This window comes from Streptomyces sp. JLBT605 (assembly GCF_058215555.1).
Genome location: NZ_CM177087.1, coordinates 5,688,502 through 5,917,743 on the forward strand (window position 1 = coordinate 5,688,502; position 229,242 = coordinate 5,917,743).

201 protein-coding genes and 15 pseudogenes (2 of these 216 cut by a window edge) are annotated in these 229,242 nt (G+C 69.6%); 132 read left to right on the forward strand and 84 right to left on the reverse strand.

Annotated elements, in window-relative coordinates:
• Positions 1–9: the 3' portion of a hypothetical protein gene (locus AC4BDD_RS24905; RefSeq protein ID WP_490687684.1), read on the forward strand. The gene continues 558 nt to the left of window position 1, outside the view; 9 of the gene's 567 nt are visible here — the last part of the coding sequence; its start codon lies off the left edge, out of view; its stop codon occupies positions 7–9.
• Between the two features lie 360 nt (positions 10–369).
• Here AC4BDD_RS24905 and AC4BDD_RS24910 read toward each other — a convergent pair whose 3' ends face one another.
• Both AC4BDD_RS24910 and AC4BDD_RS24915 read right to left on the reverse strand, forming a co-directional pair.
• A complete protein-coding gene (locus AC4BDD_RS24910; RefSeq protein WP_490687685.1) occupies positions 370–804 on the reverse strand; it encodes a hypothetical protein in 435 nt (144 codons plus the stop codon).
• 78 nt (positions 805–882) lie between these two features.
• Positions 883–1,584, reverse strand: coding sequence for a hypothetical protein (locus tag AC4BDD_RS24915; protein WP_490687686.1), 702 nt, complete (start codon positions 1,582–1,584; stop codon positions 883–885).
• A gap of 346 nt (positions 1,585–1,930) precedes the next feature.
• Here AC4BDD_RS24915 and AC4BDD_RS24920 point away from each other — a divergent pair, with 346 nt between their 5' ends.
• From AC4BDD_RS24920 to AC4BDD_RS25015, 20 genes are all read left to right on the forward strand, one after another.
• Entirely contained in the window at positions 1,931–2,407 is a 477-nt protein-coding gene (locus AC4BDD_RS24920; RefSeq protein WP_490687687.1) for a helix-turn-helix domain-containing protein, read from the forward strand.
• The gene (locus tag AC4BDD_RS24925; RefSeq protein WP_490687688.1) at positions 2,394–3,668 is read left to right on the forward strand and encodes a PBSX family phage terminase large subunit; all 1,275 of its coding nucleotides are present in this window, start codon (positions 2,394–2,396) and stop codon (positions 3,666–3,668) included. Before AC4BDD_RS24920 ends, AC4BDD_RS24925 begins: the two co-directional genes overlap by 14 nt.
• The gene (locus AC4BDD_RS24930; RefSeq protein WP_490687689.1) at positions 3,668–5,236 is read left to right on the forward strand and encodes a phage portal protein; all 1,569 of its coding nucleotides are present in this window, start codon (positions 3,668–3,670) and stop codon (positions 5,234–5,236) included. The genes AC4BDD_RS24925 and AC4BDD_RS24930 overlap by 1 nt, the downstream gene beginning before the upstream one ends.
• Positions 5,187–6,317 (forward strand): phage minor capsid protein, encoded by a 1,131-nt coding sequence (locus AC4BDD_RS24935; RefSeq protein ID WP_490687690.1) that lies wholly within the window; start codon positions 5,187–5,189, stop codon positions 6,315–6,317. The genes AC4BDD_RS24930 and AC4BDD_RS24935 overlap by 50 nt, the downstream gene beginning before the upstream one ends.
• Before the next feature lie 192 nt (positions 6,318–6,509).
• Positions 6,510–7,316, forward strand: coding sequence for a hypothetical protein (locus AC4BDD_RS24940; protein ID WP_490687691.1), 807 nt, complete (start codon positions 6,510–6,512; stop codon positions 7,314–7,316).
• 13 nt (positions 7,317–7,329) lie between these two features.
• Entirely contained in the window at positions 7,330–8,280 is a 951-nt protein-coding gene (locus tag AC4BDD_RS24945; protein ID WP_490687692.1) for a major capsid protein, read from the forward strand.
• A 53-nt stretch (positions 8,281–8,333) separates the two neighbouring features.
• Entirely contained in the window at positions 8,334–8,720 is a 387-nt protein-coding gene (locus AC4BDD_RS24950) for a hypothetical protein (RefSeq protein ID WP_490687693.1), read from the forward strand.
• Positions 8,720–9,232 carry a hypothetical protein gene (locus AC4BDD_RS24955; RefSeq protein WP_490687694.1) on the forward strand — a complete coding sequence of 171 codons (513 nt, stop codon included), beginning with the start codon at positions 8,720–8,722 and terminating at the stop codon, positions 9,230–9,232. Before AC4BDD_RS24950 ends, AC4BDD_RS24955 begins: the two co-directional genes overlap by 1 nt.
• 10 nt (positions 9,233–9,242) lie before the next feature.
• Positions 9,243–9,662 carry a head-tail connector protein gene (locus tag AC4BDD_RS24960; protein ID WP_490687695.1) on the forward strand — a complete coding sequence of 140 codons (420 nt, stop codon included), beginning with the start codon at positions 9,243–9,245 and terminating at the stop codon, positions 9,660–9,662.
• The gene (locus AC4BDD_RS24965; protein ID WP_490687696.1) at positions 9,659–9,976 is read left to right on the forward strand and encodes a hypothetical protein; all 318 of its coding nucleotides are present in this window, start codon (positions 9,659–9,661) and stop codon (positions 9,974–9,976) included. Before AC4BDD_RS24960 ends, AC4BDD_RS24965 begins: the two co-directional genes overlap by 4 nt.
• Positions 9,973–10,326, forward strand: coding sequence for a hypothetical protein (locus AC4BDD_RS24970; protein ID WP_490687697.1), 354 nt, complete (start codon positions 9,973–9,975; stop codon positions 10,324–10,326). The genes AC4BDD_RS24965 and AC4BDD_RS24970 overlap by 4 nt, the downstream gene beginning before the upstream one ends.
• Positions 10,323–10,754, forward strand: coding sequence for a minor capsid protein (locus AC4BDD_RS24975; protein ID WP_490687698.1), 432 nt, complete (start codon positions 10,323–10,325; stop codon positions 10,752–10,754). Before AC4BDD_RS24970 ends, AC4BDD_RS24975 begins: the two co-directional genes overlap by 4 nt.
• A gap of 14 nt (positions 10,755–10,768) precedes the next feature.
• Positions 10,769–11,248, forward strand: coding sequence for a phage tail tube protein (locus tag AC4BDD_RS24980; RefSeq protein ID WP_490687699.1), 480 nt, complete (start codon positions 10,769–10,771; stop codon positions 11,246–11,248).
• Positions 11,248–11,745 (forward strand): DUF7426 family protein, encoded by a 498-nt coding sequence (locus AC4BDD_RS24985; RefSeq protein WP_490687700.1) that lies wholly within the window; start codon positions 11,248–11,250, stop codon positions 11,743–11,745. The genes AC4BDD_RS24980 and AC4BDD_RS24985 overlap by 1 nt, the downstream gene beginning before the upstream one ends.
• 276 nt (positions 11,746–12,021) lie before the next feature.
• Positions 12,022–13,560, forward strand: a complete 1,539-nt coding sequence (locus AC4BDD_RS24990) for a restriction endonuclease fold toxin-2 domain-containing protein (RefSeq protein WP_490687701.1) — start codon at positions 12,022–12,024, stop codon at positions 13,558–13,560.
• 33 nt (positions 13,561–13,593) lie between these two features.
• On the forward strand, positions 13,594–14,031 hold the full coding sequence (locus AC4BDD_RS24995) for a hypothetical protein (RefSeq protein WP_490687702.1): 438 nt from the start codon (positions 13,594–13,596) through the stop codon (positions 14,029–14,031).
• Positions 14,032–14,173: 142 nt separating this feature from the next.
• Positions 14,174–16,300: a phage tail protein gene (locus AC4BDD_RS25000; protein ID WP_490687703.1), complete on the forward strand. Its 2,127-nt coding sequence runs from the start codon at positions 14,174–14,176 to the stop codon at positions 16,298–16,300.
• A gap of 7 nt (positions 16,301–16,307) precedes the next feature.
• Positions 16,308–19,016 (forward strand): hypothetical protein, encoded by a 2,709-nt coding sequence (locus AC4BDD_RS25005; protein WP_490687704.1) that lies wholly within the window; start codon positions 16,308–16,310, stop codon positions 19,014–19,016.
• 10 nt (positions 19,017–19,026) lie between these two features.
• Positions 19,027–20,652: a right-handed parallel beta-helix repeat-containing protein gene (locus tag AC4BDD_RS25010; protein ID WP_490687705.1), complete on the forward strand. Its 1,626-nt coding sequence runs from the start codon at positions 19,027–19,029 to the stop codon at positions 20,650–20,652.
• Positions 20,653–20,784: 132 nt separating this feature from the next.
• Complete coding sequence (locus AC4BDD_RS25015) at positions 20,785–21,252, forward strand: hypothetical protein (RefSeq protein ID WP_490687706.1); 468 nt, start codon at positions 20,785–20,787, stop codon at positions 21,250–21,252.
• Between the two features lie 48 nt (positions 21,253–21,300).
• Here the strand turns inward: AC4BDD_RS25015 and AC4BDD_RS25020 are convergent, their stop codons facing one another.
• Positions 21,301–22,737: a hypothetical protein gene (locus tag AC4BDD_RS25020; RefSeq protein ID WP_490687707.1), complete on the reverse strand. Its 1,437-nt coding sequence runs from the start codon at positions 22,735–22,737 to the stop codon at positions 21,301–21,303.
• Between the two features lie 387 nt (positions 22,738–23,124).
• Here AC4BDD_RS25020 and AC4BDD_RS25025 point away from each other — a divergent pair, with 387 nt between their 5' ends.
• Genes AC4BDD_RS25025 through AC4BDD_RS25035 form a run of 3 tightly spaced genes read left to right on the forward strand, consistent with a single transcriptional unit; the run spans position 23,125 to position 24,799 of the window.
• The gene (locus tag AC4BDD_RS25025) at positions 23,125–23,355 is read left to right on the forward strand and encodes a hypothetical protein (RefSeq protein ID WP_490687708.1); all 231 of its coding nucleotides are present in this window, start codon (positions 23,125–23,127) and stop codon (positions 23,353–23,355) included.
• Positions 23,355–24,548 (forward strand): glycoside hydrolase family 25 protein, encoded by a 1,194-nt coding sequence (locus AC4BDD_RS25030; protein ID WP_490687709.1) that lies wholly within the window; start codon positions 23,355–23,357, stop codon positions 24,546–24,548. The genes AC4BDD_RS25025 and AC4BDD_RS25030 overlap by 1 nt, the downstream gene beginning before the upstream one ends.
• 20 nt (positions 24,549–24,568) lie before the next feature.
• The gene (locus AC4BDD_RS25035; RefSeq protein ID WP_490687710.1) at positions 24,569–24,799 is read left to right on the forward strand and encodes a hypothetical protein; all 231 of its coding nucleotides are present in this window, start codon (positions 24,569–24,571) and stop codon (positions 24,797–24,799) included.
• A 60-nt stretch (positions 24,800–24,859) separates the two neighbouring features.
• On the opposite strand, the gene AC4BDD_RS25040 is transcribed toward AC4BDD_RS25035, so the two are convergent.
• The gene (locus tag AC4BDD_RS25040) at positions 24,860–25,357 is read right to left on the reverse strand and encodes a hypothetical protein (RefSeq protein WP_490687711.1); all 498 of its coding nucleotides are present in this window, start codon (positions 25,355–25,357) and stop codon (positions 24,860–24,862) included.
• A complete protein-coding gene (locus AC4BDD_RS25045) occupies positions 25,354–26,811 on the reverse strand; it encodes an NsdA family TPR-like regulatory protein (protein WP_490687712.1) in 1,458 nt (485 codons plus the stop codon). The genes AC4BDD_RS25040 and AC4BDD_RS25045 overlap by 4 nt, the downstream gene beginning before the upstream one ends.
• Before the next feature lie 162 nt (positions 26,812–26,973).
• On the opposite strand from AC4BDD_RS25045, the gene AC4BDD_RS25050 reads away from it, so the two are divergent.
• The 7 genes from AC4BDD_RS25050 to AC4BDD_RS25080 all read left to right on the forward strand — a co-directional run bounded on the left by AC4BDD_RS25050 (position 26,974) and on the right by AC4BDD_RS25080 (position 33,334).
• Positions 26,974–27,453: a hypothetical protein gene (locus tag AC4BDD_RS25050; RefSeq protein WP_490687713.1), complete on the forward strand. Its 480-nt coding sequence runs from the start codon at positions 26,974–26,976 to the stop codon at positions 27,451–27,453.
• Positions 27,450–27,890, forward strand: coding sequence for a hypothetical protein (locus AC4BDD_RS25055; protein ID WP_490687714.1), 441 nt, complete (start codon positions 27,450–27,452; stop codon positions 27,888–27,890). The genes AC4BDD_RS25050 and AC4BDD_RS25055 overlap by 4 nt, the downstream gene beginning before the upstream one ends.
• Positions 27,891–28,032: 142 nt before the next feature.
• A complete protein-coding gene (locus AC4BDD_RS25060; protein ID WP_490687715.1) occupies positions 28,033–28,518 on the forward strand; it encodes an RpiB/LacA/LacB family sugar-phosphate isomerase in 486 nt (161 codons plus the stop codon).
• Positions 28,519–28,535: 17 nt separating this feature from the next.
• Complete coding sequence (locus AC4BDD_RS25065; protein WP_490687716.1) at positions 28,536–29,744, forward strand: DegT/DnrJ/EryC1/StrS family aminotransferase; 1,209 nt, start codon at positions 28,536–28,538, stop codon at positions 29,742–29,744.
• Between the two features lie 17 nt (positions 29,745–29,761).
• Positions 29,762–31,561, forward strand: coding sequence for a B12-binding domain-containing radical SAM protein (locus AC4BDD_RS25070; RefSeq protein WP_490687717.1), 1,800 nt, complete (start codon positions 29,762–29,764; stop codon positions 31,559–31,561).
• The gene (locus AC4BDD_RS25075) at positions 31,558–32,376 is read left to right on the forward strand and encodes a phosphorylase family protein (protein ID WP_490687718.1); all 819 of its coding nucleotides are present in this window, start codon (positions 31,558–31,560) and stop codon (positions 32,374–32,376) included. Before AC4BDD_RS25070 ends, AC4BDD_RS25075 begins: the two co-directional genes overlap by 4 nt.
• Before the next feature lie 79 nt (positions 32,377–32,455).
• Entirely contained in the window at positions 32,456–33,334 is an 879-nt protein-coding gene (locus AC4BDD_RS25080) for a glycosyltransferase family 2 protein (protein ID WP_490687719.1), read from the forward strand.
• Between the two features lie 303 nt (positions 33,335–33,637).
• On the opposite strand, the gene AC4BDD_RS25085 is transcribed toward AC4BDD_RS25080, so the two are convergent.
• Positions 33,638–33,904, reverse strand: coding sequence for a hypothetical protein (locus AC4BDD_RS25085; protein ID WP_490687720.1), 267 nt, complete (start codon positions 33,902–33,904; stop codon positions 33,638–33,640).
• A gap of 107 nt (positions 33,905–34,011) precedes the next feature.
• On the opposite strand from AC4BDD_RS25085, the gene AC4BDD_RS25090 reads away from it, so the two are divergent.
• Together AC4BDD_RS25090 and AC4BDD_RS25095 are read left to right on the forward strand one after the other, a co-directional pair.
• Positions 34,012–34,260 (forward strand): hypothetical protein, encoded by a 249-nt coding sequence (locus AC4BDD_RS25090; protein WP_490687721.1) that lies wholly within the window; start codon positions 34,012–34,014, stop codon positions 34,258–34,260.
• Positions 34,261–34,623: 363 nt separating this feature from the next.
• Entirely contained in the window at positions 34,624–35,532 is a 909-nt protein-coding gene (locus AC4BDD_RS25095) for a translin family protein (protein WP_490687722.1), read from the forward strand.
• A 147-nt stretch (positions 35,533–35,679) separates the two neighbouring features.
• On the opposite strand, the gene AC4BDD_RS25100 is transcribed toward AC4BDD_RS25095, so the two are convergent.
• Positions 35,680–35,961 carry a hypothetical protein gene (locus AC4BDD_RS25100; RefSeq protein ID WP_490687723.1) on the reverse strand — a complete coding sequence of 94 codons (282 nt, stop codon included), beginning with the start codon at positions 35,959–35,961 and terminating at the stop codon, positions 35,680–35,682.
• A gap of 262 nt (positions 35,962–36,223) precedes the next feature.
• Between AC4BDD_RS25100 and AC4BDD_RS25105 the strand changes: the two genes are divergently transcribed.
• Positions 36,224–37,066 (forward strand): helix-turn-helix domain-containing protein, encoded by an 843-nt coding sequence (locus tag AC4BDD_RS25105; protein WP_490687724.1) that lies wholly within the window; start codon positions 36,224–36,226, stop codon positions 37,064–37,066.
• Positions 37,063–37,854: an SAM-dependent methyltransferase gene (locus AC4BDD_RS25110; RefSeq protein WP_490687725.1), complete on the forward strand. Its 792-nt coding sequence runs from the start codon at positions 37,063–37,065 to the stop codon at positions 37,852–37,854. Before AC4BDD_RS25105 ends, AC4BDD_RS25110 begins: the two co-directional genes overlap by 4 nt.
• 546 nt (positions 37,855–38,400) lie before the next feature.
• Here the strand turns inward: AC4BDD_RS25110 and AC4BDD_RS25115 are convergent.
• Together AC4BDD_RS25115 and AC4BDD_RS25120 are read right to left on the reverse strand one after the other, a co-directional pair.
• Positions 38,401–39,654, reverse strand: a complete 1,254-nt coding sequence (locus AC4BDD_RS25115) for a site-specific integrase (protein ID WP_490687726.1) — start codon at positions 39,652–39,654, stop codon at positions 38,401–38,403.
• 665 nt (positions 39,655–40,319) lie between these two features.
• The gene (locus AC4BDD_RS25120) at positions 40,320–41,144 is read right to left on the reverse strand and encodes a helix-turn-helix transcriptional regulator (protein WP_490687727.1); all 825 of its coding nucleotides are present in this window, start codon (positions 41,142–41,144) and stop codon (positions 40,320–40,322) included.
• A 109-nt stretch (positions 41,145–41,253) separates the two neighbouring features.
• Between AC4BDD_RS25120 and AC4BDD_RS25125 the strand changes: the two genes are divergently transcribed.
• The gene (locus AC4BDD_RS25125; protein ID WP_490687728.1) at positions 41,254–41,625 is read left to right on the forward strand and encodes a cupin domain-containing protein; all 372 of its coding nucleotides are present in this window, start codon (positions 41,254–41,256) and stop codon (positions 41,623–41,625) included.
• A 34-nt stretch (positions 41,626–41,659) separates the two neighbouring features.
• Here the strand turns inward: AC4BDD_RS25125 and AC4BDD_RS25130 are convergent.
• The 7 genes and pseudogenes from AC4BDD_RS25130 to AC4BDD_RS25160 form a co-directional block, all read right to left on the reverse strand.
• Positions 41,660–41,839, reverse strand: a pseudogene (locus tag AC4BDD_RS25130) (hypothetical protein); the annotation flags it as partial.
• A complete protein-coding gene (locus AC4BDD_RS25135; RefSeq protein ID WP_490687729.1) occupies positions 41,794–42,393 on the reverse strand; it encodes a polyprenyl synthetase family protein in 600 nt (199 codons plus the stop codon). The gene AC4BDD_RS25135 and the pseudogene AC4BDD_RS25130, both read right to left, overlap by 46 nt.
• Before the next feature lie 282 nt (positions 42,394–42,675).
• Positions 42,676–43,974 (reverse strand): FAD-dependent oxidoreductase, encoded by a 1,299-nt coding sequence (locus AC4BDD_RS25140; RefSeq protein WP_490687730.1) that lies wholly within the window; start codon positions 43,972–43,974, stop codon positions 42,676–42,678.
• Between the two features lie 88 nt (positions 43,975–44,062).
• Positions 44,063–44,497 carry a terpene synthase family protein gene (locus tag AC4BDD_RS25145; protein ID WP_490691929.1) on the reverse strand — a complete coding sequence of 145 codons (435 nt, stop codon included), beginning with the start codon at positions 44,495–44,497 and terminating at the stop codon, positions 44,063–44,065.
• Positions 44,498–44,846: 349 nt separating this feature from the next.
• Positions 44,847–46,058: pseudogene (ispG, locus tag AC4BDD_RS25150) on the reverse strand (flavodoxin-dependent (E)-4-hydroxy-3-methylbut-2-enyl-diphosphate synthase); the annotation flags it as partial.
• 36 nt (positions 46,059–46,094) lie between these two features.
• Positions 46,095–46,979 (reverse strand): annotated as a pseudogene (locus AC4BDD_RS25155) (1-deoxy-D-xylulose-5-phosphate synthase N-terminal domain-containing protein); the annotation flags it as partial.
• 270 nt (positions 46,980–47,249) lie between these two features.
• Positions 47,250–48,548: an NsdA family TPR-like regulatory protein gene (locus tag AC4BDD_RS25160; RefSeq protein WP_490687731.1), complete on the reverse strand. Its 1,299-nt coding sequence runs from the start codon at positions 48,546–48,548 to the stop codon at positions 47,250–47,252.
• Positions 48,549–49,017: 469 nt separating this feature from the next.
• Here AC4BDD_RS25160 and AC4BDD_RS25165 point away from each other — a divergent pair, with 469 nt between their 5' ends.
• Positions 49,018–50,580, forward strand: coding sequence for an NsdA family TPR-like regulatory protein (locus AC4BDD_RS25165; RefSeq protein ID WP_490687732.1), 1,563 nt, complete (start codon positions 49,018–49,020; stop codon positions 50,578–50,580).
• Positions 50,564–51,895 carry a tetratricopeptide repeat protein gene (locus tag AC4BDD_RS25170; RefSeq protein WP_490687733.1) on the forward strand — a complete coding sequence of 444 codons (1,332 nt, stop codon included), beginning with the start codon at positions 50,564–50,566 and terminating at the stop codon, positions 51,893–51,895. Before AC4BDD_RS25165 ends, AC4BDD_RS25170 begins: the two co-directional genes overlap by 17 nt.
• A 1,120-nt stretch (positions 51,896–53,015) precedes the next feature.
• Here the strand turns inward: AC4BDD_RS25170 and AC4BDD_RS25175 are convergent.
• The 3 genes and pseudogenes from AC4BDD_RS25175 to AC4BDD_RS25185 all read right to left on the reverse strand — a co-directional run.
• A complete protein-coding gene (locus AC4BDD_RS25175; RefSeq protein ID WP_490687734.1) occupies positions 53,016–53,615 on the reverse strand; it encodes an N-acetyltransferase in 600 nt (199 codons plus the stop codon).
• Positions 53,616–53,725: 110 nt separating this feature from the next.
• Positions 53,726–53,977 carry an acyl carrier protein gene (locus tag AC4BDD_RS25180; protein WP_490687735.1) on the reverse strand — a complete coding sequence of 84 codons (252 nt, stop codon included), beginning with the start codon at positions 53,975–53,977 and terminating at the stop codon, positions 53,726–53,728.
• A gap of 923 nt (positions 53,978–54,900) precedes the next feature.
• Positions 54,901–55,078, reverse strand: a pseudogene (locus AC4BDD_RS25185) (transposase family protein); the annotation flags it as partial.
• Positions 55,079–55,317: 239 nt separating this feature from the next.
• Between AC4BDD_RS25185 and AC4BDD_RS25190 the strand changes: the two are divergent.
• Positions 55,318–56,161 (forward strand): annotated as a pseudogene (locus AC4BDD_RS25190) (IS701 family transposase); the annotation flags it as partial.
• Positions 56,162–56,386: 225 nt separating this feature from the next.
• On the opposite strand, the gene AC4BDD_RS25195 reads toward AC4BDD_RS25190, so the two are convergent.
• From AC4BDD_RS25195 to AC4BDD_RS25205, 3 genes are all read right to left on the reverse strand, one after another.
• Entirely contained in the window at positions 56,387–56,515 is a 129-nt protein-coding gene (locus AC4BDD_RS25195; RefSeq protein ID WP_490687736.1) for a hypothetical protein, read from the reverse strand.
• A 77-nt stretch (positions 56,516–56,592) separates the two neighbouring features.
• Complete coding sequence (locus tag AC4BDD_RS25200) at positions 56,593–56,832, reverse strand: IS3 family transposase (RefSeq protein ID WP_490687737.1); 240 nt, start codon at positions 56,830–56,832, stop codon at positions 56,593–56,595.
• A 94-nt stretch (positions 56,833–56,926) separates the two neighbouring features.
• A complete protein-coding gene (locus tag AC4BDD_RS25205) occupies positions 56,927–57,226 on the reverse strand; it encodes a transposase (protein ID WP_490687738.1) in 300 nt (99 codons plus the stop codon).
• 777 nt (positions 57,227–58,003) lie between these two features.
• Here AC4BDD_RS25205 and AC4BDD_RS25210 point away from each other — a divergent pair.
• The 7 genes from AC4BDD_RS25210 (at position 58,004) to ddaH (ending at position 64,197) form a co-directional block, all read left to right on the forward strand.
• The gene (locus AC4BDD_RS25210) at positions 58,004–58,255 is read left to right on the forward strand and encodes an acyl carrier protein (protein ID WP_490687735.1); all 252 of its coding nucleotides are present in this window, start codon (positions 58,004–58,006) and stop codon (positions 58,253–58,255) included.
• 110 nt (positions 58,256–58,365) lie between these two features.
• Entirely contained in the window at positions 58,366–58,965 is a 600-nt protein-coding gene (locus AC4BDD_RS25215) for a hypothetical protein (protein WP_490687739.1), read from the forward strand.
• A 150-nt stretch (positions 58,966–59,115) separates the two neighbouring features.
• The gene (gene panD, locus AC4BDD_RS25220; protein ID WP_490687740.1) at positions 59,116–59,589 is read left to right on the forward strand and encodes an aspartate 1-decarboxylase; all 474 of its coding nucleotides are present in this window, start codon (positions 59,116–59,118) and stop codon (positions 59,587–59,589) included.
• An 18-nt stretch (positions 59,590–59,607) separates the two neighbouring features.
• Positions 59,608–61,071, forward strand: a complete 1,464-nt coding sequence (locus AC4BDD_RS25225) for an AMP-binding protein (RefSeq protein WP_490691930.1) — start codon at positions 59,608–59,610, stop codon at positions 61,069–61,071.
• Positions 61,072–61,299: 228 nt separating this feature from the next.
• Positions 61,300–62,574: a lysine N(6)-hydroxylase/L-ornithine N(5)-oxygenase family protein gene (locus AC4BDD_RS25230; RefSeq protein ID WP_490687741.1), complete on the forward strand. Its 1,275-nt coding sequence runs from the start codon at positions 61,300–61,302 to the stop codon at positions 62,572–62,574.
• A complete protein-coding gene (locus AC4BDD_RS25235; protein ID WP_490687742.1) occupies positions 62,561–63,199 on the forward strand; it encodes an FMN-binding negative transcriptional regulator in 639 nt (212 codons plus the stop codon). Before AC4BDD_RS25230 ends, AC4BDD_RS25235 begins: the two co-directional genes overlap by 14 nt.
• 149 nt (positions 63,200–63,348) lie before the next feature.
• The gene (gene ddaH / locus AC4BDD_RS25240) at positions 63,349–64,197 is read left to right on the forward strand and encodes a dimethylargininase (protein ID WP_490687743.1); all 849 of its coding nucleotides are present in this window, start codon (positions 63,349–63,351) and stop codon (positions 64,195–64,197) included.
• 40 nt (positions 64,198–64,237) lie between these two features.
• Here the strand turns inward: ddaH and AC4BDD_RS25245 are convergent.
• Positions 64,238–64,516 (reverse strand): annotated as a pseudogene (locus AC4BDD_RS25245) (transposase); the annotation flags it as partial.
• 362 nt (positions 64,517–64,878) lie between these two features.
• A pseudogene (locus AC4BDD_RS25250) lies at positions 64,879–65,649 on the reverse strand (tyrosine-type recombinase/integrase); the annotation flags it as partial.
• A 695-nt stretch (positions 65,650–66,344) separates the two neighbouring features.
• Here AC4BDD_RS25250 and AC4BDD_RS25255 point away from each other — a divergent pair.
• Complete coding sequence (locus AC4BDD_RS25255) at positions 66,345–67,106, forward strand: SMI1/KNR4 family protein (protein ID WP_490687744.1); 762 nt, start codon at positions 66,345–66,347, stop codon at positions 67,104–67,106.
• A gap of 189 nt (positions 67,107–67,295) precedes the next feature.
• Positions 67,296–67,784 carry a DUF4265 domain-containing protein gene (locus tag AC4BDD_RS25260; RefSeq protein ID WP_490687745.1) on the forward strand — a complete coding sequence of 163 codons (489 nt, stop codon included), beginning with the start codon at positions 67,296–67,298 and terminating at the stop codon, positions 67,782–67,784.
• A gap of 426 nt (positions 67,785–68,210) precedes the next feature.
• Here the strand turns inward: AC4BDD_RS25260 and AC4BDD_RS25265 are convergent, their stop codons facing one another.
• Positions 68,211–68,615: a hypothetical protein gene (locus AC4BDD_RS25265; RefSeq protein WP_490687746.1), complete on the reverse strand. Its 405-nt coding sequence runs from the start codon at positions 68,613–68,615 to the stop codon at positions 68,211–68,213.
• 39 nt (positions 68,616–68,654) lie between these two features.
• On the reverse strand, positions 68,655–68,777 hold the full coding sequence (locus AC4BDD_RS25270) for a hypothetical protein (RefSeq protein ID WP_490687747.1): 123 nt from the start codon (positions 68,775–68,777) through the stop codon (positions 68,655–68,657).
• 136 nt (positions 68,778–68,913) lie between these two features.
• Here AC4BDD_RS25270 and AC4BDD_RS25275 point away from each other — a divergent pair, with 136 nt between their 5' ends.
• Positions 68,914–69,399 carry a hypothetical protein gene (locus AC4BDD_RS25275; protein WP_490687748.1) on the forward strand — a complete coding sequence of 162 codons (486 nt, stop codon included), beginning with the start codon at positions 68,914–68,916 and terminating at the stop codon, positions 69,397–69,399.
• Here the strand turns inward: AC4BDD_RS25275 and AC4BDD_RS25280 are convergent.
• The 8 genes and pseudogenes from AC4BDD_RS25280 to AC4BDD_RS25315 form a co-directional block, all read right to left on the reverse strand.
• A complete protein-coding gene (locus tag AC4BDD_RS25280) occupies positions 69,392–70,597 on the reverse strand; it encodes an IS110 family RNA-guided transposase (RefSeq protein WP_490687749.1) in 1,206 nt (401 codons plus the stop codon). The genes AC4BDD_RS25275 and AC4BDD_RS25280 overlap by 8 nt on opposite strands.
• Before the next feature lie 263 nt (positions 70,598–70,860).
• A complete protein-coding gene (locus tag AC4BDD_RS25285) occupies positions 70,861–71,301 on the reverse strand; it encodes a hypothetical protein (RefSeq protein WP_490687750.1) in 441 nt (146 codons plus the stop codon).
• A gap of 238 nt (positions 71,302–71,539) precedes the next feature.
• Positions 71,540–71,818, reverse strand: a pseudogene (gene pspAA / locus AC4BDD_RS25290) (PspA-associated protein PspAA).
• A 172-nt stretch (positions 71,819–71,990) separates the two neighbouring features.
• Positions 71,991–72,239, reverse strand: a complete 249-nt coding sequence (locus AC4BDD_RS25295) for a hypothetical protein (protein ID WP_490687751.1) — start codon at positions 72,237–72,239, stop codon at positions 71,991–71,993.
• A gap of 66 nt (positions 72,240–72,305) precedes the next feature.
• Entirely contained in the window at positions 72,306–73,001 is a 696-nt protein-coding gene (locus AC4BDD_RS25300; RefSeq protein ID WP_490687752.1) for a methyltransferase family protein, read from the reverse strand.
• Positions 73,002–73,047: 46 nt separating this feature from the next.
• Complete coding sequence (locus tag AC4BDD_RS25305; protein ID WP_490687753.1) at positions 73,048–73,287, reverse strand: DUF2933 domain-containing protein; 240 nt, start codon at positions 73,285–73,287, stop codon at positions 73,048–73,050.
• 51 nt (positions 73,288–73,338) lie between these two features.
• The gene (locus AC4BDD_RS25310; protein ID WP_490687754.1) at positions 73,339–73,590 is read right to left on the reverse strand and encodes an SHOCT domain-containing protein; all 252 of its coding nucleotides are present in this window, start codon (positions 73,588–73,590) and stop codon (positions 73,339–73,341) included.
• A 288-nt stretch (positions 73,591–73,878) separates the two neighbouring features.
• Entirely contained in the window at positions 73,879–74,148 is a 270-nt protein-coding gene (locus tag AC4BDD_RS25315) for a hypothetical protein (RefSeq protein WP_490687755.1), read from the reverse strand.
• Between the two features lie 373 nt (positions 74,149–74,521).
• Here AC4BDD_RS25315 and AC4BDD_RS25320 point away from each other — a divergent pair, with 373 nt between their 5' ends.
• On the forward strand, positions 74,522–77,113 hold the full coding sequence (locus AC4BDD_RS25320; RefSeq protein ID WP_490687756.1) for a heavy metal translocating P-type ATPase: 2,592 nt from the start codon (positions 74,522–74,524) through the stop codon (positions 77,111–77,113).
• Positions 77,114–77,149: 36 nt separating this feature from the next.
• Here AC4BDD_RS25320 and AC4BDD_RS25325 read toward each other — a convergent pair whose 3' ends face one another.
• On the reverse strand, positions 77,150–77,842 hold the full coding sequence (locus AC4BDD_RS25325) for a response regulator (RefSeq protein WP_490687757.1): 693 nt from the start codon (positions 77,840–77,842) through the stop codon (positions 77,150–77,152).
• 204 nt (positions 77,843–78,046) lie between these two features.
• Between AC4BDD_RS25325 and AC4BDD_RS25330 the strand changes: the two genes are divergently transcribed.
• Together AC4BDD_RS25330 and AC4BDD_RS25335 are read left to right on the forward strand one after the other, a co-directional pair.
• Positions 78,047–79,798, forward strand: a complete 1,752-nt coding sequence (locus AC4BDD_RS25330; RefSeq protein WP_490687758.1) for a sensor histidine kinase — start codon at positions 78,047–78,049, stop codon at positions 79,796–79,798.
• A 218-nt stretch (positions 79,799–80,016) separates the two neighbouring features.
• Positions 80,017–80,919 (forward strand): universal stress protein, encoded by a 903-nt coding sequence (locus tag AC4BDD_RS25335; protein ID WP_490687759.1) that lies wholly within the window; start codon positions 80,017–80,019, stop codon positions 80,917–80,919.
• 87 nt (positions 80,920–81,006) lie between these two features.
• Here the strand turns inward: AC4BDD_RS25335 and AC4BDD_RS25340 are convergent, their stop codons facing one another.
• Both AC4BDD_RS25340 and AC4BDD_RS25345 read right to left on the reverse strand, forming a co-directional pair.
• Complete coding sequence (locus AC4BDD_RS25340; protein ID WP_490687760.1) at positions 81,007–81,381, reverse strand: hypothetical protein; 375 nt, start codon at positions 81,379–81,381, stop codon at positions 81,007–81,009.
• A gap of 44 nt (positions 81,382–81,425) precedes the next feature.
• On the reverse strand, positions 81,426–81,971 hold the full coding sequence (locus AC4BDD_RS25345) for a hypothetical protein (RefSeq protein WP_490687761.1): 546 nt from the start codon (positions 81,969–81,971) through the stop codon (positions 81,426–81,428).
• 155 nt (positions 81,972–82,126) lie between these two features.
• Here AC4BDD_RS25345 and AC4BDD_RS25350 point away from each other — a divergent pair, with 155 nt between their 5' ends.
• Positions 82,127–83,128: an Acg family FMN-binding oxidoreductase gene (locus AC4BDD_RS25350; RefSeq protein WP_490687762.1), complete on the forward strand. Its 1,002-nt coding sequence runs from the start codon at positions 82,127–82,129 to the stop codon at positions 83,126–83,128.
• Between the two features lie 30 nt (positions 83,129–83,158).
• Here AC4BDD_RS25350 and AC4BDD_RS25355 read toward each other — a convergent pair whose 3' ends face one another.
• Together AC4BDD_RS25355 and AC4BDD_RS25360 are read right to left on the reverse strand one after the other, a co-directional pair.
• Positions 83,159–83,434, reverse strand: coding sequence for a multicopper oxidase domain-containing protein (locus AC4BDD_RS25355; RefSeq protein WP_490687763.1), 276 nt, complete (start codon positions 83,432–83,434; stop codon positions 83,159–83,161).
• A gap of 32 nt (positions 83,435–83,466) precedes the next feature.
• Positions 83,467–84,159 (reverse strand): multicopper oxidase family protein, encoded by a 693-nt coding sequence (locus tag AC4BDD_RS25360; RefSeq protein WP_490687764.1) that lies wholly within the window; start codon positions 84,157–84,159, stop codon positions 83,467–83,469.
• 429 nt (positions 84,160–84,588) lie between these two features.
• Here AC4BDD_RS25360 and AC4BDD_RS25365 point away from each other — a divergent pair, with 429 nt between their 5' ends.
• Positions 84,589–87,204 carry a cation-translocating P-type ATPase gene (locus tag AC4BDD_RS25365; protein ID WP_490687765.1) on the forward strand — a complete coding sequence of 872 codons (2,616 nt, stop codon included), beginning with the start codon at positions 84,589–84,591 and terminating at the stop codon, positions 87,202–87,204.
• Positions 87,205–87,269: 65 nt separating this feature from the next.
• Here AC4BDD_RS25365 and AC4BDD_RS25370 read toward each other — a convergent pair whose 3' ends face one another.
• Entirely contained in the window at positions 87,270–88,187 is a 918-nt protein-coding gene (locus tag AC4BDD_RS25370) for a pyridoxamine 5'-phosphate oxidase family protein (RefSeq protein WP_490691931.1), read from the reverse strand.
• 247 nt (positions 88,188–88,434) lie between these two features.
• Here AC4BDD_RS25370 and AC4BDD_RS25375 point away from each other — a divergent pair, with 247 nt between their 5' ends.
• The 6 genes from AC4BDD_RS25375 to AC4BDD_RS25400 all read left to right on the forward strand — a co-directional run bounded on the left by AC4BDD_RS25375 (position 88,435) and on the right by AC4BDD_RS25400 (position 94,282).
• Complete coding sequence (locus tag AC4BDD_RS25375; RefSeq protein WP_490687766.1) at positions 88,435–88,950, forward strand: hydrogenase maturation protease; 516 nt, start codon at positions 88,435–88,437, stop codon at positions 88,948–88,950.
• Positions 88,951–89,166: 216 nt separating this feature from the next.
• Positions 89,167–89,910 (forward strand): CBS domain-containing protein, encoded by a 744-nt coding sequence (locus AC4BDD_RS25380; protein ID WP_490687767.1) that lies wholly within the window; start codon positions 89,167–89,169, stop codon positions 89,908–89,910.
• Between the two features lie 107 nt (positions 89,911–90,017).
• Entirely contained in the window at positions 90,018–91,286 is a 1,269-nt protein-coding gene (locus AC4BDD_RS25385; protein ID WP_490687768.1) for a 4Fe-4S dicluster domain-containing protein, read from the forward strand.
• Positions 91,283–92,140 carry an FAD/NAD(P)-binding protein gene (locus AC4BDD_RS25390; RefSeq protein ID WP_490687769.1) on the forward strand — a complete coding sequence of 286 codons (858 nt, stop codon included), beginning with the start codon at positions 91,283–91,285 and terminating at the stop codon, positions 92,138–92,140. Before AC4BDD_RS25385 ends, AC4BDD_RS25390 begins: the two co-directional genes overlap by 4 nt.
• A 1-nt stretch (position 92,141) precedes the next feature.
• Positions 92,142–92,966 (forward strand): NADH-quinone oxidoreductase subunit B family protein, encoded by an 825-nt coding sequence (locus tag AC4BDD_RS25395; RefSeq protein WP_490687770.1) that lies wholly within the window; start codon positions 92,142–92,144, stop codon positions 92,964–92,966.
• A complete protein-coding gene (locus tag AC4BDD_RS25400; protein WP_490687771.1) occupies positions 92,963–94,282 on the forward strand; it encodes a Ni/Fe hydrogenase subunit alpha in 1,320 nt (439 codons plus the stop codon). Before AC4BDD_RS25395 ends, AC4BDD_RS25400 begins: the two co-directional genes overlap by 4 nt.
• 23 nt (positions 94,283–94,305) lie before the next feature.
• Here the strand turns inward: AC4BDD_RS25400 and AC4BDD_RS25405 are convergent, their stop codons facing one another.
• Complete coding sequence (locus tag AC4BDD_RS25405) at positions 94,306–95,994, reverse strand: enoyl-CoA hydratase-related protein (protein ID WP_490687772.1); 1,689 nt, start codon at positions 95,992–95,994, stop codon at positions 94,306–94,308.
• A 261-nt stretch (positions 95,995–96,255) separates the two neighbouring features.
• Between AC4BDD_RS25405 and hypF the strand changes: the two genes are divergently transcribed.
• Genes hypF through hypE form a run of 4 tightly spaced genes read left to right on the forward strand, consistent with a single transcriptional unit; the run spans position 96,256 to position 101,186 of the window.
• On the forward strand, positions 96,256–98,673 hold the full coding sequence (gene hypF, locus AC4BDD_RS25410) for a carbamoyltransferase HypF (RefSeq protein WP_490687773.1): 2,418 nt from the start codon (positions 96,256–96,258) through the stop codon (positions 98,671–98,673).
• Positions 98,643–98,960 carry a HypC/HybG/HupF family hydrogenase formation chaperone gene (locus AC4BDD_RS25415; RefSeq protein ID WP_490687774.1) on the forward strand — a complete coding sequence of 106 codons (318 nt, stop codon included), beginning with the start codon at positions 98,643–98,645 and terminating at the stop codon, positions 98,958–98,960. The genes hypF and AC4BDD_RS25415 overlap by 31 nt, the downstream gene beginning before the upstream one ends.
• Positions 98,957–100,126: a hydrogenase formation protein HypD gene (hypD, locus tag AC4BDD_RS25420; protein ID WP_490687775.1), complete on the forward strand. Its 1,170-nt coding sequence runs from the start codon at positions 98,957–98,959 to the stop codon at positions 100,124–100,126. The genes AC4BDD_RS25415 and hypD overlap by 4 nt, the downstream gene beginning before the upstream one ends.
• Positions 100,119–101,186 carry a hydrogenase expression/formation protein HypE gene (hypE, locus tag AC4BDD_RS25425; protein ID WP_490687776.1) on the forward strand — a complete coding sequence of 356 codons (1,068 nt, stop codon included), beginning with the start codon at positions 100,119–100,121 and terminating at the stop codon, positions 101,184–101,186. The genes hypD and hypE overlap by 8 nt, the downstream gene beginning before the upstream one ends.
• 69 nt (positions 101,187–101,255) lie before the next feature.
• Here hypE and AC4BDD_RS25430 read toward each other — a convergent pair whose 3' ends face one another.
• The 7 genes from AC4BDD_RS25430 to AC4BDD_RS25460 form a co-directional block, all read right to left on the reverse strand.
• On the reverse strand, positions 101,256–101,909 hold the full coding sequence (locus AC4BDD_RS25430; protein ID WP_490687777.1) for a fused DSP-PTPase phosphatase/NAD kinase-like protein: 654 nt from the start codon (positions 101,907–101,909) through the stop codon (positions 101,256–101,258).
• A 172-nt stretch (positions 101,910–102,081) separates the two neighbouring features.
• Positions 102,082–102,327, reverse strand: coding sequence for an acyl carrier protein (locus AC4BDD_RS25435; RefSeq protein WP_490687778.1), 246 nt, complete (start codon positions 102,325–102,327; stop codon positions 102,082–102,084).
• Positions 102,324–103,640 (reverse strand): dihydrolipoamide acetyltransferase family protein, encoded by a 1,317-nt coding sequence (locus AC4BDD_RS25440; protein ID WP_490687779.1) that lies wholly within the window; start codon positions 103,638–103,640, stop codon positions 102,324–102,326. The genes AC4BDD_RS25435 and AC4BDD_RS25440 overlap by 4 nt, the downstream gene beginning before the upstream one ends.
• A gap of 2 nt (positions 103,641–103,642) precedes the next feature.
• Entirely contained in the window at positions 103,643–104,644 is a 1,002-nt protein-coding gene (locus AC4BDD_RS25445) for an alpha-ketoacid dehydrogenase subunit beta (RefSeq protein ID WP_490687780.1), read from the reverse strand.
• Complete coding sequence (gene pdhA / locus AC4BDD_RS25450; protein ID WP_490687781.1) at positions 104,641–105,687, reverse strand: pyruvate dehydrogenase (acetyl-transferring) E1 component subunit alpha; 1,047 nt, start codon at positions 105,685–105,687, stop codon at positions 104,641–104,643. The genes AC4BDD_RS25445 and pdhA overlap by 4 nt, the downstream gene beginning before the upstream one ends.
• Positions 105,684–107,486 carry an acetate--CoA ligase gene (acsA, locus tag AC4BDD_RS25455; RefSeq protein WP_490687782.1) on the reverse strand — a complete coding sequence of 601 codons (1,803 nt, stop codon included), beginning with the start codon at positions 107,484–107,486 and terminating at the stop codon, positions 105,684–105,686. Before acsA ends, pdhA begins: the two co-directional genes overlap by 4 nt.
• A gap of 49 nt (positions 107,487–107,535) precedes the next feature.
• On the reverse strand, positions 107,536–108,420 hold the full coding sequence (locus AC4BDD_RS25460; RefSeq protein WP_490687783.1) for a universal stress protein: 885 nt from the start codon (positions 108,418–108,420) through the stop codon (positions 107,536–107,538).
• 134 nt (positions 108,421–108,554) lie between these two features.
• Between AC4BDD_RS25460 and AC4BDD_RS25465 the strand changes: the two genes are divergently transcribed.
• Positions 108,555–109,379, forward strand: a complete 825-nt coding sequence (locus tag AC4BDD_RS25465; RefSeq protein ID WP_490687784.1) for a universal stress protein — start codon at positions 108,555–108,557, stop codon at positions 109,377–109,379.
• Positions 109,380–109,485: 106 nt separating this feature from the next.
• On the forward strand, positions 109,486–110,061 hold the full coding sequence (locus AC4BDD_RS25470) for an Rv1733c family protein (RefSeq protein WP_490687785.1): 576 nt from the start codon (positions 109,486–109,488) through the stop codon (positions 110,059–110,061).
• Between the two features lie 15 nt (positions 110,062–110,076).
• Here AC4BDD_RS25470 and AC4BDD_RS25475 read toward each other — a convergent pair whose 3' ends face one another.
• On the reverse strand, positions 110,077–110,730 hold the full coding sequence (locus tag AC4BDD_RS25475; RefSeq protein ID WP_490687786.1) for a CBS domain-containing protein: 654 nt from the start codon (positions 110,728–110,730) through the stop codon (positions 110,077–110,079).
• 267 nt (positions 110,731–110,997) lie between these two features.
• Between AC4BDD_RS25475 and AC4BDD_RS25480 the strand changes: the two genes are divergently transcribed.
• From AC4BDD_RS25480 to AC4BDD_RS25510, 7 genes are all read left to right on the forward strand, one after another.
• Positions 110,998–111,900 (forward strand): universal stress protein, encoded by a 903-nt coding sequence (locus AC4BDD_RS25480; RefSeq protein WP_490687787.1) that lies wholly within the window; start codon positions 110,998–111,000, stop codon positions 111,898–111,900.
• A gap of 7 nt (positions 111,901–111,907) precedes the next feature.
• Entirely contained in the window at positions 111,908–114,409 is a 2,502-nt protein-coding gene (locus AC4BDD_RS25485) for a glycoside hydrolase family 65 protein (protein WP_490687788.1), read from the forward strand.
• Positions 114,410–114,592: 183 nt separating this feature from the next.
• Entirely contained in the window at positions 114,593–115,315 is a 723-nt protein-coding gene (locus AC4BDD_RS25490; RefSeq protein ID WP_490687789.1) for a pyridoxamine 5'-phosphate oxidase family protein, read from the forward strand.
• Between the two features lie 169 nt (positions 115,316–115,484).
• On the forward strand, positions 115,485–115,637 hold the full coding sequence (locus AC4BDD_RS25495) for a hypothetical protein (RefSeq protein ID WP_490687790.1): 153 nt from the start codon (positions 115,485–115,487) through the stop codon (positions 115,635–115,637).
• A gap of 109 nt (positions 115,638–115,746) precedes the next feature.
• Positions 115,747–116,112, forward strand: a complete 366-nt coding sequence (locus AC4BDD_RS25500; RefSeq protein ID WP_490687791.1) for a carboxymuconolactone decarboxylase family protein — start codon at positions 115,747–115,749, stop codon at positions 116,110–116,112.
• A gap of 451 nt (positions 116,113–116,563) precedes the next feature.
• Complete coding sequence (locus AC4BDD_RS25505) at positions 116,564–116,965, forward strand: Crp/Fnr family transcriptional regulator (protein ID WP_490691932.1); 402 nt, start codon at positions 116,564–116,566, stop codon at positions 116,963–116,965.
• Between the two features lie 26 nt (positions 116,966–116,991).
• Positions 116,992–117,651: a CBS domain-containing protein gene (locus tag AC4BDD_RS25510; protein ID WP_490687792.1), complete on the forward strand. Its 660-nt coding sequence runs from the start codon at positions 116,992–116,994 to the stop codon at positions 117,649–117,651.
• 96 nt (positions 117,652–117,747) lie between these two features.
• On the opposite strand, the pseudogene AC4BDD_RS25515 reads toward AC4BDD_RS25510, so the two are convergent.
• Positions 117,748–117,885: pseudogene (locus tag AC4BDD_RS25515) on the reverse strand (IS5/IS1182 family transposase); the annotation flags it as partial.
• 2,188 nt (positions 117,886–120,073) lie between these two features.
• On the reverse strand, positions 120,074–120,922 hold the full coding sequence (locus tag AC4BDD_RS25520) for a helix-turn-helix transcriptional regulator (protein ID WP_490687793.1): 849 nt from the start codon (positions 120,920–120,922) through the stop codon (positions 120,074–120,076).
• 138 nt (positions 120,923–121,060) lie between these two features.
• Between AC4BDD_RS25520 and AC4BDD_RS25525 the strand changes: the two genes are divergently transcribed.
• Positions 121,061–121,840 (forward strand): NAD(P)H-dependent oxidoreductase, encoded by a 780-nt coding sequence (locus AC4BDD_RS25525; RefSeq protein WP_490687794.1) that lies wholly within the window; start codon positions 121,061–121,063, stop codon positions 121,838–121,840.
• Between the two features lie 490 nt (positions 121,841–122,330).
• On the opposite strand, the pseudogene AC4BDD_RS25530 reads toward AC4BDD_RS25525, so the two are convergent.
• Positions 122,331–122,486 (reverse strand): annotated as a pseudogene (locus AC4BDD_RS25530) (short-chain dehydrogenase); the annotation flags it as partial.
• A gap of 99 nt (positions 122,487–122,585) precedes the next feature.
• Here AC4BDD_RS25530 and AC4BDD_RS25535 point away from each other — a divergent pair.
• The 3 genes and pseudogenes from AC4BDD_RS25535 to AC4BDD_RS25545 form a co-directional block, all read left to right on the forward strand.
• Positions 122,586–123,350, forward strand: a complete 765-nt coding sequence (locus AC4BDD_RS25535; RefSeq protein ID WP_490687795.1) for an SAM-dependent methyltransferase — start codon at positions 122,586–122,588, stop codon at positions 123,348–123,350.
• 254 nt (positions 123,351–123,604) lie between these two features.
• Positions 123,605–124,129, forward strand: a complete 525-nt coding sequence (locus AC4BDD_RS25540; RefSeq protein ID WP_490691933.1) for a GNAT family N-acetyltransferase — start codon at positions 123,605–123,607, stop codon at positions 124,127–124,129.
• 152 nt (positions 124,130–124,281) lie between these two features.
• Positions 124,282–124,734 (forward strand): annotated as a pseudogene (locus AC4BDD_RS25545) (alpha/beta hydrolase family protein); the annotation flags it as partial.
• Positions 124,735–125,056: 322 nt separating this feature from the next.
• Here the strand turns inward: AC4BDD_RS25545 and AC4BDD_RS25550 are convergent.
• A complete protein-coding gene (locus AC4BDD_RS25550; RefSeq protein ID WP_490687796.1) occupies positions 125,057–125,545 on the reverse strand; it encodes a hypothetical protein in 489 nt (162 codons plus the stop codon).
• Between the two features lie 65 nt (positions 125,546–125,610).
• On the opposite strand from AC4BDD_RS25550, the gene AC4BDD_RS25555 reads away from it, so the two are divergent.
• Entirely contained in the window at positions 125,611–126,576 is a 966-nt protein-coding gene (locus AC4BDD_RS25555) for a helix-turn-helix transcriptional regulator (RefSeq protein WP_490687797.1), read from the forward strand.
• 117 nt (positions 126,577–126,693) lie between these two features.
• Here AC4BDD_RS25555 and AC4BDD_RS25560 read toward each other — a convergent pair whose 3' ends face one another.
• A complete protein-coding gene (locus tag AC4BDD_RS25560) occupies positions 126,694–127,119 on the reverse strand; it encodes a VOC family protein (protein ID WP_490687798.1) in 426 nt (141 codons plus the stop codon).
• Positions 127,120–127,420: 301 nt separating this feature from the next.
• Here AC4BDD_RS25560 and AC4BDD_RS25565 point away from each other — a divergent pair.
• The 3 genes and pseudogenes from AC4BDD_RS25565 to AC4BDD_RS25575 all read left to right on the forward strand — a co-directional run.
• Positions 127,421–127,516, forward strand: a pseudogene (locus AC4BDD_RS25565) (pyridoxamine 5'-phosphate oxidase family protein); the annotation flags it as partial.
• 317 nt (positions 127,517–127,833) lie between these two features.
• A complete protein-coding gene (locus AC4BDD_RS25570) occupies positions 127,834–128,253 on the forward strand; it encodes a YciI family protein (RefSeq protein ID WP_490687799.1) in 420 nt (139 codons plus the stop codon).
• A 7-nt stretch (positions 128,254–128,260) separates the two neighbouring features.
• Positions 128,261–129,517 (forward strand): RNA polymerase sigma factor, encoded by a 1,257-nt coding sequence (locus AC4BDD_RS25575; RefSeq protein WP_490687800.1) that lies wholly within the window; start codon positions 128,261–128,263, stop codon positions 129,515–129,517.
• A 118-nt stretch (positions 129,518–129,635) separates the two neighbouring features.
• Here the strand turns inward: AC4BDD_RS25575 and AC4BDD_RS25580 are convergent, their stop codons facing one another.
• Positions 129,636–130,052, reverse strand: coding sequence for a VOC family protein (locus AC4BDD_RS25580; RefSeq protein ID WP_490687801.1), 417 nt, complete (start codon positions 130,050–130,052; stop codon positions 129,636–129,638).
• 464 nt (positions 130,053–130,516) lie between these two features.
• On the opposite strand from AC4BDD_RS25580, the gene AC4BDD_RS25585 reads away from it, so the two are divergent.
• From AC4BDD_RS25585 to AC4BDD_RS25630, 10 genes are all read left to right on the forward strand, one after another.
• Positions 130,517–131,377: a calcium-binding protein gene (locus AC4BDD_RS25585; RefSeq protein ID WP_490687802.1), complete on the forward strand. Its 861-nt coding sequence runs from the start codon at positions 130,517–130,519 to the stop codon at positions 131,375–131,377.
• Positions 131,378–131,644: 267 nt separating this feature from the next.
• Positions 131,645–132,181 (forward strand): YrhB domain-containing protein, encoded by a 537-nt coding sequence (locus AC4BDD_RS25590; protein ID WP_490687803.1) that lies wholly within the window; start codon positions 131,645–131,647, stop codon positions 132,179–132,181.
• 22 nt (positions 132,182–132,203) lie between these two features.
• Entirely contained in the window at positions 132,204–132,686 is a 483-nt protein-coding gene (locus AC4BDD_RS25595) for a protein kinase domain-containing protein (RefSeq protein ID WP_490687804.1), read from the forward strand.
• A 106-nt stretch (positions 132,687–132,792) separates the two neighbouring features.
• Positions 132,793–133,134: an ArsR/SmtB family transcription factor gene (locus AC4BDD_RS25600; protein ID WP_490687805.1), complete on the forward strand. Its 342-nt coding sequence runs from the start codon at positions 132,793–132,795 to the stop codon at positions 133,132–133,134.
• A complete protein-coding gene (locus tag AC4BDD_RS25605; protein ID WP_490687806.1) occupies positions 133,131–134,879 on the forward strand; it encodes a SulP family inorganic anion transporter in 1,749 nt (582 codons plus the stop codon). The genes AC4BDD_RS25600 and AC4BDD_RS25605 overlap by 4 nt, the downstream gene beginning before the upstream one ends.
• Positions 134,876–135,283, forward strand: coding sequence for a pyridoxamine 5'-phosphate oxidase family protein (locus AC4BDD_RS25610; RefSeq protein WP_490687807.1), 408 nt, complete (start codon positions 134,876–134,878; stop codon positions 135,281–135,283). Before AC4BDD_RS25605 ends, AC4BDD_RS25610 begins: the two co-directional genes overlap by 4 nt.
• Positions 135,283–135,696 carry an ATP-binding protein gene (locus AC4BDD_RS25615; RefSeq protein ID WP_490691934.1) on the forward strand — a complete coding sequence of 138 codons (414 nt, stop codon included), beginning with the start codon at positions 135,283–135,285 and terminating at the stop codon, positions 135,694–135,696. The genes AC4BDD_RS25610 and AC4BDD_RS25615 overlap by 1 nt, the downstream gene beginning before the upstream one ends.
• Before the next feature lie 37 nt (positions 135,697–135,733).
• Positions 135,734–136,129 carry an STAS domain-containing protein gene (locus tag AC4BDD_RS25620; protein WP_490687808.1) on the forward strand — a complete coding sequence of 132 codons (396 nt, stop codon included), beginning with the start codon at positions 135,734–135,736 and terminating at the stop codon, positions 136,127–136,129.
• 49 nt (positions 136,130–136,178) lie between these two features.
• On the forward strand, positions 136,179–136,529 hold the full coding sequence (locus AC4BDD_RS25625) for a zinc ribbon domain-containing protein YjdM (protein WP_490687809.1): 351 nt from the start codon (positions 136,179–136,181) through the stop codon (positions 136,527–136,529).
• Between the two features lie 258 nt (positions 136,530–136,787).
• On the forward strand, positions 136,788–137,138 hold the full coding sequence (locus AC4BDD_RS25630; protein WP_490687810.1) for an ArsR/SmtB family transcription factor: 351 nt from the start codon (positions 136,788–136,790) through the stop codon (positions 137,136–137,138).
• 166 nt (positions 137,139–137,304) lie between these two features.
• Here AC4BDD_RS25630 and AC4BDD_RS25635 read toward each other — a convergent pair whose 3' ends face one another.
• The gene (locus tag AC4BDD_RS25635; protein WP_490687811.1) at positions 137,305–138,168 is read right to left on the reverse strand and encodes a LysR family transcriptional regulator; all 864 of its coding nucleotides are present in this window, start codon (positions 138,166–138,168) and stop codon (positions 137,305–137,307) included.
• A gap of 92 nt (positions 138,169–138,260) precedes the next feature.
• Between AC4BDD_RS25635 and AC4BDD_RS25640 the strand changes: the two genes are divergently transcribed.
• The 4 genes and pseudogenes from AC4BDD_RS25640 to AC4BDD_RS25655 all read left to right on the forward strand — a co-directional run bounded on the left by AC4BDD_RS25640 (position 138,261) and on the right by AC4BDD_RS25655 (position 141,608).
• Positions 138,261–138,998: an SDR family oxidoreductase gene (locus AC4BDD_RS25640; protein WP_490687812.1), complete on the forward strand. Its 738-nt coding sequence runs from the start codon at positions 138,261–138,263 to the stop codon at positions 138,996–138,998.
• 194 nt (positions 138,999–139,192) lie between these two features.
• A pseudogene (locus AC4BDD_RS25645) lies at positions 139,193–139,264 on the forward strand (nitroreductase); the annotation flags it as partial.
• An 83-nt stretch (positions 139,265–139,347) separates the two neighbouring features.
• Complete coding sequence (locus AC4BDD_RS25650; protein WP_490687813.1) at positions 139,348–140,007, forward strand: MSMEG_1061 family FMN-dependent PPOX-type flavoprotein; 660 nt, start codon at positions 139,348–139,350, stop codon at positions 140,005–140,007.
• A gap of 359 nt (positions 140,008–140,366) precedes the next feature.
• Entirely contained in the window at positions 140,367–141,608 is a 1,242-nt protein-coding gene (locus AC4BDD_RS25655) for an SMI1/KNR4 family protein (RefSeq protein WP_490687814.1), read from the forward strand.
• A 233-nt stretch (positions 141,609–141,841) separates the two neighbouring features.
• Here the strand turns inward: AC4BDD_RS25655 and AC4BDD_RS25660 are convergent, their stop codons facing one another.
• The 9 genes and pseudogenes from AC4BDD_RS25660 to AC4BDD_RS25700 all read right to left on the reverse strand — a co-directional run bounded on the left by AC4BDD_RS25660 (position 141,842) and on the right by AC4BDD_RS25700 (position 148,280).
• The gene (locus AC4BDD_RS25660) at positions 141,842–142,042 is read right to left on the reverse strand and encodes a DUF1737 domain-containing protein (protein WP_490687815.1); all 201 of its coding nucleotides are present in this window, start codon (positions 142,040–142,042) and stop codon (positions 141,842–141,844) included.
• Between the two features lie 156 nt (positions 142,043–142,198).
• Positions 142,199–142,621 (reverse strand): annotated as a pseudogene (locus AC4BDD_RS25665) (helix-turn-helix domain-containing protein); the annotation flags it as partial.
• A gap of 297 nt (positions 142,622–142,918) precedes the next feature.
• On the reverse strand, positions 142,919–143,389 hold the full coding sequence (locus tag AC4BDD_RS25670; RefSeq protein WP_490687816.1) for a hypothetical protein: 471 nt from the start codon (positions 143,387–143,389) through the stop codon (positions 142,919–142,921).
• Positions 143,390–143,478: 89 nt separating this feature from the next.
• A complete protein-coding gene (locus tag AC4BDD_RS25675; protein WP_490687817.1) occupies positions 143,479–144,258 on the reverse strand; it encodes a hypothetical protein in 780 nt (259 codons plus the stop codon).
• Between the two features lie 263 nt (positions 144,259–144,521).
• A complete protein-coding gene (locus tag AC4BDD_RS25680; protein ID WP_490687818.1) occupies positions 144,522–145,445 on the reverse strand; it encodes a TIGR03620 family F420-dependent LLM class oxidoreductase in 924 nt (307 codons plus the stop codon).
• Between the two features lie 307 nt (positions 145,446–145,752).
• Entirely contained in the window at positions 145,753–147,075 is a 1,323-nt protein-coding gene (locus AC4BDD_RS25685) for a DUF6236 family protein (protein WP_490687819.1), read from the reverse strand.
• Positions 147,076–147,298: 223 nt separating this feature from the next.
• Positions 147,299–147,718: an arsenate reductase ArsC gene (locus tag AC4BDD_RS25690; RefSeq protein WP_490687820.1), complete on the reverse strand. Its 420-nt coding sequence runs from the start codon at positions 147,716–147,718 to the stop codon at positions 147,299–147,301.
• On the reverse strand, positions 147,718–147,903 hold the full coding sequence (locus AC4BDD_RS25695) for a hypothetical protein (protein ID WP_490687821.1): 186 nt from the start codon (positions 147,901–147,903) through the stop codon (positions 147,718–147,720). The genes AC4BDD_RS25690 and AC4BDD_RS25695 overlap by 1 nt, the downstream gene beginning before the upstream one ends.
• Complete coding sequence (locus AC4BDD_RS25700; RefSeq protein ID WP_490687822.1) at positions 147,900–148,280, reverse strand: ArsR/SmtB family transcription factor; 381 nt, start codon at positions 148,278–148,280, stop codon at positions 147,900–147,902. The genes AC4BDD_RS25695 and AC4BDD_RS25700 overlap by 4 nt, the downstream gene beginning before the upstream one ends.
• Before the next feature lie 90 nt (positions 148,281–148,370).
• Between AC4BDD_RS25700 and AC4BDD_RS25705 the strand changes: the two genes are divergently transcribed.
• From AC4BDD_RS25705 to AC4BDD_RS25715, 3 genes are all read left to right on the forward strand, one after another.
• Entirely contained in the window at positions 148,371–148,874 is a 504-nt protein-coding gene (locus AC4BDD_RS25705) for an ArsI/CadI family heavy metal resistance metalloenzyme (protein WP_490687823.1), read from the forward strand.
• A gap of 336 nt (positions 148,875–149,210) precedes the next feature.
• Positions 149,211–150,566 carry an MFS transporter gene (locus AC4BDD_RS25710; RefSeq protein ID WP_490687824.1) on the forward strand — a complete coding sequence of 452 codons (1,356 nt, stop codon included), beginning with the start codon at positions 149,211–149,213 and terminating at the stop codon, positions 150,564–150,566.
• Positions 150,567–150,895: 329 nt separating this feature from the next.
• Positions 150,896–152,425 carry a PstS family phosphate ABC transporter substrate-binding protein gene (locus AC4BDD_RS25715; protein WP_490687825.1) on the forward strand — a complete coding sequence of 510 codons (1,530 nt, stop codon included), beginning with the start codon at positions 150,896–150,898 and terminating at the stop codon, positions 152,423–152,425.
• A 133-nt stretch (positions 152,426–152,558) separates the two neighbouring features.
• On the opposite strand, the gene AC4BDD_RS25720 is transcribed toward AC4BDD_RS25715, so the two are convergent.
• Positions 152,559–152,993, reverse strand: coding sequence for a hypothetical protein (locus AC4BDD_RS25720; RefSeq protein ID WP_490687826.1), 435 nt, complete (start codon positions 152,991–152,993; stop codon positions 152,559–152,561).
• 355 nt (positions 152,994–153,348) lie between these two features.
• Here AC4BDD_RS25720 and AC4BDD_RS25725 point away from each other — a divergent pair, with 355 nt between their 5' ends.
• A complete protein-coding gene (locus tag AC4BDD_RS25725; protein WP_490687827.1) occupies positions 153,349–153,990 on the forward strand; it encodes a hypothetical protein in 642 nt (213 codons plus the stop codon).
• A gap of 130 nt (positions 153,991–154,120) precedes the next feature.
• Here the strand turns inward: AC4BDD_RS25725 and AC4BDD_RS25730 are convergent, their stop codons facing one another.
• Both AC4BDD_RS25730 and AC4BDD_RS25735 read right to left on the reverse strand, forming a co-directional pair.
• Complete coding sequence (locus AC4BDD_RS25730; protein WP_490687828.1) at positions 154,121–154,426, reverse strand: putative quinol monooxygenase; 306 nt, start codon at positions 154,424–154,426, stop codon at positions 154,121–154,123.
• 164 nt (positions 154,427–154,590) lie between these two features.
• Positions 154,591–156,081, reverse strand: coding sequence for a DHA2 family efflux MFS transporter permease subunit (locus tag AC4BDD_RS25735; protein ID WP_490687829.1), 1,491 nt, complete (start codon positions 156,079–156,081; stop codon positions 154,591–154,593).
• Between the two features lie 153 nt (positions 156,082–156,234).
• Here AC4BDD_RS25735 and AC4BDD_RS25740 point away from each other — a divergent pair, with 153 nt between their 5' ends.
• The gene (locus AC4BDD_RS25740; RefSeq protein WP_490687830.1) at positions 156,235–156,843 is read left to right on the forward strand and encodes a TetR/AcrR family transcriptional regulator; all 609 of its coding nucleotides are present in this window, start codon (positions 156,235–156,237) and stop codon (positions 156,841–156,843) included.
• 297 nt (positions 156,844–157,140) lie between these two features.
• Here the strand turns inward: AC4BDD_RS25740 and AC4BDD_RS25745 are convergent, their stop codons facing one another.
• Positions 157,141–157,386, reverse strand: coding sequence for a hypothetical protein (locus AC4BDD_RS25745; protein WP_490687831.1), 246 nt, complete (start codon positions 157,384–157,386; stop codon positions 157,141–157,143).
• Between the two features lie 217 nt (positions 157,387–157,603).
• On the reverse strand, positions 157,604–158,005 hold the full coding sequence (locus AC4BDD_RS25750) for a DUF4396 domain-containing protein (RefSeq protein ID WP_490691935.1): 402 nt from the start codon (positions 158,003–158,005) through the stop codon (positions 157,604–157,606).
• Positions 158,006–158,765: 760 nt separating this feature from the next.
• On the opposite strand from AC4BDD_RS25750, the gene AC4BDD_RS25755 reads away from it, so the two are divergent.
• Entirely contained in the window at positions 158,766–159,575 is an 810-nt protein-coding gene (locus AC4BDD_RS25755) for an SDR family NAD(P)-dependent oxidoreductase (RefSeq protein ID WP_490687832.1), read from the forward strand.
• A 14-nt stretch (positions 159,576–159,589) separates the two neighbouring features.
• Positions 159,590–159,667: a 50S ribosomal protein bL37 gene (locus tag AC4BDD_RS25760; protein ID WP_376729081.1), complete on the forward strand. Its 78-nt coding sequence runs from the start codon at positions 159,590–159,592 to the stop codon at positions 159,665–159,667.
• A 327-nt stretch (positions 159,668–159,994) separates the two neighbouring features.
• On the opposite strand, the gene AC4BDD_RS25765 is transcribed toward AC4BDD_RS25760, so the two are convergent.
• Complete coding sequence (locus AC4BDD_RS25765) at positions 159,995–160,888, reverse strand: methyltransferase domain-containing protein (RefSeq protein WP_490687833.1); 894 nt, start codon at positions 160,886–160,888, stop codon at positions 159,995–159,997.
• Between the two features lie 251 nt (positions 160,889–161,139).
• On the opposite strand from AC4BDD_RS25765, the gene AC4BDD_RS25770 reads away from it, so the two are divergent.
• The 11 genes from AC4BDD_RS25770 to AC4BDD_RS25820 all read left to right on the forward strand — a co-directional run bounded on the left by AC4BDD_RS25770 (position 161,140) and on the right by AC4BDD_RS25820 (position 174,751).
• Positions 161,140–162,195 carry an AraC-like ligand-binding domain-containing protein gene (locus AC4BDD_RS25770; protein WP_490687834.1) on the forward strand — a complete coding sequence of 352 codons (1,056 nt, stop codon included), beginning with the start codon at positions 161,140–161,142 and terminating at the stop codon, positions 162,193–162,195.
• 133 nt (positions 162,196–162,328) lie between these two features.
• On the forward strand, positions 162,329–162,688 hold the full coding sequence (locus tag AC4BDD_RS25775) for a hypothetical protein (RefSeq protein WP_490687835.1): 360 nt from the start codon (positions 162,329–162,331) through the stop codon (positions 162,686–162,688).
• Positions 162,689–162,781: 93 nt separating this feature from the next.
• Complete coding sequence (locus tag AC4BDD_RS25780; RefSeq protein ID WP_490691936.1) at positions 162,782–163,300, forward strand: metallophosphoesterase family protein; 519 nt, start codon at positions 162,782–162,784, stop codon at positions 163,298–163,300.
• A gap of 840 nt (positions 163,301–164,140) precedes the next feature.
• Positions 164,141–165,469: an alpha/beta hydrolase family protein gene (locus AC4BDD_RS25785; RefSeq protein ID WP_490687836.1), complete on the forward strand. Its 1,329-nt coding sequence runs from the start codon at positions 164,141–164,143 to the stop codon at positions 165,467–165,469.
• A 186-nt stretch (positions 165,470–165,655) separates the two neighbouring features.
• Positions 165,656–168,034, forward strand: coding sequence for a HAMP domain-containing protein (locus tag AC4BDD_RS25790; RefSeq protein ID WP_490687837.1), 2,379 nt, complete (start codon positions 165,656–165,658; stop codon positions 168,032–168,034).
• Between the two features lies 1 nt (position 168,035).
• The gene (gene pgsB, locus AC4BDD_RS25795; protein WP_490687838.1) at positions 168,036–169,481 is read left to right on the forward strand and encodes a poly-gamma-glutamate synthase PgsB; all 1,446 of its coding nucleotides are present in this window, start codon (positions 168,036–168,038) and stop codon (positions 169,479–169,481) included.
• On the forward strand, positions 169,478–169,960 hold the full coding sequence (locus AC4BDD_RS25800; protein ID WP_490687839.1) for a poly-gamma-glutamate biosynthesis protein PgsC/CapC: 483 nt from the start codon (positions 169,478–169,480) through the stop codon (positions 169,958–169,960). Before pgsB ends, AC4BDD_RS25800 begins: the two co-directional genes overlap by 4 nt.
• A 54-nt stretch (positions 169,961–170,014) precedes the next feature.
• A complete protein-coding gene (locus AC4BDD_RS25805) occupies positions 170,015–171,937 on the forward strand; it encodes an ArnT family glycosyltransferase (RefSeq protein WP_490687840.1) in 1,923 nt (640 codons plus the stop codon).
• Between the two features lie 194 nt (positions 171,938–172,131).
• Positions 172,132–173,001, forward strand: coding sequence for a papain-like cysteine protease family protein (locus AC4BDD_RS25810; RefSeq protein WP_490687841.1), 870 nt, complete (start codon positions 172,132–172,134; stop codon positions 172,999–173,001).
• 14 nt (positions 173,002–173,015) lie between these two features.
• Positions 173,016–173,948, forward strand: a complete 933-nt coding sequence (locus AC4BDD_RS25815; protein WP_490687842.1) for a hypothetical protein — start codon at positions 173,016–173,018, stop codon at positions 173,946–173,948.
• A gap of 362 nt (positions 173,949–174,310) precedes the next feature.
• Entirely contained in the window at positions 174,311–174,751 is a 441-nt protein-coding gene (locus AC4BDD_RS25820) for a phage tail protein (protein WP_490687843.1), read from the forward strand.
• A gap of 74 nt (positions 174,752–174,825) precedes the next feature.
• On the opposite strand, the gene AC4BDD_RS25825 is transcribed toward AC4BDD_RS25820, so the two are convergent.
• The 3 genes from AC4BDD_RS25825 to AC4BDD_RS25835 form a co-directional block, all read right to left on the reverse strand.
• On the reverse strand, positions 174,826–175,209 hold the full coding sequence (locus AC4BDD_RS25825) for an antibiotic biosynthesis monooxygenase family protein (protein ID WP_490687844.1): 384 nt from the start codon (positions 175,207–175,209) through the stop codon (positions 174,826–174,828).
• 65 nt (positions 175,210–175,274) lie between these two features.
• On the reverse strand, positions 175,275–175,697 hold the full coding sequence (locus AC4BDD_RS25830) for a hypothetical protein (protein ID WP_490687845.1): 423 nt from the start codon (positions 175,695–175,697) through the stop codon (positions 175,275–175,277).
• A 22-nt stretch (positions 175,698–175,719) separates the two neighbouring features.
• Positions 175,720–177,099, reverse strand: a complete 1,380-nt coding sequence (locus AC4BDD_RS25835) for an FAD-binding oxidoreductase (RefSeq protein WP_490687846.1) — start codon at positions 177,097–177,099, stop codon at positions 175,720–175,722.
• A gap of 77 nt (positions 177,100–177,176) precedes the next feature.
• Here AC4BDD_RS25835 and AC4BDD_RS25840 point away from each other — a divergent pair, with 77 nt between their 5' ends.
• A complete protein-coding gene (locus AC4BDD_RS25840; RefSeq protein WP_490687847.1) occupies positions 177,177–178,142 on the forward strand; it encodes a helix-turn-helix transcriptional regulator in 966 nt (321 codons plus the stop codon).
• Positions 178,143–178,301: 159 nt separating this feature from the next.
• Positions 178,302–178,970 carry a PhzF family phenazine biosynthesis protein gene (locus AC4BDD_RS25845; RefSeq protein ID WP_490687848.1) on the forward strand — a complete coding sequence of 223 codons (669 nt, stop codon included), beginning with the start codon at positions 178,302–178,304 and terminating at the stop codon, positions 178,968–178,970.
• Positions 178,971–179,035: 65 nt separating this feature from the next.
• Here AC4BDD_RS25845 and AC4BDD_RS25850 read toward each other — a convergent pair whose 3' ends face one another.
• Positions 179,036–179,407, reverse strand: a complete 372-nt coding sequence (locus AC4BDD_RS25850) for a 5-carboxymethyl-2-hydroxymuconate Delta-isomerase (protein WP_490687849.1) — start codon at positions 179,405–179,407, stop codon at positions 179,036–179,038.
• Between the two features lie 650 nt (positions 179,408–180,057).
• Here AC4BDD_RS25850 and AC4BDD_RS25855 point away from each other — a divergent pair.
• The 3 genes from AC4BDD_RS25855 (at position 180,058) to AC4BDD_RS25865 (ending at position 191,809) form a co-directional block, all read left to right on the forward strand.
• A complete protein-coding gene (locus tag AC4BDD_RS25855; RefSeq protein ID WP_490687850.1) occupies positions 180,058–184,122 on the forward strand; it encodes a LamG-like jellyroll fold domain-containing protein in 4,065 nt (1,354 codons plus the stop codon).
• Between the two features lie 147 nt (positions 184,123–184,269).
• The gene (locus AC4BDD_RS25860) at positions 184,270–191,301 is read left to right on the forward strand and encodes a polymorphic toxin-type HINT domain-containing protein (protein WP_490687851.1); all 7,032 of its coding nucleotides are present in this window, start codon (positions 184,270–184,272) and stop codon (positions 191,299–191,301) included.
• Positions 191,288–191,809, forward strand: a complete 522-nt coding sequence (locus AC4BDD_RS25865; protein WP_490687852.1) for an SMI1/KNR4 family protein — start codon at positions 191,288–191,290, stop codon at positions 191,807–191,809. The genes AC4BDD_RS25860 and AC4BDD_RS25865 overlap by 14 nt, the downstream gene beginning before the upstream one ends.
• A gap of 178 nt (positions 191,810–191,987) precedes the next feature.
• Here the strand turns inward: AC4BDD_RS25865 and AC4BDD_RS25870 are convergent, their stop codons facing one another.
• Entirely contained in the window at positions 191,988–192,983 is a 996-nt protein-coding gene (locus AC4BDD_RS25870) for a LysR family transcriptional regulator (RefSeq protein WP_490687853.1), read from the reverse strand.
• Between the two features lie 71 nt (positions 192,984–193,054).
• Between AC4BDD_RS25870 and AC4BDD_RS25875 the strand changes: the two genes are divergently transcribed.
• Entirely contained in the window at positions 193,055–193,969 is a 915-nt protein-coding gene (locus tag AC4BDD_RS25875) for a 4-hydroxy-tetrahydrodipicolinate synthase family protein (RefSeq protein WP_490687854.1), read from the forward strand.
• A gap of 44 nt (positions 193,970–194,013) precedes the next feature.
• Here AC4BDD_RS25875 and AC4BDD_RS25880 read toward each other — a convergent pair whose 3' ends face one another.
• The gene (locus AC4BDD_RS25880; protein WP_490687855.1) at positions 194,014–194,937 is read right to left on the reverse strand and encodes an ATP-grasp domain-containing protein; all 924 of its coding nucleotides are present in this window, start codon (positions 194,935–194,937) and stop codon (positions 194,014–194,016) included.
• 286 nt (positions 194,938–195,223) lie between these two features.
• Between AC4BDD_RS25880 and AC4BDD_RS25885 the strand changes: the two genes are divergently transcribed.
• The 3 genes from AC4BDD_RS25885 to AC4BDD_RS25895 are packed head-to-tail and all read left to right on the forward strand — an operon-like array spanning position 195,224 to position 199,794.
• On the forward strand, positions 195,224–195,568 hold the full coding sequence (locus AC4BDD_RS25885) for an effector-associated constant component EACC1 (protein ID WP_490687856.1): 345 nt from the start codon (positions 195,224–195,226) through the stop codon (positions 195,566–195,568).
• Positions 195,558–197,648 carry a caspase, EACC1-associated type gene (locus AC4BDD_RS25890; protein ID WP_490687857.1) on the forward strand — a complete coding sequence of 697 codons (2,091 nt, stop codon included), beginning with the start codon at positions 195,558–195,560 and terminating at the stop codon, positions 197,646–197,648. The genes AC4BDD_RS25885 and AC4BDD_RS25890 overlap by 11 nt, the downstream gene beginning before the upstream one ends.
• A gap of 22 nt (positions 197,649–197,670) precedes the next feature.
• On the forward strand, positions 197,671–199,794 hold the full coding sequence (locus AC4BDD_RS25895) for a WD40 repeat domain-containing serine/threonine protein kinase (RefSeq protein WP_490687858.1): 2,124 nt from the start codon (positions 197,671–197,673) through the stop codon (positions 199,792–199,794).
• 68 nt (positions 199,795–199,862) lie between these two features.
• Here AC4BDD_RS25895 and AC4BDD_RS25900 read toward each other — a convergent pair whose 3' ends face one another.
• The 3 genes from AC4BDD_RS25900 to AC4BDD_RS25910 all read right to left on the reverse strand — a co-directional run bounded on the left by AC4BDD_RS25900 (position 199,863) and on the right by AC4BDD_RS25910 (position 205,366).
• Positions 199,863–202,109 (reverse strand): aldehyde dehydrogenase family protein, encoded by a 2,247-nt coding sequence (locus AC4BDD_RS25900; RefSeq protein WP_490687859.1) that lies wholly within the window; start codon positions 202,107–202,109, stop codon positions 199,863–199,865.
• A 184-nt stretch (positions 202,110–202,293) separates the two neighbouring features.
• The gene (locus tag AC4BDD_RS25905) at positions 202,294–203,859 is read right to left on the reverse strand and encodes an FAD-dependent oxidoreductase (RefSeq protein WP_490687860.1); all 1,566 of its coding nucleotides are present in this window, start codon (positions 203,857–203,859) and stop codon (positions 202,294–202,296) included.
• A gap of 328 nt (positions 203,860–204,187) precedes the next feature.
• Positions 204,188–205,366, reverse strand: a complete 1,179-nt coding sequence (locus AC4BDD_RS25910) for an MFS transporter (protein ID WP_490691937.1) — start codon at positions 205,364–205,366, stop codon at positions 204,188–204,190.
• A 453-nt stretch (positions 205,367–205,819) separates the two neighbouring features.
• On the opposite strand from AC4BDD_RS25910, the gene AC4BDD_RS25915 reads away from it, so the two are divergent.
• Entirely contained in the window at positions 205,820–206,299 is a 480-nt protein-coding gene (locus AC4BDD_RS25915) for a very short patch repair endonuclease (RefSeq protein ID WP_490687861.1), read from the forward strand.
• Positions 206,300–206,310: 11 nt separating this feature from the next.
• A complete protein-coding gene (locus AC4BDD_RS25920) occupies positions 206,311–207,684 on the forward strand; it encodes a DNA cytosine methyltransferase (protein ID WP_490687862.1) in 1,374 nt (457 codons plus the stop codon).
• On the opposite strand, the gene AC4BDD_RS25925 is transcribed toward AC4BDD_RS25920, so the two are convergent.
• From AC4BDD_RS25925 to AC4BDD_RS25935, 3 genes are read right to left on the reverse strand one after another with little or no spacing between them, the layout of a single operon-like run.
• Positions 207,609–208,511, reverse strand: a complete 903-nt coding sequence (locus AC4BDD_RS25925) for a DUF6339 family protein (protein WP_490687863.1) — start codon at positions 208,509–208,511, stop codon at positions 207,609–207,611. The genes AC4BDD_RS25920 and AC4BDD_RS25925 overlap by 76 nt on opposite strands.
• Positions 208,508–209,512 (reverse strand): hypothetical protein, encoded by a 1,005-nt coding sequence (locus tag AC4BDD_RS25930; protein WP_490687864.1) that lies wholly within the window; start codon positions 209,510–209,512, stop codon positions 208,508–208,510. Before AC4BDD_RS25930 ends, AC4BDD_RS25925 begins: the two co-directional genes overlap by 4 nt.
• Complete coding sequence (locus AC4BDD_RS25935) at positions 209,509–211,653, reverse strand: helix-turn-helix domain-containing protein (protein WP_490687865.1); 2,145 nt, start codon at positions 211,651–211,653, stop codon at positions 209,509–209,511. The genes AC4BDD_RS25930 and AC4BDD_RS25935 overlap by 4 nt, the downstream gene beginning before the upstream one ends.
• 460 nt (positions 211,654–212,113) lie before the next feature.
• On the opposite strand from AC4BDD_RS25935, the gene AC4BDD_RS25940 reads away from it, so the two are divergent.
• From AC4BDD_RS25940 to drmB, 5 genes are read left to right on the forward strand one after another with little or no spacing between them, the layout of a single operon-like run.
• Positions 212,114–212,263 carry a hypothetical protein gene (locus AC4BDD_RS25940; RefSeq protein WP_490687866.1) on the forward strand — a complete coding sequence of 50 codons (150 nt, stop codon included), beginning with the start codon at positions 212,114–212,116 and terminating at the stop codon, positions 212,261–212,263.
• A gap of 13 nt (positions 212,264–212,276) precedes the next feature.
• A complete protein-coding gene (locus AC4BDD_RS25945) occupies positions 212,277–217,031 on the forward strand; it encodes a DEAD/DEAH box helicase family protein (RefSeq protein WP_490687867.1) in 4,755 nt (1,584 codons plus the stop codon).
• Positions 217,028–218,944 (forward strand): UvrD-helicase domain-containing protein, encoded by a 1,917-nt coding sequence (locus AC4BDD_RS25950; protein WP_490687868.1) that lies wholly within the window; start codon positions 217,028–217,030, stop codon positions 218,942–218,944. Before AC4BDD_RS25945 ends, AC4BDD_RS25950 begins: the two co-directional genes overlap by 4 nt.
• On the forward strand, positions 218,941–222,189 hold the full coding sequence (locus tag AC4BDD_RS25955) for a helicase-related protein (RefSeq protein ID WP_490687869.1): 3,249 nt from the start codon (positions 218,941–218,943) through the stop codon (positions 222,187–222,189). The genes AC4BDD_RS25950 and AC4BDD_RS25955 overlap by 4 nt, the downstream gene beginning before the upstream one ends.
• Entirely contained in the window at positions 222,186–224,045 is a 1,860-nt protein-coding gene (gene drmB, locus AC4BDD_RS25960) for a DrmB family protein (RefSeq protein WP_490687870.1), read from the forward strand. The genes AC4BDD_RS25955 and drmB overlap by 4 nt, the downstream gene beginning before the upstream one ends.
• A gap of 125 nt (positions 224,046–224,170) precedes the next feature.
• Here drmB and AC4BDD_RS25965 read toward each other — a convergent pair whose 3' ends face one another.
• On the reverse strand, positions 224,171–225,163 hold the full coding sequence (locus AC4BDD_RS25965; protein WP_490691938.1) for a DNA cytosine methyltransferase: 993 nt from the start codon (positions 225,161–225,163) through the stop codon (positions 224,171–224,173).
• Between the two features lie 438 nt (positions 225,164–225,601).
• On the opposite strand from AC4BDD_RS25965, the pseudogene AC4BDD_RS25970 reads away from it, so the two are divergent.
• The 3 genes and pseudogenes from AC4BDD_RS25970 to AC4BDD_RS25980 form a co-directional block, all read left to right on the forward strand.
• Positions 225,602–226,224: pseudogene (locus AC4BDD_RS25970) on the forward strand (RraA family protein).
• Between the two features lie 358 nt (positions 226,225–226,582).
• On the forward strand, positions 226,583–227,614 hold the full coding sequence (locus AC4BDD_RS25975) for a hypothetical protein (protein ID WP_490687871.1): 1,032 nt from the start codon (positions 226,583–226,585) through the stop codon (positions 227,612–227,614).
• Between the two features lie 287 nt (positions 227,615–227,901).
• Positions 227,902–229,242, forward strand: partial view of a mycolysin gene (locus AC4BDD_RS25980; protein ID WP_490687872.1) — the 5' portion only. 816 nt of this gene lie beyond the right edge of the window; 1,341 of the gene's 2,157 nt are visible here — the first part of the coding sequence; it begins with the start codon at positions 227,902–227,904; its stop codon lies off the right edge, out of view.

Genomic DNA, 229,242 nt, shown 5'->3' on the forward strand with positions numbered 1-229,242 from the left:
CAGCCCTGAACCCTTGACTCTGCCGATCCCGCTCAGTGGACACCGCTGTACGAGCCACTCAGTGGCTCCAACAACGGAACTGCGGCGAGGCGGTCCATGCTGGCCGCTCGACGCGGTCGCAGATTCGAGGGATCGAGCGGTCTCGGCCGCCGCGGTGGCACGGATCGAGCGCGCCGGAGCTGACACGGCAGGCCGAATCATGTCCACAATGCGGGAGGCCAGCTGGTGCTGGAAGGCGACGCCGGCGGCCAGCCGGTGTCGCCTTCCAGAGCAGGTGTCAGGAGTTGGAGGCGGGCGTAAGGGGCATCAACGCACGTCCGATGGGTCTGGAGGGTCCTGCGGCTGATCGCCAGTCGGCGTCTGTGAGTTTCACAGGCTGTGCGCTCCGGAGACGACAGCTATTGTCCAGCGGGGGTTGCCGCTGCTCACCTGAACGGCGAGGGACTGGGATTTGGCGTCCGTGTAGACCCGTCCGATCGTGATGGGGGCGTTGCAGGAGACCGGGGTGGGCCGGTCTTTGGGCTTATTTCCGTAAACGATCGTGACTTTGCCTTTGCCTACGCACTTGGCGTGGATGGTGTAGACGTCCTTTTCCACCTTGAACTGGGGGAGCTTGGCGTCGTCTGTGCCTGAGGTCGGCTGGACCAGGATCCGTGCTTTCGCGGGAAGGTCGAGTCCCGAACCGGGCTTTGTCGCGGTGGGTTTGGGCTCGGCATGGCCAGCGTCCTTGTCGTCCTCACCACCGCATCCGGCAGCCAGTAGGACGATGAACAGGGCGGTTGTAGCGGTGGCGTAACGGCGCATCGGATCCTCCTGGAAGGCTCCCAGTCCTGGTCCGGCTGAAGCCGGACCAGGACTGAGGGTTGGTTTGGGGTGGACTCGCTACTTGAGGATCCAGCCCTCACGGTAGGGGGCCCACACCGTCATGTCCTGCCTCTGGCCATACTCGCAGTTGCTGTACATGTACGCCTTGTACGCGCGCACGTTTTCCTTCATGATCCCGTAGTCACCGTAGACGGTGCTTCTGGCCTTCACCTTGCCGCCGACCTCAATGCCCAGTTCGGACGTCCAGCTCTTGCTAGCGTTGGCGTTGACCTCAGTCTTGATCTTGCCCAAAAACAAGATCTTCGCTTCGCCGCTCACCGTGACAGACGTGCCGATTGTCGTCGTTCCCGACTTCTTCGAAGTGAACTTGAAGTCCGCGGCGTAAGACTTGTCGTTGCGTATGAAGGTCGAGTACTTCACGGCCATCGTGTTCTTCATGTTCCTGGTGATGTGGACGACCGTTCCCGGCTCACAGTACCGACCACTCGGCACCTTGGGCTCATCGAGATCCGGACCATCCGTCTCTCCGGGTATCGCGAGATCCTCCGGCAGCGAAGCAAGCTCACCATCCGGTGCAGCCTCTACGCCGGCACTCGGTGCGTCCGTCACGGAATCGGTCACCACGTCCGCTCCCGGCGCTGTGAGCGCCGGGCCGACCGGGTCCGCCTTCGGGTTGGATTCGTTCGCGAAGGCCGGCCCCACACCCCCCATGACCATCAGTCCAACAGCGGCTGCGATGACGCGAACTCTGCCTGACAAAGTTGCTCCTTCATTGACCCGGCCCCCCCTGTGTGACCGGCGTGATCTGATCAGAACACAGAGTGATCATGGCCGTGAAGGAAAAAACCCGATAATTGAGCAACATCTGAGGAACGATCACAACAGACCTCGCATGCCATGACAAGGCAGGCCCCTCAGCGCCCGGGGAGCTGAAGGCGTGAGCGACGCCTCACGGAATGTCCTCGTTGCAAACGGACCAGACCTGCCACATACTGGGCCCCACGTCCGGTGTGCCCGGACACCAACAAGCCATCAACGACCCCCACTTCGCTGGGGGTCGTTCGCATTTCACGGCAGCGTCAGGGGGTGAGCCATGCCGCGCCCCGTGACTCAGCAAGACCGCGAGCTGGTGCGTCAGCTCCACGCCGACGGTCTGTCGCGCAACGAGATCGCCCGGCGCCTGGAGCGCTCCGGCCGCACCATCACGCTGATCGCCCGTGACCTCGGAGTCTCCTTCGACCGGGCCGCGACCGAGGAGGCGACCCGGGCCCGCATGGCCGATCTGGCGGAGCGCCGGGCGGTTCTGGCCGAGGCGCTCACCGATGACGCGCTGCGCCTGACCGAGCAGATGTGGCAGCCCACCGTCGTGTACTCCTTCGGCGGCCGGGACAACACCTACGCGGAGCAGCCCGTGGACGAGCCGCCGGCGGACGCCAAGCGGGCGCTGATGGCCGCTGCGGGGGCCGCGATCGACCGGTCCCTGCGTCTGGTCCCGCCGCAGCACGACGACGGCACGGGTGAGGTCGGCTCGCTGCTGACGTCGTTGTTCGACCGGCTGCGAGACCGTCATGGGGACGGCTGAGCTGCGGCTGTCGGAGAAGCAGGAACGATCCATCGCGCACAGCACGGCCTGGCTGAACATCTGGGAAGGCTCGATCCGGTCCGGCAAGACGATCGCGAGCCTGCTGCGCTGGCTGATGTACGTCGCGAAGGCCCCGGCCGGCGGCGCCCTGGTCGTCGTCGGCAAGACCTTCGACACCGTGGCTCGCAACGTCTTCGGGCCGCTCCAGGACCCCAGCCTCTTTGGGCCGGCGGCCAAGCTGGTGCAGTACACCCGCGGCGCCGGCCGGGCGACGATCCTGGGCCGCACGGTCGAGGTCATCACCGCGAACGACGCGTCGGCGGAGGCACGGCTGCGCGGCCTCACTGGGGCCGGCGCCTATGTCGATGAGCTGACGCTGCTGCCGCGTGCGTTCTTCCAGCGGCTGGTGGACCGCCAGTCGGTGCCGGGCGCGCTGATCTTCGCGACCACCAACCCCGACAACCCCGGCCACTGGGTGCGCAAGGAGTGGCTGGGGCGGGCGGGGGAGATCGGCGTCCGATCCTGGCACTTCACCTTGGGCGACAACCCCGCGCTGAGCGCGGAGTACGTCGCCCGCATGAAGGCCGCGTTCACGGGCCTGTGGTACCGGCGGTTCATCCTCGGCCAGTGGGTCATGTCCGAGGGCGCGATCTACGAGGCGTTCGACGCGTCCCGGCACGTAGTGGATGAGCTGCCGCGCATCGACCGGTGGCTGTGCGACGCCATCGACTACGGCACCGTCAACCCCTTCGCCGACCTGCTCATCGGCCTCGGCGCCGACGGGCGGCTGTACGTCGTCAGCGAGTACCGGCACGACTCCCGGGCCGCACGCCGCCAGCTCACTGACGCCGAATACTCCACCGCCCGCCGGCAGTGGCTGGCCGGCATTCCCGAGCCGCGCACGGGCGTGGTGGGTGTCGCGCCGGAGTGGACGATCGTGGACCCGTCCGCGAGCAGCTTCATCGAGCAGCTGCACCGCGACGGCGTCAGCGGCGTCACCGCGGCCGACAACACCGTGCTGGACGGCATCCGCACCATCGCCGCGCTGCTCGCCGCCGACCGGCTGCGCATCCACCGGTCCTGTGCCGGGCTCATCGATGAGCTGCCCGGCTACTCCTGGGACGACGAAGCCGCCCAGCGCGGCGAGGACAAGCCGATCAAGGCGGACGATCACAGCCTTGACGCGCTGCGCTACGGCATCCGTACGACCGAGGCCCTGTGGCGGCCCCACGTCCCGATGCTCCTGGAGGTGGCCGCCTGATGTCCCTGCCCGACCGCAACATCCCCTGGCCGCCCCCGCACCTGCGACCCGCGTTGAAGGCCATGGGCGAGTGGGACACCTGGTACGGCGGCGATCCCGACCGGCTCACCGCCCTCTACGGCGGCGGCGCGGCCGGCCCCCAGCCCAAGCCCATCCAGTACGCCCACGGCTGGGCCGGGCGGATCGCACGCTGGTGGTGGGGCACCCCGCCGGCCCCCGGCGAGCGGCGCACCCACATCCACGTACCCCTGGCCGGCGACATCTGCGCCGCCAGTGCGAACCTGCTGTTCTCCGAAGCCCCGCAGTTCCTCGCGGAAGACGACGCGACGCAGAAGCGGCTGGACGCCCTGGCCGATGACGGCATGCACTCCGCGCTGCGCACCGCGGCCGAGGTGGCGGCCGCGCTCGGCGGCGTGTACCTGCGGCCGGTCTACGACAAGACGCTGCGGGACCGGCCATGGCTGGACGCCGTCCACGCCGACCGAGCCGTCCCCGAATTCCGTTGGGGCATCCTCGCGGCGGTCACCTTCTGGCGGACGCTGCACGAGGAGGACGGCATCGTGCTGCGCCACCTGGAGCGGCACGAGCCCGGCGTGGTCTACCACGGCCTCTACCAGGGCACGGACGACCGGCTCGGTCACGCCGTGCCCCTCCAGGAGCACCCCGGGACCGCGCACCTGGCCGAGCGCGTCAACGACGAGGGCGCAGCCCCGACCGGCTACCCGCGGCTGGACGTGGTGTACATCCCGAACGCCAATGCCCGGAAATGGCGCGGCGTCCCGCGGCTGGCCGCCCTCGGCCGGTCGGATCTGGAGGGCGTGGAGCCGCTGCTGGACACGCTGGATGAGGTCTACGCGTCCTGGATGCGCGACATCCGCCTGGCAAAGGGACGGTTGGTCGTGCCCAACAGCATGCTGGCCAGCGCCGGCCCCGGTCGCGGCGGCACGTGGAACCCGGACCAGGAGATCTACTCCGGCCTGGACATGCTGCCCCGTGCCGGCGACAGCGGCAGTCAGCTCACCATCGTGCAGTTCGCCATCCGGGTCCGCGAGCACGAGGACTCGGTGAACCACTGGATCGACACCATCCTGCGCTCGGCCGGGTATTCCCCGCAGACCTTCGGGCGAGGCGGCGACGTGGCGGTCACGGCCACGGAGGTGAACGCGCGGGAACGCCGGTCGATGACCACCCGGGGTAGCAAGGTCTTGGAGTGGCGGCCCGGCTTGGCTCAGGCGGTGGAGGCGCTGCTGGCCGTGGACCGTGAGGCGTTCGGCAACGGCGTCACGGTGCAGCGGCCCACGGTCGGGTTCGGCGACTCCGTGCAGGAGGACGCGCTGACCATCGCGCAGACCTTGGAGACGCTCCAGCGCGCGCAGGCGATGAGCACGCAGGTGATGGTCGAGACCCTGCACCCCGACTGGGACGCAGCCCGCGTGCAGTCCGAGACCGACAGGATCCTGGCGGAGACCGGCCGGGCGGTCGCGGATCCGCTCATGACGGGGGCAGAGGGGGCCGCACATGCCCGTGTCGCCGGAGATGGCGGAGGACCTCGCCCGTTCGGTCCGTGAGCTGTACGAGGCCGCCGAACTCACCCTGGTGGAGCGCCTCGCCGCTGCCCTGGCGGCCGGCCTGGAGTCCCCGGCGTGGGCGGAGCTGAAGCTCGCCGCCGTCGGCGACCTGCGGCGCGCTGTGGAGGACGTCTCGACCGCTCTGGAGCAGGATGCGGACGGCACGGTCCGCCAGGCCCTGGCCGAGGCATACGGGCGCGGGCAGCAGGCCGCGGTCACCGAACTGGGCGCCCTGCCCACGGGACATGAGCGGTTCGTGCTGCGGCACACGCCGGGCGCAGCCGCCGTGGACCGCCTGGCCGCCTCCTACGCACGCGACGCCCGGCCGCTGTACGCGCGGATCACCCGCGCCGTCATGGACACCTTCCGGTCGGTCGTGGCCCGGGTGACCGGCGGGGTGCTGCTGGGCACCGAAACCCGGCGCCAGGCGTCCCAACGCGCGCTGAACGACTTCGCCCGGCGCGGGATCACCGGGTTCGTGGACAAGGCCGGCCGGTCCTGGAATCTCGCCTCATACGCGGAGATGGCCGTGCGGTCCGTGACCGCACGCGCGGCGATCGAGGGCCACACGGACGTGCTCGCCGGTCTGGGCGTCGGCCTGGTCGTCGTCTCGGACGCGCCGTTGGAGTGCCCGCTGTGCGCCCCGTGGGAGGGCGAAGTGCTCGCGCTGAACGGCGAGCCAGGCCCGCGCACGGTCAGCGTGGAGCACGCCACCGAGGACGGCCGGATGGTGCGTGTCCACGTCGTCGGCACCCTGCTGGAAGCCCGCGCGCAGGGCTTGTTCCACCCGAACTGCCGGCACAGCCTGTCAGCCTTCCTGCCCGGCATCACCACACGCCCGGTGGCGCCGCCACATCCCCGCGGCGCCACCTACGAAGATACCCAGCACCAGCGGTACCTGGAACGCCAGGTACGCCGCTGGAAGCGTGTCGCTGCCGCCGCGATGGACGATGACGCGCGGCGGCAGGCGAACCGGCGCGTGCGGGAGTACCAAGCCCGAATCCGCGAGCTGACCGAGGTCAGGGGTCTGCGCCGCAAGCGGGAGCGCGAACAGCTCTCCTCAGTGCCTTCCCTGGGCTGACTGGATGGCACTACGCGACGTCGGGGGGGGGGGGGGGCAGGACCTCGGCATCCGGGCCAGCCCGCCACGGCGGGCCCTTTCCCATTCCCTCCGGCGCGCCAGGAGCGGGCCGGAACTCTTAGCGCCCCACCGGGGCCGAGCACACCGCGGTCGGCCAGGAGCCGGCCCCGACGCGCCCCAGGAGGGCTCGACATGCGTACGCACCACCTCGCTCGTCGCCGGTATTGCGCCGGCTGGGCACATCCTTACGCCACCGGCCCGCTCTCCCCGTACTGGTACGCCGACGGTGGGGACGGCGACGGCTCGCAGGCTGGGGGCGACGGGAGCGGGACCGACCCCGGCGAGGGCGCCGATGCCCCCGGCAGCGGGGGCAGGGACGACCAGGCCGACGCCACCGGTAGCCACTCCGACTCCACGACGGAGAAGTCCGTGCACGCCAGGGTGCCCAAGTCCATGGGGGAGGATCCGGCCGCGCAGGTCGCCCGGCTCACCAAGGAGCTGGAGGCCGCCCGGAAGGAAGCGGGCAAGGCGCGCACGGACGCCAAGCGGCAGGCGGCGGAGGAGGCGAAGGCCAGCCTCGTACAGGAGCTGGGCCGCGCCCTGGGCCTGGTCCAGGACGAGAAGGACACCCCGCCGGACCCGGCGAAGCTCACCGCCGAGATCGAGCGGACCACCGCCGCGCACCGGGAGACCGCGGTGGAGCTGGCCGTGTACAAGGGCGCGGCCAGGCACGGCGCCGATCCCGCCGCGCTCACCGACTCCCGCGCGTTCCTGGCCAAGCTGCACGGCCTGGATCCGACGGCGGACGGTTTCGCGAAGAAGGTGTCCGACGCGATCAAGCAGGCCGTGGCCGACAACCCCAAGCTGGCCGCTGCCGGCCCGCCGCCCGCGTCCGCCTCGGGCGAGATGACCGGCGGGGCCGGCGAGCCCGACAGCCCCGCGACCGGCAACGACATCGACCAGATCCGAGCCGCGCGCCGGAAGCGCCGCGCCGGATAGGAGAGGTACCACCATGGCCAACACGTTCCTGACCGCGCAGGTGATCGCCCAGCAGGCGCTGGCGAACCTGTACGAGACCACCGTCATGGCGCCGCTGGTGCACCGTGACTACGAGCCGGAATTCGGCCGCAAGCAGGGTGACGCGATCAACATCCGCAAGCCCGCGGTGTTCACTGCCCAGGAGTACAACCGGGCCGCCGGGATCACGGTGCAGAACGCCACCGAGTCCGGCATCCCGATGACCTTGAACCACTTCGCCGACGTCTCGTTCGCGGTCACCTCCGAGGAGATGACGCTGAAGATCGAGGACTTCGACGAGCAGCTGCTGACCCCGGCGATGGAGGCGATCGCGCAGAAGATCGACCGCGACATCCTCTCCCTTCGCGACGACGTGGTGCAGGAAGTCGGCGCGGTGGCGCTGAACGCTGCGGGTGAGGACTACAACGGCTACAACGGCAACTACCCCTACTCCGACTCGCGGGTGCTGATTCAGGCCGGCGCGGTGCTGGACAAGGTCAAGGTCCCCACGCTGGACCGGCGCGTTGTGGTGGGGCCGACGACGAAGGCGTTCTGGACGGCCGAGAAGACCTGGCGGCAGGCTGACCGGCGCGGCTCCACCGAGGGGCTGCTGGAGGCGTCGCTGGGGTCCCGCACCTCCGGCTTCGACCCGTACATGACGCAGAACGTCGGTCAGCCCGCGTCGAACCCGCCCTCTGGTCAGCCGATGACCGAGGTGAACGTGGCTTTCCACAAGACCGCGTTCGCGCTCGCGTTCCGGCCGCTGGAGCTGCCGCCCGGCGCGAAGGACGCGGCGATCGAAACCTACAAGGGGTTCGGTCTGCGGGTGGTCTACGACTACGACATGAACAAGAAGCAGATGGTTGTCTCCGTCGACTGCCTGTACGGCACGAAGACCCTGGACGCCAACCGCGCCGTCCTGATCAAGGGCCCGGACGCGGCCTGACCCCTGCGCCCGCCCGCGTGCGGGTGGGCTCAAGCCTGGAGAGGACAGGACGGATGACCATCCGCTACTACAACCGGCACACCGGCGACACCGCCGTCTTCGAGCGGCCGAACGCCCGGCTCGACGCCCTCACCAACTGGGTGCGCGTGCGCGACGGCGAGCCGCTGCCCGAGCTGGTCGCCGACGGCGTACTCAACCGGCCCCAGCGCAGGCAGCTGGCCACCACCGAACCCACCGCGTCCGGGTCGGCCCCCGGCCCGCGGGCCAGCGACGCCCTGCCGCTTTCGCCGCCGCTGGAGGGCCCGCAGCCGCCGGGACGATCCGCGCCCAAGGCCGAGTGGGCGGAGTACGCCCGCACGGTGGCTGAGGGCGCGGAGGAGCTGGACGCCATCGACAGCATGACCCGCGACCAGCTCATCGACGCCTACGGAGCCATCTGATGGGCCTGCACAGCACCTTGTCGGTGTCGGCGTCGGCCGAACTGACAGCCACCCTGGACCTGGCGACCGGGACGGTGCCGCTGGCGCTGCGGCGGGCCGTGACGCTCGCTGACGGAACCGGCGCGGGCCGGGCCGACCGCCTCTTCCACGACCGGCGCACCCTCGCCGCCGGGGCGTCCGAAGACCTCGACCTGGCCGGCGCCCTCCTCGATCCCTTCGGGCAGCCGATCACCTTCGCCCGCATCAAGGGCCTGATCGTCATGGCGGCCGCCGGGAACACCAACAACGTCATCGTCGGCGGCGCGGCCGCAAACGGCTTCATCTCCTGGGCCGGCGGAGCCACGCACACGACGACCGTCCGGCCTGGCGGCACGCTCGCGGTCATCGCGGGCGAGGCGGACGCCACCGCGTACTCAGTGACACCCGGCACCGCCGACCAGCTCCGCGTTGCCAACGGTGGCGCTGGAAGCGCGGTGACGTACGACATCGTCCTCATCGGCGCATCCGCTTAGGAGGTGGCCGGTGGCGCACATCTACGCCACCCCCACGGACTACCAGAACTACGCTGGGCAGCCCCCGCCGACGGACGCTGGCGTCCTGCTGGCGAAGGCATCACGGATGCTGGATGCCCAACTTCTGCGGCTGTGCTGGTATGAGGTGGATGACGACGGGATGCCCACCCACCCCTCGGTGCGCGCGGCCGTCCGAGACGCGGCGTGCGCGCAGGTCGAATGGTGGGCGGAGCTGGGCGATTCCCTTGGCGCGGCCGGTGCCGGGTGGGGCTCGGTCAGCATCGGATCGGTACAGCTGTCCCGGTCGGTGACGGGCGTCAGCGGCGAGGACTCCCCGGCCCGGCAGATCGCCCCGCAGGTGTGGGACACGCTCCGCTCGCCGGACCTCACCCCCGACATCTTCCGGCTCGGGGACGTGACGACCTGGTGAGCGGCGTCCCCGGGTGGCTGCTGCGGCACCGCATCACCGTTGAGGCGCTGACGGGACAGGGGCCCTACGGGCCGGTGCACGCCGCGCCCGTCAGCGTCCGATGCTTCCTGGACCAGGCCACGCGCATGGTCCGCTCCCCGTCCGGCGACGACGTCACATCTACCAGCACCGCCTACTGCCCGCTGTCCACGGCGGCGCCAGCCGGGTCCCTCGTGACGCTGCCCGACGGGCGCCGGACGACCGTCATCGCCGCGCTACGCCGCGACGGCGGCAGCATGCCTACCCCTGATCATCTGGAGATGCAGCTGGAATGAGCCAGTACACCCGCCTGACCTACAACGGCCGTCGCCTGTGGACCAGCGGCGGCCGTCGCCGTGCCGCCCGCGGCGTGCACCTGGCTGCCGAGCACGTGCTGGCCGAGTCGAAGAAGGAAGTGCCGCTGGACGAGGGCACGCTGGAGCGCTCGGGGAAGGCGACGGTCGATGACGGGACGCTGACGGCCGCCGTCAGCTACGACACTGTCTATGCCCGCCGCCAGCACGAAGAGATCACGTGGCAGCACGCGCCGGGCCGGAAGGCGAAGTACCTGGAAGACCCGATGAACCGCGAGCGGCAGCGGGTCGCGCAGATCATCGCCGCCGAGCTCCGCCGGTGGCTGCGATGAACTACACCGTCGCCCTGGTCGACGGGCTCGCCGCGCTCATCGCCGACGCCGGCATCGCCAGCTACCGGCCCGACGGCATCTACGCCGCCACCGACACCGGCATCACGATCGCGGTCGTGCCGGACAGCCCGGACCGGATCATCACCCTCACCCCGTACCCGGTCGAAGACACCCACCTGACGGATGCCATCACGGGCGTGCAGGCGCGCATCCGCGCCGGCCGGGACCCGCGTGAGGTCGAGCAGCTGGCCGGCGCCGTGTTCGACCTCCTTCACGGGCGCGAGCACTTCACGGCCGGAGGCGTACACGTAGCCCTGTGCTGGCGGCAGTCCCAGGCCCTGCTCGGGCAGGACGCCCACGGCCGTATGGAGCTGTCCGCCAACTACTACCTGCGCACCAGCCGGAGCGCAGCCAACGCGTACGAGTAGAAGGGAGCCGCTTCATGTCGACACCGACCCCGACCCCGGTCACCGCGCTGGCGCGCCGGTGGCGCTTGGAGGTCAACATGGGCACCCCGGAGGCGCCCGACTGGAAGCTGTGCCCGGCGATCACCGAGTTCCAGCCGGAGTACGAGCCGAACCACGAGGACTCCAGCGTCTACGAAGACGACGGCTGGGCGGGCAACACCAAGACCGGGCAGGCGTGGAAGCTCACCGTGAAGTTCAACCGGAAGATCTCCGCGGACTCCACCACCTACCACCCGGTGCACGAGAAGCTGCGCGCCACCGCCTTCGCATGGGGCGCCGACTCCGAGGTGTCGGTGCGGTGGATGGACCGCAACGGGCTGCCGGAGGCGTACCAGGGCAGCGCTCTGGTCACCTGGGCGCCCGAGGGCGGCGAAGCCACCGCCCTGGACGCCGTGGAGGTCACGCTGACCGGTAACGGCCCGCTGCTCCAGATCCCGAACCCCCTGGCGGCGTGATGGCGCTGCGATTCGAGGCCCTGGATGAGCTGCTGGATGACGCGCTGGAACTGCCCATCCAGGGGAAGACGTACCGCGTCCCGAGCCCGACCGCTGAGGACGGGCTGAAAGTGCAGCGCATCGTCACCCTGGCCACCCGCATGATGGCCGGCGGTGAGGCGGTCGACACGACTCTGCTGGACGACGAAGAGGAGCAGGACCTGCTCCGGCTGTGCCTCGGACCGGTCTTCGAGCAGCTGCTCGCCGATGGCGTGAAGTGGACGAGGCTGCGCCACGCCGGGCTGACGGCGATGTTCTGGATCGTCTCCGGCTCTGAGGCCGCCGAACGGTACTGGAAGGCGGCCGGGGACCCTTCTCAGCTGGCCCCGAACCGGGCAGCACGCCGAGCCAAGAAGAATGGATCGGCTGCGGCGAAGTCGACCCGGAAACGGGGCTCTACGAGTGGTACGAACGCCCCCAAGGATGGCGAGAGCGCCCCCAAGGCCGCGAGGACCTGACCTGGGCGGCCCTGCTGGAGCAGTGGCCGCTCATCGAGTGCGACATGCACGAAATCTACGGAGTCGACCTCGGCGTCCCTGGCGCCCTCCGGAATCGCTCCTGGCGATGGCTCCGACTGCGTATCCTCGGCCTGCTGTCGGCTGAATGCCGTACCGCCCGGTGGTTCGAGCCCTCCAGCCCCGGTGTGACGTCTCGTTAGGCAGCCATCCAGTGAGGGTGCCTCCGTGAGCGTGTACGGTGCACGTGGTGTTGGAGCGTCATGCGGGGAGGGGACGTTGGATCTTCAGCATCAGGCCGGGAACTTCGTCAACGCCTCGTGGTCCCTGGTGGGCCTGCGGGACTTGATCTACGACATGATCGGCTTGCTCTTTGCCGAGCTCGACGCGAACGGTGGCATGGCAGGCGATGACGATGCCGGCCGTGCGTTCGCCGCGGTGTACACACCAGCGGTGAAGTCCGTCTTCGAGCATGCCGGCTACGCACACCAGGTCATGGCCACTGGGGCCGGCACGCTGGTGGTGGTCGCCGAGGATTTTCTTGAGCAAGAGAGCAAGATCGCCGCCTCTCTGCTCAGCCAGAGTCCAGGGCCTGCCGATTTCAGCGAGCGGCCGTCCGGACCAGACTGCAACCCGCGTGCCAGTCACAGGGCTGAAGACCTGCCCGATGTTGTGGGCGAGACGAGCTTCGCCGACCAATACCTGTGGAACCAGCGGTTTCGTGGTGAGCGCAGCAAACTCCGTCGCGTGGCGAAAAGCTGGCGTGACGCGGCGAAGATCCTCGAGGACGCCTATTGGGACTCCGACACCGCCTGGAGGACAGCCACTCTCGATCAGGCTGGTGAAACGGCGGACGCTGCCCAGAGCTTCTTCAAGACCTTCGTCGGTAAGAATCCGCCGCCGGTCCTCGTGGGCGAGGACGAGACCCTTATGGCCAACCTGCCCACGGCCTGCAAGATGATCGCCAACGCGTGTGACGCCTATGCGGACCACGTCGATACGGCCCTGAAGCGGATCCCCGGAGAGTCCGACCCGCTCTTGGGCGAGCACCTGCTGCCCTGGGAGGAGCCCCAGCTCGGCGGTGAGGGACACGATGGAGGTCTCCATGAGCTGATCAGCAGCGACGTCCGTATCGCAGCGCTCGGCAACATTCCGCATGCGTTGGACAGCTCCAAAGGGCGTGTCCCGATGCCGCAGCCCGATGGCGGCGGCTTCCATCTGGAGCTGCCGGCTCCCTTGGCCCCGCTGGTCCGTGTGCCCGTCCTCGTCCCGGCGGTCTATCGACCGCCGAACGGCCCACGCGTGCAGCCAATCCCGCCGCCCGCACCCCCCGAGCCCCGCTTTCCACAACTCACCATCAGCCAGCAGCAGAAGTTCCGCACCTGGCTGAGCTCCCTGCGGGCCGGTGATGTCTCTGGCGGCCGTCCCGCCGAGATCGCCTACCAGAAACGCGTGGCCGGATACCCCGAATACGAAGTACCCATCCCTCCTGGGATTAGCAAGAGCAACACACTGATGGTCGACGGCTTCCGCGAGAGCGATGGCATGGCCATCGAGGCAAAGTATGTCAACAACCCCAAAAGGACGTGCTACCGCTCCCTCGATGAACTCCGCAAGAACCACGAGACTCGCAAGAAGGCGTTCCTTTACGATCCGGATCGCAAGGAACTCACGAAGTATGCCGCGGCTCTGAAAGACCCTCGGAATACCGAGATGCGAGGGGTCGAGACGGTAACGAACAACCCGGAATCCGTCGCCTACTGGCGTGTGATGATGGCCGCCTACGGCGTCAAAGGCTACGCCCGCTACGTCCCCTGACCACCGCCAACAGCAACCTCCTGGAGCCACCGCGTGGACGCCTCCGAGCTGGCCGAACTCCGCACCATGTACGTCTTCACACCCGCTGAAGGCGAAACCTGGGGTCTTACCTACCAGCACCTGGAAGCCAGGCTGCGCGAACGGGACCCGGACGAATTCGTTCGCGTCCAAGGCAACCCGGGTGGTCCCATCCGAGGGACTGACATGTCCTTCGGTATCACCCTCGGTGACGAGGAACTCGATGGCACAGCGAAGCTGTCTCCCGAGGGGGTGGCCATCATGGACTGCCCTGCGCACGCCGCTGCGGACTTCGTGAACTGGCTCAGAGAGGAGATCGTCCCGGACGGCATGGCCGTGACGTTCAACACCGCGTGGGGTCTGGAGGAGGACCTGCCTGACGCGCCCGTACCCGATGTCCCGCGTCCACGCCTCATCGCCGCCTTCCTGGCGCACCTGGAGCAGACACTCTGACCGCCCCAGGCCACTGATCACCAACCTGCGCTCGGAGTAACCAAAGGACACGCACCGGCACAGCCGCGCTCCTCGGACTGAGCGGCGCTGACGACCGTGCTTGCCAGCGCACCGACCTCTGCTCGAAGGGAGGCGGTGCGGCATGGGCCTGTCCATCGGCGAACTGGTCGGCTTCATCCGTGCCGACGACGGCGGCTGGAGAAGCGGCCTGGACTCCGCCCGGCTGCGCCTGCGGGGCCTTCGGCGAGATGCTGACGGCACCCTGCGGGACTTGCGCGGTCGCTTCGTCTCGGAGGGCGAGGCGGCCGGGCGAGGTCTCGGCGACGGGATCCGTGCCCACGCCGACCTCGTTGTCCAGGCGCTGCGTCGGGTGGGCCCTGCTGTTGCCGCCATCGGTGCCGGGGTGCCGGCGGTCGCCGCGGTCACCGTGGCGCTCGGCGGCCTGGTGGCCGGCGCGGTGTCCGCTGGGGCTGCGGTGCGGGCGTTCCAGCTCGCCGCGAAGCCTCAGCTGGAGGATGTGGCCGAAGTCGCCGATCTGGCGGCGCAGGCCGAGGAGGCGGTAGCCGAGGGCGCGGCGGACGCGGCCGAGAAGCAGGCGGCGTACGAGGCGGCGCTGAACCGGCTTCCGCCGGCCACCCGGGACACGGCGCGCGAGTTTGTCGGCCTGAAGCGGGACTTCGCGGCCTGGTCGGACTCGCTGTCGGGCACGACGATGCCCGTCTTCACCAAGGCTCTGCAGATCCTGCGCGGCCTGTTGCCCGCGTTGACGCCGCTGGTCCAGGCGGCGGCCGGTGCGTTCTCCGACTTCCTCGACAGCATCCAGGAACGGGTGGAGGACGGCACCATCGCGGACTTCGCCGAGGACCTGGCGGAGAACGCGGAGGAGAACCTGGGATCCTTCCTACGGTCGCTGCGCAATGTGGTGGTCGGCTTCGCCGGGATCATCGATGCCTTCGCCAGCAGGTCGGAGGAGGCGACCGGCGGGCTGGAGGAGATGACGGAGCGGTTCGCCGAGTTCGGCCAGGGCCTCGAAGGCTCAGACGGGTTGGCGCAGTTCTTCGATCTGGCTGGAGAGGGAGCGGAGACTCTCGGCACGCTCGGCAGCGCTGCGTTGCAGCTGTTTCTCGCGCTCGCGCCCATCATCGGAGTCGGCTCGCAGGTGGCCCTGTGGCTGGCGCAGATCATCAATGCGGTCCCGCCAGGCGTACTGACGGTTGTGGCGACCGGCTTCACCGCCGTGGCGCTCGGTGTGAAGGCGTACGCCCTGTACACCTCGATCGCTGCATCGGTCACGCGCGGGTGGGCCATCGCCCAGGGCCTCCTGAACGGCACCATGGCGCTGAACCCAATCGCGCTCGTCATCGGGTTGATCGTTGGCCTGGTCGCGATCGTCGTCATCGCCTGGCAGAACAGCGAGCGGTTCCGGGATATCGTCAAGGCCGCGTGGGAGGTGGCCCAGGGCGCGATCTCCACGGCCGTCACGGGGATCGTGTCCGCCATCGGCTGGTTCGCGAAGCTGCCAGGGATGGTCGGCAGCTGGTTCTCCTCGGCCGCCCGCGCCGCGATCCGCGCGTTCGTCGGGCTTGTCCTGTGGCTGGCGGGCATGCCCGGTCGCACCGTGGCGGCCTTGGCCGGGCTCGGCGGCAGCCTGTGGCGCACAGCCACCACCGCAGGCGGCCGGCTGGTTTCCGGCGTCGGGGCCAAGGTCAGTGATGCGGTGGACAAGGTACGGGGCCTGCCGGGGCGCGCGGTGCGGGCCCTGGGTGACCTGAGCCGCACCCTGTGGAACGCCGGCGTGAGCCTCATCAAGGGCTTCGTCGGCGGCATCGGGTCGATGTTCGGGGCGGTCAAGAACAAGCTGAGCAGCCTGACCAGCGCCCTGACATCCTGGAAGGGCCCCGAGTCGCTGGACAAGCGGATCCTGACCCCGGCGGGCCGGTACGTGATCGAAGGCTTCCAGCGCGGCATCGACGCCCAGACGCCCTACCTGCGAAGCCAGTTGCGCGGGCTGACCAGTGACCTTCCCGCGCTCACCATGGCCGGTCAGCGCCCGGCCCAAGGCACCACGCCGGCGCTCGTCGCACCACGCCGACCGGCGGGGACGCTGTCCGCGCCCACCCCCGGCCCCTCGGCGCAGCAACCGGTGGTCCGCGTGATCGTTGATGCCTCCGACGGTGGCGACGACCTGACCAGGTGGCTCCGTAACCGTGTCCGCGTCATCGGCCGAGGCAACGTCCAAGTCGCCTTCGGCACCGGGTCAGGGAGGTGACGGGCTCATGGCCGTGTGGCCAGACCCCCGGGTTCAGATCCAGGTGGGTGAGGAGTGGGCGGACATCACCGCTGATGTGCGGACCCACACACCGATCACCATCACCCGCGGCCGGTCGGACGAGGCAGCCCGTACAGATCCGGCCCGCTGCACCCTGGAGTTGAACAACGCAGGCGGCCGGTACTCCCCGCGCAACCCCCGGTCGCCGTACTTCGGGCGCATCGGCCGGAACACCCCGCTGCGCGTCACGGTGCCGGGGCCGACCCGCCTGCTGCTGGACGGCACGGCAACAGGTGTGGTGTCGACCCCGCACACAGCCGGGCTGAACATCAGCGGTGACCTCGATCTGCGGGCCGAGGTGGACATCGAGTGGGCCTCGGGGGTGAATCAGGTCCTGGTCTCGAAGTGGGTGGCCGAGGGCGGTCAGCGGTCGTATGCGCTGCGCGTGCTCAACGGCCAACTGTCCCTGTCCTGGTCGGAGGACGGCGTGAGCCGCGTCTTCGCACCGGTCGCCCGGCTGCCACAGCTGCGCGGCCGGGCCGCTGTGCGCGCCACTCTGGAAGCGGACACCGGCGCCGGCCAGTGGGAAGTCACCTTCTACTCGGCACCGAGCCTGGCGGGCCCATGGACGCCCATCGGCTCCCCGGTCCGGGGCAGCGGCACAACCAGCATCCACGCGAGCACCGCGCCCCTGCGCGTGGGCGACTCGGACCCGTCGACCAGCCCGCCGCGGGCCCCCTTCGCGGGATCGGGGTATCGGTTCGAGGTCCGCGACGGCATCAACGGCCCGGTCGCGGCGGCCCCCGACTTCACCACCCAGACGCCCGGCACGAGCGGCTTCACCGACTCCGTGGGCCGGTTGTGGACGTTGGAGGGAAGCGCCGAGATCAGCGACCGGCGGGTCCGTTTCGTCGGCGAGGTGGCCTCATGGCCGGCCCGGTGGAGCCTGTCGGGCCGGGTGGTGTGGGTGCCGCTGGAGGCATCCGGGCTGCTGCGCCGCCAGGGGCAGGGCACCAAGGCGCTGGACTCCACGCTCCGCCGCCGGATCCCGTCCGACCCGGCACTGCTGGCCTACTGGCCGATGGAGGAAGAGCGCGACGCCACCCAGGCGTACAGTCCCCTCCCCGGTGTGCTGCCCATGGTCGTGTCCGGCATCGAGTTCGCCTCGGACGACAGCCTCGCCGGATCCTCCGCGCTCCCGAAGATCGGCGCGGCCGGCAGCTTCGGCGGACAAGTCCCGGCTGCCCCGGCGGGTGCCTGGCATGTCGAGTGCGTGTACAAGATCGACCAGTTCCCCACCCAGGCCACGCTCCTCCAGGTCCGCACCACCGGCACCTACTCCCGCCTCGACATCGAGGTCCGGCCGGACAACGTGCGCCTGTACGGCACCAGCACCTCCGCCGGAGCATCCTCGGTCACGCTGCTGATGAACCTTGGAGGCGTGGAGTTCACCAAGTCCTGGAACCGGCTCAAACTCCGCGCCCAGACGGCGAACGGGGCGACCACCTACCACCTGAACTGGACCACGATCGGCGAGACGGAACGGGGCCTGTCCACGCTCGTCACGGGGGTGACGGCCGGCCGGGTCACCGCGGTGTCGTGCGCGCCCGGCCAGGGCCTCGACCAAGCCACCTTGCATATGGGCCACCTGGCGGTGTTCCGCACGGTCCGAGCCTTCGCGTTCGACCTCGCGGACGACGGCTTCAACCCCGAGGCCGGCTGGTCCCGCCTGACCCGGCTGGCAGGCGAGGAAGGGCTGCCGCTGGTCATCAGCGGGGTGCCGGCGGACATGATGGCCATGGGCCCGCAGCGCCCGGAGAAGCTGCTGGACCTGCTCCAGCAGGTCGCCGACACCGACGGCGGGATCCTGGGCGAGCAGCGCGACCGGGTCGCGCTGCTCTACCGCGCCCGCACCACCTTGTACTCCCAGCCCCCGGCCCTCGCGCTCGACTACAACGGACCCGGCCTGGCCCCGCCTCTGGACCCGGTGGACGACGACGCGGACGTGCGCAACGACATCATCGTGGCGCGCATCGGTGGCTCCTCGGCGCGCGCGGTGCTGGAGTCGGGGCCGCTGTCGGTGCAGGCGCCGCCGGCCGGGGTGGGCCGGTATGACGAATCCGTGTCGCTGTCCCTGGCCAAGGACACCCAAGCCGAGCCCATCGCGTGGTGGCGGCTGTGGCTGGGCACGCAGGACCAGACCCGGTACCCCAGCGTCCACGTCAACCTCGCGGCCGCCCCGGACCTGGTCGAGGCGGCGACGAGCGTGATCGAGGGCGACCGGATCACGATCGCCAACCCGCCGCCGTGGGTGCCGCCGGAGACGATCGACCTGATCGTGCAGGGGCAGACCGAGACGATCCAGCCGCAGAAGTGGGACATCACCTACAACTGCTCGCCCGGCCGCCCGTGGAACGTGGCGATCACCGACGGCGGGTACCGGGCCGACACCGACGGCAGCCAGCTGGCCGCCGCGGTCGACGCCGACGACACCGCGCTGAGCGTGGCGGTCACCGCCGGCCCCCTGTGGCCGACCTCCCCGGACGAGCTGCCGGCAGAGGTGACGATCGGTGGCGAGCAGATGACCGTCACCGCCATCACCGGCACCAGCAGCCCGCAGACCTGGACCGTGGTGCGCGCCGTCAACGGCATCGCCATCGCTCACGCGGCCGGGACCGCCGTGCACCTTGCCCGTCCAGCGATCGCAGCCCTGTAGGAGGCCCCCTGTGTCCACTCCTGTGCAGCAGTGGCATCCGTCGACGCCGATCACGGCCGGGCGGCTCCAGTACATGCTGGAGCGGCTCGCCGAATCCATCACCGTCACCGCGTACGGCGCGGTGGGGGACGCCGCCACCGACGCGGCACCGGGCATCCAGGCCGCGCTGAACGCGGCCCGGGACCGGGGCGGCGGCTGGGTCATCGTCCCGCCTGGCACCTACATGATCGGCGCCACCCTGCGCATCTACTCCGACACCCGGCTGACCCTGCTGCCCGACGCGGAGTTCCGCCGCAACATCGCAGGAACGATGCTCCTGAACGGCGACGCCGACCAGAACACGGGCGGCTACACCGGGCAGTCGCGCATCACGATCGAGGGCGGCCTGTGGAACATGCGCGGCACCACCGCCGGGCTCACCGCTTCCGCGATGTGCATCAGCATCGGCCACGCCTCCGACATCACCATCCGCGACCTGGAGGTCCGGGACACCCCCGGGTTCCACGCCATCGAGCTGAACTCCACCAAGCGCGGCACCATCCATCACTGTCGGTTCCGTGGCTATGTCGACCCCGGCGGCCGCGACTTCTCCGAAGCCATCCAGCTCGACCTCGCGAAGTCGGTCGGCGTCTTCGGCGGCTTCGGTCCCTACGACCACACCCCGGCCGAGGACATCCTGATCGACGGCTGCTACTTCGGCGCCAGCGGCACGGCGGGCACGACCGCCTGGCCCCGCGGCATCGGCTCGCACTCCGCGACGATCACGAAGTTCCACCGCCGCGTGCGGATCGTCGGCAACACCTTCGAGGGCCTGCCGCAATACGTCGTATCCGCGTACAACTGGGAAGACGTCACCGTCACCGGCAACACCATCTCCAGCTGCGGGGCCGGGGTCCGCATCCGGTCGGTCATCGTGACGGACACCGAGGACACCAAGGACCCCAGCGGCAACCAGACCGGCGCCTCGCAGTCGATCAAGAACTTCGCCGTCGTCGGCAACACCTTCCGGTTCGGCGGCTCCTACGACGAACCGATCAGCGCTCTCGGCGAGACCACCGGGCAGATTCTCAACCTCACCATCGGGGACAACGCCATCGACACAACTGCCGGTGGGCAGAGCGGCATCCGGCTGGAGAAAGTTGAGCGGTACACCGTCAGCGGCAACACGATCTCCAACGTGGACGGCACCGGCATCTCCACGGAGTCGTGCACCAACGGCAACATCGTCGGCAACCAGGTCTATACGCCCGGCGCTCACGGCATCACGGCCGTGACCTGCACTCACTCCAGCGTCGCCGCGAACAACGTCATGTACCCCGGCAACAACGGCCTCCTGGTCCAAGACGGCAACGATCTGCACTTGCGGAACAACTACATCAAGTCCCCGGGTCGGGCCGCGAACGCCACCTGGTACGGCATCCGCGTCTCGACCAACGCCAGCAGCATCAGCCTGTCTGGCAACAAGGTGAGGCCGAACGGCTCCGGCAACGAGGCTGTCAACGGCCTGTCCGTGACCAACACGTGCTCCAACGTCGCCCGCTATGGCAACGACTGGCGTGGTGCCCAGTTCACTGGAGGCTCGGGAATGGCCGACGCCTCACCGTCCCCACAGACCCTCGCCACCGACCTCTCCTAGCACTCCGGCAACGGCTTACAAGCCAACTGGTCGGGACTGCGGGAAATGCAGCGCGACATCGGTCTGCCAGCGTCGTTCCAGATGGATAGGCTCTCTGCCGTCAGAGCGTGCGTAGATAGTGGAGGGGCACCCATGGCGGTACTGGACCGACAGCAGGTTTTCAATGTCTCGGTGGACTACTACAGCTTCTCGCTACAGGACGACTGGGATACCGAGGTGCCGGTTGAATACCCGGATGACCTCGCCGAGTTGGGCTCTGGTCTGCTGACAGAATTCGAGGGGCGGGTGGATATTGAGAGCGCGGCGCATGGCCATAAGGCGGTACTGACTGCGGAAGTCTGGGATGCCGAGCCGCCCGAGGACCACCGTGAGGAGTGGGAAGCGACCGGAGAGGCGAAGATTCGTTCTGTGTCCGGCAAGCTTGCTGTGTGGGTGATGGCGGGCCCGGAGGAAGACAGGCTGGATCTCGGCAGCCCTGGCGCTGTGTGGAGGGTGCGGGTGTATTGCACTGGACGCGCGGAGGTTGCTCGTCTCGCACCGCTTGGCGTTCCGGAGGGTGTTGAACGGTACGTGGCCCAGTTCTGGCCTTCTGAGGGTTGATATCCAGCGAGGGGCCAGGGGTTACTCCCTGGCCCCTCATATCCGCTCTTACTTGATCTGCATCATGAAGCCGTCTATCTCCTCGTTGCCGATTCTCCCGTCGACTATCCGGTTCCTCTTCAAGAAAAGGCTTAGGATGCTTCCCGCGGTACGGTTCTGGATCTTATCGAGCGGCATCGCGGAGAAGTTGTCCTCAGGCGTTGAGGGCTCGAATTGGTGCTGCGCGCTTCCTTCGTAGGTGACGGCGTTCGGGTACTCATCGCAGTCCAGTCGCTCGCCCTGGGAGTAGTCGCTGCCCCAGTACTTCACGCAGACGGCCTTCGCCGCCCTGCGGTTCGCTTCCTTGCGATCCCTGCCATCTACGTCATGATAGACGCGGTGAAGCTTGTGGTCTGTATCGAATCCGGGCACTTTCTTCCTCGAATTCACCGGCTTCGTGTCGGCCGGTTTTTCATGCGCCTTTTTCAGGTGCAGGGCCACTGCCCGTTCTGGCGCCCCGGCTTTCGTGCTAAAGGTGAGATACATTGCTATAGGGAAGGCGGCGCCACCCTTCTTCTTGGCGTTCCCACCACCGCCTGGATTATAGAGATAGCTGGCTGCGTCCCATTGCGCGGCCAAGAATCCCACGCGAACCCAGGAGTCACCTTCCCGCACAACCCAGCGAGGCGGGATGGTGATCCTCAAGTACGGCTCATAGGCCATGGAAATGACATCGTCCTTGCCCCGTCCTTGACCCGCATCGAAGACGACGGTGTGCTCATACTTGGGGCTGGCCTTCAGCGCGGCGAATGTCTTGGTGGGAGGGATGAGTCCCCCCTGCTGAGAGCGTGCCCTGGAGGGCCAGGTTTTCATGCGGGCATCGGTAGTGATCTTCAGGTCACGCGTACCGGTCTGGCCCTCATCAAAGAAGTCGGTGAACAAATACTGGTACTTGACGGTCCGGTCCTTACGGTCCGGCACTGTTGAGATAACCCAGAGCGTGAACGAGCTCTGTCCCGTCACGCGTCCGTTCTTAGCCCAAGTCTGAATCATCTGCGTGCCATTGCACATGGCGAAGCGGGACTTCACATAGAACAGCTTGCCGCCGTGTAGGCCCTTCTTGCACTCATCCTTGGTCATGGACCGGGGCGGCTCCGGATAGGTTGCTGCCCCATGGCGCACCGCTGTCCTCTTATCCGGGGCCATGGCTGACGGCGTGTCGGCCAGCGGAAGATGCGCGGCCGCAGGCCCGACCGTCTCCATCGGCAGTCGTCCGCCCACCGGCTCCGACGGCTGCGCCATGCGAGCCTTCCCCGATCGGAGCTGTTCCAGTGACGGGACCTTCGCTCCGACGGGCAGGGCGTAGAGCCCTACGGACTGTGGCTGCTGGTTCTTCGTCTCCTCAGCCACTGCGGCCGGCGCCGCAGCTGGCATGACCAAGGCCGCCGCCAGGGCCACCCCCATTCGACCGGGCTTCTTCACAACCCGGCGCAATACGCGCATCACGCGTTCATCCCCTCCCAATGTCGATGTGCACGAGCCAAACGCCCGACACGGCGCTCGAATCGAGAACTACATCCGCCCATCGAGGCGTCGCAGCGCAGAGAGGTCACAGTGGCCGAGATCGGGCACAATAATGACCATTTCTATCAGTAGCCTGCCTGATCACAGCAATTTCAACGACTGTTCGGACAAGTCGACAAACGCCGAGTCTGGTGCTGTCACCGCGCTTCGGCTGCCTCAGGGTCCCTCCACCCCAGCCGACCCATCTGAGGCATGCCCCCCGCCCGTAACGCCGCTGACTTGCCGTCTCGCTTTGACGGCAAGTCCGTGCCCCGCCCAACCGCTGCCCCGCGCCGACTGGCCGGGGCTTTCGTCGTCCCCGGAGGACACATGAACACCGCTGGACGCCACCCGGCTACCACCTCCGCCGTTCGTGGCTTCGCCTACGAGCACCTGACGCCACACCTGCAAGAGGTCAGCCGACTGTTCCACTCCCTCGCCGTTGAAGTGCTCGATCGACTGCCCGACGACGCCGAGCTGACCGCGTCCCTCCGCAAGCTCCGCGAGGCAAAGGACTGCGCGGTACTCCTCGCAGCAGCCACCGACGCCGAGGGACGCTGATGTCCACATGCCGTGGAGTCGACGTTTCCGCCCACCAGGGCCCGCAGGACTGGGCCGCCCACAAGCGCGATGGCGTGGTGTTCGCCTTCGCCAAGGCCAGCGAGGGGCAGCACAGCCGCGATGGCCGCTTCGCCGCCCACATCACCGCGATCAAGGCGGCCGGGCTGGTGCCGGGCGCCTACCACTTCGCATGGCCCAACCAGGACGCGGCGGTCGAAGCCGCGAACTACATCGACGCCGTCCGCCCGTACGCCGACCGGGGCTTCACACACTGGCTCGACCTGGAGCGCTACTCCGACGGTCGGAACTACCGCGGCCGCTCCGCCGGCCAGATCCGGGCTTGGGCCGGCGCGTGGATCGCCGCCGTGCAGAAGACGTTCCCCGGGCAGCGCGTCGGGGTCTACACCTCCGGCGACGACCTGGCCGCCGGGCACCTCCCGCCGGGCGTGCCGCTGTGGTACCCGGCATACCCGTGGAGCCCGGCGCCGTACAGCCGCGCCGAGGCCGCGCCCCGCCCGACGCCCAGCGGCCACCAGGTCCTGATCTGGCAGTTCACCAGTCAGCCCATCGACCGCTCGATCTGCTACCTGTCCGCCGACGCGCTCCGGGCCTGGGCCGCCGGCACCACCCCCACCGACGAGGAGGACGGCATGGCCACACGCACCGATAAGGAGATCGCCGCGGCGGTCTGGGAGACAGACGGTGTCCTCGGGGTCCCGGAGTCCTGGCGCACCGGCAACCCCGGCAACAAGGAGTGGAAGGCCGCCAGTGTGCTGGTGAGCATCGGCGACACCGCCCGCCGGATCGAGACCAGGGTGACCGCACAGACGGCCGCCATCCGGGCCCTGGCCGACGCGCTCGCCGCGCGGGACACCCGCGGTCGACGTCGATGCGCTGGTGTCCCGGATCGAGGCGGCGATCGAGCGCGTCACCGTCCGGCTCGAAGTGGGGGAGGCGGGCCAGTGAACATGCGATTCGTTCTCGACCTGGCGGAGCGGGCGGGCTGGACCGGCGTTCAGGCCGCGCTGGGTCTGGTCGCGGTGGAGCTGGCCGACCTGCCGGTGTGGTGGGCGGCGCCGGTCGCGCTCCTGGCCGCCTCGGCGAAGTCGTGGGCAGCTCGGCACATCGGCCGGGCAGGGACAGCCTCCACGCTGCCCGCACACGCTGATCCGGCTTCGGGGGCGAGCGGGTGACGCCGCCGGAGCCACAGACGGTGGCACTGGAGCTGGCCGAGCTGCGCCGCAGTGTCGACGTCGGCCTGGCCCGGATCGACGGCCAGCTGGCACTCCTTGTGCAGCGCTCCGATCAGACCGATCGGCGATTGGACGATCACGAGCAGCGGCTCGACACCCTGGAGCGGGGCCGCTGGCCACTGCCGTCCCTGGCTGCCCTGGTCAGCTTGGCGGCCCTCGCGCTCACCCTCATACAGTTCGTGAACTACTGATCAACGCGCCCCCTCGCCTGGCCTTCGGGCCAGGCGAGGGGGCGCCTTCGCGCGTCACCGTCAACTGCGTCGTGCAGCGCCTTCTGGCCAGACCACGCAAACAGGAAGGCCAGCATCCCTCGCAGCGACCACCACGTCAGCGGTCCCGCCGCCCTTGCCCGACGGCGGCTCCCCGTTCCACACGGCGACGATCTGCTGTGCCCGCTCAAGCAGCGTCTTGTTCGCCGCCTCGTACGCCTCGCGGTTCGCGGTCTCATAGGGCATGACGAGGACTTCGTCTGCGGCCTGGACGAGCCGGTCGAACGTCGGGGCGTGGTCGGGCTTGACCTTGGACTGGCGGTAATCACGAGAGGGAAGGACGACCACCAAGCGACCTCCGACCTCCAGCAGCGTCTCGGCGAACAATGTGTCGGAACCGCGTGCGATACAGGAGAGACCAACGAGCTTGTCGTCGGATCGGCGGGCAATGTCCTGAAGCACGTCCCGTAGAGCGCCCCGTACGAGGGGCACTGTGTCGTCGGTGAGGTCCATGTGTCCGGATACTGCGATCGTCGTCACGCGTCGGTCCCTTCTCGACCGGTCAGCAGTGTGCGGATGCGGTCCCTGGCTTCGCGAACGGGCCGGGACGAGCCATGGCCGACGGTATACGGGTAGAGGACCGCCATCTGCGCACGGACCCGGCTTGACTGGGTGAGCTCGGCCGCGGCAACCGCTCGATGGGTGTGGGCGACGGCCTCGGTGATATCCCCGGCCAGGTAGCGGGATTCAGCAAGGCCGATCCAGTCCAGAGCGTGACTACGCCCGGCTTCCGGTCCGCGGCGCCGCAGGGCGTTCTGGATCTCCTCGGATGCGGCTTCTGCGTTCTTGCCAGGGTCACTCCGGGCCATGTCCAAGAGGCGCCCGCCGGTGACTCCGGCGAGTTCGGCCTCATCGAAATACGCGATCCAGTACGGCTCTTCACCGGGCTTGGCGGCGGCCAGGGCCTCGCGGGCCTGCTCGGTCGCCCTCCGGAAGGCTGCGGTGCGGCCCATGGCGGCCAAGGCCCACGCTTCGCGGGTGTGGAGCATCGCCCGCAGCCGGGGACCGGCCGCGTGACGCGCTCCGTCCTGCGCCAGCCGGACGAGTTCCAGGGCGTCTTGCGGGCGGTCGCTACAGAGCATCTGCCGGGCCATGCCAGCCAGTACGTTCGCGCCGAAGGTCATGTCGGCACCGGCATGTGCGGCACGTAGGGCCACACGGTAGTAGTCCTGCGCCCGGCGCTGTAGCCCCGAGTCCCACGCCATCGTCGCCGCGGTGCCGGCGAGCTGAGCCATGACCCGGTAAAGACGGCCCTCGACTGCGGATGTCTGGTGTTCGTCAAGCGCGGTGGCCACCTCGTTCAGCTGGCCGAGGACGGCCTTACGACGCAGGCCGCCGCCGTACTGATGGTCCCAACGGCGGAAGGCTTGGGCGGTCTGTTCCAGTTGGTCGACTTCATGAACGCCGAGACGGCCTCGGGCTCGGTGGGGCGCAGCGACGGCGGGTTGCAGCCAGCCCTCCAGCGGGTCCAGCAGGGCGGCCCCAGTCACAGTGGCGGCCGCGAGGGCGCGTGCGGCGGCGCGGCGGTCCATCACGAGATCGCTCCTCGTCAGGTGAGCGGCGAGCTTCACCGTGGCGGCTGGCTGCCACGGGAGTTCCTCCGCGTCTGTCTCACCCGGCGGCGCTGACGGGTGTTCCTCCTCCCGGCGGTGGTCGGCCTCCCACGGGCGGGGAGCGAGCCCCAGCAGGGCGCCGGGGATTCCAAGTCCGTCCGCGATTCGGCTGATCACCTCGTAGCTGATTACCGCGTGCTTGCCACTGATGATCAGGGAGACCTTGCCAGGGGTCAGCTGGCAGGACGCCGCGATGCGGTTCTGGCTGTAGCCGGCCCACTTCTTGATGAGCGCGAAGGCAGCAGCGAAATCGTGCTCAGCCAACGCCTGCCGGAGGTCGTCCCGGTCGAGGACGTCGGCAGGCAGTCCAGTGGCAGCCATTGGAAACCTGCTTCCAGGGGATCTTGGCACAGGTAAGTAGTCGCGCAGTAGCTGAAACGAGCGTATTACCAGCTAGGTAACCCCCCTCGGTCATTTCGCGATTCGCTCCCGAGGCTGACGCTCTTGGTGTCCAGCAGACGAGACAACACCGGGGAGCGTTCCGTGATCAGCAACCATGAGCCACCTCGCCGGCTGTGCCGGACGGGTCTTGATGGGAGAGATGTCGTCCTCCCTGGCACGGCCGCGGCGCTGGGCCAGCGGAGAAGGCATGCAGTCGTGGTGCCCAGCGGCATCGGTGGGCGTACCCGAAGCCAGCGTGGTGGGACTGGCGATGCCGTCGTTCTCTACGCCCGGACCTCTGGCTGGGCCCGCCCGGACGTACTGCTTGGTCGACTGCGCCGCTATGCCGCCGCGCACGGCTGCGCCGTTGCCGCCGAGCTCGTCGACCGCGCCCCCCGTGACCTTCACATGGCTCACCGCCCCGAGTGGCGCCGCATTGAGCGACTGATCAGCCTCGGGCTCGCCCAGGGCATCGTCACGCCGACACACGACGACGTGAGGTACGTGGACGACTACCTGTCTCTCACGGACTGGCTGGCTGACCAGCACGCATTCCTGAACGTCACGGAGCCCGTCCGATGATCACGGATCGCTGGACGCCGCCGGCCCGCAGCACCGCGCTGCGTGCCGGCCGCTACTGGGACGCCGTCCGGGTACCGCAGGACATCGGTGAGCAGATCCTGGCCCTGTTGGGCGAGGAGTCGGGGCCGGTCATCACCGACAGCTGGGGTCACCTCATGTACTGGCTGGTGAAGCCTGGCGCCGCCACCGGCTGGCGCTTCCGCCACGTCCAGATCCTCGGCGAGACACCGCATGAAGTGGCCTTCGTCGGGGTGCCTGCCCGACACCTGGTTGAAGGCCGTGACCTTCACTGGCACCGCCCGATCACAGATGGCCAGTACCTCACCGACGCCGAACGGCTGCACACCGCCCTTCAGACGGTGACGGCCGAGCTGATCACATGCCTCACCGGCAAGACCGTGGACAAGATGAACGCCATGATCCACAACAAGGGCTAGCCCGGCTGGCGTCCAGCAACGACGCAGACGCCGGCTCTTCGGGAGACCGCCGCCGACCGCGCACCCCGGTCGCCGACGGCTCCCGGACTGCGGCCCCAGGCCGCCTCCGAACTCCATCACCTGGCTGCGAAGGCACAGACGTATGAGGAACGTGGACAGCAAACTGCTCCGTATCGTTGTGGGTTCAGATAGGGCCGGACGTCGGCACAAGGAAGTGCTGGCCGACGACTTCCGCGCGAGCAGCCTGGTCGCCTCCCTCGTTGATCTGGGTGTCGATGACCAGGCCCACGTCAGCTATCCGGAAATCGCCTTCGCGGCCGCGCAAATCGTCGCCGACGGGCATGCGGACCGGGCACTGCTGGTGTGCCACACCGGTCTGGGCATGGCCATCGCAGCCAACAAGATCCATGGCATCCGAGCCGCCACTGCCCACGACTCCCTGTCAGTCAAATGCGCGGTGCTCGCCAACAATGCCCAGGTGCTCGCCTTCGGCGAAGGCGTCATCGGAGTGGGCTTGGCCCGGCGTCTGGCTGCGGAGTGGCTGACCTACCGATTCGACCCCGAGTCCTCGGCCGCCGCGAAGGTCGAGGCCATCTGCGCCTTAGAGAACCAGCGCCGACCGCGCTGATCGCACCAGGAGAATCCGTGCCCACAGATCCCACTACCGTCCCGCGCTCCGCGGCGTCCCTGCGCTGGCCGGTGGAGCCGGCCCAGGGCGGCTGGTACACCGATGCCGAGCACAGCGCCGTCCAGGCGGTCTTGGACGAGTCCGACCACTGGCAGACGGGCTGGAGGGCCGCGGCGTACACGGACGCTTTCGAGGACGCCTTCGCCACCTACACCGGCGCTGGCTTCGCCGTGGCCTTCAACTCAGGCGGCACCGCCCTGGAGATGGTGCTCCACTACCTCCAGCTCGGTCCGGGAGACGAGGTGATCTCCTGTGCGATCAACTTCGTCGGCCCCCATATCGCAGTGATCGGCCAAGGTGGCAGCCTGGTCCTCGCCGAGCCCGACCCGCTCACCCTCAACCTGGACCCCCTCGACGCCGAGCGCGTGATCACGCCCCGGACACGGGCCATCCTGGTCACCCACTGGAACGGTGCCGCGGTCGACTTCCGGCCGTTCCTCGACCTCGCCGACCGGCATCCCCACCCCGTTCACGGCCCGCCGCTCGTCATCGTGGACGCCGCGCGGGCCTGCGGCGGCCGCACCCCTTCCGGCGCGAGGGTGGGGGCCGAGGGCTGGGCCACGGTCTTCAGCTTCGAGTCGAAGAAGCTCATGACCACCCTGGGGCAGGGCGGCATGGTCACCACCAACGACGAGGACCTGGCCGAGGGACTGCGCTGGTCCCGTACCTACGGCGGCCGGGAGCACTGGGGCACCAACCAGATGATGACCAAGGCCCAGGCCGCGGTCGGCCTGGTCCAACTCGCCCGCCTGGACGAGATGAACACCGCCCGCATCGACCGGGCACACCGCCGCACCCGCAGCCTCGCCGACATCGGCGAACTGACCCTCCCCCCGACGCTGCACGACGGCCAGCACCTGTACTACCGGCACAACCTCCTCGTGCCCGATACCTGGGCCGGCAGCGGCCGCGACGACCTGATGAACGTCCTGGCTTCGCAGCACGGAGTCGGGAGCATCATCAGCGACCCGGTGACCTACGTCGGCCACCGACTGATCCGCGACCACACCAGCGGCCAGCGCTGCCCACAGGCCGAGCGGCTCGCCGCCCGCCTGCTGTGCCCCTGCCTCCACCCCCAGATGAGCCCCGGAGCGGAGGCCGCGATCTGCAACGCCATCCGACAGGCCACCGCCCAAGTCGCCCGCACCCACCGCACATCACACTGAGCAGGAAGCAGATCCCCATGTCCCAGCTCCAGCAGGAAATCAGCGGCATCCTCTCCCGGGAGATCTCCGTCGCCGACCCCTACCCGCGCAAAGACCCGGCCGTGCTGCTGCGCATGGTGTTCCTCATGCCCTTCGGGCACGCCTACAGCCTGATGTGCAACGGACCGATGAGCCTGCACGACCTCATCAACCGCAGCCCGGACATCCCCGCCGTTGCCGAACGTGCCATCCAGTACGAGTGCCTGATCCGGGACGGGAACCGGCTCACCACCCCAGACCACGAGCCCTACCGCAGCATCGAGTCGGCACGCCCGGTCAAGGAGGCGGACATCGTCGGCATCTCCGCGATCAACGCGGGGGACCTGCACAGCGTGATCCGCCTGCTGGACCTCGCCGGGATCCCTCGGCGCAGCGCCGACCGTGTACGCGGCGTGCACCCCCTCGTGGTGGGCGGCAATGCCGGCCTGGCCGACCCGGAACCCCTGGCCGACTACCTCGACGTCGTGGCCATCGGCGAGGCGGAACGCTCACTCGCACAACTCATCCGGATCGTCCACGCCCACCGCGACCGGCCCGACAACGGGGCCTTACTCCAGCAGCTCGCCCGGGTGCCCGGGCTGTACGTGCCGGCCATGTATGACTGCGACTTCCTGCCCGGCGGCGGAGTCAGCGCCATCCGGCCTCGCGCACTGACCGTTCCTGCGGCTGTTCACGCCCAGTATCACCAGCCCGAGGATCTGCACGCCGCGCACTTCACCTACCCCATAACCGACGGAACCGCCGCCGGCTGCCATCCGGTCGTGGGCTGCCTGCACTCCTGCCACTTCTGCGGCCTAGGCCTCCCCCCGTTCCGGCAAGCCCCCCTGGAGTTGCTCACCGCCTACGTCGACCGCCTCGAAGAGCTGAAGGTGCCGACGATCATCATCAGCGCGCCGACGTTCACCCAGTACCGCCACCGCCAGCAGCTCCTGGAGCACATCCGCGCCTACGCCCGGCGCGCGGCGGCCGAGGGCCGCAGGGTCACCACCATCATCGGATCGGTCCGCGCCGACGAGATCAACGCCGACTACCTGGAGGCCGTGACCGAGCTCGGCGACTTCGGCCACCTGTTCACCGAGCTGCACCTGGAGAAGGCTCGCGGCGTCATCACCGTCGCACCGGAATGGGCCGCGCCCGACCTCGTCGCCCTGTACGGGAAGACCCAGAAGATGGAGCGGGTGGACCGGGCGCTGGACCTGTGCCGGGAGACCGGGCACGTCAACACGGTGATGCTGTACTTCATCATCGGCGCCCCCGGCGAACGCCCCGAAGACCGCATGGCCATCGCCGACTACGCGCGCGATGTCCGCCGGCGGCTTGGTGGCGCCGACGCGAATGTGATCGTCAAGCTGCACCAGTTCATGCCCAAGCCCGGCACTCCCACCCAGCGGCTGCGGATGACCGACCCGGACCTGGTCCGGGCGTACGGCGACCAGATCGGCGAGCGACTGCGTGCCCTGGTCGGTGACCGCGTCTTCGCCGAGCACTTCCGCGTGGAGCAGTTCCCGACCAGTCGCATGCACCTCGAGGTCGTCTGCTCGCGCGGCGACCGCCGCATCGGCCACGTGCTGGAAGACCTCTACGACTCCGGCACTGACCTTGCCGCGGTGACCAAGGACCAGCTGATGGAGGCCCTGGCCAAGCGGGACCTGGATTACGACCGCCACCTGCGGCACATGGACGACCTGGTCCTGCCCTGGCACACGGTCAACGATGTGAACCCCGGCGCTGAGCGGCAACTGGCCGCTGCACTCGCCGAACGGGAGACCCGAGCGTGAACGGCACGCCCTTCCCGCTCTACCGGGGCAAACACGCTCTCCCCGCAGTCACGCACCCGGGTGAACACGCCGCATACCTGCGAGCCCGGGAGCCGGCGGCGAGCCTGGCAGACCTCGACGGGCTCATCATGGTCTACCAGCAGCACACCCTGGACCACGCTTGCGCCCGGTACTGGAACCGCCAACTGGCCGGATGGGTACGTGGTGACCTGCGCGTGCTGGAGCGTGACGGCCGGCAGCTCGGCATCTGCGGAGGCTTCGGCCTCGGCGCCCCCGCGGCCGCCTTGGTGCTGGAGCAGCTGACCGCCCTCGGCGCCACCCAGGTCATCACCGTAGGCACCGCCGCATCACTCCAACCCGACCTGCCCACCGGCAGCATCGTGGTGTGCGACAGAGCCCTCCGCGACGAGGGCGTCTCCCACCACTACCTTCCCCCCGCGCCCTACGCTGCCCCGTCACCAGGTCTGACCGACCACATCGCCCGCATTCTCCTCCATGGCCAGGAGATGGCGGTGCGACGAGGGCCGGGGTGGAGCACCGATGCCCCCTACCGGGAGACGACTGCCGAAGTCGCACGCTACGGCGCCGCCGGCGTCCTGACAGCCGACATGGAAGCCGCAGCGGTCTTCGCGGTCGCCGAGCACCGCGCCGTCGAAGCGGCAGCGGTCTTCGCCGTAGCCGACTCCCTCGTTGACCGCGGCCCTCGCCAGAGCGCGCCGGAGATCCGGAATGCTCTCCACACGGCGCTGGAGGCCGCCCTGGACGCCCTCAGCGGCGCACCAGGAGAGCCACGGCGGCGCCCAGGGGACCACTAAGGTGGGCCCTCCGCAACATGACGTGACGATGACGGGCAGGCGAACACTCGTCCGCACCGCGCAGCAAAGGACACGCCTCGTGAGCACTGGCGCACCACGCCCCACGGTCGGCGCCGTCGTACTGACCATGAACGACCGGCCCCAGGAGTTCCCCCGGGCCATGACCTCGCTCCTGGCACAGGAGGGCGTCGACCTGGACGTGGTGGTCGTCGGCAACGGCTGCACCCCCGAACAGGTGCCGCCCGGCGTGCGCACCGTCGAACTGCCGGAGAACGTGGGCATCCCCGAGGGCCGCAACATCGGCGCCGCCAACGTCAAAGGGGACTACCTCTTCTTCTTCGACAACGACGCCCACCTGCCGACCACCGACGCCCTGTCCCGCCTGGCCGCCCATTTCCTGCACGAGCCGGATCTGGCGTACGTACAGCCCCGCATCACCGATCCCGACGGGCACACCACCCTGCGCCGCTGGGTACCTCGGCTGCGCGCCTCAGACCCTGCAAGGGGCGGTGTCGCCACCGTCATGGCCGAAGGCGTCGTCATGATGCGCCGGTCCGCCTTCGACGCCGCCGGCGGCTGGCCTGGCCACTTCTTCCTCTTCCACGAAGGCATCGATCTGGGCTGGCGTCTGTGGGACCGCGGGTACACCGGCCTGTACACGCCCGAGATCATCGTGCACCACCCCGCGACCGACCCGGCCCGCCACGACACCTTCTACCGGCTCAACGCCCGCAACCGGGTCTGGCTCGCCCGCCGCAACCTGCCCCGCGCCCTCGTACCCTTCAACCTCGCCACCTGGGTCCTCCTCACCCTGTGGCGCATCCGCGACCGATCCGCACTGCGCGTATCCCTCGCCGGCTTCAGGGAGGGCCTGCGGAGCGGGTGCGGCGTACGTGCACCGATGAGATGGCGCACGGTCGCCCGGCTGACGCGCGCTGGCCGGCCGCCGATCTTGTGAATGACGAGCGGACGAGTCTGCCCGCCCACATCCACGGGTCCCACTCCTGCCTCGGCTTCACGCTGACAGGCATGTGGCACTCGGTCGTCTTCCTGCGGCCACCCTGCGGCACAGCGGCAGAATCAGCCGAGGGCTCTGCCGAGGCTACTTAGCAGTACGCGCTCACACGCCCCCGGCCCGTCGACCCGGTCCACGAAGTCGGCGATGAGCGCAAGAGCGCACGTCATCGCCCGCGGCTCGCTATCGGAGACGGGCCCGGCCTGGTCTCGCCAGGCCACCAGGTCACCCCCTCGAAAGCGACTCTCACGACCTGGCGCACCATCGGTAGGTCGGCTTCCTCCACGAACTCGCGCCACTGGCGACCTTGTCCATCAGCTTCTTGGTGAACTCTTCGGCGAACTGCTTTCCGCGGGGATCGCCGGCGCCGACCTGATCCAGAGCGCCACCGATCAGGAACACCGTTCCCCGCAGGAGTTCAGCCGCGCCGTATATGGCCGTGGCCGCCGCGATGCGCTCGGTCAGCTCAGGCCACGCCCTCGCGGCGTCTCCCGCGCGCTCGCCTGGTCCCACGCCGCCTGGATGGTGCCCACTTTGATGACGCTCCTTGAAAGCGGCTCTGACCGCGATTCCGTGAACGATCTCGGTGGCAGACCCGCCTCGCCCTTGAGGGTCGGCGGGTGGCCGTCCTGGGGCTGTCGTACGATCCGGTCGCCAGTGACCTGCCGAGACCAGGAAGCGGAGGGATGATGTGGGCCCTGGGCTTGTGCTTCATCACGCTGCCCGCCATCGCCATCGTGAGTTTCGTCTGCTCCGCCGCCTGCCGCGCGCAGCAGCATAGAGCGTTCAAGATCGTGGCGCATGTGTTCCTGGCAGTGGGGCTGGCGTGTGCCCTGGTGCCCATCTATGTTGCGGTATCCGTCTGGTAGAGAGCGGACGGCAGACCGAGAGACGAGACCTGCCCCAGATGGTCAGCGAGGCCGGAGATCGTTCACGGAATCGCGGTCAGAGCCTTGAAAGCGGCCACCCCCTGCTCGGGGGTGACCCCACACCTGCTCAGTAGATCTCCCCACCATGTGGTACCTACTCGAAAGGCCCCACCGGGGGGCGGTAAGAACCGTTTCACCAGCCGCGGTACAGCTTCGATGAGTGAAACGGGCCACCATGCGCGCGCACTGCGGCAAGGCCACCGGGGTTCAGAGGAGGGAAACGGTGTAATGCCGATGCCCTCGCACGCCCTTCGACGCATGATGAGCTGACGGCAACTGATTAGCGGGACAGGAGCTTTGGCTGTGCGCAGACAGGTTTCGGAGCAGTTCGCCTTCTGGACGTGCCGCAGGTTGTTCGGCCCGATCCTTCCCTACGACAGGTGCTTCGGCTGCGGGGCCATGCACATCCCGCCCAGCCACGGGGATCCTCATAACGGCCGCTACGACTTCGCGGGGGAGGGCGTGGCCGTCGAGGTCGTGTCGATCGTCAACTCCTCCGCGCTGAGGAACTTCTCCTCGTGGAACAAGCGTCACCCCGGACCGATCGAGGGGGAACCGGCCGAGTTCGGACTGACCCTGCCGTGGGTGATATCGGTGCCCGCCCGCACTCACACCAGCCAATTGGACACGGTCCTGGAGGCAGTACGTTCCATGGAGCGGGCCGGTATTCACACAAACCGCACCTACGGATGCGGCGGTCGCCGCTGCCCCGCCGGATCGGGCGGGCGGATTTGCACGTTCTGTCAGGTCGCGTGCACCGCGCCCTTCGACGCGTACGTGGACGACGAAGGGCTACTCGCCTCCCGCAAGGGGAACGTGGTCGTCAGCGTGTCCGAGAGCCTGACCTCCCTGGGACTGTTTGACCTGGTGCACGAGATCATGGGTCTGCTCCGGCCGAGCACTGACGGGCAGAGAACAGACGTTCTGCGGAAACTCGACCTGGCCGAACTGCAGGGCAAAAGCCGACGGGTGGTGTGTTTCGTGCTGGATCTCTACTTCGCCCTCCGACTCAACCTGTACCCGGGCACCTGGAAGAAGCTAGGGACCTTCCCCTGGGATGCGATCCGCCCGGTCACCGACGTCGTAGTGGCGTCACCAGACTTTCGCCGCGCCGTGGTCTTCTCGAACACTGCCCCCACCAGGCAGATATTGGTACGCGACGCGGAAAAGGTGCCAGCCCAACGCACTCTCGGATGTCATTCCCGCCGATAGCGTCGGTCGGGGCTGCAGTTCACGGTTGTGGGGCTGGCGCGCCCAGCACACTCCCCGGCCGGGCGACCTCGGTCGACACGCACCGCCCGTCGTCATGACGACTGAGCTTAGCCGCGCCGACCGGCACGGCGGGTAGCGATTGCGAGATCAGCCCCGAGCGGCGTCCAGCGCTTCGAGAAGCTCCGCATACCTGGTCGGGTCCCGCCATGCCTGCTCCCACTGCCTGTACCGCAGGCTGCTCAGCGCTGTCACGGCCATGGGGGAGAGGGCGATCACGGTCAGGGTGCTGTCGATGTGCCGGATCAAGATCCAGCCCTTCGTCCGCAGCGAAGCCACGTCCCGCCCGACACTCCGGCCGGCGTCCCGCGTCAGCTCGTCGACCGTCGGGGCGTTGCCTTCGTCCAGGTGGCCGACGACCAGGAAGAGCACGCACGGCCTGTTCCCCCCCCGCGTGCTGCGGAAGTCCGTGATTCGACCCTACGTCGGCTCCAGCGCGTGCCCCACCGGTGTCGGGTGCAGGCAGGCGGGGCTCATGTCCCGATCTCGGCACGAGCGGGCTGCATTTGTCCAGACCAATACAGGCTGTTTTTTGCCGCTCACATCTAGCCATCTGGCATATGCCGTGCTTGACTGAGGCCCTGCCTTTTTGCGAGTCGCAACGAACCACACGCTCTCCAAATGAGGAGTCCTCGTGTCCACCACCAGCTCGGCGAGCCCGGACGTACAGCGCCAGCTCGTCGGCCAGCTGCTCCTCAGGTGGCGCGAGCGCGCCGGCATCGCGGTCGAAGACGCCGCCCCGAAGATCGAGGTCAGCCCCGCCACTCTCTGGCGAATGGAAGCCGGCCAGGGGCCGCGAAAGGCGAAGCTGGACAAGATCACCGCCCTCCTCCGGCTCTACGGAGCACCGGACCGTGAAGTCGCACGCGCCATCGGCCTGGCGGAAGCCGCCTCCACCCGGCCCTGGTGGTACGCCCACCGCCTCCACATGCCCGAGTGGCTGAGATCGGTCATCGCGTACACCGAGTCGTCCACGCAGGTCCGGATCTACGCCCCCCACAGGATCCCGGGCCTCCTCCAAACCCCGGAATACGCCCGCGCCTTCGGCGCCAACGACCTGGGCGTGGAACTACTCGAAGGCTGCCAGGCCGTGCTCCACCGGACCGACGCGGAGCGGCCGCACGTCTGGGTCGTCCTGGACGAATCGATTCTTCGCAGGGCGCACTCTCCCGGCGTCCTCCACCGGCAGCTCGGCTTCCTGCTCCACCTGGCCGCCAAGCGACGAGTGACCCTCCAGATCCTGCCGCTCAGCGCCCCCAAGCAGCCCGCGGCCGAGGCGTTCACGATCTTCCGCCTGGCGCCGACGGAACTGCCGGACGTCGTCTGCCGACACCTGCTGTCAGGCGGTGAGTTCACCGATGACCGCGACGCCGTCGCTGTGTACCGGGAGGCGTGGGACGTGCTCACCGAGCCTCTCTCCGCGGATGACTCGCGAGCCATGCTCGAAACCATCTACTCCCAAGGGGGCACCTCATGAGTGGACGCACCGACGGAACGGCCGCGAGATTCTACGACCGCTGGCTGGAAGGCAAAGACTCCTACCCCTCTGACGACGCCGCCGCGGCGGCCGTGCTCGAAGTCGCACCCTGGGTGCCCCTCGTCGCCCAGCACAACCGCCACTTCCTCCACCGAGCCGTGCACTACCTGGCGGGCGAGGCCGGCATCCGGCAATTCCTGGATCTGGGCGTCGGCATGCCGCAGGAACCCAACGTGCACGAGATCGCACAGAGCCACAGGCCCGACGCGCGGGTCGTGTACGTCGACCACAACCCCGTCGTGATCAGACACTGCGAAGCCAAGATGGAGTCCTCACCCGACGGCGCGGTGGAAGTGCTCCAGGCAGACGTCCGCGAGCCCCGGACCATCCTGGACGCCCCGCAGGTGCAGCGGACCCTGGACTTCAACGAACCGATCGCGGTGCTCCTGGTCAGCGTGCTGTTGTTCATCAAGGACGACGACAACCCGCACGGGTTCGTGAAGGAGTTCATCGACGCCCTGCCCAGCGGCTCCTATTTCGCGTTCACGCACGCCACAGACGAATTCGCTCCAGATGCCGTCGCGGCGATCTCCCGCGTCTACACCGAGACCGGCGTACCCAACCAACCGCGGCGCGAGGACGAGGTCCGCCGCTTCTTCACCGAGAACGGCCTGCAGTTGGTGGAGCCGGGCTTGGTGACGACCAACGAGTGGCGGCCCCGCGCGGATGAGCCGGCGGGGACCCGAGTCGAGAGCGGCATGTGGGCCGGCGTCGCCCGTAAGCCCTGATCCGCAATGCCCCCCACAGAAGACGTGCTGGGTCCGGTCCGTTGGTTGGCCCCCGATCTGGTCCCGGCACTCTGCGGCCCCCCTCTCCCTGGAGGGGGGCCGTTTCCGTTTCTGGGCCAATGACCTGCGCGTTGGTGGGAGCCTTCTGGGAGAGAACTGGGAGAGGAGTGCTGTCATTGAGAGGTGATTCAGAGGTCTCGGACAAGTAACTAGCGTGTCGAGCAAGGGGAGTGGTCTTGACGGGAACCCAACCTTCACATGCGGGTATGTTCAAGTCCTTGCTGGTCAGGACTGGTTGGGTCAGTGGTGCGCTTTCCAAGATCTCTCAGCTGGGGGTCAAGGGGTCGCAGGTTCAAATCCTGTCGTCCCGACGGTGCGACCAGCGGGTTTGTCGGCAACGGCAGGCCCGCTGGTTGCGTTCGTGTGACACGTGATGGCGGCGTGATGACGGGCCTGTCAAGGTGGTCGCGGAGCCGCGGCGGCGCCCCAGGTCAGGGGCGCCGCTGGTACGGGCCGTCGCAGGCAGGTGCAGGATGCACCGAGGTCTCAGGCCGCCCGTCCTCCTGATGCCTCGTCACCCGCAATGGCTGCATGCTTGCGGTCGGCATGCTCCAGGGCCTTGCTGATGGCGGTGACGGCATCGCGTGCTGCATGGGGCAGCAGGTGGCCGTAGAGGTTGACGGTGGTCGACAGCGTCGAGTGACGCAGTGTCTTGGAGACCACGGCGAGTGGGACCCGTGAGCTGATCATGATGGTGGCGGCGGTGTGCCGCAGGTCGTGCACGCCGATCCTGGGGAGACCGATCTCCGCAGCGCGCCGCCGCAGTTCCTCCAGAACGCGTTGCGGACGCAGCGGAGATCCATCGGGGCAGCAGAACACCAGACCCTCTAGCGGCGTGCCCTTGGGCTGGCCGGCCCGAGCGAGGTCGGCCTGGCGTTTGAGTGCGGCGACGACGCGGGGCGAGAGGCTGACCCAGTTCCGGCTGGCCTTGGTCTTGGGATGGCCGAGGAAGAGCTGGTTGTTGTTCACCGCGGTGAGGTTCCAGCGCACCAGCAGTGTCCTCTCGGCCAGGTGGACATCAGGCCAGTGCAGGCCGAGGGCTTCTCCGCGCCGCATGCCGGTGCCGAGCAGCAGCTCGAACAGGTCGGCCAACTGGTCGTCGTAGTGGGTGTGGTTGTGCCGTAGGAACGCTGCGGCCTGGGTGGGGTTCCAGCAGATCCGCTCTTGTGCGGTCGGGCGGGACAACAAGGCGTGCCGGCACGGGTTGTCGCGCAGCAGTCTCGTGCGCACGGCTGAACCGAGGGCGCTGGAGAAGGTGGCGCCGATCCGGTAGACCGTAGTGCGTCCGCGGCCGCGGGCGAGCTCGGCCTCGCTCCATGCGGTGATGTGGCGAGGCCGTAGGTCGGAGAGCACCATGCGCCCGAAGCCCGGGATCAGATCGTGGTGTACATGGTCGCGGTAGCGTACGAACGTGGTGGGTCTGAGTGTTTCCTCCTTGGTGCGGAGCCATTCGGCCAGGTAGACGGCGACAGTGAGGTCCGCTTCGCAGTTCAGGCCGGTGGCTTCTGATTCCAGGGCCCAATCGAGTGCCGCTTGTGCCGCCTTGCGGGTGCGGAATCCGCTGCGGCAGTGGGGTTTGCGTTTCCCGTCGGCGGATGTCAGGTCGACAGCGAAGGCCCAGGAGCCGTGTCGGGAAGGGCCCTTGAGCTTCGGGCAGCTGGCGCCGAACTGACGCCCGTCGGGGCGTCGGCAGCCGCAACGCTGGTAGAGACGGCCACGCTCAGGAGAACGAGGAGCCATGACGTTCACCTCCAGTGGGGGAGTGCGTTGGCTCCACCGTGAGGGCGCTGGGCCCTGGTATGTCAGCTGGCGGATCATGGCGTTCGCAGTGCGAGTGTCATCACCTCGCCATCACGTGGTGCTCCCCGGGACGGCTGAGCAGGAGCTACCCCTTTGGTGACGACGCCGTCGCCTTTGTGGGCTGTTGATGATGGTCATCTGGCTGTGGCAGCTGAGATGTGGTCGCAGAGTGGTCGCGCGGCGGGTATGCGGAGCGGGGGAGTGGTCGGCAGGGCTGCGCGGGTGAGGACTTGGTCGATGGTGTCGACGGCTTCGCCGGCTGCCTGGGCGGCGAGATCACTGACGTACAGCAGGAACGGCCCACCACTGGGCTCGGAGGAGTAACTCTCCCGCAAGCTCAGGCACTACGGGCTGGGTGGACTTGCCGGCCGTGGCACCTACCGTCTCGGCCTAGCTGCGGACTTCTCTGTCTGGATCCTGGCCGACCTCGTGGGCACCAGTGTCGACAACGACGCGCGGTGGACGACGTTCGCCCAGCGAAACTGCGCGGACTACATGGCCTGCCGGCAGGTGGAACAGCTAGTGCTCTGACCTCAAAGGTTGGCAGGGGTGATGGTCGAGGCGGGAGCCACAGAGACCTTTGGTTGCGAGAATTCGACGCAGCGTCAGGAAGGAATGGCTGAGCCCATGCGAGTGCGCTTGTAACGCGCGGGCGTGGTGCCCACGTGGCGCGTGAAGTGTCGGTTCAGGTGGGCTTGGTCGTGGAATCCCACGGTCGCGGCGACCTCGGCAGGCCGGTGGCCGTCGAGAAGTAGTCGACGTGCCTGATCGATGCGTCTGCCGGTGAGGTAGCTGTGTGGTGGCAGGCCGTATGTCTGCTTGAAGCAGCGGATCAGGTGTGTGGGGTGGGCATGCAGGATAGCGGCGGCCTCGCGCAGAGATATGCCGGGGTGTATCCGTGAGTCCAGTAGTTCCCGCAGCTTGGCGGCGAGCCGGTTTGCCTCACGCCCCGGTGCGCGGGGCTGGAGCGCCTCGAGGTGGAAGTGGAGCCGTTCACGGATGAACTTGAGGCGCGACTCGGCTTCGAACCCGTCGGCGTGGACGAGAGCGGCGTGCAGCTGGTGAATCCGGTGGCGCAGCAGCCCGTCGTTGACGACCGGCGTGTCAACCGCACGACCGGCCAAACGCTGCGGGAGTACGGAGTCGTCGAGGTAGAGATTGCGCTTACGGAAGCCTGACGCCGTGACGGTCCTGCCGTCGTGGGCGACACCAGGAGGCAGCAGGAGGACGCTGGCGGTGCCTGTCGCCCCATGGCGGCGGTGGTCGAGTGCGAAGTCGACCGAGCCGTCGTCGAGGATCATCAGGTCCCACGTGTCGTGGGTGTGGGCCGGGTACGCGTGGTCGGTGAAGTGTGCGTGGAAGACCTCGGCGATTCCTGGGACTGACGGCTTCCAGGCCCTGACGGACGTACGGGGTCGGTCTCCAGTCATGCCAGGAACGTACAAGATCGAAGCAGTCCGAGTGCGACAGGCTCGTGGCGCCGGTCGGAGGGGCTTTGAAGTCGCCCCCGGTTGACCAGCCTGGAGAAAGGATGCCTGGATGTCCAAGTCTGTTGTTCCTGTGAACCTCGCCGACAAGCTGGCGCAGTTCGGCGAGCTGTGGTCTCAGAAGAGAGTGGCTGTGCTCAATGACTACGAGGTCAAGCTGGCCAAACTGAAGGGGGAATTCGTCTGGCACACCCACGAGGACACCGATGAACTGTTCCTTGTCATCAGCGGGCGGCTCACCATCCAGCTCAGGGATGGCGATGTGGTGCTGGAACCTGGCGAGTTGTTCGTGGTTCCCCGCAGGGTTGAACACTGCCCCGTGGCGGACGAGGAGACCGCGATCCTGCTGTTCGAACCGGCGGGAACGGTGAACACCGGTGACGCAGGCGGGCCGTTGACCAAGGCGGCCGAGAACCTCAGCTGACATGGAGGAGGTGGCGCCAGGTTACGGCCTTGAGGGGACGTCCGCCCCAGCGGATGCCCTTCTCGCCGCGGATGTGGGCGCGTTCGCCCAGGCAGGCCAGACCGATCTCGTTGAACCGGTGGATCACCTCCCGCACCATGTCCTGGTCGGCCAGGACCAGCTGCGCGATCACCGGAACGCGGTTCCCGGCGGCGAACGCCAGCGCCGACATCGCGGGGGCGAAGGTGGGGCGTTCGACGGTGTGCCGGGCCCACTCCTGGTAGCTCTCGGGCCGCTGTTGCCATTCGTCGAAGGCGTCCTCGATGAGCTGGTGGGCGTCGTGCTCGTCGCCGAACCGGTCCGCTGCCGGGCCATGGTGCCGGGTGGCGAAGTGGCGGCGGGTGCTGAGCCGCGGCGTGTGGCGGAGGCGTCGATGACGGCATCAGAGATGAGGATGGCGGCGTGGAGCATTTCCACACCGGCCGCCACGCGCATGATCTGGTACTCCTCCCCCTTGGGGCCTGCGGCGTGCCAGCCGACGATGGCCATGAGGGGCCGGATGCGCTTTCCGCCAGCGCCGATGAATGCGGCGATGGCGTCGGTGAGGGGCCGCAGTTCCCTGGGTTCGCGTTTGGTACCCAGGAACGTGGTGAGCATGGTCGTGACCTGCGCGGTGAGTTTGCCCGGTTCGAGGGCCTGCGCCGAAGCGGTGGTCGACACGAGCGTGCTCCTTAGATGGGGCAGGAGTCTTCCGCCCGGTTGCCGCGCCTCCGGGCGTGGGGAGGGCATCGACGTGGCTGTTCCGGGCGGAAGACGTAAGGGGCCCGCTAGACGCGGTCGGCGACGATCAACAGGTACTGGGTTGCCTTCCGGCAGGATCGGCACGAGGCCGGTCGCGAGACCGGCGTTGGACTCGATGAAGCCGGTGGCCAGGGACGCGCCGTAGACGGCCGGGAAGAACAGGGACGCCGGCGTAGGCGTCGATCACGACCCAGACGGCGAGGGCGGCGCAGCCTACGGTCATACCGGCCGTGATGAGGTCCGTGGCGCCTTGGCTGGGGTTCGGGGTGCTCATGGCTTGCGCCCCTGGAAGAGGGCCTTGAGCGCGATGCCCGGGGCTATCAGGGCGGCCGGTGAGCGACACATGTGCTGCACGAGCGCGAAGGTCTTGTAGATGTCGTGGTGGCGCGGGAAGAGGTTGATGACGCGGCCGAGGTACCAGTGGGAGAGGCGCGGGATGAGGCGCCGTCCTTTGGTGTGCCAGGCCAGGTCGGAGCTGGTGGACATCATCCAGGGCAGGCGGATGATGTCCGCGCAGCGCTTTTGGTACTGGCGGCTGGTCTCGTCCTTTGCCAGGGAGGCGGCGAGGGCTTGGGCCTGGAGGGCGGCGACGGTGAGCCCTTGGGCGTAGATGGGGTTGAACAGGCACAGGGCGTCGCCCAGGGCGATGAGTCCGTCGGGCCAGTTGCGGGCCTTGTGGATCAGACGCCACCGGTTTCCCCTGTCGATGAAGCGCCGGGTGGGAATGGCGGGGGTGGTGTCGGCGACGAATGCGGTGATGTGCGGCAGTCCCAGGTCTTTGGTGTAGGCGAGGAACCCGTCGTCGTCGGTGGGCGGGAGGTTGCCGGCGGCTCCGAAGAGAATCGTCATCGAGCGGCCCTTTTCCAGCAGGACGATACCGCCACCGCGGGGCTGGGTGGGGGCGTACACGAGGATGCCCTCGACGGACAAGGTGGTGGCGGGCTGGGTGCTGTAGTTGCGGGTGGTGTAGGCGACTTCGGCGCTGACGGCGAGTTCCTTGACGCCGGTGATGCCGATGCGGTCGATCCACTTGGAGAACTGGTGGTCGCGTCCGGTGGCGACGCAGACGAGGTCGGCGGTGATCTGCTCGTCCTTGGCCTGGTGGCGTCCGTAGACGCCGTGCACGCGGCGCGGTACGCCTGTGCACTGGAGGCCGTCCACGGTGAAGCCGTAGCGGACGATGACGTTGGGGTGTTTGGTGACGCGGCGGCGAAGCTGCTGTTCGAGGTAGGGACGGGACATGGACTGCACGTGGATGCCGGTGGGGGCCAGAGGGGTCCAGCCGGACGGGAAGCGGAAGCGCATCCGTTCGCCGAAGTCGACGGTGGCGACTCCTTCGGCCTCCATGTCGGCGCGCAGGCCGGGGAAGAGCTCTTCGAGGGCCAGGGCGCCGCGCTCCAAGAGGTAGTGCGGGTGGTAGCCCTGGGGGGCGCCTTTGCGGGGCGTGTCCTGGTCCCCGATGTCGTCCCGGTCGATGAGGGTGACCTTGTCGTAGTGGTCGGCCAGGACGCGGGCGGCCAGGAGGCCGCTGTATCCGGCGCCGACTACCAGGGCGTGAGAGCGTCGCATGATCTGGTCCTCTCGTGGCGTCAGGGGGCGGTGGCGTAGCGGCGGCCGACGAGCCCGGCGTGCCATTCGTGGTTTCCGGTGACCCAGTTCATGAGACGTCCAGGAAGCGGGCGAGGACGCCGTCGGTGGGGGCGAGGATGCGGGCCTGCTCCTCGAACCTGTGCAGGAGCTCGTTGTGGATCTGCACGGCGCGGGCGAAGGCGTCGGTGATCGAGCTGCCTTCTTCGGCGGCTATCGCGGTGGGAAGGCTGTAGTGGAAACGCCCGCTGGCGAGTTCTTTGCGCAGGGAGTACAGGTCGTTGCAGGCGGTGGTGACGTTGCAGGCCAGGGCGGTGGCGTACCGCACGACTGGGTCGGCGAACACCTCCGCGGGCAGTTCGTAGCTGCCGATGGCATCGGTGATGGTCAGACAGGGGCGAAAGTTGTTGAACTGCCGCTGCACCAGGTATTCCCATACGGCTGGTGTGTGGAGGCAGGCGCCGTAGTCGCCTTCGCCGGTGTAGCCGAGGTGCAGGTTGCACATGTCCTGACGGAGCCGGTGGCGCTGTTGGGGTGACGATGGCGGAGAAGTGCTCCACGGCGGAGTGCAAGGTCTTCACCGGGGCGCAGTAGGTGAGGGTGCTCGTCCAGCCGGTGGGGTCGATGGCGGCTTGGGACAGGACGAGAAGGGCGCCGCGGCGGTCGTGGGTGCCGCCGTGCTCGGTTTCGCGGATGTAGTAGTCGCACGACGTTCTCCGCCAGGAGGAGCATGGCGGCGGCCAGAAGGTGTTCGGTACTGGCGGCGTCGGGGTGGTAGAGCATGGCGCCGCGGCCGGGGTCGGCGTCCAGGAAGGATTCCGTGACCCCCAGGTCGTCTTCGAGCCAGTGGAGGTGAGGGCTTCTTCGATCAGGGTGTCGACGATCCTGGATTCGGGTACGGTCTTGATCACCTGGCCGCGGACGAAAATCTGTCCTTTGTCGTTATCGGAGGACACGCCGATATCGGCTTCCCTCGCCTCCCCGGGCCGGTTGGCCACGCAGCTCATGACCGCGACCCTCAGCGGATGAGGGAACCCCTCGAACGCGGCCTCGTCTTGTCTGGCAAGCCGGTGGATGTCGACCTGTAGTCGGCCGCAGCCGGGGCAGGAGACCACTTCCAGCTTGCGAGGCCGCAGGCCCAGGGGGGCGAGGATCTGGATACCCGCCTTGACCTGTTCCACCGGGTCGTCGGAGATGGAGACGCGGATGGTGTCCCCGATTCCGGCGTTCAGCAGGATGGAGAAGGCGACGGCCGATTTGATGGCGCCCTGCATGGCCGGGCCGGCTTCGGTGACGCCCAGGTGCAGCGGGTAGGGGCAGGCTGTCGCAAGCAGGCGGTTGGCGTCGACCATGACCATGGGGTCGTGGTGCTTGACCGCGATCTTGAAGTCGGTGAATCCGTGCTCTTCGAAGAGACTCGCTTCCCACAGAGCGGACTCCACCAGGGCCGCCGGGCTTGGTTTCCCGTACTTCGCCAACAGCCTGTTGTTGAGTGATCCGGCGTTGACTCCGATCCGGAGGGGAACCCCGGCGGAGCCCGCAGCTTGTGCGATCCCTTTGACCCGGTCGTCGAAGCGTTTCATGTTGCCCGGGTTGACCCGGACGGCGGCACATCCGGCGTCGATGGCCTCGAAGACGTAACGGGGCTGGAAATGGACACCGGCGATGACCGGGATCGGCGACTTAGCGACGATCTTGGGGATGGCTTCGGCGTCATCGGCGGAGGAGACGGCGACACGAACGGGGAGTCCCGCTTCGGCGAGGGCGCGGGCCACGTGGGTGCCGTACCCGCCGGCTCGAGTGTTGTCCTCCACCGTGACCACGAGGCGGTGCTTGGCCGCCATGGAGGTGATCTCGGGAGCGACGGGGTAGATCCAGCGCGGGTCGGCGACCGTGAAGGTGATGTGCTGCTGGCCCAGGAGAGCGGCCGCCTTCAGCGTCTCGGAGCATAGGGGGCCGGTGGCGAGGACCAGGACGTCACAGCCGGTTTGGGCGAGGATGTCGGTGGTGCCGTGCCGTTCCCGCGCCTCGATCGGATCGGTGACGGAGGCTTTCGGGAAACGCAACGCGGCGGGTCCGTCGCTGTGATCGAGGGCTTCGGCCAGGAGTTGATCGAGCTGGACGGCGTCGCGAGGGGCGGCCACCCGCATACCGGGGACGGCGCCGAGGATGGTCAGGTCCCACATGCCGTGATGGGACAGTCCGTCGGGGCCGGTGACGCCGGAGCGGTCCAGGGCGAACGTGGCCGGCGCGCGGTACAGAGCCACGTCCGTGAGGACCTGATCGAAGGCGCGGCCGAGGAAGGTGGCGTAGACGGCGACCACGGGGTGCATGCCCGCGAGGGTGAGACCCGCCGCGGAGGTGACGGCGTGCTGTTCGACGATGCCGACGTCGAAGAACCGGTCAGGGTAATGCCTCGACGGGTTGGGGAATCCGGGGGAGCCAGTCGATGCCATCGGGTCTTCGGCGCGCAGAGCGGCAAGGTGGTCGGCGAGGCCGCCGATGGTGGGGGCGTAGGAGCGTTCGTTGCTCTCGATGATGTCGTGGACGGATTCGGCGTGCGACAGGTAGCCGGAGAGGCCGCCTTCCTGGCGCAGGGTGTCGAATGAGGATGCCCGGCCGGTGAGGATCTTGTGCACGTATGCCTGGTGGCCGGTGTCGAAGACGATCGTATCCGCCGGGGAGCTGAAGACGCGGCGCAGGGCGAGGGAGAGTTCGACCACGCCCATATTGGGGCCGAGGTGTCCGCCGGTCGCGGAGACGTTCTCGATCAGGAAGGCACGCACCTCGTCGGCGAGCCTGCCCAGGCCGTCGTCGGTGAGGGTGCCCAGGTGCTTGGGGGAAAGGACCGGGGACAGCAGCGGGTATTTCGTGGTTGTGGTGGTCACAGAGTGCCTCCCGGGCGGGACGGGAGATACCAACAAACCGTGCGAGTGCGGGCTGCGGTAGGGGAGGATCTTGATCAGGTTGTTGAACGTGTTGAACACGTATCGGCGGTAGGTGGCCTGGCGGTCCAGGGGCCAGGCCCGACGCCGGCGGAGATCCGCCTTATGGGTGAAGACTGCGGGAGTATGGGCGCGCCGACGACGGGAATACGGCCTTTAGACCCCCACTTAATAGCATTGTGACGGATCCTCATGATGTGGCGATGGTGCTACTCGTCGGCTTAGCCGCGGCACATGCCGAGGGCGGCATGGAGGAGTCCCGGCCGGCGGAGTCGCCTCAGGGCGACGCGGAGAACGGGACCGGGAACGGTACTACCGAGGCAGCGCGCGCAAACGTTCCCGCAAGGACTTGACCTGCCAGTCTTTCTGAAAGGGAGTGAGGCTGTGGGCCAGCTGGGGGAGAGCGCCGTGAACGGAACCGGCGGCGAGCTGCCCATGGTGCCGTAGCGCGTCGAAGGAGTGGTCCAGCGCCGCGTCGAGGTCGTGCAGGGCGAGCAGCGTGTGCGCGAGCTGGGCGTGCAGCAGCGTGCGGGCCTTGTGGTGTTCGACTGGGCGGCAGGCCAGGGAGCTTTGCAGCTCGGCGAGGGCGCCCTTGTGGTCGCCCAGGCATGAGAGCACTTCTGCCCGCTGGTAGCGCAGCGCGGTCTCCGGGTAGCTGGTGAAGGGGCCTTCGGGGGCGGTGGCCTGCGCCAGGTGCCGTTCCGCGGTCAGGAGGTCCGCGGTCGCGGAGCGTTCCTGGCCCGCGCCGGCGTGGGCGACGGCGCGGCCCGCGTGCACGAACGCACGGACAGCGCGGGGTACGGCGGACCCCGCGACCTCGATGGCGGCGTCGCCGAGGGCGACGGCCTGACAGTGGTCACCCAGGTGGTGTGCCTGAGTGCTCAGGCAGCGCAGGGTGATCGCGTAGGAGCCGCGGTCCCCGGCCGCGTGGGCGAGTTCCAGAGCGATGTAGTAGTAGTGCTGCGCCAGGACGGGGTGGCCGATCTCCGATGTCTGCCCGGCCAGCAGCAGAGTCAGGTGGGCGGCGCCGGTGAGGAGGGCACGCCGGACCTCCGGGTGCCCGGGTGCGCTGAGCAGCGGCACCACGTCCGCGGCGAGGTACCCCGCCAGCGCCGTCCTGCCGTGGGCACCGCCGTACATCTCCCCCTCCAGGGCGCTGCGGAAGGCCATGCCCTCCAGCCGTGCCGGGGCCGCGGCGGCGGCCCGCGGCATGCGAGGGTCGGCCGGAGGGAGTGACGGGGCCCGGCTCTCCCAGCCGCTGAACACCGGCGATGGGCCAGAGAGGACGAGGCTCGACCGCCGGGTGGGATCGGTCTCGGCGTGGCAGAGAGCGGACAGCCGGCGCACCGGATCGCCGTGCTGAGGAACCGGCGACCGCGCGGTCTCGACGCCCTCCGGTGCGGCGAATCCGATGTCCAGGGGCATCAGCAGGCGGCCTATGCGGCTGCCGAGCGCCTGGCCGACCAGGTCGATGACCGCGGGTCGGGGGCGCGCCCCGTTGAGCCAGCGGGCCACCGATGTCCGGTCGTAGCGCAGGCGCAGCCCGTGGGCCGCGCCCAGTGCGTTGACGGCGCGGGAGAGGTCCGCGGCGGTCCAGTCGGCCTCGGCCAACAGTGCCGCGAGCCTCCGGTTCGGACAGCGCGGGTGCGTCATGGTCTGTCTGCCTCGTTGACTGATCCGGCTTTCCGGATCGGAAATCGTTTCGGTGCCGCCAGAGACTTTCAACACGTTCACGCTTCTCGCCGCGGCCGGACGTTCCACCCCGGCTTGATTCATGGTTCCGTTGGTGGACGGCTGCTGGCTAGGGCTCAATGGTCCGCAAAGCGCCTTTGCGGCCACGCCTAGGCTGCCCTGGACCAATTCCAACGAAACCATCAGCACGCTGCGGCCGTACGCCAGGAATCCACCACGCGCAACAGCATTACCAGGAACGGACATCACTCCCCATGAACCCCTTACGCCTCTCTATAGCTCCAGCCCGCCTTCTCCGTTCGCCTCTGGCGCGAATGCCGAAATGAGACGGGATGACGCGGCTGAGGACGACGGGCCAGAACCCGAACCGCGTCACCGGGAGCACGAGGTGCCGCCAACACGCCGCCGTAACGAGAATCTGCGAGCCCTGCTGACGGAGGCCCGCTGGACGCAGGCCGCGCTGGCGCGCTCGGTCAACTCCCTCGCCGCGGAAATCGACCTCGCCCTGAACTACGACCGCACGGCCGTCGCCCACTGGCTCAGCGGTACGCAGCCGACGCCACCGGTACCAGAACTGGTCGCGGAGGCCCTGACCCGGCGCCTGGGTCGACCCATCTCCCCCACCTCCGCGGGGTTCGCCGGCGAACCGTCCGCCCCGTCGGGTGGCAGGCCACCCGCAGCCGGCACCCCCATCGAGCACACGCTCACCGACCTGTGCGGCATCGAGAGCGACCCCGCACGCCGGGCAGCCGCCCGGCTGCTGCCGTACCGGGCAGCGGAACTCGCACGTGTGACGGCCGGACCCACCGCGGATCGTCCCGTACCTCCGGCGCCGCGCAGGGCTCGCGACAGTGCGGACGATCTCGGCGTCGTCCGGCTCGCCGTGCGCTTCTACGCGGCCTCCTTCAACGCACACGGAGGGCGGCGTGCGCGCTCGGCGCTGGCCGCGTACCTGGCGGATGACATCGCTCCGCTGCTGCGGGGCCGCGATCCGCACCCCCGTCTGCTGGTGGAGGCATCCCGACTCTCGTTCCTGCTCGCCCGGATGTATCAGGACGCTTCCGCCCAAGGGCTCGCCCAGCGCCACTTCACCACCGCCCTACAGCTCGCCGACGCGTCCGGGGATCCGACGGCGCGCGCCGTCGTGCTGCGAGGACTGAGCGCCCAGGGGCTCGCGCTGGGCCACCGGCACACCGCCCTGCACGCCGCCGAGGCCGCCGCTTCCGTCCGTATGCCCGACGGCCCCGCCCGGGCGTTCGTCCTATCCCAACTCGCCGTGTCGCAAGCGGCCTGCGGCAACCACCGTGCGGCGCTGGCCTCCCTCGGCCGAGCCGAGTTCGCGCTGGAGAGGAGCGAGAGCGCCGGAACGACGGAGCCGTTCACCGCATACTCCCCCGCATCCCTCGAATTCCAGAGTGCCGAGACGTTCAGATACACCGGCGACATGCCGGCCGCACGCATCGCCTTAAGCAACTCGCTGGCGCGGCGAGTGGGCGACGACCACCGGGGGCTGGCACTGAGTCACGCCCAACTCGCGGAGATAATTGTCGGCCTCGGCCATGTGGAAGAAGCCTGCGCCTCCTGGAATTCCTTTCTCGACCACTACACGCAGTTGTGTTCCGGAACTGCGGATCTCGCTGTGAGCCGACTCCGGCAGCTGCTGACGCCCTTCCGCCGACTCCCCGCCGCGCACGACGTGCTGCGCCGTACATTCGCCATGACATCACCGTCACCACAGCCCTGCCCCCGTCCGCCGCCGGCGCCTTCACCTCTTCCCACACGTCCACGGGTGGCAGGCAGCGCCCCGACGGCGGCGGTGTCGGGGGTCTCCCCGCAGCGCGCCACCGCGCCCAGGGATCCAGGGCGGCAGGTGCGTGGGTGGATGGCTTCTGGTGCGGCGGTCCAGTGGTGTTGCCGCAGCGGGGGTGAGGCGTATGCCGCGAACACATAACACTCGTCTGCAGGCGCTGCTGCAGTCGGCCGACTGGGGTCCCAATCAGCTCGCCCGGGCACTGCGCGCGGTGGCCGCCGAGCAGGGCCTTGCGGTTGCATACGGCCACACCACGGTGCGGCGCTGGCTGGCAGGCACGCGCCCCAGACCGCCCGCCCCGGCGCTGCTGCTGGAATGTCTCTCCCGCCAATTGGGCAGGCCCATCACGGCGCACGAGGCTGGTTTCACCGATGCCCCCACTGCTGTTGTGGATTCCTCCTGGCAGGCCGAACCGGTCCATAAACTCACTCAGCTCACCCGTGCCGAACTCGACCCCGCCCATGCGACGCTGTTGGGCACTCGTGGCTTCAGCCTGGCCGCCCTGACCCTCCCCGACTGGACTACCCCCGTTGGCCGCCTTGGGCACCGACTGGGCACCGGACCCGAAGCGCCGTCTCCCGGGCCGGCCGAAGTGGACCGAATACGCGGCATGGCCGACCTGTTCCACAGCGCGGCCGAGGCATATGGAGGACAGGCTGCGCGCTCCGCGCTGGCCGCCTACCTCGCCCACAACGTCACCCCGCTACTGCATGCGCGGGTACGTTTCCACCGAGATTTGCTGTCCGCCACCGCTCAACTGACCCTGCTGCTCGCAAACATGTGCGTCGACAGCGGCCACGATCGCACCGCACAGTACTATCACCAGGTCGCAGCCCGTCTTGCCGCCGAGGCCGGCGATGCCGCCACACTGGCCATCACCCTGCGTGCCATGGCCACGCACGCCTATGACCTCGGCTACCACAGCACGGCTGTCCTCAACCTTGCCGACCAGGCCGCTGTCCAGGCCCTCCGTGCCGCACCCGCCGTCCAGGCTTATACCCAGGCCCATCTCGCGGTGGTGCAGGCCCACCACGACCGCTACGCTGCCCTGTCCGCCTTAGCCCGGGCAGAATCCTTATTCTCCCGGGCCGACGCGGCGCCTGGTCCCTTCACCGCTTACCCGCCCGGTGCCTTGCACTACCAGCGAGCTCAAACTCTCGCAGCCCTGGGCGACCCCGCGGGCGCCATCCGTGCCCTGGCCACTTCCCTGCGCCTGCGCACACCAGCCGAACACCGCGCCACCATTCTGACCCGGGCTCACCTTGCCGAAACCCACCTCCGCCTCGGGCACCTCGACCAAGCCCTCACCCACTGGCAGACATTCCTCACCTCCTATCCCACCATTCACTCCGCCCGCGCCGCCCGCCATCTCCACAGCATTCTGGCGCAATTGCGGCCATACCAGCGCCACCCTCAGGTCGCCGCACTCCTGGCCGAGGCGACGCCCCTTACCTGACACCCCGCCACCAGGCTGCACAGGTTCGGCCTTCCGTCGGCGTGAGGACGCAGCGACATCAAAAGGATCTCGCATCGTTACCTGACCTCCCCAAACATGCACATTGGCACCGGGACACGCCTAGTAAAGTGAGGACGGTTCGCCCTTGCCGGGCCGCAATCCCCCTTGGGCTGCACGAACTCGCCCGCCATCCCCTGCACGCAGAGCAAGAAGCTGACGAAAACGCCGAGAAGACGAGGGCTCCCCATTGGGGCAGGGGGTACTCATAGGCGCGGTTTCCACCTCCATCGAATGGTGGCCGTCACGATCAATCGCAGGAGATGTCACGACGGATGAACCAAGAGAGCGGACGTTTCGTTGACATGCGACAACCATACAAAACCGTTCGTTGCCAGTCCTCCTGAGTCAGTCGACCAAGGAGCGCCCTAGAAAATGCCCGGCGGCATTCGCTGCATGGCTGGGCCGCACCGGACAACGCCGCCAAGATTTCCCGGCTGCTGTCGCGGGCGGCGGAACTTATCGGGGTGATCGTGGCTCACCGATTCTGGAGCGAGCTCGATCCCTGCGATGCACCCGCAGCATGGGGGCGCACTCAATGGCAGCCGAGGGCCTTCCGACCCTGCAAGTGACGGAATCAACCCGGCAACAGCGTAAGGACGGCAACACCATTCGCACAGACTTGACCCGCGACTTTTCAGGGCGAAAGCTGCTCGCAGGCACGTCTACGAGGTGGGGCCTGTCCCGCCGGCTCACCGCCGGCGCCTTCACCGTGCGGCGCACCGAAGCCCTCCGGCCGCGCAGGCGCATTCGAGCGAGTCTGGAGGCTCGGTGACCTCGGCAGATGTGGCGGTGTGAATATCCGGTTGTGTCGTTGCTGATCTGTCGTCCCAGCAGCCAGGTCACTAGCGGCCCTGCCGTCGCCGTCGTCATCACGGCCACGACGATCACGAGCGAATGGAGCGCTTGGTGGAGGAAGCCCCAGTTGCAGGCCCAGGTTTGCTCGGGCCATGGGTTGATCTCGGTGCAGATTATCGCGAGGGGAGGGCCCGGGACGGCGCTCCTGGTTTGCGTCAGAGATGATCGGTCACGTGTGGCTGTCCGAAGAGACCGAGATCGCGACTCATGACTGCAGCACAGGCTCTCGCCACATCGAGGTCAGTTCAATTTCCTCGCTTATTTTGAGAGAGTCGATCACGGTGAATCCGAGCAGCGAATACATCTCTATATTCTGAGGTGTTGATGCGTTTAGATAGACGGGCATGCCGTGTTCTTTGAAATTGTACCGAAGGAGGCGAATGCCGACCGCTTCACTGCGGCATTCTGGTCGCACTGCTATAGCTTCCGCATGCCAATGAGGTGTGTCCATCGGGTGGTGCGGGGCTCGGCGTGCAGCGTTGAAATAGGTGAGCGCATTGTCGGCACACTCTGCACAGATATCCCGTACTTGTTGCTGCCCGACTGTGTTCCAGTGCTCCTCGGATGCGATTGCCGATGAGTTCCGTCCGATGAGTGTTCCTTTTCCGTCGACGATGTACGCGTCGCCGACCTCCACTGCCTCATCAACCATCCACCGGAACAGAGCTGGCGCCAGGTCGGCATATTGCTTTTTCGTCCTGAACATCCATGCGAAGAAGGGGTTCCCGGCGAATCCGTCAGTCAGAATATCTGCCATCTCGTCCAGGTCTGCTCGCGTCGCACGCCGCACCTGTGTTGATTCCATCCCGAGTCCCCTTTCATTATTGCCTGATTCTGCCTGCCGGCTTCGTGTGTACGGCAAGTTCCGCTACGCCTTTTCCTTGGAGGGGCGCGTCTATTCGGCCGGGTGTCGCGCTAGGCTGCTGTTTCTTGGCTCTCAAGTATTTCGATGAGATCCCCGACGGTCTCCTGCCGGAAGACTGCTTCGTCGTTGATTTCGATGTTCAGTTTCTCTCCGAGAGTGAGGATCATGCGAAGCAGAGTCAGGGAGTCGAAGCCTAGTTCGCGGAAAGACGCCTCGGGTCGCAGCTCATACTTTCCGATACCGAGCTTGGTTGCCATGATTTCCGCAACAGTTTCGGTGACTATTTGGTATACCGAGCCCATGGGTTGCTCTTTCGCGTGGGTTGAGTGGAGGCTTTCGTTGTCTCGAGATCGCTTCTTGGATGGGAATGGCCGGCCGTCCGGCGGGGCTCATGCCCGCGCGTCGCGGTTAAGAGATGCTGGTTAGAAGTCGCCATGAGGTCCGGGCGTAGGCGACCCATGTCGAAGAACAACGTGTCACGGAGGAGTCGAACACCCGGTGCGGCTCCAGGGCCGGCTCCACCACGCCCAGGTTCGGGCGGCACACGGCCAGCCAGGGTCCGCCAGGCATCCCAGCAGTGCATCCTCGGACGCTTTGGTGAGCGTCTTAGCGACTAGCGTCTGCGTCATCAGCTTTTTCGTCATCAGTTTTGTACCTTTCCCTCCGGCCAGCAGATACGTGCTGGATCCACCGGGTCTGCACGGGCGCAACTGTCCCGTGCGGACGGTCATCTCAGCGGCGGACGCCGACTTCGGTACTCCAGTGCAGTGCCGCGAATCCGATGTGTACAGAGGAGGGACATGCCGGATGCTGTGCACATCGCGCCACATTGCGCGTTTGTGAAAGACACCATGCGCGTAGCACCACAGGTGTTGTCATCTCTGATGCGATGCCGGCCGAGTGCGGGTAACACTGGGGTTGCCCTGTCCAGCCTGTTCTCCCGGTACTACAGGGGAGCTTCGAGAGCTTGTCGTCGGCGTCTTTCGTAGTGGATCTTCCATGCGACGGCTGGGTGGGCGCGGTGCCACAGAGACTGGGCGGCGATGACCGCGGGCAAGTGGTGGACGTGCCACCTGGTCTGGTGGAGCAGGCGGCGGATCTCCTCAGCGGTGTAGTCGATCAGCTCAGGACGCTGCCGCCTTCGGTGTTGTATCGGGTCAGTCAGCGGAAGGCGTCGAGCCGGGCTTCGCGCTCGCTCGACCAGCCCTTCTGCCCTCGATCTTCGCCAGCCGACGGCGATCTGGGCGAGCGTGTCGTGCCTGCGCAGGTACGTCAGGCCGACAAGCGCACGCTGGTGTGGTGGGAGCTTGCAGCGGCGGTCACCCTCGCGGGTGACGATGAGCATGGTGACCCACTCGACGAGTTCGTGAAGCAAGTCGAGTGCCGGCAGGATGGGCAACCAACAAGGCTCCTGTGCCGATGGGTTGAGACTTCGAATACCTCCCTCAACGGCACCGGAGCCTCGTGCGTTTCGTACACCCTCACAGTCACCCGATCAGTGCCGCGCTGAAAAGGCTCACTGACCTCCGTGATCGGTGTGCATCACCGCGCCGGCCAGACTCCTGCGGGCCCGATGGGCCGCTGCCAGGGCTTCGATGACGAGCTCGTATTGGGGGCCGCAGTTGCTGTGACTGGTGGTGGCAGGTCGGAGCCGCGTGAGCGGCACGGCAGTATCGGCGCGGTTTGCTTGCGCCGCTGGGGCGCAAGAACGGCTGGACACTGGCCGAGCAGGCCGGAGAGGTGTGCCCGGACGGTATACAGCGGTTGCTGAACCAGGCCGACTGGGACACGGACGCGGTGCGGGACGAGGTCCGCGGCTTCGTCGTGGAGCACCTCGGCGCCGAGGGACGGCGGGTTAGCCGTGGATGAGACCTGCTTCATCAAGAAGGGCACTCGCTCGGCAGGAGTGCAGCGGCAGTACACCGGCACCTCCGGGAAGATCGACAACTGTCGGCTAGGGGTGTTCCTCGCCTACGCCTCAGCCAAGGGACGAGCGTTGATCGACAGGGAGCTGTACCTGCCGACCCGCTGGATTGAGGACCCGGCCCGCCGGGCGGATGCCCGGGGCGGCGACGAGGTTGGCTTCGCCACCAAACCGGCCCTGGCGAGAACGAGGCTGGCCCGGGCCGTGGACGCCACGGTGCCCTTTCGGTGGGTGACCGGCGACGAGGTCTACGGCCAGGCTCCGGTGCTGCGCAGCTGGCTCGCCGAGATGCAGCTCAGCTACGTGCTGGCGATCGGCGCGAATACGCCTGGGCGATGGCCCCGCTGCCCGGCAACCGCGCGGACGCTTCGTAGACGCCCTGCTCATCCGCCGGCCCCTAGCCGACGGCGAGCGCGCCTACTACCGCACCCATGCGCCCGCCCATACCCCGCTGGCGGAGCTGGTCCGCGCCGCCGGAGCCCGCTGGGCGATCGAGCAAGCCTTCCAGGCCGCGAAGAACGAGGCCGGACTCGACCACTACCAAGTCCGCCGCTATCCGGCCTGATACCGACACATCACCCTGGCCATGGCGGCCGCCGCTCATCTGACCGCCCTCCGGGCCTCCATCTGCGAAACGGGGACACCCAGGCGACCTGATCCGAGTGAGCGCGAACGAGATCCGCCGCCTGCTGAGCAAACTCGTCCACACCGTCCGGCACGAAACCGAACACATTCTGCACTGGTCACTCTGGCGACGGCGCCACCAGCATCGTGCCCGCATCAGCCATTACCGACGATGAGGCCACCGACCCCCACAACTGCGGCTGCCGTACTCAGTGCGCATGTGATCAGCGATCGCCCACCCGGCCAGCCGACGTGAACACAGAGCAATGACGGTCGCGAGATAGCAGAACATTCCGCCGCCGATGCTCAGGTAGGTGATGTCGCCTACGTACTGCGTGTTCGCCTGCGTCGCGGTGAAGTCGCGGCCGATCAGGTCCGGGCCCTTCGCCGCGACCGTATCGGAGACGGTGGTGCGGTGCCGACGCCGCAGGCGGACTCCTTCGATCCCGATGCCCGCATAATCCCCGCGACCCGCTTGTGATCGACCACCAGGCCATCCTCGTCGCGGAGTTCGGCGGTGATCCTCGGCGCGCCGTAGGTGCCGTCGGACTCCTGGCGAGCCTTGCGTATCCGGGTTGCGAGCTCAGCCTCGGCCGCCTGGCGGGCCACGCGGGCCGCAGCGGTGCGGCGCCAGTATTAGAAGCTCGAGCGGGCGATCCCCAGCAGCGAGCACAACCGCGTGACGCCGAACTGGCGCTGGTGATCACCAACAAACTGACAGCGGTTCACCAGCGCGTCTCCCCGGCGAAATACCGCGCAGAATATCCCGTTCTTCCTCGAGCACGCGGACCCGCCTGCGCAACGCGGCAACTTCCGCCGAGCCCGGTGTCGGCGCGGCCACCTGGGACGTCGAGTGGGCATCGGGGCGCCGACCGTCGAGGGTCCGGATCCAGTTCCGCAGCGTCTCGGTGTTCACTCCAGCGACCGACTTGATCGTCGCTCCCGGTCGCGACCGGTACAACGCGACCGCGTCCGCCTCGGACTCGGCGGGGTAGTGCTTCATCCCCACAGGGACTCCGTTCTCCTTGACCATCCAAATCCAAGTCTCTCCGGCGTCCAAGATCCGGGGTCAGGGCCCGATATGGAAGATCCACTACGAAAGACGCCGACGACAAGCTCTCGAAGCTCCCCTGTAGTACCGGGAGAACAGGCTGGACAGGGCAACCCCAGTGTTACCCGCACTCGGCCGGCATCGCATCAGAGATGACAACACCTGTGGTGCTACGCGCATGGTGTCTTTCACAAACGCGCAATGTGGCGCGATGTGCACAGCATCCGGCATGTCCCTCCTCTGTACACATCGGATTCGCGGCACTGCACTGGAGTACCGAAGTCGGCGTCCGCCGCTGAGATGACCGTCCGCACGGGACAGTTGCGCCCGTGCAGACCCGGTGGATCCAGCACGTATCTGCTGGCCGGAGGGAAAGGTACAAAACTGATGACGAAAAAGCTGATGACGCAGACGCTAGTCGCTAAGACGCTCACCAAAGCGTCCGAGGATGCACTGCTGGGATGCCTGGCGGACCCTGGCTGGCCGTGTGCCGCCCGAACCTGGGCGTGGTGGAGCCGGCCCTGGAGCCGCACCGGGTGTTCGACTCCTCCGTGACACGTTGTTCTTCGACATGGGTCGCCTACGCCCGGACCTCATGGCGACTTCTAACCAGCATCTCTTAACCGCGACGCGCGGGCATGAGCCCCGCCGGACGGCCGGCCATTCCCATCCAAGAAGCGATCTCGAGACAACGAAAGCCTCCACTCAACCCACGCGAAAGAGCAACCCATGGGCTCGGTATACCAAATAGTCACCGAAACTGTTGCGGAAATCATGGCAACCAAGCTCGGTATCGGAAAGTATGAGCTGCGACCCGAGGCGTCTTTCCGCGAACTAGGCTTCGACTCCCTGACTCTGCTTCGCATGATCCTCACTCTCGGAGAGAAACTGAACATCGAAATCAACGACGAAGCAGTCTTCCGGCAGGAGACCGTCGGGGATCTCATCGAAATACTTGAGAGCCAAGAAACAGCAGCCTAGCGCGACACCCGGCCGAATAGACGCGCCCCTCCAAGGAAAAGGCGTAGCGGAACTTGCCGTACACACGAAGCCGGCAGGCAGAATCAGGCAATAATGAAAGGGGACTCGGGATGGAATCAACACAGGTGCGGCGTGCGACGCGAGCAGACCTGGACGAGATGGCAGATATTCTGACTGACGGATTCGCCGGGAACCCCTTCTTCGCATGGATGTTCAGGACGAAAAAGCAATATGCCGACCTGGCGCCAGCTCTGTTCCGGTGGATGGTTGATGAGGCAGTGGAGGTCGGCGACGCGTACATCGTCGACGGAAAAGGAACACTCATCGGACGGAACTCATCGGCAATCGCATCCGAGGAGCACTGGAACACAGTCGGGCAGCAACAAGTACGGGATATCTGTGCAGAGTGTGCCGACAATGCGCTCACCTATTTCAACGCTGCACGCCGAGCCCCGCACCACCCGATGGACACACCTCATTGGCATGCGGAAGCTATAGCAGTGCGACCAGAATGCCGCAGTGAAGCGGTCGGCATTCGCCTCCTTCGGTACAATTTCAAAGAACACGGCATGCCCGTCTATCTAGACTCATTATCACCTCGCAGTGCAGAGATGTATTCGCTGCTCGGATTCACCGTGATCGGCTCTCTCAAAATAAGCGAGGAAATTGAACTGACCTCGATGTGGCGAGAGCCTGTGCTGCAGTCATGAGTCGCGATCTCGGTCTCTTCGGACGCGAGTGGAGTGACGGATTGTTAGGCGAGTGAAATGTGGGCTAGGTGACGTACCTGATGGCCCGTGTTTGCGAGACACCCGTGTGTAGGACCTGAAAGCAGAAAGACCGTCTCTGGGAGTTCCCAAATGCTGCGTACTATGCTCAAGTCCAAGATTCACCGTGCCACCGTGACGGAGGCCGATCTCCACTACGTGGGTTCCGTCACCGTCGACCTGGAGCTGATGGAGGCCGCGGGCCTGCTCCCGGGAGAGCTTGTCCACGTCCTCGACATCGACAACGGGGCCAGGCTGGAGACGTACGTTATCGAGGGTGAACGTGGGTCCGGTGTCATCGGCATCAATGGCGCGGCCGCCCAACTCGTCCACCCCGGTGACCTCGTGATCCTCCTCAGCTACGCGCAGGTCGACGACGCTGAGGCGCGCGTCCTGGTGCCCCGGGTCGTGCACGTCGACGCGGCCAACCGCATAGTCGAACTCGGCTCGGACCCCTCAGGTCCCGTGCCCGGGAGCAACACGCAGAGCAGTCCCCACGCCGCCCCGGTGACTGCCCGCCCGGGACTGAAGCCCGGGGGCGCTGCCGGATCGAGGAGTGGGGCATAGATGCCATCGGAGTCGGCTATGCCGGCTGCTGGGCACGGTGCTGCGGGAAGCGGCGTCGCTACCAGGCTGCTGGCTGCCTTCACGGAGCATGCGGAGCGGATTGCTGTCGAGGTGCCTGCAGCGAAGGTGAAGCTGTCGTACAGGCAACTTCACCAAGAAGCACAGAGCTGGGCCAAGACATTAGGACCACCGAGCGCACCACTGGTTCTGTATCTGAACAAGGGAGCCGATTACTATCGATTGCTCTCGTGTGCCTTCTTGTACGGATACTCTCTATGCCTGGTGGATCGAGCTAAGCCACTCATGTTGCTTAAGAGGATTGTCGAACAATTCGATCGTCCATGCCTCGTCACCGATGATATAGCCACGGCCGAACACTTCGAGGCAGTCGGAGTAGCGACGCTGTGCCCGCCAGGAACGGGGTCCAGTTCTGAGGAGCGCGGCCGGCCCGCGCCACGCAGTGTAGAGCCCCGATATTTCATAAGCACGTCTGGTAGCACCGGCGTGCCACGACTGGTGGAAGTCCGGCAAGACGCAACTTCGGCGTTCGTAGCATGGTCGACACGCTTCTATCAGTGTAAACCCGGTTCACGATGGGCTCAGTTCACAAGCATCGGCTTCGACCTAAGTCTGGTCGACTTCCTTACCGTGCTCTGTAGTGGCGGGACGTTGGTCGCCGTGACAACGGCTCGGGAGCGGTTGCATCCAGGGGCCTTCGTGGCCGAGCACGCAATCACTCATTGGCACTCCGTGCCGACCATGATCCCGCACCTATTACGCGGTGGGGCAGACCTCAGCTCAGTGCAATGTTTTACCTTCTGCGGCGAGTCACTCCTGCGTATTTCTTGTGTACAGCTACGGGAACGCGCACCAGATGCGCGGATAGTCAACACGTACGGGCCGACTGAAGGCACGTTGTTCTGCTCATTCCATGAGGTCTCCGATACGGATATGAACTCCACTTCCCCGGTTGTGCCCATTGGTGCGCCGATCCCCGGATGGAGCTTCGCGTTCATCCCCGCCGAGTCCCATTATCGACTGGTCATCCTAAGTGAGCACTTGGCCGAGGGATATCTGAACCAAGAGAGCGGTAACTTCTCTACAGTGTCCATCGCCGGGCAAAGCCTTCGATCATTCGATACCGGCGACTATTTCAGCCTGGCGGAAGGCGCCGTGCGTTTCAGCCATCGCAAAGACGGCATGATCAAAGTGCACGGGAATCGCGTTGACGTCGGTGAAGTCGCAGATGCCTGCATAGCTTGTGGTGTGCAACAGCCAGTGCTGATTCTCGTCAATAAGGAGTTGGTGTTGTTCTTTGACGACCCTGAATGCAGCATTGATCGTCAGGACCTGCTCCGCTGCTTGTTGCAACGGCTCCCGTCCTATGCGGTTCCCTCCAAGTTCACCGCAATGATGGAGATGCCTCGTACAGCCAACGGAAAAATCGACCGCAATGCTCTCGCTGAGCGGCAGGACATATGAGTGAACGGCGTTGTCATCGCCGCGTGACTATTCAGGATGGTTGATCACGCGATGAGTGGAGCGAGTCCACGCGGGGATGGCTCAACCGACAATTCTCACGAGGAGAGCAACGATGGATCCACATGTGACTTTCTGACGGCTGATCGGACAGGGCGGATGCCCCAGCAATGACCAACATAGAAGAAGCCCACGGAGGTGGCTAACTTGAGGAAGGTAGACTTCCCGCGAGTGGACGTCGCGGGTGTCGGCTTCGGCCCCTCGAACCTGGCGCTGGCAATTGCGCTTAGCGAGCCGCGTGAACCTACTGCAGCCATGTTCTTTGAGCAGCAGCCGCGGTTCGGCTGGCATCGGGGAATGCTGTTGAGTGACAGTCGGATGCAGATATCCTTCCTTAAAGATCTGGTAACTCTTCGTAACCCGCATAGTCCCTACTCATTCGTCTCCTACTTGCACAAAATTGGCAGGCTGGCACAGTTTATAAACTGCCAGACCTTCTTTCCCTTGCGTCGGGACTTCCATAACTACCTCGAATGGGCTGCTTCCCATTTCTCACATCAAGTGCTGTACGGAACGCCCGTGACCAGAATTCGACCTATTCCCCACAGTGGAAGTGTCGGGGCCCTGGAGATATTAGTGCGCCAGGACGGCGAGGGAGAGTCCGTAGCCTGTACAGCCAAAAATGTAGTGATCTCGACCGGGCTGGTCCCCCGCATGCCTGAAGGCGTCACAGAAACCGAACGAATCTGGCACAACGCCCATCTTCTGGACCACGCGGAGAAGCTAGATTCGAGCGAAAATCTCAAGTTTGCTGTCGTCGGGGCAGGGCAAAGCGCTGCGGAGACGGTCCGATTTCTTCACCGAAAGTTCCCTAAGTCTCGCATCTATGCCATATTCTCCCGCTACGGCTATAGTATCGCTGACGACAGCCCCTTCGCGAACGCGATCTTCGACTCCGACGCGACAGACATCTTCTATATCGCTCCTCCTGCGGTACGGCAACAATTGCTCAACTATCATGCCGGCACCAACTACTCTGCCGTCGACCTCGACCTCAGTCGGGAGCTCTACGACGTTATGTACCAAGAGCGCCTCACAGGGCAACCGCGAATACGTATCTTGAATCTCACCCGACTGCTGGAAGCAACCGAAAAAGATAACGCCGTCCACATTGTTATCAAGGACCTGCCCACTTCTTTAGCGACGTCGCTAAAGGCCGACTATGTCATATGCGCTAGCGGATACTCCCCGTCCGACCCTCTCACCCTCCTCGACGAGGCATTGGCCAGCCAATGCCGACGGGATGCTTCTGGGCGCCTGCAACTCAACCGCGACTACCAGGTGGTCACCTCCGAGCAGATCGAGTGCGGCCTCTACGTCACTGGTCAATTCGCTGAGCATTCCCACGGAATCGGAGCCGGCCTGCTATCCAATGTTGCTACCCGCGCCGGAGAAATCCGCGATGTGGTCCGCGCCAATCAGGAGAATCATCGTGCATGTCCCTGATCTTTATCGCGTCAACTCCGCCTGGATTAGGCGCATCATCTCCAGCTACCCCTTGGCCCTATTGGTGACCAATGGTTCACACACACCCTATGCAACCCATCTCCCCATCCTCATACCCCCGGATGAGGACAACCGAGAACCTCGTAAAGTTCTCGGCCACATGAACCGTGCTAACCCCCACTGGATGTCACTTACAAAGGGCACGAAGGCCAAACTGATCTTCACAGGTCCGCATCACTACGTCAGCCCCACCGCCTATCCCGAAGGCCCAGCAGCTCCCACATGGAACTTCATTTCTGTCCATCTAAACGGCACCCTTTCCCCCCTCCCGTCCGGACCGGAAACACTTGAGGTCGTGCGCCAAACAGCTCAAGACTTCGAAAAACGTTTCGGCAACGGATGGAAAATAGATTCATCCCTGGATTACTTGGGGCAGATCGTCGCAGGCGTCGGCGCATTTCGCTTCCATATAGAACACGTGGACGCAATGTTCAAGCTCAGTCAGGAAAAGCACCCTGACGTTCAGCGGCGAGTAATATATTGGCTCAGCAATTGCGGATCAGGGACAGCCAAAGACCTTGCAGACTTCATGCACCGATACCGAGCCGAGGGAGATCGGCGGTGACCTCGATAGCGCTGCACGACTTTGAATGATCAGACGTTCAACTGATGCTCTCAAACTTGCGCTTATGGGGGAACTACTCCTTCGTTCGCATTAGGGGGTATCGATCAAGGAAAGTACCTCGAGCTAGCGAAAGCGGATTACTTCTGTGAATGGATGGCAAGATGTCGCAGATAAGCGCTCAAAATCCTGACGGTAACCGAGTGGCGCGGGCGCGACGTTTCCTTATGTGTCGGCCGACCTACTTCGATGTCACCTACTCGATCAATCCATGGATGAACCCCACGCGGCCCACCTCAGCTGAAGCTGCACTGGACCAGTGGAAACGGCTGCACGACACGTTCGTGAAGCTGGGGCACGATGTCTCTCTGATCGAACCGGTGCCTGGGCTGCCAGATATGGTATTTGCGGCCAACGGCGCAACTGTCGTGGACGGCAAGGTGCTCATAGCGCGATTCCGCCACCGGCAGCGTGCCGCGGAGGCGAAGGCCTACGCCACGTGGTTCCGTGACAATGGCTGGACCGAGGTGCGCCAGGCGGATTACCTGAACGAAGGCCAGGGTGACTTCCTGTATACGGGGGAGACCTTGCTGGCAGGCTGCGGCTTCCGCAGCGATGTCCGGGGGCACGACGAAGCGCGGGAGTTCTTCGGTGTCCCCGTTGTCAGTCTGACGCTCGTTGACCCGCGTTTCTACCACCTGGACACGGCCCTCTCCGTCCTCCGGCCGGGAGAGGTCATGTACTACCCGGCGGCCTTCTCCGCCCCCAGTCGGAAGGTCCTAGCCGAGTACTACCCCGACGCGATCTTGGCCGACGAGGCTGACGCCGTCGCCTTCGGGCTCAACGCCCAGTCGGACGGCTGCAATGTGGTGCTGGCGCAGCAGGCCACCAGTCTGGCCAGGCGGTTACGTGACCGCGGCTACCGACCAATCGGCGTCGACCTGGCCGAGTTGCTCAAGGCTGGCGGTGGTGCCAGGTGCTGCACTCTTGAGCTGCGGTAACGGGTATGGCCAGCCAACGGTGTAACTCGGGTGTTGTGAGTTAGCGGCGGCCGACGGAGAGTCGGCCGTCGAAGGCGATGTCGAAAGCCTGCAAGGCGGGCTTCCAGCGCATGGTCCGGCGTTTGCGTCCCTGGCCGGTGGGGTCCGGGCTCATGACGGCCATGTAGACACATTTGAGGGCTGCGGCCTCGGTCGGGGAATGCTCGCGGGCCCGGACGGCTTTTCGTATGCGAGCGTTGACCGACTCGATGGCGCTGGTGGTGCAGACGACGCGGCGGATCTCGGCGTCGAACTGGAGGAAGGGCACGAACCGGGGCCACCTCCGCCGCCGACCAGCGATTTCGCAGGTCGGAGGCCGTTTCCTCGAATTGAGGGAACGGCCTTTCTGACGTTGCGTCGGCTTGTGGTCGCAAGGTGGTCGCATGCGTCCGGGCGCGGTGGGGCTGGTCGGCTGTAACTCGTAGCTTCTGTGGGCGGCCTGATGATGGTCATTTGGTTGTGCAGCTGCGGGATGTGGTCGCCAGGTGGTCGCGCGGCCGGTATGCGGATCGGGGGAGTGGCCGGCCGGGCGGCGAGGGTGAGGATTTGGTCGATGGTGTCGACCGCTTCGCGGGCTGCCTGGGCGGTGAGGTGGCTGTAGATGTTCGCCGTGGTGGACAGCGTCGAATGCCGGAGAGTCTTGGACACCACGGTCAGTGGCACGCCGGCGGTGATGGAGATGGTGGCCGCCAGGTGCCGGAGGTCGTGGAGCGTGGTGCGGGGGACTCCGGCTTCTCGGCTGAGCAGGTGGAAGCGGTTGAGGGCGTACTCGGGGTGGAGTGGTTGGCCGTCGAGCCGGTGGAAGACGAAGTCGCCCCGAAGATTCTGCGCGGTCGAAGGGCACTTGTCCTGGGCCCGGTGGTGGAGGACGGTGGCGACGCGGTCGGAGGTGGCGACCCAGTTCTTGCTGCTGCGGGTCTTCGGGGTGGTCAGTGCGAGGTGGTTGTTGTCGATGGCGGAGAGCGTGCGGCGTATGTAGAGGACGCGCTCGTCGAGGTGGACGTCCTCCCAACGCAGGCCGAGAGCTTCCCCTTTCCGCATGCCGGTGCCGATCAGGAGCTTGACCAGGGCGGCCATGAGCGGATCGACTGCGTGGCTGTAGCGCAGGAAGGAGACGGCTTCCGCGGTGGTCCAGATGTGGCGCTCGGCTGCGGCCGGCCGGGGAATGATCGTGGGCCGTGCCGGGTTGCGGTCGAGTCGGTGGTGTTTGACGGCTTCACCGAGCGCGCTGGAGAGGGTGGCGAGGATGCGATGGACGCTGACCGGCCCGCGGCCATGGGCGAACTGGTTGCGGACGAAGGCGGCGATGTGCGCGTAGCCGAGGTCGTCGAGCTTGAAGTGGCCAAGGGCTGGGATGAGGCCGGCTTGGACGTAGGCGCGGTAGCGGGCCATGGTGGTCGGCTTCAGCGTCATGGCTTTGGCCTGGAGCCACGCGGTCAGGTAGTCGCCGACCGACTGGTTCGGGTCGGCGAAGAACCACCGCCGTCACTGTCGACCAGCCGGCGCAGGGCCTCGGTGGCGTTGGTCTGGGTGGGGAAGCCGCCGCGGCGGATGGTGCGGCGCCGGCGGGCGGGGGAGGGGAGATCGACGGCGAACGTCCAGGTGCCGTGATCAGACTCTGTGAGAAGGCGCGGGCAGCGTGATCCGAGCTGCTGGTGATGCTGGTCCCGGCAGCCGCACCGGCGGTAGACGCGCCCCCGAGGAGTGGCGGAGCGCATGGTGATCGCTTCCAAAAGTTGCACATTGAACTGATGGATCCATTATCGGCGATCAGCGGCTCGGTCCTGCGACCACATGCGACCACAACGGCGTCCGAAGCCCTCCTGACCTGGGGCGATCCCTTGGCGGGGCGACAAGTGCGGTTGGCGCGTGCGGATGACGTGTCACTGGTCAGAGACGGTGACTGCTGTATACCCCGATGTGGCACGGAAGCGGCACGGTGGCCCGCAACGGTCGTAGAGCTGCGCTATTTGGGTCGTGCGTCAGGTTGTCTTCCGGGTGTTCACGAGTGGGGCTGACCGGCAGGGCTGCCATGCCCTACAAGATCCCTTCCCGGCGACGGCGTGATCGTTTCCCGGCGTGCCCACAGAACGGGTACGGTCCACCACATGGTGGGCGACTTCGATGCGGCCGAGGCCATGCACGACGGCATATCAGGCCGGTCGGAGGCATGGGACTTCATCCGCGCCTTCGTGGCTGCGTGGTACTCGCCCTTGACCGATGGCGACGGCGTCTGCCAGCAGGAGCTCAAGCAGATCGAAGATCAGCTGGGCCTGTCGCTCCCCACCGCTCTGCGTGAGGCATACCTGCTCTTCGGTCGGCGTCCGGAGTTGTTTGAGCACCAGGATCCGATGCTGCCGCCCTCAGAACCTTTCGAGCACGAAGACCTCGGGGGAGTGTTGTGCTTCCGCAGCGAGAACCAGGGGAGCGCCTTCTGGGGCGTGCGCCTGCGCGATCTGGGGGAGGCTGACCCGCCTGTCGTCGTCCAGTCGCGTGAGGGATGGCGGCCGTTCATGGACAAGGTCTCGATGGCGTGCGTGGAACTGGTCCTGTCCGAGAGCCTGTTCAGAGAGGAACGTCTGTACAACGCCTGCGAGTTGCCGGCCGAGGTCATGAGCGAGATACCCCAGCTCTTCCAGCGGGTCCCGCTCCCGGACTATCCGATGTGGACGGGTGATGACGAGTCCCCGGTCCGCTGGTTCTCCGCTCCCGGACTTCTTCTGCGGCAGGACGGGCTGGCGGCCGACAGCTGGCTGCACGTCCGGGGGAAGACCTTGGCCCACCTCTCTGCAGCCTGCATCGCCGTCCCGGGACGGTGGGCCCAGTGGCAGGGGACTCAACCGACCGCGGTCGACGAGCTGCCCTTTTAGGACCGCACACGGACTCGGCCTGGTGCGCGTCCAAGAGTCGGAAGAACTCCTGGACCGGAGTCGAGCCCGCGCAGCGGCCGGAGATCGCCCTGGATACGTGGTCGCGCAAGCAGGTCAGAGCCCGTCGAGCTCGCTGTTTGGCTTCCTCGGCGGTGGGAGGGTTGGGCCCGCGGTGTGGATGATGGTGCAGTGACGAGCATCAGGAATGACCACGTGAAGGTCCACTTCCGCCTGGAGGCGGACGAGGACGGCTGGCCGCCGGCGAGCGTGGAGAGCTTGTGGGCGATTGACCTTGGCGACGGCACCGTCCGCTTGGACAACACTCCCTGGTTCGTACGGGGAGTCGCCAGCGACGACATCATCCAGGTGGAGGTCGACCACGATGGTGTCCGCCGGGCTGGCGAGACGGTGCGGGCTTCAGAGAACTGCACCATCCGGTTGATCGTCATGAAGGGCGGCGGCTCAGCTACCGCTCGGCAGACCGTGCTGGAGACCTTTCATCGGCTCGGCACGACTGGCGAGGGGATCGAGCAGTTCCGGATGGTGGCGCTCGATGTGCCACCGGATGCGGATCTGCCTCGGATTCGGAAGCTTTTGGAGCATGGGGAGGCCAAGGGGTGGTGGCACTGGGAGGAAGGGTGTGTCACCGCCGTGTGGCAGGCCACGGCAGCTGCGTGACTGCCATGGAGGCTCACGCCTCTCCTCGTGCGGAGGCAAGGAGGAAGTCGCTATGACCATCTTTCACTGCGTCAGCTGTCAGCAGCTCCTGACAAGGGAGGTGGCTCCGGGAGAACCACTGAGGGCGCCGGAGCTGCCGGTGGGCCATGCGGTCGTCTCGCCCCGGATGGCCCCGGGGACCTTCAAGGTCAATTTCGACGGCAGTCTGCTGATCTTTCACCCGGATGACCTTCCGGGGACTGCGCTGCACCCCGAGTCTCGACGTCTCGTTGGCTGCTGCGGACTCGCTGGCCAGGACGGCCCCAACCTTGTGTGCAGCGGCTGCGGTGTCGAGGTCGCTACCAAGGAGTCTGACTGCTGGACCGACAACCTAGTGGCGTTGATCGCCTCGGCCGTCACGGAGAGTGTCTCCTCGCGCCCCTGCCGTTAGTGATGGGAGCGGAGCATTCGGTCGCGGAACTGCTGGAAGCGGTGCCAGCCGGGGGTGTCCAGTGGAGTGATCAGGTCTCCTTCGGCGCAGTCCAGAACCTTGCAGCGTAGGACTCCTGCGAGGCGGAAGACAGGGGTGAGGACATCGTCGCCGCCTCCGCGGATGTGGAGCATGATCGAGTCGACCGGGTCTTCTGCACCGATGTTGAGTTCCATGGACCAGGTGGGGCCGACGAGTTCGCCCCAGGTGGGGTCGGAGAGGTCAGTGTCGGGGATGGCCTGGGTGATGGCTGCGAAGACGTCGTGCTGGCTGCCGAGCGGGGCGGGGGTGTAGTCGTCAGGGATCTGCTGCACCGAGGTGACGTCATCGGGCAGGCGGAGGAGGAGCACGTCCCAGCTCATGGTGACCTTTCGGGGATAACTCGTAGAGGGTGCGGTGGTTCATGTCAGGCTGAGCTGTTCGCCGGGGGGCTCCATTCCGATGCCCGAGCAGGCGGCGAGCAGGCCGCCGCCGGCGACGGCGATTCCGGTGCCGAGCACGGCGCGGCGAGTGGGTGTGCGCATGATGAGGTGCACCTCGTATCGGTGTAGACGCGTAAGGGACTGGGCACGACGCCGCCGCTCCGGGGGGGGTGCCCCTATGTCCTTGGTCAAGGGAAACGGGGGTGCGTTGGGTTTGGGAGCCGGGCAGCATGGCGGCGTGGCTGATCTGCTGTGGGATGACGTGAGCTGTTTCTTCGACCCGGACTTGATGGGGTCGCTGCCGGATGTGCGTGTCCCGGATGCGTCGGCGGAGGACTGGCAGGCGGTTCTCGATCTTGTCACGGAAAGGGGCTGGAAGTGCCAGTACTCCGAGGGAGAGACGGTGCTTCCGGTGCCCCGGGCGGAGGGCGTGCTGTCCCGCCCGGCGGATGCCGAGTGCCCGGACCTGCGGGTCTGGCCGACGGCCGATGTGCTGGCGATCTTCCGTTTTCATGCCGCCGATGAAGTCGACTTCGACGTCGACCTGCGGGAGTTGCAGGGCCAGGAGCGACTTGATGTGTTCTGCGGCTTCCTTCGGGAGATCGGGCGGCGGTTGGGCAAGCAGGTGCTGATGGACCCGGAGGGCGACTATGGCCGTCCGGTGCTCGGCTTCGACGTCGAGGCTGATCGAGTCGTCCTCCTCGCGGACCCGCAGGTCAGGTGACTGAGGCCGACGGCTGCGGTTCGTAGAAGGTTCCGTCGCGGAGCATCGCGAAGAGGACGTCGGCCCTGCGTCTGGCGAGGCAGAGCAGGGCCTGGGTGTGGTGCTTGCCCTGGGCGATCTTCTTGTCGTAGTAGGCCCGGGAGGCCGGGTCACCGAGCGCCGCGAACGCCGAGAGGAAGAAGGCCCGCTTGAGCTGCTTGTTCCCTCTCCGGGAAGGCTGTTCGCCGCGGATGGAGGAGCCCGAGCTCCGGGTCGCCGGGGCGAGACCCGCGTAGGCGGCCAGGTGGCCGGCGGTCGGGAAGGTGCTGCCGTCGCCGACCTCGATCAGGATGCGGGCTCCGGTCCTGACGCCGACTCCCGGCATCGAGGTCAGGACCTTGGAAAGAGGGTGGGCCTCCAGCAGTTCCTCTATCCGCCCGGCCAGCAGTTTCCGCTGGTCGAGCACGGCCGTCAGCGACGCGGCGAGGCTCGGGACGATCAGAGCGGCCGCCTCGGTCCCCGGGACGATCACGGTCTGCTCGTCCAACGCGGCGAAGATCTCATCGACCAGCCGCTCGGCCATCCTCGGCGCCTTCGGCCGCAGCAGGGTGATCAGCCGCCGACGGCCTGCCTTGCGGATCTGGGCCGGTAACCCGAACCGTTCCAGCAGCGTGAGGACGGCTGGGTGCTGCAACCGCGGGCCCAGCACCCGTTCCAGCGACGGGTGGATCTGGGTCAGCAGGCCGTGCAACCGGTTGGCGACCCGGGTGGCCTCGCCGGCCAGGTCGTCGTCGAACCCAACGATCATCTCCAGCTCGGCGATCGTCTCGTCCTCGCCGTCGATGGCCCGCAGGGTGTGGGGCATCGCGCGGGCAGCGTCGGCGATGATGAACGCGTCCTTCGCATCGGTCTTCGCCTCGCCGGGGTAGAGGTCGGCGATCCGTCGCATCGTCAGCCCGGGCAGATAGGCGACCGGGCAACCCATGTCCCCGGCGACCGTCAGCGGTAGGGCTCCGATCGAGGCCGGCTGGTCGACCACGACCAGCACAATTCCGTGCTTGGCCTGGAGCTTCGCGAACAGCTCGCGGAGCTTGGGCTCGGTGTTGGGCAGGCGCTTGTCGAACGCCTTCTTCCCGGCCGGTGTCACGGCGGTGGCGTGGTGTTCGCCTTTGCCGACGTCCAGGCCGAGGAAGACGTCGATGTCGCCGGTGTCGATCACGTGCAGGCCCCTCCATCACGCTTTCGTCCGGCCTTGCCAGGGCACCGAGCTGCCACATCCACGTTACGGAGAGCTCTTCCGGCTCGGGCGAAGCCGGTGCTCAAGCCCCTCATCAGCGGTCCGTCGATGCCTTCGGACCCGGTGACACCACCCCCCCCGGATCATCAACAACAGGAGGGGGAAGTCATGCCGGACCCGAAGGCCGGAGACCCCGTTGCGGAGCCACGAAGAAGGTAACGGGGGGGCGGCTGGGCGGCGTGCTCCTATACGCGCAGCACCGACAGCTGGGTGAGAAGCGTTCCGCGGCGGGGTGGGGGATTCGGCCGCAGGGCGTGGTGCAGCCGCGCGAGGGCGGCGGCCGGGACGTTCCCCGGCCGGTGGGCGAAGGCCCCGCCGAGGAGCAGGGCGAGGGTCCCCGCGCCGAGCACGGCCAGGCAGACGGACATCGGGTCCATCCCGCCGAGGAGAGCCGGGTGGTCCGCGCCGAACTCCGGCCGATCGGCTCGGGGCGCGTGGACCGCGGGCTCAGCGGCGTGGTGCCGCATGGGGGCGGACGCGGCAGCCGCCATGGAGCCGACAGGCGTGTGCGGCGCGCTGTGCTCGGCGGGGTGGCCGAGGCTGTGCATGGTGACGATGCCGAGCAGCAGCGCGGTGAAAAGCAGCAGGCGTCCGCACCAGGCGGTAACTCTCCGCTGCCCGGGCATCGCGTACCTCCCACGTTCTCGACCGACCGCCTCGCATCATACCGGCGGGGGGTATGACGGCCGAGCGGCACGTTCGCGAGCCGTCTTCCCGGCGGGTGGCGGCCCGTTCCCTCGGAGGTGTCCGTGCAGGTCAGCGACGTTGGTCGGGCGCGGCATGACGTCCGAAGCGGTGGCTGTCCCGGACGCTTGGAGCACCGCCCCGCCCCTGCCTGGATCGCCCTCCGTCATCGCGGGGTGCTCACCCGGGGATCAGGCCCTCGTCCGACAGCAGCTCCCGCACTCGGCCCAGGCTCGTGTCCTGATCGGGCAGGACCAGGTCGGAGGGGGTGATCCGCTGGTCCGGCAGCGGTGCGCCCAGCCAGCGCACGGCGTCCAGCAGGGCGTGCAGCGCGGAGCGGAAGGACGTTTCGTCGCCTGCGTCGGCAGCCGCTTGCAGGGCTGCGTCGAGGGTGTTGAGGTCGTCGAGGTGGGTGTCGGTGAGGTCGTACTGGCCCTAGCCGAGAATCCGGATGATCACGGCTGCTCCTCCCGCTCCGGCGCACCCCGTGCGGTACCACCCTCTACCGCCGGTGCCGAGTCGGCGGCCGGGAGCTGGGCATTGAGCCGGGCCAACTCCCTCCTCCACCGCGCTCCGGTTGCCGACCGCCTCCAGCTCGGCCTGGATGTCTGCGATCCGGCCTCCGCCCCCGTCACCGCCGCATACCCGACCGCCGCGACGGTGTCTCCCGGGCCGGGATGTCGCGGTAGGTATCGGCGGTCGCGTAGGTGAGGGAGGCGGCGATGACGAGGGCGCCCCACAGACCCCACGCGCCCGCGGGCCCGGGCGCCGAGCGGGGCGGGCAGGGGAAGCAGCCCGGCGGCGAGGAGAGCGGGGGCGGCGCGGCGGATCCGGCGGGCCAGACGGGCCGGGTCCCGACGATGGCACTGGGTGAGAACAATGGTGCAAGCCGCTGTGGTCAGCGCCCCGAGGACGATCAGCACCCAGGCGAGGGCTTCCACACCGGTCACCCCCGAACGGCGGGCCGGTACGGCCTGCGGTCCCGGGTGTCGCTGTGACTGTGCTCCGGGGGCGTTTGGCGGTGCCGCCTTGGCCAGAAGCCCGGGGTGCGGGCGGCGTACGCGGTCCACTCCTCGCCGAACCTCTCGGCGACCTCGCGTTCCTCGCCGCGGGCCAGGCGCACGTAGACGTACGCGAGGATCGGGAACATGATCAGGGTGGGGATGGTGGGCCACTGCAGCAGGAACCCGATCATGATGAGCAGGAAGCCGTCGTACTGAGGGTGGCGCACCCACGCGTACGGGCCGCTCGTGGCGAGCTTGTCCTGCTGGGCGGCCTCGTGCAGCCGCTTCCAGGCCGCGGCGATCAGCCAGAACCCGCCGCCGATGGCCGCATAACTGGCCAGGTGGAACGGGCTCAGATGCGGGTCGCCGGTCCAGCCGGTCAGGTCGTTCCACACGTGCCCGCCCGCGTGGGTGTCCTCCAGCAGCGGGAAGCGCGAGCCCAGCCAGCTGCCCAGCAGGTAGACGGTCAGCGGCGTGCCGTACATCTCGGTGAACAGCGCCACCAGGAAGGCGCTGTAGGCGCCCATCGCCCGCCAGTCCCGCCTGGTCTTCGGGCGGAAGATGCCGGCGGCGAAGATGATGAACAGCAGGGTGTTGAACGCCACCAGCGGCCACAGGCCGTACGCGGCGTCAGCCATGATGTCCCTCCTTCACCGCGGTCTCCGTCCCAGCGGAGTCCTTCGGTTACGGCCGACTGGAACCGGTGCGGTGGTCGTGCTCATTCAGCCGGTCCGGCTCGTCGGAGCCATCGCGGCCTCCGCGCATCTCGCCACCGTGTCCGCGCATCATGAGGAACATCATCAGCGGGCAGGCGACGGCGATGGCCAGGACGAACAGGGATCCGACGGGCAGGCCGAGGGCCAGTGCGCCGACGAAGGCGATGGCTAGCGCGAGCGCGTAGAGACCGAAGTTCTTGTTCTTCATGGTGGGCCTCCGTCGCAAGGTGAAACAGGACGCGAGCCGTGTTTCGGTGGGTCAGGGTCCGGTGCCGTGCAGCGCGGCCAGGCGCCGCCGGTACTCCTCCTCGTCGATCTCGCCCCGGGCGAACCGTTCGGCGAGCAGTTGCTCGGGCGAAGACCGCGTTGCCGGGGGGTGCTCCTGCAGGCGCTCCAGGGCTCGGAAGATCATCACCGCGACCGTGATGATCAACGCCCAGAAAAGGATCATGCTGGCCGACATCGCGAACCAGCCCCACCCGCCGACGTCGTGGTCAAACCAGAACATCACTGCGAGCCACTCCCCAGGTCAGTCGGACGCACGGCCCAACTGCTGTCATCGGGTCCTTCTCACCATCAGTCTCTCTCCCGCACGCCGGTGCACGTCGAGGCCCAAAGGTCCCCGAGTACGGGGCCGCTCAGCCCTGCCTGGTAGCGGTAGCCACGTGAGGGAAGGGAATCTCCAGAGGCCACCGAGACGGGTACCTGGCCTGCGGCTTCGCAGGCCGCAAGGGCAAGGGCTGCTGCGGTACAGCCGGATGGCGGGAACGTTGTGCTCCTGGCGGGGGCTTCGATGGCTTCATGTCCTCCTCAGCAGTGTGCTCTCAGGGGCGGTCCGGTGGCCTCGGGCCAGAGCGGCCATCCTGCGTCGGTAGGTCGCCGCGTCGATCCGGCCGTGCAGGCGCAGGCCCGCACACCACCCTTCAGCGGCCTCCAGGGCCGCACGCCGACCCCACAACCGCGCCAGCGGAGGGCAGCGGCTCTCTCCAGGGCTGATCAGACGCGCCACGTCGTAGACGACGGCCGACAGGACCAGCACGCCGATCACGATGGCCACCACAGCGCCCATAGCGCGCTCCTCGCTCGGTGACGCCGGATCCGGCTCGCTACGGCCTGCCCGGTCCGGAATGGTGATCGTGCTTGCGCAGCAGGTCGTGCTGGCCGTCGGCGCGCTGGTCAGGCGCGATGGCGAACCGACCGTAGTTCTTGTTGTTCATGGCGGAACCTCCTCCGCTCCCTCCATCATCGCTCCCGCGTCCACCGGACCGTACGGAGGGCGACGCGACACCCTGGCTGGGCGTCGCCTTCAGGGTCCACCCTCCGTTGCGGCGCCGGAGGGCCGGACGGCCCGCTGTCAGGGGACATCCAGCCCTGCCTGGCAGGGAAGCGTGCGCGAGGATGAAGGGGACGAATCGGGCGGCCGTGCGGGGAGATGGTCTGCGATGGGTGTCGCCGATGTCGTGGTGGTGCTGGTCGCCGTCGGGCTGATCGCCGCCCTGGGCTGGTACTTCTTCGGTAGGCGCCGTGGCCTGAGCGCCACGTTGGAGGACGGGGTGCAGCGGGTCGAGGTGACGGTGCGCGGGGGCTACAGCCCGGATGTCATCCGGGTTCGGCAGGGTGTGCCGTTGGAGATGGTCTTCGACCGGCAGGAGTCGGGCGAGTGCACTTCCCGGGTGGTCTTCCCGGACCTGCGGGTGAGCGCGGGGCTCCCGGCGTATGAGCGCACGACGGTGCGGGTCAGCCCCGCCGAGGCTGGGTCGTTCGGGTTCGCGTGTGGGATGAACATGATCCACGGCACGCTCGTGGTCGAACCGGACGGCGAGACCACGACCGCTGAGACTTCTGCCGCCCCCGCCGCCCCCGCCGCCCCCGCCGCCCCCGCCGCGCGGGCCGCTGAGCCGCCGGACGGGGAGGACGCGGCGGAGGCGGAAGCCGCGGACGTCACCGAGCGGCGCGCGGAGATCGCGGACCTGACCCGCCGGGTCGCTCTCGGCGCCGTGCTCACCGCGCCAGTGCTGTTCGCCGTCATGGCGCACGAGCTGTTCGGCGCCGACTGGGTTCCCGGCTGGATGCTCAACCACTGGCTGCAACTGGCGCTGATCACGCCGGTGATGTTCTATACCGGCTGGCCGGTCCACGTGACCGGCTGGCTGGCCCTGCGGCACCGCGGGGCGGAGATGAACAGCCTCATCACGTTGGGCACGACCGCCGCGTACGGCTACAGCCTGCTGGTCACCCTCGCCCCGGGCCTCCTGCCGAGCGAGGTGCGCGAGGTCTACTTCGAAGCCGTCGGGGTGATCCTCACCCTGATCCTGCTGGGTCGGCTGCTGGAGGCCCGCGCGAAGGCCGGCACCGGCGAGGCGATCCGCGCGCTGCTGGGCCTGCAGGCGCGTACCGCCCGGGTGCTGCGTGACGGCACCGAGGCCGAGATCCCGGTGGAGGAGGTGGCCGTCGGGGACGAGGTGGTCATCCGGCCAGGGGAGAAGGTGCCGGTGGACGCGGAGGTGTTGTCCGGATCCTCGGCGGTGGACGAGTCGATGGTCACCGGGGAGTCCATGCCGGTCACCAAACGGGCCGGTGACACCGTGATCGGCGCGACCGTGAATGGCACCGGCTCCCTCCGGGTGCGTGCGAGCAAGGTCGGCGCCGACACCATGCTCGCCCAGATCATCCGACTGGTGCGGCAGGCGCAGGCGTCCAAGGCCCCCATCCAGCGGCTCGCGGACGCCGTCTCCACGTACTTCGTGCCCGCCGTGATCGCTATCGCCATCGCCACCTTCGCCCTCTGGTTCACCGTCGGCCCGGCCCCCGAGCTCATCCTCGCCCTGGTCTCCGCCGTCGCGGTGCTGATCATCGCCTGCCCTTGTGCGCTGGGCCTGGCCACTCCGCTGTCGATCATGGTGGGTACGGGCAAGGGCGCGCAGGCGGGCATCCTCATCCGCTCCGCCGAGGCGCTGGAGACCGCCCACAAGCTGGCCACGGTGGTGCTGGACAAGACCGGCACCGTCACCGAGGGGAAGCCCGTTCTCACCGACGTGTACCCGACTGCGGGAAGTGTCGGCGAGAACGAGCTGCTGGCATGGGTGGCGGCGGCCGAGGCCGACAGTGAGCATCCCCTCGGGGCCGCGATCGTCGCCGGGGCCCGCGACCGCGGTCTGGAACCTGCCCAGGCGAGGGGCTTCGACTCGGTCACCGGCAAGGGCGTGAGGGCCACCGTCGACGGCTGCGCCGTCCTGGTCGGCACCGCCCGGCTGCTCGGTGACGCCGGTCTCGACACCAGTGCCCTCGACCCGGTCGCGGCCGACTTCTCCGGCGAGGGCAAGACCCCCGTCCTCGCCGCCGTCGACGGACGGCCCGCAGGCGTGCTCGCCGTCGCCGACACCCTCAAGGACGACTCCGTCGCGGCTATCGCGGCCCTGCGCGACCTCGGTGCTGAGGTCGTCATCATGACCGGCGACAACGCCCGCACCGCCGCCGCCATCGCACGCCAGGTGGGCGTCGGTCGTGTGCTGGCCGAGGTGCTGCCCGAACACAAAGCGGACGAGATCCGCCGACTGCAGGCGGAAGGCGGCACCGTCGGCATGGTCGGTGACGGCATCAACGACGCCCCGGCCCTGGCCGCCGCCGATGTCGGCCTCGCCATCGGGACCGGCACCGACGTGGCCATCGAAGCCGCGGATATCACCCTGATCTCCGGTTCCCTGACCGGAGTTGTCACCGCCATCCGGCTCTCCCGGGCCACTATGCGCAACATCCGGCAGAACCTGTTCTTCGCCCTGATCTACAACGCCGTCGGCATCCCCATCGCCGCAGGCGCCCTGTACCCCTGGCTCGGCCTGCGCCTGAGCCCCATCCTCGCCGCCGCGGCCATGGCCCTCAGCTCGCTCTCGGTGGTCACCAACTCCAACCGGCTGCGCCGCTGGCAGCCCACGAAGCCGCCGCCAGCCGAGCCGCCGCCAGCCGAGCCGCCGGCCGTCGATCCGCCGGTCGTCGATCCACCGGTCGTAAGAGACGGCGACCGCTGTCCACCGTGACGTTGAGCGTCGCGGAGAGCCGACCTGCGAACCACGTCAGGCGGGGTGCTGCGGACGCTGTTTGGCGTTCTCCGTCTGGGTGGCGATGACGGCGGCTTGGACGCGGCGTTCTACGCCCAGCTTGGCGAGCAGGCGCGAGATGTGGTTCTTGACGGTCTTCTCGGCGAGGTAGAGGCGCTGGCCGATCTGGCGGTTGGTCAGTCCTTCTCCGATCAGCGCCAGGATCTCCCGCTCGCGCGGGGTCAGACCCGGCAGGGCCTCCGGTGGCGGTTCCCCGGCTTCCGCCTTGCGGACCCGGGCCATGAGCCGGGTGGTGGCGCTCGGGTCGAGCATCGACTGTCCCGCGGCCACGGTGCGTACGGCCGCGATCAGGTCGGAGCCCTGGATCTGCTTGAGCACGTAGCCCGCGGCCCCGGCCATGACGGAGTCCAGCAGGGCGTCCTCGTCGTCGAAGGAAGTGAGCATCAGGCAGGCCAGATCAGGCATACGGGAGCGCAGCTCACGGCAGACGCTGACACCGTCGCCGTCCGGCAGCCGTACATCCAGCACCGCGACCCGCGGCCGCACCGCCGGCACGCGCGCCAGCGCCTGTTCGGCGGTGGCCGCCTCGCCGACCACCGTGATGTCGGGCTCGTCGTCGAGCAGATCGCGCAGTCCGCGTCGTACGACCTCGTGGTCGTCAAGGATGAAGACGGTGATCGGGGCTTGCGGGCCCGGCTGCGCCATCATCGGCTCCCGTCGCGCGTGAGGACCGTCGGAGAGCTTCCTACTTCACAGAGTGCCACCCGGGGTCCGCCGCGGTCGCGCCGGCCCGGTGGGCGTGCCGTCGAACGAGAAGGAGCTGCCGCGCCTCCGCAGCGATGTGCCCGATCACGCGGCCGCGTTGCCGAAACGCTCTCCTCGGGGGCATCTGACCGATACTGACTGAAGAGGATGGCTTTCGGTCGCCGGGCGCCTGGAGGAGCGACAGTGGCAGGTGCCGAGAAGGGGCGGGTGCCTCTGCCGCAGCTGAGGCTGGACGAGCTGCTGGATGAGCTCCAGACTCGAATCGACGCGGTGCGGGGGACCCGCGACAGGGTGCACAGCCTCCTGGAGGCGGTGCTCTCGGTGGGCCGCGGGCTGGAGCTGGACCAGGTGCTGCGGCACATCGTCGAGGCGGCGGTCGTACTGGTCGACGCGGAGTACGGGGCGCTGGGCGTCCTCGATCCGGATGGGCGGAAGATCGCCAGGTTCCTTCCGGTGGGCGTGAGCGAGGAACAGACCGCGGCCATCGGACCGTACCCGTCCGGGCGCGGCATTCTGGGGGAGCTGATCCGGTACCCGGAGCCGCTGCGACTGGCGAGGATCTCCGACCATCCGGCCTCGTTCGGCTTCCCTCCGCACCACCCGCCGATGAGCACCTTCCTCGGGGTACCGATCCGGGTGCGCGATCAGGTGTTCGGCAATCTCTACCTGACGGAGAAGCGGGGTGGTGGGGAGTTCGATGCCGAGGACGAGTCCGTGCTGTCCACGCTCGCGGTCGCGGCGGGGGTGGCGATCGACAACGCCCGGTTGTACGAGGAGTCGCGGCGGCGGGAGCGCTGGCTGCGGGCGAGCGGGGAGATCACGAACAGCCTGCTGTCCGGGAGCGCCCGGGACGAGGTCATCGGCCGGATCGCCCGGGGCGCGAGGGAGATCACCGGCGCCGAGCTGGCGGTGATGGCCGTGCCGGTGGCGGAGACCGGGACCCTGGCGGTGGAGCTCGCGATCGGCCCCGACGCCTCGGCTCTGAGCGGGCTCGTACTCCCGGTCGAGGGCACCCTGATGGGCACGGCGCTGTCCACCGGGGCCCCGGTGACCGGCACCGATGTCAGCGGCGATCTGCGGATCGCGGAGGGCCTGAGGTCCGGAGCCGGGCTCGGGCAGGCGGTGGCGGTGCCCCTCGGCACCGGGGAGGGGCTGCGTGGGGTGCTGCTGCTGGTTCGGCATGCAGGTGGTGCGGCGTTCACGGATGAGGAGATCCAGCCGCTGCGGGGATTCGCGGGACAGGCGGCGGTGGCGATGGAGCTGGCGGAGCGGCGCCGTGACGCCGAGCAGATCGCGCTGCTGGAGGAGCGCGACCGCATCGCCCGTGACCTGCACGATCTGGCCATCCAGCGGCTCTTCGCGACCGGCATGACGCTGCAGAGCGCCGCCCGGGTCATCGATCACCCGGGTGCGTCGGAGCGTGTGCTGCGTGCCGTCGGCGACCTGGACGAGACCATCAAGATCATTCGTTCGACCATCTTCGGTCTGCGGACCCACGAGGGCGGCACCGCGCGGAATCTGCGCGCCCGTGTCGTCCAGACCATCGGGGAGGCGACCGGTCCGCTGGGATTCGCGCCGAGCCTGCGGATGGAGGGCCTGCTGGATACGCAGGTGCCGAGGGAGATCGCCGACCACGTGGTCGCTGTGCTCTCGGAGGCGCTGGCCAACGTCGCCCGGCACGCGCATGCCTCATGCGCCGACGTGGCGGTGGCCACTGACGGGGCTGAGCTGGTGCTCACCGTGGCCGACAACGGAGTGGGCATGCCGTGTGAGGGCCGCCGCAGTGGACTGGTCAACCTCGCTGAGCGGGCCGAGCGCCTGGGCGGGCGACTGGAGGTCTCCGCCACGGCGGGCGGCGGGACCACACTGGTGTGGCGGGTACCGGTGCCCACGCCGTGACAGGTGTCAGCGGACGTCGGCGTAGGCCCTCCTGCCGCTCCGGCTCGCGGAAGCCGCCGGATCAGTACCTGCCCTCATCGCACGCACCCCACGCTGCCTGAAGTAGGGCCGGTGGTCCCTGCTCATCAGGGAGGTTCGGGCCCCTTCGGGTGGGGCCGGGAGGCTCTCGCGGTCCCGGCAAGGCGGCGTGACGGTGGAAGGAGAAGGACAGCGAGGCGGTGAGGACAGTGCGGACGACGAGGACGACCCAGCTGCCCCTGGTGGTCGGTGTGGACGGTTCCCAGGCCAGCCTTGAGGCGGTCGACTGGGCCACCGATGAAGCGATACGGCACCATGTGCCGCTGCGGCTGGTGTACGCGTCAATGTGGGAGCGGTACGAGGGCGTCAAGCCCGCCTTCGGCATGGAGAAGCCCACTGCGGAGCTGCTCGGCGATCACATCACCGCGGCCGCCGCGGAGCGTGTCCGGCGACGCGCCCCTGAGTTCGAGGTGGTCACCGACGCCCTCGCCGAGGACCCCGTTCGCGCCCTCGTGCAAGCGAGCCGCAACGCCTTCGCACTGGTCGTCGGCGCTCGTGGCGCGGGCCCGGTCGCCGAACTGCTGCTCGGCTCGGTGAGTTTGGCGGTCGCCGGTCACGCGGACTGCCCGGTGATCGTCGTACGGGGCGGCGAAGAGAACCGTTCCGGAGGGTTCGGCCGGGTCGTGCTCGGTGTCGGTCACCCGCGCACGGACGCCACCGTCGTACGCTTCGCGTTCCGCGAGGCCGCGGCGCGTGGTGCGAAGCTCGACGCCGTGCGGGCCTGGCGACGCGCCGCCATCGACGTCATCGATGAGCCGCTGCGCCACGCGGACGTGCGGGGGGAGGACGAGCGGCAGGCGGAGCACGAGCTCGCGGAGGCGTTGCGGGGGCCGGAAGTCGAGCTTCCGGAGGTCGCGGTGTGCCGCGACACTGTGGAAGGCCACGCCCGTACAGCCCTGCTCGACGCGGCCCGGACGGCTGACCTGCTCGTCGTCGGCGCCCACCGGGTGACCGCATACCGTGGCCTCCAACTCGGACGGCTCGCGCACGCGCTCCTGCACTACGCCCCCTGCCCGGTCGCCATCGTGCCGCACGGTGTCTAGGCGTCCAGAAGCACGTTCTCGCTGGTGCGACCCGCCAGGTGGTCTTCGACGTCGCGCACGGTAATCATCCTCCCGCGCCCACGCCGTTCAGCTGAAGAGCTGGAAGAACTCGGGGAAGGTGCCGAGTACTCCGAGGCCGATGAGCAGCAGGCTGATGACCAGGGCACGCAGTGTCTCGTACGGCCGGTTGCGCAGCGCGGCGTAGAGCAGCACCCAGGCCAGCAGCCACACCGCCACGGTCAGGCTGGTCTTGCCGGAGAGTGGGCCGACGTCGTCGCTCCAGGTCATGGCCTCCTTCACGCTCTCGCTGGCCTCGGTGAGCGTGGTGAGCAGGCCCAGAGTGGTGGCACCGACACCCGCGGCGATGATCGCCGCCGAGATCGGCCCCTCGCCCTTCTCGCTGCGGGGGAACGCCTCGTCGTCTTCTCCTCCCGCGGCATGCGCGGTGTCCGTGCGCTCCACGTCGGCGGCCTCCTTTTCCGTGCCCTGCTGGCTGGACTGTCTGGCTATTGGACGGGTGCGACCTTGGTGATGAAGGCGCCGAGCGCTCCGGCGATCGCCGCGATGAGGAAGGACAGGACGAACAGGGCGATCGTGGTGTGGCGGACGCGGTTGTGCCGGATCAGGCCGGGGCCGTAGTACCAGACGATGAAGGCGACGGTGGTGGCCAGGATCGGGCTGATCCAGGCGATGTGTTCCTTCCACTCCATGCCGAATTCGTGCCAGTCCGCGTTGTCGGGGTCGGCGAGCAGTTGCGACCGGGGGCTGCTCGGGGTCGCCTCCCGGTACCAGGGGTAGACGACCCACGTGCCGGTGATCACGGTGGCCCACGCCGTCACCGCCATGGCGGTGACGCCGATCCTGACCCTGCGCATGCGCTCGCTCACCCCTTCGGCCGTCATCAGCGCCGGTTTGAGGCTGTAGAGCTCGGCGAGGCCGCCCGCGAACGCGAGGAGGAATGCCGCGCCCAGGAGCATGCCGTGGATGATCGCCCACCACTCTCGGCCGGTGAAGGACAGCGCCATCACCTGTTCGGGGGTTGGGTGCAGCACGGCCATATGCCCGCCTTCGTAGAACCGCATATCTGATGAAAAGCGACCAAAGCGAACTCTAGCGCCGACGCCTATCGTGGAAGCGGAGGCGCATCGTGCAGGCGCACCGTCGTGGTGTGCGGCCCGCCCGCGGACTCCGGGAGGAAGGGGCCCCGATGTCGGCAGAACCGCTGGCGGCACAGGCTGTCGCGGAGCTGGTCAGGGACGCCGTCGCCGCCCCGTCCATGCACAACGCGCAGCCCTGGCGATTCCGCTTCTTCGCCGGCAGTAGCGCCTTTCATGTGAGATCCGATCAGACGCGGGCCATGCCGCACGCCGACCCGGACGGCCGTGCTCTGCGTCTGGGCTGTGGTGCCGCGCTGCTGAATCTGCGGGTGGCCGCCGCTCACGCGGGCTGGGAGCCGGTGACCGAGCTGCTGCCGGACCCCGCGGACCCGGAGCTGCTCGCCACCGTGCGGCTGGCCGGTCCGGTCCGCGCCGACGATGACTTGGTCTCTCTGCACCCCGCGATTGACCGGCGGCACACCAGCCGGTATCCGTTCACAGAGGAAGAGATACCCGAAGCCATCCGGGCGGATCTGCGGGGAGCCGCCGTCGCGGAGGGGGCGCGGCTGGTCTTCCCCGAGGCGTGGCACGTGGAGACCCTTCTCGGCCTGGTACAGGACGCCGAGGGCCGCGACGCCCCGTATGCCGAGCAGCCCGGCGTCTACGAGGACATGGTCCGCTGGACGCACACCGGCGCCGGGGACGCCGAGTCGGCGCCCGAGGGCGTTCCGGCGTACGCCTTCGGGCCCAGCAAGCGGGACGGCAAGGCACCGGTACGCGACTTCGCCGGACGCCGCGCGGTGGCCGGGCGCGGTACGGCGACCTTCGAGAAGACGCCGCAGCTCGCCTTGTTGGGAACAGCCGAGGACGGGCCGGTGGACTGGCTGCGGGCGGGGCAGGCGATGGAGCGGGTCCTGCTCCAGGCCACGCTCGACGGGCTGGCCACCGCACTCACCTCTCATGCTCTGGAGTGGCCCGATCTGCGCTGGGCCGTGCGCGACCCGGTGACAGCCATGGGACACGTGCAGATGGTGCTCCGCCTCGGCTACGGGCCGCCGGGCCACGCGACGCCGCGCCGCCCCGTGGCGGACGTGCTGGACATCGAGCCCTGACTGGCGACCGCGGCCCCGGACCCGGCCGCGTCAGCGGGAGGGCCGGGCGACCGTGAACTGACCCATCATCCCGTGGTCTTCATGGGCCAGCAGGTGGCAGTGGAAGACGTAAGGCGTCCGCGCGTCCGCGGCGCTGCCGAAGCGGACGGCGATCTCCGCGGTCGTGCCGGGAGGGAACAGCAGGGAGTCCTTCGGGCCGGCGAGGTGGTCGGGCGGCGGGGAGCCGTCGCGGCTCAGCACGGTGAAGCTGACACCGTGAACGTGGAAGACATGCTGGTTGTCGGAGGCGTTGCGCAACTGCCACACCTCGCTCGCTCCCGGGGCGACGGTGAAGTCGACTACGGGTCGTGGGTGCCGTTGACCAGGATCTCGTCGCCCAGCAGGCCGATAGGGCTGAAGCGCGGGCTGTCGAAGCTGAGGCGGCGGTCGTCGGTGAACCGCTTGTCCTGCACGATCAGGGGGATGTCGTCGACGCCGTAGTGGTGGGGCAGGCGCGGGGCGGCGGGGCCGCCGGGGTCGTCGAGGAAGAAGAGCCCGGCCAGGCCGCGGTACACCTGGGCTCCGGTGCGGCCGTGGGGGTGGGCGTGGTACCAGAGGGTGGCGGCGGGCTGGGTGATGGTCCATGACGGGGACCAGGTGGTGCCGGGTGCGATGGGCTGGTGGGGCCCACCATCCATGCGTGCGGGCAGGTGCATGCCGTGCCAGTGCACCGTGGTGGGCTCATCGAGGTGGTTGGTGACGTTGACCCGTACATGGTCGCCGGTGCGCGCCCGGAGGGTTGGGCCGAGATAGGAACCGTTGATCCCCCAGGTGTCGGTGGGGTGGTCGGCGAAGAACCGGGTCTGACCTGGGGCGGCGGTCAGGTCGTACACCAGACGGCCCGAGGCGTCGCGCTCCGGTTCCAGGAGCGGAGGGATCCGCAGCCGGTTCCGGAAGGACAGCTCGCCGACGTTGGAGCGCAGCGCGTCCTGGTAGAACGAGATGGCGAGCCCACCCGCGGCCAGGGCGAGGGCGACGAACACGGCAGCCACGAGCGCCAACACCCGTCGCCCACGGCGACGGTGCGTCCGCCTCACTCGGGCCCCTGCACTCGGCGGCCCTGCCATGGAACCGGCCACACTTCACGGTCTCACACGGCGAGCTGTTCCACACGGGCCGGATGGCCCTACCGGCTGTACCCGGTCGGCCCTGGGCCGCCCGTGGCACCGTGGGTTGAAATGAAGGTGCGAGGAGGACACGAGGAGACGCGGAGCAGCGGGAATCCCCCGACCGCGCACCGCGCAATCAGGGCCCGCGAGAAGTGGGCGGTCCTCCTCGCCACACGTTCATCGCCCGATACGCGCGACTTCGTCCCCCGGCCCTGCGCTGCGCACCACCGGCCCCGCCAGTGGTGCGCAGCGCAGGGACCGCTCATAGCGTGGGAGGAAAGTGTGTCGGCGCGGTGGTGACCGGAGGCGCCCGTGGGTGGCGAGCGACTCGGGCGGGCGGCCGAGACGGCGGGGTTGTCGCAGGCGGAGGCCGAGCGCCGGCTCGCGATGTACGGGCCGAACACCGTGGCCGCCGAGGTGCGTACACCCGCTTGGCGGCGGGTGTTCCAGCAACTGCGCGACCCGCTGATCCTGGTGCTGCTGGTGGCGGCCGTGCTGACCATCGCCACCCGCGATCTGGCCGACGCGGCGGTGATCCTGCTGGTGATCACGGTGAACACCGCGGTGGGTGTCGCCCAGGAAGTGCGGGCGGAGCAGGCCGTGGCCGCTTTGTCGGCGATGAGCGCGCCCGCCGCCAGGGTGGTGCGCGATGGAGTGGAGGGTTCCGTCCCGGCCGCGGATGTGGTGCCCGGTGATCTGGTGCTGCTGGCCGAAGGCGACATCGTCCCGGCCGACGGCGACGTCTTGGACGCGGTGCGGCTGCTGGCCGATGAGTCCGCGCTGACCGGGGAGTCCGTCCCGGTGGAGAAGGCGCCCGACGAGGACCGTTCGCGCGGCACGGTGTCGGCGGGCACGGTCGTCGTCCGCGGCCACGGCCGGGTACGGGTCACCGCCACGGGCGCGCGCAGCGCCTTCGGCCGGATCGCGGCACTGCTGGGTGCCCCGCCGGGGCTGACGCCGCTGCAGCACCGGCTGGCCCGCTTCGGCCGGGTCCTGGCCGCCGTGACCGTCGTTCTGTGCGCGGTCGTGCTTGCGCTCGGGCTGGTACGGGGACAGCCGGTGGAGGTGATGGTGGTGGCGGCGATCAGCCTCGCCGTCGCGGCCGTGCCCGAGTCCCTGCCCGCCGTCATCACCCTCGCGCTGGCGCTCGGCGCCCGGCGGATGGCCGACCGGCGCGCGATCGTACGGCGGCTGCCCGCGGTGGAGACGCTGGGATCGGTCACCGTGATCGCCACCGACAAGACCGGAACCCTCACCGAGGGCCGGATGGCCACCGAATGGCTGTGGACACCCGAGGGCACCGCCACCGTCACCGGCACGGGCTACGCGCCCACCGGAAGCGTGCTGCGCGACGGGCGACCGGTCAACGCGGCGGACGCCGCGGATCTGGCGGAGCTGCTGGGCGCCGCCATGCTCTGCAACGACGCTGCCCTCGAATCTCCCGGCGAGGAGGGGGCGGACTGGCGCGCGCTGGGCGACCCGACAGAGGCCGCTCTCCTTGTCGCGGGCGCCAGGCTCGGACTGGACAAGGCGGTGCTCGACCGTGAGCTGCCCCGGATCGACGAGGTGCCCTTCGACAGTGCCCGCAAGCGCATGACCACAGTGCACCGGCGGCCGGACGGGGGCCTGTTCATCGTATGCAAGGGAGCTCCGGAGGCGGTGCTCCGGCCCGGAGTCCTCGCCGATGGCCCTGCCCTTCCGGCGCGGGCCGCCGCCGAAGCCGAGGAGCTGGCCCGCGCGGGATACCGGGTGCTCGCCGTCGCCACCACCGACCGCGCCGACCGCGACCGGTCGGGACCGGGGGAGGCCGCCTGGGAGACCGGGTTGTCGCTGCTCGGTCTTGTGGCGATCCTGGACCCGCCCCGCGAGGCGTCCGCCGCCACCGTCGCCGCCTGCCGACACGCCGGCATCGCCCCGGTACTCATCACGGGCGACCACCCGCTGACCGCCGGGGCCGTGGCCCGACGCCTGGGCATCGTGGACGAGGACCAGGAGGTCGTCACCGGCCGGCAGATCCGCGAGGGCACGGCGGGTCGGCTGACGGATGTACGGGTCTTCGCCCGCACCACCCCCGAGCAGAAGCTCGACATCGTGCAGGCGTGGCGGGCCGACGGGCACGTGGTGGCGATGACCGGGGACGGGGTCAACGACGGCCCCGCCCTGCGGCGGGCCGATATCGGTGTGGCGATGGGACGGCGCGGCACCGAGGTGGCGCGGCAGGCCGCCGACCTCGTCCTCGCCGACGACAACGTCGGCACCATCGTGGCCGCCGTGGAGGAAGGCCGCCGCGTCTACGCCAACATCCGCAGGTTCCTGCTCTACGCCCTGGCCGGAGGCACCGCGGAGGTCCTGGTGATGCTCCTCGGCCCGTTTCTGGGGATGACCCTGCCGCTGCTGCCCGCGCAGATCCTGTGGATCAACCTGCTCACCCACGGCCTGCCGGGCGTCGCGCTGGGCGCGGAGCCGGTCGACCCGCGGGTGATGAGGCAGCCACCGCGACCGCCCGAGGAGAGCGTACTCGGCACCGGGCTGTGGGCGCGGATCCTGGTGATGGGCGGGGTCGTCGCCACCGTCACGCTCGCGGCGGGTGCATGGGGATATCACACCGGCCGCCCCTGGCAGACTCTGGTCTTCCTGGTGCTGGGGGCGACCCAACTCGGAGTGGCCCTCGGCTCCCGTGCGCGCCCCGGCACCTTTGCCAACCCCTTCCTGCTGGTGGCGGTCGCGACGGCGCTGGCCCTCCAACTGGCCGGCGTCTACGCACCCCCGCTCCAAGCCCTGCTCGATACCGAACCGCTGGCCCTGACCGAATTGGCGGTCGCCTGCGTGCTGTCCGGCGTGGGGCATGTGCTGATGCGCCTGGGGGCGCACATCCGCCCCGAACCGCCACCCCGTGCGCGAAGTGGGGATCACCGGAAGGCTGCGTGAATCTCCCGCTCGGCGGCCGCGTGGGAGAGGAGCACGCGGGCCGGTCGGTGGTATCTCCTGGCCATCTACTGATCGGCCGGGATGATCCGGCGGCCCGTGCGGCGCGCGGGCTGGATCGACACCCACATGTCGCGTTCGCCGCCGGCCCACGGCTTGGTGTGGGCACGCTCGGCCAGCTCGCGCACGGCGTCGGGCTCCGTGACAACTCGCGCGGAGCCGACGACGAGCACGCTCCAACCCTGGCTCATTGCCTCGTCGATGTGGTCGACCTCGAACGCGACGTCCGTCCCCACCGCTGCCGCAGGCACCGAGTCGGGCGCTGTCCGGAAGGCGATAGCGTCGTCGACGACCTCGTAGTTCACCGGGACGACCGCTGGGCCATCTGGTGTCGACACCGCGACGCGCCCCACGCCGTGCGTGGAAAGCAGGCGACGACACTCGTCGGGGCCGAGGTCCAGCAATCGCGGGTGCAGAAGCGCCTGGCCTTGGCCGGGCGGCAGGTCGATGCCGCTCCCGCGCAGGGTTGCGACGGTCGTGCCCAGCGCGTCGGCCAGTTTGATCAGGCTCGCCAGGCCGGGGTCGGCCGGTTGTTCCTCCAGGTACGCCAGGTAGTCCGGAGCCATTCCGGCGCGCCGCGCCGCCTCTGCGCGCGTCAGTCCCTGTCGCTGGCGTTCGGCTGCCACGCGCCGGCCGATGTCGCCGGCGCCGGGTGCTCTGCCAAGCGGCGCGCTGCCGGACAAGGCGCTCGTCTCATCCGCCGTCGGCCCGGAGGGCTCGTGGCCTTTCCTGGGCCGGTGTTCGATGTGCCGGATATGCGCGTCGGCCCCGGGGAACACGAGCGTCACCTCGCCCGTATCCGACCAGCGCACGTCGTAGGGAGGTGTTCCGTCCTCGTGGTGGAGTCCGACGATCTCGCCGTCGCGCTTGGTAATGCCAGTGGCCGGGCTTTGGACCACAAGCTGATCGCCGAGGTGAGCTCGCATGATCGTCACCGCTTCCCCGCAATGCTGGTGTACCCAACGTGCCACGCCTGGCGTGCCATCGCATGGGATGAGGGTCTTCTCGACCGAACGGGTCGGTCCCGGGCTCACAGGCCCGGCAGACGGGGCCTGAGCGGCTTGCTTGCGCCCCAGTGGACGGCCGGGTCGTGGGCTGCGCCATTCCGGGGGCGTGGTGTTTGCACGGTCCACGCCGGAAGAAACACATGTGGTGGCACGAAGGGAGCACCCCATGGCCGGTTCCGCCCGCATTGCGATCATCGGCGTGGGCAACGAGTTCCGCCACGACGACGGAGTCGGGTGGGCCGTGGCCGACCTGCTGGAGGACCGCGCGCGGCGGCGCCCGCTGCCGCCGGGGACCGTGCTGGGGCGGTGCGACACCGACCCCGGTCGGCTCATGGGCCTGTGGGAGGGGGCTCAGCTCGCCATCGTGGTCGACGCCGCCCACGCGGACCCGCCGAGGCCGGGGCTGATCCACCGGCTGGAGATGGACCTGGACGAGCTGAGTCGCCCCGGCGCGACCAGCTCCCATGGCGTCGGGCTCGGGGAGGCCGTGGAGCTGGCCCGGGTGCTGGGCCGTCTGCCCGACCGGCTGATCGTCTTCGCGGTCGAGGGTGCCGACAGCACGCTGGGCACGGGGCTGTCCGAGCCGGTGGCGGCGGTGGTGGCACCGCTGGCCGGGGACATCGAGGACGAGATCGTCCGCCACCGCGACGCCGCGGCGCGCTCGCGCCCGCGGCAGGAGTGACCTTGTCCGGCACCCGGGCGCAAAGACCTCGGCTTCGGCGCCGGAGCAGGGCCGAACGGCCCGCGCTGTCGGGCCCAGCCGGCCCAAGGGGTGGCAGCCCCCGCGGAGGAGGCTGGCCATGAGACGGGCGGACGGGCCAGTCGCACGGACGCCGTCCCCGACGCGGCGCGCGATGGCTCGACGTCGGCCACCGGCACCCAGGAAGAGGAGCCCGTGATGAAGCACCCCACGATCGGCAACGTGATGACCAGCGATGTCATCAGCGCTCGCACGCACACCCCGTTCAAGACGCTTGTGGAGCTGTTGCGGAGCCACGACATCAGCGGCCTGCCCGTGCTGGACGACGACGACAAGGTGCTGGGTGTCGTGTCCGAGACCGACCTGATGGCGCACCAGGCCGCGGTGGAGGCCAGGGGCCGCACGGGCCGCCTCCGGCTGCCTTGGCGCGGGCGCCTGGTGCCCGGCACGGGCACCCGGAAGGCCGTGGCCGAGAAGTACGCCCGGACCGCGGAGCAGCTCATGTCCCGGCCCGCCATCACCGTGCGGCCGCAGGACACCCTCGTGGACGCTGCTCGGACCATGACCCGGCACGGCGTCGAGCGACTGCCCGTCATCGACGAGGAGGGCCGGCTGGTCGGCATCGTCACCCGCCGTGACCTGCTGCAGACCTTCCTCCGCTCCGACGCCGAGGTACGTGCGGAAGTGGTCGATGAGGTACTGGTCCGCGCGCTCTGGCTGGCCCCCGACACCGTCGATGCGCACGTCGCCGATGGCGTGGTGACCCTCACCGGACAGATGGAGTGGCGGAGCGACGCGGCCACCGCGGTCCGGCTGGCCGGTCAGGTGGACGGCGTGGTCGCCGTGGCCGATCACCTCACCTGGGGCATCGACGACACCCGGGCGCGCTCCGGCGACACGGGCCTGCCGGCCGCCACCGGCGACTGGCTGCGCGGCGCCTGACGCACGCGGCCGCGGAAGCGAGGGCAGCCGAATGGACCAGCCGGCGTCTGCGCGGTGGCATCCCCTGGGCGCACCCTGAGGACACGAGGCCGGACGGGCCGGACCGCATGAGGCCGAACCGGGCCGAGGAGAGCGAGGAGGACGACGTGACGCACACGGCGGACGTCGGCACCACACCGGTCGTGCTCGACCGCGACGGTCTCGACGCACTGGTCAAAGCGCTGACCGCGCGGGGCCGGACGGTCATCGGACCTGTGGTGCGCGACCAGGCCATCGTCCTCGCCGAGATCACCTCCGCCGACGAGCTTCCGTACGGCTGGGGTGTGGAGCTGGAGGCCGGTCGCTACCGGCTGCGGCGAAGGGACGACCAGGCGGCCTTCGCGCACAGCGCCGGGCCGCAGTCGTGGAAGTCGTATCTGCATCCGGAACGGGTCCGGCAGTGGAGCGCGGACCGCGGCCCGGACGGCGCCCTGACGGTGACCCCGGAACGGACCGCGCCGCCCTCGTACGCCTTCCTCGGGGTGCGCCCGTGCGACCTGCGGGCCGTCGCGATCCAGGATCGGGTGCTGGCCGGTGGCCGCCACGCCGACAACGGGTACCGGGCACGCCGGGAGCGGGCGTTCCTCATCGCCGTGGAGTGCACCGAACCCGGCGCGACCTGCTTCTGCGTGTCGATGGCCGCCGGCCCCGGCGTGGGCTCCGGCCCCGGTGCCGACGCCGCCTACGACCTGGCCATGACCGAGGTCGTCGACGAGGGCGGGCACCGCTTCTGGACCCGCGCGGGCAGCGAGGAAGGCGCCCGCGTCCTGGCCGAGATCCCGCACCGGCCCGCGGACCCTGGCACCGTCACCGGGGCCCGGCGCGCCGTCGAGGACGCGGCCGACCGGATGGGGCGTGCCATGCCGCCGGTGAGCCTGCACCAGCTCATGGCCGGGAGCCTGGACGCCAAGCGCTGGGACGACGTCGCACAGCGCTGCCTGACCTGCGGCAACTGCACCATGGTCTGCCCCACCTGCTTCTGCACCACCACGGAGGACGTCACCGATCTGACCGGCGACCACGCCGAGCGGTGGCGCCGCTGGGACTCCTGCTACGACCTGGACTTCTCCAACCTGCACGGCGGACCGGTGCGCGCCTCGACACGCAGCCGCTACCGCCAGTGGATGACGCACAAGCTCGGCACCTGGTACGACCAGTTCGGCAGCTCCGGTTGCGTCGGCTGCGGCCGCTGCATCGTCTGGTGCCCGACCGGCATCGACATCACCGAGGAGGCCGCCGCGCTCCATGCCGAAGCACAGGAGGCGGCCGGGAGCGGGAGCGACGCGCCACCGGACGGCGGCGACCGGGCGGCACCGGGAAGCGGAGACCGGCCATGACCGCGCCCTTGGAACAGCAGGCGCCCCTCGGCCCCGGCGGGGTCCCTGTCCCGCACCGGGTGGCCGAATCCCGGCTCGAGACCGCCGACGCCACGACCTTCGTCCTGGAACCGGTCGCGGAGCCGTTGCCGCCCTTCCGGCCCGGGCAGTTCGCCATGGTGTACGCCTTCGGCGTCGGCGAGATCCCGGTCTCCGTCAGCGGCATCGAGACCGAGCCCAGCCGCCTGGCCCACACCGTGCGGGCCGTCGGGGCCGTCTCCGCCGCACTCGGCGCGCTGCGCCCCGGCGCGGTCGTCGGCGTGCGGGGCCCGTTCGGCACCGACTGGGACCTGTCGCGGGCCGAGGGGAGAGACGTCCTCGTCATCGCCGGCGGCATCGGGCTGGCCCCGCTGCGCCCGCTCGTCCGCGACCTCTTCCGGGCCCCGGAGCGCTACGGCAGGATCAACGTCCTCATCGGGGCGCGTACCCCGAGCGATCTGCTGTACCGGAGCGAGACCGAGCTGTGGTCCGGCTCCGCCGTCCCCGGCCACACCGCCGTCACCGTAGACCGCCCGGACGATGGCTGGCGCGGACCGGTCGGAGTGGTGACCCGGCAGCTCGACCACGCCGCGTTCCACCCGCCCGCGACCACCGTGTTCCTCTGCGGGCCCGAGGTGATGATCCGGGTCACCGCCCGCGAGCTGGCGGCGCGCGGCGTCCCCGAGGCGCGCATCCGGGTCTCCCTGGAGCGCAACATGCGCTGCGCCACCGGCCACTGCGGGCACTGCCAGCTCGGGCCGCTGCTGCTGTGCCGGGACGGCCCGGTCGTCGGATGGGACACCGCTGGCCCCCTGCTCGCCGTAAGGGAGCTGTGACATGAGCGAGCCCGCCACCGACGCGTCCGCGGCCACCCCCACACTGGCCGTCTTCAAGCTCGCCTCCTGCGACGGCTGCCAGCTCACCCTCCTCGACTGCGAGGACGAGCTGCTGGCCATCGCCGGGCGGCTGCGGATCGCCCATTTCCTGGAGGCGAGCAGCGAGGTGCTGCCCGGCCCGTACGACCTTGCGCTGGTAGAGGGTTCGGTCACCACCCCCGCCGACGCCGAGCGCGTTCGCCGCATCCGCGCCGAGTCCCGGCGGCTGGTCACCATCGGCGCCTGCGCGACCGCGGGCGGCATCCAGGCCCTGCGGAACTTCGGCGACGTCGAGGAGTTCCGCCGCACGGTCTACGCACGCCCCGACTACATCGACACCCTCGCCACCTCCACCCCGGTGTCGGCGCACGTCGACGTCGACTTCGAGCTGCGCGGCTGCCCCATCGACCGGGGCCAGCTCCTGGAGGTCATCACCGCGTTCCTGGCCGACCGCCGCCCGGACGTGCCGAACCACAGCGTGTGCTTCGCCTGCAAGCGGCGCGGCACGGTGTGCGTCACCGTCGCCCACGGCACGCCCTGCCTCGGCCCGGTCACCCACGCCGGCTGCGGCGCCATCTGCCCGGCCTACGGACGCGGCTGCTACGGGTGCTTCGGACCGTCGGGGTCGACCAACCTGCCCGCGCTCATCCCGCTGCTGCACCGCGACGGCATGGACCACCGGGACGTCCAGCGCTTCCTGCGGACCTTCAACGCCGCCCACTTCGCGGACGAGGAGAAGCGCTCCCCGGAACTGGCGCATCTCGCGGAAGAGGAGAACCCGTCGTGACCCACCGAGGCTCCCGCGTCCTGCACGTCGGCTCGCTTTCCCGGGTGGAGGGCGAGGGCGCGCTGCACCTGCGCGTCCACCGTGGACAGGTGTCCGAGGCCCGGCTGCAGATCTACGAACCACCCCGCTTCTTCGAGGCGTTCCTGCGTGGCCGCGCCCACACCGAGCCGCCCGACATCACCTCCCGGGTCTGCGGAATCTGCCCGGTCGCCTACCAGATGAGCGCCTGCCGCGCCATCGAGAACGCCTGCGGCGTCGCGGTCGACGGCCAACTGGCCGCCCTGCGCCGCCTGCTGTACTGCGGCGAGTGGATCGAAAGCCACACCCTGCACATCTACCTGCTGCACGCCCCGGACTTCCTCGGTCGGGACAGCGCCGTGGACCTCGCCCGCACCCACCGGAGCCACGTCGAGCGCGGGCTGCGCCTCAAACAGGCCGGCAACGCGATCATGGAGCAACTCGGCGGCCGCGCCATCCATCCGGTCAACGTCCGTCTCGGCGGCTTCCACCGCGTCCCCACCCGAGCCGAGCTGCGGCCGCTGGCGGAGCGGCTGCGACGCGCCGTGGACGACGCGCGGGAGACCGTCGCCTGGGTCTCCGGCTTCGACTTCCCCGACTCCGCCGTGGACGCGGACCTGTTCGCCCTCGCCGAGCCGGGCACGTACGCCATCGACGCCGGCACCCCGACGGTGCTCCCCGCTGACGGCGGCCCCGCACGCACCTTCCCTCTGGCCGACTTCTCCACGCATGTGACCGAGGAGCAGCTGCCGCCCTCCACCGCCCTGTACGCCCGGCTCGACGGCCGGCGCTATCTGACCGGCGCCCTGGCCCGGTACGCGATCAGCGGCCGCCGGCTCTCCCCGGCCGCGCGCGAGGCCGCGGGTGCGGCCGGTCTCGGCGAGCTGTGCCGCAACCCGTTCCGCAGTGTCCTCGTACGGGCCGTCGAGGTCGTCTACGCGCTGGACGAAGCGCTGCGCATCATCGCGGAGTACGAGCCGCCGCCGCGACCGTGCGTGCCGGTGGAGCCGCGCGCGGCCACCGGCCACGGCGCCACGGAGGCCCCGCGCGGCCTGCTCTACCACGCCTACACCCTGAGGGCCGACGGCACCATCGTGGACGCCCGGCTCGTCCCGCCCACCGCCCAGAACCAGGGAGCGGTCGAGGAGGACCTGCGGCGGGTGGCGCAGACGGCCCTGGACGCCGGGGAGCCGACCGACGCGGAGCTGACGGCGCTGTGTGAGCGGGCCATCCGCAACCACGACCCCTGCATCTCCTGCTCCACCCACTTCCTGGACCTGACGGTCGAACGGACCTGAGCGGAGACGCCCGGCCCCGGTGCTCAGATCCCGGACGGACCGGGTGCCGAGCCCGTCGGCGACTTCGTCATGAACGCCGACCGCAGCGCGTGGTACGGCGCGCGCGGATCGAAGAAGATTCGCCGCATCCGCGCCAGCTCGGCCGCCCGGTACGCGCTCAGCTGCCGGACCGCCTCGTCTCGCTCCCGGGCGGCCTTCTTCTCGCCGATGCGCGTCCGCAGCCCGCCGCCCGAGGCGAGCCGGACAGCCGCCCGACTGACGGCGGCGGCGAAGTCCTGCGGGCCGCAGTCCACGACGCGGTCCACCAGCCCAAGACGCCGGGCGCGCTCCGCGCTCACCGGCAGCGCCTCCCGCATCAGCCGCTCGGCGGCACCCGCCCCCACCCGGCGCGGCAGCGTGTACGTCCAGAACTCCGACCCGTACAGGCCCATCAGCCGGTAGTGCGGGTTGAGCACCGCTCCGCCCCGGCACCACACCTCGTCGGCGGCCAGCGCCAGCATCACTCCGCCGGCGGCCGCGTTGCCGCCGAGGGCCGCGACGACCAGCCGGTCGGTCGTCCTCAGGACGGCCTCCACCAGGTCGTCCATGGCCTCAAGGTTGGCCCACGACTCGGCGGCGGGATCGTCCGCCGCGTCGATGACCCCCAGGTGGATGCCGTTGGAGAACAGGTCGCGGCCGCCGCCGAGCACCACCACGTCGGTCGGCCGGGAACAGGCGAAGGAATAGGCGGCCAGCAGCCGCCGGCACTGCTCGGTGCTCATCGCCCCGCCGGGGAAGGAGAACCGCAGGAAGCCGACGGCCCCCTCCTCGGCGTAGGAGATGTCCGACCAGGTGCGGAGTTTGGCGGTCTGCCACGGGCCGCACGGCACCTCGGGCACGTCGCGCAGCCGCCCGGCGAGCACCGCGGTGGCCGGCAGCGGGTACGTGCGCGGCCCGCCCGGTCGGCGCCGGGGCCGCAGCCGCGGAATCCACACCGCGCCGTCGACGGTGGCCCGGCAGATCGCCCCGTTCCGCGTCGCCACCACCTCGCCCGGAGGCCCGGAGAGCTGTTCCTCCGGGTGGCCGCCGTGCAGGAACCACGTACCGCCCAGGAAGTCGTCCAGCACGCCGGGGCGGGAGTCGGCGGCCCGCAGCCGCCGCAGCACCGCCTCCGTCGGCTCCGCCGCCCAGTCGATCCGCCGGTCGGGCTGGCGCATGGACGGCCGTGAGCGGTACGCCCCGCCGCTCTCCGCCGCCTGCGGCCGGGGCCGGTACGCCCCCGAGGCGAAGCGCTCGACGGCGAGCAGTACCGCCTCCAGCGCGGCGTCGGAGAGCTCCCCGCGGTACAGGTCGCTCTTGCCGACCGGCGGCACAGCGAAGGCGGCCGACGCCCACACCGGGCCCGCGTCCATCTCCGCCTCCGCCTGGAGCACCGTGACCCCCCACTCGCCGACGCCTTCCTGTACGGCCCAGTCCAGCGACGAGGGGCCCCGGTCGCCGGGCGGCCCCGGGTGCACGATCAGACAGGGCAGGGCGGACCAGACGTCTTCGGGGATCGCGGTGGTGAGCATCGGCGCGACGACCAGGTCCGGCGCGTGGCGCCGCACCGCCTCCCGTACGGAAGGGCCGCCCGCCACCGTCGCCGCGGCCACCGCGTACCCGCGGTCCGACAGTTCGGCGAAGACGCGCTGCGTCAGGCTGTTGAAGGCGCTCGCGACGAGCAGGACGGTCATGGCGCCTCCCGGGTCGGATGCCGCCGGGCCGCACCGTGCGCCCGGGCCGTGTGGCCCCCGATGCTCGCCCAGCGGCAACCGAGCTCCGCCCCGGACGCGCCGCCTCCGGGCACGGGTTGGGCCGCGCGAGGGCACCGAGGTGGGCCGGGCGGGGGAAACCGGCTCCTCCACGGCCCTGGCTGTGAAGACGCGTCAACGCCGGTGCCTACCGTTGTGGTCCATGCACCGACCGCCGATCGCCCCAGTCCTCGCCGCAACCGCATGACGGGCACGCTGGCGGGCAGCCGGGCGCGGGGTGCCGCGATCCGGCGCCGGGTGAGCGTGCGCGGCGTCGTCCAGGGTGTCGGCTTCCGGCCGTTCGCGCACCGGCTGGCCGGGGAGCTGGGCCTCTCGGGGTTCGTGGGCAACGACGCGGACGGCGTCTTCGTCGAGGTCGAGGGGGACCCCGCCGGAGTCGCGGAGTTCTGCCGAAGGGCCGCGGAGGACGCGCCCCCGCTCGCGCGCGTCACGGAGGTCGTCTCCACGGACATGGCTCCACTGGGCGTCGATACCTTCACCATCCGGCCCTCCGAACCGGGCGAGAGCCGTACCCTCCTCCCGCCCGACACGGCCACCTGCGAGGACTGCCTGCGCGAACTGGCCGACCCCGCCGACCGGCGCCATCGCCACCCGTTCATCACCTGCACCCACTGCGGCCCCCGCTTCACCATCGCCACGGCCCTGCCGTACGACCGCGCCGCCACCACCATGGCGGCGTTCCCCATGTGCCCACAGTGCGCCGGGGAGTACGCCGACCCCGCCGACCGCCGCTTCCACGCCCAGCCCATCGCCTGCCCGTCCTGCGGCCCGCAGCTCACCCTCGTCACCACACGCAGCGGGCGGCCGGTCCCCGGGCGCCAGGGTCCGCACGCCCTCGTCGAGGCCAGGCGGCTCCTCGCCCAGGGCGCGATCCTCGCCGTCAAGGGCCTCGGCGGCTACCACCTCGCCTGCGACGCCACCGACCCGCACGCGGTCGCCACCCTCCGAGCCCGCAAGGCACGCGCGGCCCGGCCCTTCGCCGTGATGTGCGCCGACCTGCCCGGCGTCGAGCGCATCGCCCGCCTCAGCCCCGCCGAACGCGCCGCGCTCACCGGCCCGCACCGCCCGATCGTCCTGCTGCGCCCCCATCTCCCCGGCGCGGTGCCCTCACTCGCTCCCGGCGTCTGCCACGGCAGCCCGTACATCGGCGTCCTGCTGCCCTACACCCCGCTGCACCACCTGCTGTTCGGGCTGCCCGGCGACCCGGCCGGGCCCCGGATCCTCGTGATGACCAGCGGCAACCGCTCCGGCGAACCGATCGTCACCGACGACCGCGACGCCCTGAGCCGGCTGGGCGGCATCGCCGACGCCTGGCTGACGCACGACCGCGTCATCGAGAGCCCCTGCGACGACTCCGTCGTCCGGGTGACGGCCGACGGCGGCGAGCAGGTCCTGCGCCGCTCGCGCGGCTACGTCCCCCGCTCGATCGCCCTGCCGGTCACCGTCCGCCCCGCACTCGCCGTCGGCGGCGACCTCAAGAACACCCTGTGCCTGGGTGCCGAACGCCGCGCCTGGCTCTCCCCGCACATCGGCGACATGGGTGGCCTGGTCGCCGTACGGGCCTTCGAACACGGCGAGCGGCGGCTGCGCGCGCTGACCGGCGTCACCCCCGGGCTGCTCGCCGCCGACCGGCACCCCGGCTACCACTCGGCGCGCTGGGCCCGCCGCCACGCCGCCGGCCGGCCGCTGCGGCTGGTGCAGCACCACCACGCGCACGTCGCCTCCGTCATGGCCGAAGCCGGCCTCGACGGCACCACGCCCGTCATCGGCGTCGCCTTCGACGGCACCGGGTACGGCGACGACGCCGCCATCTGGGGCGGCGAGGTGCTCCTCGCCGACTACGACGGCTACCGGCGCCTGGCCCACCTGGCGTACCTCCCGCTGCCCGGCGGCGACGCGGCCGTGGCCAACCCCTGCCGGACGGCCCTGGCGTGGCTGCGTGCGGCGGACCTGCCCTGGGATCCGGAACTGCCCTGCGTGACCGCATGTTCGGCGACGGAACTCCGCTTGCTGGAGCGTCAGTTGGAGCAGAGGGTGGCCTGTGTGCCGACCTCCAGCATGGGGCGGCTGTTCGACGCGGTCTCCTCGCTGGCGGGGCTCTGCCACCGAGCGGAGTACGAGGCGCAGGCCGCGGTCGAGTTGGAGGCCGCGGCGGCTCTGGCGTGGGCCGACCGGCCGGACGGGTACCGCTTCGCCATCCGGCCGGCGGAGGAATCCGGCGGGTCGGCGGCCGCCCTGCTCGACCCCGTACCCGTGGTGCGCGCGATCGTCGCCGACCTGCGGCGCGGGACGCCCGCGGGGCTGATCGCGGCCCGCTTCCACCGGGCGGTCGCCGCCGCCGTCGCCGAGATCTGCGCCCGGCTGGGACGGGACACCGGGGTCCGCACGGTGGCGCTCACCGGCGGGGTCTTCGCCAACGCGCTGCTGGACGAGGGGTGCGCGGCCCGGCTGACGGCCGTCGGCTTCACCGTCCTGCGCCACCGTCAGGTGCCGCCCGGCGATGGCGGTCTCGCCCTGGGCCAGCTCGTGGTGGCCGCACACACAGAAGCCAGCGACGATCGGAGAACGCCATGTGCCTCGCCGTGCCCGGCCGCGTCGTGAGCACCGAGGACCGCGACGGCTCGCGCATGGCGCGGGTCGACTTCGGCGGCGTGGTCAAGGACGTGTGCCTGGACTACGTCCCCGAGGCGCGGGCCGGCGAGTACGTCATCGTGCACGTCGGCTTCGCCCTGCAGCGGCTGGACGAGGAGTCGGCCCGCGCCTCCCTCCGGCTCTTCGCGGAGCTCGGTCTGGTGGAGGAGGAGTTCGGCGACGCGTGGGAGCGGGCGGCACGGGAGGCGGGCCTGTCCCGCCCAGGCCCCGCGGCGAGGGAGGAAGGCCCCGCGTGAAGTACATCCAGGAGTTCCACGACCCCGAGTTGGCCCGTGGGCTGCTCGACGACATCCACGCCACCGTGACCCGGCCCTGGGCGATGATGGAGGTCTGCGGCGGCCAGACCCACTCGATCATCCGCCACGGCCTGGACCAGCTCCTGCCGGAGGCCATCGAGCTGATCCACGGCCCCGGCTGCCCGGTGTGCGTCACCCCGCTGGAGATGATCGACAAGGCCCTGGAAATCGCCTCCCGGCCGGGTGTCGTCTTCTGCTCCTTCGGAGACATGCTGCGGGTGCCCGGCACCGACCGCGACCTGTTCGGCGTCCGCAGCCGGGGCGGTGACGTGCGCGTGGTGTACTCCCCGCTCGACGCGCTGCGGATCGCCCGCCGCGAACCGGACCGGCAGGTCGTCTTCTTCGGTATCGGCTTCGAGACCACCGCCCCCGCCAACGCGATGACGGTGCACCAGGCACGCCGCCTGGGCATCGGCAACTTCAGCATGCTGGTCTCGCACGTGCGCGTCCCGCCCGCCATCGAGGCGATCATGGACTCGCCCGCCTGCCGGGTACAGGCGTTCCTGGCGGCGGGCCACGTATGCAGCGTGATGGGTACGGCCGAGTACCCCGCCCTCTCGGAGCGGTACCGCGTCCCCATCGTGGTGACCGGGTTCGAACCCCTGGACATCCTGGAGGGCGTCCGCCGCACGGTCCGTCAACTGGAACGCGGTGAGCACCGGGTCGAGAACGCCTACCCGCGGGCCGTGCGCGCCGGTGGCAACCCCGCGGCCCGGCGCATGATCGAGGAGGTCTTCGAGGTCACCGACCGCTCCTGGCGCGGCATCGGCACGATCCCCGCCAGCGGCTGGCGGCTGGCCGGCGCCTATCGGGACTTCGACGCCGAGCACCGCTTCGAGGTCACCGGCCTCACCACCCGCGAGTCGCCCGCATGCCGCAGCGGCGAGGTCCTCCAGGGCCTGCTCAAGCCCGACGAGTGCCAGGCGTTCGGCACCGCCTGCACACCGCGGACGCCGCTGGGAGCCACGATGGTCTCCAGCGAGGGCGCGTGCGCCGCGTACTACCTCTACCGGAGGCTGTCCGCGCCATCCGCGGCCGCTCCGGCCGAGCCGCCGGTGCCGACCGTGCCGCCCGCGCCGACCGAGGAGACGAGCACCGTTGGCTGACACGACAGCGCCCCTGGACCCGGCGGCCTGGACCTGCCCGGCGCCGCTGCGCGACGAGCAGGTCGTCCTCATGGGGCACGGTGGAGGCGGAGCCCTGACGGCCGAGCTGGTCGGGCGGCTCTTCACCCCCGCGTACGGCAACGAGATCCTGGCGGGCCTGGCGGACTCGGCCACCCTCTCCCTGGGAACACAGCGGCTGGCCTTCTCCACCGATTCCTTCGTGGTGCGGCCGCTGTTCTTCCCCGGCGGCAGCATCGGGGACCTGGCCGTCAACGGCACCGTCAACGACCTGGCGATGAGCGGCGCCCGCCCCGCCTACCTCTCCTGCGCCGCCATCCTGGAGGAAGGCGTCGAACTGTCCGTCGTGGACGAGGTGGCGCGGGCTGTCGGTGCCGCCGCCTCCGCCGCCGGTGTCCAGATCGCCGCGGGCGACACCAAGGTGGTGGAGGCCGGGCACGGCGACGGCGTCTACCTCACCACGTCCGGCATCGGGCTGGTCCCCGACGGTGTGGACATCCATCCGCGCCGGGCCGTGCCGGGCGACGTCGTCATCGTCAGCGGACCGATCGGCCTGCACGGCATCGCCATCCTGAGCGTCCGCGACGGATTGGAGTTCGGCGCCGAGGTGGCCAGCGACACCGCACCGCTGAACGGCCTGGTCGCCGCCATGCTGGCCGTCACCTTGGACCTGCACGTGCTGCGCGACCCCACGCGTGGCGGTGTCGCCGCCGCCCTGAACGAGATCGCCACCGCCTCCGGCACCGGGGTCGTGCTGACCGAGAGCGCCCTGCCGGTCCCCGACGCCGTCGCCGGTGCCTGCGGGTTCCTCGGACTCGACCCGCTGTACGTCGCCAACGAGGGCCGACTGGTGGCCTTCGTACCCCGCCGGGAGGCGGACCCCGTCCTGGAGGCTATGCGGGCGCACCCGCACGGCGCGGGCGCGGCCGTGATCGGCGAGTGCGTGGCCGACCATCCGGGGATGGTCGTCGTACGGACCCCTCTGGGCGGCACGCGCGTCGTGGACCTGCCGCTGGGCGAGCAACTGCCCCGCATCTGCTGAGCGACGGCGTCGGGCTGTGGGGCGGTCAGATCGAGGCGCGGCGCCCCACGCCTTCGCACGGGTGGTCCGTTACAGGGACGCGGCGATGCGCCGCGGTGCGTCGAGGACGCGGCTGGCGATCTGCACGAGGAGCGGCGGTTGCCGGGTCTGGCCGTCGTCCGGGGTGAGGACGTAGTAGATCTGCTCGATGGACGGCGGACCGACGGCGAGTGTGCTCTTGGCGGCTTGCGCGGTCGTGGCCTCGCCGGTGCGCAGGAGGTAGGCGGCGGTCATGGAGCCGGTCCGGCCGACACCGGCGCCGCAGTGCACGAAGACCGGGGCGTCGGAGGCGCGCACGGTCCGCAGAAGGGTGTCCACCTGGGCGGACGTGGGGGTCTGCCCGTCGCGGATGGGGAGGGACACGAGCGCGAGGCCGGCCTGCGCGGGACGAGCGCGCTCCTGGGGCGAGAGGTGTTCGGCGCGCAGGTCGACGACGGTGCGCACGCCCATGGCGGCGAGCGCGCGGTAGCCCCGGTCGCCGGGGGCGGAGCCGCGCCACAAGCGGCTGTCGACCTGCTTGACGTGACTGATGCCGGCGATCGTCAGCCCCGAGGCGCCGACGGTGTGGGACGCGGCCCACGCGTGCGCGCCGAGGATGCCGAGGAACGCCACCAGCCAGAACACGGCGTAGCTGAGGGCGCCCACGAGCACCATGACGACGGTCCGCCGGACGATCTTCCGCACACGTGAGGTGGGCGGCCTGACTGCTCTGGGGATGTTCCAGGAAGGGGTGAAGGGGTTCGGGCCGAAGGTTTGGCCATACACGAGAATCACCGGCGGTGGAGCGAGTATCGATGCCGTGAGTCCAGCCTGTCACCCTTGACAACGCCGGGCGTCCGCGGAGGATTCCCGATGGTCACCGCGTGCGGGCGACGAGGAAGTCCGCGGAGCCCGACAGGGTGGTGAGGCGGGGGGTGTCCTCGTCGTCGACACGGATTCCGGTGCGTTCGCCGAGGACCTCGATGAAGCGCAGGAAGTCCAGCGAGTCGAGTTCCAGGGCGTCCCGGAACATCTCGTCCGGCCCCAGTGCCGCGAGGTCCGCGCCTGGCACGACCTCGGCGAGGGATTCCTTCACCGCGTCCAGCGCTTCGGCACGGTTCATAGCTCCTCCGGATGCTGGAGCAGGCGATCCACGGCCGTCAGATAGCGTGCTCCCACGGCACCGTCGGTCGCCCGATGGTCGGCGGAGAGAGTCGCGGTGACCTGGGGCCGTACCCCGATGAGGCCGCTGACCGCGCACGGGCGCTCGACGACCTTTCCGAAGCCCACCAGTGCCACCTGCGGGGGATAGATCACGCCCAGCACCGTCTCCACGCCCTGGTCGCCGAGGTTGGTGACGGTGATCGTGGCCGCGGCGACCTCGGAACCGCGGAGCCTGCCGCCGCGGGCCCGGGTCACCAGGTCCTTGAGCCGGGCCATCAGCTCCGGGAGCGCCAAGGCGTCCGCGTCCCGCACGGTCGGGACGATGAGCCCGCCGCCGCGCAGCGAGACGGCGACGCCCAGGTGCACCCCGTCACCCGGGGTGAAGCGGTCGTCCACCCAGAAGCCGTTGAGCTGGGGAACCTCCCGGGCGGCGCGGGCCGCCGCCTTCAGCAAGAGGGACGCCGGGAGCAGGCGCTCGCCCACCGGGTGGCGGCGGTTGTGGTCGTGGAGCCAGTCCATCGCCGCAGCCATGTCGACCGGGGTGGACAGGTAGTAGTGCGGGATCTCGCGGTTGGCGCGGCTCATCAGACCGGCGATCGCCCGGCGCATCCCTGCCGCGCGGTCCTCCTCGGGAGCTGCCCGGGGCGCCCGTGCCTTCTCCGTCCCGGCCCCGGCCGTCGTGGCCTCCGCCGCGCCGCGCACGTCGGCGGCGCGGATGGCGCCGTCCCCGCCGGTCCCGCGCACGCCGGTGAGCTCGACACCCATCTCGGCGGCGAGCCGCCGGGCGTACGGGGTGACGCGCGCCCGGCGTCGCTCGCCACCAGCGGCCGCGGGCCGTTCGATGTCGGCGCGGACGACCCTGCCTCCGGGCCCGGAGCCGCGCAGTCTCTCCAGGTCCACGCCACGGCGCTCCGCGAGGTGCCGGACCAGCGGACCCGCTTCGGCATGCGCTCGGGCGCGCTCGGCAGAAGCGGCGGGGCCGGCAGGCGCCCGGGCCTCCGCGAGCGATGCCGCGGGGATCTCGCTGGGTTCCTCGGCCGCCGTTTGGATCTCCGCCAGCGGGGTGCCGACCGGGACCGTCGTACCCGGCTCGACCAGGAGCCGCGCCACCGTCCCCGTGGCGAAGCACTCCACCTCGATGGTGGACTTCGCCGTCTCCACGACCGCGACCACGTCCCCTCTGCGGACCTTGTCACCAGTCCGGACCAGCCATTCCAGCAGCGTCCCCTCGTCCATGTCCGCGCCCAGCGAGGGCATCGTGAACTCGGCCATGGTCAGTCCACCGTCCGGTGCGCGGCGGCGACGATGCCGGCGGTCTGCGGCAGGGCGGCCTCCTCCAGGCGGCGGGCGTAGGGGATGGGCACTTCCGCGCTGCACACGCGCTCGACCGGCGCGTCCAGCTCGTAGAAGGAGCCCTCCGCGATCCGGGCCGAGACCTCGGCGGCCAGACTGCCGGTGCGCCAGCCCTCGTCGATGACGACCGCGCGATGGGTACGGGCGACGGAGGCGGCGATCGTCGGCTCATCGAGCGGCCGCAGCGTCCGCAGGTCGATCACCTCCGCCTCGATGCCCTCCCCGCTCAACTGGTCCGCCGCCGCCAGCGCCTTCGGCAGCGAACCACCGTAGGTGATCAGGGAGACGTCCATCCCCGGCCTGCGGACCTCGGCGTGGTCGAGGTCCACCGGTTCGCTGTGGGACACCAGTTCGCCTTCGGCGTTGTAGAGGCTGCCGTGCTCGAAGATCAGGACCGGGTCGGGGTCGGCCAGCGCTGGGGCGAGCATGTGCCGTGCGTCCTCGACCGTCGCCGGGGCGACGACCCGGATGCCGGGGATGTGCGCGTACCAGCCTTCGAGGCTGTGCGAGTGCTGCGCCGCGAGCTGGCGGCCGGCGCCCGTGGTCATGCGGATCACCAGCGGGACGGGCAGCTGGCCGCCCGACATGTGCAGCAGGGTGGCCGCGTTGTTGAGGATCTGGTCGAGGGCGAGGAGGCTGAAGTTGACCGTCATGATCTCCACGATCGGCCGCATCCCGGACAGGGCGGCCCCGATGCCCGCACCGACGAACGCGGACTCCGACAGCGGGGTGTCCCGGACCCGCTCCGGGCCGAATTCCTCCAGCAGACCGAGGCTGACGCCGAAGCACCCGCCGTAGTGCCCCACATCCTCACCCATCAGGAAGACGCGCTCGTCGGCGCCCAGCGCCTCGCGGATCGCTTCCCGCATCGCCTCGCGATACGTCGTACGCCGCTTCTCCGGCAGGCTGGTCCGCGCCGTCATGTCCCCTCCGGGGCAGCGCTCGTGACGTGCCGCAGCAGACCCTCGACGGGTTCCTCCGGCGCCTGCTCGGCCGCCTTGACCGCGGCGTCGATCTCCTCGTCCACCCGCCGCTGGATCCGGTCGGATTCCTCGGGTGTCAGCGCGCCGTCCGCGCTCATTCGCTCCCTGAGTCGCGAGATCGGGTCCCTGGCCTTCCACCGTTCGATCTCCGTCTTCTCGCGGTAGCGGTCGGGGTCGTACATCGAATGGGCCCGGAAGCGGTAGGTGCGCGCTTCGAGGAAGTGCGGGCCGGCGCCATGCCTGATGTTCTCTGTGGCCCGGCGGGCGGCACTCTCCACCGCCTCCACGTCCATGCCGTCCACCGGCCAGGCTGCCAGCCCGTAGGACGAGGCGCGCAGCGCGAGATCGGTCTGGGCCTGGTGCCGGGCCAGCGCGGTCCCCATGGCGTACAGATTGTTCTCGCAGACGAGCAGGAGCGGCAGGTGCCACAGGGCGGCGAGGTTCGCCGTCTCGTGGAACTCGCCCTCGGCGAACGCCCCGTCTCCGAAGAAGCAGCAGGTGACGCGGGACTCCCCGCGCATCCGGTCGGCCAGGGCCAGCCCGGCGGCCAGCGGCAGCCCGCCGGCGACGATCGCGTTGCCGCCGTAGAAGCGCCGGCTTGCGTCGAACAGGTGCATGGAGCCGCCGCGCCCACCGCTGCATCCGGTGGACTTGCCGTACATCTCCGCCATGACGGCCGCGGCGGAGATGCCGCGGGCGAGGGCGTGGCCGTGCTCGCGGTAGGTGGAGACCACCGCGTCCTGCGGCGCGAGCGCCTCGTTGACGCCGACGGCCACGGCCTCCTCACCGATGTAGAGATGGACGAAGCCACGGATGACCGCCGCGCTGTACAGCTCGACACAGCGCTCCTCGAACCGGCGGATACGGAGCATCGACAGCAGCAGGTCCTCCCGGTGCGTGGCGCCGTCGCGGCCGGCAACCGCCTTCGGGGCCCGTGCCGTCCTCGGAGCCGCGCTCGTACGGGTACCGCGTGCGGGAGTCATGCCGATTCCTCCTGCGCCGGCCTCTCCAGGGTGGACAGGTCGCCGGTGGGCAGACCCAGCTCACGAGCGCGCAGCAGGCGCCGCATGACCTTGCCGCTGCGCGTCTTGGGCAGGTTCTGGTCGAAAACGATCTCCCGGGGCGCGACGGCGGGGCCGAGCCTGCGCCGCGCGAATGCCAGCAGCTCACGCTCCACGGCCGCCGTCGGTTCGACGCCGGGCCGCAGTGATACGAACGCCTTGACGATGTTCCCCGCGACCGGATCCGGGCGCCCGATCACGCCTGCCTCGGCGACCGCCGGATGCTCCATCAGCGCGCTCTCCACCTCGAACGGCCCGATCAGGTGGCCGGCGGACTTGATCACGTCATCGGCCCGCCCGACGAACCAGAACCAGCCGTCCGCGTCCCGTCTGACCAGGTCACCCGTCAGATACCAGCCATCGGCGAACGCCGCCTCGTACCGGTCCGGCGCGTGCAGATAGCCGCGGAACATCGACGGCCATCCCGGCCGCAGCGCCAGCTCGCCCTCGACGCCCGGCTCCTCCAGCACGTTCACCCGGCCGTTCTTGACCCGGGCCCGGCCGTCTTCTCCGCGCTCCAGCACCGCCGCGTCGACACCCGGCAGCGGCCGGCCCATCGAGCCGGGCCGGATCTCACAGGCGGCGAAGTTCGCGATCATGATGCAGCCGGTCTCCGTCTGCCACCAATTGTCGTGGATGGGTAGCCCCAGCACATCCCGGCCCCACACCACGGCCTCGGGGTTGAGCGGTTCGCCGACGGAGGCGATGAAGCGCAGCGCGGACAGGTCATAGGCGGCCGGCAGGTCGTGCGGTCCCTGCCGTGGGGTGGCTCGCATCAGCATCCTTACCGCCGTCGGCGCGGTGTACCAGACGCTCACCCGCTGCTCGGCGAGGATCCGGTACCAGCGCCGGGCGTCGTAGTCGCCCTCGTCGACTACCAGCGTCACGCCGTGGACGAGCGGCGCGATGACGCCGTAGGACATGCCGGTGACCCAGCCCGGGTCGGCGGTGCACCAGTAGACGTCCTCGGGGTGGAGATCGAGTGCGGACGCGGCCGTGGCGTGATGGGCCACGACCGCGTCGTGCACGTGGAGCGCTCCCTTGGGGGCTCCGGTGGTGCCGCTGGTGAAGTGCAGCAGGGCCAGGTCCTCCGGCCTGGTCGGCGGGATGGCGTACGTCTCCGGGGCGTCGGCCAGCAGCGCGTCGAAGGATGCGGTGCCGGGAAGTTCATCGGCCCCCGGCCCCACGATGAGTACGTGCTCAAGGCAGGGAAGGGACGCCCGGCGGTCCGCGACCTTCCGTCGGTACAGGTCGGCTGTGGTCACCAGGACGCGCGCGTCGCCGAGCCGGAGCCGCTGCTCGACCGGGTCCGGGCCGAAGGCGGAGAACAGCGGGCAGAGCACGCTGGTGTTCTTCAGCGTTCCCAGCACCGTGGTGTAGAGCTCCGGGCAGCGGCCGAGGAGAGTGAACACCCGGTCTCCCCGACCGATGCCGAGGGAGCGCAGGACGCCTCCGAAGCGCGCGGTCAGCCGGGCGAGTCGGGCGTAGTTGACGGTGGTGACGGAGTCGTCCCGGGCGATGCAGGCCAGTGCGACCTTCTCGGCCCGGTCCGAGGCCGCGTGGCGGTCGACGGCCTCGTACGCGATGTTCAGCCCGCCGCCGGGCAGCCCGGACAGCGCGGCCCGCGCCTTGGCCCAGGAGAACTCCGCCCGTGCCCGGTCGTAGTCCGCGAGGTTCGGCGCGACGCGCGGTGCCCGGTCCTTGCGGATCTGCTCCCACATGGCGTTCCCTTCCTCGCCGCCCTCTCCGCCGGTGGCCCGGCCATTGGGTTCATTCGTGCGGCACAACGGCGACCGGGCACACGGCGTGGTGGACCGCCGCATGGGCGACGGGTCCGAGGTGAGGCGCCGCCGGCGGGCGGTGCAGCCGCCGTCCGATGGCCAGCAGCCGGGCTTCTCCGGCGGCCCGCAGCAGGGCGCGTGCGGGGCTCTCCAGGCGGACGGACTCGGTCACCTCCACCGAGGAGAACCGGTCCCGCCACGGGCGCAGGGCCTCGACCAGCTGCTTCCGGGACCGTTCCCGGAACTCATGAGCAACCTCGGGGTCCACGCCCCAGGGCGCGTAGGCGGTGACTGGCAGGTTTGTGCCGTAGACGGCATGGAGCGGGGCCTCGCGTCCGGCGGCGCTGACGAAGGCGAACTCCAGGAGGCGGTCGCAGGGGCCGTGCAGGCTCAGCCCGACCACCACCGGGGCCCGCGCCGTGGCGGCTCCGGCTTCCCCGCCTTCCGCCGCTGCCCCCTGTTCCGCGCGGACCAGGACGACGGGCTGGTCGGCGCGGGCTGTGACGTAGAGGCTGGTGTCCCCCAGGAAGAAGCTCTCGAGGGTCCTGAGGCCGCGTGATCCCAGGACGAGCAAGTGGGAGCGCGAGGCGGCGTTGAGCAGGGCTCGCGGGGCTTCCTCGGCGGCCAGTTCCTCGACGATGGGCAGATCGGGGTGGCGCTGGTGCAGCTCCTTCGCCGCATCGTGCACGATCCGTTCCGCCCAGTAGTTCTGGTCTCTCTCCGAAGGGACGTCTGGTGGTTCGGCGGCCAGCAGGATCCAGGCGTGCAGCAGCCGCAGGGTGAGGTGGCGACGTTCGGCCTCCCGCGCTGCCCAGCGGGCGGCGGCCAGGCTCTCGGCCGAGCCGTCGAGACCTACGGTGACGACATCCTCCATGGCTATGGCCTCCGTGGCATCAGGGAGCCGACTACCTACAGAGGTACCCGTAAATAGGCAATCCGGTCCTATCCGGTCATATATCCGGAATAATTTGATGGCAGAGGAAGAGCGGAGGCAAGGAGGCGCGAGCCGTGTCCATGCCCCTGATCGTCGGTGTCGACGGGTCGGAAGCAAGCCTGCAGGCCGTGGACTGGGCCGCTGAGGAGGCCGGCCGTCACGCGGTGCCATTGCGCCTGGTCCATGTCGCGGCCCCGGATGACACCGCCGGGGAACGGATGATCGCTTTCGTCGCGGCCCGGGCACAAAGCCGTGCTCCGTCGGTGACGGTGGTCCCGGACGTCGTACGCGGCGAGGACCCCGCCACCGCCCTGGCTGAGCAGGGCCGCAACGCGTTCGCCGTCGTCCTCGGATCGCGGGGGCTCGGAAATCTCGCGGGGCTGCTGCTCGGCTCGGTGAGCCTGGCCGTCGCCGGGCGTGCCGACTGCCCGGTGGTCGTGGTACGCGGCGGACCGCTGCACCGCGGCGGCCGCTTCCGAACCGTCGTCGTGGGCATCGAGGACGGGGAAGGCAGCGGCACCGCGGCGGATTTCGCCTACCGAGAGGCCCATGTCCGCCGCAGCGCCCTGGTGGCGGTCCACGCCGGCCGTGAGCCGGTCATGAACGCCGTCCCCCAGCTCTCCCTGTCCGGATACGGACTCGACCCCCGCCGCCCGCCCGCCGCGGTCCTCGACGACGCCCTGCGCGGCCCGGCGCGGCGATACCCCCAGGTGGCATTGGAGTGCAGGGTGACCGACGGGACGGCGCGGCAGGCGCTGCTGGAGGCATCGGCCACGGCTGATCTGCTCGTGGTGGGCGCCCGTCGGCGAGTCGGTCACTTCGGTCTCCAGCTGGGCCTGGTCAACCATGCTGTCCTGCACCACGCACCGTGCCCGATCGCCGTCGTCCCGCAGATATGACCGGACCGGTGGGCCGTGCCATAGGGACCTTCGGCCCAGTGACCGTGCCGGCCCCGGCGTTCGACGGTGGGTGCGGGATCGAGTCGGATCTTCTGGGAGGCCGACCATGAAGACGCCAGCTCCACTGAACCCGCGAGCCGATCCGAGGCGGTCGTCCGACGTCGTCCAGCTGTGGCTCAACAGACTGTCGATGGCGCTGCTCCTGCTTGTCGTGCCGGTCCTCGCGTTCGTCGCGGGGTCGGCCGCCTACACCTCCCAACTGCACACCGCGCGCTCCCAAGCGGCGGAGCGGCACCAGGTCACCGCGCGCCTGACCGAGGACACCCGCGGCGCTGCCGCCGGCAGCTCCGGAGAGGATCTGCGACGGGCACAGGTGCGGTGGACCGAGCCTGGCGGCGCGCGCCGCACGGGTGTGGCCGAGGTGGTGCCGGGCACCGAGAAGGGCGAGGCCGTGCGCATCTGGGTCGACCGGTCCGGGAGGCTCACCGAGGAGCCGCTGGCAGCCACGTCGGCCGTGTCGACCGGCTGGATGGCCGGAGCCATGACCGCGGCGGTCGGCGCCACGGCGGTATGGGGGGCGCGGGCGGCCATGCGGTGGGCGCTGGACCGCCGCCGGTACGCGCAGTGGGAGAAGGAGTGGGACGAGCTGGAGCCCGTCTGGTCCCGGCGGTTGCCGGGTTGAGCCTGCGCGGAGGACCTACCTGTCGTCCCTCGCGTAAGCGATGTAGTCCCTGACGGACACCACCCCGTCGACCCTCCGGCACAGCTGGACGATGACTGGGATCAGACTCCTGACGTCGACCGATCCACCCAGCGTGACCTCACCGTCCTTCACCTCCACGGTCACCTCCGAAGGCGCCAGCCGCATGGTGTGCCGCAGCAGGTCGCCCTCGATCTCCTCACGGATGGCGTCGTCCCTGCGCAGGAAGACCCGCAGCAGATCAGCGCGGCTGACGATGCCCAGCAGCCGGTCGGCCTCGTCCACCACGGGCAGCCGCTTGACGTTCTGAACCTCCATCAGCCGTGCCGCCTCCACCACGGTCCACTCCGGACGCGCGCACACGGCCGGAGCCGACATGATCTCCTCCGCCCGGGCGCCCTCCGCCTGCGCCCGCTCCCACGCCTCGAGGTGCGGGATCGGCACCCGCCCGGAGGTGTCCGGCTGATCCGCCGCCTTGCGCAGCAGGTCGGCTTCGGAGATCACTCCCACCGGACGGTCCAGGTCGTCCACGACGGGTACCGCGGTGACGTTGTTCTCGGCGAGCAGCCGGGCGACTTCCTTGAAGGACATCTGGGGCCGGGCCCGGACGACCGCCCGGGTCATGAGCTCGCCGACCGTGCGGTGGTGCATCTCCGTTCCCTTCGCGAGGCCACTGCCGTTCCGAAGCCCTCGGACAGTGGTGCGTGCGTCAGCCGAGAGTCCACGTCCACGACGCCCTCCACGGCCTGGACGAGCCGTACGACCAGCTCGACCGGCGCGCCTTGCCGTCTGGGAAGGGCCGCCTCCTTCGAAGATACGCGCGGCCGCCGCGGACGCCACACGCGGCAGCACAGGGTGGTAGAGGGGCACTGTCACGGGTACCCGGCCCTGGATACGCCACGGAAAGGCGGTGGGACGATGGAGCGGCCCCTGGTCGTCGGTGTCGACGGATCGGACTCCAGCCTGCACGCACTGGACTGGGCGACGGATGAGGCGGTCCGCCACCGGCTGCCGCTGCGCGTGATCCACGCTTCGCTGTGGGAGCGGTACGAGGGAGTCCGCCCCTCCTTCGCCACCGACCGGCCCAGCGAACAGGTGATGGCCGAGCACATCGCGGCCGCCTCCGCGGAGCGCGCCCGGAGCCGCGCCCCCCAGGTGCGGGTCTCGGCCGACATCCTGCCCGAGGACCCCGTCAGCGCACTCCTGCACGCGGGACATACCGCGTTCGCGCTCGTCACCGGCGCCCGAGGGCGGGGCGGCATCGCCGGGCTGCTCCTGGGCTCGGTGGGACTCTCCGTGGCGGCCCGTGCCGTCTGCCCCGTCGTTGTGGTGCGCGGGTCGGAACAGAACCGACGGGGCGAGGCCCGAGGGCAGCTCCCGGGTGGAGTCCGGGGGAGGGTGGTTCTCGGTGTCGGCGATCCCGACGAGGATTCGGCGGCCGTGCGCTTCGCCTTCCGCGAGGCCGAGGTCCGCGGCTGCGCCCTCGACGCCGTACGCGCCTGGCGGCATCCCGCCGATCACCGGCCCGGAGAGCCGCTGATCGTCGACGAGTCCGGGCAGGCCCACGAGGAAGCCGCCTCGGCCGCCTTGACCGAGGCCCTGCGCGCGGCCGAAGCAGCTCACCGCCAGGTGGAACTGCGCCGCCACGTCATCGAGGGGCCCGCGCACAAGGTCCTCCTGGACGCGTCGGCCGGCGCCGACCTGCTGGTCGTCGGTGCCAGACGGCGACACGGTCACCTCGGGCTCCAACTCGGACGGGTCGACAACGTCCTCCTGCACCATGCCGACTGCCCCGTCGCGGTCGTCGCCCAGCGGACGTGAGTGCCGCATGCCGGAGACGAGCGGTGGCTACGAGGACGGCTGGCACTGGAGGTACGAGGGCTACGACCCCGGCCAGGAGCGGCTGCGTGAATCCCTGTGCACGCTGGGCAACGGCTACTTCGCCACCCGGGGCGCTGTCGCCGAGTGCTCGGCCGGGCTGGTGCACTATCCGGCGACCTACCTCGCCGGCTGCTACAACCGCCTCACCTCGACCGTGGCGGGCCGGCAGGTGGAGAACGAGGACATGGTCAACCTGCCGAACTGGCTCGGCCTGCGCTTCCGCACGCGCTCCCCGGACGGCGGGACCGGGCCCTGGTTCACCCCGGATCGCGCCGACCTGATCCGGTACGAGCAGACTCTCGACCTGCGTGCGGGCACCCTCACCCGGCACCTCCGGTTCCGGGACCGGGTGGCGGGGCCGGTCGATGTGGAGCAGTGCCGGCTGGTCCACATGGAGGACCCGCACTTGGGCGCGCTGCGGACCGTCATCACCCCCGTCGAGTGGTCGGGCGAGGTCGAGGTGGAGTCCGGCCTCGACGGCGAGGTGATCAACGGCAACGTGCACCGGTACCGGGCCCTGAACCGCAGCCACCTGACGCGACGGCAGACTGGCGTCGCGGAGCCGGACACGACCTGGCTGCGGTGCCGCACCAGCACCTCCGACATAGGCGTCGCCATGGCCGCCCGCACGCGGGTCCCCGGGGGCAGCTCCCCGGCCGGAGGCCCTGGGGGAGCGTCCCCGGTCTCCGCACATCTCCACCCGGCCCGGCGGCACGTCACCCACCAGCTCGTCCTGCCGATCGGGCCGGACTGGCCGGCGGTCGTGGAGAAGACCGTGGCGGTGCACTGCACCCGCGACCCGGCCATCAGCGATCCGCTCGGGGCGGCACTCGACCGCGTGGCCGCGGCGCGGGACTTCCCCACGCTCCTCGCCTCGCACACCGCCGCGTGGGCCAGGCTGTGGCGCCGGGCGGAGGTCCGGGTGCCGGGGGAGGCGGGCCGTATCCTGCGCCTGCACCTGTTCCACGTCCTGCAGACGCTCTCCCCGCACACCGCCGAACTCGACGCCGGCGTCCCCGCGCGCGGGCTGCACGGCGAGGCGTACCGCGGCCACGTCTTCTGGGACGAGCTGTTCGTCCTGCCGTATCTGAACCTGCACCTCCCGGAGGTCTCCCGCGCGCTGCTGTCCTACCGCCACCGCAGGCTGCCGCAGGCGTGCCGCGCCGCGGCCCAATTGGGCCGGGCGGGTGCCATGTACCCCTGGCAGAGCGGCAGCGACGGCCGGGAGGAGGCCCAGACCCTTCACCTGAACCCGCGGTCGGGCCGCTGGCTGCCGGATCACTCCCGGCTCCAGCGCCACGTCGGGTCCGCCGTCGCCTACAACGTGTGGCAGTACTGCGAGGCGACCGGCGATACCGAGTTCCGGCAGACCAAGGGCGCGGAGATGCTGCTCCAGATCGCCCGCTTCTGGAGCGACAGCGCGGCCTGGGACCCGGGAGCCGACCGCTACTCCATCCGCGGCGTGATGGGCCCCGACGAGTACCACGACAGCTACCCGGACGCCGCCCAGCCCGGCCTGGACGACAACGCCTACACCAACGTCACCGCCGCCTGGGTCCTTGCCCGCGCTCTGGACCTTGCCGGGAGCCTGCCGGAATGGCGGCGGCGGGACCTGTTCGAGAGGGACGGGATCGACGGCGAGGAGCTACGACGCTGGGAGGACGTCTCGCGACGGCTGAAGGTGCCGTTCCACCACGGCGTCATCAGCCAGTTCGCCGGCTACGAGAACCTGGCCGAACTGGACTGGCGGCGCTACCAAGAGGGTTACGGGGACACCCGGCGGCTGGACCGGATCCTGGAAGCCGAAGGCGACACCGTCAACCGCTACCGGGCCTCCAAACAGGCCGACGTCCTCATGCTCGGGTACCTGTTCCCACCCGCGGAACTCGCCGACCTGTTCGAACGGCTCGGCTACCACCTGGACGACGACATCTGGCGAGAGACGGTCGACTACTACCTGCGCCGCACCAGCCACGGCTCCACCCTCAGCGGGCTGGTCCACGGCTGGGTACTGGCCCGATCCCGACGCGGTGACGCCTGGCGGTTCGTGCGGGAGGCCCTGGAAGGCGACGTGGCGGACGTACAGGGCGGCACGACCGGGGAGGGCATTCACCTGGGCGCCATGGCGGGCACCCTCGACCTCGTACAGCGAGGGCTGACCGGACTGGAGACCCGCGACGGCGCCCTGCGGCTGGACCCGGCTCCGCTCCCGGAACTCTCCACCTTCGGCTACTCGCTTCACTGCCACGGTCATTGGGGCGTCGGCGTCCAATTGCGGGGCGACGAACTGAGCATCAGCGTCCCCGCGTCCGAGGAGTCACCGATCCGCGTGGTACTGCCTGACCGGGCCGTGACCGTCGCACCGGGGGAGACCTGCTCCCTCGCACTGCCCAGGAAATCGTCCTCGGCCCTCCCGTCCGGGGCGGATGTCCCGGATGGGAGTGAGTAGCTCGTTCGGCCCCCGTCGAACCGTCGCACGCTGCCCGACGGCCGTGACCGTGCCCCGGTCGTGGAGGCTGACACCACGGGTGCCTTCCGCCCTGTTCTCCTCCCGGGCAACTGTGCTCCCTCGGCTCTGCGCTGGCGGGCCGGTGGCCGGTCTGCTCCCCTGAAGAAAGAGACGTTGAAGGAGGTGAGCGCCGTGCAGGCTGATCCGGACCGGCCCGGCCCGGCGGCCGGTGACTCGTCCGGTGACGTCGGCGTGACCGCCCGTATCGCGCTGCGGCGGGAGCAGTTGGGGATGTCCCGCGAGGAACTCGCCAGGCGAGCCGGGATGTCGGTGGCCTATCTGCGGCGTGTGGAGGAGCTGGGAACCGGCTTCGATCCCGGCGCGCTCATGCGGCTCGCCGCCGCGCTGGAGATGTCGTACGAGGAGCTGACGGAGGGCCGACGCGACGCGCCGCCGGGCCGGGGCGGACCGGCGGCCCACCCGGTTCTGGTGCGGTTGTCCGAGCAGGAATGCTGGGAACGCCTCGGTACACACGGTATCGGCCGCCTGGCTCACACGGCCGGTACGGCGGGTGGGGCTCCCGTGCTGGTGCCGGTCAACTTCCTCGTGGACGGGCGGAGCGTCGTCTACCGGACGGACCCGGCCGGCGCGGCGGCGGTCGGCGCCGGCGCCGAGGTGGCTTTCGAGACCGATCACGTGGACGAGCACAGCGGTCTGGGCTGGAGCGTGCTCGTGACGGGCACCGCCGAGCACCTCACCGACCCTGATGTGATCGACACCCTCGCGCGGCGCCCCGGAGCCACGCCGTGGGCCGGAGGCAGGCGCGAGCTGTGGATCCGCATCCTGCCGGGCCAGGTGAGCGGCCGTGTCATCCGGACACTGCAGGAGCCGAGCGGCGGCCGGTGAGCGTCTGCCCCGTGGGGGGCTCCGCGCCCGTCAGCGGAACACGGTGCTGGTAGAGCTGAGTTCGACCGGCAGCTTCGCTGCCTCCGGCTGGACCGGCGTGCCGCCGGAGCGCAGCATGGAAAGGGAGCCGAGAACCTCCGATGCGTCCCACCCCTGGAGGCGAAACGCGATGACTCTTCCAGCACGGCACCACCACCATCACGGCAGCCTGCTGGAGCGCGGGTTCCCGTGGCGTGAGCCGCCGGCAACCGACGGGGTCCTCACCGTGACCATCCCCAAGGCGCAGGTGGCCAAGCCCCACCACGTCGAGATCCAGACCTGACCCCCGAGGAAAGGGGGCAGCGGCTCAGCCTGCCGGTGCCGCCCCATCGCGCCGGTCGGCGGGCCGAGGCAACCCGACCCGGTCGGCCCAGCCCCCGCAGGACGCCACCATGAGCACCAGCCACGGCAAAGCAGTCCGAGAAGAACTACGGCCCCTCACCCGCGAGCTGCGCCACGTCATCCCCGACGTCTACCAGGGCTACAAGGAGCTCCATGACGCGGCCCTGCGCGCCGGTGCCCTGGATGCGAAGACCAAGGAGCTCATCGCATTCGCCATCGCGGTGAGCAAGGAGTGCGACGGCTGCGTCGCCGCCCACGCCCATGCGGCCGTACTCCACGGCGCGACGCCGCAAGAGGCGGCCGAGGCCCTCGGCGTCACCTTCCTGATGAACGGCGGGCCCGCCACCGTCTACGGCGCACGAGCCTTCGCCGCGTTCAACGAGTTCCATACCGAACACACCGGCCGGCAGGCATGACCGGCCTCGCAGTCCCTTCCACGAGACGCACGGGAGTGCGGCCCGCGTGGGAGACCGCACGGTGCGGGGGTCCGCGTGCTCACAAGCCGTGCAGTGCCATGGCCGCAGGGCCTCCAGGGCGCCGTCGTGCGCTTCGGCCTCGCGGGGGGCGAACCGTACGGCGCCCGGAGCCTCCGGGGAGCCGCCGGCGACGCTCACGACCAGCGGGAGTCCCACCGTTCCCCACCGCCTTCCTGCGCCGGCGACTGCGAGTGCCGCGGTGAACACCGTCGCACCGTCCATGGGGACACCGCGGTCTGCGGACCGATCCTCGGCTCGGGATATCCGGCCAGGTTGCGTCGCGCCGCTGCGGGGCGATGGTGGAGTCATAGGGCCGGGGAGAAGGAGGGCCACGGTGGTTGCGAGAACCGGCGTCTTCGGCGCCTTGACCAAGGATCATCGCGATCAGCTCATGGCACTCGGCCGTGAGGTGTCGTTCGCGACGGGCGAGCGCCTCTTCGACGAAGGCGGCAAGGCCGACCGCTTCTGGGTCATCCACACCGGCACGGTCGCTCTCGACGTTCTCGTACCGGGCAGGCGCGCGGCGGTCATCGAGACTGTCGGTGCCGGAGAACTGCTGGGCTGGTCCTGGCTGGTCCCTCCCCGGCACTGGCACCTGGGTGCCGAGGCCACCAGCCCGGTGCGGGCCTACGAGTTCGACGCGGCGGCGGTCCGTGACCTGTGCGGGAAGGACCCGGTGCTCGATCACGCGCTGTGCGTCTATGTCGCCGGAGTGATCGCGGACCGGCTCAGGGCGGCACGGGTACGGCTCCTCGACCTGTACGCGCCCCACGGCGCCGGCCAGGTGCCCTGACGGAGGCGGAGAGGAGGAGGTTCGAAGTGCCCGAGACCCCACACATCGTGAGCGACGTGATGACCCAGACGGTCGTTGCCGTCGGGCGTGACGCGCCGTTCAAGGAGATGGTCCGGACCATGGAGCAGTGGAAGGTCAGTGCCCTCCCGGTACTGGAGGGCGAGGGGCGCGTCGTCGGTGTCGTCTCCGAGGCCGACCTGCTGCCCAAGGAGGAGTTCCACGACAGGCCCATGAGCCTGCACGAGCAGCGGCAGCGCCTGTCCGACGTCGCCAAAGCCGGAGCAGTGACCGCGGAGGAGCTCATGAGTACCCCCGCGATCACGGTGCACCCCGGTGCCACCTTGGCTCAGGCCGCGCGGATCATGGCAGTGAAGCACGTCAAACGACTCCCCGTGGTCGACGAGGTGGGCATGCTGCAGGGCATCGTCAGCCGCGCTGATCTGCTGAAGGTCTTCCTCAGGTCGGACGACGACATCGAGGAGGAGGTCCGCCGCACGGTGGTCGCCTACCTCTTTCCGGCGTTCAGCCATGCCATCCATGTGAGCGTGGACGAGGGAGTCGTCACCCTCCGCGGACACGTCCGCGACACCTCGCTCATCCCGGTCGCCGCGCGCCTGATCCGCGCCGTGGAGGGCGTCGTGGACGTCGAGCCCCATCTCACCGGGGAGCCCGGCGCTTCGGCCTGACCGCAAGACATGCCGCAGTGACGCAGGCCCGTGCCGCCGCGCGTGCGCGGCCCGAAGAAGCCTAAGACCGTGTCCCTATGCCCACTGACCAGCACGTATGACTGCGAACAGCGTCTCATCAGGAGCGTCTCCCCTTCCGCCGCCCTGCGGCCGTGTTCGTTGCTCCGGGATCAGCGGCCCCGCGATCTCCCACAAGCCGTCCGGCACGATCCAGCTCCATGATCCCCGCCCCATTCCGGATCAAAGTCCGCCTCACCGCATGGGACACGGCCTTAGAAGTGTGGCCCGCATGAGCTCAATCCGATTACTGGGCACTCTCGGAGCCGCAATCTAAGGCGGCTCCTGGCCGGGGGTGATGGAACATAGTCGACGATCGCCGGTTGGCCAAACCGGCGATCACCGCGACCATTGACTATTCGCCTTCGGCTGTGCTTGGCGGTGGAGCCGTAGCGGACGCAGTGAACAGCGCCAAATAAACTCGATCGAGGAGGTGAAGGCATCCTGCGCTGCCTGTTGCTGACGGAGACAGCAGTGCCCGCTCGCTGACTCGCGCTTCCTTACGCCTCGCCACAACAATCCGACCCCGGATATTTCCTGCCGGTGCGGCGCCTGCCCCTGCTATTGGCCGCTGGCTTTTGCAGGGATTCCTCAGGTGTGCCGATCGGCGCTTAAACACTCGGCACATCGACGGCAGGACCGAGCCGAGCTCGTTGAGGTCGTCGGACAGGGCCTTGGCCCCTCGACTGCCGGGTTGGCACCCTACTCACCACGCCCAGGATGACAGCAGGGCGCCGTCACGCTACTGAGCTGTGAGGCCGCCCTTAGCAACGTCTACCCGATGTCATAGGACGATGCCCGAGATCGGCAACGTGTTGCCACTCCACAAGGAGTCAGGGGTACCCCGCCAGCGGGCCCTGCCACCTTGCCGAGCACAGTGACCGGCAGGTGGTGCGCCGGGACGGGCTGCTACCGAAGCGACCAGCCGGCCCGGGAGAGAGTGCCGCGGCAAATCCTTCAGCCCGCCTCCGGCAATTGATGGAGTGCATTTGCTTGCGGCCGATTCCTGGTGACGTTCGGCGCGTGGCGCGTTAGACTCGTTTTGTGGCCTCCTGACAAGTCCTGGAGAGAGGGAGGCGGTTGAGATGGCGGAGCTCGTGGGGACCATTTGGGGACCACACGGCATGCGCGTACCCGTACAAATGGCGCTCTATTGCACGGAATGCGCACACGATAGGCGCCAAAATAACCCGATATCTGGCGTTGGCACTTCTGGGGGTCAAGGGGTCGCAGGTTCAAATCCTGTCGTCCCGACCAGCGATTTCGCAGGTCGGAGGCCGTTTCCTCGAATTGAGGGAACGGCCTTTCTGATGTTCCGTCGGCTTGTGGTCGCAAGGTGGTCGCATTCACCGGTGTGCTGCGGGGTTGGTCCGGGGTAACTCGTGGCGTCTGTGGGCGGCCTGATGATGGTCATCTGGTTGTGCTGCCGCGGGATGTGGTCGCCAGGTGGTCGCGCGGCCGGTATGCGGAGCGGGGGAGCAGTCGGCCGGGTGGCTTGGGTGAGGACGCGGTCGATGGTGTCGACGGCCTCGCGGGCTGCCTGGGCGGTGAGGTGGCTGTAGATGTTCGCGGTGGTGGACAGCGTCGAGTGCCGCAGAGTCTTCGGGTGTGCTGCTGGTCCCGGCGGCCGCACCGGCGGTAGACGTGCCCCCGAGGAGTGGCAGAGCGCATGATGATCGCTTCCAGAAGTTGCGCATTGAGCTTTGCCCCGTACCGCCTGGCTGCGTGACGGATCTCGTGCAGGGCGTCCGGCCGCTCCAGCCGCATCGTCCTGGCCTCGCGTTCCTCATGGTGAACGCGCAGCCGCGGACCGTCGGCGACCAGGCGCAGCTCCGAGGGCAGCCCGGCCGTGCTCGAGATCTCGGCGGCCAACGGCCTCGCGGCCCTACGCTTCACCGGCGGCCGGTACGAGTTCGCCGGGATGGCGGGCACGACCGGCGCCGCGACCTGGTTCTTCGCCGCCCAGCGGCTGCCGTTCTTCGAGTCGGCTCCCGGCCGGCGCGGTTCGCTCCGTACGAACGGGCAGGGCTTCCAGCTGGACTTCCTTCTCCATACGTACTGCGCCGAATTCGACACGGACTGGGCGGTGTACGCCGTCCGCTGCACCGCCGGACCCGCCCGTCGGCTGCGGACCTACGTCAACGGCTACCCGTATGACCTCCGCAGGGACGACCGAGTCCGCACCGTCGCGTGGTCCGCTCCGATCCTGTCCCATCGCGACGACGTGGAGTACCGGGGACTCCTGGCCGCCGCGATCATCTGCGACGCGGCACTGAGCGACGAGCAAGTGACCGACACCTGCCGGTACCTGCTGCACCGCTACCGCATCCCGAGGCGTTCCCGGCGGTGGGTGGGCGTCGTCGAGTCACTCGCGGACCGGCGCGTGCATGCTGGGGTGCGCGGCACCGCTGGGCGTATCCAGGCCCGCGAGCAGGCGCAGTCCGTCCTCGGCAGGGCTGCCGGGGGCCGCGGACAGTACCAGCAGCTCCGTGCCTGAGCCATCCGGTAGTGCGAAGTTCTCCTGGTGCAGTTCCAGCAGTCCGACCAGCGGGTGCCGGTACGCCTTGCGGCCATGGGCGCGGGCGCGCACGTCCGCCCGGGCCCAGAGGCGGCGGAAGCGCTCGCTGCCCATCGCCAACTCGCCGATGAGCGAGGTCAGACGGGGGTCCTCGGGGTATTTCCCGGCGGCCAGGCGCAGATGCCCGACCACGTCGAAGGTGCATGTCTCCCAGTCCGCGTAAAGGCCGCACTCGGCCTCCTCAAGGAAGACGTGCCGGGCGATGTTCAGGCCCGGCATCGGCCGGCCGAAGAGGAGCCCGGCGAGCCGGTTCCCGGCGAGCACGTCCAGGCGGTGGTCCATGATCAGCGCGGGTGCGTCGGTGACCAGGTCGAGGACGCGCAGCAGCTCCGGCCTCACCTGCCCGCCCGGCGCCTTCGCGCGGCGGCGGCGCTGCCGGGCGAGCCGGTCAAGGTGCCCGTGTTCGGTCTCGTCGAGGCCGAGGACGCGGGCGAGCGCGTCGAGGACCTGCTCGGAGGGCTGGGTCGCGCGGCCCTGCTCCAGGCGTACGTAGTAGTCGACGCTGACTCCGGACAGGTGCGCGACCTCTTCGCGACGCAGCCCTTCGACCCGGCGACGGCTGTCAGTGGGGATGCCGACGGCCGCCGGGTCGACCCGGGCACGCCGGGTCCGCAGGAAGCCCGCAAGATCGTCCATGCCCCCAGTATGGCCTCGGTGTCGCCCGTGAAGGTGGCCCTGCCGGTACCAGGAAGCCCGGTCCGATGGACGAGGCGTCCCTGAACGCCGGGCGCTGCGGCGTCCAGGATCGAAGGCATCCGATCCGAAGGAGTTCCCATGAAGACGCTGATCGTTTACGCCCACCCGGAGCCGAAGTCGCTCAACAGCTCGCTGAAGGACCTCGCGGTGTCCACGTTGGAGAGCGCCGGGCACCAGGTGCGAGTGAGCGATCTGTACGCGATGGACTGGAAGGCGGTCGTGGACGCCGCGGACTACGGCCCCCACGCATCAAGTCCGCTGAAGGTCGCGGCGGACTCGGGCCGGGCCTTCGAGGCCGGGACGCTCACCCCGGACGTCCTCGCCGAGCAGGAGAAGCTGCTGTGGGCCGACACCATCATCTTCCAGTTCCCGCTGTGGTGGTACACCATGCCCGCGATCCTCAAAGGCTGGGTGGACCGGGTGTTCACTTACCGCTTTGCGTACGGCGTCGGCGAACACAGCGACACCAAGTACGGCGAGCGCTTCGGTGAAGGCACCCTGGCAGGCAGGAAGGCCCTGCTGTCGGTGACCGCCGGCGGACCGGAGTCGCACTACGCCGCTCGCGGGATCAACGGACCCATCGACGACCTGCTGTTCCCCATCCACCACGGCATCCTCTACTACCCGGGCATCGAGGTGCTGCCGCCGTTCGTGCTGTACGGCACCGACCGGATGAGCGACGAGGACTACCCGGACGTCGCCAAGGCATGGGAGCAGCGCCTGCTCACCCTGGAGTCGACCGAGCCGATCGCGTTCCGGCGGCAGAACTTCGGTGACTACGAGATCCCCTCGCTGCACCTGAAAGAGGGACTGGAGCCCGCAGGCCGCACGGGATTCGGGCTGCACGTGCGCGGCTGACTGCCGGCGATCGACAGGACGAGCTGAGGCGCGAACCCGAGGAGCAGCCCGAGGGCCGGGGGAAGCGGTGGCGGCCGACGCGGCGGCTATCTGCCCTCGGCCCTCGACTATGGGCACCCCCGCTCCGCGGCCCGAGCCCGACCCGGCCCCGACGCGCCTGACGGCCCGCCACGGCCCGTCACCGCAATCGGGCAGCATCTCCCAACCTCAGGACGGTTCGCCCCTACGCCTCCAGTTGGCAGATGAGCGCAACGGCTTCCCTCCCCGGAGGCAGGCACGCACGTGGCGAGCCCACCGGGCGCACACAGCATGCTGCTCATTCTCGAGAACATCGAACAGCCGCCAATCGGGGTGGCTCCGGAAATGGTGTACCTCTGCTGTCCGATATCGTGACAAAGCCAGTCCCGGGAGGACGTGCGTCCGTGCGTGGGAGAGGGGGCGGCGAGCCACGGATCCGGGCTCGCCGACCGCGCCGGCCTGGGCAGGGACCAGGGCAGGGGCGGGTGTCGCGGAAGAAGCCGCCGGTGGAGCCGTCGTCGGGCAGGGCCGCCGCCCATACGACGCTCGCGGCGCCTTCATGGACCGGACGACCGCCGGGGCCGCCCATGTCGGTCGCGACCCACCCCGGGCAGACGGCGTTGACCAGGCTGAGGCTGAGGCTGAGGCTGAGGCGGAGGCCCGGACCGACGGCCATGCCCCGGTTGGAGGACTTGCGGGCGGGCGGTGCGGGGGTTTGAGTTCGTCCGTGACTGCTTTGAATGATCTTGTACGGCCCCACCGCTACCCGCGTTCTTCTCGCTACGACCCGGCCTGGCTCGTCGGGCTCGACATGGGCCCGAACCCGTTGTGGCTCCTGGAGGACCTGGCCGGGGACCTGGATCTGCGCCCCGGTATGCGTGTCTTGGACCTTGGATCCGGCAAGGGCGCCACGTCCGTCTTCCTCGCCCGGGAGTTCGGCGTGGACGTCGTCGCCGCCGACTGGTGGATCCCGGCGGAGGACGCGGCCGCCGTGTTTGCCGAGGCAGGGGTAGCCGACCGGGTGACGGCGGTCCGGGCGGAGGCACACGCCCTGCCGTTCGAGGCGGAGAGCTTCGACGCGATCGTGAGCATCGACGCATTCGAGTACTTCGGCACAGCTGACAGTTACCTGCCCTACCTGGTGCACTTCCTCCGCCCGGGTGGCCAGCTGGGTATCGCCACTCCCGCGATGACCCGGGAGGTCCGCGACCTCGGCGCGATTCCGCCCCACATCAAGCGCGTGGTCGGCTGGGAGGCCATCGCCTGGCACACGGCGGACTGGTGGCGCTTCCAGTGGGAAATCACCGGACTCGTGGAGGTCACCTCCGCGCGACTCCAGGAGGATGCCTGGCAGGACTGGCTGCTGTGGGCGCGCGCGTGCGCCGAGCACCAGCCGGAGGGGGAGAAGGCGAATCAGCCGGTGATCGACATGCTCACCGAGGACGGCGGGGAATTCCTGTCCTTCACCCTGGTGACCGCCCGCAAGCAGTGAGCGGGTGGCAGCCGCCGGGATGCCCGGCCCGCAGGCCAGAGACTGGCGTGGCCGCCTGAGCTCGGAGCATTCCGTTCGGTCTGCTACGGTCACCTGGGCGCGGGAAACGCGCGAACACGGCTCCGGACCAGGGAGGTTGATGAATATGGCCGTCAGCGGCCTTCCTCAGCATGCCCTTTTCCGGTCCGCGCGCTGAACCGACGCGACGCGGTCCGGGTCGTTCCAACGACCAGGAGTCACACGTGCATTCCTTCATGTCCAAGGATCTCACCGAGCTGACCACCGAGCGGCTTGTCCTCCGTACCTGGACCGCGGCCGAAGCCGCCGCCGTCCTCGACCGTGAGGGCAGTGCTTCGCCCGCCGACTGGGCACGGGACTTCCCCTCCGAGGGCGACCGCGTCATCGCGGGCCTCCTCGGCGACAATCCCGCCTGGCTCGGCACGTACGGCCACCGGCTGATCACCGAGCGGGACAGCGGTCTCGTCGTCGGGTCGATCGGCCTGTTCTGGCCGCCCGCCGAGGGGGTCCTCGAACTCGGGTACGGTGTCGTCGCCTCTCGGCAAGGACGAGGCTACGCCACCGAGGCCACCCGGGCGCTGGCCGCCTTCGCTCTCACTGCGCCCGGCGTCCACACCATCACCGCCTGCGTGGAACTGTCGAACCCGGCCTCCGTCCGCGTCCTGGAGAAGGCCGACTTCGAGCGGCTCGACTCCACCCCGGCCGAGCAGGCAGACGGCTTGGCCCGATTCCGGGCTACCTCGCACACCCTCGACAAGTAGAAACCCCGTGGGCCGACGGCACCACCGTCGGCCCACCGGCTCCCCCGCCGCACTCAATCCATCGCGAACACAGACAGCCCGACCGCGGCTTGGGGCCCGGCTCCCTCACGTCGTCCTCACGACAAGAACCGCTGTGCACGATGACCACACGCCGTGCACTGATCCTGCTGGGCCACGGCGGCGGCCAGCACAAGACGGCCCCCGGCACCCATCTGGCCGGCCAGGCCGTCGAGGACTGGCAGACCGCCCTGACCGCGGTCCAGCGCCTCGACCACATCGGCACCAGTTCGGTGGGCTACTGCGGCATGTCCATGGGCTGCGGACTGGGCATCCCTCTCATCGCTGCCGAGCCCCGCATCCGCGCCGCAGTGCTTGGCCTCCTCGGCTCGTACGGGCTGGCCGAGGACGCCGCACGCGTCACCGTCCCCCTACAGTTCCTCATCCAGTGGGACGACCAGATGGTGCCGCGTGATCAGAGCCTGGCCCTGTTCGACGCCCTGGCCTCGGCTGAAAAGACACTGCATGCCAATCCCGGCAAGCACGGGGACGTGCCGTCCTTCGAACTGGCCAGCTCGCTGCGGTTCTTCGCCCGCCACCTGACCTGACCCGGCCCGCGGCGTGAACGAAGCCGTACTCCTCATCTGGCTCCGCCCGCAGCCCGGGGAGTTTGCTCACTCCTGGGTCTTGAGGTCCTCCAGCCCGGCCGCGACCAGCAGCGGGGTGAACAACCACAGCGCTGTGCGTGGCGACGCCGTTGAGGACGTACGGATCGGTGGCGAGAAGGCGGTCAAGTTCTTCGGCGGGCATCCGGGGGGCGAGGTAGACGCCACCGCCCAGAGGTACCTGGCGCCCGGCAACCTGAAGCGCTCAGTCACCGGCCCCCGGGGTGTAACGACCAGTGAGGACGCCCCGAAAGCGTCGCCGCCGTCAGGCGACGTGGTCTGCGGCCGTGTGCCGGGTGAAGTCCATGTGCCAGTTGGTGATCCAGGTCTGCCCGTCGTCGAGGGAGAACGCCTGCTCCCAGTGGGCGCGGTCGGTGGTGATGCCGGACCAGATGAAGCGTGCCTTGACCTTGCGGCCGTCGTGCTCGTCGTCGCCGTGGAAGACGCCGGTGCCGTCCGCGCCGAAGCTGCCGGTGACGGGTGGGAAGAGGGTGCCGGTGCGCTTGCTGGCCCAGTACAGCGACCACTGCGCGGTCGCCGGGTTGAACAGCCGCAGCGTCAGCCCGGAGAAGCCCTTGGTCGGGAACTCGATCTCGTCGAAGCTCGCGGCGCCGTCGAAGTGGCAGGAGGCGCGGGTGATGCCGGGGAACTCCTCCCAACGGTCATCACCCTCCGCCGGGTCGAGGAAATCCTTGCGCCAGCGGTTGGCGACGTCGTAGGTGCCGGTGAAGAACGCGAAGTCGTTGTTGGTCATGCCGCAGACGCTAGGACCGGTCCCCTGACATCCTGTGTCAGGGGACCCGCCGTAGATTTGCGACCATGCGCGCCGATCGGCTTCTCTCGCTTCTGCTCCTGCTGCAAAACCGCGGCCGGATGACCGCCGATGAGCTGGCGGCGGAGCTCGAGGTGTCGGTGCGTACGGTGTACCGGGATGTGCAGGCGCTGATCGCGGCGGGCGTGCCGGTCGTGGGCGAGGCGGGGCACGCGGGCGGCTACGCCCTGCTCGACGGCTACCGCACGCGGCTGACCGGGCTGACTGCGGCCGAGGCGCAGACCCTGTTCCTGGCCGGTCTCCCCGGGCCGGCGGCCGAGCTGGGGCTGGGTTCGGCCCTGGCGGCGGCCGAGCTCAAGCTCGAGGCGGCCCTGCCGGTCGCGCTGCAGGACCAGGTCCGGCGGATCCGTGAGTGCTTCCACCTCGACGCCCCGGGCTGGTACCGGCAGGCGGACGAAGTGCCGCATCTGCCCGCGGTGGCGGCCGCGGTGTGGGAGCGGCGGGCGATCCGCGTGCGCTATCGCCGGTGGAACGCCCCGCAGGTGGTGGAGCGGCGTCTGGAGCCCTACGGGATCGTGCTCAAGGCCGGACGCTGGTACACCGTCGCCCGTGCCGACGGTGACCTGCGCACCTACCGGATCGGGCAGATTCTGGCCCTGGAGCCGCTGGATGAGGTGTTCGACCCGCGGGCCCGTTTCGACCTGGCCCGTCACTGGCAGGCCCATACGGCGCGGCTGCAGGAGCGGCTGTGGGAGGGCGAAGCGGAGATACGGATCTCACCGGCCGGCATCGCCCGCCTGAGGGACGTCGCGGCGCAGGCGGTGCTCGACGGCGTGAACCGGGGAGAGCCGGAGCCCGGCGGCTGGCGCCGGGCCGTCATCCCCATCGAGAGCCTGGCACACGCGGAGGCGGAGCTGCTGCGGCTGGGCCCGGAGGTGGAGGTGCTCGCGCCGACGAAGCTTCGGGAGCGCGTCGCCGCGGCGGCACGGGCCATGGCGACCCTTTATCACTGATGGTGGTCTCGCCGGTGTGTGCCGTCCGGACGGCCGGTGCCGGAAAGCGCCAGCGGCCTCCCAGCACCCGGCTGATCCGACCTGCCGGAGGCCGCTCACCACTCTCGGGTGTTCCCCTCAGGCGACCGGCTCGCCGATGCCCAGGAGGTTCCCCTCGCTGTCACGGAACCAGGCGCCGCGTTCACCCCGTGCCCCCTTGCTCGGGTAGTTCCCGTCGATCTCGGCGATGCCGTCCCTCGTTCGAAGCCCGGGTACGTCGACCTCTTCGAACACCACACCGCGCCGTTTGAGCTCCGAGACGACGGCCTCGATGTCGTCGACCTCCCACCCCATCTGAGTGAAGGTACCGGGTGAGGCTCCCGTCGATCGGAACAGTGCGAAGTCCACGCCCCCGCACCGGTACAGCAGCCCACCGGGCCGCTCATCGACGGGCTCCAGACCGAGCTGCTCGGAGTAGAAACGCCGGGCCCGGTCCAGGTCCTTGGCCGGAAGCCTGGTCGCCACGCGTGCCCGGGCCAGAACGTTGCCGTCGCCTGCGTTCATGTCTCCACTGTGCCGTGCTCGGCGGCCGGGAGGGGTGCACGCGACAGGCGCGTGCCACGACGGCCCCACCGATCGGGTGAAATGCCGGGGCGTCGCACAGCGTGAGTCGCCAGGCGCACGGGTCCGCCTGCCGGGCATACGGGCCCGCCGCAGCCGACCACGAGCAAGGTCCGGGCCCGGGATCAGCCCCAGGCATCGTCTGCGCTGAGTCCGGTCGGCGGGTGGAGTCAGCATGTGAGGGGGACCATGTGAACGATGGACGACGGCGGCCCCGCCGCCGTCCGAGGAGACCGAGGACGCCGGCCGTGCCGTGGTCTTCGAGGTGGCGCCGCGCACCGCCTTCGGCTTCGGCAGAGGCGAGGGCTTCAGCCAGACCCGCTGGCGCTTCACTCGCTGAGAGGTACGAGAGGTACGCGCATGGGCTGCACCCTCGAGGTCATCGTGCCGGCCACCGAGGTGGACCAGCCACGGGCTTCTCCACGGACCGGTGCCGCTTCCACGCCGATGCCGACGTGTCTTCTTTCGCGGGCGCCCGGTCCGTCCAGCTCACCCTGCCCGGCTCCCGCCGCCGGCGTCGCCTGCTCACCGGGCGTCCGAAGAATCCTGACCCCGGCTGCGGGAGCCGTGTCGAGGGTCCCCGTCCGGCTCCGACGTCCCTTGTGAGAGCCGCCCGCCGCCGGGCGGTCGACCCGATGCACACCGAAGGAGCGACTGATGAAGTACCTGGTCATGGTGGAGGGTACGCAGGCGGACTACGACGCGATGCGAGGCAAGGCGTCCGAGCACTCCCCGGCCTGGAGCGAGGAGGAGCTGCGGGCCATGTACGCCCATATGAACGCGATCAACGACGACCTTGCCGAGAGCGGCGAGCTCGTCGACGGCCAAGGACTGGCCGATCCGAATCGGACCCGGCTGGTCTCCCTGGGCACGGACGGCAAGGCCGTCATCACCGACGGGCCGTACGGCGAGACCAAGGAGCTGCTGGCCGGCTACTGGGTGCTGGACTGCACGAGCCTGGACCGGGTCACGGAGATCGCCGAGCGCGTCGCCCGATGCCCCCAGCCCGCCGGGGCACCCGCGTACCCGGTGGTGATCCGGCCCATCATGGAAGGCGGCGCCGGGGACATCTGCTGAGGAGCCCATGAGCGCGACCACCGAAACCGAGAACCTGCTGCGCGAGCACGCGCCGCAGGTTCTCGGCGCGCTGGTCAGGCGGTACGGGCACTTCGACGACGCCGAGGACGCCGTTCAGGAGGCGCTGCTCGCGGCGGCCGGGCAGTGGCCGCGGACCGGCGTTCCGGACAACCCGCGCGGCTGGCTGATCAAGGTTGCCTCACGGCGGCTGACGGATGCCCTGCGCAGTGCGGAGGCGCGCCGTCAGCGCGAGGAGCGGGCGGTGGCGCTCACCCCACGATGGGGGTACCTCCCAGGCCCTCTGGGCTCTGGGGGAGCCTTCACGGCTCCGCCCTCGGATGATGACCGCGCCCCACGCGAGGACGACACCCTCTTGCTGCTGTTCCTCTGCTGCCATCCCGGCCTGACCCCGCCCGCGCAGATCGCGCTCACCCTGCGTGCGGTCGGCGGTCTGACGACGGCGGAGATCGCGCGCGCGTATCTGGTCCCGCAGGCGACGATGGCGCAGCGGATCAGCCGGGCCAAGCAGAAGATGCGGACCCTGCGTTTCGGGCGTCCGGAGAACTGGGAGGAGCGCCTCCCGGCCGTGCTGCACACCCTCTACCTGATCTTCAACGAGGGCTACACGGCCACCTCCGGCGCCGCCCTCCAACGGCGCGACCTGGCGGCCGAGGCCATCCGTCTGACCCGCAGAGTCCACCGGCTGCTGCCCGACGACTGCGAGGTGACCGGCCTGCTGGCCCTGATGCTGCTCACCGACGCCCGCAGCGGCGCCCGCGCCGGCCCGCACGGAGACCTCATCCCGCTCGACGAACAGGACCGCGACCGCTGGGACAAGGTCGCGATCGAGGAGGGCGTCGCGCTGCTCACCCGCGCCCTGTCTCAGGATCATCCCGGCCCCTACCAGCTGCGTGCCGCCATCGCCGCCGTGCACGACGAGGCGCCGTCGGCCGGGGCCACCGACTGGCGCGAGATCCTGGGCCTGTACGACATCCTCGTACGCCTGGTCCCCGGCCCCGTCGAACGCCTCAACCGGGCCGTCGCCGTCGCCATGGTCCACGGCCCGCGCGCCGGACTGGCCGAGCTGGACTCGCTGGCGGGCGAGGTGAAGGGACATCGCTTGGACGCCGTCCGCGGCCATCTTCTGGAACGCACCGGCGAGACCGAGGCGGCCCGAGCCGCCTACGAGTCGGCGGCCGCCCAGACCCTGAGCCTGCCGGAACAGCGCTACCTCCAGGCACGAGCGGCCCGCTTGCGGCGCTGAGGCCACATCCGACGGGTCGGGGACCCTTTGTATGTGCTCCGGCGGGACCTGGACCCGGACACGCGACGCGGGCACACGCCGGCGACCCACTCAGGGTCGCCGATGTGCCGACGCCGGATCAGGTCTGCTGTTGGCTGATGTTGACCATCCAGGTGATGCCGAACCTGTCCGTGCACATGCCGAACACGTCGCCCCACATCTGCTTCTCCAGAGGCACGGACACGGTGCCGCCATCAGACAGCTTGTCCCAGTATCCGCGCAGTTCCCCCGCGTCGTCGCCGCTCAGACTGACCGCGATGTTGTTCCCGGGTCTGTGTTCCATCCCGGGCGGATTGTCGGCGCCCATCAGCGTGAATCCACTGGCGGTCTCCAGCATGCCGTGCATGATCTTGTCGCCGTATCCGGGGGGCGTCTCGGAGCCGAAGTCGCCGTAGGAGTTGACGGTCAGGTCGCCGCCGAAGACCTCCTTGTAGAACTCCATGGCTTGCTTCGCGTCACCGGAGAAGCTGATGTAGGGATTGAGACGGGAGGGCATATCCGGTCCTTTCGTGACGAATGGTCAGTGCCGGCAGCCTACGTGCGCCGCACCTCCCCATCGAGAACATCGCCTGGTGGCAACGGGATGACGAGAGCGCGGCAGCGCATCGCGCCTGGGTGCGTGACCTGTCGCGGCTGACGGCCCGCCGGGCGACTACCCGACCTGCCGGCCCTGGCGAATGCGAACGGATCACGCACACGTGCAGACCTCACCGTGAACACCCGCTGGCTGGGACGCGAACGTTCCACCCGGGGGGAGTCTTTTCCGCCACCCCTCTGTCTTACGAAGACCACAGCATGCGAGTGGTGAACGGCACGGCCACCTCGGGTGGGCAGCCGGGTTCCTGGCGCGGTGCACCCCTCGGACGGATGGCCGATTACCGTTCGAGTCGGTGGCAACCAATCAGCGGTACCGGGGGTCATGTGGTGTGCTTTGATTCGACTGCCCACGGAGGATGTGCAGTGCCCTCTCACCACGTCAGTCACCGCCTGCTGCGCGCCGCGTCGACAGTGACGCTGACTCTCGCCACCGGCCTTGTTCTGCCGGCCGCCCTGGCCACCACGTCCGCTGCCGCAGCACCGACGGCCACCGCCGTGCTCAGCGAGAACGGCCGTGAGCTCTTGTACACGGCGGCCGTTGGCCAGACCAACAAGGTGTCCATCACCGAGTCGTCCTTCGACGGGCTCGCGAGCATCACCTATGTGATCGACGACGCCATCCCGATCAGCGCCGGAGCCGGCTGCGAGCACCCCGACGCCACCGACCGCACCAAGGTCTCCTGCACGGTCACCACCGTGGACAGCCAGGACCCGTACGCCACGCTGGAGATGGACCTGCGCGACGGTGACGACACCGTCGCTGTGTCCGACTCCACCGACCAGGCTTACTACTCCAACTCCATCCGACTCGGTGCCGGCAACGACGAACTGACCAACACAGGCCCGGTCGACGGCAGCTATGTGCGTGGCCAGGCGGGCGACGACAGCATCACCGTGGGCGCCGCCGCCATGGTGTTCGGCGATGAAGGCCGCGACACCATCCGCGCGAGCGGCGAGGCCACCATCGCGGAGGGCGGCACCGGTAACGACGTGATCCATGGCGGTGCCGACGACCAAGTGCTTTCCGGCAACGACGGCAACGACACCCTCTACGGCGGTACGGGCGACGACCTGCTGTACGGCGGCAGGGGTAACGACATCCTCTGGGGCAACAGCGGCATCGACCAGATCTACGGCAACAGCGGCGACGACAAGCTGTACGGCGGGCCCGGCCGCGACAGCCTCTCCGGCGGCCCCGGAAGGGACACCGTCCGTCAGGACTGACGACTCCAGCCCCCCCCCGTGCCTCCTCGGCCGGCCGGATCCCTCCGCCGCTGCGGACCTGATGCGCCGGACGGCCCGGCGCCGACTGTCCCGCAGTCGTGTGATCCCGCGGCTGGGCCCCCAACCTCGGCAGACCCTTGGTGCCACCTCCGCCGGTCCAGCGGTCGCTCGTGATCCGCCAGACAGTCCTTAGACCGTGTTTGAGATCTCGGTGCGGACGGCGCGGGCAAGCCGAAAACCGGTTGACCCGTGACGAATGATGAGATCGTGATCTCCAAGGAACGCGCCGTTGAGCTCATCGAGTCCCTCCTGGCCAGAGAGCTGCCGACGCGGCCGTGGAGGGGGTGTGCCCCCACGCCGGACGTCTACCACGTGGAGGAACGCGCGGTTGGCTGGCTCGTCTTCTGGCGCTCGGCGGAGCAAGCCCGGGCCCGTGACATGCGCGGCAGCTTCGTCGGCGGCCACTACCTGGTGGACCGGCACGATGGGAGCGTCCACTACGTGCCCGCCGTCTGGTGGGAGGACGAGGGCTGGGAGGAGCAGTACCTCCTGCAGACCAAGGGCATCAGACCGCCTGATCCACTGGCCTCCACTGTTCGCGCGCTCGTCCACTCCGCAGGCGTCGTGGCCGCGATGAGCTACCTGCGCAAGCGGGCCCCGCGACTGAACCTGCGGGAAGCAAAGGCCTACGTCACGACCGTTCAGGACGGCGCCGAACCACCGGAAGAGCTGGCAAGCCTTACCTGGAAGGAGCCGAAATGGCCGCCGCTGCCGATCGAGACGCTGACTGGTCCGGTCCAATAGAGGTCTGGCCGAGGAGCCGAGTTTGCCCGCGGTACCCACTGCTGTGAGCTGGGCGGCGCAGACCGCCGAGGCGCTGCAGGCCGCTCATACGGCCGGGGTCGTGCACCGGGACCTGAAGCCGGCGAACCTCATGCTCACCCCGGACGGTCAGGTCAAGGTCCTCGACTTCGGCATCGCTCGGTACATGGCGTCCACACACAAGTCGAGCAAGGTCATCGGCACGCTCGCCTACATGTCCCCCGACCGTTTCGGAGACCTGCCCGCCGACACCCGCTCCGACCTCGTCTTGGCCCTCCTCGCCGAGCACCTCGGAGTGCGGGGCCGGGCCACCATCGTCCGCGGTGACGACTTCTTCCGGCCCATGCCCGTCCCCGTACGCCCGGTCATGAGCACGGCGGCGGGATACGCCGGCCACTTCGACTGGCAGCACCTTCGCGACCAGGTCCTGCTGCCGCTCGCGAGCGGCCAGGCAGCTCGCCACGAGCCGAGATGGAAGAGTTGCTAATTTTTGCAATTGCTTAGATGCTGTGTTCGCTGTGCCCGCAGGTAGCCGCGGGCACAGCTTCAGCGCTTGCCCCGGCATGGGTGCCGTCGGGGAGATTGAAGGGGTCGTGTCCGTTCCGCTGTACCAGGCCAAGGCCGAGTTCTTCCGGATGCTCGGGCACCCCGTGCGGATACGGGTGCTGGAGCTGCTGCAGGACGGGCCGAAACCGGTGCGTGACCTGCTGGCCGCCATCGAGGTGGAGCCGTCGGGCCTGTCGCAGCAGCTGGCGGTGCTGCGTCGGTCCGGGATCGTCACGGCCACCCGGGAAGGATCGACGGTCGTCTATGAGCTGGCGGGCGGGGACGTGGCCGACCTGATGAGGGCCGCGCGGCGGATCCTCACCGAGATGCTCGCCGGGCGGAACGAGCTGCTGGCCGAGCTGCGGGGAGCCGAGGTCGCCGAGCGATGACCTCGGCGATCAGCCGGGCAACGGGTCGGCTCACCGCGCTTCTGCCCACTCGCGCCGACATGGCGGACATGGGACGCGGCCCCCGGCGGGACCTGCTGGCCGGCCTCACCGTGGCGGTCGTGGCCCTGCCGCTCGCGCTCGGCTTCGGCGTCTCCTGCGGTCTCGGAGCCGAGGCGGGACTGGCGACGGCCGTGGTCGCCGGCGCGCTCGCCGCGCTGTTCGGCGGGTCCGACCTCCAGGTGTCCGGGCCTACCGGGGCCATGACCGTGGTGCTGGTGCCGATCGTCGGCGAGTACGGTCCGACCGGCGTGCTGACCGTCGGGCTGATGGCGGGCGTGATGCTCGTGGCGCTGGCCCTACTGCGGGCTGGCAAGTACATGCGGTACGTGCCCGCACCGGTGGTGGAGGGCTTCACTGTCGGTATCGCCTGCGTGATCGGCCTGCAGCAGATCCCGGGCGCGCTTGGTGTGCCCAAGCCCGAGGGTGACCGCGTGCTGGTGGTGACCTGGCGGGCCGTCGAGGAGTTCGCGAAGGAGCCGAACTGGACGGCGGTCGGCTTCGCGGTCGCGGTGGCCGCGGTCATGCTGGTGGGCGCCCGTCTGCGGCCGGCTGTCCCGTTCTCCATCCTCGCGGTCATCGCAGCCACCATCGTCGCCCAGGTCGCGGGCCTGGACGCGGCGCGGCCGATCGGCGACCTTCCGTCCGGGCTCCCAGCGCCCTCGCTCGGCTTCCTGGACCTCGGCTCGCTCGGCGCCCTGCTTGCCCCGGCCGTGGCGGTGGCGGCTCTCGCGGCCCTGGAGTCCCTGCTGTCCGCCTCGGTGGCGGACGGCATGGCGGTGGGGCACAAGCACGACCCCGATCGCGAGCTGTTCGGCCAGGGCCTGGCCAACATCGCCGCCCCGCTGTTCGGCGGGGTGCCCGCGACCGGCGCGATCGCCCGGACCGCGGTCAACGTCCGCACGGGCGCGGGCTCCCGGCTGGCCGCCCTCACCCACGCCGCGATCCTCGCTGTGATCGTCTTCGCGGCAGCGCCCCTGGTGTCGAAGATCCCGCTCGCCGCTCTCGCCGGCGTGCTGCTGGCCACCGCGGTGCGCATGGTCGAGGTCGGCTCGCTGAAGGCCATGGCGAAAGCCACCCGCTCGGACGCGCTGATCCTCGTCCTGACCGCCGCCGCGACGGTTGCACTGGACCTCGTGTACGCGGTGATCGTCGGCATGGTCGTCGCGGGCGCCCTCGCGCTGCGCGCCGTGGCCAAACAGGCCCGCTTCGGCCAGGTGCCCCTCGACAGCGCTGATCGAAGCGCCGAGGAACACGCGCTGCTGGCCGAGCACATCGTCGCGTACCGGATCGACGGGCCGCTGTTCTTCGCCGCCGCGCACCGCTTCCTGCTGGAGGTGACCGAGGTGGCCGACGTACGCGTCGTCATCCTGCGCATGTCGCGGGTGTCGACGATGGACGCCACCGGTGCGCTGGTCCTCAAGGACGCGGTGGAGAAGCTGACGCGGCGCGGCATCCTCGTCCTGGCCTCCGGCATCCGGTCCGGCCAGCGCCAGGTCCTGGGCTCCGTCGGCGCGCTGGAATTGCTGCGGCACCACGACCGGGACTACGCCACCACCCCGGAGGCGATCCGCGCTGCTCGCGATCACCTGGAGCAGGCGGGAGTCCTGTCCGCGAGTGGCGGTGTCCGGAAGAGGATCCCCAACGCCGGGAAGTCTGCCGAATTCAGAGAGGAGGCTGTGCGATGAGCCTTCCCCCCGCCGCCTTGCGCATGGTCGAGGTCTCCGGTGCGGAGGCCCTGTGGCTGGTGGAGGGCAGCAGCATGGGACGGCTGGTGTACCCGTTGCGGGGCCAGACCCTCGTACGGCCTGCCCGGCATGTGTGGGAGTACGGGCGTCTGATCGTCCGGGCCCCCGCACAGGCGGCCGTCGTGCCAGAGGCGGTCACGTACCAGGTGGACGAGATCCGGGTCGTCACCGGCACCGGTTGGACAGTGACCCTGTCCGGCTCCGCCGAGGTGATCGGCGATCGCGACGAGGCGGCCCACTACCGGCGCACCCTCACTGGCTGGATACATGGCCCGCACGACACCGTGCTGCGCCTGCACCCCAAGACGGTCACCGGCTTCCGCCTCGCCCGCGGGGAGAGATGATGGCCCAGGTTCTCGACGTCCTTCCGTACCGGCACGTGCTCACCCTGCCCAACGAGCCGTCCGCCGTCCGTCATGCCCGCGAGACCGCCGAACAGGTGCTGGTCGAGTGGGGGGTAGATCTGCACCGGCCCGTCGTGGACGCGGCGCTGCTCATTCTCAGCGAGCTGGTGACCAACAGCGTCCGGCACGCCGCCGAGATCTCCCCGCATATCACGGTGATGTATACGGCAAATGGAAGCCGCCTGGCCTTCGCCGTCCACGACCGTCACCCTCATCAGCCGCCGCTGCACCTGGCCGTCGGCACCGGTGGCGGTCTCGGCACGGTCATGGAACTCACCGGGCAGTTCGGCGGCACCGCGGCCGTGCACGGCGACGCCGACGGCAAGAACATCTGGATCGTCCTCCCCCGTTGACCTCAACGGCCCGGCAACACGCAAGGAAGTTCCGCGCATGACCATCGAGTGGCGCTACACCAGCGAGCGGGGTCTCGGCATCCTCTCGGTCGCCGGATACCTGGGCCCCGAGGCGGTCCGTCGCTTCGGCGGCGCGGTCGGCTGGGTCGTCGCCCGCGGCACCGGACCGGTGATCCTCGACCTGACCGCGCTGCGCAGCTGGTCCGCCGAGGGCCAGCTGGCCATCACCGAGGCCGCACGCCGTCTTGCCGGGGCCGGCCGTAGCCTGGAGTTGGCGGCGATCCCCGCCGACGGCTCGCTGGTCCCGCCCGGCGACTGCCCGCGCATCCCCGTCCACTGCGACCTGGCCGCCGCCCTCGCCGCCCAAGCCCGGCGCCCTTTTGCCCCCGAGGAGGGGCAGAAGGCGTGGCGCACCGACGGCTGGCCCACCTGACCCTCATCCGACCCACGTATCCGCTCACTGACTGAAAGATTCTTGTGCCATGAGTGACAACCTTCCCCCCTGCCCCGAGTGCTCCGGTACCTACACCTACGAGATGGGCACGCTCCTGGTCTGCCCCGAGTGCGGGCATGAATGGTCGCCGTCCGAGGAATCCGCAGACAGCCCCGGGAACAAGGTGATCAGGGACGCGGTCGGCAACGTGCTCGCCGACGGTGACACCGTGACGGTGGTCAAGACGCTGAAGGTCAAGGGCAGCCCGTCGGGGATCAAGGCGGGTACCAAGGTGCGCAACATCCGCCTGGTCGATGGCGTGGACGGCCACGACATCGACTGCAAGGTCGACGGTTTCGGGGCCATGCAGCTCAAGTCCAGCGTGGTCAAGAAGGCGTGATCCGACACTGCGCTGTGCTGAACCGCCCGGGACGACGTCCCGGGCGGCTCAGCGTTCGCACGGCCTAAGGGGCGCTGTGGCTGAGCGGGCCGGTCGCCGACTCCCTCACAGGGTGGCGGCCCGGCTTCTCGCCCGCGGTTTCGGCGCGGCCGGTGCTTCAGGCGAGGATGTCTGCATGTTCTTGACGAGTGGGTGGATGCGATGCGCCGAGCTGCGGCCGGCGGGGCCGTGCTGTTGTGCCGGGGAGGGGACGGCACGATGAGTACGCCGCTGTACCAGCTGAAGGCCGAGTTCTTCAAGACGCTGGGCCATCCAGCGCGTATCCGGGTCCTGGAGCTGCTGAGCGAGCGTGAACACGCTGTCTCCGAGATGCTGCCCGAGGTGGGCATCGAGCCCGCACACCTGTCCCAGCAGCTGGCCGTGCTGCGGCGGGCAAGCCTGGTCAAGACCCGCAAGGAGGGTTCGACCGTGTACTACTCACTGACCAGCCCCCGGGTAGCGGAGCTTCTGCGGGTCGCACGCGCCATCCTCTCCGGCGTGCTGGCTGGCCAGGCGGAGCTGCTCGCAGACCTGGAGGCGGCCCAAACGGAGGGGAAGCCGCCGTCGTAGCGGCGGCCCGTGACCGGTGCGTCTCCTCATGATCTGATCCGAATGATCTGGTCCGATTCGCTCGCTGTCCCAGATGATCCGGTCCCGTGGGTCCGCTTCTCCGGTCCCGCGGACCCCGGTGGTCTCTGAGCCGTCCCGGAGGCTGACCGATGGGGGCAGGACCTGGTCATAGCCGGGTGGCCGTGCGGACCAGGCCGGCCAGGGTGAGGGAGCGGCTGTGGGCGGGCCAGGCGATGTGGGTCACGACGGAAGGTGCGTCGGTCAAGGGGACGGCCGTGTGCTCGGCCCACAGCCAGGAGCGGGCGGAGTCGGGGACGACCGCCACGGTGCGTCCGAGGGCGATCAGCTGGGCCAGTTGCGTCTGGTTGTGGATCTCGGGGCCCGGGCCGGGTGCGTAGGTGCCATGGGTGGGCCAGCGGGCGAGCGGCAGATCGGGGACGTCCCTGACATCGGCCAGGGACAGGGTCTCGCGGGCGGCGAGGGGGTGCCCGGCCGGCAGGACGGCGACCTGCCCCTCGGTCGTCAGTGCCTCGCTGTCGAACCCGGCGAGGGAGTTCCACGGCGTGTGCATGAGCGCGACATCGGCGCGTCCGTCGCGCAGCAGCTCTTCCTGCTCGCAGATGCCACACGGCAGCACCTCGATCTCGGCACTGTCGGGCTCCGCCGCGTAGGCGTCGAGAAGCTTCCGCAGCAGTTCGTGGGAGGCGGCGGCCTTCACCGCGAGGACCAGCCGATTGCGGGGGCCGCCGGGGCTGTCGGCACCGCCGGCGCGCCGGGTTCGGCGAGCGGCGGCGACGGTCGCGTCGAGGGCCGCCCGGCCCTCGTGCAGCAGCACCTCTCCGGCATCGGTCAGGCGGACACCACGGCGGTTGCGCTGCAGCAGGCAGACCCCGAGGCGCCGTTCGAGCTGCTGGATCGCCCGCGACAGCGGCGGCTGGGCCATGCCGAGACGCTCGGCGGCGCGCCCGAAGTGCAGTTCCTCGGCGACGGCCACGAAGTACCTCAACTCGCGGGTCTCCAGGGTGTCCACGGCCGCAGCATACGTGGTGATACCTGGCGGGTATGACAGGGCACCGGATCGGTGTTGGCCGCGCCATTCGTCCGAGGGCCACCATCATCAGCATGAGCGAAACGATGATCGCGCTGGTGACCGGCGCGAACAAGGGCATCGGGTATGAGATCGCGGCCGGGCTGGGCAGCCTCGGGTACCGCGTTGGTGTGGGGGCCCGCGACGAGACCCGACGCGAGACCGCCGTCGGAAAACTGCGCGCCCTCGGCGTGGACGCGTTCGGGGTACCGCTGGACGTGACCGACGACCGGAGCGTCACCGATGCCGCGGAACTGGTCGAATGGCTGGCCGGGCGCCTGGACGCCCTGGTCAACAACGCCGGCATCTCGGGCGAGATGGGCCCGGGGTGGGAGCAGGACCCGACCGCGCTCGACCTGGAGGTGTTCCGCACGGTCGTGGATACCAACGTCATGGGTGTCGTCCGGGTGACCAACGCGATGCTGCCACTGCTGCGGCGCTCGGCCTCGCCACGTATCGTCAACGTCTCCAGCAGCGTCGGCTCCCTGACCCGGCAGGCGGACCCCGACACCGAGATCGGCCCGGTCATGGCGGCCTACGCGCCGTCGAAGTCGTTCCTCAACGCCCTCACCGTCCAGTACGCCCGGCAGTTCACCGGTACGAACATCCTGATCAACGCCGCCTGCCCGGGCCTGGTCGCCACCGACTTCACAGGCTTCCACGGATCCCGCACCCCCGAACAGGGCGCGGCCACAGCGATCCGGCTCGCCACACTGCCCGACGGCGGCCCGAGCGGTTCGTTCTTCGAGGACGACGGCGTCGTCCCCTGGTGACCACGGACTGCCCTGAGCCGACGAAGCCCCGGCGGGTCCACGAAACGGTGCGGACGGACCAGCGGCTCCGCCGCCAGCTGAGCACAATCAGCCCCACCGCAGGCGTCGTCCCCCTGCCCCGCCGATGAACTCCTCCAGCCCGTGCTCAAGAGGGTGGAGAGGTGGTTGTCGTTGAGTGAGAGGACGAGAACCACGTGGACGTGTATGAAGCTGTGGACAGTCGCCGGGCCGTGCGGGCGTTCAGCGATGAGCCGGTACCCAAAGAGGCGAACAGCAGCCGCGACCATCTCCAAGTCCCCGCACCCACCGACCAAGATCAGTCGCAGGGCGGCCCATTAGGGTCGCTGGCATGACGACATCCCTTGCCGGCAGTGCCTTCGACTCCCTCCGCCTCGACGCCGTGCCCGATCGGGACGCGTTGCGCCGGGTCTACGAACTGCCCAAGGACACGGCCATACGCAAGCAGATGACCGAACTCACCGAACAAACCAAGCGATTGATTGAATGCTCATCGCTCGTCCTGGTCGCCAGCGCGGACACCGAGGGCAACTGTGACGTTTCCCCGCGTGGCGGCCCCGCCGGGTTCGTCGCCGTCCTGGACACACGGACAGTGGCGATACCGGACGCGACCGGCAACAAGCGTCTGGACACCCTGCAGAACGTCATCGCCACCGGCCGGGCCGGGCTGCTGTTCGTCATCCCGGGGCGCACCACGACGCTCAGGGTGAACGGCCGGGCCTGCGTCTCCACCCGCCCGGAGCTGCTCTCGCAGCTGACCGCCGTGGGCAAACCTCCGGCTAGCGCGCTGGTGCTGGGGATCGAGGAGGTCTACCCGCACTGCCCCAAATCGCTCCTGCGCAGCGGGGCCTGGAAGCCGGAGCACTGGCTGCCGGCGGACGCCCAGCCGACCTCGGCCGAGGTGACGCTGGCCCAGCTGCGGATGCCGGAGCTGACGATCGCTGACATCGAGCAGGTGGAGGCGGATTCGCTGAAGTACCGGTACGAGTGACGGGCCGACCCGGCAGCAACGGGATTTCGAGGAGAGAAGCACCGAGGTCGGGGGCGGGCAAGGCGCCGACGCCATGCGTCGACAATCCTGAGCCGGCCCTCATCCTTGCCGGTGTTCCTGACGCGTTGGAACAGACCGGCGGTGACTTGTATGGCGTCATCGTCAACGTCGCCGTGAACACGTGGATGGCCGGCCACATCCATGGCGAGGACGGTTGTGCGGGATGCGAGGACCGCCGAGGCCCTGCCGGTCACAACTTGGATGGTTTGCGGTCGTGTGTGGCGGGTGGGCTGTCGAAGCGGAGTGGGCAGGTGGATTGTCAGACCCATGTGCTGTCGTTGACGCAGTGACGTTCGACGATGTTCGACGTGAAAGGGCAGCGCATGAACCGCGAGCAGTGGCGGCCGTTCCTGAAACTGTGGAGCGAGGAGTGGATCGTCGGGCACGACCCCGAGCGGGACGCACCTTTGGACGACGAGGTCGTACAGGACGGCTGGCTCGGGTTCGCCCCGGCGAGCGCGGATGAGGTCGCGGCAGCCGAGGCCCGCCTGGGCCGGACGTTGCCGCCCTCGCTCCGCGAGTTCCTGCTGACCACCAACGGGTGGCGGGACGCGGGGAACTTTATTTACCGGCTCGCCGGCGCCTCCGAACTGGCCTGGCTGGCAGATACCGACGGGGACTCCGGCTGGATCGACGCCTACAGCGACACCGAGTTCGCCGACGATGACGAGGACCTGGAGCCCGAGGGGGCGATCCTCGCCCGTTCCCTGCGCCTGTCTCTCGACGGCGACGCCGCGATCATGCTCCTCGACCCCGAGGACGTCGACGAGCGCGGCGAGTGGGCCGGATACTGGCTCGCGTCGTGGTCAGGGATGGGACCGGAGCGCTTCGACTCCTTCTACGACCTGATGTACGACCAGTACACCTCTTTCCACACCCTCCGCCGGCCGGAGGGCGAGACGCGCGACCACTGGGACGCCGAGGTGGAGCGGGCCCGGCTCGCCGCGCTCGGTGGAGCGGTCGAGGGGCCGTTGGCGGTGCTGGAGGAAGCCTCCAGGTTCGGCAGCAGCCGAGCCCACCTGCTGCGTTTCCAGATGCTGGCCATGCTCGGCGACTGGTACACCGTTCCCCTGAGCAAGATCGCCCTCGTCGATGAGGAGCGGGTCGGCTTTCTGCGGGACCCGCTGTTCAGCCAGGAACTGCTCCCCTTGCTCTACGCCGAACACCGGCAGGCCATACACGGCCAGAGCTCCACCCTGTCCTTCCTCAAGACGCTCGGCCCGGAGGAGTCCCAGTCGATCGCCGCCGACTTCAAGCCCGGTCTGTTCGACCCGGACCGGCTGAGCTTCGGGAACGCTGAGTTCGACGCGGCAGTGCGCGGCGTACTCGATCGCCTCGGACCCGACCCGGACCTCCAGAACGATGCCCTGTGGCCCGAGCTCCGCGCAGCTCTGGAGCTGTGGCGTCCGGTCAGTGAGGATCACATAGCCCCTGTCGTCCTGTTGGCCCATCCCGTCCTGGCCGAGTTGATCACCGAGGAGCGCGGGCGGGAGGTTCTCTCCATGCGGCGAGGCTCCTGTGGACTGTCCGGCGGGTCATGAGCGGAGCCGCGGCCGCAGGCGTGCCCGGGAAGGTGGGGGGAGCGCCTAAGACCCCCCCTGTCCGCATTGGTTGAGGGCTCACCGTGACTCAGGGGAACTCACGGGATCACGGGATGTCGCACAGATGCCGGACAGAGCAGGATGGGAACAGGCTCACCCAGGCTTGCGTCACAACTCGCTAACTCGCCCAACTCGTGCGGCCCTTCTCACGTCACGACTGATCGCGAATTCCGCTACGCACCGGGGTTCGACGCCCGTGTCGGCCAGACCAGTGCCTGAGCGACGATGACACTCTCACCGTTGAAGGTGACGGCCGGGCCTTCGTGCAGCTCGTAGCCAAGATCCATCAGTTCGCTCACACGCCGGCAGAACGTGGCGTCATCCGGCCCGGTCAAGACTCGGTAGATCGGCAATCCGTCAGGTGGTGTGCTCATGGGAAGAAGGATCCCAGACGCACCCGCTCGCAGAGCCGACGGGCCATTTCGCCCCGAAGCAATCGCTCCCGGGTCGGAGTATCCGGCCGCTGGCTACTGCTCCCGTTGCACCCGCGACACGCCCGCCCCCTTGTGCGGGAACGCCCAGCTGCGTCATCAGGCTTCGCTGAAGGTCCGTCGGTAAGCGCCGGGGGTGGTGCCGACATGTGCCCGGAAGCGGCGAGGCAGGTTGACCGCCGAGGCGAGTCCGACCCGGGAGGCGATGGCTTCCACCGGAAGATCGGTCTGTTCCAGCAGTGGCGCCAACGACTCGTCCGCCCTGGCCGCTGCGGGCTGTGCGGCGGCGTACTGGAGTTGGCTGCCCTCCCGGTGCGGCGGCAGGACCATGCGCCGGGCAATCTGGGCGGCGTACGCCGCGCCGTGGTCGGAGCGCACCGGGTGCAGGCACAGGTCGATACCCGCGCCGGTCCCGGGACTGGTCGCCACGTCGCCGTGGTCCACGAAAAGCACGTCCGGATCCACCTGCACCTCGGGGAAGGCGGCGGCGAACCGGGCGGCGCTGCGCCAGTGGGTGGTGGCGCGTCCCGGCGGCCGGTTCGGTGAACGCGAGACCGCCGATCAGGACGGCAGCGGTAACGGTGAGCACGGATCGAACGGACATGAGGTGTCCTGCCTTTCCGATATCGAAGATGAGCGCGGCGGAACCCGCGGTCAGGCGCTTGTCCTCCGTGCGGACCTGCACGATCGCGGTCGAGCCGTCCTCGGACCGCTTCTCGGCCTGGCCGAAGTCGGCGCTGACGCGCGAGGTACGGATCACACAGACGCGGCCCACGACGGCTCCCGCGCCGTGATCACACCAGCCCAAGCGAGATCGTCTCACCGAGGTGAGCTGAGATCCCCATCCGCCCGTCGTTGGCCGGGCCACATGTCTCCATACGCGGCGTCCATGAACTGGATCTGCGGCCCGCGCATCGCCGACGCATCGGCTATCTCGCCTCGGGCCGCCTCGGCAAGGCGGGACGCATAACGATAGGTAGCGCCCCGCAAGGGCTCGCTCCTGGCCGCCAGGTCGATCTCGGCCTGAGCAAGCCACAGATCATCGACGAGCTGGCCGAGCTCGGAATCGGTCGCGGTGTCGCCGGCGTCCGGGCGGGTGAGCGCGACCTTCTCCACCTGCAACGCGATCCTCACGAACTTCAGGACCGCTTCCTTGAGCTCTGCCCGGTGAGCGGCTGATTCCTGGACTTCGAGCTGTCGAGTGCTCGCGCGCGAGACGAGGTACTGACCAAACAGCGACCCGACCGCGCCGAGCGCAACCCCTGCGAGAGACAACAGCGCCGGCCCCAAGGTTCCCCAAGATCCCATAGGTGGAGTCTCTCAACATCGATCCACCCCTTGAGGAGGGCCGGGGCGCCAGCGGTATTGGTCGCACCCGCTCAGCCGGCCGAAGTGGTCTGTGTCGCCTCGCGTGCTTCGGTGAGGGCTCGCTGTCTGAGGTTGCCGCCGAACAACTGAATCGTGGTGGCGGCCAGGATGTCATCCCTGCCGATGGTCCGCCCGTCCCCCCTGCGGGTGGACAGGGCTTGGAGGGAATCCTTGGGGAACGGGGGTGGGGCCGGTTCGCCCGATATCACTGGGGTGACCGTACCGAAACGTTTGACCCCGCCCTCGCGGACGACCATGGCCGCGTCCCGGGCGAGGTCTGTCAGGAACACGCTCGCGATTCCGTCCAGGTCGCGGACCATCGCTGGGACGGCCGTCGCCCCCCGGCTCCGCAGCAGCTTCTTGACCCCGGCCTCGAACCTGTGGGCGCCGACCACCGCACTCGGTTTGCGCGACCTGCTGCGCTTGCGAGAAGGCACGATGACACCCTCGGCGTCGTACAGGACGCCGGTCATGCCTTGAAAGGTCGGGCTGTGGTCGTACCACTTGTTCCCCACCTCGAGCTCGATGTTCCGGTCGATCGCCGCGAGAAGGTCCCCGGGAATCAGTTTCCTCCGGGCCTCCTCCGACGCCGCTCTCCTCGCGCCGTCGATGATCTCCGTCAGCACTGTCCGCGTCACCGAAGCGGCGGTCCACGCGGCCGACCGAGAGACGTGCATCGAGGTCACGTCCCTGAACACCGCTTTGACGAGAGAAGGCTTGAACGGCGAGACATCCATGACCGAGGCGGTCTTGGGACCGCTGCGCTCCGGGCGTGCGAGCTGTGTGGTCATCGAAGAAACGCTCCCTGCTGTCGGGGTTATCACAGGCCCACACTGCACCACGCGGACCCGCTCTCTTCCCCCGTCCTCCGTCCAAGCGCCACCCGGTCAAAGGACTGACGGCACATCCCGACGGCCGGGCCGATGATCAGCCACCTCCCGCACGCCCTCGTACCGTGGCACCTACGTCCCCTGGCCGGGGGAAACGGCCGGCGCCGTCGGGCCTCGTGCGGGGTCCGCAGCCCCTGCCTCCCCCGCTGTTCCGACGGAAGTGGTCAGCGCGCCGACTGGGACATGTCCGACGGGTCCCGGGTGTCTGACTCGTCGGACGTGCCGAGGGTGAGGAGCGCGGCCGCGAGTTCGCGCCAGCCGCCTCGGGCGAACGTGCCACGCGAGTCGGTGGCGATCTGCACGGCGATGTGGTCGGCGCCGGCCTTGTGACGTTCCGCGAGCCCTGCCGCTATGTCCTCAGGCTTCCCCCAGAGGAAGAGGGCGTCGATGAGCCGGTCACTGCCTCCGCCGGTGAGGTCCTCCTCGGTGAATCCGGACCGCAGCCACGCGGACCGGTAGTTGGCCATGGGCAGGTACGGGGCGAGCGCGTCCCGCGCCCGGGCGCGTGCCGTGCCGGGGTCGGCGTGCAGGATGACGGTCTGACCCAAGGCGAGCAACGGCCCCTGCCCCAGCAGTTCCCTGGTCCTGGCCACGTGCTCGGTGTCGACCAGGTACGGGTGGACGCCAAGGCTCCGGGAGGCCGCCAGCCGGGTCATCCGGGGCCCGTGCGCCCCGACCAGCCGTGCGGAGGCGGGGAGTGCGACAGCCGCCGAATCCAGTCCGTCCAGGTAGCAGGCCATCGCGGTGTAGGGCCGCCGGTAGGTGTCGACGATTTCGCCGTGGCTGACGCCCAGGCCGACCACTAACCGCTCCCGATCACCTGCTGGCAGTGCGCCGTACGCACCGGCCAGGTGTTCCGCGGGCTGGCCCCAGATGGAGACGCAAGCACTGGCCACGGTGACCCGACGCGTCGCCTCCAACACCCGGGCCGCGCTGAGCAGGTCGCCCCGCGGACTGCCGCCGGGGTAACCGCCGAGCCACAGTGTCCTGTACCCGAGTTCCTCGGCCTCCGCGGCGGCATCCGCGGCCTCGCCGGGGTCGCCGTGAGTGAAGGCCAAGCTCCAGATCCCGAACGTCCCCAGCTCCATCGGCTTCCTCCTGTTTGTCGGCACGGCCCTTCCTATCCGTACGGCCACCGCTACCGCTAGGGGCCGTCCGGGAGGTCCCCGCCGGAGCTCGCCCCACGCCGGCCGGAACGACACCAGCTCGGCTCGGTCACTCGACCCGCACCTGCGGTCGGCAGTTCGGGAGGTCAGCCTGGGAGCGGCTCGGGGTCTTCCTTGCCGCCGGCGACGTGCCCATCTCGCGTGCCCTTCGTAGGCACAGATGCCGACCGTCACCATCCCGAACCGCCAGCGCTGCGGTCGGCTCGGCAGGCAGTTCGTCTCCGAAGGGTCAGCGTCGTCGCCGGATATCTCGGCGTCGCTTGATCGTGGCCCGCCGAATGGCGCTGCGGATCTGTGCGACGCTGTCGCAGGGGTTCAGTTCCTGCCGCAGGTTCAACAGGTAGCCGGTGGGGTGTCCTGCGAGGACCTGTCTCCTCTGGTCGAGCGCTCCTCTGGCAGCCCCGACGAAACACCCGGCGGCCATGGCCGCGCTCGTCGCGAGGGGCGGCGCGTCTACCGCGTGGGCGAGGAACCCCAGCGCCGCGGGCGGTACCAGCGTCTGCATGGTCAGGACGGTCCGGACCGGCTGGAAGCCCAATCGGCCAAGTTCCTGTTCCATGGTCAAGATGGGCCCCACGATTGCTCCCTGCACCAAGAGGTCCAGCTTGGCTTCCCTCACTTCGGGATTGGGAATCCCGCCGATCTCGATGAGTTTCGGTGCGAGTGCCTCAAGGTACTCGCGATAGCACATCATCTCGGGCAGCAGTCTGCGTCTGGCTTCGATGATCCGCTCAACCGGGATCTCGGCCAGATCTCGGGGGAGGACGGTCTCCATGGCCAGCACCATGAACGCATGGCTGTAGTCCGTCGGGTCCTCCCTCACCATCGCCGTCTCGTCGGCGAGGAGAATCTGTGCCAGGGCTTCGATCGTCCAACCCGAGGTGGCGGCACAGAGTACGGGCTGATCAGTCACCGGGGTCAGGTGGTTCTCCCGAGCGATCACGTGTGCGAGGACCGCCAGGTAGACATCGGCCAAGCGCCGGTGCATCGCCAGGTCCCACGCAGGAAGGACCCGGCCCCTGAAGTCGCGCCGCTGGTAGCTCCTTGATACCAGTAATCCGGCTTCTGCCAGCCGGTATGCCAGTCGGTGGGACATCTTGGCGTTATGCACCTTCGCCAGCCGGGGACCGAGCGGAGGGGGCTCGTCGTAGACGGCATCGGTATCCAGTGGCGCGACGCCGAGCGCGTCAGTGCCGTACCGGGGTATCAACTCATCCTGGTAGCGATCGAGGAAGTCGTAGAACAGCGCGCTGACCTGCTCCTCGATGCCTGCCGGGTTCCAAGCGGGGCTGCGGGGCAAGACGTCCTCGTCCACCCACGACTGACTGGCCCAGGGGGGCGATACGTCCACGACGAAGTTGAGCTCGTCGCGGAGGCGTTTGACGACGTCGGAGTCTCGGAGACTGTTGTAGCCCTTCGGGACGATCCGCCCGAGCCGTGGCCAGTGCAAGGCCGCAGCCTTGACCCAGGTGTCGCTGGGGAGGTTGGCGTGCGGGAAGTACAAGGCAACGTCATTCACGAAGAACACGATGACCTCTGGGCCGATGCCCATGGAAGATGACTGCACCCACGCCCCCGTCGTCGCGGAGGCTCTCGGCTACCACGACAAGACCATCACCCGACTCCGCGACGAGACCGGCGGGGAATGAAGCCGATGGCCCGGGGATCACACGGTCATCAGCGGGCTGTGTTCCTACCTTCGTCGATGTCCAGCTGGTAGATCGCCAGGAGCTGGGCGGCATGCTCGGGCCGCATCGCGGTGGCGCTCGCGGCGGTCATGCGCGGGCTTCGACGCCGAGTTCGGTGAGCAGGCCGCGGATGCGCCGCTCGATCTCGTCGCGGATCGGGCGAACAGCGGCGACGCCCTGCCCGGCGGGGTCGTCCAGCTTCCAGTCCAGGTACCGCTTGCCGGGGAAGACCGGGCAGGCGTCCCCGCACCCCATGGTGATCACCACGTCCGAGGACTGCACCGCCTCGGTGGTGAGGATCTTCGGGGTCTGGGCGGAGATGTCGATGCCGACCTCGGCCATGGCTTCGACCACGGCCGGGTTCACGGCGTCGGCGGGGGCGGAGCCGGCCGAGCGGACTCGCACGCTGTCGCCGCCGAGGTGGGTGAGGAAGGCGGCGCCCATCTGGGAGCGGCCGGCGTTGTGGACGCAGACGAACAGCACTGAGGGGACGGTGGAAGTGCTCATCAGGTCAGGGCGCTCTCTTCAGCGGGGCGGGCGGGGGCGGCGGCCCGCGACTCGTCGAGTGAGATGGGCTCGCTCATGGCGGCAGGGGCCGGGCGGCCGAAGCAGACGGCGACCACGGCGACCAGTGCGGCTGTGCCGATGGCCTCCGCCGCTGTCCGCCGCGCCAGTGGCACGGTGGCGCTCACGCTGTGGCCTTTGCCGTCGTGGCGGGGGTCTGGAGCAGGGCGGACAGCTTCGCCAGGGCCGGGGGCAGCACCCAGTAGTACACCCACGTCCCGCGCCGCTCGGAGCCGACCAGGCCGGCCTCCCGGAGCACCTTCAGATGGTGCGAGATGGTCGGCTGGGAGACGTCGAAGGGGCCGATGAGGTCGCATACGCACGCTTCGCCGCCCTCGTGCGAGGCGATCAGCGACAGCAGTCGCAGCCGGACGGGGTCCGACAGCGCCTTGAACATCCGCGACAGCTCGACCGCGTCCTCTTCACCCAGCGGCTCGCGGACCATCGGCGCACAGCACGCCGCGTCGTCCTGGCCGAGTACCGGCAAGCCACCTTGTTTCGACATGCCTCTATGTTGACGGGTGTCGAATCCGGTGGCAAGCTCAACTGTATCGACAGATATCGATACAGCAGCGTCCCCGGATGGGAGCCCGCCATGTCCCGCGTCCAGCTCGCCCTGCGCGTCGCCGACCTGCAAGGCTCGATCGCCTTCTACTCCAAGCTCTTCGGCGCCGAGCCCGCCAAGCGCCGCGAGGGCTACGCCAACTTCGCCCTCACCGAGCCCCCGCTCAAGCTCGTCCTCATCGAAGGCGAGGCGGGCGAGGACACCCGCCTGGACCACCTCGGCATCGAGGTCGCCTCCACCGAGGAGGTCACCGCCGCCACCACCCGACTGAAAGAGGCCGGGCTGGCCACCTTCGAGGAGAACGACACCACCTGCTGCTACGCCCGCCAGGACAAGGTCTGGGTCACCGGCCCCGGCAAGGAGCCCTGGGAGGTGTACGTGGTCAAGGCGGACGCCGACACGCTTCAGAAAGCCGACGCCCCGGCCGCCTGCTGCGGCACCACCGCCTGCTGCACCCCCGGCGAGCAGGCCATCGACCCGGACCAGACGCCGGCCGAGGCCAAGGCCGCCGCCGGCTGCGCCTGCACCAGCTGACACCGCCCGATCGCGGTGGGAGCTGACCGGCACCGGGTGACGCAGAGCAGGCCCGTGCCGTCGACCGTGATGTCGTTGGTGTGCGGGGGTGGTTGGTTCATCGGCCGCTCGCGCAGGGGGGCCGGTGATCCACTACCCGGCATAACGCCTGCGGGCGACTCCCTGTTCCCTTCTGACGATGTGATATTTCGCCAGGTCAGGATGGCTATCACGGCAGGTCGGACCTCATGCATAGTCCCTGGGCGGCCAGGCGGCCAGGCGGCCAGGCGGCCAGGCGGCCAGGCGGCCAGGCGGCCAGGCGGCCAGGCGGCCTGCAGGAGAGGGGATCCAGTACGTATGCAAACCGTCAGGACGGGCGAGGACACGGCGGCCGACACATCGGCGCGGTCACTGGCGAAGCCTCGGCAGTCGTGGCCGGTGACGCGGGGGCTGCTGCCCGAGCGCGGACCGCGGCGGACGCTGGCGCTGGCAACGTTCATCAGCATGGTGGGCAACGGTCTTTTCATGACCGGCGCCGCGCTGTTCTTCACGCGCTCGGTCGGGCTGTCGGTGACGCAGGTCGGCCTGGGCATGGGGGTGGCAGCCGTGGTGGGCCTGGTGGCGGGGGTGCCGGCGGGGCGGGTGGCCGACCGGCGCGGGCCGCGGGAGACCTATCTGGTCATCCAGTGCGTGCAGGCGGTGGCGATGGCGGCGCTGGTACTGGTGCACTCGTTCGGGGCGTTCGTCCTGATCATCTCTCTCACCCAGCTGGCAGCCTCGGCCGGGGCCGCGGCCCGGGGACCGCTGACGCGCGGCTTCGGGGGGCCGAACCCCACGAAGTACCGGTCCTACCTGCGGGCCGTGGGCAATCTGGCCGGGGCGTGCGGCGCGCTCATGGCCGGTGTGGCGGTGCAGGTGGACACGCGAGGCGCGTACGTCGCACTCGTGCTGGCCAACGCCGTGAGCTTCCTGCTCTGCGCGGCCGTCGTGACCCGGCTGCCGCACCTGTCGCCGGTGCGTGAGCCCGGGCCCGCGGCCGCCTCCACGGCGTCCCCTCCCGGCCGGTGGGTCGTGCTCAAGGACCGCCCGTACATGGTCGTGACCGTGCTGGACGCGGTCCTGTCGCTTCAGGGGCACGTTCTGGTGTTCGCACTGCCGCTGTGGATCGTCGGACACAGTGCGGCGCCCCAGTGGCTGGTCGGGGCGAGCGCGGTGGTCAACACACTGATGGTGGTGGCGTTCCAGGTGCGGGCGAGCCGGGGGGTCGTCGACAACACCTCGGCGGGGCGGTTCGCAGTCCGTTCCGGGGTCGCGTTCCTCCTCGGCATGGCGGCCATCGCGGCCGCCGCGGGCATGCCGGGCCGGCTCGCCACCGCGATGATCGTCGCCGGCGTCATCGTGCACACCATCGGCGAGCTGTGGCACACGGCGGCCTCATTCGAGCTGGGCTTCGGACTGGCGCCCGGCCATGCACAGGGCCAGTACTCCGGGCTGCATGCCACCGGCGTCGGCGTGGCGAGCTCCCTGGCCCCGTCGATCCTGGCCTTGTTCTGCATCACCGGAGGCGTCCCCGGCTGGCTGGCACTGGGCGGTGTCTTCCTGCTCACGGGGCTGGCGATGCCCTACGCGGTGCGATGGGCGGAGCGGACCCGCGCCGCGGCAGCCGCAGAGGCCACCGCGAGCCTCTCCCACGGCTCGCCGGCTGCCCAATGAGATGTCCTTCAACTCGACCTGGCTGATGTCACCGTCGTGGGTAACTCGATGGGAGGCTGGATCGAGCGCGGTCGGCCGCCAACCGCGAAAATGATGTCGTTCGCACTCGGCTGGGCAGGCACCCATCGATCCGCCACTCCGCGTCGCTGTCGGCGGCCTGGCGCGGTTTCGCCTGGCGGTGGCGCGCAGGGGCAGCCGAACGCCGTGGAACCGTGCGGCAACAGTCGATGAACTTCCGCCGACAAGCCGTGACTTGGGCGCCCACCGGGGGAGTCCCGCCCATACCTTTGGTCACCCTGTTCATCGGTTCGCACACGGGGGTAGCAGCCATGGACCTCTTCCCATGGGACATCACGCTCACCGTCCTCGGTGTGGTGGTCCCGGTCACCGCCGCCTTCTACGAGTTCGCCCTCGTCGGCCGCAAGCGCCTCGGCTATCGCGTGCAGATGGACACGCCTGCCTTCGACGGGGAGTTCTCGGGTTATTCGGCGGGGCTGCGGAAGCCCTCGCTGGTCCTGATCCGGATCGAGAACAACGGGTCGGTCAACATCGACGAGAGCGACTACGCGGTGGCCGGCGACGACCCGGTCGGCTTGCGGATACGGTTCCCCAAGCGCCGGGTCGTGCACGCGTACACGTCCGGGGTGAGCGATCCCGGGCTGCGGCACTCGACCCGCGGCCTCACCGATCTGAACGGGGCCGAGCGCAGGACCGACGAGCGCGACCGGGAGCTGCTCAAGCTGCCCAAGGTGCCACTCAACCGGACCCAGTACTACAAGGCGCTCGTCCTCCTGGACGAGACGGAGCCTGACGGTGACAACAGCAACCGCACCGAAGAGAAGCCGGACGCCGTCGTCGAGGGTGACATCAAGGGCGGCCGTATACAGCTGACGAAGTACCGGTCGGGCCTACCCCGGGCCGCTGTGGGCATCATCGCCTCCCTGGTCACCATCATCGTCGCGCTCTACTTCGTCTCGGACGATGAGGGCGTGGGCGCGCCGCTCGACTGTGCCACGGGCCGCCTCACCATCGTCGGGTCCACCGCCCTCAAGCCGATGCTGAAGAAGGCGGCGGACACCTACCGGAAGACCTGCCCCGGAGCCGAGATCGACATCAGGAACACCGGGAGCAAGGAGGGCATCCGCGACCTGCACACCGCCGGGCGGAAGGACACGTCCGGGCACCCGGACATGCTCGCCTTCTCCGACGGGAAAAAAGAGGACGGCTACCCCCAGTTGCTACCGCGCCCGGTGGCCTTCGCGCTGTTCACCCTCGTCATCAACGAGGAAGCGGAAGTCCAGGATCTCACCAGGGAGCAGATCGAGCGGATCTACGCGGGAGAGATCCGGAACTGGAAGCAGGTCGGGGGAGCCGACCTGCCCGTACGACTGGTCAGCAGATATTCCAACTCCGGCACCCGCAGAGTCCTGGAAGACCAGGTGCTGCGCGGGGTGCCCGAGCCGAACGTCACCTCCCGCGACTGCACGTCCCGCGTCCCCCGGTCCACCGGCCGCGCGCTGCGCTGCGAACGCGGCTCCACCGGCGAGGTCCTGGACACCGTCTCCCAGACCCCCGGAGCCCTCGGCTACAGCGAGGTCCGGACCGCCTCCCAGTACGGGGGTGATCTGCGCCTGGTGCGCATCGACGGCCGCCGGGCGGACCTCGCCGCGGCGGACCGGGGCCCGTATCCGTACTGGGAGACCGAGTACGGCTACACCTACGGCGAACCGCAGGCCGACTCCCTGGCGGCCAGCTTCCTGCGCTATCTCACCAACGAGGTCGGCCAGGACATCATCCGCTCACACGGCCAGCGCCCCTGCGCGGAGCTGCAGAACCCCCAGCTGTGCCACCCCGCCTGAGCGCGAGGTATGACGTGCCGGAGGCCCTTGTTCTCGCCGGATCCGGTCGAGGCGACGTGTCGGGGTCGGAGGAGGACGTGCGTCCGTGTCGAATCGTCTCGTCGTGGGCGCGGCAGCTCCCGCGGCGCCTCGATCAGCGGTGTTCGTATCCGCCCTCGATGACAAGGGAGAGACCGATGCCCAGCATCCAGACGTCCTTGGCGAGTGGGAGTCCTTGTTCGGTGGGGCGCAGGCTGCCTTCGTGGCGCATGCCCGGTGATCGCAGGTAGAGCCCGAGGGTGCCGACGGAGAACGCTGTCAGCGCGGCCCCGGCGACAGTGGCAGGGACGACCGGCAGGAGCAGCGCGGCGGCGATGGCGAGCTCCCCGGTGGACAGCAGTCGGACGAACCGCTCGGCGTCGAGCCTGCCCAGGAAGGGGTAGGCGGTGGTGGCGAACTGCTGCAGCCCCTCGGCGGTGGCCTGGTCCGCGCGCCGTTTCGCGAGTCCGGAATTGAGGAAGAACGAGCCGACCGAAAGCCTGAGCGGAAGTTGCCGCGCCGCGGAACGCCGTGCTGGACCGGATGTCATGGCGAGCCTCCCAACCGTCTGCCCCCGCACACCACCCTGTCATCCGCCCGAAGCCTGTCAAACGCGGAGTGGTCTGTACGGGTGAAGCTGCCAGCGGCGGGACCCCGCCCTGGAGGCCCGGAGACTGACCGCGGGCTGGCCGCGCTGTCCACCCATGGCGGACATTTCCTGCTCAACGGCATTCCCACTCGATCAGCGCCGGTTGCAGCGGCTAGCGTCTGCCTGTCTCTCGCGAACAGCCCAGGGGGAACCTATGGTTATGCTGGCAAAACGGTGGATATCGACAAGTGTGGCAATGGTTTCTGGAGCACTTGCCATTTCCGGCTGTTCTGGCGCGGAGGGGAACCGCTCATCGGTGTCTCCGACGACGGCAACACCTCCGAGAGTCTCCAGACCCTCGCTGACCGCAGAACAACTGAAGGCCCTCGCCTTCAAGGACGACGAGGTGCCGCAGGCCCACGACGTGCCTGTGCAGGATCCGGTTCCGAAGAGTGAGCAACGGACCTTCCCGCCAGTCTCCGATGCCTCCTGTCAGAGGGTTCTCGACGTGCTCGGCGCGGAGACCGCCTCCGCCGTCGTGCTCCAGACCTTCAACTGGAAGGAGAACATCATGGGGGGCGGTTCCACGCTCGCTTCGTACGAGGGCACGAAGGCGCAGGAGGCATTTCGCCAACTCCAGGATTCACTCAAGACCTGCAAGTCTTTCACCGGGGTCGGACCGGTCGGGAAGTTCAAAGCTGAGATCACGCCGGAGAAGCCCCCGGGCGTGGGAGACGAAGCCCTCAGTTTTCACCTGATCACGCCGATGCCGGACGGAGGTGGAATACGGGACGAGCACCATGTCTTCGTCCGGGCCGGCAACACCACAGCGAGCTTCGAAGAGCTGAACGTGGGCCGGAAGGCGGAGTTCCCCCTCACCCTTGTCAAGAGGCAGGTCGACCGGCTGAGGAGCGCCCAGCACCGGGCACAGCCGTCGGATGTCGTTGGTCGGCACTGAGGTGGGCGGGATGCCCCCTCCCCAGGGGGCATCGACCAGGCACCCCAGCCGCTCGGCGAGCGACGGCGGCCACGTCGACGACCCGTCCGAGGGCGCCCTGTTCACGCTCATCAGCGATCCGGACGACGCGTTAGAGCAGGCCCTTCGTGGTGTCTCCGATCGGGAGAGCTTCCATGACAGCGATATCGAGGGGCTCGGCGAGTGCATCGGTGAGCGCGGCGGCAATAGCGCCGAGGGCCTGACCTTGGCTGTGAGCATCCAGGCTGGCCTGGTCGGCCCACTTCTCCACCACCACGACCCGGTCCACTCCGGCGTGGACGGCATACAGCTGGCAGCCGTTCTCGGCGTGAACGGCCGGGGTGTGCTTCTCGAACGCGTTCAGAACCTCATCGCGTCGGCCGGGCTTGGTCTTGATCGTCGCAACGACGATGGGCATGCAGTTCCTCCTGGGGTTGGGCGGAAACTTTTACCCTATCCGTGCTCGGCCTTGAGGATCGAACGATAGTTCCGACCGCCCATCACGAGGGCGGTGCTGGCGCGTCGACGTGGCGGACCCACCGGGAGGGGCGGGCGCCGAGCACGGCGAAGTCGACTACGCCCTCACCCGCGCGGCTTGGCAGTCCGCCCGGGCAGCACCAGCGCGGGCAGCAGGGCGAGGGCGGTGAAGCCCAGCGCCCACCAGAACGGCGCCCCGAAGGAGGCCGCCAGTCCGCGGGCGGCGGCGCTGCCGGGTGCCACATCGGTGAGGCTCGGCGCGTCCGCGGGCAGGCGGGCCCGCACCCGGTTCTGCAGGATGACCGTGAGCACCGCCGTACCCAGGGATGCGGCCACGCGCTGGAAGACGTTGAACGAGCTGGTGGCGCCGGGCGCTTCGGCCGCCGGCACGCTGCCGAAGGCGACCGTCATGGTGGGGGTCATCGCGGCGCCGAGGCCGAACCCCCGCACCACCAGCGCCGCGCTGAGCAGCAGTTGGTCCGGATCCTCGGTGAGCAGGGCGTACGGCAGGGTGCCGAGCATGGCGAGCAGGACGCCCAGTACGGTCAGCCACCGTACGCCGAGCGCCGCGGTGAGCCGGTTCACCAGCACGCTCGCCGCCAGATAGCCCAGGCTCTGCGGAAGCAGCAGCAGCGCCGAGGAGAGCACGCTCATGCCGCGCACCACCTGGTAGTAGAGCGGCAGCGGGATCAGTACGCCGTACATCGCGCCGCTCAGCGCGATGTTCGCCAGGGTGCCGTGCCGGAAGTCGCGGTTGCCGAAGAGGCGCAGATCGAGCAGGTCCTTCCGGCGGCCGAGCAGGGCGCGCACCGCGAAGGCGGTGAGCAGCGCGGTGCCGGCGAGCAGGCCGCACAGCGTCCGCCCGCCGCCGAACCCGCCGGCCGAGCCGGCCTCGGACAGGCCGTAGACCACGCCGGTCAGGCCGGGGACCAGCAGCCCCAGCCCTACCCCGTCGAGCCTGGCGGCGGCGGATGGCGTGACCGCGTTCCGCACCTTCGCCATGACCAGGGCGATGGTCGCCAGGCAGAGCGGCACATTGATCAAGAAGATCCATCGCCAGCCGAGGTGATCGACCAGGACCCCGCCCAGCGAGGGGCCGACAAGCGGCGCGAAGAGTGCCGGGACGGTGACCACGGACATCAGCCGGCCGAGTCGGCGTGGCCCGGCGGCCTGCGCCAGAAGCGCCTGCCCCACCGGCACGGCCAGCCCGCCCCCGATGCCCTGGATCACCCGGAACACGATCAGGCTCGGCGCCGACCAGGCCAGACCGGCGAGCAGCGAGCCGAGCAGGAACGCCGTCTGCGAGAAGAGGATCGTCTGCTTGGCCCCGAAGCGTGCCGTGGCCCAGCCGCTGAGTGGCAGCGTCGCGGTGATGGCGAGCAGATAACCCGTCACCACCCACTGCATGGCGGCGAGTTCGGATCCGAAGGTCTCGGTGAGTGGCCCGACGGCCACATTGACGATGGTGGCGTCGAGCAGGCTTGCGAAGCCACCTAAGGCCATGATCGCGCCGAGCCACCACAACTCCGGGGTGACGCGGTCGGGGTCGGGGTCGGTCGAGGCTGCTCTGCGGGCACTCCGCACTGCTTTCGCCACCGGTGCTCCTCCTTGGTCCATCGGTCGGTGGCACACCATTGCACGACAGATGTTGGATAAGCAACATGTGTTGAATAAGAGCGGCTGTCGCCGTCTCGGCCAGCGGAAACGGGGCAGTCCTGCCCCCGGCGTCCGGCGGAGTAGGCTGGGTGGATGCCCAAGGCGACGACAGGTGTGGAAGCGGCAGCGGACGCCGGGGCGAAGCGCGTCGACCCCCGGGTGCTCCGGACCCGTGCCCTGCTGCGGGCCGCCACGCTGGAACTCGCCGCCGAGCGTGAGCCGGACGGCATCACCATCGCGCAGGTGGCCGAGCGGGCCAGGATCAATCGGGCGACGGTCTACCAGCACTACCGGGACCGCGACGAGCTCCTGCTGGACGCCATGGACGGCGAGTTGACCAGCCTGGTCGAGCTGGTGGCCCGCTGCCCGATCGCGCGGCCACCCGCCGCCATGCCACCCGCGTTCCTCGACGTCCTCCGCCATGTGGAAGCGGAGATCGTGCTCTACCGGCGGATGCTGGGGCCATGTGGGTCGGCCCGCTTCATCAACCGGCTGCGGCAGCTGGTCGCCGAGCGGGTGGCGGACCAGCTGGCCTCGGGCGGAGGGCCGGGCGCCCGGGACGCGGAGCAGATCGCGCTGTGCGCGCACCGCGCCGCCGGGGCGTTCCTCGGCCTGCTGAGCCATTGGCTGCTCGGCCGAGAGGAACTGTCCGCGGAGGAGGTCGCGGCGGACGCCTGGCGGGCGCTGACCCCCACCTGCTGACCTCCCCTGCGGCGGACACCTCCTGGTCCAGGGGGCGTCCGACGGGCCCTTCGCGGCGTTGTCATGGCGGCTCACCGGACACCCCTAGGGCTGCGTGCCGGGGCGTGCGGCTCACCGGATGCCACCTCCAGGACCGCTTTTCCGGAGATCCGACGTCCGCGAAGCGCCTCGGCCGCCTCGGCGAAGCGGTCCCAGGATCCTCGCCAGCCGATCTCGACGGTGAGGGCCCCCTCGGCGGCCAGCTCGGTGAGAACGGCCAGGTCCGCGCCGACATCGCCCTCGATGATCTCGTACGGCTCAGCCGAACCAGACCACCAAGCGGACGCTCTCGTCCCCGTACACGACCGCCAGTTCGCGCATCGCCGCCCATACCGGCCCCCAGCTGCCGTCCGGCGGGGCGAACATGCGGGGCGTGAGCATCACCGGGCGGTACACGGCGCCGTTCAGACGGACCTCGCCGCCCGGCGGCCATTCCGGCGGCATCAGATCCTCGCCGAAGAGCTCCTCCGCCGCGTCGAGGACCTCGACCGGTGCCCAGACCACCTTGTGAGTGGCCGTGCCGCCACTTCTCCCGGCTCGTGTCGGCGACCGGCTCCGAGACAGGCCCCCAGGGGGGAGGATCCCATGGCCTATCCGGCGAGCCATGAGCGGAGCCAGAGGCGGGTGGCGGCAACGGCCGCAGCCCGCGCGAAGACGCCTGGGGCCGCTCCGGGGTGACGGGGTCCCGGTGCGGCCGCAGGCGCGGTCTGTGGCTGGCCGGTCAGTGGTAGGCGTGGACGACGGCGTGGCCCTTGCCGCGGGCTATGAGCCAGCGGTTGACGGGGACGGTCACGAGGAAGGCGAGCACGAGCGAGGCGGCGAGGGCGCCCCAGAAGAGGATGTCGGCGAGGCCGGCGTCCATGGCTCCGGGGATGGTGACCATGGCGGTGTTGTCGATGATCTCCATGACGAGGATGGAGATGGTGTCGGCGGCCAGCGCGACCTTCAGTGCCTGGCGCGCGGGGAGTCCGGCCTTCAGTACGCCGCGCATGGTGAGTGCGTAGCCGAAGAAGAAGGCGAGGGCGACGGAGAGGGTGACGGTGGCTCCGGCGGCGAGGCCGAGTCCGGTGCCGATGATCATGCCCAGGATCTCGCCGATGGCGCAGCCGGTGAGGCAGTGCAGGGTCGCCTGCGCGGCGGTGCGCCAGGAGGATCCGCCGTGGCCGGTGTGGCCATGGTGCCCGGCGCTGTGATGGCCGTGTCTGCCGTGATGGTGCTGACCGTGGCCTGCGTGCGGGCCGTGCCCCGCGTGGTCGGCGTGGTCATGGTGGCCGGTGTGGACATGGTGGCCGCCGTGACTGCCGCCGTGCTCGCCATGGCTGGTGCCGTGGGTGTCGTGGTGGCCGGTGTGCGCGGCTGCCGGGTGGTGGTGGCTGGTCTGCTCCATGGCGAAAGTCCCCGTCTCTTCGGCTGGTTGGGCTGCTGCCCACGACAAGAAAGTTATACCCCCGGGGGGTATATGGCAAGGCTTGATTCGCACGGGCATCGGGCCGACCGGCCGGCGGCGTCGAGCGCGGTTGCTGTCAGATCGGGCGGCGTCGGGCTGGCGCCGGGGCGAAGGTCGGCACCGCTCCACCGCGCATCAGAGGGGTGTCAAGGTACGCCTGACCGTCTTGAGGCCCCGAACTCGGGCCAGTTGGATGGCGGATGTGAACAGCGGTCTGCGCCATGACGACCGGCCACCGAATCCGGTGCCGCCGGCCTGGCGCGCTGCTCACCTTCCGGTGCGCTGACGCACCGTCCCACCACAGCCGTCCGGCGGCGGCCGTGACCATCGCTGTACGACCGGCTTTCTGAACGCCCCGTACGCACACACACCCACTCTCCTTCGCACGGCGGGCACTTTTGGGGCTGCCCGGCCGTGCCCGTTTCGAGGAATCGACATGCCTTCCGCATCCCTGTCCGGACGTACCGTGCTGATCACCGGCGCCACTGCCGGTATCGGCTGGGAGACCGCGCGCCGACTGGCCGAGCGCGGCGCCACCGTGCTCGTGCACGGCCGCACCTTTGAGGAGGCGCGGGCCGCCACCGACGCGCTGATCGCCACCGCCGGCATCGACACCGCCCGTTTGCGGCCGCTCGCCGCCGACTTCACCCACCTGGAGGAGGTCGAGCGACTGGCCCGGCAGGTCGTGGCGGACCACCCGCACCTGGACGTGCTGGTCAACAACGCCGCCATCGCCGCCCCCGAGCGGCACACCGTCACCGCCGACGGCAACGAGATCGCCTTCCAGGTGAACTTCCTGGCGCACTACCTGCTGACATCCCTGCTGGAACCCGCCCTCACCAGCGACCCGGGCGGCCGGGTCGTCAACGTCTCCTCCTCGCTGCACCGCACCGCCTCCATCCAGTGGAGCGACCCCAACCGGGCCCGCCGCTACTCCCGGCTCGCCGCCTACGCCCAGTCGCAGCTGGCCCTGACGGTGTTCGCGGCCGACCCCCGGGTCACCGCCGTCTCCGTCCACCCCGGCATCTGCGACACCGCTCTGCTCCCGCTCTACGCCCACGAGGGGACCACCCCGGCGGAGGGCGCCGCGCACGTCGTGCGGCTGTGCGACCCCGCGACGGAGATCGTCAACGGCGCCTACTACGACCGTGACCAGCGCGTCGACCCCGCCCCGGCCGCCACCGAGGAGCGCACCGTCAAGCGCCTCGACAAGCTCGCCTCCCTGCTCGTCGGCCACTCCGCCTGAAAGGACACCCGGACGTGTCAAAGCGCGCCCGCAAGAAGAAAGCCCGCCGCAAGAAGAAGGCCAACCACGGCAGCAAGGCCGGCCAGCGCTGACCCAGGCCCGGGGTGGTCCGCACCTGGACCGGAACTGCCCCGGGCCTGCCCGTCCGCTCCCAGCACCGGCTGTGGCCGATCTACCCGATGTCGTTGGGTGATGCGCGAGATCGGCAGTGTCTTGCTACTTGGCGGGGAGTCAGGGGCATCGTCGACCGGGGCTTGCGTCGCTGCCGAGTACGGTCACCGGTCATCGTGGTGCGTCGGGGCGGCGGCTCGCGAGGCGACCGCCGGGCCTTGCGGAGAGTGCCGGTCGGACAACGCCCGGATCGGCACCTAGGGGGTGTCCGAGGCGTCGCGACGCCGCGGAGACCCGTCGGACACTCCCTAACCGAGTGCCGGAGAGTGCTCGGCTGGACGGCGTCCCCAGGCCGAGATCAGCGGCGCGAGTGTCAGGTCGAGTTTGCCCGAGTGGATGGCGGCCAGGTGCGCGTCGATCTCGGCGTCGTCGGCCAGGCCGGCCGCGAGCAGCTCGCCGCGCACGTGCCGGATGGTCGCCGCCTCCAGCCGGTCGCAGGCCAGCCCGCCGACCGGGAAAGAGCCCGCCGCCGCGACATCTACCAAGCCGGCCTCACGCAATGCCCGCGGCAGTGTCCGGCCGTAGCGCAGGTCCGCGCCGCGGCGCACCAGCAGCTCCCGGATCGCGTCGCGCAGCCGGTTGGCCCGCCGCTGCGCAGGGCCGCTGTCGTCCAGGCATGCCAGTGGCTGCAGAGCGGTATCGGCGTCCTCGATCAGCAGCCAGCCGCCGGGCCGTAGCGCTGCCGCCATCGTGGCCAACGCGCGAGCCCGGTCGGGTACATGGACCAGCACGAGCCGGGCGTGCACCAGATCGAACGTCCCCGGCTCCGGGGGCGGATCGGCGGCGACGTCGTGCCGGCGCACCTCGTACCCGTCGCCTGCCTCCAGCCACGACGGGTCGATGTCCGTGGCCAGCACGTGCCCGGTCGGGCCGACGGCCGCCGCGAGCGCCTCCGGGATACCGGGGCCGCCGGCCCCCACTTCCCAGCAGCGCGAGCCGGCCCTGACACCCAGCCGATCGAAGTGCCCGCGCGTCACACCGTCGAACAGCTCGGCCAGCCAAACGAATCGCTCGCCCGCCTCGGCGCGCGCGTTGTCCAGCAGGTAACCGCGGGCGGGAGCGGACTCTCCACCGAGCGCGGTAGTCCCGCCTATCGGATCCGGCCGGCCACTGACGTGCGGCGGGCGGGGCGAGGAGGTCATGACCACATGGTCAACCTTCCCAGGCCACCAGCGCCACGATGACGGGAGAGGGATGTCTCACAGCCCGGCAAGAAAACCAGGGTTGATCGATGGCGAGCGAGGGTGACAGGGCGGCCACACAAATGACCTGGGAAGCTGTTGCGGAGCAGCAGGTGTCTCATAATCGATCAAGTGGCCGGGGGCGTGAATCACGGCTGTGCGACAGCCGGTCAGGGACTGGATGACTGCCACGTCGAGAAGCGGGGGATCGCGTGGAAGCACTGGTTGCGTCTGATGCCGTCGGGGTGCGTGAGGACAGGTTCGACTGGTTTTGCGAGACGGTGTCCAGCGACGTCATGCCCTTGACGCTGAGCACTCGGCGGGCGGCCGACTTCCGGGCGAGTATCACGAACCTCGATCTCGGTGTGGTGGGGCTGTCTGCTGTGGCGTGCTCACCGGTGCTCTCGCGCCGCACCTTGACTCATATCCGGCATGGCGATCCCGAGCACTTGCAGCTGGCGCTCATCACACAGGGCGCTTTCAGGATCTCCCAGCGACGTAACGAATCGGTGGTCGCCGGCGGATTCGTGCTCACCGACACCTCACGACCGAGTGAGGGGGTATGCACAGGCGAGCAGGTCGAGACGGTCATTATGCAGATTCCCCGCCAGGCCCTGGCACTGAGCTCGGATCGTGTGGACCGCCTCCTCGCACAGAGCTTGGCCGCAGAAGTGGGGTCAGGGGCAATCCTCGCCGACTTCCTGAAGTCGCTGCTCACCCACGGCCCGCGCTGTCGTCCGGAGGAACTGCGCGGGATGGGGTCCGTCGCCCTCGACCTGGCCACCGCGTTTCTCGCGCGGCAGCTCGGTGATCCTGGTGAGGCGCCTGCCGAGACCCGCGCGCAGGAGACGCTGCAGCGGGTCTACCGCTTCATCGAGAACAATCTCGGCGACCCAGACCTGACTCCTCAGGCGATCGCCGACCGGCACAACATGTCCCTGCGGTCTCTCTATGCCCTCTTCGGCGATCAGCCCCTGACCATCGCGGCCCGCATCCGCCAAAGCCGGCTGGAGCGCGCCTACACCGACCTCGCATGTGAGGACCTGAAGGCTCATCCCGTTCAAGCGATCGCGGCTCGCTGGGGCTTCTCCAGTGCCACCGGGTTCAGCCGGGCATTTCGCGAAGCCTACGGGATCACCCCTACCGAACATCGTGCGGTGTCCCTGGTCTCTCCACGGCACCCAGAGCACAGAAACCCTGCACGCCACGAACACCATCCGGCGCCGCTCGGGCCTAGATTCACCTCTGGAGACGCCGCCCCAGCGTGAACGGATCCGCGGGGCAACCCTCCAGCCTGGTGCCTGGCACCCCATCGACAGTGGCGGCCGCGAACAGCGATGTCTCCATGCCTCCTCGCGTTCCCGCGCGGAGGCATCCGAGATCCATCTCATGGGGAAAAGAATGAGCTTGCGCAAGAAGGTTGCCACCACCGCCGGGGCAGCCGGTCTGGCCCTCGCCGGAATACTCGGTTCCGCCGGCCAGTCGTTGGCCGCATCGAACGGCCAGCAGATCCACTTCCACGACAGCAGCAGCGTCGTCTACTCCATCCGCATCGAAGGCTACAACCAGAACGGCGACGCGGCATCGGGATGCTTCACCACCCAGGGCAAGGACACCTGGATCGGTGGCTGGTGGTGGAAGGGGGAGGTCACCGTCACCTTCTACAAGAACAGCTCCTGCTCTTTCGCCACGTATTACGGAGAGACGAACGCGTGGGTGCCCACCTCGCAGAGCGGCGACTGGACGACCGTCTACTCCTGACCACGCCACATCCCTTCAGCAAGCCCCCCTTCCAGCATGGAAGGGGGGCCTTTTAACCGGCCCCACCGGCCCGGGTGGTTGCCGGTCCGCTCCATCCGTCAGCGGCGGCGGCCGACCGGGCCGGCAGCGCCCTCGCCGCCCACCTCGAGGTTCCCTTCCACTTCCCGAGCCCGGACACCGCGGACGACGAGGCCCCTTGTGGTGATCCACGCGGGAGACTGGATCGACATCGCCACGCTGAACCTGCTGGAGACCCGCGCGCGGCGGCTGATCGGTGTCCACGGCAACAATGACGGCCCGGACCTGCGGGCGCGCCTGCCGGAGGTGGCCTGCGCGGAACTCGGCGGCCTGCGGTTCGGCGTCGTGCACGAGACAGGTCCGGCACGAGGGCGCGAGCGGCGGTGCGCCGAGCGGTTCCCCGATCTGGATGTGCTCGTCTTCGGCCACAGCCACATCCCCTGGGACTCCGTGGCCGATAACCGGCTGCGGCTGCTCAACCCAGGATCGCCGACGGATCGGCGACGGCAGCCGTACTGCACCTATATGACGGCACGGGTGTCGGCGGGCCGGCTCGTCGAGGTCCGCCTCCACCAACTGCACCGCGGTTCCTGACAACTCGTCGCGCCCGGCGGCTGGAGCGTCGCCGTTCCCGGGGAACGCCCACCTGCCGGGCATGCCGCAGCCGCCATTGCGGGTGAATGCGCTGCGGAGCAGGGAAGCGCACATCTATGCCCTGGCGCAGGGAAGTATTACAGCACTTGCAACTGCAATGGCAATCCCCGCCGCGCTGAACGGGCCTGCGCTACCCGGGAGTAGTGCTGGACCAGTCTTTACGGCAACCGTATTGATAGCCCACGTTCCGTAACCGAGGCGGCCGCTCAGGGCCCGATTTGGGATTGGTTACTGGCGGGTTCGCCGTGTCTGAGCGGTGAGTTGCGATCCATCGAGGTCGACGGGTGTGCCTGACCTGATTCGCGCCAACGGGCTGTTCCGGGCGGTCCGCGGCGCGCCCTCTGCCGGCTCCGTGCGAGAAATGGGCGTGTCGTCACCAGGGGCCGGGACCGCGATGCCGCCGGCGGGGGATCCCCAATCGGGGGCCAGGCACGGCGTATTGATTACCGACCGTGGGCCGTCAATGCGGGCGCCGTAACGTCTAGTCCTGGGCTACTCCCTGGTAGTGCAGGTGCGTTGGATGACGGCAATTGCCATTGCAGTTGCAAGTGCTGTAATACTTCCCCGTGTCAGGGCATAGACGTGCGCTTCCCGACTCCGCATCGGACTCGACTGCGATGGCGCCCGTGGCATGCGCTGGGTACCCCCCACACGAAAGACCTGCGATATGCGGCTTCCCCGACTCCTCGCGCTGAGGAGAGCCTTGGCGGAAGTCGCGGTCGCCACCGGGTACCGCCAAGTACTGATATCGGAGCGGAACTGCATCAGGGAGAGCTGCTGATGAAGCATGCACGGAGGAGACCACGCAGCCGGATGCGGGCCCGGGTCGCCGGTACCACGGGGGCGCTGGCCGTCTTCCTGGGCGTGGGGATCGGAACGGCGGCCGCCGCCGGGAAGAACGCCGCGGCACCCATGGCCAAGGAGGCGCCCCTGGACGAGGCGAACGGTCCTGGCGAGCTGACGCTTCCCGCCCCGTCCGGCCCATACGGCGTCGGGACGGTCGACCTCCACCTGGTCGATCCGCACCGCACGGATCCGTGGCTGCCGGGCAGCCGACCGCGCGAGCTGATGGTCTCGCTGTGGTATCCGGCCACGCACACCGACCGCTACCCCGCGGCACCCTGGATACAGCCCGATGCTGCCGCACACCTCCTGGCCGCCATGCAGGTGCCGCCGAACACGGTGACCCTGCCCACCACCGCCGGGCACACCGGCGCCCCGGTCGCCGCCAAGGCCGGAAAGCTGCCGGTTGTGCTGTACTCGCCCGGACGCGGCTCGAACCGCGCGACTGGCACCGCACTCGCCCAGGACCTGGCCAGCCGCGGCTACCTGGTCGTCACCCTCGACGACACTCACGAGAGCGGAGAAGTGCAGTTCCCCGGCGGTCGGCTGGAAGTGAGCGCCATGCCGGCGGGCACACCGGCGTCCCGCGTGATCGACGTCCGGGTCGCCGACACCCGTTTCGTCCTCGACCGGTTGGCCGCGATCTCTCACGGCCGCAACCCGGACGTGGACCACACACGCCTTCCTCAGGGGCTGTCCCAGGCGATCGACATGAAGCGCATCGGAATGTTCGGCCCTTCCCTCGGCGGAGCGGTGGTGCCGGCGGCCATGCAGAAGGACTCCAGGATCGATGCCGGCGCGAACCTGGACGGCCAATTCTTCGGGCCGGCGAAGAGCCAGGACCTCGACCGCCCCTTCCTGCTGTTCAGTTCTCAAAACCACAACCGCGACACCGACGGGAGCTGGGAGAGGTTCTGGAAGCACCTGCACGCGGAGCGGTACAACATCAAGCTGCGTGGCGGGGAGCACCTCTCCTTCTTGGACTGGGAGACCTTCTTCCCCCAGGCGCCCGGCCCCTTCAGTAAATCCCCCGACCAACTCGTCCAGGCACTTGGCACGATCGCCCCCGACCGCGCCATCGCGATCCAACGCGTCTACCTCGCCGCCTTCTTCGACAAGCACCTGCGGCACCAGGACAGCCACCTACTCGACGGCCCCTCCCGGGACTACCCCGAGATCGAGTTCATAGGTACCCACCGCCAGGCCGTTCAGCGGAGCGCATCCACCGGAGCAGATCACCACTCCGCCCGCCCGCATCGACGGTGAGGCCACCTGCGGCCAATCGAAGGCGCCGAGGACACGCGCGGCAGAAGTCCGCCGCCATCGGATCAGGAACCAGTGTCCGTACGGGCCGAGTTGCCGCACGACTCATCCCCCACAAGCCGAGAGGAGGCTGCCCTGCCCCCCGTCGCCCGCGCGCCCCGTCCGCACCGCATCCGACGCCGCGCCGACATGCCCTTGCTCGGAGGCGTCCGCCCACCGATCGCCGCACTGCTCTGCGCCCTGCTGGCAGTCGCCGCGTTGACCGCACTCGGTCTGGGCACCGTTCAGGAACAGGATGTCCCCCAGGCCGTACGAGACGCGGAACGCCGGATCGCCGAGGATGCCGCCGAATCGGTCGGGACCTCCATCGACGCACGAGCCACGGCAGTGCGCCGTTCCGCGGCTTCGGCCGCGCCCGCCGGCTCCACAACTCCGGGGGCGTTGCTGCGATCCCTGGTGCCGGCCCGGCACCCCGTGCGGGGCGGTGTGCTGCTCGACCCGCGTACGGGCGGGTCCCTGGCGGCCAGTGGTGAAACGGTTCCCCTGACCGGGGTGGATGTGGCGGCACGGGTGCGGAAGGGTACCGCCGACATCGCACCTCGTCTGGTCTCTTCAGGGAATGCCGAACCACGGGTCTTGCTCTTCGCCCGGGTGCCGGCCCCGGCTGCCGGCCGCCGTCAGGCACCGGCTCTGACGAGGAAACCGGCGACTGCCTCAGGCGAACTCCTCCTCGTCGTCTCGGAAGAGGTCGACGCCCCAGCGGTGCACGGGCGCAGACGCACCGGTCTGCTGGTGGACCGGAAGGGAAAGGTGCTTGCCACCACCACCGGCACCGGCGCGGCCCTCGCGCCGAACGCCGAGCACCGTGTGCTGCCCGCCGCCGCGGCGGACGCCGTCAACACCGCCCTGCACACCGGCGACGCGTCGGGCAGCGTGCTCGGCGACCGTCGCGACGGGCTGCGCGGGGTCACGGGTTGGGCATCGGTCGCCGCGGTGGACGGCAAGAGCGACGCCTCCGGCCTGGGGCTGACGATCCTTACGCTCAGGGATGTGCCACCGGCGAAGAAGGCAGCCGACCAGACATGGTTCGCCCTCGTGGCCGCGGGCGCGCTGGTGGTGATCGCCGTGCTGGTCACCTGGGTGCTGTGGGGCACCACGCAGCGTCCGCTGCTGCGGCTGCATCTGTCCGCTGCCCGGCTGGCCAGGGGCTCCGGCGACCTGCCGGGGGCACGGGAGGAGCTGGCGCGGCCGGTGCCGGTCGCCGCGTTCGGCGAGCCCGCCAGGGCCGGCCGGGCGCTGGAGTCGATTCGCCGTCAACTGCTCGGCCAGTCGGGACCGGTGCCTGCGCGGGCGATGCGGCGCAGCCGCAGCTTTGGTGTCCGGGCTGTGGTCCTCGTCTGCGCACTGCTGATCGCGGCATGGTCGGTGCCGCTGCTGTTCCTGCTCAACCGCGTGTCGGCCGACAAGGCCGTACCGGCAGTCGCTGTCGCCGACCAGCAGGCGCGGACGGAGGCCGCCGCCGACCGTGTGCGGTGGGCCCTGGACCGGAACCGCACCGACCTGGCGGCGGTGGCGTCGGCGGTGTCCGGTGCGCCGAGGGAGCGGGCGACGGAGGTTCTGCGGCGCGACCGCGCTGCCCACCCCGCGTACCGGTCGCTGTACGTGCTGGACCGCGCCGGTGCCATCGTGCTGCGAGTGGGCAAGCAGCCGCTGCGGCCCCTCACCCACGCGCCGACCAACGGCGGAATCACCCAGGTCAGCGTGGAGGGCCGGATCCCGGTGATCGCCGCCTACGCCCGGATTCCGGCGGACACGAAGGCCGGAGACGCCAAGAACGCCGAGGACGTCAAGAAAGCCGAGGACGCCAAGAACGCCAAGAACGCTCACGGCGCCGTTGCGGCTGTAGTCGTCGCCGAGATCCGCGTCAAGGCACTGGACCCCCTGGTTACGCGGCAGGGGCTCGGCAGTGTGTGGTTGACCGACGAGCGCCACCGGGTGCTCGCGGCGAGCGTGGACTTCGAAGCCTTTCACTCGCTGCCCAGCCGGGCCCTGACCCTCCTGGCGACCAAGGCCGAGGCAGCTCCTGGCGGCGCGGGCAGTCCGGCATCGGCCGTACTCCGCACGGGGGCCGCGCCCGGCGAGGGCCCGTCGATCGCGGCCGCCGCGCCACTGGCCCGGACGGGGCCGGCCGCCGGTCTCGGCTGGCGGGTGGTCTCCGCCCGGCCTGTCGCAGCCCTGAATCTGTCGGCATATCAGGTTCAGGCCCGCACCATGCTGGCCGGGCTGCTCGCCCTGTCCCTGGGCGCCGCCTGCCTGAGCTGGCTGCACATCGTGGTGGTCAGGCCGCTGCGCGACCTCACCGAGTACGCGGAGCGGCTGGCCGGCGGTGACCGCCGCACGGTGTTGTACCCGTTCCACCACGACGAGTGCGGCTCGGTCACGCGGAGTCTGGAACTGCTCCGACAGGCGCTGGTGGAGCAGGACCGTGGCGGCGGAGCTGCCCCGAACGCCGTCCCCGCCCAGTCGTTCCCAAGCGGCAGCGCGCCGCGGCAGCAAAGGACCCACTGACATGCTCTTCCTCTACGGTGTGCTGCTGCTGAGCTGTGCGGTGCTGCTGATCGCCGGCGTGCTGGAGCAACGGCGCCACTACGCCGCGCTGGCGCAGATCCCCACGCGGGTGCTGGTCAACGGCATTCGCGGCAAGAGCTCGATCACCCGGCTGTGCGCCGGGGCGCTGCGCGGCGGTGGTCTGGTCACCGTGGCCAAGACCACCGGTACCGCTGCCCGGTTCATCCACCCGGACGCCACCGAGGAGCCGGTGTACCGGAAGCTGGGCATCGCGAACGTCGTCGAGCAGATCGGCATCGTCCGGCGTGCGGCGGCGTACCGGCCGGACACCCTGGTGATCGAGTGCATGGCGGTGCTGCCCGCACTTCAGGAGATCAACCAGGAGAAGCTGATCCGCTCCACGATCGGCGTGCTGTGCAACGTCCGCGAGGACCACCTCGCCGAAATGGGGCCGACGCTGGACGATGTGGCACGCTCGCTGTCCCGGTCGATGCCGGTCGGTGGCGTCTGCGTCACCGCCGAGCGGGAGCGGTTGCACATCCTCAAGGAGGAGGCGGACAAACGCGGGTGCCGCCTGATCGCGGTCGATCCGGAGTCGGTCACCGACGAGGAGCTGCGCGGGTTCAGTTGGTTCACCTTCAAGGAGAACGTCGCCATCGCACTGGCCGTGGCCGAGCTGCTCGGTGTCGACCGGGCCACCGCACTGCGCGGCATGTGGGACGCGCCGCCGGACCCCGGCGTGCTCTCCGTCGAGCGCTACCGGACACCGGACGGCAAACGGCTGCGCTTCGCCAACGTCTTCGCCGCCAACGACCCTGAGTCGACGTTGATGAACGTCCGTCAGCTGGAGGAGCTCGGTGCGATCCGCCGCCCGCTGAACGTTGTCATCAACTGTCGCCCGGACCGGGTGGAACGCAACGGGCAGATGGGAGCGATCGTTCCCGACCTGGCCCCGGATGCGGTCTTCCTCATCGGGCATCCGACCAAGAGCGCCCGCGACGGCATCCCGCCGGGCCGGTCGTCGGCTCGGATAGTGGACCTGGGCGGCGACCGGCGCGACGCACACGAACTGACCCACGCCATCCTCGCCGAACTGGCCCCGGATTCCTCGCTGGTGGCCATCGGCAACATCCACGGCCAGGGCGAACTGTTCCTGGAGCACCTCGGCAATCTGCCCTCCGACCACGCCGACGAGCCGCTTCCGTTCGCACACCCGCCCGAGCCGGAGCCGTACGGCTGGGTGGCGCCGCTGAACGGCCCGATACCCGCCCCGTACCTCCCCGGCCCAGCCCCCGCCGCGTACCTCCCCGGCCCAGCCCCCGCCGCGTACATCCCCAGCCCAGTCCCCGCCTCGTACGTCCCCGACCCAGCCCCCGTCCCGTACCTCCCCAGCCCAGTTCCCGCCCGTGCCGACGCCCTGTACCAGCCGACAAGGAACCCGCTGTGATCCCCGTCAATGTCACTCCGCAGACCGTCGCGCTGGGGATCGCCATCGGACTGGTCTTCTCCCTGGTCTGCTACCTGACCACCAACCTCTCTCCCGGCGGCATGATCACCCCCGGCTGGCTGGCGCTGGCCCTCGTCACCGATGCCGTCCGGGCCGCGATGGTGATCGGCATAACGGCGCTCACCTTCGCCACGACGAAGGTCCTTCAACGACATGTGATCCTCTACGGCAAACGGCTGTTCGCCGCCGTGGTGCTGTCCGCGGTACTCCTCCACAACACCGTGCTGCTCGCGCTCCAGCACGAGTTCCCGCGTCTTCACACCGCCCAGACCCTGGGCTTCATCGTGCCCGGCCTGATCGTCTATCAACTGCTCCGCCAACCCTTGGCGGCCACCGTGATCTCCACCACCGCGGTGACCCTCTGCACCTATGTGGTGCTCGTCGCCGGGTTGCTGCTGGAGGCGGTCCCCATCGGCTGACCGGGCCCTACCGCCCGCCTCCGCCGCGCCCATCGTCACGTCGAAGAGGTCATCATGGCCACCACCCCCCTCACCCGGCACCCCGCCGACCGCGGCCACCGCGCCCCCCGTGCCGGACGCGCCATCCGCGCCAAGCGCCGTCAACCGGCGGCCGTCAGCCGGGAGTCGTCCGCCCTTCTGCTGATCCTGGCAACTGCCGCGGTGCTCTACACCTGGGGCATCGAGCATGCCGGCGTGCACCCCTACTACAGCGCGGCCGTACGGTCGATGGCGGCGGACTGGCACGCCTTCGTCTACGGCGGGCTCGACCCGAGCGGCTCGGTCAGTGTGGACAAGATCCCCGGTGCGCTGTGGCCGCAGGCCCTCTCCGTCAAACTCCTCGGACCGCACAACTGGGCGGTGGTACTGCCGCAGGTGCTGGAAGGCGTACTCGCCGTCTGGGCGCTGCACCGGATCGTCCGGGCCTGGGCCGGCCCCCTGGCAGGGCTGCTCGCCGCGCTGGTACTCACCCTCACCCCGGTCACCGTCGCACTCGACCGGCACAACATCCCCGACACCCTGCTCGTCCTGCTGCTGGTCCTCGCGGCGGGATCGCTGCAGAAGGCCGTGACCACCGGGAGGCTGCTGCCGCTGCTCGCCTGTGGGACGTGGGTGGGGCTGGCCTTCCATACCAAGATGCTCCAGGCGTGGCTCGTCCTGCCGGTCTTCGCCACGGTGTACCTCCTGGCAGCGCCTGGCTCGCGGTTGAACCGGGCATGGCGGGCGCTGCTCGCCGGGGTCACCGCCCTCGTCGTGTCCTGCTCCTGGCTGCTACTGGTGTGGGTGACCCCCGCCGCCGACCGTCCCTATATCGACGCGACCACCGACAACAACCCTTTCACCCTGGTCTTCGGTTACAACGGGCTGAGCCGCTTCGGCGACGACCCGCACGCGCTGGGCGCCGTCGCCGCCACCACCGCCAGCCGCACCACCGAAAACACCGGCTGGACGATGCTGGTCAACCAGAGTGTGGGCCCGCAGATCGCCTGGCTCCTGCCTCTCGCCGTACTGGCCTTGGCGCTGGGCGTGTGGTGGCGCGCCGGACAACCGCGCACCGACGGGCCGCGGACCGGGTTCCTGCTCTGGGGTGGTTGGCTGATGGTGCACGTGGTGGTCTTCAGCAGCTCCAACGGCAACCACGGCTACTACACCGCCGTACTGGCCCCGGCCATCGCCGCGCTGACCGGCGGCGGAATCGCTCTCTTCCGGGCCGAGCACCGCGTCGGTGGCCCACGACGAGCGGCGCTGCCCGCCGCCATCGGGCTCACGGCACTGTGGGCCGCCGCGATCGAAGTCCAGCACGGCGAATTCGCGCCCTGGCTGCTGCCGGTGGTACTGATGCTCGGGCTGTGCGGGACCGTCGGCCTGTGGACCCGCGGCCCACGCACAACGCGACGGGCGGTGAACGGCGCCCTGGCGGCGTCCCTGGCGTCCATACTGCTCGCCCCGGCCGTCTGGTCCGCCTCCTGCCTGGTGCCGCGATACTCCGGATCACCGATGTCGCCGCTGGCCGGGCCGGTCGGACCCGGCTACCACCGGATGGATCACCACCGGGCCAAGCCGCCGAGATTCCCCCTGAACGAACCGTCGGCGCGGGACGCCGCACTGCTGCGCTACCTTTCCGCGCACCGTTCCGGCGAGAGGTACCTGGTCGCCACCCAAGCCGCGTACGGCGCCGAGCCGCTGCTGCGCGCAACTCCCCAACCCATGCTGGTCATGGGCGGTTTCACCGGCCTGACCCCCTATCCATCCGCACGAGCCCTCGACGACCTGGTCTCGACCCACCAGCTGCGCTACGCCCTGCTGACCACGCGCCGCCCGTCCACGCCGCCATCGACCTGGGTGAAGAGGCACTGCACCCCCGTCCCCCCAAGCGCCTACGGCCGGGCCTCGGACGGAAGCTTCACCCTCTACGACTGCGCTCGACGGGACAACTGACGTGCTGGACGCGGAGAGTCCCGCGCCTGCCTCACCGGATCAGGCGACTCCCTGGACCCGCCGGCTGGTGACTGACCGTCACCCACTGGCCGCACATGGAATCGGGGGCCGCAGCCGCGTCCCCTGAAGACCTGCCCCGTAGCCCGGACGACCGGGTTGCCGGACAGGCGAGTTCACCCCCCACCCAAAGGAGCATGATGCACAAACGTCGCACGCCCCGCCGCAAGAAGGCGCTGATAGCCGCGGTCACCGCGGCACTCTCCGGCGGCTTGCTGTACGGCTTCGGCGCCCTCGCCCAGGCCGACGCGGTCACCGGCACGGTCATCGGCGGGCAGGGCAACTACAAGACCATCAACCACCGGGCCAAGCCGTCCCTCTCGGCCCAGGTCAACGGTTCCTCGAAGGCCGGCGACAAGATCCGGATGTCCTGCCGGACCACGGGGGACACCGTGGAGAACAACCCGCGTTGGATCTACACCGGCTCGTACTACATCGCCGACGCGTTCATCCACGAGAACACCACCGGCCTGCCGGTCTGCGGCTCGGACCCGAACCCGGAACCCACCAAGCCCAACCCCGGCACGAACTCCAAGACGCTCAAGATCGACATGCAGAAGCAGGTCAGGACCCAGTGGTGCTGGGACGCCTCCGGCGTGACCATCGCCAAGTACTGGGGCCGCGATGTCAGCCAGGAGCGGTTCTGCCAACTCGCCGCGCAGAGCGGCTGGGTGGACTGCAACAACCAGCCCGCGACACTGGAGGACATGGCAGGCGGCCTGGCCAAACTGGGGCTGAGCAGCAGTGGCCGCAGCCTGAACCGCAACGCCACGTTCAGCGAGTCGAACGCCGAGATCGCCGCGGGCCGGCCGTTCGCCGTCCGGTTCGGCTGGCGCAGCGGTGGCGGCCACATGAACGTCATCTACGGCTACGACAGCACCAGCAACATGATCGCGGTCGGTGACCCCTGGCAGACCACCCAGACCTACACCTGGTGGAACTACTCCACCTATGTGAACAACAACTCGTTCCAGTGGACCCACTCCCGCATCGGCATCCAGGGCTGAGGAGAAGACCGACCATGCAGACCATGCGACGCACCAAGCGCGCGGGCGTCCGGGCAGCCGTCCTCGCCGTGACCGCGCTCGCCGCCACCCTGTGCGGGAACGTTTCCGCCCAGGGTGCGGACGGCGACGGCATCGCGGGCTACCGATCCGCCCAGCAGGCCCTCCGCAGCGACCAGCTCCGAGACACCGTCTCCCGCTTCCTGGTCGCGACCCGGCAGCCCGGCAGCGCCGCCAACGCGGACGGCGGCACCCTCGCCACCCCCGGGGACGACCCCGCCACAGCCGGCGCGCCACCCCGGTTCGAGCTCAAGGACCCGGTGCCGATGTTCGAGATCAGCCCCGAGTTCGTGGCCGGCAAGAGCAAGACGACACCGCGGACCGCGCTGCGGCTCGCCTATCTGGCCTCCCGGGTGACCGCCTCCGACGGCCACCAGGCCGCCGTACTGCTCGCGCCCCGGGGGAGGACCGCTACCGCGGGCAGCGGCGCGAAGAGCGTCGGTGCCGAGGGCTGGGAGCTGGCCGGCATCCGAGACGGGGACGTCGAGGTCGGCCTGGCCGAACGCGGCACCGCCAAGGCCCGCACCTTCGCCGAGCCACAGATCCACGCCTGGTACCGCATCACCGCCGAAGGCATGGTGCAACCGCTCAACGAGGCGGCGACCACCGGCCTCGGCGGAAAGCGCGCCGTCACCCTCGCCGCCTACCAGAAGCTGGTCTCCGCCCGTTACGGTGACAAACTGCCGGGCTCGGAATACGACCGCAAGGGCCTGGCCGGCGGGTACCCCGGTCTCGTCGAGGACCAGCCCGCCCAGGCGGCCGCCCCGTCCGGGGGACCGTCGGCCGGGACATCCTGGCAGCCTGTAGCCGCCACCGGGGCCGCGGCTCTGGCAGCGGCCGCCGGCGCGGCGGTCTACGTGCGTCGCCGGCGCACGGTCGCTCCGCGCTGACCTGCACAGATCCAACCGGCGCCTGCCCACCGGGGTCAGTGGGCAGGCGCCGGGCTCCGCTGCGAAGGGCAACTGAGTTCCCGTACTCAGGCCAGCGTTGGCTGAACTAGGTCGCCGCAGCCTGGCCACGCCTGGCGCAAGGCGGCCGAAGCGCGTGTCTCGCCCACCGTTCCCGACGCGGTCCGCGGCGACGAAGGCCGGGCCCCCGCCCAACGGGGTAGTCACCCGCATGGGGGCGCGCTGCTGCGAGCCGCGGGGGGTATGTGTCCTGCTGGGCAGAGGCCCCGGCACGCGGGAGGCGGTCATCCCGGATCGCCGGTCGGCCCGGCCGTACCGCCTGACGAGCAGAGGAGCCACATCCCGTGTTGACCGGTGACAGCCTGAGCAGCAGCACCTTCGCCATCGAACTCGGCAAGTTCCAGGTGGAGACCGTCCAGAGCGTCTCGGGCCTCCAACTGGAGCAGGACGTCGTGGAGGTCCGCCAGGTCTCTCCGACCGGCGAACTCCTGGTCCGCAAACAACCTGGCGCCCGCGGGACGGGTGAGATCACCATCACCCGCGGCATGGACAAGAGCACCGCCTTCACCGACTGGATCAAAGCCACGCTCGTCAACGCCGACCTCGACTCGGCACGGCAGAACATCACGATCGCCCTGAAGGACGCCCAACAGCAGACCGTGCGCCGAATCCACCTCAGCAACGCCTGGGCATCGCACTGGGAAGGACCATCACTGCGCGCCTCGGACTCGGGGACTTTGACGGAAAAGGTGACCATCACCTTCGAGGACCTCACCGTCGAGTAGCCACCCCACCCCTGGCGGCCGCCCCGACCCGCCGTGCCCTTCTCCATGTCGCGCGACCCCACGTGCGGTGACGCTCAGACGGCCGCTCTGTGAGCCACCGCCGTTGCCGCGGCGGGGAACTCGACGACGATGTCGTACAGGTCCGCGCTTGACATGATCCGCGTCCGTGGATCGTCCTGTGCGGCTCGAGCGCGCTGGTGGAAGTCAGGGTCCACGGTTGCCGCCTCCCACGCCTCGCGGCTCTCCCAGTGGGACACGTTGACGAGCTGGAACCGGGCCCTTGAGGAACGGGCCCGGTGCAGCCGGGAGTCGATGAAGCCGGGCTTGGAACTCATGAGTGCGGCGCGCTGCTCCCACTGGGCGATGAACGCGTCGAGGTGCTCGGTGGATATGTCGAAGATGTTGATGAACGTGACGGCGTTGTCCGGCAGGTCGACGGGTCGGCTGTCTGTGGGCACAGGGAACTCCAGGGGTAGGTGGTGCGACCCGGTTCGCTCGCTCGGGCGGGTGGGTCGGCGGGCGGTCAGGCCCTGCCGCGCAGGGCGGTGAGTTGCAGGATGGCGAACACCGCGACGGGGATGGTCTGCAGGACGGTCCACACCGCGCCGACGGCGTTGGTGTCCCACCAGTCGAGGACGAGGGAGGCGTAGCTCGCGACCACCCACGCGACCCCGGTCACGACGGTGAGCCGCACCGATCCGGTCGGCGGGTGTGCGCGGCCGGCCAGCGCCGCGACGCCCACGCCGATCGTCAGCATCAGGCCGCCGGCGGTCAGCAGCAGCTGGTCACCGACGCCCAGGAGCGGGGCGAGGCGGCTGGAAGCGAAGAGGTAGACCAGACCGAACACGATCATTCCGGCGGCGTCCAGAGTGAGGATGCGACGCAGGTACGCGTGCGCCGGCGTGTGGGGGTTCATCGGGGTGTCGTCCGCGGATGACGGTGTCATTGAGGTCTCCGAGCAGTGGAGGTCACCGGCTGGTGCGCGGCGGGATGTTGTAGTTGAGACGGAAGAGGTTCCGGGGGTCGTATTCGGCCTTCAGAGCGGTCAGCCGCCTGTGATCGTCCGCGGTGTAGGCGGTGCGGGTCCGTTCCTGATCGGCGGCTTCGCCATGGCCCATGAAGTTGAGGAACCGGCCGATGGTCCAGGGCTCCAGGTCCTTGGACATGCGCTCCAGGAAGGCGTGCGCGTCGGCCTCGGAGACGCCAGTCAGGGGAATCAGGACCGCCAGCATGAAGCGCGCGTCGCGATGGCCGACGGCGTTCGGGTGCGCGGGCCGGCGGGCCAGCGAACCGCCCAGGTGGCGTAGTTCCACGATGGCCGGGAGCGTCGCACCGGGGCCGGTGTGGTCGAGGATCGTACGGATCGTGTCGCCGTCCAGATCTGCCAGGAAGGCATTGTCGGCGGCCCACGGCATGGGGACCGGGGGATCGTCGTGGATGTCGGCGCTGTGCGCGTAGGGCATGTCGCGCAGGTTTTCCAGGAGTCGGGGACCGGCCTGGCGAAGCAGTCCGACCAGCCGCTCGCCGGCCTCGGGCGAGCCGTTGAAGGCGATCCGCACATGGCAGACGTGGCGTCCGCGCATCTGCTTGGGCACCTGCGGGTCGTCCGGGAAGGGGATCAGCGCCACCGATGAGTTCATCGCGTCGGGCACCGTGGCGGTCCACTGCCGGTACGCCTCCAGGATCCCGGGGGTCTGCCAGACATCGAAGAAGAGCCCGCCGCCGTACAGTCGGACCACCGGGACCAGGCTGAACTCCATGCCGGTGACGATGCCGAAGTTGTCCCGCCCGCCCAGCAGTGCCCAGTACAGTTCCGGCTCGGCGTCCGGGGTGACGTGGCGCAGCCGCCCGTCGGCGGTCACCACGTCCATGGCCCGCACCCGATCGGCGGCCCAGCCGTGGCTGCGTCCCAGCAGCGCGAGCCCTCCGCCCAGGGTGTAGGAGACGACGCCCACGTGCGGGGCGGAGCCGTTCAACGGCGCCAGGCCGTGCCGCGCCGCCTCGGGGATCAGCTGCTCGAAGCGGGCGCCGGCCGCGACGTACGCGCTGCGGGTCTGCGGGTCCACGCGGACAGCGTCCATACGTCGGGTGGTGACCAGCAGCCCGCCCTCGGCGGTGACCGAGAAGCCGTGCCCGGTGTTCTGCACGGCTACCGGCAGGTCGTGTGCCGCGGCGAAGGCGACGGCCGCCGCCACGTCCTCGGCTCGCGCGGCGCCGACGATCACCTCCGGACGGTGGAGCACGGCCCGGTTGAAGCCGGCGCGTTCCTCGTCGAAACCCTCCTGGCCGGGCAAGAACACAGGCCCCTCACAGCGGGCGGCCAAGGAATCGACGTCGTTACGCTCCACAGTCCTGCTCCTTCGTCGGTGCCAACAGGAGCGATCTTGATGGGCATATATGACATCCGCCGTCATATTCTGCGCGGGTGAAATTCGACCGCCTGCTCTCGATCGTGCTGCTGCTCCAGCACCGTGAACTGGTCCCGGCCAAGGAACTCGCCGAGCGCCTGGAGGTGTCACAGCGCACCATCTACCGCGACGTCGAAGCACTCTCGGCGGCCGGCGTCCCGGTGTACGCCGAGCGCGGCAAGGACGGCGGCATCGGGCTCCTGGCCGGCTTCCGCACCGACGTCACGGGCCTGACCACCGACGAGGCGCGCGCGTTGTTCGTGCTGGCGTCGCAGAGCGCACATTCGGCGCTCGGCCTCGACCAGGCCCTCGGCTCCGCGCTGCGCAAGGTGATGGCCGCGCTGCCCGCCCCGCACCGCCCGGCGGCCGAGTTGACCAGCCGCCGCATCCTCGTCGAACCCGACCGCTGGCACGCCGCGCCCCGCCCCGAGACGGACCTGGCGGCCCTGTACACCGCGGTCCTCAGCGACCGCCGACTACGCGTCCGCTACCGCCACAGCGGCCAGACCACGCTGCGCACCTACACCGTCGACCCGTACGGGCTGGTCGCCAAGGCCGGCACCTGGTACCTGGTCGCCGACCACACGGGCAAACCGCGGCTGCTGAGAGCCGACCGGCTCTCGCGGGTCAGCGTCCTCGAAGCCGAAGCGCGCCGCCGCCCCGGCGTGGAGCTGGCCCAGATCTGGCACGACCTGCGCCGCGAGGTGGAGGACCGCGGCGCAGGCGTCAGGGTCACCGTCCGGCTGCGCCGCGAGCGGCTGGACATGGTGACCCGCATCGCCGGCGGCTACTTCACCGGGCCACCTGTCCCCGAGGCGGGCACCGATCAGTGGCTGCGGGTGGAGGTCGCCTACCCCGTCGTGGAGGCCGTCCGCCACCTGCTGCAGTTCGGCACCGACGTCCAGATCGTCAGCCCTCCCGAGGCCCGCACGGAGATGACCCGCGCCGTCGCCGAGTTGGCCGGACTCTATGGCGCTGTCTGAAACCCGGCGTCGGGACCTGTCGTCGCCGACCTCGGCAAGGACACGCGCGCCGAGCCGGATGCCCAGACCGGGAAGCGCCACCCGCGGATTCTCCACGATCGGGCCGCCGCGGCGCGTGATCCTTCCTCAGCGGAGCCGCGCGGATGCTTGAATGCCGGGGTGAACCCGAGAACCACTGACATCGACGTGCTCCGCGTCTTCTGCGGCCCCGACCACCGCCATGGCAATGCTCTCGGGGTGGTACGCGACGGATCGCGTTTCCCGGACGAGGCGTCGCGGCAGTCCCTCGCCAAGCAACTGGGCTTCAGCGAGACCGTGTTCGTCGACGACCCGGAGCGCGGTGTCCTGGACATCTACACCCCCGGACTGCGGCTGCCGTTCGCCGGACACCCACTGGTCGGCGCGGCCTGGCTGCTTGACGTGGAGCTGCTGGAGCTGCCTGTCGGGGAGGTATTCGCGCGCCATGACGGCGAATTCACCTGGATCACCGGCCGGGCGGAGTGGGCGCCGCCGCGCACTCTGCGGCAGTTCTCCTCAGCCGCCGAGGTCGACGCCCTGCCCGTGCCGGAGCCGGGCGAGTGGGTGTACGCCTGGGGCTGGCAGGACGAGGCCGCGGGCCGGATCCGCGCCCGGGCGTTCCCCGGGCGCGGCGACGGCATCGACGAGGACGAGGCCACGGGGGCCGCCGCGCTGCTGCTCACCCACAGACTGGGGCGGGCCCTGCACATCAGCCAGGGCCGCGGTTCGCAGATCCTGACGGCCCCCGGCCGCGACGGAGTGATCGAAATCGGAGGACGCGTCCGGCTGGAGGCGACCCTGACCCGCTGAGACGGAGCCGCCCCGCTGTGCGGGGTGCCGGCCCGGGGCGTGACAGCTGCGGTGCCCCGTGTGGTTCAGGCCTGCGAAGTGAGCACCTGCTTGCTGTAGCAGTCGCTGTCCAGTTCGGTCACATCGACGGTGAGGGTGACGGTGGTACCGGCCGGGACGGGGACGTGACCGCGGGCGAGGTCCAGCACGGCACGGGACAACTCGCTCTTCACCTCCGAGGTCCGGCCGGAGAGTATCGCCAGCTCGATGTGGACCATCGCCTGATCCGGGGAGCCATCGGCGATGACGGACTCTTCAATCCTCCGAAAGCGCGTCTTGCACGTGTCGATGGACGCCTCAAGGTGCTTGGCGACGAGTGAGTTCAGCGTGAGGCCGAAGGCGCGGCGGTCGAACGCCGCGGAGAGCGGGGCGGAGTAGTCGATGACGATGTGCGGCATGGATGCTCCCGGGTCGAGGGGCGCGCGCGGCGGCGCGACGACGTCGATCTTGAGTCCAACGCAGCGTAAAACAAAGGCCGGGGAGCGTGCGTTCAGCTGACGTGACACGTCCGGCCTCGGCGACGGAACCGACGGTGCGGAGATGCAGGAAATCGGCCGCCTGCAACACGGGCAAGACGAGCAGGCCAGGAATCTGATTACTCAGCGTAGCTGAACACCTTCAATTCGTGAGCCATCTCACGTCTGCGTCTGACCCTGTTTGCGGGGAAAAGATCCCTTGTTTCCAGAAATGAGGCCCTGGATCCCGACGTACAGGTCCTCTACGGTCTCCACCCATGACACTTACATGATCTTCATGTAAGTGGCGAAATGGCCGGGGGAGGGCCAGGGGGATGCTGAGTCGCGCGCGAAAGCGCCGTTGGGGTGGGATGGTCGCGGGGACGCTCGGGGTGGCGCTGTCCGCAGGGTTGTTGCCTGGTGAAGTCGCGCAGGCCGTGGCCTCGACGGGGGCGCACGAAATGAGCGCCGCGAGGTCGTCGCCCGCCCAAGTGAAGTCCGGAACCGACTCGAAGGACCAGAAGACGGCGTTTTCTGAGGACGAGGCCGTTGCACAGGCGAAGAGCTCGCGGAAGAACGTTGAGGTTACTTCGTTGCGGGGCGAGCGACGCGAGGTCTACGCCACTCCGGATGGGCATCTGGAGGCGGTGGAGCACCTGCGTCCGGTGCGGGCTCGGGTGGCGGGTGAGTGGAAGCCGATTGACACCGATCTGACGCGGACCACGGATGGTGTGCTCGCGCCGAAGGTTGCCACGCTGGATCTGGCGTTCTCCGGCGGTGGCGACGGCCCGATGGTGCGGATGACCCGGACGGGTCGCCAGTTGGCGCTTTCCTGGCCGGGCAAACTGCCCGATCCGGCCCTGGATGGCCCGACCGCGACCTATGCGGAGGTCCTGCCGGGAGTCGACCTGCGGTTGACCGCGGAGACCGACGGGTTCTCGCAGCTGCTGGTGGTCAAGTCCGCCAAAGCGGCGGCCAGTCCGGCACTGGAGAAGCTGCGGCTGAGCCTGGACGCCGAAGGTGTCCAGGTGAAGGAAACGACCACCGGCGGTCTGGAGGCTGTGGACGACGGTGCCAAGTCGCCGGTCTTCGAGGCGTCCACGCCCGTGATGTGGGACTCCAGCCGGGCTCCGGGTGCTGCCTCGGCGACTCCGGGCAAGGCCAAGGTGGCCAGTGCCCACGGGGTGGCGGGCGGGAACGGGACGCCGGACGACGAGCCCGGCGCGGGTGAGTCGGGGAAGCTGGCTGCCATCGGTGTGGATGTTCCCGCCGATGGCGGGGCGTTGGTGCTGACCCCGGACCGCGAGGTCCTCAAGGGCAAGGACACGGTCTATCCGGTCTTCATCGACCCGCGGTGGGACACGCCGAAGGCGACGACGTGGACCATGGCCTCGAAGTACTGGGCGAGCTCCCCGCAGTGGAAGTTCAATGGCAAGTCCACCGAGGGCCTTGGGCTGTGCGAGTGGTACTACTGCAATCCGTACGACACCAAGCGCCTCTTCTACCAGATTCCGACCTCCGCCTTCGCGGGTAAGTCGATTCTGTCGGCGGAGTTCGTGGTCCCCAACACCTGGTCCGCCTCGTGTTCGGCGCGCCAGGTGGAGTTGTGGCGCACCAAGGGCATCAGCTCCTCCACGACGTGGAATTCACAGAACGCATCCGGATTCTGGATCGACAAGCTGGCCGAGCGGTCCTTCGCTCACGGCTTCGAAGGCTGTGCCGAGGCCGACGCCGAGTTCGATGTGAAGAGCACGGTCCAGATGGCCGCGGACAAGCGATGGTCGACCACGACCTTCGGGCTCCGGGCGGGGAGCGAGTCGGACCGGTATGCGTGGAAGCGCTTCTCGGACAAGGCGTTTCTGCGGGTGAAGTACAACCGGCCGCCCGCGCAGATCAAGATGAGCCAGCTGCGCATGAAGTACGGCGGCGCATGTGCGAAGCCGGACAAGGCCAAGCGCGTGCGAAGCCGGGGCGAGCTCTACGCCAACGAGATCACCGACCCGGATGGCGATCAAGTGCAGGTGCAGTTCCAGGCGGCCTGGGACGCCGGAGACGGCAAGGGCACCATCGCCCGCTGGAAGCCGGGGCTCACCACGCGAAAGAAGTCGGGTGACAGTTTCACGATCTCGCTGCCGTCGTCGCTCCCGGCGAACAAGACCGTCTCCTGGTACGCACGCACCTATGACGGTGCCCAGTACTCGCCGTGGTCCTCGGCGGGCTCGTCGACCAGCTGCTACTTCGTCTACGACACCAAGGCCCCCGCGGCACCGCGGGTGACCTCGACGGAGTATCCGAACCAGGATCCGGACGAGGCGGACGCGCCGTGGCTGGACGGAATGGGCCAGTACGGAACCTTCACCATCGACGTCCCCGACTCCGACGTCACCCGCTACCGGTGGGGATTCAACGAGGCGTCGGCGCAGCACGAGGTGGACACCGTCAACGGCGCGCCGAGAGCCGTCACCGTCCTGCCGTCGAAGCCTGGGCTGAACGTCCTGGAATTCCAGGCCATCGACAAGGCGGGCAACCTCTCGGAGGTCAGCTACCAGTTCCGGGTGAAGGCCGGGCAGCCGGAGCGAGCGAGCTGGCAGTTGGACGAAGGCGCTGACGCCAGTGAGGCGAAAGGTTCCGCCCCACCGAGGCAGGCCACTTTGCACGGCGGCGCCCGCCCTGGTGCGCCCGGTGTGCTGGGCACTGCCCTGGAGCTGGACGGCACCACCGGCTACGCCGAGTCGGACATCCCGGTGGTCGACACCGACGAGGGCTTCAGCGTCTCGGCCTGGGTGAAGCTCGCCGAGGTCCCGGACCACTCGGCGATCATCGCCGCGCAGCCGGGCAACCATCGCCCGGGTTTCGAGCTGTACTACTCCTCCACGTATGGCCGGTGGGTGTTCAACCAGTACACCTCCGACCATCCTGACGCGGGCGTCGTCCGGGCCATGGCGGCCCAGTCCGGAGGGGTCCAGGCAGGTCAGTGGACCCATCTTGTGGGCTCCTACGACGCGGTCGAGAAGAAGCTACGGCTGTTCGTGGACGGTCGGCAGGTCGGGGAGACCAGCTACACCACGGCGTGGAATGCCCGTCGCGGCTTGCGCATCGGTGCCGGTTCCTACAGCGGCCAGACCGATTCGTACTTCCCCGGAACCATCGACGAGCTGCAGTTCTTCGACAAGCGCATCAGTTCGGAGGAGGTGGCCCGGCTCTTCGCCAAGGAGCGGGTGGGCGCCCCCGGGCGCCCGGCCACCGCCGTCTTCCCCTTCGATGAGGACCCTGACAGCCCGGACAAGACCGTGGTCACCGGTTATGCCGATGTGCTCCCCGCACGCCTGGTCGGCGGAGCCAAGCCCGGAAGCCCCGGAATCAAGGGCAAGGCCCTCACCCTGGACGGGGTGGACGACCACGCCCGCGTCGGAGCGCCGCACCTCAACAGCTCCCGCAGCTTCGCCGTCTCCCTGTGGGCCAAGCTTCCTGAGGACAAGCCCAGCCGATCGGCGGTAGCCCTCTCCCAGGGAGGTATCCACAACGCCGGCTTCGAGCTCTACTACTCCGCGACCTACGACCGATGGGTGGTCAACCAGCACACCTCCGACGCCCCGGACGCCGGGGCGGTGCGTGCCATGCAGCCCGAGGGCAGTCACGCATATGGCTCCACCTGGACCCACCTCGTCGGGGTTCACGACACCGTCGCCAACACCCTGACGCTGTACGTCAACGGCCGGGCGGCCGGGTCGGCGAAGCTGGCCGACGCCTGGTACGCGGGCGGACCGATGTTCATCGGCGCCGGCTCCTACGACCAGAAGCCAGGGAACTTCTTCCCCGGCCGGATCGATGACGTACGGCTGTACGACCGCCCGGTCTCAGCAGGTGAGGTACAGCAGCTGTTCAAGCAGAGCCCGCTGCTCAAGGGACGCTGGCAGTTCGAGGAGCCGACCGGCACGCCTGCCACATCCGCCGACTCCTCCGCGGAACGCAACGCTCTCACCCTGTACGGCAAAGCCAAGATCGGCACGGGCAAGATCGGCGACGGCGGTCTCCAGCTGAACGGTGTCGATCAGTCCGCCAGGACCGGCAAGGTCCCGGTCGACACCGACAAGAGCTTCACCGTCACCACCTGGGCGCAGGCATCCGGCGCACCGGCGAACGGCCCGGTGAGTGTGGTCAGTGCCGAAGGCACGCATGACTCCGCCTTCCGCGTGCGCTATGTACCCGACAAGGATCCGGACGTCCCCGGGCACTGGCAGCTTGCCGCGCCCGACCAGGACGGCTCGCCGAAGACCACCACCGAGGTCGGCAACTATCTCCACAGAGATCCGACCGAGTGGACTCACCTCGCGGTCGTCTACGACGGATTCCTCAAGAGTCTGAGCCTCTACGTCAACGGCGAACTCGAGCAGAGCAGTTGCCTCGACGCGGACGGCGATGGGAAGCCGGACGAGCCGGAATGCGCCGACAGGGTCTCCTGGACGGACGACGTGCTCACCTTCAAGGCGGGAACGTCGTTCCAGATCGGGCGGTCCAAGACCGCCGACCGACAGGGCGAGTACTGGCCTGGCGCGATCGATGACGTCTGGGCATTCCAAGGGGCCCTGACCGAAGGCCAGGTCGCGAGGCTGGCCCACACCTCTTTCGACATGCCCACCGAAGTGCCCAGCGAGTGACGCGGGCTTGACGACGCGGCACCGGATGCGCCCGCCGATCGGCGGCGTATCAGGTGCCGCGCACAGACTTCCTGATTCACCTGCGCACCACCGGCGGGAGCGGTCCCGTCCCTTGGTGGTGCCCTCAGCGAGGGATGGTTTCGAGGAATGATCGGCAGATCGCGGATCCGCATCGGGGCGGGGCTGCGCAGACGGGTGGCGCTCGCCACGTCCACCCTGCTGGTAGCCGGCGCGATTCAGGTGGTGAGCCAGCCGGGCGCCCAAGCGACAGGAAAGGGCTGGCCCGACAAGCCCACGGCCGAGAAGTCGGTCCCGGGTTCATGGCAGCGGAAGGTCAAGCCCCGCACGGTGCAGACGGGCCCAAGGGTGCCGCAGCGAGCGCCTCAGGCCCGATGGGCCAGAGGGGGCACCGTGAAGGTGAGGATCCCCGCGGCCTCCGGCGGCAGCCGCTCCACGCTCACCGCCGCGGGAGATCTGCCCATCGCCCTGACGGCAGCCAAGCCCGGCAAGCGGCATGCATCGGCGTCCGGAGGCGCTCCGCGGACCGTCGAGACCCGGGTCCTGGACCATGCCAAGGCCCAGAGGGCAGGAGTGGCCGGCCTGCTGTTCACCCTCACACCGCAAGAACAGCCTCGGCGCGCGTCCAACTCGCCCACCGACCCTGGTGTCGGGATCCGAGTCGACTACTCCGCCTTCTCCGAGGCGTACGGCGGCGGCTACGCGTCGCGCCTCAGATTGTTCGAGCTCCCCGCCTGTGCGCTCACCACGCCTACGAGGGCCGCCTGCCACCGCGCGACACCGGTCATGGCGGTCAACGACACCGAGCAGCAGACGCTCACCGCGCAGGCCGTGCGGCTGCGCGCCGGCAAACCGGCCGTATTGGCGGCGGCGGCAGGGGAAGCCGGCGCCAAGGGCGACTTCAAGGCGACCTCGCTGTCACCCTCGGCGACCTGGAACACCAACCTCAACACCGGTGACTTCACCTGGTCATACCCCATGGCTCTGCCGGAAGTGCCCGGAGGGCTGAAGCCGAGCGTCGGGCTCGACTATTCCTCGGCCTCCATCGACGGCCGTACCGGAGGAACCAACAACCAGTCCTCCTGGGCCGGCGACGGTTTCGAGATGTGGCCGGGCTACATAGAGCGCCGCTACAAGCCCTGTGCGGAGGACGGGGTCAAGAATTCGGACGGCAACAAGCCGGGTGACCTGTGTTGGGGCTATGACAACGCGATCCTGTCGCTGAACGGCGGTACCGGCGAGCTGGTCCCCGCCGGCGACGGCGAGTGGAAGCTGAAGAACGACAACGGCACCCGGATCAAGCGTCTGACCAGCGGTGCCCGTGACAACGGGGACAACGACAACGAGTACTGGGTGGTGACCGACCCCAGCGGTACCCGTTACTACTTCGGCTACCACAAACTGGACGGCTGGACGTCCGGCAAGGAGACCACCGACTCCACCTGGACCGTTCCGGTGTACGGGGACGACGCGGGGGAGAAGTGCCATGCCGACGCCTTCAAGGACTCCTGGTGCCAGCAGGCATGGCGCTGGAATCTGGACTATGTCGTCGATGTCCATGGCAACGCGGCGGCCTATTACTACACCAAGGAGACCAACTCCTACGGCCGGAATCTCAAGGCCGAGGACGACACCCCGTACACCCGGGGCGGCTATCTGGACCGGATCGAGTACGGGCTGAGGTCCGACCACCTCTACACGGACAAGGCCCTGGGCCGGGTCACCTTCACCAACACCGAGCGCTGCATTCCCGCGAGCGGCGTCAGCTGCGACGCGGGCGACATCGACAAGAACCGTCAGTACTGGTACGACACCCCCTGGGACCTGAACTGCAAGGCGGGCACCAAGTGCGACCAGGGGCGCCTGTCGCCGACGTTCTGGACCCGAAAGCGGCTGACCGAAGTCACCGCGGAGGTACTCAAGGACGGTTCGTACACCAAGGCGGACTCCTGGAAGCTGACCCACCGCTGGGGCACGGCCGACGTCGACTACCAGCTGTTGCTCGATTCCGTCCAACATGTCGGCCACACCGCGGCGACCCCGGTCACCGTGCCGAAGACCACCTTCGCCTACACCCAGCTGCAGAACCGCCTCGACAAGACCGGGGACGGCAAGGCCCCGTTCATCAAGGACCGGCTGTCCACGGTCTCGGACGAGAGCGGCGGCGAGATCGGTGTCAACTACTCCGCGCCGGTCTGCGACCGCAATGACCTGCCCACACCGGAGACCAATACCACCCGCTGCTTCCCGCAGTTCATCGGCGGCGATCCCAGTGACGCCCCGGACAAGGAGTGGTTCAACAAGTACGTGGTCGAATCCGTCACGGCGACCGACCGTATGGGTGGCGCACCCGACCAGGTCACCCGCTACGCCTATCTCGACGGAGCCGCATGGCACTTCGACGACGATGACGGCCTGACCAAGGAGAAGTACAAGACCTGGTCCCAGTGGCGCGGCTACGGCCATGTCCGGATGCAGACCGGCGGCCAGGGCGCGGGCGGCATGAAGTCCCAGGAAGACCACTACTTCCTGCGCGGCATGCACGGTGACAAGGCGGATTCCTCCGACCGTACGAAGACGGTGAAGATCTCGCTCGGCGAGGGCGAGGGCGACCCCATCACCGACCACGAGTCGGTGGCCGGCTTCGAATACAAGACCGTGAAGTTCTCCGGGCCGGGAGGAAAGATCCTGGAGAAGGCGGTCAGCCGGCCCTGGCACCATGAGACCGCCCGGCGGACGCGAAGCTGGGGCACGGTCACCTCCAACTTGGCCGGAGTCGACGAACAGCAGAAGTTCGAGTCACTCGACGGCGGGTCAGGGGCCAAGTGGCGCACCTCCGCCGTCTCGACCAAGCACGACACGGTCGCGGGCCGGGTCATCGAGGTGGACGACCACCAGGACACCTCGACCGCCGCTGATGACAGCTGCGTGCGCACCACGTACGCCAGCAATACCTCCGCCAACCTTCTTGATCTGCCGGCCCGCGTCGAATCCGTCTCCAAGGCCTGCGGCGCGACCGTCGACCGCTCCGAGGACGTGATATCCGACGTCCGCACCGCCTATGACGGCGGCGCCTTCGGCGCCAACCCGACCAAGGGTGACCCGACCGCAATCGCCACCCTCAAGAAGCATGACGGGAAGACCGCCACCTACCTGGAATCCGGGGCCGGCTACGACTCCTACGGCCGGGAGCTGACCAACACCGACCTCGTGGCGAACGTCGTCTTCGACATCGACGGCAAGGAGCAGTCCCGCACCAAGCGCACCGACGGACGGACCACCACCACGGTCTACACCCCGGCCACCGGGGTGCCCACCCAGGTCACGGTCACCGACCCGCCGGTCAAGCCCGGCGACGCGAGCACCGCCTACACGGCCAAGACGCTCCTGGACCCGGTGCGGCAGCAGCCCATCACCGAGTTCGACATCAACGGCAAGCGCACCGACTACTCCTACGACGCGCTCGGACGCACGACCGGCGTGTGGCTGCCCAACCGGTCCAAGGCCGGCGGGGACACCCCGAACCACCAGTTCACCTACCTCACCACCGAAGGCAAGCCGGTCGCCGTGGCGACTTCCACGCTGGGTCCGAAGACCAGGCAACTCACTTCGTACACGGTGTACGACGGCCTGCTGCGCGAGAGGCAGACGCAGGCCCCCGGTCCGGAGGGCGGCGCCGTACTCTCCGACACCTTCTACGACGAGCGCGGGCTGGTCACCAGGACCTTCGCCCCGTACTTCGCGGAGGTCAAGCCGTCGGCACAGCTGTTCCAGCCGGACAACGCGCTGAATGTGGAGACGCAGAGCCGTCATACCTACGACGGGCTGGGGCGGGAGACGGAGTCCCGGCAGATCGCGGGCAACGGTGACGGCGGAACGGTGCTGTCGACCACCCGCACCATCCATGGCGGCGATCGGGTCACCGTGATCCCGCCCGAGGGAGGGACGGCGACCACCACGGTCACCGATGCCCAGGGCAGGACGGTGGAGCTGCGTGAGCACCACACCCGCGACGCCGACTCCGCGGCCGACACCACCCGCTACAGCTACACGTCTCGTGGCCAGTTGGAGAAGCTCACCGACCCTGCTGGCAACACCTGGAACTACGAGTACGACCAGCTCGGACGCCAGATCGCCGGCACCGACCCGGATCAGGGCACCACGCGCAGTACCTACGACGACCGCAGTCAGCTGACATCCACCACGAATGCGCGGAAGACCGACAACAAGCGCTTCTACTTCTACGACGGCATCGGCCGGCAGACCGAGGTACGCAAGGACTCGGCCACCGGGCCACTGCTGACCCAGCAGACGTACGACACCGTCAGCGGCGCCAAGGGACAACCGGCCACCTCGACGCGCTTCGTGGACGGCAACGCCTACACCACCAAGACCACCGAATACGACCAGCTCTACCGGTCGAAGATGACGCAGGTCGTCATCCCGGCCTCCGAGGGAGCGCTGGCCGGCACCTATCCGACCGCAACCAGCTACAACACCAACGGGACCCTGGCGGCCATCAGCTTCCCCAAGGCCGGTGCCCTGCCCGGCGGCACGGTCGTCTACGAGTACGACGACATCCTCAGGCTGAAGTCCACCAGCGGCCCCGCGGGCGAGAAGTCCACCGTCACCTACAGCCGCACCGGCAAGCCGCTGCTGTACGAGCTGGGCAGCGGCGACGTCAAGAAGATCGAGCAGCGCAACGCTTACGAGTGGGGCACGCAGCGCCTGGCCGGCAGCCAGCTGGTCGGCGCCGAGGGCTCGGGTCTGGGCCGGAATGTCAGCTACGGCTACGACCCAGCCGGAAATGTCACCTCCATCTCGGAGACCTCGAAGGCCGGCACGGACACCCAGTGCTTCCGTTACGACTATCTGCGGCGCACCACGGAGGCATGGGCCCAGGGGACCAAGGCATGTGCGGCCTCTCCCTCCGCGAGCGAGATGGGCGGCCCGGCCCCGTACTGGCAGTCCTTCACCTACGACAAGACCGGCAACCGTCTCACCGAGACCTGGCACGACCCCTCGGGTGACGCGGCGAAGAACGCCGTCCGCAACTACCACTACCCGCCGTCCGGCCCCGGCGTGAGCCATGCCCACCGGCTGGAGCAGGTCGACACCGTCGAACCCACCGGCACCAGCAAGGAGACCTACGAGTACGACGAGGCGGGCAACACCACCAAGCGGACCCTGTCCGGGGACGCCCAGGATCTCCTCTGGGACCCGGAGGGCCACCTGGCGAAGGTGACCAAGCCCGGGAAGGACGGCTCGCCGGAGGTCACCGAGTACGTCTATGACGCCGGCGGGAACCGGCTCATCGGCAGGACCGCCAAGGAGACCACCCTCTACCTCGGCCACACCGAGATCACTCTGCCCAAGGGCGCCACGACCGCGAAGGCCACCCGCTACACCGACCTCGGCGGCGGCCAGCAGGCCGTCCTCACCGACGACGGCAAGGTGTCCTTCACCATCGGTGACCACCACGGCACCGGGGAACTGGCCATCGACGCCACGTCCCTGAAGGCGACCCAGCGCCGTACCACGCCCTTCGGCGCCGTTCGCGAAGGCGGCGACAAGCCATGGCCCGGCACCAAGGGCTTCGTCGGCGGCACCACCGACACCACGACGGGCCTCACCCACCTCGGCGCCCGCGAATACGACCCGATGACCGGCCGGTTCATCTCCGTCGACCCGGTCATGGACACGGGCAACCCCCAGCAGCTGCACGGCTACGCCTACGGCAACAACAGCCCCGCCACCTTCTCGGACCCATCCGGGCTGTTCTTCGGTGGTCTCTTCGGCGGTTTCGGTGGTCTCTTCGGTGGTTGGGACCCCATCGGCGATCTCGGGGACGCGTGGGATAGCGGCTGGAGCTCAACCAAGAGCTTCGGCAAGGGCTTCGCCCACAAGACCGTCGACTTGTCCTACGACCTGGCTGAGGGCACCTACCGGCTCTTTGGCCAGAACGACAAGGCCAACGCGATCAGGGCTGATCGCGAAGGCAGAAACCTCTTCAGCGTCCACAAGACCCTCAAGGACGCCATCGGCAAACCGGAGAACAACCGCGCATACGGCTTCGGCTCCTTCGTCGCGGAACTCTTCTTCCCCTTCCTGCCCGGGGCCACCGGTGCCGCCGGCGTCACCGGCAAGGCCACCGCGAAGACCGGCAAGATATCGAAGATTTTCACGTCGCTCTTCAGAAAGGCTCCCAAGAAGGCCGCGTCCTCCGAGGCTGCCAACATCCCGGCCAAGGCGGCACCGAAGGCGGCCGCAGCCGAGACCAAGGCGGGAGCCACTGCCTCGGCCGGAGTGCCATGTCACAGCTTCCTGCCAGGCACCGGGGTACTGCTGGCGGACGGCTCGACCAAGCCCATCGAGGACGTCAAGACCGGCGACAAGGTGACGGTCACCGACCCGGAGTCGGGCGACACCACGACCCGGGAAGTCGTCGGCACCATCGTCACCGAGGACGACAAGCAATTCGTCGACCTCACCGTGACCACGGACCGCGACAAGTCGGCCGGTGGCAAACCGGAAGCCGCGCTCATCTCGACCGTCACCCATCCCTTCTGGGTGGAGTCGGAGCACAGGTGGATCGAGGCTGGCGACCTCGAGCCGGGCATGACTCTGCACACCGCGGACGGCGGCGTCATCACGGTCCGGGCGGTGCGTCATTTCGAGCAGCGCCAGCGCACACATGACCTCACGGTCAGCGGGATCCACACGTACTATGTGCAGGTTGGGACCAGCCCGGTCCTCGTTCATAACTGCAACGCAAATGGCGAATCCGAGGTTAGGATCCCCGAGTGGGCCACAGATGAAGAGGCGCAGCAGTTCGCGGACTACGTAGATGCGGCCAATGACGCCGTTGCGAGGGGTCAGATGTCGCCCACTGGTCGGGTTTCTACCGCAGGTTCCATCAGAAGGGAGGCGGCCCGTGAGGCAGCGAGCGAGCGGCGCCGTGCGGCGGCGGCTGGAACTCCTTACTCTGGCGTTGCCGGGCATGCTCCGGATGCGATGTGGCTGGGCCACGGGAAGCCGCCAACCTGGATTGATATGACGAAGCGGGTGAACAGCAGTCTTTCTGCCCAAGGGCAGCGCTGCCCGGTGGGGTGCAGCCCCAGGAGGTTCGTGCTGGTGGATAACAGGGGTGGCGGTGTCTGATTGGTCGGCGCTTTTCGCGGAAATGGAAGCGGCTAAGCGCCGGCTGGCGGCCAGTGACCGAGACGGTCTCTGGCGCCAGGAGTCACGTCGACCTCCGGCCGAGCCGGAGCGGATCGCAGAGATTGCTGCAGTGACGCACTGTCCTGTGGACCCTGAGTACGCCGATTTCCTGCTGCATGCGGACGGTTGGTCGGCCATCTTGCAGGACATCGACCTGTTTGGGACGGCGGACTTCAGCAGTGTCGCTTACGCCGAGGCCGAGGAACTCGTGCGTGTGATCGAGGATGAGGTGGAGATTGAGCGAGGGGATGACTTCACCCGCTTGATTCCCATCGGTGCGTCACGAACGGACATCGATATCCTCGTCATGCCGTGCACGAGAGAGTTGAATCGACCGGCGCCGGTTATCTGGCTTGCAGGCGGGGAAATCGAAAGATATCGAACCTTCTCGGATTTCTTCCGAGGGATGATTGCCGAGAACCATGCCGAGGCGGACGCTATGGCGTGAACTCCCCAGAAGGTTCGATTATTGTCTTCGTGGCGATAGCAAATTGAAAGCCCCGTCAGGTGCGTCCTGGCGGGGCCTCTGCGTGGGGTGACGGCAGTAGTTGACGGCAACGCCAGTGGACGGTGGCTCCGCACAGTGGGTCAAGCGCAACCATCCGGGACGGAACCGGGTGTCGGCGTCAACTCGGTGGGTCGGCTTCGGGGCCCTGTTCCAGCGGGGCCGGTGCGGAGTCCGCGTAGGGCATCGCGGTCTTCTCGTCGCTTTCCGAACCGATCACGCGGCCCACTGCCACTCTCGCCGCGGTCACGAACGCGGCGATCGCCGGGTGGGTGCCGCCGCCCGCGCGGAAGGCGACCTTTGACCGGCGGAACAACGGCAACTTGGTCAGCACCACACCGGCGGGGCTTTGCGCGGTGGCCATTTCCGGTACCAGTCCCGCCCCTTGGCCGGTGGCGGCCAGGGCCAGCACGGTGCGGAAGTCGTTGACCTGGTGGCGAATCCTCGGTTGGAATCCGGCCGCCTGGCAGGCGCGCACCGCCATCGCGTGGCCGGTGGTGCCGTCTCGTGCGGTGATCCACGGGACGTCAGCACAGGGTCCGAGCAGCCCTGCCAGCGTGTCGCTGCGGCTGGTGGTGCTGGTCGCGGTGTTGGTGACGAGGTACATCGGCTCCTCCAGCAGGGGGACCTCGTCCACCGTGGTGTCCGGTGAGGCGGGCACGAAGTCGTAGTCGTGGACGAGGGCCACGTCGAGTTCGCCGGCTCGCAGGCCGTCCGAGACGCGCGCGGAGTCGATCTCTCGCACCATCGGTTCCAGCGCGGGATGCCGCTGGGCCAACTCGGCCAGCGCGGCGGGCACGATGGTGTGGCCGGCGGAGGGGAAGGTTCCGATCCGTAGCGGCCCGCCGATGCCCTCCCGGGCGCCGGCCAGCTCGGCGACCGCCAGCTCGAGGCGTTGCAGCACGGCGTCGGCGTGTACGACGAGGGATCGGCCCGCGGGCGTGAGGATCACCCGCCTGCCGCTGCGTTCCAGCAAGGCCACGCCTGCCTCGCGTTCCAGCACGCCCAGTTGCTGGGAGACGGCGGATGCGGTGAAGGTCAGCGCTTCGGCCACGGCCGCGATCGTGCCCCGCCGGTCCAGCTCGCGAAGCAGGTAGAGACGACGAACATCAAGCATAAGCTCAGCTTAGGCATGACGGTAGAAATCAGAACTGGATCTACCGGATCAGTGTGGGTCAGGGTTGAACCATGAAGCCCAATCCGATCTTCAACGGCCTGTACGTCCCCTTGGTGACTCCGTTCACCGACGACCTGCGTTTGGCCCCCGACGCTCTGGCCCGACTCGCCGACGAGGCGCTGTCGGCCGGCGCCTCGGGACTCGTCGCCCTCGGCACCACCGCGGAAGCGGCCACGTTGACCGAGGAGGAGCAGGCGACCGTGGTGCGCATCTGCTCGGCCGCCTGCCGGGCACACGGCGCCCCGCTGATCGTCGGCGTCGGCACCAACGACACCGCCACCGCCATCACGTCGCTGCGGGAGCTGGCGGACAGCGGTGACGTGGCCGCGGCGCTGGTTCCCGCGCCGCCCTACATCCGGCCCGGCGAAGCGGCGACACTGGCGCATTTCACCGCCCTGGCCGAAGACGGCGGCATACCGCTGATCGTGTACGACATCCCGTACCGCACCGCACAGACTCTCAGTGCCGGCACGATCGCCGACCTCAGCCGCATACCAGGGATCGTCGGGATCAAGCACGCGACCGGCGCGATCGACGCGACCACGGTGGAGTTGCTCGACTGCCCCCCGCCCGGCTTCGCCGTGCTCGGCGGCGACGACATCGTCATATCACCGCTCGTCGCGGCGGGTGCCCACGGCGGAATTCTCGCTTCGGCCAATGTCCGCACCGCCGACTACGCCGAACTGATCTCGTTGTGGCGTCGCGGCGCGGGTACACCCGCCCGCAGGCTCGGAGCCGAGCTTGCCCGACTGTCCGCCGCCCTCTTCGCCGAACCCAACCCCACAGTGATCAAGGGGGTGCTGCACGCTCAGGGACGCATTCCCAGCCCGGCCGTCCGGATGCCGTTGCTGGCCGCCTCCACCGACACCGTCCGCCGAGCGGTGTCCCTGGCCGGAAGCCGCGCACCGCAGGCGTCCCCGGCCTGATCTCACGCGGACATCCCCAAGTGCCGGTGACCGCGGCACGGGGATCAGGCCGGGGGAAGATGTGCGGCGACGTACGGCACAGCGACGGTCTCCAGGCCGCGGACGGTGCCGAACATGGGGTGGACGTTGACTTCGAAGACCACCCCGCCGCTTTCGGCTGCCAGGTCCACTCCCGCGAACGGCAGACCGAGCGACTTGGTCGCCGAGATCGCCAGCTCGGCCAGCCCGGTCGGCAGGTCCTCCTCGGGGAGGAGGGCGGAGCTGGCGCCCTGGCTCTCGTTGCACGGGGCGTCGGGGTCCGGCTGGATGTGCTCGACCGCGCGCAGCACGCGCCCGCCGAGCACCACGACCCGGTACTGGTGGCGCCGCCCGTCCGGGGTGAAGTTGGCGGCGTCGCGGGAGATCAGCCAGTCGGCGTCCATGGCGGCGTAGTGGCGTGCGGCGGCAGTGAGTTGGGGGTGGGTGGTGACGTGGAAGACATCGTGGCCGCCCATGCCGATGGCCGGCCGGGCCCAGACGTCACCGCCGAGGTGCTCGAACGCCTCGGCGGCCTCCTTCGCGGTCGGCCGCGAGAAGGCGGTGGTGGGCATGTGCGCTATGCCGTCGCGCAGGAAGCATTCGACGGTGCGGTCCTTCTCGGTCGCCGCCCGCCACGCCTGCCCGTCGGTGCCCAACGACCGGGCGCCGTGTGCGCGCAGCAGGCGCTGGCAGTCCTCGAAGTCCCGGCGCCGGTGCGGTGGGATCTCGTAGACCAGCACGGTGTCCGTGGTCACCACCGCCCCGCCGCCCTCCAGCCGCAGCCCGTCGCCGTCCGCTGCGATCCGGCCGCTTCCGCCGCTCATGAAGTGCCGCGCGTCCAGCAGGACCGGCTCCCTGCCGGTGAGCATGTGCGCCGCGGCACCGAGCAGCTCACGGCTGCCCTCGGCCGAGCTGTGATCGGTCATCAGAACGAGCTCGCTCAACGCCATACAGGTCATCGAACTGAGTGCGGCCCTCGCCCGGCAACACCCTCTCGTGCGCCACCGCGCACCCACATGGCCGGAAACGGTGACTGCCGCGGCTGCCCGGCAGGATCACCGGACGTCGTGCGACTCCGCCGAGGCCGGGTACGCGTCGGCCGGGGCTTCCCCCGCCGGCGCGGCCCGGTCGGCGGGGCGTTCGTGCCCGCGCGCACCGGATCGGTGTAACTCGTGGTAGAAACAGGAAAGTAGACGGCCCAGGTTCACGGCTGTACCGGCCAGGAGGGCGGGGGACATGGCGGCGCGCGAAACCGCTGGGGTGGTCGAGATCCGGGCCGGGAGCCCGGAGGACCTCGACGCCGTCTACGACGAGGTGCGGGGCGTGCCCGGACTGCGCGCGCGGGCCGTACCCGCCGCCGGGGTGGCCGGTGAGCAGGGCTCGGTCCTGGAGTTCGTCACGGTCGCCTGCTCCGGCGGCGCGATCACCGTCCTGATGCAGATCCTCAAGTCGCTCGTGGACTCCCGCGGGCCCGGGATCACCCTGAAGTTCCGCCGCGGCGAGGACCGCCTGGAGGTCACCGCGAAGAACGCCGACGAGATCCTGCCGCTGCTGGAGAACCTGTTCGACGATGAGCCCTGATCGCTCCCGCTCGCGGGCGATCCTGATCGGGACCTCCCACCACCGCGATCCGGCCATCAGGCCGCTGCCCGCGAACACCTGCGTCAGCGCCCTGACCGACCTGCTCACCAGCGACGTGTGCGGCTGGCCGCGTGAGCGCGTCACGGCGATCGAGGACGCCGAGACACCGCGGGACGCCGTCATGGAGCTGGTCGCACAGGTACGGGACGTCACCGGCGTCCTCCTCGTCTACTACGTCGGCCACGGAATGCGCACCCGCGACGGCCAGTTGGCACTCGCCTTGACGGGTACGGTGGCCGACCCGGAGGTGCTGTCGGATTCGGCGCTGCTCTACCCGAGGCTGGCGGAGGTCCTGCGCGGATCACCCGCCGCGACCAAGCTGGTGATCCTGGATTGCTGCCACGCCGAACTCGGCCTGGACGCCGAGTTCCACTTCCAGTCCGGCACCGGCGACCTCGCGGACATCACCCCGGTGGACGGGCTGTACTTCATCGGCGCCAGTTCGCGCTACGAGAAGGCCAAGAGCCCCCTCGGCGGGCGGCTCACGCACTTCACCCACACCTTCATCGACGTGGTGAGCAACGGCATCCCCGGTAAACCCGCGGAGCTGACCCTGCGGCAGGTCTTCGTCGAGACCCGGGCCCGTCTTCTGCAGGCGCGGCTTCCCCAGCCGGTCGACGGCGGTGTACGCGACGCCTTCCAGTTCCCCTTCGCCCGCAACGCCGCCCACCGGGCGCGGACGGATCGATCCGGCGCGGACCTCGGTCCACCCGGCGATCCCGGCCCACCCGGCGACATCGGCCTCGCCTCGCCCGCCGCGCACCGGCCGAACTCGCCCGCGCCGAACGCACCGGCGGCGCCCGCGCCGAACGCTTCGGCGGCGACGTCACCGAACGCTCCGGCGGCCGGCTCGCCCACCGCACCGGGCAAGCTGCCCGGCCTCCGACGTCCCGGGCGCCGCACCCTGCTGCTGGCGGGGCTGGGGCTCACCGCCGTCGCCGCGCCGCTGAGTCTGGTCCCCCTGATGTCGTCCGGCAAGGACGCGAACGGCAAAGGGGCGGGGGCGTCCGGCAGCGCGGGCGCCGCCCCCGAACCGGTCCTGGCCGGCACGCTGCACACGTCCGGCGCGACCAACGCGGCGTTCAGCCCGGACGGCAAACGGCTGGCCCTCGGCGGCCTCGACGGCACGATCGACCTGTGGGACGTCGCCACCCGCCGGCGCGTCGCCACCCTGCCCGACTTCACCGGTCCCGCCTTTCTGGGGGTGCGCGCCGTGGCGTTCAGCCCGGACGGCGCGATCCTGGCGGGCGCGGACAGCAAGGAGCTCGGTGATGGCCCCCGGCACGACGGCGTGATCTCGTTGTGGGACACGGCCACCCGCAAACGCCGGGCCACGCTCACCGACGAGGGCGCCGTAGCGGTCGGTTCGCTCGCCTTCAGTCCCAAGGGCGCGGTCCTGGCGAGCGGCAACCGCATCGGGACGATCTCCATCTGGAGCGTCGGCGCCCACGCGAAGATCGCCACGCGGTCCAGCGCGGTGGCCGACGCCCACACGGCCACCAAGGAGGTGAACTCCATCGCCTTCAGCCCGGACGGGTCCATCCTGGCCAGCTCCACCGCCGCCGGACTGGTCGAACTCTGGGACGGCGCGACGTACACGCGGATCGCCACCCTCGCCGGCACCGAGAACGGCGTGGGCGATCTCGCCTTCAGCCCGGACGGCAAGATCCTCGCCGGAGCCACCGCCGCCAAGGCGGTCCACCTGTGGGATGTCGCGACCCACAAGGAGATCACCGGATTCACCTACACCGACGACGCGGACGAAGGCGTCGCGAGCATCATCGGCTCCCTGGCCTTCACCCCGGACGGTGCCTTCCTCATCGGCGGCACCGAGGCGGGACTGCTGCTGATCTGGAACGTGGCCACCCGCAGGATCGCCGCCCGGCTCGGCAGGTTCACCATGTCGGGCGGCGCGGACGCGGATGCGGCCTCGGACTCGATCTCCGTGGCCCTCAGTCCGGACGGGAAGACCCTGGCCGGAGTCCTCACCGGGAAGGTGAACCTGTGGACCCTGCGCTGACCGCCCTCGCCGGAGGACGGGCATGAGGCCGCTCAGGGCGCCGGACACCGGGATGATCGCCGGCTGTCGGCCGTACGCCGAACTGGGCGGCGGCGCCCTCGGGCGGGTGCTGCTGGCCGCGGCGCCGGACGGCCGCCCGGTCGCCCTCAAGCGGGTGCACGAGCACTTCCTGGACGACACCGGGTTCCGCGCCCGGCTGCGCCGGGAGGTGGACGCCGCCCGACGGGTGTCCGGCGCGCACATCGCGGTGCTGACCGACGCCGACCCGGAGGCGCCGGTGCCGTGGCTGGTCTCGGAGTTCGTGTGCGGGGTCTCGCTGCGCGAGGCGGTGGACGTCGTCGGCGGGCTCCCGGAAGAACCGGTGCTGCGGCTCGCCGCCTGCCTGGCCGACGCCCTGACCGACGTACACCGGGCCGGCCTGGTGCACCGCGGCCTCAGCCCCGGGAACATCCTGCTCACCGCCGACGGGCTCAAGGTGACCGACTCCGGCCTCGCCCGCGCCACCGACCGCGAGGGCGGCAGCGCCCTGACCCCGGCCGGCTGGCTGGCCGGGGCTGCCGGATTCATGTCCCCCGAGCAGGCCCGGGGCCACCGGGCCACGGCGCGCGGCGACGTCTTCTCGCTGGGCGCGGTGCTGGCCGCGGCGTTCCTCGGGCGGCAGCCGTTCGCCGGCCCCTCGACACCGCAGACCCTCTACAACGTGGTGCACACCGAACCGGAGCTCGACGCCGTCCCGGACCGGCTGCGCGGCATCATCGAGTCCTGCCTCGTCAAGGACCCGGTCCGGCGGCCGACACCGGGCGATCTCCTCGAGGAACTCGGCGCCCGCACCCCGTCGGAGCGCCCCTGGCCGGTCTCGGTGCACACCCTGATCGCCAGGCGCGCCGCCGACGTGACGCGGCTCATGGAGACCGCCCGGGCGGCCGTCGGCACGGACTCGGGCGGCGGCGAGGCGGACCAGGTCCGCAGCCGGACGGGCCCCGGCAGCGGCGGGGCAGCCCCGGGCGAGGCCGAGACGGCTGCGCCCGGCTCCGGAGCCGGGCGCAGCCGCGCACGAACCTGGCAGGCGGCCGGAGCCGGCGCGCTCGCCGGGCTCTCGGTGCTGATCGCCGGGCATCTGGCCTGGAGTCTGCTGACTCCCGGCCACCGTACGGACGGTGCGGCACCGTCTCCGCGCCCCTCCGCGAGCGCCGCCGCGCAGCCGCGGGCCGGCGCCTCCCGCTCCGGCACGCCGCCCGCGGCGAAGCCGCCGGTCACCCTCTTCGGCCACACCGCCTTCGTCACGAGCGTGGCATTCAGCCCGGACGGCCGCACCCTCGCCACGGGAAGCTTCGACGGCACCGCCCGGCTGTGGGACGTGGCCCACCGCCGGGCCGACGGCCGCCCGCTGATCACCAGCTCGCTGGGCATCAGCAGCGTGGCCTTCAGCCCGGACGGCCGCACCCTCGCCTCCGGCGGCGATGACGGCACCGCCCGGCTGTGGAACACCGCCGACCACCACCGGCTCGGCGCGCCGCTGAGAATCGGCTCCGACGCCGTGAACAGCGTGGCGTTCAGCCCGGACGGCCGCGTCCTGGCCACCGGAGGCGACCACGGCGACCTGCGGCTGTGGGACGTGGCCCGCGGGCGGCAGCTCGGCCGGTCCTTCCAGCGCTACCCGGACTCCACGATCAACGCGGTCGCGTTCAGCCCCGATGGCCGCATCCTGGCCACCGGCGACAGCAACGGACGGCTGCGGCTGTGGGACGTGGCCAGCCACCGCCAACTGGGTCTGCCACTGGGTAAGTTCCTCAGCGTGAACGCCCTGGCGTTCAGCCCGGATGGCCGCACGCTCGCCGCCGCCTACTGGGGCCGCGCCACGCGGCTGTGGGACGTGGCCGGTCACCGGCAGCTCGCCGAACTCAAGGACACCGGCATCGTCTTCTCTCTGGCGTTCAGCCCGGACGGCCGGACCCTGGCCACGGCCGACACCGACCAGCTGCGGTTGTGGGACGTCAGGCGTCACCGCACGCTCGGCCGGATCCGCAGCGGCGCCGTCGCGAGCCCCGGCTGCGTGGCGTTCAGCCCGGACGGCCGCCTGGTGGCCACGGGAAGCGGCGGCGACGACGGTGCCGTGCAGCTGTGGGACGTCAACGCCTTCCGCTGACCGCCCCGCCGCGTGGGCCCCGGTCCCCGTGCGTGACGGGAGCCGGGGCCTTCGGGTGTTCAGTGGGTTCAGTCAAGAGGGCCGTAGAGCACGTTGCCGGGGGCATCGGGGTCGGTGCTGGTGTAGTACTGGTGCATGGCGGTGAGGAGTTCCTCGACGCTCAGCTTGCCGCTGCCGTCGGCGTCCAGGGCCTGGAAGGCGGCGGCGCGGTTCTCGGGCGCGGTGCGGAAGACCCGCTGCCAGGCTTGGAACTCCTTCTCGTCGACCTCTCCGTCGCCGTCGGTGTCGAGGAGACCGCAGACCGCTTCGATCAGCGGGCGGAACGCCTGGTCGAAGCCTTCTGTGGAGGTGATGAAGGCTCCCTTCATGCCGGTGCGGTACTCCGCCGGGGTGATGCGCTTGTCGCCGTCGGCGTCAGCGGCGGCGGAGACCGCGTCCCAGAACCGCACCATGCCGTCCATCAGCGCGGTGCCTTTGGGGGACGTGGGCGACTCGCCGAATTCGTCGAGCAGCCGCGCCCCCAGAGTGAACAGGTCCTCGCGGTCGATCGACCCGTTTTTGTCGGCGTCGATGTGCCCGAAGCACACGTCGATCTTGCTGTTGAGCAGGGCGTCCTGGGCCTGTGTGGTCATCTGCCGGCTCACTCCTCGCTGTTGTTGCCACTGGTGTTCCTTGTGTTCTCCGGACGTCGGGCTGTGTCCGGAAGCCTCGTGGGTATCGACCGCCGCCATGTGGTCGAACAGGCTCGGGTCGGTCGGATCAGGGGCCACGCTGATGCCCTGCAGCCGTGTGGTGCGGACGAAGGCGAGGTTGGCCTCGCCGAACACGCCGCCGCTGACTCCTGTGCCGCCGACCGTCGGCAGCACGGGAAGGCAGCCGATGTGGCTGTCGTTGACCTTGAGCACGCCACCGTTGGAGACCTCGTCGCAGAACCGGTCGATGACGTGGGCGTCGCGCGTCCACAGCGAATTGCGCAAGCCGTAGCGGTTGTTGTCGACGAAGGCGAGGACGTCGTCGAGCATCCGGTCATCCGGAGCGTCCTCGGGCACGACGACGCACATCAGCGGGAAGAAGGTCTCCTCGCGGACCGCCCGCATCCGATGTGCCGCCGCGAGCCCGTGCACGCGCAGCAGGACGGGCCGGACGAAGGGCCCTCTGGCGGTGGGCTTGTCGTGGACGTCGACGAGTTCACCGCCGCAGATCTGCTGGGCTCCCAGAGCGACGGCCTCCTGCAGAACGTCGAGGCATTCCGCCCGTTTGACGACCGGGCTGAGCACCACATCCGGATCCTCCGGCGGGCCCACCCGCATGTCGGCCACCTGGCGGTGCAGCAGGCTGGTGAACCGGTCGGCGACGGCCGGATGGACGAGGGCGAATTTGGGCGCGATGCACAGCTGGCCCGAGCCGTAGTAGCGTTCGGCGGCCGCCCTCGCGGCCGGTTCGAGATCGGCGTCGCGCCACACGACCATGGCGTCGTTGCCGGACAGCTCCAGAATCGGTCGCTTGCCGTGCTCCAGACAGGACACCGCCAGCCGCGAGCCGTGGTGGGCCGGACCGTAGTAGAAGACGTCGTCGCACTCCTCGGACTCCAGCCACGTCCGCAGCGTCGGGCGGGACGGTCCGCACAGCATGCTGAGCGTGCCCGGCGGCGCACCGTACTCGGCGAGCAGCGGCGCCACCAGCTCGTGGTAGACGAACGCGACCCCCAGCGGGCCGCTGGGCGGGGCGTTGACGACCAGGGAGTTGCCCGCGGCGAGCACCGGGATGCCGAGCACGGACGAGAGCACCGCCGCGTTGCGCGCGGGATTGAGACACACCACCCCGTCGGGCTTGCGTACCAGCCGCACCAGCCGCCCGGACTGCTCCGTTCGCCACTCCAGCGTCTGCCGGGCGTGTGCGAGGGTGCTCGGGTGCGTCATGGCCAGCATCGTCGCCAGCTCCCAGCGCGCGACCCGGACCGGATGCCCCTCGGCCACCAGGATGCCCACCAGTTCCTCGGCGCGTTCACGCATCACCTGGTGGAACGCACCGGCGAAGGCCAACCGCCGCTCCAGGGGCACCCGCATCCACCCGGGCTGGGCCCGCCGGGCCAGGCGCAGGGCGGTGTGCGACTGCTCCTGGGTCGATTGGGCAACCCGTCCCGCCAACCGGGGATCGGCAAGGTCGGAGGTGTCGCCCCTGCCGTAGTCCAGCCGCGCCTTCAGAGCCATCGTGTCGTACTGGTCATGGAGCACCGCGCCGACCCGGGGCCAGTGGAACCAGCCCTCACCCGGCTGCGGCTCACCGCCGACGAGCACCGCATAGGAGTTACGCACAGTGAGAGAACTGCGCACAGGAAGCTACACAATGCGCGGAACTATCAACTTCCCCTCTGAAGAGTGGACTTGCTGATTGGCTGATTCCGGGATTGCGCCTGACCAGAACATGGATGTGGAACGGGCGAGACCGCCGGCGGCGAACGCCGGATCCGGGCCGCCCCGGTCCGGCCGCCGCGCACGGCTACGCCTCCGCGCCGGGCACCTCGCGTGGTTCGAGCGGGCGCACCGCCGGGCCGTGCAGCACCGAGCCGTCGGTGGCGAAGCGGGAGCCGTGGCAGGGGCACTCCCACACCTTCTCGGCATCGTCGAAGTGCACCAGGCAGCCCAGATGCGTGCACCGCGCCGAGACGGCACATACCGCCCCCGAGGGATCGCGGTAGACCGCGCACCGGCGACCGCCGACCCGCACCACCGCGCCCTCGCCGGGCGCGAGGTCGGTGACCGCGTCGACATGGGTGGTGCGCAGCCGGTCCGCCACGAAGTGCCGGGCCACGTGCATCTGCTCCCTGACCAGCGTCCCGGTGTCCCGCAGCGGCGGCAGCCGGCGCGGGTCGAAAAGCTGCGCCCAGTCGGGCCGGGGGCCGCCGGTGACGCGGGCGGCGAGCAGCCGGCCGGCCATCACCCCGTTGGTCATCCCCCAGCCACCGAAGCCGGTGGCCACGTAGACGTGCTGGGTGCCCGGATGGGCGGGTCCCACGTACGGCAGGCGGTCATCGGAGTCGTTGTCCTGCGCGGCCCAGCCGTAGCGGACCGCGGAGTCGGCGAACCCGGGGAGACGGGCCTCCGCCCAGCCGCGGAGCCGGTCGAACCGCCCGGCCACGTCCTCCGCGCCGGGCTCGAAGGACTCCCCGGTCACGATCACCAGCCGCTCCGCCCCGCCGAGGGGAGCGGTGCGCACCGAGCGGGTCCGCTCCTCCGGGCTGAGGTACATGCCCCGCGGCGCCCGGTCCGCGGGGACCGCGGCGGCGACCACCAGCTCCCTGCGCGGGGACAACCGGGTGAACAGCAGGGACCGGTCGAAGACGGGGTAGTGGGTGGCGATGACGGCGTCCCGCGCCCGGACCACGGCGCCGCTCTCCGTAGTGAGAAGGCACCGCGCGCCGTCGTGCAGCCGGACCACCCGGGTACGTTCGTGGATGCGGCCCCCGGCCGCGACGAACCGGTCGGCGAGCCCCAGCAGGAACTTCCGCGGGTGGAACTGCAGTTGCCCCGGTACGCGCACGGCGGCGGCCACCGGGAACGGCAGATCCGTATCGGTGACCAGCGAGGCGTCCAGCCCCGCCTCCCGCGCGGCCTGCGCCTCCTGCTCGATCCTCGGCCCGTACTCGGCCGTCTCCGCATAGGTCCACGCGTCCGCCCGCTCCAGCTCGGCGTCGATGCCCAGACCGGCGCAGAGCTCGGCGGTGTGCTCGACCGCGTCGAGTTGCGAGCGCGCGTACAGGGCGGCGGCGTCAGCCCCCTGTGCCGCCCGCAGCTTCGCGTAGCACAGCCCCTGCAAGGCGGAGACCTTGGCGGTGGTGTAGCCGGTGACACCGGCCGCGATCCGGTCGGCTTCCAGGACGACGACGCTCAGGCCCGCCCGCACGAGCTCCCACGCGGTGCACAGCCCGGCGATGCCGCCACCGACGACCGCGACATCCGCCTCGGTCTCGGCCTCGGTCGTCTCGGTCTCGGTATCGGTATCGGCATCGAGCGAGGGGTACGCGGTGCTGGGCGTCGAATGCATCCAGTACGACTCATGTGTCATACGAGGGTCTGTCGGCATGCCCCTCCACCTTCCCGGCGCGCGGCACCAACCAACACAAGGAGGCTGGAAGTACGCCGGGATGCGGCCGGTCGGAGCAATGCCCCCTGACAAACAGGGCGACCGTCAGGCTCCGCCGCGACGGCGGCCGGCAGGTCCCGGTGGGCCCGCACCGGGCTCAGGGCCAGGATCAGCCAGCACGGCGCGAGCAGACCGGCCATGATCCACACGGTGGGGCGGAGGCCGAGGAGGTCTGTCAGCCTGCGATGCGCGGCTGAAACCGATTTAGGGGTGCTCGGGACGGCGGACGTCGGGCAATGCCGGAAACCGCTCAGTCACCTCCCTGTCCGGCTGACCGCCCACCGGTCCGCGGAGGCGCCGGACGCCCGCCTCGATACGGCCTCAGGAGCGCGGGCCCCGCGGCCAGCAGGAGGGCGAGGGCGGCGTATCCGTAGGTGAGTGTGGCCGCGGTGGCGACGGCGGCGACGAGGAGCGGGCCGCCGGCGTCGCCGAGTTCGCGACCGACCTCGGCCGAACCCATGGTCTGGCCGAGCCGTTCGGCGGGCGCGGAGGTGGCGAGGGCGGCGAAGCCGAGCGGAGTGACCAGGCCGGTGCCGGTACCGATCAGAACGGCGGCCGACAACAACCCGGCCAGCCCGGGGAGCATGGCGCAGGCCAGGCCGGCGGCCGTGACGGTGAGGCCGGTGGTGAGGCCGGCACGGATGGTGATGCGGCCGTTGTCCAGGGCGCGTCCGGCTCGGGGCTGGACCAAGGCCGAACAGGCTGCCAGAGCGGAGACGGCGGCGCCGGTGGCCACCGTGCCCAGCCCGGCGCCGGCACCGGAGACGGGAAGAAAACCGACGCCGACGGAGAGGGCGGCGGTGGCGCCGGCGAGGGCGGCGGTGGGCTGCCAGAAGGAGGGCTGGGCCAGGCGGCGGACGAGGCTGAGGACCGTCTGGCGAGACCGGGCCGGCGGTGCCACGTGCGGCACCGCGAGCGCTGCCCACAGCGCCACGACGGCGGCGAGGACCACGAGGACGGTGAACAGCAGCCGCAGCCCGCCGGCCCACACGAGCACGCCGCCGAGCAGCGGGCCCAGGGTGTAGCCGATCGACTTGTAGAAGCCGTAGCCGCCGAACGCGCGGCCGTGTCCGGCGACCGGGTTGAGGCGGGCGACCAGGGCGGAGGCCGAAGGAGAGAACGCGGAGGCCGCGGCGCCCTGGCCCAGGCGCGCTGCCCACAGCCAGCCGGGGCTGCCGGCGACCGCGTAGAGCGCGGAGGCCGCGGCGAAGGCGACCAGCCCGCCCAGCAGCACCGGACGCGCGCCGACCCGGTCGGCGAGGCTGCCGAAGAGGGGCTTGAGAAGCACCTCGGCGCCGTCGTAGAGGGCGAGGATTCCGCCGAGGACGATCAAGGAGGTGACCGCGTCGGGGGAGCGGCCGCCGAGACTGGCGGCGACGGCGTGCGCGCCGAAAGCGGTGGTGAACCCGACGGCATACAGCGGCCACATCTGCCGGGCGGGCGCGGCTGGTGCGGGAGCGGTGGTCACTGCTCCTCCTGCGGGGCTTGCTGCAGGTCGGCGGCAATTCTGGCGGTGATGACTATAGCGTCCCGGTTTGGTCAATTTTATGCCGGAAAGGACGGGCGCTTGACTGGGGGTCAAGGGGTCGCGGGTTCAAAGCCCGTCGTCCCGACGGTGTGGGGAGACCCCCTGAGGCTGTTCCCTTGAGGGTCTGCGTATGGAGGTGGGCCGGGCAGTCGGAAGCCGCAGCGCCGCGCACGGTCCGTAGTCGGAGGCAAGCAGTGAGTTGCGCGCCGGTGGCCTTCCATTCACCACCGGCGTAGGGGAGATGCGTCCGTGGCCGGCGGAGGGGAGATGGTGATCGCCATGTGTTTGCGCAGGTCAGTCGCGGTATTGGCGAGGCAGGGAGCCTCGCCGGGAAACCCGCGCCAGAATGGGGGCATGCCCGCTCTGGAGACCACCCCGAAGATCCGTGCCCGGATGAGCAGCCAGCGCAGCCGCGACACGGGCATCGAGATCGCCCTCCGGAGAACCCTGCACGCCGCCGGACTGCGCTACCGGGTCCACCGCAAGCCGCTCAAGGGCGTTCGTCGCGAGGCCGACATCCTCTTCGGGCCGGCTCGCGTCGCGGTCTTCGTCGACGGCTGCTTCTGGCACGGCTGCCCCGAGCATGCGACGTGGCCGAAGAACAACTCAGGGTTCTGGCGGGAGAAGATCGAGAAGAACCGGGCCCGGGACGGTGACACCGACGCCCGCCTTGCCGAGGCCGGCTGGGTCTCGGTCCGGGTCTGGGAACACGAGAGCGCGGTGGAGGCCGCCGAACGGATCGCTGCCCTGGTCCGGGATCGGCGGTCGGCACAGTCCGGGCGGGCCGTGGCGGAAGAGTCGACTACGTACGTCGCACCGAACATCGCAGGCTAGACTTCCGCCACATGACCAGGCCGGACCCAGTTGCTCGATTCCTTGAGAATCCCTTTGTTCTGGACCTCTTTGCCGGTCCGGGCGGTCTTGACGTAGCCGCGCACATGCTCGGCGTTGCCTCGCTCGGGATCGAGTGGGACAAGGACGCTTGTGAGACGCGTTACAAGGCCGGACTCCGGACCTGGCATGCGGATGTCAGTGCCGTGCGCCGGGACAGGTTCGAGGAACTGCCCGAGGAACTGAACGTGCTGGCCGGCGGTCCACCGTGCCAGACGTACTCGGTGGCCGGCAACGGCGCGGGGCGCAAGGCCCTCAACGAGGTCGAGGACCTCGTTCACGCATTGATGGACGGTGCGGACGAGGACGAGATCGACGGCCGGCTGGACAAGCCGGGCGGCGACCCCAGGACCGCTCTGGTCCTGGAACCCCTCCGGTACGCGATCAAGGCTCTCGGCTCCGAGACACGGGCGGGGCGACCGTTCGACGTGATCGTCTTGGAGCAGGTGCCCCAGGTCAAGGCTCTCTGGAAGGTCTACAAGAACGCCCTGGAGAGGGGCCTGCCCCGTGAGGGTGGGCCGAGAGTGCGGTACGAGGTCGCCGAAGTCACGACTCTGCACACCGAGGCGTACGGCGTCCCTCAGACTCGCCGCCGTACGATCCTGATCGCGCGGCTCGCCGAGCACGGTACCCCTCCCCTTCCCGGCCCCACTCACCACACCTACAACCCGCACAAGCCGAAGCAGGGTGGCCCCGAGGACGAGAAGGCGGTGGCACAGGCCGTCGCCGTGCAGACCGCGCTTCCCATCGGGGCAACCGAGGCGCCGCCCAGGCCCTGGGTGTCGATGTGGGAAGTGCTCAAGAAGACGGAGCAGCGGCCCGAGGGCAGGCAGTCCTCCTTCGAGATCGTGTCGAACTACGGCAGTGGCGGTGACCCCAAGAAGCGGGGCATCCGTACGGACCGCCAACCGTCTTTCACCGTGACAGGGAAGGTCTCCCGTAATGCCGTACGGCACCCGGACGGCACCCCGCACACCCCGGATCGCCTGACCATCCCCGAGGCCGGCATCCTGCAGACGTTTCCGCCCGACTACCCCTGGTCGGGGGGCGATCAGTCGCAGCAGGTGGGCAATGCCGTGCCCCCGCTCTTCGGGATGCACGTGCTCGCGGCGGCACTGGCTCTGCCGCTCCCGGCGGAGGAAAGGCTGCGGGAGAACTGGCCCGAGGCCGCCGAGGAGGATCGCGCGACTCTCCGCAAGGAGGGTTGCGGGGATTCGGACGGTTGCGGTCCCAACTGCCCGGACCCCGCGGATCAGTCCTTTCCCTCGTCCGCTTCCGAGGCGTCCCGTCCCCGGACCGGCGCGTCCGCGAAGAGGTCGGCGAAGTAGTCCACCAGCGTGCTCACGGAGACTTCCGGCGCCGGTTCCTCGTCAGGGCCGGTCGGCAGAGTGTTCCGTGACACCTGGCGGGCTGTCTCGGCCTCGTCGATCCAGGCGAGCAGCGAGCGGGACTCGCGCTCGGCGTCGGGGGCGATCACGTCGTACATCAGCGTGGCGGCGGAGGCATTGACGGCTGCGATCAGGCCGTTGACCTCACGACCGGTGCTGATCACGCCTTTCGCGACCAGCCGGACGATCGCTTGAGCGATGGGCCGGTGGTTGATCACGGACATGCGCAGAACGCTGTTGAGGATGTCCTGGTTGCCGCAGGCCGTGACGACGGGGGTGTAGTCCGAGCCGTCACGGAAGAGCTCCGCCGCCCACCAGAGGCGGGCGAAGGCCTGCTTGTGGTATTGCCCCCTGAACCGTTCGGTCGCCACCTTTTCGACCTTGCCGTCCTTGGGTTTCGACAGATGCCGCCAGACCACGTAGTCGGGGGCGACACCGAGAGCAAGGTAGTTCCAGAGAGCAGGGTCGGCCGCCTCGCGACGGGTGAGCCGGAGGGCCGCGTGCAGGCGAGGAGCGAGCCAGGAGTCGGCCTGGGTGGCCTTGAGCCCGCTGGTTCGGCAGTAGGCCATGGCGTCCTCGGCCAGGTCCCGGACGGGCTGTAGATCACCACGACGGTCGGTGTGCGGCAGCGGTTCGGTGAGCTGGTTCAGCCTGATGCCCGGCACGTCCTCGCGGCCGGTGAGGAGTCCTTCGGTGAGGAATTCCGCCGCCTCGGCGTTGGGGAGCAGCGCGAGACGCTCCGGGAGGTGGCTGGGCCGATCGGTCATGCGTCTTCCCCCTGCGTGAGTCGTTCCAGGTCGCGAATGGTGGTGGAGAGCGTCCTGGGGACGCCCGCACGTCGGGAGGCGGCGAAGTGGATGCGAGGCTGGAGCTCTCCCCAACCGGCGGCGGAGGCTCCGGTGCGGGCCGCGTGGACCTCGCGCAGGGCGTCCTCCGGCTCACGATCGGGGTACATGTCGGGCAGCATCTCCCGGAGTACCTCGCCCTGCCAGCCGTGCGGAAACAGTGGTGCGCCGTCCTCCTCGATCTCCAGGTCGCCGACCGCGGAGTGGAAGACGGCTGTCCAGACCTCGGAGCACATCTGGGCGAGCAGGAGTTCTCGGACGGTCTTCTCCACGCCGTTGCCGCCGTCCACGCCGACGAGGTCGCCGAGCCCGTCGAAGTCGGTGTTGACGCGTACGACAGGGATCCGGCCGGTGGTCTCGACCAGCCAGGGCGAGTCCTTGAAGCGCTGGAGCCGGCTCGCGCCGGAGCCGAAGCCGACCATCTTCACGTCGAGTTCGCGGGCGAGCGAGGGCGCGGCCTCGATGACGTCGACGAACCACTCCACGTCGGAGGTGGCGATCACGCGGTCGGGGACGCCGTCCACGGTGGCGACGACGTGGACGGTGATGGACGCACGGTCGAAGAGATCGCAGCGGTGGAGGTGCAGCTCGGCGGCCCGTTCGCGGCCGTCGTCGGAGACCGGGGACAACTCCACGGTCGTGCGGGTGTTGGTGGCGCGTTCGGCGAGCACGGCGACCACCTTGACGTCCTGCCAAGGCCCTGTGGGATCCACTGCCTTGGCCGGGAGGCCGGCGGAGAGACGAAGTCGGGCCCGGCTCCAGTCGGGGCGGTCCTCGTCCGGCCCGAGGGCCACGACGCGCTCGACGGTGGAGACGTACTTGCTCTCCACGTCCTCCCAGGGCTCGCCCTCCGTCTTGAGCTGGGCCCTCTCGACGCGCCAGGACACCTTCCCGGTGAGCCGCCGGTAGGGGTAGATTTTCACGCCTGCTCCCCCTTTCCGATGCGGATTTCGATGACGAGGCCGGTGAGTTGGGCCCGGACCGGGTGGCGGGATACGTCGGTGACGCCCCGGAAGACGGCCTTGCGGTTGCCCGGAATCAGGTGCAGGGCTCCGTCGAGGATTTCGCAGCCGCTGACGGCGACAAGGTCCTTCCAGGGCGCGGCGGGGCGGGGGCCGGAGTGCACGTCGAACTTGGCGACCGGCGTGACGGGCCGGTCCGTGTCGACGCCCGGCGACACCCGCAGGTCGACGGTGACCGACCATGCCCCGGTCTCGTCGATCAGCGCGTCCACGTTGTCCAGCTCGGGCAGGATCGATGCCCCGGTGGGGCGTGTCTTCTTCGCACCGCCGCCCACCTTGAGGCGGCCGGCGATCTTGGCTTCTCCACCGCTTCGGCGCTTGGCCCGAGGTACCGCGACCAGGTCGCGCACCGAATTGTTGGCAGCGGTGGTCAGCGCGGCAATGCGTCGGTGGGCCGAGGGCGAGTAGGCGAGTCGAAGTTCCTCGGTCTGCCCCCACTTGTTGTGCTCGGGCGGTTCGGAGGCGCGGAGGAACTCCTCGGCGGCCTCGGCCCCGGGAGCATCCTGACCCGCCGCCCGGCCGGCGAGGAGGATGGCCTGGAAGGGGTTGGTGCCGATCGGGACGTTGGTGACAGCGCTGTCCTTGACGGTCATGCGGTTGCCTCGCATGGAGACCAGCCGGTTGGCGCGGACATCGGCATCCTCGGCGTGGGTGACCAGGAGCACCGCGTCGTGGGGCACACCGCCGCGTACCTGGCCGCCGTGCAAGGGAACGTTCAGTGGCACGATGGCCCGGGCGACCTGACCGGGGGCGGTGAGGCGGTCGACGGTCTCGCCCTCGAGAAAGGCGCGCAGGGCGCGAGTGCGGGAGGGCTGGGTGACCGCCGGGTCCACGCGCTCTTCGGCGATGAGGACCTCGCCGTTGCGGTAGGTGCGGACGGAGGCCTCCAGGTGGGGCTTCTGGTCGCCGCCACCGGTCATCGCGGCCCAGAAGTTGCGGCCGAGCGCGTCGACGAGTCGGGAGTGCATCCGGTGGACGGAGTCGTCGTCCTCGGTGTTCTCCTCCTCGTCGGAGGTGCCGTTGACGGGCGCCAGGCTGGCGACGTCGTGAGCGCCGACGATGAGGAAGGAGGTGCCGGGGGCCGCGCTCTCGCGAGTGAGGTGAAGCTTTTCGACGGTCTCCTGGTCGGCCCACCAGGAGCGGGCCACGTCAGTGGACTTGGCGTCCGGGTCGGGACGTCCGAACCAGGCCGGGCCCGCGAATTCCCGGCCCTCGACCTCGCGCCAGGGGAGGTCGAGCCGGCCGATCAGACGACGCTCGGTGCGACCCTCATGGGGTTCGGAGAGGGTGGAGTTGATCAGTACGAGGCCCAGTCGGCTGGTGGCCCAGAGGGTGGCCTTGCCCAAGCCGTAGGAGCCGCCTGCCCCGAGGTCCTTCTTCTGGCTGTCGAGCTGTCGGCGGACGACGGCGGCGAAGAGTCCGTTGTCGTAGTCGCCGCCGGTCAGGCCGGTGGCGTTGTAGTCGTCGACGCGGAGCAGCACCAGGCGGTCGTGCTGGTACATGTCACGCAGTCCGGCCGCGACGGTGCGGGAGACCTTGCCCTGCTTCCCGTTGTCGGCGGTGAGCGCCTCGTAGTGCGGGAGCAGCCCCTCCCAGTCGATGGCCTCCCGGAAGCGGGCGAGGGCCTCGCCGGTGAGTTCGTGCAGGGTGTAGCGGACCCGTACGGGCTCGGCGGGGTCGAGACGCGCATCGAGGCTGTTCTGGGTGGCCTCGCGGGCGAGGACCGAGACATCGGCTTCGAAGGCGAACGCGGCCGCGTTGCCGTACTCACGGCCGCCGTCGGCGTGGGCCGGGCGGTGGTACCAGGAGACGGGCAGCCCTGCTTGGGCGTCGGTGCTGCGGGTGTGGATGGTCTCCAGATCGGTCCGGAGAACCTCGGCGATCCGCCGGATGGTCTCGTCCCGGGGGACCGAGCGGCCTACGATCCAGGCCGACACGGCGGCTCGGGTCATGCCCAGCTCTTCCGCCAGATCGGTCTGGCTCTTCCTGGCGTTCTTGAGCTGACGCGCCAGCCAGGGGCCGAAGTCCTCAGCCGCCTTCACATCTCCACCTGCTTCCACTCGGTCGCCTGGGTGAGAGCCACCGTACCGCACCGCTGTTGACGGCGCGGTGGTTTGTCAAAGGCTCTTTGACAAACGAGGTTTCCTGCTCGAACGAGTCGTGAGAGCGTTCAAAAATGGAACCTGGGATTCGTCCTGTTCGTGCCGAAATTCCGGGAAAGTTCTGCAGTATTGCCTGTTGGGGTCGGTGCGCGAACGGCCTTGCAGAGCGCGGGAGTTCATGGTTGAGTTCGAGCTCGGCCGCCCCGGAAGCAACAGGGGCAACGAACGCCTCCCAGGCCACAGCCATGCCTTCGTCCTGCCCGTGGTGGACGGCGAGGAGCCGGGGAGCACAAACACCGGGCCCACCCGCGGTGCGGCCCGTGTCCTCTGCACGACGTACCACCTCGCATCATTCCCTCGTGAACGTTTCCCACGAAAGCGAAAGCGCAGGTACCTCTCGGTGTCCCTGACGAAGTCCCCGTTCGATCACATGCGCACCGTCGTCACGCTCTACAACCGGCTTGCCGACGACCCCCAGGTCGAGGAGGCCCTCCTCGGCCTCGCCGACAGCATCGAACGAAGCCTCCCCCTGTCCACCCCTTCGTCCTGAAGTGGAACCATCCGTGGCCGATCCGCAGTTGCCTGTGATCCGTACCGTCACCGAGCAGTCCCTTCGCGTTCTGGAGACCTACCGTGTCGACCCGGGCCTGATCCCCGAACACGCCAACGGCGAGCGCCGTATCACCCAGGGTGGGTACGGAGACCGTCAGCTCTTCGAGCTGGTCCAGAACGCCGCCGACGAGCTCCGGGACGAGCCGGGCGGCCGGATCCACGTCGTGCTCACCGAGAAACACCTGTACTGCGCCAACGAGGGAAACCCGGTGACGCCCGAAGGCGCGGAGACCATCCTCCGCATGAGCATGTCCCGTAAGCGCGGCGGGCAGATCGGCCGGTTCGGCGTGGGCGTCAAGTCGGTCCTCGTGGTGACCGACACCCCCGAGTTCTTCAGCCGCACCGGAAGCTTCGGCTTCGATCGCGCCTGGTCGTACGAGCTGATCCGGAACGTGCCCGGCGTGCGCGAGCGGCACGGCGAGAACTTCGAGGCGCCGGTGTTGCGCATGGCCCGCGAGCTGGACATGGCGGCCGAACGCCTCCGGGACCAAGCGCTGGACGAGCTGCTGGAGTGGGCCACCACGGTGGTCCGCCTGCCGCTGCTGCCCGGCGCGGCCGACCGGCTGGGCAAGGACATGCACGGGCACAAGGGCACGGCCGGCCACGAGACCCGCGAGGAGTTCCCGTCCGGCTTCCACCTGTTCTCCCCGCACGTGGGCCAAGTGGTCCTGGAGGATCGCCGGCCCCGGCCGATCGCACGCCGGACTCTCCGCGCCGAGCGGGACGGAAGCCTGCGCACGATCCACGAGGAGCGCACCGGCAAGCCGCCGATCGACTCGCGGTGGCGGGTCTTCACTCTCACCCACGAGCCGACCGAGGCCGCGCGCCGTGACGCGGGCGAGCTCCACGACCGCTTGACCATCGACCTCGCCTGGGCCGTCCCCGACTACAAGCGGGACGACAACGGTCTGTTCACGCCTGTGGGCCCGCGTCGACGTGGGCAGTTCTGGGCGTACTTCCCCAGCAAGTACGAGATGTCCCTCAGCGGCATTCTCAACGGTGCCTGGAAGACCAACGAGGACCGGCAGAACCTGCTCGATGCCTCCCCCTTCAATGTGGAGATGATCCGGGTCGCGGCCGGCCTGGTAGTGGACTCTCTGCCTGAACTGGCGCCTGCGGAAGACCCCGCCGCGTACCTGCCGCTCCTGCCCGGCCGCTCCCGGGAGGCCATCAGCTGGGCCGACCGGTATCTGCTGGAGCAGATATGGGAAACGGCGGCCCGACGTCCGTCGCTGCCCGACCAGGACGGCACGCTGCGCGACCCTGGCGAACTGCGTGTCCACCCGGAGCTGTCCAAGGACCTCGCCGCGACCAACCGTTGGCTGCGGTTGTGGCACTCGTACCCCGGCCGCCCCAAGGAGTGGCTGCACCCCTCGGTGGAGGCCACGCCCCTCCGATCCGGCAAGGTCGGCCACATCCTGGAGCGGACCAAACAGCAGCGGACCGATGTCCGTGAGTGGCTGGAGGCGCTCGTCTCCGACGGCACGGCGAAGGCTTCGGAGACCGCGGTCCGGATCGTCGCCGACATGATCGAGTCGGGTGCCCCGTGCGCCGGAGAGGCCCGCAAGGCCAAGATCGTGCTCACCGAAGAGCACGGCCTGGTCGCTCCGGTACCCGGCAGGGTCTTCCGACGCACGGACGAGGACGGTCTGCGGGAGTCGCTGGTCTATGTGGACCGAACGCTGTCCGACGACCCGTCGCTGTTCTCCGCCTTCACCGTGCTCGGTATCCGTGAGGCCGACGTCCGGGGGCGCTTCGTCAGCGTTCTCGACGAGGGCTTCGACTCCTACGGTCCGCAGGAGTGGACTCGATTCTGGGAGCTGTTCCACCAGGCGGGTGCCTCCGTGGTGGGGCATGAGGTGATCAAGCGCGTGCCCACGCCGATGGAGACCCTCATGGTCCGGACGGCGGACAAGCAGTTCCGGCCCCTGCGTGACTGCATGCTGCCCGGCCCCGTCGTCACCGCCGAGCGCGACGGGAAGATCGCCGTGGACTTGGGCTTCCACTCCGACGATGCGGGTTTCTTCCGCGAGTTGGGCCTGCGGGACCGTCCGACCGCCGGCCATCGGCCGGAGAGCGAGCCTTGGTTCGAGGAGTACCGCGAGGCCGCACATGCCGCGTACTGCCGCACGCTCGACGACCGGGCGAGCCGGCCGACCCTGGCCAGGACCAAGCTCGAGGGTGCCGCCGTGGGCGGGCCCCTGCACCTGTTGCCTCGCATGTCCGAAGAGGCTCGTGCCGCCTTCCTGGAGGTGCTTCCCGAGAACGCCCTCATCGAGAACTGGACGCTGCAGATCGGCGGACAGGCATCCACCCGCCGAACGGCCCACTCCCCGATCCGCTGGATGCTCGCCCGGCACGGTCGGGTCGAGACCTCTCAGGGAATCAAACCCCTGAAGGACTCCGTCGGCCCTCAGCTCGACGCCTACCGCGACGTGCTCCCGGTCGCGTCGCTCGGCCGGGAGAAGGCCCGCAAGCTGGGACTTGCGGACAGCGTCGAGAAGGTCCGTCCCCAGCAGTGGGAGCAGCTGCTGGAAAAGCTCCGGCAGAGCGAGGACGACGCGTTCGTCGGCTCCACCTACGCCCTGCTGACCCGCCTGGAGATCGACTTCCCGGACTCCCTGACCCGCTGCCGGATCGGCGACGCCTGGGGCATGCGGGAGGACGGTGAGATCGCCGTCGCCGCGAACCCGGACGAGTACCGCTCGCTGCGGGCCGAGCGGGTGCCGGCTCTGCTGATGCCGGACCAGGAGTCCGCCGACCTCATGGTCGAGCAGTGGGGCATGCTGCGCCACGACGACGTCGTCAGCCGCGAGACCCGCCACGAGTCGAGCGTGGAGGCGGTCCCGCTGTCCGAGGAATTCCCGACACTGCGCCAGAGGATGGGGGCCTCCGTCGGCACGTATTCCCTCCTGCGCTGCTCCACCCTGGAGGAGGTCGTCCGCACCCCGCGTGGCGCGCGGGCGAAGTCCCTGGAGAGCGCCCGGCAGGGCAACGTCATCAAGGTCCTGGACGCGCTGGACCGGATCGGCGCGCTCCGGGCCGTCGACCGTGAGCTCGGTCTGCGCATGGGGGAGGCCGGCTGCCGCGCCGTGCTGGACGCCCAGGCCCGCCAGGAGCAGGACGAGAAGGTGCGGTCCGCGCTGAAGGCCATCCGCGACGCCGAGGACGTGACGGCCAAGCTCGAGCTGCTGATCGGTGCGGAGGCCCTGCGCGACCGGCTGCCTGCCGGGCTGATGGAGGCCGAGTGCCAGGAGCTGGGCGGACAGGCGCCCACCGGGCGTCGGATCGCGCAGATGGCGTTCAACGCGCACGGCGACACCGTGCTCAAGACGCACGCCCGCGACATCCAGGAGCGCTTCCCGAGCGCCCCGTCGTCCTACACCGGGGGCTCGGCGGCGGTCTCCTTCGTCGCCGACCTCGGTCTGCCCGCGCCCTTCGCCGGCTACCGGCCCCCGACCCTCGAACAGAGCCTGACCGTGGAAGGGCCTCGTGACTTCCCGCGTCTCCACGACTACCAGGAGCGACTCGCCCTCAACATCTTCGAGATGCTGGACCGGCTGGCCCCGCAGCGCGCCATGCTCTCGCTGCCCACCGGCGCCGGCAAGACGCGCGTCACCGCCGAGGCCGTCATTCGCTGGGTCAAGCAGGCCGGCGACCTCAAGGGTCCGATCCTGTGGATCGCCCAGACCGAGGAACTGTGCGAGCAGGCGGTCCAGAGCTGGCAGTTCGTGTGGGGCAAGGCCGGCGCGCAGACTCGACTGACGATCAACAGACTGTGGTCCTCGAACGAGGCAGCCCCGGTCACCGACGGGCCGCAGCTCGTCGTGGCCACCGATGCCAAGCTCCACGTGTGCCTGGACACCGACCGGTACACCTGGCTACGGGAGGCCGCACTGGTCGTGGTCGACGAAGCACACATGGCGACCAGCCCGCGCTACACCGAGATCCTGAGCCTCCTCGGCCTGACCCAGCATCGGACCGAGCGGCACCTGCTCGGCCTCACCGCCACCCCGTTCCGCGGCCACAACGAGGAGGAGACCCGCCGTCTGGTCAACCGGTTCGGGGGGCGCCGGTTGGACGAGGGCGTCTTCCCCTCCGACGACGCCTACGGGTATCTGCAGGAGCTGGGGGTGCTGGCGCAGGTCGAGCACCGGGAGCTGGCCGGCGGCAGCATCGAGCTGTCCCGCCAGGAGCGGGAGAGCGCCGAGCAGTTCAGCCTGCTGTCCAAGGCCGCCGAGCAGCGGCTGGCCGAAGACCACGACCGCAGCCGTCGCATCGTCTCGGAGATCGCGGGGATGCCCGAGGACTGGCCGGTGCTGGTGTTCGCCACCTCGGTGGAGCATGCCAAGTATCTGGCGGCCCGGCTGAAGGACCATGGGATCTCCGCCTCCTCGGTGGACTCCACCACCTCCGACAGCGATCGCCGGGCCCGTGTTCGGGAGTTCCGCGACGGCAGGGTGCGGGTGCTCACCAACTACGGAGTCCTCACCCAGGGCTTCGACGCGCCCGCCACCCAGGCAGTGGTCGTCGCCCGGCCCGTCTACAGCCCGAACGTGTACCAGCAGATGATCGGACGCGGTCTGCGGGGACCCCGCAACGGCGGCAAGGAAACCTGCCTGATCCTCAACGTCCGCGACACCATCCGGAACTTCCACACCGCCCTCGCCTTCACCAAGTTCGAGCACCTGTGGAGCAAGAAGTGACCTTCCCCTCAGAGGACGGCCCCGTCCTCACCTCCGAGCAGCAGAACGTCGTGGACCAGCCCTGGGACACCCGCCTGCTGGTCACCGCCGGGGCGGGCACCGGCAAGACCCACACCTTGGTGCGCCGCATGGACGCACTCGTCGGCCACGTCGACCCGGACGAGGCCCTGGAAGCCTCCGAGCTGCTGGTCCTCAGCTTCTCCCGAGCCGCCGTCCGGGAACTCCGAGACCGTATCGCCCGGCACGGCGAACACGCCCGGCGGGTGCGGGTGCAGACTTTCGACTCCTGGGCGTACTCCCTGCTGGTGCAGACGAACCCGGAGGGGGAGTGGTCGGCGCTCTCCTTCGAGGGGCGCATCCGGGCGGCCACCGAGGCGATCGAGAAGGGCGCGCTGGAGTCCCTGGAGTCCGGCCCGCCCTCGCACGTGATCGTGGACGAGGTACAGGACCTGGTGGGCACGCGCCGGGAGATGGTGGAATCGCTGCTCGACCGGCTCCACGATGCCGGCGGGTTCACCCTGGTCGGCGACCCCGCCCAGGCGATCTACGATTTCCAGATCGAGGACCCGCAGGAGTACGCCGACCGCGCCGACCTCTTCCTCCGCTGGGTGCGAGCCTCCTACGCCGACGACCTCGTGGAGCTGCGACTGACGCGTAATTTCCGGGCCGTCACCCCGGAGGCGCGCGCCGCGCTCCCGCACGGCCCCGCCGTGCAGGGCATCGGCAGCGCCCCGGAGGGGGCGGACACCGCGGCCGAACGGCTCCACCGAGAGCTGCGCGAGCTGCTGCTCGACCTGCCCGACCTGGGCTCGCTCACCGACGTGTTCACCCTGGACTCGTTGCGTTCTTTCCCCGGCACCTGCGCGATCCTGACCCGTGACAACCGGCAGGCTCTGCTCGTCTCCGAACTGCTGCACACCCACGGCGTGCCGCACGCCATGCGGCGCTCGCTCCAGGACCGGCCGGTGCCGTACTGGGCCGCCGAGCTGCTGCGCAGCACCGAGGCCGCCACGCTCACCGAGGAGCGGCTGCGCGAGCTGCTCGGCGGGATGCCACTGCCCGAGGGCACCGACCCGGACCGGGTGTGGCGGGCCCTGCGTGGGGCGGCACGCGGCACCGGTCGGGGCGCGCTCGACGTGACGCGGCTGCGCAGACTGGTGGCGGAGCGCCGCTTCCCGGACGAGCTGGCCGACCCGGAATCGGCCCGGCTGGTCGTGTCCACGGTGCACCGCTCCAAAGGGTTGGAGTTCGACCGGGTGGTGCTGCTCACGCCCCCGGCCGTGGCCGACCTGCGTCGTCGCAACGACGAACTCGACGTGCCCGCGGAGGCGCGCGCACTCTACGTGGCGATGACCAGGGCCCGAGAGGATCTGTACCGCGTCGCCGGACCGAACGCGGTGACGGTACTCAGGCACAAGCCGACCGGCCGCTGGTACCCGGGAGTCCCGAATCCGCGCCAGAAGTGGCGGCGCGACGGCATCGAGGTGCGGGCCGGCGACGTATGCACCCTGGAACCGGCCGACGCCCTGGAGGACGCCCCCGGCACCCAGTCGTACCTGCTGGAACGCGTGCGGCCGGGGGACGCGGTGACGTTCCGGCTGCGTGACACCCTCCCCACGGGTGCCGAGCAGAGCCCGCGGTACGCGCTGTTGCACGAGGGACGGGAGATCGGCGACGCGTCCGAGATCTTCAGGAGCGACCTGCACTCCGTCCTGAAGGTCAACGCGACCTGGGAGATCCAGTGGCCCGAGGAGATCTCCGGCCTGCGCATCGACTGCCTGGAGTCGGTCGCGGGTAGCACTGCCGCCGGGGTCAACGCGGGCCTGGGCGTCCACGGGGTGTGGATCGCCCCGCGCATCAGCGGAATCGGACGGTTCCGGCGTCGTGCCGGGGCCGAGGAGGAGCAGGGATGACCATCCACGCAGGGCGGCACGCCGCGCACTACGAGGTCCGCGAGGACCTGGTGGCCCGGCTCCGCCGGGAGCTGTTGGGCCCCGACGTCGATGCCTCCGCCGAGGACCGCGCCGAGGTGCTGGACCAGGACGCCCCGATCACCCGCTACCCGATGGGCGTGCTCTTCCCCCGCCCGGCGGATGCCGAGGCCGGCTTTCGTCTCCGGGAGGACGCCGCCGAGGAAGAGGGCCTGGACGAGGAGCCTGTGACCGGGGCGGACGGCCTCGAAGAGTCCGGGCCAGTCGCCGAGCGTCCCCATGCCGGTGACCGACGCCCGTCCACGGTCGGCCTGACCTTCGCGGTCGACCTCGCCGCGTGTCGGGAGATCGTGGTGTCGGCACGCGCCGCCGTGTACGAGCCGGAAGACGCCGAGGGCCGCAAGGTCTCGGCCCGCCGCAGCGAGGCTCGCACCACCTCCGACCAGCGGGAACGCTGGCGTCGGGTGGAGCTGGACCTGCCGGATACCACGGTCGACGTGACGTACCCGGGGCGCGGCGCCTCACGCGACCTGGTCGACGACACGGCCCGGCTGGAGGTGCATGTGCGCCGTCCGTCCCCGGAGACCGGTACCGTCACCGTCACGGTCACCCTGGTCAACATCCAGAAGGTGGGCGAGCGTGAACTCCAGGATGCCTTCGCCCTGTTCCAGACCGGGCTCACGGTCCGTGCCGCCAACGGGGCGAGCGCATTCGTGGAGCGCCCCACCGCCCTGTCCGCCGTGGACCCCGAGCTGGAGACCAGTCGACTGCTGCACCGGCACGCCCCCACCTTCGCCGCCGGCCACGGCTGCGCGGCGGTGTGGGACTGGGCTCCGCCCTCGATCGGCCTCACCGACGTGGTGCATGCGGGCGTGGCGGAGGTGCGCACCGAGTTCGTGCCCACCCATGAGGTGCTGCTCACCGACTCCAACCCGGAGATCGACGCCAGTGCCCTCACCATGCTGGGCCTCGCCGAGGCCCCCGACGCCGACGTGGTCGCCGCGCTGGAAAGGCTGGCCGCAGGCTACGAGCAATGGATCGACGGGAAGCGGGCCGAAGCCGCCGCGCTCGCCGGCACCTCGTACGAGAAGGCCGCGCTCGACCAGGTCGAGTCCTGTGAGGAGGCCTTGGATCGGATCCGGAAGGGTATCGCGCTGCTGAGCGAAAAGCCCGATCTGATGTGGGCATTCCGCCTGGCCAACCAGGCGATGGCGACTCAGCGGGCCCGGAGCGCCTGGGTCAAGAACGGCCGGGCGGGTGAGCCGGACCGGGCCGCCGCACGCTGGCGTCCGTTCCAGATCGCCTTCGTGCTCCTGTGCCTGGCCGGAGTGGACGACCCGGAGCACCCTGACCGGGGTGTGTCGGACCTGCTGTGGTTCCCGACCGGTGGTGGAAAGACCGAGGCGTACCTGGGCCTGATCGCGCTGACCACCTTCCTGCGCCGGAAGCGCCTCGGTCCGGCGGGCGGCGGTGTCACCGTCCTGATGCGGTACACGCTGCGTCTGCTCACACTCCAGCAGTTCGAGCGTGCCGCGATCCTGATCTGCGCCATGGAGCAGATGCGCCGCGAGAGCCCCGCCGAGCTGGGTCACGAGGAGATCTCCCTCGGTATGTGGGTGGGACGTTCCGCCACGCCGAACACCTTGGAGGTCGCCTCCGGGCAGCTCCGCGCCGCCCGCTCCGGCAAGGCACTCCAGAAGGAGAACCCGGTCCAGCTGCATGCCTGCCCGTGGTGCGGGACCGCCCTCGACGCCCACCACTACTCGGTCGACCGGGAGGCCGTCCGGATGGACGTACGCTGCCCGGGCGCGGGTTGCGTGTTCTCCGGCGGACTGCCCGTGCATTTGGTCGACGAGACCGTGTACCGGGCCCGGCCGACCCTCGTCATCGCCACGGTCGACAAGTTCGCCTCGATGCCGTGGCGTGCGCAGACCGCCGCCCTCTTCAACCGGGACCGCCAGGACTCCACCCCGCCCCCGGAGCTGATCGTGCAGGACGAACTGCACCTGATCTCGGGCCCGCTGGGCACACTGACCGGCCTGTACGAGACGGCCGTCGACGTGCTCGCCGACCGTCCCAAGGTGATCGCCTCGACCGCGACCATCCGTCGTGCGGCCGACCAGGGCAGGGCCCTGTTCTCCCGCGAGGTGCGCCAGTTCCCGCCCGCCGGCCTGGACTCCCGCGACTCCTGGTTCGCCGTGGAGACCCCCGCAGGCGAGAAGGCGTCCCGCTGCTATGTGGGCCTGCTCGCCCCCGGCACCAGCCAGTCCACCCTGCTGATCCGCACCTACGCCACCCTGCTCCATCAGGCGATGCGGGCCGACACCCCTGAGGAGGTACGCGACGCGTACTGGACGCTGGTCGGCTACTTCAACAGTCTTCGTCTGCTGTCCGCCGCAGAACTCCAGGTCCACGACGACGTCGTGGCCCACCTGGAGCACCTGGCCGAACGCGACGACTGCGAGTCCCGCTCGGTCGGCAACTACTCGGAGCTGACCAGCCGAGTCGACGCCAGCGACATTCCGGCCCGCCTGAAGCAGATCGAGCGACGACTGCCGGGCGGCGACGTGGTGGACGTGCTCCTGGCCACGAACATGATCGCCGTCGGCGTGGACGTGGACCGGCTCGGCCTGATGGCCGTCATGGGGCAGCCGCAGACGACCGCCGAGTACATCCAGGCCACCAGCCGCGTGGGCCGTGCCCACCCGGGCCTGGTGGCGGTGATGCTCAACGCGGGCCGCTCCCGTGACCGTTCCCACTACGAGAACTTCCAGCACTTCCACTCGGCTCTGTACCGCGAAGTCGAGTCCACCTCGGTGACCCCCTTCTCGGCCCGCGCCCGTGACCGGGGCCTGCACGCGGTGATCGTCGCCTTGGCCCGCATCCTGATCCCCGCCGCCCGCGACGACGAGGCCGCCGGGAACATCGACCGGTTCCTGGAAGAGCTCCGGGAACGGGTCCGTCCGAGGATCCTCGAACGGGTCACGGCCGTGGCGCCCGAGGAGGTGGACCACGTCGCCGCCGCTTTCGACGAGTTCGTCGACTGGTGGTACGACGAGGCCGAGGCGCACGGCGGCCTGTACTACGAGCCCAAGCGCGGGCGCCGGCTCCCTTCGCTGCTGAAGCCCTACAACGACGCCCTGGAGGACGTCGAGGCGTGGGAGACCCTGTGGTCCCTCCGCGACGTCGACGCCGAGTCCGCCCTGTTCATGGAGGCATCCCGATGACCCCGCCCCCTGCCCGCCGCCGGCGCGGCGCCGCCTCCGCACCGGCCCGTACCCTGCCCCGCCGTGGCGCGGTCCGCCGAGCCCAGGCCATCACCACCTATGGCGTGGGATCGCTGATCGCCGTGGAGCAGGAGTCGTTCATCGTCTCCGGCATCGACGGGGCGGACCGGTACTGGTCCCGGGACGAGGCCCCGGTGATCCATGAACCGCGCCTCGCCCGCGTGCTGGGCGTGAGCCGGTTCCGCCTTCCGCCTGCCTCCGGCGACGACAGCCGCGACGGCGTACGGGTGCGTCGCTTCCCACTGTGGCATCACTGCCCCGAGTGCCACGCGCTGGACCACGTGCGGAAGTTCAACCCACCGCCCGGACGCAACGAGTGCGCCGAATGCGCGGAGCCGCTCATCCCCTCGCGTTTCGTGGTGGCCTGCGAGGACGGGCACATCGCCGACTTCCCGTACTGGAAGTGGCTGCACAGGGGGCGACGCGGCGATGAAGAGGCCGGTTTCTGCGGCGGCCGGATGAGCCTGCGCTCCTCGGGACGCACCTCCTCGCTCCGTTCGGTGGTGCTCTCCTGCTCCTGCGGGGTGCCGGAGGTGTCCATGGAGGGCTCCTTCCGCCGGGGCGCGCTCCGGGACCTGAACATCCGCTGCGAGGGCAAGCGCCCCTGGCTGAAGGACGCCCCGGACGTCGTCTGTTCCCGACAGCCCCGCACGCTTCAGCGCGGTTCCTCCTCGGTGTGGCAGCCGGTGCTCCGCTCGGCCCTGTCCATCCCACCGTGGAGCGACAGCAAGGTGCACGCCCTCGACGAGCACTGGGACACCCTGCGCTCGTGCTCCGGACCCGCCGAGATCGAGATCGCTCTGAAGTTCGTCTTCAAGGGTGCCCCTTCTCCGGTGAGCGTGGAGAAGGTGGTGGAGCTGCTGGCGGCGATGGAGGCCGATGACCCCACCGGCGAGGGCACTTGCGAAGCCGACCAGGAGCAACGCTACCGGGCCCTTCGCGACCTGGAGTACGAGCGGCTGTCCGCGGGCAACGCGGAGGACTCCGGCTCCCACACCGAGCAGTTCGTCTGCGAGCCCCCGACCGGCGACCCGAAGCCGCTGAACCGCCTGGCCCTGGTCACCCCGATGCTGGTGAAGAAGCTGCGGGAGGTCCGCGCCCTCAAGGCCTTCACCCGGGTCATCGACCCGGAGACCTCCGCCGAGGGCCACGAGGCGGAGCTTTCCTTCGCCCCCACCGACTGGCTGCCCGCCATGGAGGTTCACGGCGAGGGGGTCTTCCTCCGGCTCGATGAGGAGAGGGTCGACGCCTGGGCCCGACTGCCCGCCGTCGCCGCCCGTGTGGAACACATCCGTCACCGGCACCAGCGTGTCCTCGCCGAGCGGGCCTCCGACCCGACGCGCGTCCCGTCCTCGCCGGCCACCCCGCGCATGACCCTGCTGCACACCTTCGCCCACGTGATGATCAACGAGTGGAGCCTGGACTCCGGTTACCCGGCCGCCTCGCTCCGCGAGCGGATCTACTCGGGTGACGAGATGGCCGGGGTGCTGATCTACACGGCCACCAGCGACTCGGCGGGCAGCCTCGGAGGCCTGGTCGCCCAGGGCGAACCCGATCGTCTCAACCAGGCCGTGTGCTTGGCCGTCCACCGCGCCGAGTGGTGCTCAGCCGACCCGCTGTGCATCGAGACCGAGAGCTCGGGCGCGGGCGGCACCAACTTGGCCGCCTGCCACGCCTGCGTCATGCTCCCGGAGACCAGTTGCGAGCACAACAACAGCCTGCTCGACCGGGCCCTTCTTGTCGGCACCCCGGAAGACCCGTCGATCGGCTTCTTTTCACACCTGCTCACCCAGTGACCACAGGGCACTGACGCCGGGGTGGGCAGGCAGCGCCTCCCCACCCCGGCGTCTCGGTTCCACAGGTCACTCGTTCGGCAGCACGGAGCGGGACCGGTCACAGGGCGGACCCGTTGTGTGGGCGACTAGGCCCGGCGTCCCAAGGCCGCGCGGATCGCGAGTCCGAGGGCACGGCTCACCGGAGGCGGCGAGGCGTGGCCTATCTGACGGTAGCGGGCCGTCTTGAGGCCGGCGAAGCACCAGTCCTCGGGAAAGCCCTGCAGCCGCGCTGCCTGTTCGACGGTCAGCGTCACCATCCCCTTGACGCCGAGTGACAGGTCCCAAGGGAAATCGGGCCCGGGGAGTTCGTCGGCGACGGTGCCGCCGTTCACACGCATACGGGCCCAGGCACGCTTCGACCCGCTGGGGCCCAGATCGGCCCCACCACGGTTCCAGGAGCCCCCGACCAGGGTCGGGGCGGCCTGGTCGGCCTGCGCGGCCCAGGCGGCAGCGTGAGGCCAGCCACGTGCGGCCATGGAATCACCCAGCGCTTCGCCCACGGTGATCGGTGGCTTGGTGTCGGGCATCGGGGCGACGAAGTCCTCCATGGAGTCCCCCTTGAAAGCCACCAGGATCCCTTGCCTGCGGTCCTGGGGCACGCCGTGGCCCATCGCGTTGAGGACGAACCAACGGTGCTGATATCCCAGGTGGTCTAGCTCGCCCGCGACATACGCGCGGATCGGCTCGTACGCGGGTTTGGAGACCAGATCGGGGACGTTCTCGATGAGCAGGGCGCGTGGTTGTACGCCGTGCATGAGCATGATCGTCGCTTCGAGTATGCGAATCTCCTCGGTGCTGTTCTCGCGTGCCACCGCAGCGCTCGCCTTCACCCGAGGCAGGCCGGCGGCCAGAAGATCCACGTCATAAGTCGCCTGGTGGTCCACCGGGTCGAAGTCCAGGAGGTCGGCTTCGAGGACTTTCCACTCCGGGCGGTTCAGACGCAGCGTCTCGCAGGTCACAGCCCGGTTGTCCAGCAGCAATACGGGATCGAAACCGGCCTGCTCGAGGCCGAGCGCGAGGCCGCCTGCGCCGGCGCACACGACAAGGCAGCTGAGGCGTTCGAGGCGAGGCTCTTCCATGATCACCGTTCGTGCTCTTCGGGAAACGCGACCCGGGGCGGTCGGGGAGGCTCCCCGCCCAGCCCCAGTGCCACGTCGTTGCCGAGGTCGGGAGGCAGTTCGGAGTCCTGAACGCCCATGATTGCATCTCCTGCACGGGCGGAGCCGATGGTTGCGGTGATTCACACCGCTGATCGCGCCGATCGTGCGAACGGCCGTCCTCGTTCGCACGCCCCGAGCCGGACAACCCCGCCGCGCTGATCTTTCCCCCTCTCCCCGTGAAACGAGAGGGGACGCCATGAGGCCGAGCCGGCAACGGGTGGTAGGCGTCGGCGTGTGCCGGTCCCCGGACCGCTGAGCCTCTGGAATCGCCGGCCCTCTAGGATCGCCGAGTCGTCGGAATCGATCGTCAGACCACCGCATCGGCACACCGGCCCGGCGACCGAGAGGGGAAGACGTATGAACGACAGCTCCGCACTCCCGGCCGTCCCCACCACCGCGCTCGCGACTTCCTCGGCCGCGAGCAGGTCATGGACATCGGCATCCGCCCGCTGTGGACGCCCACCCCGCGCATCGCCGGTCCGGCCTTCACCGTCCGGTGTCCGCCCGGCGACAACCTCATGCTCCACGCGGCGATTCACCGCGCGCCGCCCGGCTCGGTCGTCGTGGTCGAGTCCGGGGACACGGACTTCGCGCTCGCCGGCGGCAACGTCTGCGCCGTCGCCCAGCGCCGCGGGATCCATGCGTTCGTCCTCGACGGGCTGATCCGGGACATCGGCGAGGTGCGCCAGATGGGCTTCCCCGTCTTCGGGCGGGGCGTCATCCCCATCCCGGGCGGCAAGAAGGCCGTGACGCCGCTGGGCGGCCCGGTGCGGTGCGGTGGCGTCCGTGTGCACAGCGGCGACCTGGTGGTGGGCGATGACGACGGCGTGGTGGTGGTCCCGAGCGCCCGTCAGGAGGAGGTGCTGCGGGACGCCCGGGCGAAGGCGACCAAGGAGGCCTCCCAGTCCCTCGACGACTGGGAGGCGGCGCACCGCTCCCGCATCGACGCGATCCTCTCCCAGGGCGGTTTCCGGGACTGAGCCGGCGGGCGGTCTCCTCGGAGAATGCCGAGACCCGGGTGCAGACGCCGGAGGGTGTGGCCGGCGAGGCGGTTGACTGAGAGGTGGCGCGTCTCGCGGATTGAGACGAGGTGCGCCATTGAGACCGGTTGAGGGGAATCCGTTACAAAGGTTCCGGGTGAACGCAACAGTAGCTTCCTAGCTTGTTGCCGCAGCCGGACCGGGCTCCGAAAGGGCGCCCGCAGGCCAACCCCCTTGCGTCGCCGCCCATTTCGGCGCGCCCGTAGAGGCCCGCACCGTGGAGCCACCGGCGACCTGTCAACCCCCCACCGATCGGCGTGGCCGGCATGGCCGACGCCTGAACCGACAAGGAGACCGCGTGTCAACGCAACTCCGGACCGACCACACGCACCGCCGGCGCAAGGCCGGACTGGCGGCGGGCGCCCTCACCACCGCGCTCCTCACCGGGATATCCCTCCTGGGCTCCCAGCCCCGCGCCTTCGCCGACGACGGCCAGACGGCGAGCGTCGACGGCACCACCTACGAGCAGGACCAGGACGTCCTGGCGGCGATGGGGAAGTGGGCGCCGGTCAACGCCCAGGAAACCGTGATGGGTTACCCGAAGGGCCTGGAGCGGGAGAAGGACGGCAGCGTCAAGGCCGTCGCCCTGGAGGACGTGCGGGAGAAGCTCAACCCCGAAGAGGCGATCGTCCGCGCCAGGGAGGCGGCGCGGAGTTACGCGCAGGACGCCAAGAACCCCGCCGCCCTGCGGGCCAGTGCCGAGCACCTGTCCGACGGCTGGCCCGGCTCGAAGCCCCCCACGGGCAGCGACATCCGCAGGAACACCAAGGACGACGCCGTTCCGTCGGCCGGGCTCACCGCCGAGCAGTACTGCGGCATGGTCAACAAGGACCCCGGCCACCCGGCGTACGGGCAGACGGCGCCATGCGTCTTCGTCGGGGCGGTCGACGAGAAGTACCCGGTGCGGGGCGCCAGCGACGGCGTGACCGGGGAGGCGAAGCTCACCTACAAGGTCTCGGCGACCATCTGGGACGAGAAGACCGTGACCGAGGGCTGGTCGGCGGGCGGCAAGATCACCCCCAAGGTCGGCAAGGGCGAGACCACCGGAGAGGTCGGCGCCGAGGCGAGCTTCACGTACAGTTACGCCGCCACCAGCTCCACGAAGCTCGTGGACAGCAAGGAGACGGCCGTCGAGGTCAACGTGGAGCAGGGGAGGATGGGCCACCTGGAGGGCCGGGGCAACGGCGCCACATACGTCGGCTACATCGTCTTCCGGGACATCGACAGCGGCAACCAGGAGCACCTGGTCGCCATCCCGGCCAGGGTCTACGTCCAGGCACCCGGCTCTTCCAGCCCGGTCACCTGGTTCAAGCGGCTGAAGTCCGCATAGCCGCACCGCTCCCCGGAGCCGGGGCCGCGCCGGCCGCACCCCTCGCCGTACGCGTCGGCGAGGGGCTGCCGGCGGCGCGGTCTCCGCAGCCGCCCGGCGTGCCGCGAAGGCGCTGTGCGCGCCCGGGCCGGCGGCCGGCTCCTCACTCTCCGTGCTGGACGATCCACCTAAAATTACGTGACATGTGATATTGCACACCCCCTCGCGTTACCTCCATGCTGTGTCGATCTCCTGGCACCCCCAGAAGCCGGGAACTCCCCCCCCACCGCGCAGTTGGAGAACGAGAAATGATCCCCAGAATCAGACGATGGGCCGTCGCGATCGGGGCGACGGCCGCCCTCATACCGACGGGGCTCCCCTCGACGGCGACCGCCCAGCCGGGGAACGCACACCCGACATGTACGCTCACCAAGCCCGCCGCCCGCTCCGAGACCCCGGCCAGTTGCGTCGCGGTCGACCTGAGCCTGGACAAGCTCCCGGCCGTGGGGGAGACGGCGGTCCTGCGAGTCCGCCTCCGTGCCCAGGTCTCGGTGGACCACGCCCGACTGACCGTCCGAGTCCCCGACACCCTCCAGCTCACCACCGAGGGCTCCCCGCTGAACACGCCCCGGCAGACCGGTCGCTGGCAGCAGGCCAAGGGCGAGGTGGCCCTCGGCACCCATCAGCGCAGCCTCACCCTGCACGTCCGCGCCAAGGCGGCCGGACCCGCCCAGATCGAGGCCGGTCTCTCCGACACCGACTCGCCCTCGCCGGAGCGGGAAGCGCACGACGCGGTGCTGCTCACCGTCGGCAAGAACTCCTCGCGGTCGGCACACGGCTCGTCCCGATCGGGCGTGCACATCACCAAGCTGCGGGGACGTTCGGGCGCCCGGAAGGCGAAGCCGGCTTCGGTGAGCGAGAAGTTCGCGAAGGCCCCGCGGACCGCCCGGCCCGCCGCCGGCAGTCCGTCCCTGGCGGCCACCACCCCCATCTGCGTCAACGGCGGCTTCAACTTCACCAACCAGGCGGGGACATGGCTGGGCGGCCGCAACCTCACCGTCAAGGTGTGGGGGAAGACCACCTCGACCGCCGCACAGCAGGTCTACGCCAGCGGTCTGACCGACAACACCGGCGCCTACAACCTCTGCTTCACGCCGCCCGTCGCCACGATGTACCTGCTCTACGTGGAGTTCCGGTCGGAGAGCTCGGTCTGGCAGGTGGTCGACAACAACGGGTGGGTCTACTCCACCACCACCCCCGCGCAATACAACGTCTCCGACAACCGGAACTTCGGCTGGACCGCTCCGGCCGCGGTCCAGATGCGCGCCTGGCACGCCTTCGACACCCTCAACCTCGCCTGGTGGTGGCGCAGCTCCGGCACCAACTGCTGGACCGCCCGCGAGACCCCGCCCAACTGCAGCAAGATGACGGTCCAGTGGTGGCCCGGCAACGCTGACGGCGGCTACTACAACCCCGGGGCCAACGCGGCGGCCAGCTACGTCAGGCTGCGCGACAACGACCCCGACTCCGAGCACCTGGTGCTCCACGAGTCCGGACACGCGCTGATGCACATGCTGTACAACTGGTGGTGGCCCAACGTGAACTGCGCCGGGCACCAGATCCATGTGGCGTCCTCCACCGGCTGCGCC

What these genes read in the sequence shown, in the direction of transcription:
- AC4BDD_RS25055 (WP_490687714.1), top strand. Translation starts at nt 27,450, where the DNA reads ATGATCACGGATCGCTGGACGCCGCCGGCCCGCAGCACCGCGCTGCGT.
- AC4BDD_RS25910 (WP_490691937.1), bottom strand. Translation starts at nt 205,366, where the DNA reads ATGTGGCCGCTGTATGCCGTCGGGTTCACCACCGCTTTCGGCGCGCAC.
- AC4BDD_RS25810 (WP_490687841.1), top strand. Translation starts at nt 172,132, where the DNA reads ATGATGCACAAACGTCGCACGCCCCGCCGCAAGAAGGCGCTGATAGCC.
- AC4BDD_RS25025 (WP_490687708.1), top strand. Translation starts at nt 23,125, where the DNA reads ATGAACACCGCTGGACGCCACCCGGCTACCACCTCCGCCGTTCGTGGC.
- AC4BDD_RS24925 (WP_490687688.1), top strand. Translation starts at nt 2,394, where the DNA reads ATGGGGACGGCTGAGCTGCGGCTGTCGGAGAAGCAGGAACGATCCATC.
- AC4BDD_RS25815 (WP_490687842.1), top strand. Translation starts at nt 173,016, where the DNA reads ATGCAGACCATGCGACGCACCAAGCGCGCGGGCGTCCGGGCAGCCGTC.
- AC4BDD_RS25300 (WP_490687752.1), bottom strand. Translation starts at nt 73,001, where the DNA reads ATGGCTGACGCCGCGTACGGCCTGTGGCCGCTGGTGGCGTTCAACACC.
- AC4BDD_RS25905 (WP_490687860.1), bottom strand. Translation starts at nt 203,859, where the DNA reads ATGACACATGAGTCGTACTGGATGCATTCGACGCCCAGCACCGCGTAC.
- AC4BDD_RS25705 (WP_490687823.1), top strand. Translation starts at nt 148,371, where the DNA reads ATGTCCCGCGTCCAGCTCGCCCTGCGCGTCGCCGACCTGCAAGGCTCG.
- AC4BDD_RS25320 (WP_490687756.1), top strand. Translation starts at nt 74,522, where the DNA reads ATGGGTGTCGCCGATGTCGTGGTGGTGCTGGTCGCCGTCGGGCTGATC.
- AC4BDD_RS25255 (WP_490687744.1), top strand. Translation starts at nt 66,345, where the DNA reads ATGGTGGGCGACTTCGATGCGGCCGAGGCCATGCACGACGGCATATCA.
- AC4BDD_RS24980 (WP_490687699.1), top strand. Translation starts at nt 10,769, where the DNA reads ATGTCGACACCGACCCCGACCCCGGTCACCGCGCTGGCGCGCCGGTGG.
- AC4BDD_RS25690 (WP_490687820.1), bottom strand. Translation starts at nt 147,718, where the DNA reads ATGAGCACTTCCACCGTCCCCTCAGTGCTGTTCGTCTGCGTCCACAAC.
- panD (WP_490687740.1), top strand. Translation starts at nt 59,116, where the DNA reads ATGCTGCGTACTATGCTCAAGTCCAAGATTCACCGTGCCACCGTGACG.
- AC4BDD_RS25715 (WP_490687825.1), top strand. Translation starts at nt 150,896, where the DNA reads ATGGACCTCTTCCCATGGGACATCACGCTCACCGTCCTCGGTGTGGTG.
- AC4BDD_RS25790 (WP_490687837.1), top strand. Translation starts at nt 165,656, where the DNA reads ATGCCCTTGCTCGGAGGCGTCCGCCCACCGATCGCCGCACTGCTCTGC.
- AC4BDD_RS24975 (WP_490687698.1), top strand. Translation starts at nt 10,323, where the DNA reads ATGAACTACACCGTCGCCCTGGTCGACGGGCTCGCCGCGCTCATCGCC.
- AC4BDD_RS24985 (WP_490687700.1), top strand. Translation starts at nt 11,248, where the DNA reads ATGGCGCTGCGATTCGAGGCCCTGGATGAGCTGCTGGATGACGCGCTG.
- AC4BDD_RS25205 (WP_490687738.1), bottom strand. Translation starts at nt 57,226, where the DNA reads ATGAAGCACTACCCCGCCGAGTCCGAGGCGGACGCGGTCGCGTTGTAC.
- AC4BDD_RS25135 (WP_490687729.1), bottom strand. Translation starts at nt 42,393, where the DNA reads ATGCCCTCCCCACGCCCGGAGGCGCGGCAACCGGGCGGAAGACTCCTG.
- AC4BDD_RS24940 (WP_490687691.1), top strand. Translation starts at nt 6,510, where the DNA reads ATGCGTACGCACCACCTCGCTCGTCGCCGGTATTGCGCCGGCTGGGCA.
- AC4BDD_RS25805 (WP_490687840.1), top strand. Translation starts at nt 170,015, where the DNA reads ATGGCCACCACCCCCCTCACCCGGCACCCCGCCGACCGCGGCCACCGC.
- pdhA (WP_490687781.1), bottom strand. Translation starts at nt 105,687, where the DNA reads ATGACTCCCGCACGCGGTACCCGTACGAGCGCGGCTCCGAGGACGGCA.
- AC4BDD_RS24970 (WP_490687697.1), top strand. Translation starts at nt 9,973, where the DNA reads ATGAGCCAGTACACCCGCCTGACCTACAACGGCCGTCGCCTGTGGACC.
- AC4BDD_RS25775 (WP_490687835.1), top strand. Translation starts at nt 162,329, where the DNA reads ATGAGCTTGCGCAAGAAGGTTGCCACCACCGCCGGGGCAGCCGGTCTG.
- AC4BDD_RS25480 (WP_490687787.1), top strand. Translation starts at nt 110,998, where the DNA reads ATGGAGCGGCCCCTGGTCGTCGGTGTCGACGGATCGGACTCCAGCCTG.
- AC4BDD_RS25170 (WP_490687733.1), top strand. Translation starts at nt 50,564, where the DNA reads ATGCCGCGAACACATAACACTCGTCTGCAGGCGCTGCTGCAGTCGGCC.
- AC4BDD_RS25175 (WP_490687734.1), bottom strand. Translation starts at nt 53,615, where the DNA reads ATGGAATCAACACAGGTGCGGCGTGCGACGCGAGCAGACCTGGACGAG.
- AC4BDD_RS25120 (WP_490687727.1), bottom strand. Translation starts at nt 41,144, where the DNA reads ATGACTGGAGACCGACCCCGTACGTCCGTCAGGGCCTGGAAGCCGTCA.
- AC4BDD_RS25925 (WP_490687863.1), bottom strand. Translation starts at nt 208,511, where the DNA reads ATGACCGATCGGCCCAGCCACCTCCCGGAGCGTCTCGCGCTGCTCCCC.
- AC4BDD_RS25460 (WP_490687783.1), bottom strand. Translation starts at nt 108,420, where the DNA reads ATGGAGGATGTCGTCACCGTAGGTCTCGACGGCTCGGCCGAGAGCCTG.
- AC4BDD_RS25285 (WP_490687750.1), bottom strand. Translation starts at nt 71,301, where the DNA reads ATGCCCGGGCAGCGGAGAGTTACCGCCTGGTGCGGACGCCTGCTGCTT.
- acsA (WP_490687782.1), bottom strand. Translation starts at nt 107,486, where the DNA reads ATGTGGGAGCAGATCCGCAAGGACCGGGCACCGCGCGTCGCGCCGAAC.
- AC4BDD_RS25785 (WP_490687836.1), top strand. Translation starts at nt 164,141, where the DNA reads ATGAAGCATGCACGGAGGAGACCACGCAGCCGGATGCGGGCCCGGGTC.
- AC4BDD_RS25195 (WP_490687736.1), bottom strand. Translation starts at nt 56,515, where the DNA reads ATGTTCTGCTATCTCGCGACCGTCATTGCTCTGTGTTCACGTCGGCTG.
- AC4BDD_RS25495 (WP_490687790.1), top strand. Translation starts at nt 115,485, where the DNA reads ATGACTCTTCCAGCACGGCACCACCACCATCACGGCAGCCTGCTGGAG.
- AC4BDD_RS25370 (WP_490691931.1), bottom strand. Translation starts at nt 88,187, where the DNA reads ATGCGAGCTCACCTCGGCGATCAGCTTGTGGTCCAAAGCCCGGCCACT.
- AC4BDD_RS25570 (WP_490687799.1), top strand. Translation starts at nt 127,834, where the DNA reads ATGAAGTACCTGGTCATGGTGGAGGGTACGCAGGCGGACTACGACGCG.
- AC4BDD_RS25860 (WP_490687851.1), top strand. Translation starts at nt 184,270, where the DNA reads ATGATCGGCAGATCGCGGATCCGCATCGGGGCGGGGCTGCGCAGACGG.
- AC4BDD_RS25375 (WP_490687766.1), top strand. Translation starts at nt 88,435, where the DNA reads ATGGCCGGTTCCGCCCGCATTGCGATCATCGGCGTGGGCAACGAGTTC.
- AC4BDD_RS25030 (WP_490687709.1), top strand. Translation starts at nt 23,355, where the DNA reads ATGTCCACATGCCGTGGAGTCGACGTTTCCGCCCACCAGGGCCCGCAG.
- AC4BDD_RS25830 (WP_490687845.1), bottom strand. Translation starts at nt 175,697, where the DNA reads ATGACACCGTCATCCGCGGACGACACCCCGATGAACCCCCACACGCCG.
- AC4BDD_RS25470 (WP_490687785.1), top strand. Translation starts at nt 109,486, where the DNA reads ATGAAGACGCCAGCTCCACTGAACCCGCGAGCCGATCCGAGGCGGTCG.
- AC4BDD_RS25125 (WP_490687728.1), top strand. Translation starts at nt 41,254, where the DNA reads ATGTCCAAGTCTGTTGTTCCTGTGAACCTCGCCGACAAGCTGGCGCAG.
- AC4BDD_RS25215 (WP_490687739.1), top strand. Translation starts at nt 58,366, where the DNA reads ATGGAATCAACACAGGTGCGGCGTGCGACGCGAGCAGACCTGGACGAG.
- AC4BDD_RS25890 (WP_490687857.1), top strand. Translation starts at nt 195,558, where the DNA reads ATGAGCCCTGATCGCTCCCGCTCGCGGGCGATCCTGATCGGGACCTCC.
- AC4BDD_RS25485 (WP_490687788.1), top strand. Translation starts at nt 111,908, where the DNA reads ATGCCGGAGACGAGCGGTGGCTACGAGGACGGCTGGCACTGGAGGTAC.
- AC4BDD_RS24945 (WP_490687692.1), top strand. Translation starts at nt 7,330, where the DNA reads ATGGCCAACACGTTCCTGACCGCGCAGGTGATCGCCCAGCAGGCGCTG.
- AC4BDD_RS25350 (WP_490687762.1), top strand. Translation starts at nt 82,127, where the DNA reads ATGTCGGCAGAACCGCTGGCGGCACAGGCTGTCGCGGAGCTGGTCAGG.
- AC4BDD_RS25270 (WP_490687747.1), bottom strand. Translation starts at nt 68,777, where the DNA reads ATGCGCACACCCACTCGCCGCGCCGTGCTCGGCACCGGAATCGCCGTC.
- AC4BDD_RS25315 (WP_490687755.1), bottom strand. Translation starts at nt 74,148, where the DNA reads ATGGGCGCTGTGGTGGCCATCGTGATCGGCGTGCTGGTCCTGTCGGCC.
- AC4BDD_RS25575 (WP_490687800.1), top strand. Translation starts at nt 128,261, where the DNA reads ATGAGCGCGACCACCGAAACCGAGAACCTGCTGCGCGAGCACGCGCCG.
- AC4BDD_RS25580 (WP_490687801.1), bottom strand. Translation starts at nt 130,052, where the DNA reads ATGCCCTCCCGTCTCAATCCCTACATCAGCTTCTCCGGTGACGCGAAG.
- AC4BDD_RS25475 (WP_490687786.1), bottom strand. Translation starts at nt 110,730, where the DNA reads ATGCACCACCGCACGGTCGGCGAGCTCATGACCCGGGCGGTCGTCCGG.
- AC4BDD_RS25720 (WP_490687826.1), bottom strand. Translation starts at nt 152,993, where the DNA reads ATGACATCCGGTCCAGCACGGCGTTCCGCGGCGCGGCAACTTCCGCTC.
- AC4BDD_RS25000 (WP_490687703.1), top strand. Translation starts at nt 14,174, where the DNA reads ATGGGCCTGTCCATCGGCGAACTGGTCGGCTTCATCCGTGCCGACGAC.
- AC4BDD_RS25700 (WP_490687822.1), bottom strand. Translation starts at nt 148,280, where the DNA reads ATGTCGAAACAAGGTGGCTTGCCGGTACTCGGCCAGGACGACGCGGCG.
- AC4BDD_RS25920 (WP_490687862.1), top strand. Translation starts at nt 206,311, where the DNA reads ATGACCAGGCCGGACCCAGTTGCTCGATTCCTTGAGAATCCCTTTGTT.
- AC4BDD_RS25445 (WP_490687780.1), bottom strand. Translation starts at nt 104,644, where the DNA reads ATGACGGCGCGGACCAGCCTGCCGGAGAAGCGGCGTACGACGTATCGC.
- AC4BDD_RS25015 (WP_490687706.1), top strand. Translation starts at nt 20,785, where the DNA reads ATGGCGGTACTGGACCGACAGCAGGTTTTCAATGTCTCGGTGGACTAC.
- pgsB (WP_490687838.1), top strand. Translation starts at nt 168,036, where the DNA reads ATGCTCTTCCTCTACGGTGTGCTGCTGCTGAGCTGTGCGGTGCTGCTG.
- drmB (WP_490687870.1), top strand. Translation starts at nt 222,186, where the DNA reads ATGACCCCGCCCCCTGCCCGCCGCCGGCGCGGCGCCGCCTCCGCACCG.
- AC4BDD_RS25630 (WP_490687810.1), top strand. Translation starts at nt 136,788, where the DNA reads ATGAGTACGCCGCTGTACCAGCTGAAGGCCGAGTTCTTCAAGACGCTG.
- AC4BDD_RS25210 (WP_490687735.1), top strand. Translation starts at nt 58,004, where the DNA reads ATGGGCTCGGTATACCAAATAGTCACCGAAACTGTTGCGGAAATCATG.
- AC4BDD_RS25655 (WP_490687814.1), top strand. Translation starts at nt 140,367, where the DNA reads ATGTTCGACGTGAAAGGGCAGCGCATGAACCGCGAGCAGTGGCGGCCG.
- AC4BDD_RS25640 (WP_490687812.1), top strand. Translation starts at nt 138,261, where the DNA reads ATGAGCGAAACGATGATCGCGCTGGTGACCGGCGCGAACAAGGGCATC.
- AC4BDD_RS25955 (WP_490687869.1), top strand. Translation starts at nt 218,941, where the DNA reads ATGACCATCCACGCAGGGCGGCACGCCGCGCACTACGAGGTCCGCGAG.
- AC4BDD_RS25330 (WP_490687758.1), top strand. Translation starts at nt 78,047, where the DNA reads ATGGCTTTCGGTCGCCGGGCGCCTGGAGGAGCGACAGTGGCAGGTGCC.
- AC4BDD_RS25415 (WP_490687774.1), top strand. Translation starts at nt 98,643, where the DNA reads ATGTGCCTCGCCGTGCCCGGCCGCGTCGTGAGCACCGAGGACCGCGAC.
- AC4BDD_RS25680 (WP_490687818.1), bottom strand. Translation starts at nt 145,445, where the DNA reads ATGGAGCTGGGGACGTTCGGGATCTGGAGCTTGGCCTTCACTCACGGC.
- AC4BDD_RS24930 (WP_490687689.1), top strand. Translation starts at nt 3,668, where the DNA reads ATGTCCCTGCCCGACCGCAACATCCCCTGGCCGCCCCCGCACCTGCGA.
- AC4BDD_RS25660 (WP_490687815.1), bottom strand. Translation starts at nt 142,042, where the DNA reads ATGAGCACACCACCTGACGGATTGCCGATCTACCGAGTCTTGACCGGG.
- AC4BDD_RS25850 (WP_490687849.1), bottom strand. Translation starts at nt 179,407, where the DNA reads ATGCCGCACATCGTCATCGACTACTCCGCCCCGCTCTCCGCGGCGTTC.
- AC4BDD_RS25685 (WP_490687819.1), bottom strand. Translation starts at nt 147,075, where the DNA reads ATGGGCATCGGCCCAGAGGTCATCGTGTTCTTCGTGAATGACGTTGCC.
- AC4BDD_RS25520 (WP_490687793.1), bottom strand. Translation starts at nt 120,922, where the DNA reads ATGGACGATCTTGCGGGCTTCCTGCGGACCCGGCGTGCCCGGGTCGAC.
- AC4BDD_RS25265 (WP_490687746.1), bottom strand. Translation starts at nt 68,615, where the DNA reads ATGAGCTGGGACGTGCTCCTCCTCCGCCTGCCCGATGACGTCACCTCG.
- AC4BDD_RS25870 (WP_490687853.1), bottom strand. Translation starts at nt 192,983, where the DNA reads ATGCTTGATGTTCGTCGTCTCTACCTGCTTCGCGAGCTGGACCGGCGG.
- hypF (WP_490687773.1), top strand. Translation starts at nt 96,256, where the DNA reads ATGACGGGCACGCTGGCGGGCAGCCGGGCGCGGGGTGCCGCGATCCGG.
- ddaH (WP_490687743.1), top strand. Translation starts at nt 63,349, where the DNA reads ATGGATGGCAAGATGTCGCAGATAAGCGCTCAAAATCCTGACGGTAAC.
- AC4BDD_RS25675 (WP_490687817.1), bottom strand. Translation starts at nt 144,258, where the DNA reads ATGACCACACAGCTCGCACGCCCGGAGCGCAGCGGTCCCAAGACCGCC.
- AC4BDD_RS25045 (WP_490687712.1), bottom strand. Translation starts at nt 26,811, where the DNA reads ATGGCTGCCACTGGACTGCCTGCCGACGTCCTCGACCGGGACGACCTC.
- AC4BDD_RS25390 (WP_490687769.1), top strand. Translation starts at nt 91,283, where the DNA reads ATGACCGCGCCCTTGGAACAGCAGGCGCCCCTCGGCCCCGGCGGGGTC.
- AC4BDD_RS25555 (WP_490687797.1), top strand. Translation starts at nt 125,611, where the DNA reads ATGCGCGCCGATCGGCTTCTCTCGCTTCTGCTCCTGCTGCAAAACCGC.
- AC4BDD_RS25385 (WP_490687768.1), top strand. Translation starts at nt 90,018, where the DNA reads ATGAGGCCGAACCGGGCCGAGGAGAGCGAGGAGGACGACGTGACGCAC.
- AC4BDD_RS24910 (WP_490687685.1), bottom strand. Translation starts at nt 804, where the DNA reads ATGCGCCGTTACGCCACCGCTACAACCGCCCTGTTCATCGTCCTACTG.
- AC4BDD_RS25730 (WP_490687828.1), bottom strand. Translation starts at nt 154,426, where the DNA reads ATGCCCATCGTCGTTGCGACGATCAAGACCAAGCCCGGCCGACGCGAT.
- AC4BDD_RS25305 (WP_490687753.1), bottom strand. Translation starts at nt 73,287, where the DNA reads ATGAAGAACAAGAACTTCGGTCTCTACGCGCTCGCGCTAGCCATCGCC.
- AC4BDD_RS25740 (WP_490687830.1), top strand. Translation starts at nt 156,235, where the DNA reads ATGCCCAAGGCGACGACAGGTGTGGAAGCGGCAGCGGACGCCGGGGCG.
- AC4BDD_RS25435 (WP_490687778.1), bottom strand. Translation starts at nt 102,327, where the DNA reads ATGAACCGTGCCGAAGCGCTGGACGCGGTGAAGGAATCCCTCGCCGAG.
- AC4BDD_RS25005 (WP_490687704.1), top strand. Translation starts at nt 16,308, where the DNA reads ATGGCCGTGTGGCCAGACCCCCGGGTTCAGATCCAGGTGGGTGAGGAG.
- AC4BDD_RS25405 (WP_490687772.1), bottom strand. Translation starts at nt 95,994, where the DNA reads ATGACCGTCCTGCTCGTCGCGAGCGCCTTCAACAGCCTGACGCAGCGC.
- AC4BDD_RS25525 (WP_490687794.1), top strand. Translation starts at nt 121,061, where the DNA reads ATGAAGACGCTGATCGTTTACGCCCACCCGGAGCCGAAGTCGCTCAAC.
- AC4BDD_RS25140 (WP_490687730.1), bottom strand. Translation starts at nt 43,974, where the DNA reads ATGCGACGCTCTCACGCCCTGGTAGTCGGCGCCGGATACAGCGGCCTC.
- AC4BDD_RS25225 (WP_490691930.1), top strand. Translation starts at nt 59,608, where the DNA reads ATGCCGGCTGCTGGGCACGGTGCTGCGGGAAGCGGCGTCGCTACCAGG.
- AC4BDD_RS25875 (WP_490687854.1), top strand. Translation starts at nt 193,055, where the DNA reads ATGAAGCCCAATCCGATCTTCAACGGCCTGTACGTCCCCTTGGTGACT.
- AC4BDD_RS25500 (WP_490687791.1), top strand. Translation starts at nt 115,747, where the DNA reads ATGAGCACCAGCCACGGCAAAGCAGTCCGAGAAGAACTACGGCCCCTC.
- AC4BDD_RS25145 (WP_490691929.1), bottom strand. Translation starts at nt 44,497, where the DNA reads ATGTGCAACCTGCACCTCGGCTACACCGGCGAAGGCGACTACGGCGCC.
- AC4BDD_RS25395 (WP_490687770.1), top strand. Translation starts at nt 92,142, where the DNA reads ATGAGCGAGCCCGCCACCGACGCGTCCGCGGCCACCCCCACACTGGCC.
- AC4BDD_RS25070 (WP_490687717.1), top strand. Translation starts at nt 29,762, where the DNA reads ATGTCCCAGCTCCAGCAGGAAATCAGCGGCATCCTCTCCCGGGAGATC.
- AC4BDD_RS25550 (WP_490687796.1), bottom strand. Translation starts at nt 125,545, where the DNA reads ATGACCAACAACGACTTCGCGTTCTTCACCGGCACCTACGACGTCGCC.
- AC4BDD_RS25755 (WP_490687832.1), top strand. Translation starts at nt 158,766, where the DNA reads ATGCCTTCCGCATCCCTGTCCGGACGTACCGTGCTGATCACCGGCGCC.
- AC4BDD_RS25650 (WP_490687813.1), top strand. Translation starts at nt 139,348, where the DNA reads ATGACGACATCCCTTGCCGGCAGTGCCTTCGACTCCCTCCGCCTCGAC.
- AC4BDD_RS25915 (WP_490687861.1), top strand. Translation starts at nt 205,820, where the DNA reads ATGCCCGCTCTGGAGACCACCCCGAAGATCCGTGCCCGGATGAGCAGC.
- AC4BDD_RS25965 (WP_490691938.1), bottom strand. Translation starts at nt 225,163, where the DNA reads ATGGAAGAGCCTCGCCTCGAACGCCTCAGCTGCCTTGTCGTGTGCGCC.
- AC4BDD_RS25325 (WP_490687757.1), bottom strand. Translation starts at nt 77,842, where the DNA reads ATGATGGCGCAGCCGGGCCCGCAAGCCCCGATCACCGTCTTCATCCTT.
- AC4BDD_RS25560 (WP_490687798.1), bottom strand. Translation starts at nt 127,119, where the DNA reads ATGAACGCAGGCGACGGCAACGTTCTGGCCCGGGCACGCGTGGCGACC.
- AC4BDD_RS25765 (WP_490687833.1), bottom strand. Translation starts at nt 160,888, where the DNA reads ATGACCTCCTCGCCCCGCCCGCCGCACGTCAGTGGCCGGCCGGATCCG.
- AC4BDD_RS25440 (WP_490687779.1), bottom strand. Translation starts at nt 103,640, where the DNA reads ATGGCCGAGTTCACGATGCCCTCGCTGGGCGCGGACATGGACGAGGGG.
- AC4BDD_RS25380 (WP_490687767.1), top strand. Translation starts at nt 89,167, where the DNA reads ATGAAGCACCCCACGATCGGCAACGTGATGACCAGCGATGTCATCAGC.
- AC4BDD_RS25880 (WP_490687855.1), bottom strand. Translation starts at nt 194,937, where the DNA reads ATGGCGTTGAGCGAGCTCGTTCTGATGACCGATCACAGCTCGGCCGAG.
- AC4BDD_RS25110 (WP_490687725.1), top strand. Translation starts at nt 37,063, where the DNA reads ATGAGTGGACGCACCGACGGAACGGCCGCGAGATTCTACGACCGCTGG.
- AC4BDD_RS25710 (WP_490687824.1), top strand. Translation starts at nt 149,211, where the DNA reads ATGCAAACCGTCAGGACGGGCGAGGACACGGCGGCCGACACATCGGCG.
- AC4BDD_RS25180 (WP_490687735.1), bottom strand. Translation starts at nt 53,977, where the DNA reads ATGGGCTCGGTATACCAAATAGTCACCGAAACTGTTGCGGAAATCATG.
- AC4BDD_RS25605 (WP_490687806.1), top strand. Translation starts at nt 133,131, where the DNA reads ATGACCTCGGCGATCAGCCGGGCAACGGGTCGGCTCACCGCGCTTCTG.
- AC4BDD_RS25505 (WP_490691932.1), top strand. Translation starts at nt 116,564, where the DNA reads ATGGCACTCGGCCGTGAGGTGTCGTTCGCGACGGGCGAGCGCCTCTTC.
- AC4BDD_RS25620 (WP_490687808.1), top strand. Translation starts at nt 135,734, where the DNA reads ATGACCATCGAGTGGCGCTACACCAGCGAGCGGGGTCTCGGCATCCTC.
- AC4BDD_RS25625 (WP_490687809.1), top strand. Translation starts at nt 136,179, where the DNA reads ATGAGTGACAACCTTCCCCCCTGCCCCGAGTGCTCCGGTACCTACACC.
- AC4BDD_RS25895 (WP_490687858.1), top strand. Translation starts at nt 197,671, where the DNA reads ATGAGGCCGCTCAGGGCGCCGGACACCGGGATGATCGCCGGCTGTCGG.
- AC4BDD_RS25610 (WP_490687807.1), top strand. Translation starts at nt 134,876, where the DNA reads ATGAGCCTTCCCCCCGCCGCCTTGCGCATGGTCGAGGTCTCCGGTGCG.
- AC4BDD_RS25060 (WP_490687715.1), top strand. Translation starts at nt 28,033, where the DNA reads ATGAGGAACGTGGACAGCAAACTGCTCCGTATCGTTGTGGGTTCAGAT.
- AC4BDD_RS25115 (WP_490687726.1), bottom strand. Translation starts at nt 39,654, where the DNA reads ATGGCTCCTCGTTCTCCTGAGCGTGGCCGTCTCTACCAGCGTTGCGGC.
- AC4BDD_RS24950 (WP_490687693.1), top strand. Translation starts at nt 8,334, where the DNA reads ATGACCATCCGCTACTACAACCGGCACACCGGCGACACCGCCGTCTTC.
- AC4BDD_RS24935 (WP_490687690.1), top strand. Translation starts at nt 5,187, where the DNA reads ATGCCCGTGTCGCCGGAGATGGCGGAGGACCTCGCCCGTTCGGTCCGT.
- AC4BDD_RS25885 (WP_490687856.1), top strand. Translation starts at nt 195,224, where the DNA reads ATGGCGGCGCGCGAAACCGCTGGGGTGGTCGAGATCCGGGCCGGGAGC.
- AC4BDD_RS25540 (WP_490691933.1), top strand. Translation starts at nt 123,605, where the DNA reads ATGTCCAAGGATCTCACCGAGCTGACCACCGAGCGGCTTGTCCTCCGT.
- AC4BDD_RS25615 (WP_490691934.1), top strand. Translation starts at nt 135,283, where the DNA reads ATGGCCCAGGTTCTCGACGTCCTTCCGTACCGGCACGTGCTCACCCTG.
- AC4BDD_RS24955 (WP_490687694.1), top strand. Translation starts at nt 8,720, where the DNA reads ATGGGCCTGCACAGCACCTTGTCGGTGTCGGCGTCGGCCGAACTGACA.